This is a genomic window from Natrinema longum (assembly GCF_017352095.1).
Classification (GTDB): domain Archaea; phylum Halobacteriota; class Halobacteria; order Halobacteriales; family Natrialbaceae; genus Natrinema; species Natrinema longum.
Genome location: NZ_CP071463.1, coordinates 2639532 through 2866121, shown reverse-complemented (window position 1 = coordinate 2866121; position 226590 = coordinate 2639532). Strand labels below are relative to the sequence as shown.

The following is a 226590-nucleotide window of genomic DNA, read 5'->3' as shown; positions in this document are numbered from 1 at the left end:
CGGCCGGGCCGAGGCGACCGTCGTCGCACTCGTCGTCGCGACCTGGGGCGCGCTCAAGGTCTTTCGCGGCCTGAGCCTGGCGTTCGACATCGTCTACGACGAGGTCGCCGAGGACACGCTCGTCGATCAGATCCGGGACGGGCTCACGGTGATCGTCGCCGGCGCGGGCGCGCTCGTCCTGATGCTCGGGATCGGGGCCGCGCTCAGGATCGTCGCCGACAGCGTTCCGTTCGCCGGGTTCGTGAGCTGGCTCACGCTGCTCGCCGGGCTCGTCCTCGTCTTCCTCCCGATCTACTACGTCCTCCCGCCCGTTCCGGTCGAGGTGGGCGAGATCCTCCCCGGAACGGTTTTCGCCGCCGTCGGCTGGACCGTCCTCCAGTTTGGCTTCCAGCTGTACGCGGCAAACGCCGCCCAGTACGAAGCCTACGGGGCCGTCGGTGCCGTGCTCCTCTTCGTCACCTGGCTCTACTTCGCGGGCATCATCATTCTCGTCGGTGCCGTACTCAACGTCGTCCGATCGCGTCCCTCGCTGGCCACGTAGGAACCGACCCGAGACGACCGTCGGTTGCTGGTCCCTGAACTCCCTGTACAGGGGAACAATTATGTCCCCAGCAGCGACAGAGTCCCACCATGAGCGACGAGCGATCATCCAGTCCCGCCGCGGCCGACGGACCCTCGACGGCCGACGACGCAGACGCGGGCGATTCCCTCGAGCCCGGCGGTGGTCCCCAGCGCGTCGTCTCCGAGGAGAGCGTCGACGACATCCTCGACTCCCTCGGCTCGACGGACTCGAGCGACGAGACGGCGAGTGACGCCGACGACGCCGTGACGACCGAGTTCGACGAGACGGATATCCCAGCCGCCGAGCCTGGACCCGATATCGACGAGCAGTCGTCGGCGGCAACGAACGACACCGGGCCGTCGACGGACGCGGACTCGGCAGCGACGGACGCGGACTCGGCGGCGACCGACGCGAGCGCCGAGGACGACCCGTCGCTCGAGGAACTTGCCGCCCGCGTCGAGGACGGAACCGTCACCGGCGCGGACGTCCGCGCGGCCGAGGCCGGCGACGGGCGCGAATCGACTCCCGACATCGACGAGGTCGAACTCTCGATGGACGACCTCGAGACGACGGGCACCAGCGGGGCCGCTGCCGAAACGGCTCGCCACGACGACGCCGGCCCGCTCGCCGGTTCGATCGATCCCGACGACGCCGGCCCGCTTGCCGACTCGAGCGATCGCGACGGGGACGCCGACTCGAGTGCTGACCGACGGTCCGACGGGACCGGACTGCTCGGCCGTCTCAAGGGGCTTTTCTCGCGATAAGAGGGGGACGACGCGGCTCCGAGTCCGTTCTCGCGTATCGACGGGTGGCGGATGGCGGTGCCGGCCTCAACGCACGAGCGTGATCGGGACGAACAGCGTCGCGATCGAGACGAGCGTCGTGACGAAGACGTTCAGCGAGGCGAACTCCCTGTCACCGCCGAGTTCGTTCGCGACGACGAACGTCGAGACGGCGGTCGGCGTCCCGAGCATCACCACGCAGGCGGTGAACGTCGCGGACGGGTTCGTTCGGCTCGGTCACGTCGGCCCGTGGCCGGTTCGGGTCCTGTCCGAACCGATACGCCTCCTCGTCCTGCTCGCCGCGGTGATCGTCGTCGTCGGACGCCTGTACAGCCACGAGTAGAACCGGCTGTTCGGCCTCCGTGTTCCGACTGCACGGTCTCGGTCGTGTCGGTAGCAACGGATCGAAGCGGTGCCGATCCGACCGCTCACGGATTCGTTCGCGACGGAAGTACTACACGACGAATTCGCTACTCGAGAACTTGCTCGCAGCAGAAGTAGTGGGTTGGAGCAGATTTGAACTGCCGGCCTCCTCCATGTCAAGGAGGTGTCGTAACCAGACTAGACCACCAACCCTGGTTTTGCGTTCGTTCGTGGCGCGCGTCGCCACGCTTCCTGACTGCACTCGTTCGTTGCCCGCCACCGTAATTGAAGGTTTCGAATCGATCCCCGTACGCGAGTCGCCACCACGCACCCGGTCGATACGCTTAAGTCGATGTACTGATTTGAGCATTACAAGACAACTACGTACATTGGTGTCCACTATGCAGGAATACGTCGAACGAGTCACTGACGGGGAGGATCTCACACAATCGGACGCTCGAGCGGCCTCGACGGCCGTTTTCGAGGGTGCGACGGAGGCCCAGATCGGCGCGCTGCTGGCGGCGCTGCGTTCGAAAGGCGAGACGGAAGCCGAGATCGCCGGGTTCGCCGAAGGGATGCGCGACGCGGCCAGGACGATCGCGCCCGACCGGGACCCGCTGGTCGACACCTGTGGGACGGGCGGCGACGATTACGATACGATCAACGTCTCGACGACGAGCGCGATCGTCGCCGCGGGGGCCGGCGTCCCGATCGCCAAACACGGCAACTACTCGGTCTCGTCGTCCTCGGGCAGCGCGGATGTCCTCGAGGAGGTCGGCGTGAACGTCGAGGCCGAACCGCCGGCAGTCGAGGACGCCATCGAGGCGGACGGCATCGGCTTCATGCTCGCACCGGTGTTTCACCCGGCGATGAAGGCCGTCATCGGCCCTCGAAAGGAACTCGGGATGCGGACGATCTTCAACGTGCTCGGCCCGCTGACCAACCCGGCCGGCGCGGACGCACAGGTTATCGGCGTCTACGACCCCGACCTCGTGCCCGTCCTCGCGGACGCGCTGGCTCGAATGGACGTCGAGGACGCGCTGGTCGTCCACGGTGCAGGGACCGACGAAATCGCTATTCACGGCGAAACGGTCGTCGCAGAAGTCGATGGCGACGCCGTCGAGGAGTACACCCTCGAGCCGGCCGATCTCGGTCTCGAGGAACACGACATCGACGACATCGCCGGTGGCTCGCCAGCGGAGAACGCGGCCGACATGCGGGGCATCGTCGAGGGCGAGGTGACCGGTGCGAAACGGGACGTCATCCTCGCGAACGCCGGCGCGGCGATCTACGTCGCCGGGGAAGCCGACTCGCTGGAGGGCGGTGCCGACCTCGCACGCGAGGCGATCGACGCCGAGGAGGCGGCCCGGAAACTCGAGCAACTCCGTGGCGCGACGGCCACGCCCGAGGGACAATGACGCGCGTCAAAATCTGCGGGCTGACCAGCGAATCCGACCTCGCGGCGGCCATCGACGCGGGTGCGGACGCAGTCGGCATCATCTGTGACGTCTCGGTCGACACGCCACGGGAGGTCTCGATCGAGCAGGCCACGGCGCTTGCAGCGGCCACGCCGCCGTTCGTGACGAGCGTGCTCGTGACGATGCCCGCCGATCCCGAGGCGGCGATCGAACTCGTCGATGAGATCGAGCCCGACGCGATTCAGATTCACAGCGAACTGTGTGCCGGTGACCTCGCATATCTGCGCGCGAACCTCGAGACGGAACTCCTGCTTGCAGTCGACGCCGACGATCCAACGGCCGCCCAAGCCTACGACGACATCGTCGACGCCCTCCTCGTCGATACCGTAAGCGAGGACGGCGGTGGCGGAACCGGTCGCACGCACGACTGGGATCGGACCCGACTGGCAATCGAGGACCTCGAGTCGCCGCTGATCCTCGCGGGCGGACTCACGCCGGCGAACGTCGGGGATGCGGTCCGGACCGTCGAACCGTTCGCGGTCGACGTGGCGAGCGGCGTCGAGGAACGCGGCGGCGTCAAGGACGTCGACGCCATCCGATCGTTCGTCGACCGAGCCAAGAACGCCCGCAAACCGGTCGAGCCGTAACGGTGACCAGTATGCACGATTCCGAATCCGCGTCGGCCCACCCGACGTTCGACATCGACCGGGAGACGTTCAGCGACCACGCGGGCACGAACGCGGACCGAGGGGATCGGCCCGTCGTCGTCCGCACCGTCGCGACACTCGAGTGTGATACGACGCCGCTTGCAGCCTACGCCGCGCTGACCGGCCGCTCCGACGCGATCGATCGCGAGCGCTCGCCGTACGCGTTCCTGCTCGAGAGCGCGGAGAAGACCGCCTCGAGCGATCCCGACGGCGCGTTCCGACCGAGCGGGGCGGACGCCGAGCGCCACGCGCGATACTCCTACGTCGGCTACGACCCCGAGGCCGTGGTGACGGTCGAATCCGGGGCGGCCACCGTCGACGCACTCTCCGACGACGCACCGCTTGCGGCGATCCGGACCGATGCCGACGGCGATACCGTCGACGCGCTTCGAGCCGCGATGCCGGACGTCCGCCTCGCGAACATGCCCGACCACGAGCGCCAGCACCTCGAGGGCGGGTTGGTCGGCTTTCTGGCCTACGACGCCGTCTACGACCTCTGGCTCGAGGAGGTCGGGCTCGAGCGGCCCGACTCGCGGTTCCCGGACGCGCAGTTCCTGCTGACGACGAAAACGCTGGCCTTCGACGAGCGCGACGGGACGGTCTCGTTGGTCTTTACGCCCGTGCTCGAGGCCGACGACGACCCCGAGGCGGTGTACGATGCCCTGCAACGAGAAGCCGCCGACGTGGCGGCGACGCTTCGCGAGGCCGACCGACCTGAGACTGGCGGGTTCGTCCGCGAGGACGAGATCGCAGGTTCCAGAGCGGAGTACGAAGAAAGCGTTCGGCAGGCCAAAGAGCACGTCCTCGACGGAGACATCTACCAGGGCGTCATCTCGCGGACGCGGGAACTCTACGGCGACGTCGATCCGATCGGCTTCTACGAGGCGATGCGGGAGGTGAACCCGTCGCCCTACATGTATCTCCTCGACCACGACGACCTGACAGTCGTCGGAGCCAGTCCCGAGACGCTCGTCTCCGTCCGCGGTCGTGAGGTCATGTCCAATCCGATCGCCGGGACCTGTAACCGAGGCTCGAGTCCAGTCGAGGACCGCCGGCTCGCAGGGGAGATGCTGGCCGACGGGAAGGAACGCGCCGAACACACGATGTTGGTCGATCTCGCGCGCAACGACGTGCGCCGCGTCTCGGAGCCGGGTTCGGTCCGCGTCGACGAGTTCATGAACGTCCTCAAGTACAGCCACGTCCAGCACATCGAGTCGACGGTGACGGGTACACTGGCCGCCGACGCCGACGGGTTCGACGCGACCCGCGCGTCGTTCCCCGCCGGGACCCTCTCGGGCGCGCCGAAGATCCGGGCCATGGAGATCATCGACGACCTCGAGTCCGAGCCACGCGGTCTCTATGGAGGCGGCGTCGGCTACTACTCCTGGACCGGCGACACGGACTTCGCGATCGTCATTCGGACCGCAACGGTGGAGGAGGGCGCGGTGCCACGCGCCGCGGATGGGCGAGCGGGGAGGGACGATCCGCGAGACGAAGGCGGGCGGGATCGAATCACGGTCCAGGCCGGCGCAGGGCTGGTCGCCGACAGCGATCCGGCCGCCGAGTACGAGGAAACCGAGAAGAAGATGGGCGGCGTCCTCGCCGCGCTCGAGCAGATCGAACACCCGGCCGCGGAATCGAACGCGGACGACGAGTCCGAAACGACGGCAGAGGTGAGTCGATGAGCGCGACTGGCGATAGTCGTCGGGCCGACGGTGACGCCGACCCCGTCACGGTCCTGTTCGTCGACAACTACGACTCCTTTACCTACAACCTCGTGGAGTACGTCAGCCAACTGCCGGACACCGAGACTGAGGTGCGAAAGAACACCGCCTCACTCGCGGATATCCGCGCCGTCGATCCCGACGCGATCGTCATCAGTCCCGGACCCGGTCACCCGAAGAACGATCGGGACGTCGGCGTTACGATGGACGTGCTTCGGGAACTCTCTCCGGAGATACCGACGCTCGGCGTCTGTCTGGGGCTCGAGGCCGCCGTCTACGAGTACGGCGGCAGCGTCGGCCGGGCACCCGAACCGATCCACGGGAAAGCCTCCGCGGTCGAGCACGACGGGCAAGGCGTCTTCGCGGGGCTCGAGCAGGACTTTCGGGCGGGTCGCTACCACTCGCTTATCGCGACCGAGGTGCCCGACTCCTTCGAGGTGTCGGCGACTGCAGAACACGAATCGGAGACGCTCGTCATGGGCGTGCGCCACCGAGAGTACCCACTCGAGTGCGTGCAGTTCCATCCAGAAAGCGTACTCACGGCACGGGGCCACGACGTGATCGAGAACTTCCTCTCGAGCGTCTAGTCCCGTTCACCCGTCGACTGCAGGGTCGAATCCGGCGGCGTGATCCGGTTCGACCTGCGGTGCAAGCGTGGACCGCCACTAGACGCCGGGAAGCAACTCGAGTTGGCCGACCGCGTAGAGGGCTGCGAGGACGACTGCGGCGACGATTCCGACGCGGACGGCCAGTTTGATTGCGATCCGGATCGCGATGACGGCGACCGCGAACGCGGCGAGCAGGGCAAACACCAGGAGGACCGGTGGTGCCGACGTCAGTGCATCGATCATACGACACCACCCACGCTGCACGGACGTAATCTTTCTGGAGACCGTGACTGTCTCGACGGGATGACTGAGTCGTGACAACGGCTGGGTCGTGGTTTCATATGAAAAAGTGAAAATCACCGGACTGCGATGCCGTTTCGTCGGTGACAGTCACTTTCAGCCCGGTCTGAAAATGGTTAAGAGCATCGACGGCGTAGGTATTGATAGCCACGCAGGCGGCCGTCTCGGCGGCCGTGGGAGACCCAGCAATCATAGGTTATAGACCCATCTATACAACCACATTTGTATTACTACAAGAAAAGTAGGACAACAACACCACGTTTTATGATGGATGCATGAATACCGAACCTTCGTCACGAATGATGAGAGCAAGGACTCCGACTCACGGCAGAATCGGCACGCGGCACCGGTATAGCGACGAGGTGGCGCGCGCATGAGCGACACCGAACTATCTGCGGCCGATCTCACCCTCCCGATCAAACGCTCCGACGGGGACACCCTCGAGGAGCGATTGACCGACAACGCCTATCAGAACATTCTCCCGGCTCGTTATCTCCGCAAGGACGCCAACGGCGACCTGATCGAGACCCAGGAGGACCTCTTCGACCGCGTCGGCAAGAACATCGCGCTGGCCGAAGCCGTCTACGAGGCCGAAAAGCGTGACCTCGAGATCACGGTCACGCCCGATCAACTCAAGCCCGACCACCCGCGCCGGGACGACCTCGCCGAGGAGGTCTTCGGTGAGGGCGTCACCGCCGACGACGACGCCGAGACGACGCTCACCGAGCGCAACGTCAACAAGTTCGCCTACGACACGATCGTTCCCGAGCTCCCCGAGGACGTACGCAGCCACGTCGAGGACGTCGCCGGGACCTTTACCGAGGGCATGGAGTCGCTTTCGTTCATGCCGAACTCGCCGACTCTGATGAACGCCGGCGACGAACTCCAGCAGCTTTCGGCCTGTTTCGTCATGTCGCCCGACGACGACCTCTCGGACATCCACGAGACCGCCAAGAAGGCGGCCGAGGTCTTCCAGTCCGGCGGCGGCGTCGGCTACGGCTTCTGGCAGCTGCGCCCCTACGGCGACTCGGTCGGCTCGACCGGCGGCATCGCCTCCGGCCCGATCACCTTCATGCGAACCTACGACCAGCTCTGTGAGACCATCGCCCAGGGCGGGACCCGCCGGGGTGCCCAGATGGGCATCATGCGCGTCTCCCACCCCGACGTCATCGAGTTCATCCACGCCAAGAACAAGGACGTCTCGCTGGCGCACACGCTGCGACTGAACGACCCCGACGACTACACCTACACGACCTTCTCGGAGGCCCTCGAGGAAGCCCGGGACCTGATCGACGAGGACGGGCGCGTCCCCAAACACCTGCGCAACGCCGTCGAGGGCCATCTCTCGAACTTCAACATCTCCGTCGGCGTCACCGACGACTTCATGGACGCCGTCCAGAACGGCGAGGAGTACACCTTCACCAACCCGCGCACGGAGGAACCCCACATCGCCACCGAGGAGACAAAGGAGATGTACAGCCGCTACGACCTCGGCGAGCACGTCGAGGTCGGCGAACCGCTCTCCGTTCCCGCGGAACTCGTCTGGGAACGCATCGTTCAAGGAGCCCACGAGAACGGCGAACCCGGCGTCATCTACCTCGAGCGAGTCAACAAGGAACACTCCTTCGACGTCGAGAAGGAAGACGACCACCGAATGCTCGCGACCAACCCCTGTGGCGAGCAGCCCCTCGAGGAGTACGAGGCCTGTAACCTCGGCCACATCAACCTCTCGACGCTGGCCGATCTCGACGCCCCGGACTGGCGCGTCTGGTCCGACGAGCATGCCGCCGAGTACGACTCCCAGGAAGCGGCCGTCTCGGCGTTCCTCGAAGAGGCCATCGACTTCGAGGAGTTCGACGAGCGCATCGAGTACGGCACGCGCTTCCTCGAGAACGTCGTCACGATGTCTGACTTCCCGGTCGAGGAGATCGAGGAGAAGGTCCGCGACATGCGCAAGATCGGTCTGGGCGTCATGGGTCTGGCCCAGCTGTACGTCCAGCTCGGCATCAAGTACGGCAGCGACGAGGGCAACGAAGTCGCCAGCCAGCTGATGACCCACATCAACCACGGCGCGAAGGCCAAGAGCCACGAACTCGCCCAAGAGCGAGGGTCGTTCAACGACTGGGACGAGTCGAAGTACGCGACCCCGACCGAGTACCGCGAGTGGTTCGAGCGCCAGACCGGCGAGGACGCCGACGACTGGGCCGACGGCTTCCCGATCCGAAACCACAACGTGACGACCATCGCCCCGACCGGGACGACCTCGATGGTCGGCAACACGACGGGCGGCTGTGAGCCGATCTACAACGTCGCCTACTACAAGAACGTCACCGACGACGTCCAGGGCGACGAGATGTTAGTCGAGTTCGACGACTACTTCCTGCGCACGCTGGAGGCCAACGACATCGACGTCGACGCCGTCAAGGAGGAGGCCCAAGAGCAGATGGCCACCAACCAGTTCGACGGCGTCGAAGGGCTCTCGACCGTTCCGGACGCGATCGGCGAACTCTTCGTCATCACCTCGGACCTCACCGCGAAACAGCACGCGGCGGTCCAGTGTGCCTGTCAGAACGGCGTCGACTCCGCCATCTCCAAGACGGTCAACGCACCCAACGACTCCACGCTCGAGGACGCCAAGGAGGTCTTCGAGTGGGTCTACGAGAACGGCGGGAAAGGCGTCACCTACTACCGCGACGGCACCCGCAGCAAGCAGGTGCTGACCACGCGCGCGGACAACGCCGACTTCGCAGACGAGACCGAAGCCGCCCAGGCCCTGGTCGAACAGATCGACGAGATCTTCGGCGGCCTCGAGGCGTTCCTCGAGAGCGAGGAAGTCCGGGACGTCCTCGAAGAAGACGTCGGCTCGCTGACCGACGACGGCGACCGCCAGCCGGTCGAGGTCGACTTCACCGAAAAGCGCGAGCGACCTGACGCCCTGCAGGGCGTCAGCCAGCGCATCGACACCGGCTACGGGAAGATCTACGTGACGATCAACGAGGACCCCGAGACCGGCCAGCCGTTCGAACTGTTCGCGAACATCGGCCACTCCGGTGGCTTCACGAACTCCTTTACCGAGGCCCTGGCGAAGGTCATCTCGACCTCGCTGCGCTCGGGCGTCGATCCCGAGGAGATCGTCGACGAACTCTGTGGGACTCGCAGTCCCAAAGTGGCCTGGGACAAGGGCGAACAGATCCAGTCCATCCCGGACGCCATCGGTACCGCGATGCGCCGGTACCTCGAGGGCGAGATCGACAAACCCTACCCGAAACAGCAGACCCTCGAGGAGTCGGCCGACGCCGAGATCGCCGACTACGACGGTCCCAAGACCGACGGCGGTGGGGCCGCCGCGCAAGGCGGTGCGCCCGCGGACGCCGACGACACGACTCAGGACCTCATCGACGCCGGCGAGTCGCCGGAGTGTCCCGACTGTGGCGCGATGACCCTGTACTTCTCCGAAGGCTGCAAGACGTGCGAATCCTGTGGCTGGAGCGAGTGTTGAGCGCTGAGTGAGGCCGTTTCGGCGCTGTATTTCGTCGGTGCGTTTTCCCTCGATTTCGATAGACTACCGCAAACACCACACTTAGCACCGGCTGGCGAGAACCGTCTCGTATGACTGCCGACGGTGTGGATGGTGCTGGGAGTGCCACGACGGATACCACCGCGAGTGGCAGCGATGCGGATCGCTCGAGCGACCGAACGGCGGGTGCACCGCGCTGTCCTCACTGTGACGCGCCGATGTACAAACGCCACTGCAAGTACGTCTGTCCCCAGCACGGGGTCATTATCGATTGCAGCGACCCCTTCCGTTGAACCCCCGTGTCGTCGGGAGAAATCCGGTCGGTGCGTGGCCCCGGAATCGCGACGGCGACCGATCGACCACTCACCCGTCCGTCGATCGACTCGTGTCCTCCGCTGGCGTTCGGTTCGTCGCCCGAAGCGTCCGGTAGACGGGGCCAGCCAGCAGGACGACGGCAGCCCCGGCGCAGGCGATCGAGAGCGTCAGTCCGAGTTCGCCGACGCCGCTCGAGGTGATCGTCGCCATCGAGGCCCCCACCGTGACGGCGGCGATCGTCCACGGCAGTTCGCCGAGTACCGTCCCGAGGACGAGGTGTCGGAGTTCGACCTCGCTGACCGCGGCGGCACCCGTCGCGACGTCCGACGGAATCGGTGCCAGACGCGAGGCGGTGACCCCACGGAGCGGCCCCGCCGTGTCGTAGTACCGGGCGACGACGGCGCTCGTTCGACCGAGGAGACCGCCCCCGTCGCCGTCGCGCTCGGGTCGGTCGGACGGCCCGCCTCGAGTGTGCTGTGTCGTCGCCCATCGGACGGCGAGGAACACGGGGAGGACGGTCACGACGACGCCGGCGAGTGCGACCGGGACGCCGACCGCCACGCCGAAGCCGTAGCCGACGACGACCGCGAGGGGCGTCGTGGGCCAGGCCAGCAGCGGTCGCACGAGGTAGAGCCCGGCGACGAGGAGCCCGAAGCGAACCGGGTCCGCAACGAGGGAATCGACGGTCCCGACGATCGTCGACGGCGAGACGAGGAGGCCCGCGGCGACCGCGCCGCTGGCCACGACGACGCCCGCGAGCGCACGCATCCGGACCGACGAGACCAGCATCGATCGACAGTTTCGCTCGAGGGTTGAAGGCTTTGTGTCTCCCGTCGTTCGACCGTCCCGTCGATTGTGGGGTACAGTTCGTGTGACCAAACCGCAGTCGCCGACCCAAAGGAAAGGGCTTTTATAATCACACTGGATACGAGTGAGTGCAGACAAAGACCGCGAGCGTGGGTAGCCAAGCCAGGCCAACGGCGCAGCGTTGAGGGCGCTGTCCCGTAGGGGTCCGCCGGTTCAAATCCGGTCCCACGCATCGCACCGGTGGACGATGTCCACCACTACGATGCAGGTGATCTCCCTTCGAGGACATCACCCACGCATAATCCTTTCCGACGCTACACCGACGAGCGATAGCGCCAAGCACGGCGGAGAGTTCGCCCACGGGACGTTTTCACGGCCAATGCAGTCTTCCGGCGTTTTCCTCTCCGATGGAACGCCGTCATCCGTGCCTCGACCGCCCAACGAGCACTGGGACCGACTACAGGAAGGGACGGTTCATTCTCATTCAAAAACATGTATGTCGTTCCGGCTCCCGGTGCTGGTAATGCCCGGGTTGGCCCTGTTCGGTCTCGTCGTAATCGTCCTCCAGTTCGGTATCGGCTATCACGTCTCCCAGTCTCTCGCTGCCGCCGGGAGGGTGAGCGGGGTGCTCGCCGGAGTGATCGCTGCGGTCGCAGGTATCGTCGTCCTGTTTCGGTACGGGATACTGGCGACGCTCGTATTCGATTTCCTCCTCCTGGTCGTGTCCGCATTGCTGAGGGATCACGTCGACCGAAGGCCTGCCGCGAGGTAGGAGCATCCGTCGTGCGCCATCGGCTCCCGGTTCGTCGACTTGTACCGTCGCGGCGGTCTCCAGTACAGAAAGTAACCGCTTTCCCGTTCCGGTCGAACGAACAGCCATGGAATACGTCCCTCGAGAGCGCGTGCGTCTTCTCACCGGTATCTTGAGCGTCGTCTCGCTTGCGGTCGTCTTCGCGGCTGCGGGGGGCCGGATCCCGTCCTCGAGCGTGCCGGCGGCCCCCGAATGGGTCATCGAGACGATTCCGCTCGTCAACGCCGTGATCAGCGCGGTCGCGATCGGGACGATCACGATCGGCTGGCGGGCGATCCGTCGCGGTGCGATCGAGCGCCATCGGGTCGCGATGGTCGCCTCGTTCGGGCTGTTCGTCGGATTCCTCGTGCTCTATCTCTATCGGTTGACGGTGACCGGTGGGCCACAGCCGTTTCCGGGGCCGGATCCGGTCTACCAGTTCGTCTATCTCCCGCTGCTGGCGATTCACATCTTCCTCGCGGTCGTCTGTATCCCCCTGCTCTACTACGTCTTGTTGCTCGCGTTCGCCCATCCGATCGCGGACATTCCGAAGACGAGCCACGCTCGCGTCGGCCGGATCGCGGCGACGCTGTGGCTGATCTCGTTCTCGCTCGGGATCGTCGTCTTCGTGTTGCTCCACGTCGTCTACTGACCGGTCGGCGAACGGGAGTGATCGGGTACGACGGGCGCGCTCGCGAGGAGTCATACGGTCTGTGGTCCCGATGGATCGGTGGGACACCAGTGCGGTTCGCGGGTGTGCCGTCGCTGACTGACAGGAGTCCGTCTCAGTCGAGAATGTCGCCGATGCGTCGGGGTTCGCCCTGCAGGTTCGGCTGTTCCGCGACGATCTGCAGCACTTCGTGGTCGGTCACGTCGTAGTAGGACTTTTCGGTGGCTTCCTCGACGAGGTCCCGCTCGAGGCGGAACTCGGTGCCTTCGTAGACGACGTCGACGCCGTCGTCGTCGAACGCGAGCGTAGTCATGCTCGCTCGTACGGGGTGGGGGTCTAAAAGCAAGGCGACTGCCCGCGACAGCTACCGGGAGACAGAGCCGAGAGGGACGGACGGGCGTCAGACGAGCGGCTGACGACGCGCGAGGTTTATTAGGCGGTACTCCCTTTGGATGCGAGTGTGGCCTTCAGCAGGGACCCGCTCGACGAACTCGTCGTTCCCGACGGAACGGAAGCCCAGGAACGAGACCTCGTGACCGACGGGGATATCCTCGTGGGGAGTCGCTCGACCGTCGAGTTCGGCGTGCGCGGCCGGAACGTCCTGGCCGGCGAAGCGGCCGAGTTCGGCGGCGCGATCGAAGCCGACGGCGACTGTCGGCTCGACATGTGGTGTGACGTCGTCGAGAACGTGCTGGTCGGCCAGGACGCCTACATCGGTGAGCGCGTCCACATCGGCGGCCGACTGAAAGTCGCCGGCGACCTCGACATCGGCGACGACGTCGAGATCGAGGAGGGGTTCGAGGCCAACGGCTGGATCGTCATTCGGAACCCGATGCCGACGATCGTCTTCCTGTTCGTCTACCTCAAGCATCTCCTGTTGATCGGCGAGGAGGACACTGCACAGCGACTCATCGACGAACTCGTCGACGACGAGGACGGCGAACCCGACGCGGAGCCGCTCGTGATCCCCCGGAACGCGACCGTCGGCGACGACGCCTGGCGCGTCTCGACGCCCGCGACCATCGGCGACGACTGCCGCCTTCACGGCAACGTTCGTGCCGAAACGGTCGACGTCGGCGCGGATTGTAACGTCTTCGGCAGCCTCCGGGCTCGCGGCGACGTCACCGTCGGCGAGGGAACCCGCATCCACGGCGACGTGACCACCCGCGACGGCGACGTGGTCATCGAGCCCGACGCCCGTATCCTCGGTGACGTCTCCTGTGACGACCTCGAGATCGGCCCCGACGCCGAGATCGACGGCACGATCCGGGCCGACGGCGAGATTACGATGGGGACGACCGAACGCGAGCGGGAGTAACACGATCCGTCCTCCGACGCCGGTGTCATTCGAACCGACAACCGAGCGCCAGCCGGCGGGGTCCGTCACTCGAATGGAACAGTATCCGCAGCGACGGCGTCTCGCGACGTGAATCTTTATCTCGAGGGGGTCCGGAAGGGATACTCGGAATATTCGTGGCGTTCTATCGGTGATTTTCACCCGTATTCTTAATACTGATAATTACGATAGAGTGAGACGGGTATGCTAACGACAGACACACAACAGCGACGGAGGGATCCATGCGATCGATCGTACTGACGAAAGGGGTCCCGGACTTCTCGGAGGGAGCCGTCTCCTTCGACGAGGACGGTCATCTCGAGCGCGGGAAGACGCCGACGGTGATGAACCCGAACGACGAGTTCGCGCTGCGGGCCGCACTCCAGACGACGGTCCGCCACGGCGGCCACGTCAGCGGGATGAGCATGGGGCCGCCGGGGTACGCCGACGTGTTGCAAGGGGCCATGGAGACGGTGTACACCGACGACAGCTACCTGTTGTCAGACCGGGAGCTAGCTGCCTCCGACACGTGGGCGACGGCGATCACGCTCAGTGCGGGCCTCGAGAAGTACCGGGAGGAGGTCGCGGAGATCGACGTCGTCTTTGCGGGATTCAAGACCGCGGACGGCGAGACCGGCCAGACCGGTCCACAGACGTGCTGGGCGATGGACTGGCCGATCGTCACCCACGTCATCGCGCTCGATATCGACCCCGACGAGCGAACGCTGCGGGCGAAACGGCTCGTCGAGGGAGACGTCGACGAGATCGAGACGGTCGAAGCACCCTTGCCCTGTTTCGTCGTCACCGATCCCGAGTTCGAACCGACCTATCGGAAGGCCTCCCATCGGCTGACCCACAAGGAGTTACGAGCCGAAACCGAGGAACGGGCGGCCGAGCACGACGACCATCTGACGACGTGGGACCACACCGATCTGAACCTCGATCCCGACTACATCGGGCTCGACGGCTCGCCCACGATCGTCTCGTCGGTCGATCCGATCCCCAAAGCGCCCTCCGAACGGGAGGCGACGATGCTCGAGCCCGACGACGGACTGGACGAGGTACTCGGAGAGATGCAACCATACGCCGCGGGAGCAGGTGACTGACATGACAGCACTAGATCCGGACGATCACACGGTCGAAGAACTGGCCGAGGAACTCGAAACGATCGACGACGAAGACGAACTGGGGGCGATCCTCGAGGCCGAGCGGGCCGGCCAGGATCGGGCGACGGCCCGAGAGGCGGTCCACCGGCGGCTCGAGGCGGTCGGTGCCGACGCGGCCGGCGAGAGCGACGGCGACGAGGAGGGAACGGAGACGGAAGGCGAGTACGAGGAGACGAGCGAAGACGTCGGCGAGGACGCGGATGGCGAGGACCTCGACGAGGACGAGATCGACGACTCGGAGACGGAATCCGACGACACGGAGGACGAAAAAGCGAAGACGGACGCCGAGGACGAAGCGGACGACGGGCTCACCCATCCGACTCGGGACAAGAAACACGTTCGAGCGCTCGAGGACGGCGACTACGCGGACATGTGGGTCTTCTGTGAGACCCAGGGCGGGGAGTTGCTCGACGTGTCGACGGAGATGCTCGGCAAGGCCCGGGAGCTGATGGACGGGTTCGAGGAGGACTACGGCGACGAGGAGGACGTCGTCGCCTTCCTGATGGGCGACGACTGCGAGGGCCTCGCCGAGGAGTGTATCGCCTACGGGGCCGACGTCGCCGTCTATCACGACGACGAGCGCCTCGAGCGGTTCCTGCACAAGCCTTACACCGAGATCGCGGCCCACATGGCTCGGGGGCAGGGAACCGTCGAGAGCACCGACTGGCGGGACTACGACGAGCCACGCTACATCCTGTTCCCGGCGACGAACAACGGGCGGGACCTCTCGGCGAAGGTCCAGGCCGAACTCGACTCCGGGTTAGCCTCGGACTGTTCGGACCTGTTCATCGAGGACAACGAGATCTCAAACCCGGTCAAGACCGGCGAGCCCGGCGTCAAGAAGACCGTCGAGAAGGTCCTGCACATGAAGCGGCCGGACTTCTCGGGCTTTGAGTACTCGACGATCCTCTGTCTCGATAATCCGGATCGGGACTTCCACCCGCAGGGGTGTTCGGTCATCCCCGGCAGCTTCGATCCGCTCGAGCCGGACCACGATCGGGACGGGCTGGTCGTCGAACACGATATGGATCTCGAGGACGACTGGTTCCGGGTCGCGATCACCGAGTACGACCGACTCGAGGCCGGGATCGATCTCACCGGCCACGACGTGATCGTCTGTCTCGGTCGCGGAATCGCCGACGCGCCGACCGATGGAATGGAGCTGGGTCTCGATCTCGTAGAGGCGTTCGACGACGCCGAACTCGGCATTACGCGAGGGATCGTCACCTCCTCCTACCAGTTCGAGGGCCACGTCGAGGCGTACTCCAAGGAGGAACGCCAGATCGGCGAGACCGGACAGGTCGTCGCGCCCGACGTCTACATCGCGGCGGGCGTTTCGGGTGCCGTCCAGCACAAGGTCGGCATGGACGAGTCCGACACGGTCGTCGCGATCAACACCGATACCGACGCCCGCATCAGGGACTTCAGCGATTACTTCATCGAGGGGGATCTCTTCGAGGTCCTGCCGCGTCTGACGGCGGCCGTCAAAGCGGGTGAGACGGATCTCGAGCCGGAGGCCGTCGCCGACGGAGGTGACGAGTGATGGCCGCCGCGACCGACGACTACGAACACTACGAGGCGGTCGTCGTGGGCTGTGGTCCCGGCGGGGCCGCGGCGGCCGCGCGGCTGGCCGACCACGGCGTCGAGACGCTCGTCCTCGAGCGCGGGACGGAAGCGGGCTCGAAGAACGTCTCCGGCGGACTGATCTACGCCGAGGACTCGGCACCCTACGCGATCGACGATCTCTTCGACGGCTTCCGCGAGGCGGCCGCCGAACGACCCGTCACGGACTACTACATCCACAACGTCGCCGGAAACACGGTCAAGACCTACGACCTGACCGATCTCCACGAGCACGATACGGACTGGTGTGACGCCGTGCTCCGCCGGGAGATGGACTCCTGGCTCGAGCGGCGGGTCCACGAGAAGACGAGCGAGACCGGTGGCGGCGTGTTGACGAACGTTCGGGTCAACGGGCTGCTCGAGGAAAACGGCGAGATCGTCGGCGTCACCTGCGACGAACTCGATCCGATCGAAGCGGATCTGATCGTCGCGGCCGACGGGGTCAACTCGGAACTCGCACGTGCGGCCGGGTTGATGGACTGGGAGGAGCCCGAGGAGTGGTTCCAGGGCGTCAAGGCCGTCGTGGACATGGACCCCGACGCGATCGACGACCGGTTCGACCTCGAGTCCGACGAGGGCGTCGCCCACCTGTTCTCGGGGGATCTCTTCGAGGACGTCCGTGGAGGCGGCTTCCTGTATACCAACGAGGAGTCGCTCTCGATCGGGACCGTCTTCCACCTCGATAGTCTCGTCGAGCAGGAAGCCGAGCCACACGAACTGCTCGATGCCTTGCTGACCCACCCGCTGCTCGCGGGCTGGTTCAAAAACGAGTACCACGAACGGGAGTACGCGGCGAAGCTCGTCCCCGACTCGAAGAAGGTCGCCCACCGCGAGCCCTATCGTGACCGACTCGTGCTCGTCGGCGACGCCGCCGGTCAGATGCAGGCCCAGGGACCGATCATCAAGGGCATGAACCACGCCGTCACCGCCGGCGCGCTCGCGGCCGATGCGTTCGCCGTCACTCGGGGGAATGCGGACCCCGAAGCCGCCGGCCGCCGGTACGCCAAGATGCTCGAGGACTCGGGGACGATGGACAAACTCCGACCCCGGCGATACGAACTCTCCCGAACGGTCGGCGAGCACGACGCCGTGACGAACGCTGTCGAGCGGGTCCTCGAGTCGCCGGTCGGCTCGCTCGCGGTCGGGAATCTGATCGCGGATCGCCTGCTGAAGCGGGCGTACAACTCGCCGTTCCTGGTGTCGATGCTCCCCGATACGAAGACCGGCTACGTTTCCCTGCCGACGCTGATCGCCGAGGAACACGGCAAAACGATCCACTGGGAGAACGACATTGAGCCGCCGAGCCTCGAGGAGCGCATCGGCGAACTGACCTACGACACCGACGTGGGCAACCCCCACATCGAGCTGTTGGATCAGTCGTTCGAGGCCAGCGGCGCGGCAGTCACCACCTGTCCGGTCAGCGCCGAGGACTTCGGCGGCGGCTGCTACCGCTCGGAGTCGGTCAGGACCAACGGCACCGAAGAGACGCTCGTCAGCCTCGACACCCAGCCCTGCGTCGAGTGTGGGACCTGTGCGGTCGTCGCCGACACCGAGTGGGAACACCCCCGCGGTGGCAAGGGCGTCGAATACAGGGAGGGATAGTATGATACGATCTCCTGTCCGTCAGTGCCGGTGGGACCGCCGACCGCCCTGCGGTCCCACCGGGACATCGGGACAGCAAACCGTATGAGTCGGTACGGACCGCGGATCGCCGCGCTCGCACGACGGGCCGAGCGCGAGCGGGCGGCGTTCGACGACGACCGTTCGCCGACGGCGTCGAACGACCACACAGCCCCCCGTGACGCCGACGCGTACCTCCGAGACGGTGCGGGACGGGCAATCTGGCTCTACGTCGAGGCACGCACCGGTGGTCGGCTGGTACCGTTTGCCGAGGCCGAGTTCACCGCTCTCGAGACCGCGATGAACCGCTGGCTCGAGTGTTACACGCGCTGTCACGGCGTCGAACTCGAGGCGGCGTTTACGGTCCGGGAGGCGGCGGAACTGCTGCTCGAGACGCGAAACATCGTCGATACGGCCCAGTTGATGACCCGCGTTCCCGAGCGTGGCCGGCGAACGAAACCGTCGGGCTGAGACGCCCGGCGCACCGATCAGGTCGGCTGACTCGAAACTCGCGACGAATTTCGTGCAAACCGGCGCATACTTGAGTCCCACGCAGTCGACGGGTGTTCGACTATCCTCGTTGGTCACAAATGGAAGGTGATGGCACGAGATGATCGGTTATCCCGACGGAGAGTACTTCAGTTGACAGGTGGCGCGGCATCGATGGCAGTGATTGCGGGCTGTGGTGGCGGCGGTGGCGGAAACGGCGGTAACGGTAACGGCGGAAACGGAAACGGTAACGGAAACGGAAACGGAAACGGCGGCGGAAGCGACCAGTACGAGGCCGAACCCGGCGACGAGATCATGTTCAGCGCCCAGACCTCCCACTGGGAGGGGCTCGAACCGTCCGCTATCGAGGGCGCAGAGAACCCGACGATCGTCCTCACGGAGGGTGAAGATTACACGATCGGCTGGACCGAGGGGAACGGCCAGCCACACAACATCGAGATCGTCGACAGCGACGACAGCGTCGTCGGCGACCTCTCGACCGAGCAGGTCTCGGACGAGGAACCCGACGATCAGATACTCGAATTCACCGCGAGTTCCGAGATGGCCGAATACGTCTGTCGCCCCCACGCAACCCAGATGCGTGGCACGCTCGAGGTCGAAGGCGGCGGTAACGGCGGAGCCGACAACGAGTCGACGGGGAACGAGACGGCGGGCAACGAAACGGAGGACAACGAGTCCGAGAGCAACGAAACGGACAACGAGTCCGCGTAACTTGGTTCCCGAGCGGGGCGGTCAGTAGATGAGTTCGTCGTCGTTTTCGACCATGTACAGCGTCCGCGCAGCGATGTTCACCGTATGATCGCCGACCCGCTCGAGGTCACGGATCGTCAACAGGAGCCGTGAGACGTCCTGCAGGATCTGTTCGACCTCGTCGGCCGACTCGAGTTCCCGCTCGATGAGATCCCGGACGACGATCTCGCTGGCCCGCTCGGCGAACTGGTCGAGGTCGTCGTCGCGGCCGGCCAGTTCACGGCAGGCGTCCGTGTCCTCGGTGTCGTAGGCGATCATCGCGTCCTCGAGCATCTCGAGGGTCAGTTCCCCCATCTCCTGGACGTCGACGTCGGGGAACAGGTCCCGTTCGGCGTCCATCGTGTACTCGCCGAGGTTGGTCGCGAGGTCGGCGATTCGCTCCAAGTCGGTGATGATCTTGAACGAGGCCGCGATGAATCGCAGATCGCTCGCGACCGGCTGCTGAAGTGCGAGCAAGTCGATACAGTCCTGCTCGAGGTCGAGATACATCCGGTTGATCTCGCCGTCACCTTCGATCACTTCGCGAGCGAGGTCCTCGTCTTTCTGTTCTAACGCGTCCAGTCCCATGCGAAGTCGCTCCATGACGACTTCGCTCATGTAGAGGACGTCCTCACGGAGTTCCGTGAGCTTGTCCTGATAGGATTGTCTGGCCATATTGCAGCCACCTTTGCGGGCAAGGATATAGTTTGTGCTCGTCGCACCGATCGGAGGAGGGACTCACGACGTTGCGACACGGCGGCTGTCACCGGAGCCACTCGACGACCGAATCCGGAGTGTGGGGTGCGACTCGAGACCGGGGGTCCGATTTCATACCGATCAGTCCGCCGAGAATCACAGTTACTGCGAGGATCGACGTGAGGGCGTTCAGTAGCAGCCAATCGATGGACAGTCCGTACACCGTGGTGTCGACGGGAGCGAGCAGTCGAACGCCGCCGCTCAGGAGATCCGTCGCGACGTGAGAGCCGAACCCGATGGCAGCGGCCCACCAGGGGCCAACAGCGGAACAGAGGGCGATTACGAGGATCCCGGCGAGGAGCGAATGCGTAAGCGCGCGGTGACTCCAGAGCACTCCCCCGACGTGGCCGAACTCCACTAGCGGGCGAAAGACGAACGTATCGATGTCGGGGAGGGCGGCGGCGAGTGCCGCGACGAGGTACGGTTCGGCCCGCCTGGACCGACCGATCACCGTCACCAGTGCCATCCCGAGCAGGACGTGTACCCCGGTGGCGACCATCGTTTCCGAAACCACACCATCTCGGAGGATAAGTAGCATGGTCAGTACGAAAGACTCATTCCCAGTTCAGACGGTCCCTTTGGACTGGTTGGAACTGCCTGAGAGACACACGGTGACAGAAACGGGTAGGTCGAACGGAAACGGCGACCGAACAGCGCGCGACGATGGCGCTATCCGAACTTGCCGGTGATGTAGTCCTCGACGCGGTCGTGTTCGGGGTTCTCGAAGATCTTGTCCGTGTCGTCGAACTCGACGAGTTCGCCGCCGGTGAGGAAGACCGCAGTCTTGTCCGAAATGCGAGCGGCCTGTTGCATGTTGTGCGTGACGATGACAACCGTGTACTCCTCGGCGAGATCCTCGATCAGGTCCTCGATCTTCGAGGTCGCGACCGGGTCGAGTGCGGACGCGGGCTCGTCCATCAAGATTACGTCCGGGTCCGGCGCGATCGCCCGCGCGATACAGAGCCGCTGTTGCTGCCCGCCGGAGAGATCCAGCCCGCTCGAGTCGAGTTGGTCTTTCACTTCGTCCCAGAGTGCGGCCCGTCGAAGAGCGTCCTCGACGATCTCGTCGTAATCGCCGTCGACGCCCTGGACGTCCAGTCCGTAGGTGACGTTGTCGTAGATGCTCTTCGGGAACGGATTCGGAGCCTGGAACACCATCCCGATCTTGCGTCGGAGAACGACCGGATCGACGTCGTCGTCGTAGACGTTCTTCCCCTCGAAGCGCAACTCGCCGTCGACGCGTGCGGCGTCGACGAGGTCGTTCATCCGGTTGATACAGCGGAGGAACGTCGACTTCCCACAGCCCGAAGGACCGATGATCGCGGTGACCTGTTCGGCCGGAATCTCGATATCGACCGACTGGAGCGCTTGGACGTCGTCGTAGTAGACGTCGAGATCTCGGGATTCGATCACGGTCCGGCCCTCGCTCCCGGACGGACCCGTACTATCGTCGACGTCGATCGACGAATCGACGAGGGGCTCGGTCGTCGGAGTGGACCCCTCGAGGTCGTTGTTCGCGAGGCTCTCCCGCCCCCCGTCGGTCGCTTGGGTATCGGTACGGCTGTCCGGGTCGGTCATTTGGTCTCGTGTCATGGGTCAGTCTCGGCGTTGATACTTGTTACGGATGATGATGGCAGCACCGTTCATCAGCAGCAGGACGACCAGCAGCGTCATAACGCCGGCCGCGAGGACGCCGTGCTGGAACGCGGGGTCGATCTCGCTCGACCAGGTGTAGATCTGTCGGGGCATCGCGCTGAACTTATTGGTAAAGGAACTCGGCGCGATTCGAACGACTGCCGGTGCGCCGATGATCAGCAGCGGTGCGGTCTCACCGATCGCTCGCCCCATGGCGAGGATGTTTCCGGTCATGATTCCGGGTAACGCTTCCGGGAGGACGACGTTACGGACGGTCTGCCATCTGGTCGCTCCCATCCCGTAGGAAGCCTGTCGCATCGAGTCCGGAACGGCGCTGATCGCCTCCTGCGAGGAGATGATGACGATCGGGAGGATCAACAGTCCGACGGTGAACCCGCCGACGAGAGCGGTTCCCGATCCGAGCCCGCCTTGCCGAATGAACAGCGCGAGCCCGAGTACACCGTAGACGACCGAGGGAACGCCGGCGAGATTCCCGATGTTGACCTCGATGAGATCGACGACTCGACCCAATCGGCCTCGGTCCGGGGCGTACTCCTCGAGATAGACGGCAGCGCCGACGCCGACGGGGAACGCGGAGACGACGATGACCAGTAGCATCATCACCGAACCGACGAGCGGCGGATAGAAGCCGGCGTCTTCGGGCGTCCGGGATGGTGGGTTCGTGAGGAAGCCCCAGTCGAGCCACGAGTTCGGTCCGGCGAACCCGAGCGCGTCCGTGACGATGGCACCGGCGACGATGCCACCGGCGACGAGGATCGGGAACGCGAGTCCGGCGGCGCCGGCTCCGCGGCGGACGACGCTTTCGACGTACAGTCCGACGGGGACGGCAGTGACGACGACCAGCAGCATCCAAACGAACGGACTGAGGCCGATGGCCGGGGCGACTCCCAGTCCGGCCGCCGCGGCGATCAGCGTCAGAACCGCCGCGATAGCCCCGTCACGGTCGTTCTCGCGTTGTCTGCGAACGAACCCGCCGACGGCGAGCGCGACCGGGACGACGAACGAGCCCAACAGCGCGAGCGACTCGGTCGGGAGCATCGGCAGCGAGAGGACGAGGTCGGGAATCAGAGAGAGCGCGACGGCTGGTACCGCGACGAGAACGACGAGTCGCTCGAGGTCGGCGGCCGCGCGAACCCGGCTGTGAGCGGCGATGATTGCGCCGGAAACGATGAGCGCGACGAGGATCGAGAGCCACTGATAGACGCTGACGACGTGTTCGAACGTGATGAACATCCCGCCGGTGAGCAGGAGCGAAACCACCGGCAGTCCGAGCGCGATCGCTGCGGTTTCACCGGCTCGCGTATCGCGGGTATAGTAGTAGACCGTCGCGCCGAGGACCGGGAGTAGCAGCGTCACGCCGAACGTAAGCAGCCATCCCGGATCGGCCGTAAGCGGCTTGAAAGCATCGTTTGCCACGTACAGGAGCAACACGAAGACGGCCAGTAAGGCGAGCAGCGTCGCGCCGAGACAGAGCGATTTGAATGCCGTGCCCCGGACGCGGCTGACCGCCTCGTCGGTTCCGTACCAGTCCGTCGTGTGCTGGTCGGTCGCCATTATCGATTCACCCCGTTCGTCTCGTCGATGCCAGTCATTTGTATTCCTCCTCGTAGCGCGCTGCGACGTAGTCGCTTGCAAGATTCATGGCGAACGTAATCACGAACAGCGTCAGGCCGAGCGCGAACATACTCAAATAGGTCGCCGAGCCACCGGTCGCGTCGCTCGTTACGGCGTTTACCATCCCCGCCGTCATCGGCTGGCCCGAGTTGAGCAGGTTGTTCAGCGGGTTCGAGAAATCGAACATCCGCGGCCGCAGGCCGGCGGCCATGACGACGATCATGGTTTCGCCGATCGCTCGCGAGAGCGCGAGGATGAACGACGAGAAGATCCCCGATATCGCCGCCGGGATCACGATCCCGGTCGAAACCTCGTACTTCGTCGCGCCCATCCCGTAGCCGGCCTGTCGGAGCGAGTCGGGAACGGAACTCATCGCGTCCTCGGACAGCGACGACACCATCGGAATGATCATGATCCCGACCATGATCGACGCGCTCAACAGGTTGAACGTCCCGACAGGGATCCCGATCGTCTGCAGTGCGGGGGTCAAATAGACCAGCGCCAAGTAGCCGTAAACGACCGTCGGAATGCCGGCGAGTACCTCCAGTGCGGGCTTCAGGACCGACCGCATCCGTTCACTCGCGTACTCGCTGAGGTAGACGGCGGCTGCGACGCCGGTCGGCACCGAGATGAGCGCCGAGACGACGGTGATGATCAACGTCGCAGTGACGAGCGGCCAGACGCCGAACGTCCCCCCGTCGGACCGGGCCACCCACTCCGTTCCGGTGAAAAAGGCGATCGGTGAGACCTCAGTGAAGAACGTGATCGCGTCGGCCGCGAGCGTGACGATAATGCTCACGGTGACGAACACGGTCAACGCGGCACAGCCGAACAGCAGCCACTTGTAGATGCGCTCTTTGACGACTTGGCTCGACGACGACCGCGTCAGATCGACGTCTATCGATCGCTCACTCATCGTTGGGGCGTAGTTGGACTGCCATCGTGAATGGTTCGGTTCGGCGGGATCAGTTCACTGCGTTCTCGAGTTTCTCGAGGTTCGACTCGACCTGGTCTTCGCTCGCGGGGACGTAGCCGACGTCGGTGACGGTGTCGGTCGAGGCCTGTTCGAGATAGTATTCGACGAAGTCGTAGACGACGTCTCGCTGAAGCGACTCCTGACTGGCGTAGATGTACAGCGGCCGCGCCATCGGGTATTCGCCCGACTGCGCCGCGTCGAGGTCCGGCGCAGTACACTCGCCGTCCTCGCTCTCCCTGATCTCGAGGGCCTTGAGATCGTCCTCGTTCTCCCGATAGTACGCGTAGCCGAAGTAGCCGATGGCGTTTTCCGTCGTGGAGATGCCCTGAATGAGTTCGTTGTCGTTTTCGGTGTTCTCGTACTGCTCGATGTGACTACCGGCGTCCCCGATGACGTTCTCGTTGAACCAGTCGAACGTCCCGGAGGTGGTCGCCGGCCCGAAGCGTTCGATCTCCTCGTCGGGCCAGTCGGAGTTGACTTCGGCCCACGTCTCCGCGCCGTCTTGCATCCAGAGCTGAGCGAGTTCGTCGTAGCTGACGCAGTCGACCGGCGAGTCGTTGTGGACGGCAACGGTAAGTGCGTCCGCACCGATCTGGAACTGGATCGGTTCGACCCCGTTGTCGCTGCAGTCTTGTTCCTCGGCGTCCTGAATCCGACGCGACGCGCCGTTGATGTCGGAATCGCCCGGGCAGAAGTTGTTACTGAATCCGCCACCGGTCCCGGTCGGGTCGGTAGTGACGTTCACGTTGTCGTTCTCCGCCATGAAGTCTTCGGCCATCCTGTCGGAAACCGGATGGACCGTACTGCTTCCCGTAACGACGACTCGATCGTTGCCCCCGTTATCGGTGTTTTCCGTACAGCCGGCGACCGCAAGGGCTCCTGCCGTACTCGTGGCGGCGAGGAACGTTCGTCGAGAAAGCGATCGGCCCGAACGGTCCGTCTGGGAATCGGTCATCAGGTGATTCTTTGGGTGTATATAGAAATACGATGCTATGTTAGCTATATAGCTCTACATACACGGATGTACATAGGATTTCCATCTCGACCGACCCAATACGCGCTCCATGGCCCCTCTAAAGGGGTGTTTCGCCCCTATCAGAATTATGGATGAGCACATATCAGTACATATCTGACTAGAGGACACGGGGACTATAGATCTCGTAGAACTATAGTGGCCGGTTCGGTCGACCGACTACCCGTGACAGCCGGGGTATCGATACAGCGGTGATTACCTCTCGGAAAAACAGTTCCGACCGACCGGCAGCTCCAGAACCGTCGAGCGGCTACACGTCCCGGCACCGTCTTCGTTCCAGATCCTGGTCAGTTCGTCGAACGGGTAGTCGGCGCGCGCGTTTTATAATCACGCGAGCAGCGACGCGTCGCTCTCGAGGGCGTACAGTGTTCGAGCGGCGACGTTGACCGCGTGGTCGCCGACGCGTTCGATGTCGCGGACGATCACGAAGGTTCGCGAGACGTCCGCGAGAAGGGGCCCGAGGGAGCGGCGGTCGACCTCGGCTCCGAGCGATCGGTCTCCGACGCGCCCGTCGGCGTCGAGCCGCAACTCGATGAGCGTCCGAACGACACGCTCGGCCACCGCCTCACAGCGCCGATCGAGTTCGTCGTCGCGGTCGGCGACCTCCCTGCAGGCCGCCGGATCCTCGTCGAAAAACGCCTCGAGTGCGCGCTCGATCTGCTCGAGCGCGAGCGCGGTGATTCGCTCGAAATCGACGTCCGGAAGCGGCGAGGCGGAGCCGGTCGACGCCAGCGCATACTCGGCCAGGTTCGTCGCGAGGTCGGCCACTCGCTCGAGGTCGGTAACGATCTTGAACGCGGCCACGACGAAACGGAGGTCGCCGGCGACCGGCTGGTGTAGCGCGACCAGGTCGAGACACTCGCGTTCGATCTCGAGACAGCGGTCGTTGACGGTGGCATCCGTCTCGACGATGTCGCGTGCGAGTGTGAGGTCGTCGGTAAATAGGGCAGTAACGGCATCGTCGAGTTGCCCACAGACGCGATCGCCCATCGCGACGACGGCGTCGCGAAGCCGCTCGAGGCGTTCGCGATACTCGTGGCGGGCCATCACCCGAACTTGCCGGTGATATAGTCCTCGACGCGCTGGCTCCGGGGGTTCTCGAAGACCTGATCGGTGTCACCGTACTCGACGAGTTCGCCGCCGGTCAGGAAGACGGCGGTCTGATCGGAGATGCGGGCGGCCTGTTGCATATTGTGAGTGACGATCACGACCGTGTACTCCTCGGCGAGATCCTCGATGAGATCCTCGATCTTCGCGGTGGCGATCGGGTCGAGCGCTGACGCGGGCTCGTCCATCAGGATCACTTCGGGGTCGACGGCGAGACAGCGAGCGATACAGAGCCGCTGTTGCTGGCCGCCGGAGATTCCCAAGGCGTTGTCGTCGAGTCGGGCCTCGACTTCGTCCCAGAGGGCCGCATCGCGGAGACACTGCTCGACCAGTTCGTCCTCTTTGTTCTTCTCGTCGCGACCGAGCAGTTTGGGGACGAGTCCCCGTTGGATGTCGCCGTGTTTCCGCGGGCCGTACGCGACGTTCTCCCGGATCGACTTCGGGAACGGGTTCGGGTGCTGGAACACCATGCCGATCCGCTTCCGGAGTTCGACGAGATTGGCCCCCTCGGCGTAGATGTCCTCGCCGTTGAACTCGACGGTTCCCTCGATACGAGCGACGTCGATCCGGTCGTTCATCCGGTTGAGACACCGGAGGAACGTCGACTTCCCACAGCCCGAGGGGCCGATCAGCGCCGTGACGCTCTCCTCGGGGATGTCAATCGAGATGTCCTGTAGCGCGTGATCGTCGCCGTACCAGACGTTCAGGTCCTCGACCGACAGGACCGGCTCGCCGGCGAACGAGTACTCGCGCCACTCCGCTTTCGTCCGTTCGGTGCTTTCGCCGGTCGTCGTTTCGATGCTCGACGCGGTATCGTCGGACTCGGTGCCGTCGGTCGTGGTAACGCTAGCTTCCGTCATTGGTGTAGTTTACTCCTGAAATACCGCCGCGAGGCGATCCCCATCGCGTAGAAGGCCAGCACGACCCCGAGCAACACCAGCGTCGTCCCCCAGCCGAACGACTCCTCCGCGCCGACGCCGGCGGTGATGACCGCGTACAGCTGGTAGGGGAGCGCGCTCGCCCGCTCGAGCAACGCCGGGTTGGAGACGTGAAGGAACGGCGGCCGGAGGCCGACGTCGACGGTGAACCCGGCGAGAACCCGCGGCGAGGCGTTCGGGAAGTTCGGCCCGTTGAGGACGAGCAAGAGCGGCGCGGTCTCGCCCGCGATTCGACCGACGCCGAGGATGGCACCGGTGATGACCCCCGGCATCGATGCGGGGATGACGACGCTTCTGATGGTGTCCCACTTCGAGACGCCCAGTGCGGCGCTCGCGTCCCGGTACTCGTCAGGGACGCTTTTCATCGCTTCGCGGCTCGTGATCAGCACGAGCGGGAGCAACATGAACCCCAGTACCAGCTGGGCGACGAAGATCGAGGGACTGTCGCCGAACCGAGGCACCAGGAAGGCGAGCCCGAACAGACCGAAGACGATACTGGGCGTACTCCAGAGCCCGTTCGTGGCGATGTCGACCGCCTGCGTAAAGCGACTGTTTTCGGCGTACTCGGTGAGGAAGACGGCGGCACCGACGGCCAACGGGACGGCGAAGACCACCGCCCCGAGGACGATCCAGACTGTCCCGACCAGCGCCGGCATCACGCCTTTCTGGATGCCGAGTCCCTGCGACGGATTCATCAGGAACGGCCAATCGATGGTGCCGCTGCCATTGATCCCGACCGCACCGCCGAACGAGTTGCCGGTGACGACGCCGTGGAGACAGACGACGACGAACGCCCACAGTGCGAGGGTCCCGGTCGATGGTAGTGGTGGCACCCACGCCGGCAGCGATCGATCTACGGCGAGCCGCGTAGCCGCATGCACTCCGGCGGCGACCACCGCGACGCCGGCGACGGTGAACGCGATCGTCGGAACGACCGCGATACCGCCGATCGCGAGTTCCCCCCCGGTGCCCAGTTCGAGGAACGCGGTGACGATCATCGCGCCGACCGCGACCCGAAGACCGCGAGCGACGGTTCGCCCCCGCTCCGTGGTCGGCACCCACGGTGATCGCGAGCGTCGGAGCATGGCCAGGCCGATCGCTCCGACGAGCACTCCCGGGGCCGCACCGATCACGGTCGTCGGTTCGATCGTGACCGCGTACCCGGAGACGGACCTCCCCCTCACGATGACGAACGCCAGCGCGGCCCCGGCGAGCGCGAGCGCGCTTCCGACGGCGAGCGCGACGAACGACAGCAGTTTGTCGGTGCCGTCGGCGGTCGCCGGATCGAGCCGGCCACTGCGGACCAGCGATGCGAGCGCCGCGACGACAAGCAACAGCGCCGTCCCCGCGCCTACGGTGAGGTTCTCGAGGACGACCGTGATCCCGCGCTCGAAGACGAACACGAGCAGGAACGCGAGGACGGACAGCGTCAGGAGGACGACGAGCGAGATCAGGAGAAAGGCCCCGTTCTGTCTGCCGCGCGTCCCGAAGCCGGCGTAGGCGGCGGCGCTCGCCCGGCCGGCGAAGAGACCGCCGACCATTGTCAACAGCGGGATCACGAGTCGGCCGGGGATCACGGCATCGAATCCAGACGGTTCCCACGTCCAACTCGGCGCGATCACGCCGGTCGTGACGACGACGCCGACGAAACAGACGAACGCGGCGACGGGGAGGGTCGCGCTGATATCCTCGCGTGCGACGAGGGTGAGATAGCCGACGATCCCTCCGATCGGAACGCCGAGGAGCCAGCCGACCGCGTCGAGTCCGAGGGTGTTGCTCGCGATCGCACCGGTCGTGATCGTCCAGAGAACGAACTGGATGGCCGCGTCGCCGAGGCCGACAGATCGGTCGGGTGTTGTTCGCACGCCACCCCAGCGCGAAAGCACGCCTAACACACCGATCGCGGCGCCGAGCGCCAGCAACGCGGCACCGAAGTACGTGGCCGTCGACGCGCCGGTGACGGAGCCATCGATCGGGATCCACTCGAACAGCGCCGTGGCCCCGAGCGAAAAGGCCGCGAGCGAGCCGATGACGACCGCTATTGCGACCCGTTCGTAGGTCGTCCCTCCACTGTCGACGAGCCGCGTTTCGTAGGCGTCGCTCATTGTCCCTCCAGTTTGCGGTGCATCCGTCGTTCGATGAGCGACGAGACGATGCCAAGCCCCGTGACGATGACCAACAGGAGGACGCCGGCGGCGAACAGCGTACTCCAGAACATCTCACCGGGTGTCACGTGGCCGTAACTCGCGGCGATAAACGTCGTCAGCGTCTCCGTGCTGTCGAAGGCGTTGTACAGTTCGGGTTGGGGCAACCGGCGGCTGTGCGAGATCATAACCGTCGCGGCCATAGTCTCGCCGATCGCGCGACCGATCCCGAGCAAGACGCCCGCAGATATCCCCGAGAACGCGGTCGGGACGGAGACGCTTTTCATCGTCTGCCACTCCGTCGCCCCCATCGCCAGCGAGCCGTCTTTCATCGACCCAGGGACCGCCGAGAGGGCGTCCTCGGCTACCGAGACGACCGTCGGGAGTGCCATGAAGCCGATCACGAGTCCGATTGCGAACAGCGCTCCGGGGTTGATCGAGAGGAGGTTCCCGACGTAAGGGTTGATGAGGGTAAAGCCGATGAACCCGTACACGATCGACGGGATACCCGCCAGCAGTTCGACTGCCGGTTTGACGATCTCCCGGAGCCAGTCGGGTGCGATGTCGCTGATGAACAACGCGCCCGCGACGCCGAACGGGGCCGCCACGAGGATGGCGACGGCCGTCGTCAGCGCGGTTCCCCAGATCATCGGTACGAGCGAGTACTGCCCCGCCGAGGTGCTCCACTCGTTGGAACCGAACGGCCACACGAGGTCGAGGCCGGCGGTACGAAACGCCGGGAGCGCCTCCATCACCAGAAACACCGCGATGAGTCCGAGCGTCGACAGCGTCGCGGCCGTCATCAGGAACGTCACGACCTTGGCGGTCAGTGCCTGCCGGGCGACCCAGCCAATACCGGCGATCATCAGGAACCCGTATAGGAACGTGATCGTCCACGCCGACTGCACGACGAAGCCGACGAACGCCGCGATGGTGAACAGTATCTGTGCCAGCGCGAGAAGCAGACTCGGCCGGTCAAGTTCCGCCGCCGTCCGAACCATCGCCAGCGTCTGTCCCCATATCCCCGACACCGTCTGCGATATCGTCCGTATACCAATCGTGTTGAACATGATAGCGTGAAATCAACGAGGTTCCACGACGGTCACCGACCGTCGCGGACGAGCCCGACTACGCCTGATCGGCCAGCTTCCCGCGTTCCTCCTCGCGGCGCTCCTCCGGGAGCATGAAGTAGTTGTTCGGTTCGACGAAGTTCTGCTGTCCGAAGTCAGAGAGGATCATATTGAGGAACGCGCTCTCGCGTTCGTCGGTATCCTCGTAGGTGTAACAGTGGAGGTCCCGGCTGAGCGGATACCCCTTGGCACCGAGGTTCTCGCCGTACTCGTAGAGGGTCCCGTCCAGCTCGAGGCCGATCGGCGGCGTCGCGCCGTCGGGGTCGACGAACGCGAGCGCGATGTAGGCGATCGCGTTGTCGTTTTGCTCGACGAGGGTCGCCACCTGCTGGTTCTGTCCGCGCCGCGTATCGGGGCTGATCGGTTCGTCGGGGTCGCCATAGAGGTTCGCCCGAAACGCAGTGTCAGTGCCGGAGTCCTCCGCACGGCCGACGGCGTAAATCTCTTTGTCCGGGCCGCCGATCTCGCTCCAGTTCGTGATCTCCTGTTTGTAGATCGCTCGGAGTTCGTCACCGGTGACCTGCGTGACGCCGGCGTCGGCGATCTCCTTGCTCACGACGATCGGCTGGCCGTCGACGCCGACAACGTGGTCGACGATGTTGTCAAGTTCGTCGTTGTCCTCGCCGAGGATGGATTCGGCGGTCGAGCTCGCATCACCGATGTCGACGCGGTCGTTGATGACCGCCTCGACGCCGGTCCCTGAGTGGCTCAGCGCGATCTGGGTCTGGAACGGCGGAACACTCCGCTCCTCGGTCGCCTCGAAGCCGTAGAGCCCGGCCCAGTAGTCGGCGAGGTTCTGGTCTGTATCGATGTCGTACTGCCCGGGGCCCCAGTACTCCTGATCGTCGGCCGGCGGATTCCCGTTCCACAGCGCGGACGCGTCGTTCGTGATGGGATACACCGTCGAGGAACCATCGGCGGTCAACGTCGAGGTCTGTTGGTTCGACGAACCGTTCCCGTTATCGTTACTGTTCCCGTTCCCGTTACCGTTATCATTACCGTTCCCGTTCCCCTCGTCCGAGTTCTGACTCGAGCAGCCCGCGAGTGCAGATACGCCGGCCGCCCCCGAGGCCACCACGAATTTCCGCCGCGATACCGGATTAGACAGACGATCTGAGTCGTGCGCCATCACCAGAAAAGGGGCAATGACTTACTAAAGCGGTTTATAATAGGGGTACCATCGAGTATGATCGGTACGTAGCGAACTAGGTCGTACATATCGATATCGTTCGAGTAGTATTGATATATAGAGGTATATATGAGACGGAGCCGGCCGGAAGCTCGAGTACTCGTCCAGTTCGACTCGCCAGCGAGATCGGGACAACGAACGGCTCGGCGGGAGTCTATAGACGAATACAGATTTATAGTTCGACGGTCAAAAACCGCGCCACATGGAGACGCGCAAGGTACAGGTGACGGGTGGATCGACGTACACCGTCTCACTGCCGAAGACGTGGGCGACCGACAACGACGTCAGCGCCGGCACGACAGTCGAGTTCTATCCCGAAGACGGGACCCTCTTGCTGACGCCTCGGAGCGAGACGGATCGACAGGAAGGGACCCTCGACATCTCGAGTCTCGAGGGCGAGCGGCTGACCCGAGCGGTGATGACGATGTACGTCAGCGGCTTCGATATCATCCGACTCGAGGCCGGACGGATCACGACCGACCAGCGCCGGGCGATCCGCGATGCGACACAGGGACTGGTCGGCGTCGAGGTGCTCGAGGAGACGACCGATAGCGTCGTCATTCAGGACCTGCTCGATTCCTCGGAGCTGTCGATCGTCAACGCGGTCACGCGCATGCGCTTGATCTCCCAGTCGATGCTCGAGGACGCCGTCCGGGCGCTGATTACGAACGACGACGACATCGCACACGACGTGATCGAGCGCGACGACGACGTCGACCGGCTCTGGCTCGTCGTCTCGCGGATCTTCCGCGCGACGCTTCGATCCCCCCGGGCCGCCGAGGAACTCGGCGTTCCCCGCGAGGACTGTTTCGACTTCCACTCCAGCGCTCGCCAGCTCGAACGGGTCGCCGACCACGCCGCCAAGATCAGCAACCTCGCGCTCAAACTCGACGACATCCCCGAGCCCGTCGCCGAGGGGCTCGAGGAACTGCAAGCCGACGCCTCGACCGTCCTCGAGAAGGCGATGGACGCGCTGTTCGCCGAGGAAACCGAGGAGGCGAACCGACTCGGCCACGAGGCCCGCGAGGCCGTCCTCGAGATCGACGAACACACCCGCCAGATCGACGATATGCTCCGCGACCTCGAGCCAGTACAGGCCCAGTCGCTGGGGTTGATCGTCGACTCGCTGTCCAGAAGCGCCGACTACGGCGGCAACATCGCCGAGACGGCGCTCCAGAAGGCCGCACCGCGGCCCTGAGATCGCCGCCCGGACCCGGCGGCAGCGTCGACCGACGAACGCGATGCCGTCTCGATGGCTGTTCGGTCGTTCTACTCGGTTCGATTCCGTGACAGTCATCGACGAGTGAAAAAACGTACTAGTATCTCACGCTGAAACCGACTATCGATGGCTTCCCAGACGAATCCGCCCGTGTTCGAGGGGGCCTCGCGTGATTGACCGGTCACGTCCGTCGCTCGCTGGCGTTCGATCGGCGCTCACGCGCTGTCGGCTCCGGATCGCCTTCGCCGTCCTCGTGTTGCTCTCGGCTGCCGTCGTCGCCAGTTCGGCGTCGGGCGGGCTCTCGACGGCGTCGAAAGCGGCTGTTCCGGCGGCCCCGCCGACCGAGAACCACACCGTCGTCACCGAATCGGGCCGTGCCGGAACGATTACGGCCTACGAACCCGACGGCGACGTGCTCTACTACAACAACACGCGAACGAAGTACTTCGACGTCGACCCCGTCGAAGACGACCCGCTGACCGTCGAGTACACCGCGACGGACACGATCCACACGGCGGGCCCCACCTGCTCCGAGCCCCCGTGTGCGCTGAACGTCATCGAACGGGCCGACCTCGAGACCGGCGAGGTCGAGGTGCTCTACGAGCGCTACGATCACAAGGAAACCGCCGGCGAGTGGCACGACATGGATCGCATCAACGAGAGCCACGTCGTCGTCGCCGACATCGTGGCGGATCAGGTCTTCATCGTGAACACGGAGACGGAGATCGTCGAGTGGCTCTGGGACGCCCAGAGCGACTTCTCCCTCGAGAGCGGCCATTCGTTCCCCCGCGACTGGGCCCACATCAACGACGTCGAATACATCGAGCGCGGAGCGATGGCGGGTCGAATCATGGTCAGCCTCCGCAACCAGGATCAGGTCGTCTTCCTCGACCGTCGGGAGGGGCTCCTCGAGAACTGGACGCTCGGGGCAGAGAACGAGTACGGGACCATGTACGAACAGCACAATCCGGATTACGTGCCCGAAAGTCGGGGCGGCCCGGCCGTCGTCGTTGCGGACTCCGAAAACGGGCGCGTCCAGGAGTTCCAGCGCGAGGATGGGGAGTGGAATCGAACCTGGGAGTGGGAAGACGATCGGATCCAATGGCCCCGCGATGCCGACCGGCTCCCCAACGGCAACACGCTCATCACCGACACCCACGGCAATCGCGTGATGGAAGTCAACGCCTCCGGGGCCGTCGTCTGGCAAGTCGGCTCCACGCTCCCCTACGACGCGGAGCGTCTCGAGACGGGTGCCGAAAGCGAGGGCGGCCAGAGCGCACAGGAACTCGGACTCGAGTCCCGGACCGTCACCGACGGCGGCGACACCGATACCCGCGGGTTCGGACCGGTCGAATTCGTGGGTCGCCTTCTCGAGCGCGTTCTCCCTCACCGGCTCACCAACGCGTTGATTTTCGTGGCACCGGTCTGGATCGGCAAGGGAGAGGCCGCCGCCATCGCTGTCGGGCTCCTGTCGGGGCTGACCTGGGCCAGCCTCGAGATCGGCTGGTGGCTCCGCGAATCGAGCGTTCGGGTCCGGCTCCCGGTCACGCGCGAGCGCGAGTGAGCGTTACAGATTCCCGCCGTGTCCGACGTCCAGCGAGCGGGGCTGACTCGAGTGGGAGACCCGGGTCCAGACGACGCGCGCGCTGATCGCGGCAAGCGAGGTGAGAACGAGGAGCGAGCAGAAGTACCACGGCTTGGATTGAACTACGACCATTCCCCTGGTGGAGGCAGGCACGAGACCGAGCGCCAGCAGATAGAACGCAGTGAGGAGGACGAGCGACGAGCGGCGGTAGCCGTGCCAGTAGAGGATACCGATGAGAATCCCCGAGAGGAGTCCGAGCTGACCCGAATGGAGTTCGAGGACAGTACTGAAGATCGACGAAAGGATGGTCTCGACGGTAGCCATACGCCCGATGATTTCTCCGGGACCCGTTCTATGATTTGACCTGCAATTCGACAGGATATATGACGAGCGGCGCTCCGCGAGCGCCGACCGGCTCACGGTCACCGCCCTGCGGGAACGCTTTTTATGCCCCAACTCGAAAGGCAAACGATGGAACTCGACGATCATGCCGAGGATCTCGCCTCCGACCTCGGTGTTGACAAAGAGGAGGTCAAAGCCGACCTGCAGAATTTGGTGGAGTACAGCGTCCCGGTTGACGAGGCCAAACAGAGCCTCCGGCGGAAGTACGGCGACGGATCCAGCGGCGGTGGCGGGACCCCGTCCGCGAAGGACATCGCCGAGATCACGCCCGACGAGAGCAACGTCACCGTGACGGGCGTCGTCCTGACGGCAGGCGAGCGGTCGATCCGCTATCAGGGCTCCGATCACGTCATCGTCGAAGGCCGACTGGCCGACGAGACCGGCGTCATCGACTACACCGCCTGGGAGGACTTCGGCCTCGAGCCCGGCGATACGATCACCGCGGGCAACGCCGGCGTCCGCGAGTGGGACGGCGAACCCGAACTCAACCTCGGCGAGAGCACCTCGCTGTCGTTTCAGGACGGCTCGCTCGAAGTGCCCTACGAGATCGGCGGCGAGGCACAGCTGGCCGACCTCCGGACCGGCGATCGCGCGGTCACGATCGAGGTCACGGTCGTCGACTGCGAGCGCAAGACGATCGACGGACGGGACGGCGAGACGGACATCCTGAGCGGCGTCTTCGGCGACGAGAGCGGTCGCCTGCCGTTTACGAACTGGGACCCCGAACCCGAAATCGAGGACGGCGGCTCGGTCCGCATCGAGAACGCGTACGTCCAGGAGTTCCGGGGCGTGCCCGAAGTCAACGTCTCGGCGTTCTCGACGGTCACCGAACTCGACCGGGAGATCGACGTCGGCAGCGACACGTCGACGATGGATGTCGGCGACGCCGTCGGCACGGGCGGTATCTACGACGTCGAAGTCGTGGGCAACCTGCTCGCGGTCCGTGACGGCTCCGGGCTGATCCAGCGCTGTCCGGAGTGTTACCGGGTCATCCAGAAGGGACAGTGCAGAACGCACGGCGACGTCGAGGGTATCGACGACCTCCGCGTCAAGGCGATCCTCGACGACGGCACCGGCACCGTTACCGTCGTCCTCGACGACGAACTCACCGAACGGGTCTACGGCGGCACCTTGGACGACGCCTTAGAACAGGCCCGGGAAGCCATGGACCAGGAGGTCGTCGCGGACCGGATCCGCGAGCGAATCGTCGGTCGTGAATACCGCGTGCGCGGTCACCTCTCGGTCGACGAGTACGGCGCGAACCTCGACGCCGAGACCTTCGAGGAGAGCGACGACGATCCGGCCGCCCGTGCGACTGCCTTCCTCGAGGAGGTGGACGCATGAGCGCGAACGGCGACGGCAACGGCGACGACGAGGTGCCGGGACGAGAACTCGCCTACCGGCTCTTCGCGGCCGAGTACGACGACGCGACGCTGTCCTACGCCGAGAGCGACGAGGAACGGGCTCCCAACTACGTGATCACGCCGACCGGTGCCCGACTCAACCGCGTCTTCGTCGTCGGGACGCTCACCGAAGTCACGTCGGTCAACGACGAGATGGTCCGTGCCCGCGTCGTCGACCCGACCGGCGCGTTCGTCGTCTACGCCGGCCAGTACCAGCCCGACGAACTGGCCTTCCTCGAGGGAACGGAGCCCCCCGAATTCGTCGCCGTGACGGGGAAGGCTCGAACCTTCCAGCCCGACGATTCGGACCAGGTATACACCTCGATCCGCCCGGAAAGCATCGCGACGGTCGACGCCGACACCCGGGACCGCTGGGTCGTCAGCGCGGCCGAACAGACGATCGATCGGATCGGCACCTACGCCGGAGCCGCCGAGCTAGACGCGAGCGGCGAGACCCTGACCGACGCCCTGCTCGAGGCCGGCGTCGAGTCCGGCCTCGCGGCGGGCGTTCCGCTCGCACAGGACCACTACGGGACGACGCCGTCGTATCTGGCAGCCCTGCGAGCGTGTACGCTCGAGGCGGTCGAGGTCGTCGCGGGCGACCGCGATCAGGTGAGCGGGCTCGACATCGCACCCGACGCGACCACCCCCGACTTCGAGACGACGTTCGCGTCGCTTGCCGATCTCGACGGCGTCGATCGCGAGGCCCTCGAAGCCAGCGCCGACTCGACACCCGAGGCCGAACCGCAGTCGATGGAGCCTGCGATGGCGACGGCCGGCGGGAGCCCACAAGCGGCCGACCCAGCGGACACACAGCACGGCTCCGCCGCCGGGACGGCGACGAGCGACGGCACGGATACCGCTTCTACGACCGACATCGATGCCGACCTCGAGACGGGGACGGCCGACGTCGAGACCGACACAGCCGACGCCGACTCCGACGCGGACTCGAGCGACACCGGCGAGTCAGAGACCACCGCGACCGGTTCCGAGTCCGAGATCGACGCGACCACAGCCGAGGGCGACGGTGCGACGGCAGCCGGCGACGACGCCAGCGGCGACGACGAACTCGGCGACTTCGATGCCGGCGACGGAGACGACGGCATGTACGAGATGGACGAGGAGGAACGCGAACAACTCGAGGCGGAGTTCGGCGCGGAGTTCACGACCGGCAGCGAGGTCGACGAGCCCGGTGCGGCCGACATCGACGTGCCCGAACCCGAGGCGGACGAGGTCGGCGAGACGGAGCGCGATTCGGGATGGGGCGAAGACGAGCCCGCGGCCGACGACGGCACGGGCGAGACGGACGCTACCGAGCCGGCCGACGATCTCGGCTCGCCGCCCGAATCGGGACTCGAGGCCGCGGACGACGGCCGAGCGGACGAGTCCCTCGAGCAGGAGCCGGAACCCACGAACGAGGCGGAGCCGGAATCGGATGCGGACGAGTCACCGGCCGACGAGGGCTCGGAAGCCGATGAGGCCGAAGGCGAGGACGAACCGGCCGACGACGTCGATCTGGCCGACTACGTCGTCGAGACCATGGCCGACCTCGACGACGGTGACGGTGCCGATCGAGCGGCGCTGATCGAGCGGGTCGCCGCCGACACCGGAGCGTCCACCGACGAGGTCGAGGACGCGATCCAGGATGCCCTGATGGGCGGTCAGTGTTACGAACCCGACGACGAGACGCTGAAGGCGATCTGATCGGCCGACGATGGGAGACGGTCACCGTCGCTCCGCGTCCGGACCCGCGTCGACGCCGCCGCGAGTCGAGCCTCTCCCCGGCGAACCGGCCGCGACGGCCACAGTCGGGAGCCAACGCGTCTTGTTCGTCGCCGACTATCACGCCGGTTACGAGGCCGGCCTGCGATACGAGCGCGGCGTCGACGTTCCCAGTCGAGCGCCGGACCGGCGCGAGCAGTTGCTGGCACTCCTCGAGCGAGTCCGTCCGGATCGGCTGGTCGTCCTCGGCGATCTCATGCACTCGATCGGCGAGCCGGGCGGGGCCGAACGCGGCGAACTCGAGGTGCTGTTCGAGTCGTTTCCGGCGACGTTTGCAGTCACCGTCGTCAAGGGGAATCACGACGGTCGAATCGAAACCTGGCTCACGGACAGTGACGATATCGGTTCGGACGTCACCGTCGTTTCCGGCGACGGCATCACGATCGGCGACGTCGGCGTCTGTCACGGCCACACGTGGCCCACACCGGCGGTCCTCGAAAGCGACGTGATCTGCCTGGGTCACGAACATCCCTGCGTGCGACTCGAGGACGAGGTCGGCGGCAGTCGCGTCGAGCGTGCGTGGCTGCGGGGGCGGCTCGATCCCGACCCGTTTCGCGACCGCCCCGAGTACGAGGGGGTGTCGTGGCTCGAGGGGACGGACGGATCGCCGCCCGGAGTAGTCGTGTTCCCGGCGTTCAACGACCTCGTCGGCGGAACCTGGATCAACGTCTCCGGGCAGTCGTTTCTCTCGCCGTTCATCCCGGCGGGGCTGGCGGAGGGCGACGCCTACTTGCTGGACGGAACGCGGCTCGGACCCTACGAGTCGGTTTGAGCCACCCACGACCGGCGGCGCTGCAGCGTGGCTCCAGGTGTATAACGGGTAATGCGCCGCATCCGGCTACAGCTGTTCGGTCCGCGATCTGATCTCGTCGTCCTCGCGCCACTGATAGTAGTAGTACTCGGTGCCGCCGATCTCGGTCACCGAGACGCTCGCTCGCTCCGGGACATCGTCGGGGTACGCGTCGGGATCGGCCGTCGCCGACGTCGCTTCCCCGTCGTCGGTCCGTCGTGCTTTCCACGTCGCCACGTCCTCGAGATAGGAACTCATCGTCCGGAGGGTGGCGACGTCTCTCCCGGCGAGTTCCTCGAGTACGTCGCGGCTCACCTGGTCCAGCTCCCGTGGGGGAGTCGGTCGCTCGTCGGCGGTCATATACGCCGATGGGACGAGGATCCCCGTAAACCATGGTTTTTCGGGATGAACACTCCCCGATGGAGGATATTGGTGCGTGATACCACGCAGTATATGTAGTCCTAGTATTCATTGGTACTCCAAATACGTGTAGATTTATATACCAGAACGAGGTCCGTACGGCTGACTATGGCCTCGCAAACGCGCCGCAGAGCACGCATCGATCCGGTTCCCGACGATCTCGAGTCAGCCCACGCGAAACTCGTCTACATCTACCTGGAGGTCGCCGAGGGGGCGACGATCGAAGAGCTGGGGGAGATACTGGCGATGAAGAAGATCAACATCCTGAGCGTGCTGAACTCGCTGTCGAGTGCCGGCTACGTCGAGCAAGCCGAATCGGAGTACGTTCTCGCGAACTGATCCCGACGGCGTCGTCGTGAAGCGACGGCCGCGTCGCCGTTCCCGCGACAGTTGATACAGACGGGGTCGGATCCCGGACGATTCCCGTGCCCGAACGAGCCGACCGCGAACGACCGTTTCGACGGCAGCTCAGAACGTCTCGAGGTAGCGCTCGAGCTCCCAGTCGGAGACGTCGACGAGGTAGTCTTCGAACTCCTGTTCTTTGGCTTCGACGAACTTCGGCCCGACGTGCTCGCCGAGTGCCCCGTAGATGACCTCGTCGTCCTCGAGTGCCGCGACGGCTTCGCCGAGGTTCGTCGGCAGCGTCTCGATGCCGTACTCCTCGCGTTTCTCCTCGTCGAACTCGTAGATGTTCTCCCGAACCGGGTCCGGACACTCGAGGTCGCGTTCGATCCCGTCGAGGCCGGCGTGGATGAGCGCCGCCAGCGCGAGGTAGGGGTTACACGACGGATCGGGGAAGCGAGCCTCGATGCGCGAGGCGGCCGGGACGCGGGCCGCGGGCTTGCGGATCAGCGCCGAGCGGTTGCGGTCCGACCAGGCGACGTAGACTGGTGCCTCGTAGCCGGGCACGAGCCGTTTGTAGCTGTTGACCGTCGGGTTCGAGACCGCCGTGATCGCCGGCGCGTGCTCGAGGATGCCGGCGATGAAGGAGTGGGCGGTCTCCGAGAGGTCGAACTCGTCGTCCTCGTCGTGGAAGGCGTTCTCACCGTCCTCGAACAGGGAGAGGTGGGTGTGCATACCCGAGCCGTTGATGCGCGGAATCGGCTTGGGCATGAAGGTCGCGTGCTGGTCGTGCTGGGCGGCGATCGCGCGGACGACGGTACGGAACGTCGCGACGTTGTCGGCCGTCGAGAGCGCGTCGTCGTACTCGAAGTTGATCTCGTGTTGGCCGCGAGCGACCTCGTGATGGCTCGCTTCGATCTCGAAGCCCATGTCCTCTAAGCCGTAGATGATGTCGCGGCGAACGTCGCTGGCGAGGTCTTTCGGCGCGAGGTCGAAGTAGCCGCCGTGATCGCCCGTCTCCGTCGTGGCGCGGCCCTCCTCGTCCTCCTCGAAGAGGAAGAACTCCGGCTCGGGCGCGGCGTTGACCGTGTAGCCCAGATCGTCGGCACGCTCGAGTGCGTTCTTGAGGACGCGTCGCGGGTCGCCCTCGAAGGGTTCGCCCGTCGAAGTGTCGATGACGTCGCAGATCATCCGGGCCGATGCACCGTCCTCGCGGTTTTGCCACGGGAGGATCGCGAACGTGTCGGGGTCGGGCTTGAGCCGCATGTCCGATTCCTGAATGCGAACGAACCCCTCGATCGAGGAGCCGTCGAAGTAGATCCCTTCGGTGAAGGCCTTCTCGGCCTGGCGTGCGGGCACGGAGACGTTCTTGACCGTCCCCAGAATGTCGGTAAACTGCAGCCGAAGGAAGTCGATGTCTTCGTCTTCGATCTCGTCCAGTACGTCCTCTTCCGCGGCGGTCAGGTTTCCGTTCGTCATCTTCTGCTCGCCTAAGCAAACGGATTCTACTATTAAAGCTCTACTGTTGTGGGCGAATATACTCAAATATGGATAAAACTGGTCATTCGAATACTATAATATGGCGTATTCGGAACGAGGATGACATCGATCGGAAAACGGGCATCACAATTGGATGCTCGTGTACTGTCGTCTCGAGCGACCCGGTCGATCCGGACCGGTTCGGCCGCGAACCGGTACCACTAATCTCCCGGCCTCGAGACCGCCGACAATGAAACTCGCGCGGATCGCGACCGACGATGGCCCGGTATCCGGACGATACGAGGACGGCGTCGTTCACGCCGCCGACGGCGTCTACGAGGTCGGGGCGGACGAAGGGTTCCTGCCACCCTGTGAGCCCTCGGCGCTGTACTGTATCGGCCGGAACTTCGCGGCGACGATCGACCAGATGTCCTACGAACGCCCCGACGAGCCCGATTTCTTCATCAAGCCGCCGGCGTCGCTCGTCGGCCACGGCGATCCGATTCCGTATCCGACAGTCACGAACGAACTGACCTACGCCGGCGAGCTCGCGGCCGTCATCGACGAGCCCTGTCGGAACCTCTCGGAAGACGAGGTGTCCGGGGTCGTCCGCGGCTACACGATTCTGAACGACATGGACGCGCTCGACCAGGGCGAGCGGACGCCCCGGAAGGCCTTCGACGCGTCCGGCCCGCTCGGGCCGTGGATCGAGACCGCGGTCGAGCCGACCGACATCGACATGTACACCGACGTCGCCGGCGAGCGCCGCCAAGAGGCCAACACCGAACTGATGTTGTTCGACCCCGACGAGATCATCGCACACCTCTCCCGCCGGGTCACGTTCCGTCCCGGCGACGTCGTCTCCTTCGGCAGTCCCGCCAACCCCGGTCTCGTCGAACCCGGCGACACCGTCGAAATCACCTACGAAGGCGTCGGCACGCTCCGCAACACCGTGGTCGATGCGAGCGAGCGCGAGACCCTGCCGCTCGAGCGGGAGACGGTCCGCACGTAGAACGGGGCAGGAGCGTTCGGGGAAGCGGCGACGGCTCGAAACGACGGGTAGAAAGGCACTTTACGGCGAGCGCCCACCGACGACACGTGAGCGCCGACCACCGACGCGTCGAGGTGTATCCCGACCGCGAGGTCGTCGTCGAGTTCGATCCCGAGCTTACCTTCGAGTGCGTCGACGACTGCACGTGGTGTTGTCACCACGGCGTGCTCCTCTACGACAGGGACCTCCTCGAGTTGGCCCAGCGGGCGAACCTCGCCGAGACCACGACGGAGTTTCGCGGCGAGAAATTCGTCACGCGCGAGGGCAAAGACCGCGAGGACCACGTCGGCGAGGACGGTTCGGCCTGTGCGTTCCTCCGGGAGGACGGCCTCTGTTCGCTCCACCTCGAGGAGGACTGGAAACCCACCCGCTGTTCGGTCTTTCCCCTCGGCGTCTGGCTCGAGGACGGCGACCTCCACGTCGACATTCGTGACTCGGCCCACGAGCACTGCGAGGGACTGAACGTCAGCGAGCGCAGCGTTATCGACAACCTCGAGGCATTCCTGCCGGAACTCCTGTGGGAACTCGAGAATCCGGATTCGGATCGCGAATTGTAGCCGGCGAATCGACAGTGATTCGTCCGACGAACGGTCACGATCGGAGGGCCGTTCGGACGAGCGGTAAACGGATTTTCACCAGTACGGCCCACGCTACCACGACTCCCCAACCATTTAAACGTCTACCGCACGTAGTTAAACTGTGACAGAAGACTCCGGGCGACGGAACCTCCGTATGCCCAACAGCGATGAAGTATTCGCCGTCGTAACCGAACACCTCGGAGGCAACCACGTTCGCCTCCGCTGTGAGGACGGCGAGGAGCGACTCGGCCGCATTCCGGGTCGCATGAAATACCGAACCTGGATCGAGCAAGACGACATCGTCGTCGCCGAACCCTGGGACTGGCAAGACGAGAAAGCCACCATCGAATGGCGCTACACCGGCCAGGACGCAGATCAACTGCGTCGTGAAGGCCACATCGATTGATCCCCGGTATCGGTTCCGATAACTACTAGATTTCTCCTACCGATCGGTTGCCCGTAGCGGCCGCGCTGGCGCTCGTATTCGATGGCTCGCCGATATTTCGGTGACAGGACCGCAAAAGGAGGCGTGTTAACAGAAGTATACCCAGTAGGTATGGCCCTGTGAGCACGTGACCGTGGTGTGATCGCCGAACGCCGCGATCGATTTCCGCACTTTCACCTCCGTCTCCCCGCCGGGGAGCGGGACGCTCGCGTTCTCCCCACAGTGCGGGCAGGTGACCGCTTTCGTTGCAACTTCGTTCATCTCCGTTCACCACGATACCACACAACACGGGTGCGCATAACCGTTGTCGTCAGTCGGACCGACGCGAGACGGTGCTCACGCGAGCGTTCGCTCCGTCGTGTGTCCGAAGAACCAGTCGAATCGACCGTAGCGAACCACGAGCAGTCGTTACTCCCGATGGTCGGTCCGTGCACTGACGCGCATCTCGACGTAGCGGTCCGCCCAGGTCCGGAAATGCAGTCGGAGCGACTCGAGGCAATCGGGTACTCGACTACCGCAGCGACCGAGTTTTCGAGCGTTACCGCGTCGCTTGCTTCCACTCGCGCAGTCCGACGACCGCCCCGTCGACGGCCGTTGGCTCCGCCTCCGTCGCCGCCCAGACGAACATCGGAGCGACGGCGTCCGGGTCGCGGCCGTTCCCTCCCGACAGCCCCGTCGCGACGATCCCGGGGTCCAGACAGCCCACGACGTAGTCGGTGTCGGCGGCGAAGCCGCGAGTCACCGCCTCCGCCGTCGCCTTCGAGATCGCGTAGGAACCGTATCCCGCTTTCCCGTCTCGAGCCACCGAGCCCGTCGGCACGAGCACCCGCGCCCCGTCGTTCAGGTGGGGCAGCGACTCGCGGATCGTCGCGTAGACGCCGCGACCGTTCGTCCGCCAGTGATCGTCGAACGCGGTATACGACTCGTCGTCCGTCGGCGTCTGCCCCGCCTCGCCGTGGTAGACGCCCGCTGCGGGGACGACGACGTCGATACCCGTTTCCCCGCCCGTCCGCGAGGCGGTCTCGGTCAACCGCTCGAGGTCGTACTCGTCGCGAACGTCGGTCCTGTGGCCGTCTGCGCTCACACCCGTCGCCTCGAGCGCGTCGACGGTCGCGTCGACGTCCGTGCCGTCTCGAGCGCCGACGACGACGGCCGCTCCCTCGGCTGCGAACGCTTCGGCGACGGCGCGTCCGATACCGCGCGTTCCACCGGTCACGATGGCTGTCTGGCCGTCCATACGTCCGTTACGGACCCGAGCCACAGGAACCCACCGGACGATCGACCCCCGGTGATCGCGACCGATGCCACGGGATGCCGTCTCTCCAGTTCGTTTCGACGACCGATCGGATTCCCTACCTATGTATGAGATACGTTTAACAGCGGTCCGATACGTACGTTCGACCATGCAATCGCTGTCCGGTGAGTCGGTCGTCGTGATCGGGAGCGGGATCGGTGGGCTCTCGACGGCCTGTTACCTCGCCGATGCGGGTGCCGACGTCCGCGTCATCGAGAAGAACGAACAACTGGGTGGCCGGGCGAGCCGCCTCGAGAAGGACGGATTCAAATTCGACATGGGTCCTTCGTGGTATCTGATGCCCGACGTCTTCGAGCGGTTCTTCGCCCACTTCGATCGGACGCCGAGCGACTACTACGAGCTCTCGCATCTCGATCCCCATTACCGAATCTTCTTCAAAGACGGTGACCAGGTCGATATCACGCCGGACCTCGAGCGGACGAAAGCCGTCTTCGAGGAGTACGAGCCGGGTGCCGGCGACGCACTCGAACGCTACCTCGAGAAGTCACGGGAGAACTACGAGGTCGGAATGAAACACTTCGTCTACGAGGATCGGGAACGCCTGCGCGATTATCTGGATCTCGACGTGGCTCGACAGGCGCGGGGGCTCTCGCTTTTGGGCTCGATGCAGGGTCACGTCGAGGACTACTTCGACCATCCGAAACTCCAGCAGATCATGCAGTACACGCTGGTGTTCCTGGGCGGTTCGCCGACGAACACGCCGGCGCTGTACAACCTGATGAGCCACGTCGATTTCAACCTCGGCGTCTGGTACCCCGACGGCGGGATCGGTGCGGTCATCGACGGGGTCGCGGAACTGGGTGCGGAACTCGGCGTCGAGTACGAGACCGATCGTCCCGCGACGGAGATCAAGGGCCACACGGGCGGGTTCGAGGTCGAAACGCCCGCTGGGCCGGTCCGATCGGATCTGGTCGTGAGCAACGCCGATTACGCACACACCGAACAGGAACTGCTGACTCCCGAACGGCGCGGCCACGACGCCGATTACTGGGACGAACGGACCTACGCGCCCTCCGCCTTCCTGCTCTATCTGGGCGTCGAGGGCGACGTCGACGAACTCGCCCACCACACGCTCGTGTTGCCGACCGACTGGGAGGAGCACTTCGATCAGATCTTCGAGGCTCCCCAGTGGCCCGACGACCCCGCCTACTACCTGTGTGTGCCCTCCGAAACCGACGACGCCGTCGCGCCCGAGGGCCACAGCGCCCTGTTCGTCCTCGTCCCGATTGCACCCGGACTCGAGGACACCCCCGAACGACGCGAGGAGTATCGCGACCTCGTCCTCGAGGACATCGCCGCGAATACGGGGACCGACCTCCGGGAGCGGATCGTCCTCGAGGAGCGGTTCTCGGTCGACGACTTCGCCGGCCGGTACAACAGCTACGGCGGGACGGCGCTGGGACTGGCCCACACGCTTCGGCAGACCGCGCTCTTCCGACCCCCACACCGGTCGAAAGAAGTCGACGGACTCTACTTCGTGGGCGGTGACACCACACCCGGTATCGGCGTCCCGATGTGTCTCATCAGCGGCGATCTGACGGCCGAGAAGGTACTCGAGGATCACGGCATCGCGGCGCGACCGTCGTGAGCTACGAATGAGTCGTCGGGACGAACGGAGCCCGGTCCGAACCCACGATCGCACACGCTCGAGACTCCAACGATGACTTCGAAATCCGCGGCGGCGAGTGAAGCCAGCGTCGGCGACCAGCTGTCGTACCTGCTGACCCTCTCGCGGCCGCGCTTCTGGCTGTATCTGGCCGGCCCCGTCGTCGTCGGAGTCGCCTACGCCGCGGCGTCCGTCGACGACCTGTTTACCCCGGCCACGATCGCCCTGTTCGCGTACTTCCTCCTGCCGGCGAACGTCTTCCTCTATGGCATCAACGACGTCTACGACCGGGAGATCGACGCGGCGAACCCGAAGAAGGACGACCGGGAGACGCGGTACCGGGGACAGCGGTACGTTCCCCTCGCCGTCGGGCTCTGTGGAGCCCTGCCGTTGCTGTTCGCGCCGCTGCTGGCCAGAGCCGCGATACCGTGGCTCGTCGCGTTCCTCCTCCTCGGTGCGGCCTACAGCGCGCCGCCGGCCAGGTTCAAGACGACGCCGCCGCTCGATTCGCTCTCGAACGGGCTCTACATCACGCCGGGCGCGGCCGCATACGCCGCCGTTTCGGGCACACAGCCGCCCCTCCTCGCGATCGCGGGCGGCTGGCTCTGGGCGATGGGGATGCACACCTTCTCGGCGATCCCCGACATCGAGCCCGACCGCGAGACCGGTATCCGAACGACCGCGACGGTACTCGGCGAACGTCGGACCTACGGCTACTGTGCCGGCTGTTGGCTCGCGAGCGCGGCCGCGTTCGGAACGCTCGACGTCCGGCTGGGGGCGCTCATGCTCGTCTATCCGGGGCTCGTCGCCGCGATCGCCACCGCGAGCGTCGCCGTCGACCGAGCGTACTGGTGGTTCCCGGCGATCAACACCGTCGTCGGCGCGCTCCTGACGATGGGCGGCCTCTGGAGGCTCCTCCATGGATAGCGGCGACTCGAATCGACCCCGCTCGAGTCCGGGTTCGGACCCCGCCTCGAGGTCGGGGACGGACGCTCCCTCGGGGCCGTCCCCTCACGAGCGGGACGGCAGAGACGGGTCCCACGGCGAACGCGCCCGCACCGAACGTGGCGCGACACGAGCGGCGGTCCAGCGCCGGCTCGAGGCCCTCGTCCGCGAGAATCGGTTCACGATCGCGGTGGTCTTCCCGGTGATCGGGGCAGTGACGCTGGTCGCGAGCGCCGAGGAGCTGTTGCCGCCGCCGCTCGCGTACAACCCCCTGTTGATCCTGTTCGGGACGCTGGTGATGCGCTCGCCGCTGGTCGTCGCCCTGTTGCCCCGCATCGATCGGCGGGCGATCGCCTCTCTCGGCCTCCTGACTGTGTACACGTACGCGATCGAACTCGTTGGCGTGCGGACGGACTGGCCCTACGGTGCGTTCGAGTACGGGATTCGGCTCGGGCCGATGGTGGGTGGCGAGATCCCCCTCGCCCTCCCGCTGTTTTTCGTGCCGCTAGTACTCAACGCCTACCTGCTGACGCTGCTGGTCTTCGGCGAACGGGCCGAGAACGTGTTCGTGCGAGTGCCCGGGGCGATCGCCGCCGTCGTCGCGATCGACCTCGTGCTCGACCCCGCAGCCGTCGCGATCGGCTTCTGGGAATACGTACCGCCGGGGGGCTACTACGGCGTCCCCGCCTCGAACTACCGGGGGTGGCTCCTCTCCGGGACCGTCGCCGTCCTCCTCGTCGAACTGGCCTTCGATCGCGCGGCGCTGCTCGAGCGGGTCCGAACCTGTTCGTTCGCACTCGACGATCTGGTGAGCTTCGTGTTGCTCTGGGGGGCGATCAACGCGCTGTACGGCAACTGGCTGGCCGCTGGAGTCGCGGGCCTGTTCTGTCTCGGGCTGTTGCGGACCGACCGCTACGACCTCGCGACGATTGCGAACCGGTCGCTCGGATCCTAACACGGCGGAGACGTGGACCGAATCGGAACGGGTCGTGGCCGGGACGAGTATGCCAGGGAGTTACTTTTGCGTGTGTGACTGTTGTCACCACTATGGCGACTCGTGAACCGATCGAGTGTCCGGTCTGTCGGGAACCGCCGGCCGCCGATCAACAACTCGAGGAGCATCTGGTCGACGAACATCCCAAACGCAAGCTCGCGAAGTTCATCGTCGCCGAAACGACCGCGCTCGCGAGCGACGATATTTCGGAGTAGCGCCGGCACGACGGCGATCGCTCCGACCCGGCGGCTCATACGGTTTGCTGTAACGATTCACCGGCGATGACGTACAGGAGACCGTCTCACACGAACAGGCTCGAGATGGCGTCGCCGAACAGGAGCAACGACACCACGGCGGCGATCGTCAGGGCGAGCCAGATACCGAGCCCGATCGCCGTCGTGCGTGCCATCTGTCGTTCTTCGTCACCGATCCCGGAACTGGTTTCCGTGGCCATACGCGGCCGTTTTGCTGCGAGGACAACGAACGGTGAGCCACTATATCGAGGGGCTTGATACTGCGACGGTTACGACCGGGTGGGAACGCCGTCCCCGTGTTCGGGGCTGTGTCGGTCTCGGTCGGCAGTTGGAACCGCCGAGACCCGCTGGAACACTGCTTCGGGATCTCGATTCCAGTGCCAGTGCCAGCGCGTCTTCGCGAGACACCACAACTTCCGTGCCGTCGACAGCGACGGCTCCGCCGAAAGCACGTCGTACTCCTGATTGCGGATGACGGTGTGGTGTTCCGCGTAGAGAACCGCCGCCAACAAGACCGGGAGCTGACAGTCCTCGGGTAAGTACCTGATCCCGGCGACGCCCTCCCGATAGAGCTCTTCGGTCCGCTGGAGCTCGGCGGCCATCGCCGCCCCGAACGACTCGGTGTACTCGAGCCGTTCGATCTGTTCGGTGTCGACCCCGTGGTCCCGCAGCGTTTCCTGAGGGATGTAGATCCGATCGCGCTCGAGGACGTCCTCGCGGACGTCCCGCAGGAAGTTCGTCATCTGGAACGCCTCGCCGAGCGTGACGGCGTGGGGAAGCGCCGTCTCCTCGGCCTCCGGCTCCATGATCGCGGTCATCATTACGCCGACCGACGCGGCCGACCCCCGCATGTAGGACTCGAGGTCGCTGTAGGTTTCGTACCGGCTGGTCTCGATATCGGTCGCCATCGCGTCGATGAACGTCTCGATTTCCGCGTCGTCGATCCCGTATCGCTCCGTGAGTTCCCGGAACGCCTCGAGCACCGGATCGTCGGGTGGTTGCTCGCCCAGCGCCTGGGCTCGAATGGCCTCGAGTTGCGCGCGCTGTGTCTCCGGATCGACGTCCGCCGCGTCGTCGACGACCTCGTCCGCGATCCGGAAGAACGCATAGAGGACGTGCGTGGCGTGGCGCACTCGCTCGGGAAGGAACCGCGTCGCGAGATAGAACGTCTTCCCGGTTCGCTTCTGTATCGTCTTGCCTGCGTCGATGTGTTCCTGTTGCATTCTCTGCCCCGTTGACCCTCCGACAGTGAACGGATGTATATGATACGACAGATGCATATAAAATACCACCCCCTCACTATGTTCGGGCGACCGCCGGACGCAGTGCCAGCACGGCGGATCACTCGAGGAGTTCGTCGAGGAGTTTCCGCTGGGCAGTCCGCAGATGCTGGTGGTACGTCGACCGGGAAATGTCCATCGACGCGGCCAACTCCTCGCCGGAGATGTCTCGGGGCCACTCGAAGTAGTTCGCGTAGTAGGCCTTTCGAAGCGCCATGAGCTGTCGGTCGGTCAGCGACGACTCGAGTCGCGTCACGATGTCCTTCCGGGTCCGGGTGGGTTCTTCCGTTTCGTGATAACTATCGAGTTCGACGCGGTCGTATCGGCGCTCGAGCAGGTCGTACGCCGACCGTGCGGACCGTCCGTCGGGAAGTTCGAGGACGAGATCGGCGACGCCGTCGGTGACTGTCAGCTCCTGGATCACCCCACCGTACTCGCTCAGCGCCGTCACGAGTCCGTCTTCGGCCTCGACCTCGAGGACGGTGTCGCTCTCGGTCTCGGAGAGGATTTCTACGTCGCGTCCGTTCGCGAACGCGTTCTGCACGCTGGCAGCGTCGAGTTCGCGATCGGCATGGAGGAAGACGAGCGGCGTCCCGTCCGCATCGTAGGTCACGCCGCGGTAGGTGATCGTGGCGTCGACGGCAGTCGACAACGCCGTGACGAACAACGACGGGTCCTCGAGGGAAACCGCCATGGAGACGACGGTCTCGGTCGTGAGCATCCGCCTGACTTCGAGTGCGTTCATCGCGGTCGCGATCGTCTCCGCCAGCGACTCGAGAACGAAGCGTTCCCGTTCGTCGAAGGCCTCGGGATCGGCGGCGAACACGACGAGGACGCCGTAGGTGATCTCACCGTACGTCAGTGGCAAGGCGATGATCGATCGGACGTGTTCGCCGGCCTCCGCTGGCCACCATCGGTCGGCATCGTCGAACGCATCGAGATCCTGGATAACGTGTGGGTCGCCGTCCTCGAACGCCCGAATCGCGGGATGGCGTTCGTCGGTCCCGATGACGAGTTCGTCGTCCTCGAGGGAAACGTCCCCCTCGCTGGCCCACTCCTGGGGGGACAGCCGTCGGTTCGTGACGTCGGCCCGGCCGATCCACGCGAGCGCGTAGGGATCGGTTTCGGTAAGCCGCGCACAGACTTCGCGTTCGATCTCTCCCCGCGTCTCCGCACCGACGGCGGCGTCGGTGACGTCACGGACGAGCCCGTCGACGCGCTCGAGGACGTGTTCGAGCGCCTGCCGTTCGTCGCGGACCTGTTGGGCGTTCTCTTCGGCGGCGATCTCGGCGAGTTTCCGCTCGGTGATCTCGACGTGGACGATCGACACCAGTCGCTCGTCGCCGTCGCGAAACCGGCTGGCCCGCATCATGAACCAGCGCTTTTCCGTCGGTGAGTGACAGGGGTACTCCATCTCGAAGGACTCCTGGTCGCCGTCGAGCACGCGCTCGATCCCTGCAACCGCACGAGTGGCGTGTTCGTCGTCCGCAGTCGCGGCAGTCGCAACGTAGTCGACACCGAGGTGGTCCTCGCTCTCGGGAGCGAACTCGCGCCAGGATCGGTTCGTCAGCCTGATCTCGCCGTCGTCGTCGATGACGGCGATGGTGATCGGGAGCGTCTCGAGCGTCGCCGCAGCGAGGTCCTGCCGGGAAGCCATCGCCTGCGAATACGTCCTACCCTGGCTTAACGCTTAACAGGAGTGGCACGCACACGGGGACGGAATCGACAGTTCGACGACCGTTCCGGTGCTCTCTGCCGATCGGATCTCCTGAACCGACCGGCCGGTTTGCCAGCAAGAGGGCTGCTCCCGTCCGTTTCTACCAGTCGTACGAACGGGATGGCTCCGATCGTCCGGTTCGCGACCGAGCGGTCGCGTTGGGCAGTCAATATTTATATAGATGTCCGTTGACAACCCCCACGGAGATCGGGTGTGCTGGACACCTCATCCACGCGAGCGACGATCCGAGCGCTGAGACGGTCTGCTGTACCGATGTCCCGGTGGGACCGCAGGGCGGTCCCGGTCCCACCGGCTTACAGTAGTTCGTATGAGACCGGGTGGGGAACGACGACACCGATTCACTCGAAGTCGGGGCCTCGAGGGCGCAGCGACACCGACGAGCCGATCTCCGATCGAACCCAACGCGGTTCGACGGGCCTGACGGCACGCATCGGCGTGGTCGGCCCGGACGAGCAACGCGGTCCACGCTCACCCCTGTCAATCGTGGCGTAGCGGTGACCGGTCGTCGTTCGACGACCGGTCACAGCTCCCGTTGGTATCCCCGATAGTCGCAACTGCCTGCATAAACGCCTATGTGACCCTATGACATATCACGGAGTATGGCAAGCGACCACCGCACGCGCGAACGGTCACGGTGTCGGAACTGTGGGTTCGAAGCACCTTGCGGGGACGACGAATGGCAGCGGATCGAGGTTCCGAAACTCGGCCGGATGACCCAGTGTCCCGACTGTGAGAGTACGGACGTCATCACCAGCCGGTGAGTCGGCCCGCTCGAGTCGAGGCTCCGTCTCCATGGGTTGTGGACACCGCTCCCGATGAGCGATCGGGCCGCGACCGGCCACCGGGGCAGACAGACTCTTGAGTGTCTCCCACTAACGGCCACCCATGAGCAACGAGCCGAATGCCGTCCCGACGAGCGACGAGGAGTGGCGCGAGGAACTGAGCGACGCGGAGTACCGGATCCTTCGCGAGGCCGGCACTGAAACCCCGTTTAGCGGGGAGTACGTCGATCACAAGGCGGACGGTTCCTACGCCTGTGCCGGTTGCGGGGCCGAACTGTTCGACTCCGAGACGAAGTTCGACGCCGGCTGCGGGTGGCCCAGTTTCTACGACGTCGACGACGACCTGGTCGAAACCCGAACCGACACCAGCCACGGCATGCGCCGCACCGAGGTCCTGTGTGCCAACTGCGGCGGTCACCTGGGCCACGTCTTCGAAGACGGCCCCGACCCGACGGGCAAACGCTACTGTATCAATTCCCTCGCCCTCGAGTTCGACGAGGAGTGATCGCCATTCCCGACGGACCAACCGCGCGAACACCGCGGCCTCCTTCTCTCGACTATCACGCCTCGGGCTGCTCTGATCCGGCGGACGCGAGACGGCCGACCGATCGGCCGGTCGTCGCTACCTCGAGTCGTCGTCGGAATGGGCTCGCACCCACAACTCGCCGATACGGGAGAGCCGCGTCCGGTAGGACTTGCCGTGTTCCTCGCGTTCGATGTAGCCCTTGCCGCCGGGACCGAGCCGATCGACGTTGTAGATGACCTTCGACCGGAAGCTATCGGTGTACTCCTCGTTGAGTTCGCGGGCCAGCGACTCCGCGAGTTCCGAGACGGAGTCGAACTCGCCGTCCTCGCCGAGCTTGTAGAGGATGAGTTCCTCGAAGGGCTTGACGTTCGAGAAAGAGGCGACCGGCAACTCGACGATGTGGTTGCCGTCGATCTCCTTCGCGCCGATCGTCGTCCCGCGCTCGTCGAACTCGTCTAACAGATCGCACGCGCTCTCGAGGCGGCTCGTGATCCGGTCGTCCGCGATGTCGTCGACCTCGCCGAGGTCCTCGAGCAGCGTGATCTGCTCGCGCAGTTCCTCGGCGAGTTCGGTCTCGAGGTACTTCTCGGGGGCGGTGTAGTAGGTGTGGATCCCCTCGCGGTCCTCCTGGCGTTCGACCATCAGCGAGTGGGCGGCGTTGGCGAAGGCGAAACTCACCGTCCGGGGCATCGCGGCGACGTTGACCCAGACCTCGTTGCCCCGGTCGAGCTCCGCGGTGATGAGCTCGTAGGCCTGCTCGAAGGCGTCGTCGTAGTCGTAGACGTCCTCTAAGACGAACCGCTCGGTCTCGGCCCCGAGCAGGTTCTTGAAGTCCGTCTCGAGTTTCTTCGAGAGATGTCGCGAGTACTCGACGTTGGCCTCGCTGCCGACGGCCCCCTCGAGGAGAATGACGCTGTCGACGTCGATCTGATCGCGCACGAGGGGCGCGATCAGCCGGTCGTAGTCGAAGCCGACCGGAACGATGTGCGTTTGCATACCCGATACGTTGCGGTGCTGTTTATAAAAAGCACCAGTTCTCGTACCGTTGGTGTGGGGATCGTCGGTGTCTGCCGCTGTGTCGTCCGTGGCCCATCCACCTGGACGGAGAAGAGACGTGACGATTTAGTATCTCTTTTAATGATTTGAATGTGATATTATGGGTCGTATGGCTGCCCGCCGTCGTTCGTCGGCGCACCCATCGCGAGGACGCGGACGGTGTCAGTCGACTCGTCAGAGTTGAACGCGCGGTGTGGGTTGCCCGGTTCCACGAGGAACGCGTTCTCCGCCTCGACGTCGTAGGTGCGCTCGGGGGTTTCGACGTTGAGCGTCCCCGAGAGGACGTAGAACGCTTCCTCTTGGGTTTCGTGATAGTGATACTGGAGCGGGAGCTGTTCGCCGGGTTCGGCGACGTACAGCCGAGCGCCGAGCTGGTCGAACGTGATCCCGTCGTCGGCACCAGTGATCGAGTGGGTCCGGCATGGCCGATCCGACAGCCGACCGTGCGTCTCGGGATCCACGACTTGGTAATCCATACCACTCGGTTGTCTCCCTGAGGATAAATTAGTATGGTTTTTGATACCCGTCGTATCAGATACTCGAACCTGAATTCGCGGTCGGGATCGGAGGAGGTGATGTGACTGGTCGGGCCGGAGACGAGGACCCGACGGACGCTCGAGCCCGCTCGTGAGCCGAATCAATCGTCTGACGCGGGCTCGAGGTCGAGTCCCCGGAACAGATCGACGATCGCCTCGCGGTCGCGGGTCGGATCGACGTCGAGGGCGGCCGCGAGCAGGTCCGCGTCGTCGGGGGCCTCCAGCGGGACGATGCCGCCGGCCATTGCGTACGCGTCGGCGGCGGGCCAGACGGCGACGTGGGCTTCGGCGTCGATCGTCGCGCTTTCGTCACCGGTGTCGTCGCTCGTACCGCCGTCGGTCGCCGTCGCCCCGTCGGTCGGATACGCCACCTCGAGGACGGTGAGATGGCCGACGGCTCCATCGGGCCGGTCGATGAACTCGCTCGCGCGTTCCCCGCCGACGGCGATGCCATCGTCCTCGACGGTCTCGACGAATACCTCGCGGGCTTTGGGGGCGGCCAACTCGAGGGCGTCGCCGGGGTCGAGCCCGATCGCCGAGAGGGAGGGGCTGATCGCGAGGTCGACGGTGAACAGCGATCGGGCCGGGACGTCGCCGTCGGCGCGGAGCCGCTTGAGGGCGTCGGCGGTCGGTCGGTGTTCGAAGACGGTCGTTTCGGCGGTAACCGTCGCCAGCGAGAGGCTGCGTTCGTCGGTTCGGCCGCCGAGACGACGCCAGTCGTCGGCGACTGCGGGCGGCAGGTCGATAGCCATCGCCGTCGCGTACACGGGCGGGGCGGTTCAGGGTGGCGGTTCCGAGTCGATCGGACGGACTACCGTACGTCAGTGCCGTCCCAGCCGCGACCCGTCCTGCGGGTGCGCCGGTCGGTCGGTACGGCAACCCGCATCAGTCCGCGCCCAGTCGGTCGAAGTAGATCGCGCGCCGTTCGGCGGCCGCCGGCGACGTGACGAGCGACACGACGACGGTGACGACGAGTCCGAGTCCCATGCCGACGATGCCGGCCGACCAGCCGGCGTAGGAGTTCGGAACGACAGCGAGGAAGAGACTCAGGATGTAGAAGAGCTGGCTCGCTACCACTCCGGCAGTGATGCCCGCTCGCGTGGTTCCGCGCCAGTAGAGGGCGAGGATGATCGGCAGTGCGAGTTGGGCGAAGCCGCTGAAGGCCGCGTTGCCGATTTCGAACAGCGTCGCGGGCTGGAACAGACTGACGACGAACGCAGCGGTGGCAAAGAGGACGACACCCACGCGGGCGATCAGATCCTCCGAGCGTTCGGAGACGACCACCCCAAAGAACCCGAGGATCGGTCGAAAGAGGTCTCGCGTGAAGTACGACGACCCCGACAGCAGCATCGAGTCGGAGGAAGACATCATCGCAGCCATCGCGCCGGCGATGACGAGCGCGGCGAACCAGGTCGGCGTGAATTCGGCGAGGACCAGCGGCAGGACGTTCGCACCCTCCGGAACCGCCACCTCGAGGCCGGCGGCCCACGCGCCCAGCATGAACGAGGGGACGAAGAGGAGGACACAGAGGATCGGCCAGAGAACGAAGGACTGTTTGAGGACCGTTTTGGATCCCGCGGCGAAGAAGCGCTGGTTGACCTGTGGGAACATCGCGACGCCGAAGCCGATCGTGATCGCCGTCGAAAGCATCCACGGGACCGTGTAGTAGTCGCTGCCCAGCGAGAGGAAGCCGCCGGTGTCGGGGTTGGACGCGAGCGCCTCGGTCGCAGCGCCGGGGCCGCCGACGGCCGCGAGTACCCACAGCAGGGCGACCCAGGTGGTGACGAGCATGAACGCACCCTGGAGCGTGTCGGTCCAAGCGATGCCGCGCATCCCCGCGACCACGACGTAGAGGATCATGAACGCGGTGATCAGGCCGGCCCCGGCGGCGTAGGAAACCGCGCCCTCGGTGAGCGCCTCGAGGGCAGTCCCGGCACCGACCTGCTGGAGCATGACGTACGGAAAGAGCCACACGAGGCTGACAACGGCGACGAGCCCGCGGAGCCACCACGAGCCAAAGCGGTCGCCGAGCATCTCCCCGAGGGTAACGTAGCCGTATTGCTGGCCGAGCAGCCACTGCTTGTAGCCGACGACGTACCAGAGTATCGCGAAGATGATGCCGTCCATCAGCCCCATGACGAGGATCCACTCGGGACCCTGCGCGTAGGCGATGTTCGGGCCCGCGAAGAAGGTAAACGCCGACAGCAGCGTCGCGAAGGTCGTAAACAGCAAGACGACCGTCCCGAGCGTTCGGCTCGCCAGATAGAAGTCCTCGGCCGTGCGGTCGGTCAGTCGGTAGGCGACCAGCCCGACCGCGAGCGCGATCACGAGGTAGCCGACGATGATAGCCAACTGCAGCGTGACCGGTCTCACGGCGGATCACCACCGGGTTGCCGGTCTCGAGCGCGATCGGGATCGGTCAGCCCCTTGCCCCGTGAGCCCCGACCCCCTCCGTCGGTTTCGACGCCGATTCCCCATGCTCGCTGTGTGAAGACCCAGAAGACGGCCGACGCCAGCACCATCCAGCCGACGTGCCACCAGAGCCAGACCGGAAGCCCGGCGACGACGGCTGCCGAACCCCACAGGAACCACGGGATCGCGAGCCCCGCGAGGACGACCGCGATCACGAGCCAGAGTCCCAGTTCGTTCCGGCGCATGTGTGACCCTTTGTCCCGGTATGGGTAACTCTTACTATTCGATCCAAGATATCGAAGAGATTTATTCATCGGTCCGGGATCCCGATGGCGTGTGGCGGTTTTTCGTAGCTAAAATCGCGTTTTCACCGAGGAAAAAGAGTATGTACGTCTGACATCGACTAGAAATCGACACCCGTATGGCCCGTTTGTTCCCCTTTCGCTCCGAGACGGCTCCCGAAGAGGGCCAGCCCCGCGTCGTCGACCTCGAGGGCGAGGACGCCGACGCGGTGTTCGGCGCGCTCTCCTCGACGACGGCACGGGAGATCTATTCGCATCTCGACGACGAACCCGGCGCACCCAGCGACGTCGCCGACGCGATCGACTCCTCGATCCAGAACGTCCGCTACCACCTCGAGAAGCTCGAGGACGCCGGACTCGTCGAGGTGGTCGACACCTGGTACTCCTCGCGTGGCAACGAGATGAGCGTCTACGCGACGACCGACGGGCCGTTGATCGTTACCAGCGACAAATCGCGGGCGACACAACTGAAGGAGGCACTCTCGCGCCTGGTCGGCGGTATCGGTGTACTGGCGGGCGGGAGCTTGCTGGTCCAGTACGGGGTGACCCGATGGCTCGGGCAAACCGGCACGAGCCCTACACCGGGCGGGACCGAACAGCCGGCAGCGGGCGGCAACGGGGGTCAATCGGACGGAGCGACCACCGAGTCGACCGACGAACGCTCGCGGGACGATCAGGCTGCGGATTCGGCCGACGACGGCATGGATGCCGAGACGACCGACGGCGGGGCCGACGGCGGAGACGACGTCGGTATCGCGGATGTGGAGAACCAAGACGGCGGCTCCACCGAAAACGCCGGGGGCGGGGACGCCGGGGCCGGGGATTCGGGGTCGGTAGATCCGGCGCTCGAGGCCGACAACGAGACGCTGCAAAACGCCACCGACGGGGCCACGGACGCGGCGGAACCGGTCCTCGAAACCGTCCCACCGGGACTGCTCTTCTTCCTCGGCGGACTGGCCGTCCTGCTCGTGATCGTGGCGTACTGGTACTGGTATCGGCCGCGGTATCGCATCAACTGAACCGGTGTGTGAGCGGGGGCAATGACGACTCGAACGGAATCGAATCGACGATATAGGTCGATCGATGCCGACGGCGGTCCCAGCGACGTGCAGCCAGCAGTAGAGATTTATGGACCGCACGAATCATTGTCATCATGGGCGACACGTCGTCGACCGGTGGAACCAACATCGAAGGGGAGTCGCCACAGGTCGAGCCGACAGTCGAGACCGACGAAGCCACGATTACCGACGATGCCGAACTCGAGCGGACGCTCGGGCTCTCCGGTGGATTAGCGATCGGGATCGGGACGATGATCGGGGCCGGCATCTTCGTCTTTCCGGGGCTGGCAGCCGGGGAGGCCGGCCCCGCTGCGGCAGCGTCGTTCGCCGTCGGCGCGCTCGTCGCCCTTCTGGTCGCGTTGCCGACCTCCGAACTCGCGACGGCGATGCCGAAAAGCGGGGGCGGCTACTACTATATCTCCCGCGGGCTGGGCACGCTCGCCGGGACCGTCGTCGGGCTGTCGCTGTGGTTCGGACTGGTGTTCGCGACGGCGTTTTACCTCGTCGGCTTCGGCTACTACGCCGTCGATACGCTCGCGGAACTCGGCGTCGCGGTCGGTGACGGCCTCGTCATTCCGCTGGCGCTGTTGTTCGGCGCGGGCTTTACCGTTTTGAACGTCACGGGGACGGAAAACGCGGCGAAACTCCAAAACGGAATCGTCGCGTTGTTGCTGTCGATTCTCGTGGTTTTCCTCGGATACGGCGGACTCGATGCAGTCGGTCTCGTCGGCGAATCGACCGCCCCCGAGCAGTTCGCACCGTTCGGGACGCTCCCTATCCTGACGACCGCGGCGCTCGTGTTCACCTCGTATCTCGGGTTCGCACAGGTGGCGACCGTCGCCGGGGAGATGAAAGATCCCGGTCGAAACCTGCCGCTGGCGATGGTCGGCTCCGTGGTCATCGTCGGCGTTCTCTACGTCGTGACGGTCTTCGTCGCGACGAGTGCGTTCGGGAGCGAGCAACTCTCGGAATTCGGCGAGACGGCGATGGTCGAGGTCGGCCGCCACTATCTCGGCGCGGCCGGGGCGTTCGCGATCGTCTTCGGCGGACTGCTCGCGACGATGTCGAGTGCCAACGCGTCGGTCCTCAGCACGTCTCGAGCCATCTACGCCGTCTCGAAGGACGCCCTGTTACCGCGACGCGCGAGTCACATCAATCTCCGCTATGGCACGCCACACGTCGCGCTCGGGATGGCCGGTGGGCCAATACTCTTGTTGGTCGCGACCGGCCGCGTGGAACTGCTCGCGGAAGTCGCCTCGTTTCTGCACCTCGTCATGTACGGGCTGATCTGCGTGGCGCTGCTCGCAGTGCGCCGCGACGAACCGGAGTGGTACGATCCCGACTTCCGCGTTCCCGGCTATCCGGCCGTCCCGATACTCGGTGCGCTCGCCAGTTTCGCCCTGATCGGATTCATGCAACGCACGTCACAGTTCATCGGTATCGGTATCATGATCGTCACTGCCGGGTGGCACGCCTACTACGCCCGGGACGTGACGCTGAAGGGGGTCCTCTAATGACACACGTACTCGTTCCGCTGGCAATACTCGAGGGTGAATCGATTTCGGCTGGACTGACGACGCTGCTCGAGCCGATGGACGTGACCGTGCTTGGCTATCACGTCCTGCCCGAGCAGACGCCGCCGGACCAGGCCCGACTCCAGTACGAGGAGCAAGCGACCGATGCGCTGACCGATCTCGTGGCGGAGTTCGAGGCGGCCGGCGGGCGGGCCGACCACCGCCTCGTGTTCACGCACGACCGGGAGCAAACGATCGATCGAATCGCATCGGAGACAGGAGCGGACGCCTACGCGATCACGGGTGTGACTGGGCCGATCGAGCGACTTCTGGTGACAGTGACGGGCACCGTCGCCGTCGAACGGATCTGCGCGTTCGTCGCCGAACTGGTCGACGAGCGCGGAATCGATATCACGCTCTTTCTCGCGACCGACGACGGGACCGGCGGGCGGGAGTCGCTCGAGTCCGCGGCCACGCTCCTCTCGGAGCACGGCATCGACGTGGAGACCGAACTCGCCGTCGACGAACCCCCCGTCGAGGGGCTTATCGACGCCGCGGCCGGCCACGACGCCGTCGTTATGGGCGAACGAGCCCCCTCGCTCCGGTCGTTCCTCTTCGGTGAGGAGGCCGAACGCGTCGCTGCCGAGTCGGTCGGGCCAGTACTCGTCGTCCGAAACCCCGAGGAACCTGACGACGCGAGTCGTTAGAGCCGAGGCGGCAGACTACGAGACGCTCCGATTCGGCCGGAACCACAGCATCGTGACGAGCATCGCGACGTTGAGTCCCAGGAGCACGATGAACGACGGACCGTAACTGCCGAGTAAATCACGCGCCCCGCCGATGGCAACGGGGCCGACCGCGCCGACGACGTAGCCCACGCCGATCATCATCGCGGTGAGCCGGCCGGCGGCGTCCGCGTTCGGGGCCAAATCGCTCGGAAGCGTCAGACCGAGCGCGAACAGCCCTCCCATCCCGATGCCGGTGAGGATGCCCCATCCCCACGGACTCACGAACGGGAACCAGACGAACCCCCCGAGACCGATCGCGTTCAGGACGCCCGCCAGCACGAGCCACGGCCGGCGATCCGTCCAGCGGTCGGCCAGCGCCGGAATACCGAGGGAGCCACCCAGCTGTGCGATCACGAACAGGGTCAGGACGAACCCCGCTTGTTCCGTCCCCCACCCCAGATCGACGTACAGCGGTGCGAGCCACGTCAGCTCAGAGTAGTACAGAAGTGTCTGCGCGCTGAAAAACAGCGTCGTGATCCACGCCCCGGTGTGCCGCCACGGAAGCCGTTTCTGCGTCGACTGCGCCCCACGCGAACCGGCGTCGTCGGACCGACTGATCGGTGCCCAGACGGCGGCGGCGATACCGGCCAACACCGCCCAGACGGCGAGTGCCCTGGGCCACGATCCGAGAACGCCAGTCAGCGGGGCGGTTCCGCCGGCTGCCACGGCCGCACCGATGCCCAGGCTCGTGGTGTAGAGCCCGGTCACGAGTGCTGCCCGTTCGGGAAAGTAATCGTTGACGATCGACGGCAGGAGCGTCTGGCTGATCGCGATCCCGATGCCGATCGAGACGGTGGTCCCGAACAGGACGATCGCGGTCGCCCCCCAGACCCGTAGTGCCGTCCCCACACCGACGAGGACGGTCGCCCACAGAATCGCACGTTCCCGCCCGAGCAGCCGGGAAACGGGTGCTGCGGAAAACGCGAAGATCCCTATCAGAAGCGTTGGAACCGTCGTAAGCAGGCTCACCGCAGTGTAACTGAGTCCCAGATCGGCGCGGATCGCCTCGAGCACCGGCGGTATCGACGTGATCGCCGGCCTGAAGTTCAGTGCGACCAGCAGTAGGCCGATCAGCAGTACCGTTCGGTTCCGTTTCACCTGCTCGGTCTATCAATCCAACTCCAGTAAATAAGTCTTGTATCTTCACTCCGCGTCGTGTTCGCCGCGAGTCAGACAGAACGTGGCGAATCCGGTCGCGGACGGATCGATCGAACGGGGGACGACGGTTCGTCCGTTATCCGTCGTCGACCGCGTCCTCCTCGTCCGATTCGAGATACTCGCCGCGAATCACGAGCACCGGATCGACCGTCCGACGGGCCAGCCGTTCGGCCCGGTCGCGAAAGACGAACCGACGGATCGACGGCCGGCTTTCACCCGCGACGAGGAGATCGTGCTCGGTCGCGGCCTCGAGAATGGCGTCCGTGGGCGAATCGTCGACGACGACCCTGCTGTCGATTCGGCCCGTATCGACTCCTACCGCGACCAGTTCCGAACGTGCCGCCTCGAGGAGTTCGACTCCCCCGTCACGCGCTGTCTCGTCCGAGACGACGTGAAACAGCATGAGTTCGAGGGCCGTGTCGGTGAGGATCGTTCCGAGCAGCCCCGCGATGTGTTCGACGTTGACGTCGCTACGTATCGCGACGAGTACCGTCTCGAGGACGGGTGCCGGATTGAGCACCAGGACGGCGTCACAGGATTCGTCGACGGCGACGCGTTCGAACGTCTTCAGCCGGTCGTGGGTGAACGCCGATCGCGACGTGACGTCACAGCCGGCGTCTTCGAACACCGTCCGGAGTTCCGCGAGTTCCGCCTGCACGCGGTCGCCGTACTGTTCGCGTGCCTGATCGGGCCCGGTCTGGTCGGGCAACTCGCGATAGCCGAGCAAGACGACCGGAATCGACGCGAACGCGTCGACGATCGTTCGCGGCACGCTCTGGCCCTCGAGAACGTCGACTGGAACCAAGACGCGGTGATCTCGCTGTGCTGACATCGTTCGGGTTCCATCCCCCTACCACGGAGAGCATAATAGATCCCGTGCCGGCGACCTCGTCTCGAGAACCGGGAGCTATAGTAGTTGTCGGCAGGATATCCCGGGACATGGTCGAGAGCCCGTTCGACGTAACGATCGAGGTCGGCGACGTGATCGACGCCGAACCGTTCCCCGAAGCGGAGAAGCCCGAGATGACCAAACTGTGGATCGACCTCGGCGACGAGGAGATTCGGTCCGCCGCCCAGCTCGACTACCACTACGACGCCGACGATCTCGTCGGTCGCCAGGTGCTGTGTGCGACGAACCTCGGCTCGGTGCGGATCGCCGGCTTCAAATCCGAAGCGCTGACCGTCGGCGTTCCCAGCGAGGAAGGGTATCCGGTGTTAGTGTCGCCGGACGAAGACGTGCCCCTCGGCGCGCTGTTGTACTGACCGGGACTCCCATTCGGGCGTACCGGGAACTGAACCTGATGGGGTCGCCGGTCGCCGACCGACCACTTTCACCGCGGATCCCGCAGGGTTTTTGGAGTGGAAGCAGAGTCTCCGACTATGACCGAGGCGACGGGTATCGTCGGAGAGTACTTCTCCCTGAAAGAGGGAACCGACGCCGACTTATTGGCGATGCAGTGTGGCGATTTCTACGAGTTCTTCGGCGACGATGCCGAACGAGTCAGTGAGGAACTCGATCTCAAAGTCTCCCAGAAGTCCTCGCACGGCTCGTCCTACCCCATGGCCGGCGTGCCACTCGACGATCTGACTCCCTACCTCAAGGCCTTAGTCGAGCGCGGCTATCGCGTCGCCGTCGCCGACCAGTATGAGACCGATTCCGGGCACGCACGGGAGATCGTCCGCGTCGTGACGCCGGGCACCCTACTCGAGACGACCGACGCCGACGCCCAGTACCTCGCGGCGATCGTCGACGGCGGCTCGAGCGGGACCGAGGACGCGTACGGGCTCGCGTTCGCCGACGTGACGACCGGGCGGTTCCTCGTCGCGGACGCGACGGACGCCGACGACGCGCTGACGGAACTGTACCGGTTCGATCCGGTCGAAATCCTGCCGGGACCGGACGTCCGAACCGACGACGAACTGCTGGGGACGATCCGCGAGCGGGTCGACGCGGCGCTGACGCTCCACGACACCGAATCGTTCGCGCCCAAGCGCGCCGACCACGCCGTTCGCGAGCAGTTCGGTACCGAGACCGTCGACCGGCTAACGGTCGGCTCCCCGACCGTCGCAGCGGCCGGCGCGATCCTCTCCTACGTCGACGAGACCGGTGCGGGCGTGCTCGCCTCGATGACCCGGATTCAGGCCCATCACGGCGACGACCACGTCACGCTGGACGCGACCACCCAGCGTAACCTCGAACTCACCGAGACCATGCAGGGCGAGCGCGAGGGATCGTTGTTCGCGACGATCGATCACACCGAAACCAGCGCCGGCGGCCGCCTACTGAAGGAGTGGCTCCAGCGTCCGCGGCGCTCGCTCGAGCGCCTCGAGGACCGTCAGGAGAGCGTCGCCGCGCTCTCGACGGCAGCGCTCGCCCGCGACGAGATACAGGACACGCTCGGCGAGGCATACGACCTCGCGCGGCTCGCCTCGAAGGCGACCCACGGCAGCGCGGACGCGCGGGACCTGCTCGCCGTCCAGGAGACGCTGGCGGTCCTGCCCGCGGTGGCCGATATCGTCGCGTCGAACCCGGAACTTGCCGACTCACCCCTCTCGGAGATCGTCGACCGGCCGGATCGGGATCTCGCAGCGGAGTTGCGGGAGACCCTCGCGGAGGCGATCGCCGACGAGCCGCCGTCGACGGTGACCCAGGGGGAACTCCTCCAATATGGCTACGACGACGACCTCGACGAGGTGATCGACCGTCACGAGGAAGTCAAAGGGTGGCTCGGGAGCCTCGCCGAGCGCGAGAAAGCGCAGTACGGGCTCTCCCACGTCACCGTCGACCGGAACAAAACTGACGGGTACTACATCCAGGTCGGCAAGTCCGCCGCCGACGGCGTTCCCGACCACTACGAGGAGATCAAGACGCTCAAAAACTCCAAGCGGTTTACCACCGACGAACTCGAGGAGAAAGAACGCGAGATCCTCCGGCTCGAGGAACGCCGCGGCGAACTCGAGTACGAACTCTTCGCGGAGCTTCGCGAGGCGGTCGCCGCGCGGGCCGAACTGCTCCAGGACGTCGGGCGGGCGCTGGCGACGGTCGACGCACTGGCCAGTCTGGCGACCCACGCGGCCGAAAACCGCTGGGTTCAGCCCGACCTGCATCGTGACGACCGACTCGAGATCGAGCAGGGTCGGCATCCGGTCGTCGAGCAGACGACGGAGTTCGTCCCCAACGACGTGCGACTGGACGAGGATCGGGGCTTTCTGGTCGTCACTGGCCCCAACATGTCCGGGAAGTCGACGTACATGCGACAGGTCGCCTGCATCGTGTTGCTCGCCCAGATCGGGAGCTTCGTCCCGGCGGAGGCGGCCGAGATCTCCCTCGTCGACGGCATCTTCACGCGGGTCGGCGCGCTGGACGAACTCGCACAGGGACGGTCGACGTTCATGGTCGAGATGAGCGAACTCTCGAACATCCTCCACACCGCGACCGAGGAGTCGCTGGTCATCTTGGACGAGGTCGGCCGCGGAACTGCGACGTACGACGGGATCTCGATCGCGTGGGCGGCGACCGAGTACCTTCACAACGAGGTCCAGGCGAAAACGCTCTTCGCGACACACTACCACGAGTTGACGGGGCTCGCCGAGACGCTCCCGCGCGTCGCCAACGTCCACATCGCGGCCGACGAGCGGGACGGCGAGGTGACGTTCCTCCGTACCGTCCGGGATGGGCCGACGGATCGAAGTTACGGGATCCACGTGGCCGACCTCGCCGGCGTTCCGGACCCCGTCGTCGACCGCTCGCGGGACGTCTTAGAGCGTCTGCGCGAGGAGAAGGCCATCGAGGCAAAGGGCGGGGGCTCGAGCGAGCCCGTTCAGGCGGTCTTCGATCTGGGGAGCGGGACGATGCAGACCCAGGGACGAGCCGAGGAGCAGTCACAGAGGCAGGCGGCATCGACCGACGGCGGTCCCACGGAGGCCGGACCCGAAGGGCAGCCGATCGATCCCGACACCGAGGCGGTCCTCGAGGAGTTCGAGTCGATCGACGTCAACGCGACGCCACCAATCGAACTCGTCTCGAAGGTCCAGAAGCTACAGGACCGACTCGAGGAGTAGCGCCCCTCGGGGCGTCGCGCTCGGGGACGCGAAACCCGATCCGGACCGACCCGAAGTTTCTTTCGATCCGATACGAAACATGGTATGACTCGATGACAGTCGAGAACGAGGGCGGCGACCGGCAGCGAGACCGCGGCCACCACGAGGCGGTCCTCGAGCTCATGCGAGAGGAGACTGTCGTCGACGGGGACTTCGACGATGCAGTACGCTCGATTACGGAAACGGCCGTCCGAACCGTCGACTGCACGCGCGCCAGTATCTGGCTCTTCGACGGCGATCACGTCCGCTGTGTCGATCGGTACGACGGACGCACGGACGAGCACACTGCTGGGACCGAACTAACCGCGTCCGACTACCCCGCGTACTTCGAGGCGCTCCGAACGCATCGGTCGATCAGTGCCGTCGACGCCCGGTCGGATCCGCGAACGCGCGAACTGACGGCGGCGTATCTCGAGCCAGCGGGGATCGACTCGCTGCTGGACGCGACGGTCCGGGCCGACGGCGACGTGATCGGCATGGTCTGTCACGAGCAGGTCGGACGGACTCGCGAGTGGAGCGACGCCGAAATCCGGTTCGCCGGTGACGTGGCAGACGTCGTGCATCGCGCCCTTCGGAACCACCGCCGCGCCGAACGGCGACGGGAACTCGAGTTGAAGAACCGAGCGATCGACGAGGCCCCGATCGGGATCACCCTCAGTGCGCCCGACGACGACAATCCACTCATTTACGCGAACGAGCAGTTCGAACGGCTCACCGGATACGCGCGTGAAGACGCTCTCGGGCGGAACTGCCGGTTCCTGCAGGGGCCTCGAACCGACCCCGAACCGCTCGCGGAGATGCGGGCGGCCATCGACGCCGAACGGCCGTGTACGGTCGAACTCCGCAACTACCGCAAGGACGGGAGCGAATTCTGGAACCGGGTTACCATCGCCCCGGTTGCGAACGACGACGGCGACGTGATGAACTACGTCGGCTTCCAGCAGGACGTCACCGACCGCAAGGAAGCGACCCGGCAACTCCGAGTGTTGCACCGGGTCTTGCGTCACAACCTCTCCAATCAACTGAACATCGTCCGGGGTACTGCCGAACAACTCCTCGAGGGAGCGACCGACGCCGAGACCGCCGCGGAAACGATCATCGAGGAGACGGACCACTTGCTGGGAATCACGGACAAGCATCGATCGATCGTTCGCCTCTTGAGCGACCGTCCGTCCCCGGGCCCGATCGAGATCGAGCCGCTGTGCCGCCGAGTGATTCGAACCGTCGCGACGGAGTATCCCGACGCCGAGATCACGCTCGAGGGAGCGTCCGCAGTGACCGTCTCGGCGATCCCGGCCCTCGAAACGGCGATTCGGGAACTCGTCGAGAACGGACTCGCCCACGGCGAGCGATCGCAACCGGCCGTCGTGCTTCGCGTCGACCGTCGGCCCGAGACCGTCCGGATACGAATCACCGACGACGGCCCCGGCCTTCCCGAGGAGGAAGCACGGATTCTCACCGGCGATCAGGCCGTCGAACCCCTCTACCACGGCCTCGGAATGGGGCTCTGGCTCGTGTACTGGATCGCGACGCTCTCACGGGGCACGATCACCGTCGAGGAGACCGGTTCGAACGGAACGACGATCTGCCTCGACGTACCGCGCGCCGACGCCAGTGACTAACCGGGACCGTCGGACGGTCCTCGAGCCACCGAACCGCGACGGAGCGACGCAGTGTGAGTCAGTGGTTCGGTCTCGAACCGCGCCCGGTTGCTCGATCGGTCCGCGTGATCGGCCGATGGCGGACGTGTTTGATCGATACAACTATGGGTCGGTAGGGGGCCAGTTAGCACGATGCACGAAGCAACGTTCGACGTGGCAGGGAAGACCGCCATCGTCACCGGTGCGAGCCAGGGGATCGGCCAATCGATCGCGGAAACACTCGCGGCAAGCGGGGCGAACGTCGCGATCTGCTCGCGATCGATGGATCGCGTGGGACCGGTCGCCGAGGGGATCAACGAGGCCGCGGACGCTGGCGACGCGCTCGCCGTCGAGTGCAACGTCCGCGAGCGCGAGCAGGTCCGGACCCTCGTCGACGAGACGGTCGAGGAGTTCGGCGACGTCGACATCCTCGTGAACAACGCCGGCGGGGAGTTCGTCGCGCCCTTCGAGGACATCTCCGCGAACGGCTGGAAGACCATCGTCGACCTCAACCTCAACAGCACCGTCCACTGTACGCAACTCGCCGGCGAGGTCATGCGCGAGGGCGACGGTGGGGTCATCATCAACCTCTCGTCGGTCAACGGACAACACGCCGCGCCCGGCGAGAGCCACTACGGCGCGTCCAAGGCCGCGATCATCCGCCTGACCGAGACGCTCGCCACGGAATGGGCCGAAGACGGCATCCGCGTCAACTGCATCGCGCCGGGCCTGATCCAGACCCCCGGCGTCGCCGAGACGCTCGGCATCGACAGCGAGGACATGCCGCCCCGCGAGGAGACCGATCGCCGCATCGGCCACGGCGAGGAGATCGCCGACGTCGCACAGTTCCTCGCCAGCCCCGCCGCCTCCTTCATGAACGGCGAGACCGTGACGGTGAAAGGCGTCCCCCGCGCCGGGAACTCGATGTCACAGGATCTGGGACTGCAGGATTGAGACGGGTCCCGTCCCGATTGACCGGTGCAACCACGAGACGAGTCGCGGTTGCACCGACTGATAGGCGTCCGTCCGACGACGACTCGAGTCGGACCGGACGTAAGACCTAACCACTCGCCTTCTGTACGAGTAGGCACCACGTTCGGCGCGTCGGACCCACCGCGTTACCGACGCCATCTCCACTATGAGCGACGAGAGTACCCCATCCCAGCACGACACCGATATCCACCAGTTAGACGAGGCCACCGTCGCCCGCATCGCCGCCGGCGAGGTCGTCGAGCGGCCCGCCAGCGCGGTGAAGGAACTCGTCGAGAACAGCCTCGATGCCGACGCCGACAGCGTCGACGTCACCGTCGAAGCGGGCGGCACCGAACTGATCCGAGTCGCCGACGACGGCCGCGGGATGAGCGAGGCCGACCTCCGGGCGGCGGTCCGGGAACACACGACCAGCAAGATCGAGGGGCTCGAGGACCTCGAGTCGGGCGTCGCGACGCTTGGCTTCCGCGGCGAGGCGCTGCACACCATCGGCTCGGTCTCGCGGCTGACCATCCGCTCGCGACCCCGCGAGAGCGAGGGCGCGGGGACGGAACTCGTCTACGAGGGCGGCGACGTGACCAGCGTCGAGCCGACGGGCTGTCCCGAGGGGACGACGGTCGAGATCGAGGAGTTGTTCTACAACACCCCCGCTCGCCGGAAGTTCCTCAAGACGACCGCGACGGAGTTCTCCCACGTCAATCGCGTCGTCACGCGCTACGCGCTCGCGAACCCGGACGTGGCGGTCACGCTGACCCACGACGGCCGCGAGGTGTTTTCGACGACGGGCCAGGGCGACCTCCAGGCCGCCGTCCTGGCAGTCTACGGCCGCGAGGTCGCCTCGGCGATGATCCCCGTCGACGCCGACGGCGACGACCTCCCGCCGGGACCGCTCGAGTCCGTCTCCGGCCTCGTTTCCCACCCGGAGACGAACCGCTCGAGTCGGGACTACCTCGCGACCTACGTCAACGGCCGTGCCGTCACGGCCGACGCCGTCCGCGAGGGGATCATGGGGGCCTACGGGACGCAACTGGGCGGCGACCGCTACCCCTTCGTGACGCTCTTCCTCGAGGTCCCCGGCGACGCGGTCGACGTGAACGTCCACCCGCGCAAGCGGGAGGTCCGCTTCGACGACGACGACGCGGTCCGCCGGCAGGTCGACGCCGCGGTCGAGAGCGCCCTGCTCGAGCACGGCCTCCTCCGGTCTCGCGCCCCCCGCGGTCGGTCGGCACCGGGCGAGGCGCGAATCGAACCCGGAACTCGCGGGGCCGATTCGCCCGCCTCGGAGCCGACCACGCTCGAGCGCAGCGCCGACACACCCTCGCCCGCCGACGGATCGGCCGACGGCGACCGCGAGGCCGGATCGGAGACCTCGGCGTCGACCGCCGGAGCGGACGCCGAACCGCCGACAACCGACCCCGCGAGCGGGGGTGGGAACGGCGACTCGAGCGAGGAGGCGGAACCCGATCCGAGCAGTTCGGACGCCGCCGTCGCCGATCGATCCGCGGATCAACGCCCCGCCTCGAGTAGCCGGAACGAGGAATCGGCGACCGCGACGGAACCGAATGCAGCGACGGGCTCCGAGACGAGTCGCCGTTCCGCGGCCGATTCGCCGGGGACGGGCTCGGCTCCACCGGCATCGGGTCGGGACCACGACTCGACGGCGGAGCCGAATTGCGATCTCGACCCCGGACGCAAGTTCGACGCGGCCACCGAACAGCGGACGCTGACCGGCGAGGCCGCGACGGGCGAGCGATCCGAGTTCGAGTCGCTGCCCTCGCTTCGGGTGCTGGGCCAGCTCCGCGACACCTATCTGGTCTGTGAGACGCCCGACGGGCTCGTCCTGATCGACCAGCACGCCGCCGACGAGCGGGTCAACTACGAGCGTCTGCAGGATGCCTTCGCGGACGATCCGAGCGCGCAGGCGCTCGCAGCGCCCGTCGAACTCGAGTTGACGGCGGCCGAAGCCGAAGCGTTCGAACAGTACAGCGAGGCGCTCTCGCGACTGGGGTTCTACGCCGACCGGATCGACGACCGCACCGTCGCGGTGACGACCGTCCCCGCGGTGCTCGAGGCGACCCTCGAACCCGACCGGCTGCGGGACGTGCTGGCCTCGTTCGTCGCCGGCGACCGCGAGGCGGGGGCCGAGACGGTCGACGCGCTGGCCGACGAGTTCCTCGGCGACCTCGCGTGTTATCCGTCGATCACCGGCAACACGTCGCTGACCGAGGGGTCGGTCGTCGACCTGCTGGCGGCGCTAGACGACTGTGAGAACCCCTATTCCTGTCCACACGGCCGGCCGGTGATCGTCCAGTTCGACGAGAGCGAAATCGAAGATCGGTTCGAGCGCGACTACCCTGGCCACGGCGGCTAGGCCTCACGATTGCTCCCGTCTGCTCCTCACTCGCCGCTCGCTCCCTCGAGGGCCGGATCGTCGGCCTCGGCGGTCGTTCGGTGGCGGTGTCTGTACAGCCAGACGGTACAACAGAAGGCGATCGCGCCGGCGACGGTGGCGATTCCGAACGCGATCCGGTAGCCGGTCTCGGTGTAGACGCGGACGCCGCCGACGAGGTCGCCGGTCCAGTAGGCGTCGAGCGCCTGCCCCATCAGGGTCGGGAAGATCGCCGCGCCGGTGAAGGCCGCGGCGTTCGCCGCCCCCGTCGAAACCCCGCTCGCGCTGCTGGGGTGGCGTTCCTGGACGACCGAGTACCCCAGCACGAACGCGCCGAGGCTGATGCCGCTCACCAGAAACACCGCACCGACGACCGGCAGCGGCGGATTTCCGACGACCGCGATCAGGGCGAGACAGGCGGTGTAACAGATCCCGCCGACGACCATCAACTCGAGTCGACGCTCGAGGCGGTCGGCCAGCCAGCCGACGGCGGGCGGGCCGACCATCAGCCCGAGCCCGCCCAGCAGGGTCAGCGTGGAGGCCCGAGTCACCGTCACGTCGTAGGTCTGGACGACGTAGGGGACGCCCCAGAGCCCGAAGAGCGTGATGTTCACGCCGGTCGAACAGAACAGCATGACGCTGACGACCCAGAGCCAGCGGTCCCGGAGGACGGCGGCGAGAGAGGATTTGAGCTGGGCGTTCGTCAGGACCTCCTGTCCGGGGACGCCCTCGAGCGGCTCGAAGCCGGCGGCGCTCGGGGAGTTCCGGACGAGGGCGAAGGCGGCGACGGTCATCGCGAGTCCCAGGACACCGAGTCCGGCGACCGTCGATCGCCAGCCGAACCGGCCGACCGCCAGCGCGAGCGGCGTCGTCGCGAAGACGCCGCCGAAGCCGGCGACGGCGAAGGTCGCGCCGCTCATCGTCGCGAACTCGTCGGTCCGATACCAGTTCGCGCAGAACCGGAGGACGCAGACGAAGATCACGCTTCCGCCGAGGCCGATCAGCCCGCGGGCCAGCGTCGCCTCGAGGTAGCCCTCGGCGAACGAGAACCAGACGACGCCGACGTTCATCACGACGGCCCCGGCGGTGGCCGTCAGCCGGGGGCCGATCCGGTCGGCCAGCAGACCGGACGGGATCTGCATCGCCGCGTAGACCCAGAAGAAGACGGCGTGGAGCGTGCCCAGTTGCGCCCCGGTCGTGCCGAACGCGGCCATCAGATCCTCCGAGAGGACCGCCGTCGAGAGCCGGCTGACGTTGACCAGCAGGAAGAGAACGCTCAGTATCGCCCACAGGAGCCACCGACGCCGGAGGGGATCGTGCCAGAGTCGCATCGGGCTACACCTCTCCCGCGGAGCATGGAAAAAGTTCACAAACCGGAAACGGTAGTGGGAGTCGACGACCCGTGGCCGTCACACCGTCCCCGGCCGGGTCGTCCGGTCCCCGGACGGCACCCCCGACCGGACTCTCCTGCGGTGGCGCGCGCCGTCGGCCGGCCGAGCGGTAGCGAGGGGCGAGCGAAGCGAGCGCCTCGAAACCGAGCGGTGACCGGAGGGAACCGTGAGTACAGCGAGGACGGCCGTCCATATCGTGCGAGGGACGAGTGAGCGAGTGTCGCGAGCGAACGAGTCGGCTGGGGAGGGTGTGGCTACTCACTGGTGCCACGATGGCAGGGCGTCCCGTTCCGGCTGCACCCCACGCACTCGCCGCTCGAACGCTCGTCCCGAACGGTTCCCCGCTCGACCGAACCGACGCCCTCGAGCCGGATCGAAGCCGCCACCGGTAGGTGCCTCGAGTCCGCAGTCGAATCCATGACCCCACGCGAACTCGACGGCTCGAGCGCCGGCGGCCAGTTCCTTCGGACCGCGCTCGCGCTATCGGTCCTCGCGAACGAACCGGTCCGCCTGGAGGGCGTCCGCGGCGATCGGCCGACGCCGGGCCTGGGCCACCAGCACCTGGCAGTCCTCGAGACGATGGCGGCGATCGCTGACGCCGACGTGTCGGGGGCCGAACTCGGGCGGGAGACGATCGCGTTCGATCCCGGACTCGACGGGACCGGACACGGGAGCGAGGAACCGGCCCGCAGCCGACTCGAGGGCGGGGAGTACGCCGTCGACATCGGGACCGCCGGCAGCGTGACGCTGCTTTGCAACGCCGTACTCCCGCTGGCGACGGTCCTCGAATCCCCGCTGTCGGTCACCGTCACTGGCGGGACGGACGTGGCGTGGTCGCCGCCGCTGGATTACCTGCGATACGTGACCCTCCCGCTGCTCCGTCGCTTCGGTATCCAGGCCGCCTGCGAGGTCGATCGACGCGGGTTCTATCCCGACGGCGGCGGGACGGTGACGCTTCGACTCGCCCCCTCGCGCCTCGAGTCGATCGACCTCGTCAAGCGGGGGTCCCTCGAGGGGCTCCGCCTCTACTCGACCGAATCGGCGTCGCTGGCGGATCGCGATGTCGCGTCTCGGCAGGCGGACGGGGCACTCGAGCGCCTGAATCGCGAGCCGGGGCTCGAACCGACCGAGCGCTGCGAGACGACCGCAGCGAGTCCCTCGCCCGGCTCCGCCATGGTTCTCCGGGTCGATCACGGAACCGGGGTCGCCGGCTTCACGGCCCTCGGCGAGCGCGGGAAGCCGGCCGAGCGCGTCGGCGAAGACGCCGCAGATGCGACGACCCGCTTTCTCGAGGGCGTGGCTCCGGTCGACCGGCACATGGCCGATCAGCTCCTCGTCTTTCTCGCACTCGCGGGCGGCCGGGTTCGCGTGCCAGCCGTGACGGATCACGTCGAAACGCGGTGTGAGCTGCTCGAGGCGTTCGGTGTGGAGGTGGGGCTCGAGCGGGACGGCGAGACGGCGGTCGTCTCCGTCGTGTCGCCACTGGACCGACTCGGGTGATCGATCCGAGTCCGTTCGTGGCGGCCGCTCGAGCCGTCTCTGCCGGTGACAGATAGTGAGCGAAAGTCCACCCCTCAGGGGTGGGCGGATGTCAAAACCGCCATAACTTATACCAGAGACGACCGTTAGCTCAGCTATGGCCGACGGAGGAATCCCCGTTCACTGCCGATCGATCTGGAGGGCCGAGCCGTGAGCCAGACCGACATCGTCACGTTCGGTGAGACGATGCTCCGGCTGTCGCCACCCGACCACGAACGCCTCGAGAACGCAGCCGAGTTCGAGGTGCGTGCCGCCGGAGCGGAGAGCAACGTCGCCATCGCGGCGAGTCGACTGGGTTCGTCCGCGACCTGGATCTCGAAAGTCCCGGAGACCGCCCTCGGGCGGCGCGTCACCGGCGAACTCCGGAGCCACGGTATCGAGACGGACGTCGTCTGGAGCCACCGCGGCCGCCAGGGGACCTACTACCTCGAGCAAGCGGGCAAACCCCGCGGGACGAACGTGATCTACGATCGGGAGAACACCGCGATCTCGACGGCCGAGGCCCGCGAATTCGACATCGACCGGATTCAGGACGCGAAGGTCTTCTTTACGACCGGTATCACGCCTGCCCTCTCCACGACGCTTCGGGATACGACGCTCAACCTGCTCAAAGCGGCCCGAAAGGGCGGGACGACGACCGCCTTCGACTTCAACTACCGGCGCAAGCTCTGGTCGCCCGACGAGGCCAGGGAGACCCTGACGAAGCTGTTCCCGGGAATCGACGTGCTCGTGATCGCCGCTCGCGACGCGCGGATGGTCCTCGGGTTCGAGGGCGATCCCAGACAGCTCGCACACAAACTCGGCTCCCAGTACGACTTCACGACGGTCGTCGTGACCCGCGGCTCCGAGGGTGCGGTCGGCTGGCACGACAGCGTCGTCCACGACCACGACGCCTACGAGACCGACACCGTCGATCCGATCGGCACCGGCGACGCCTTCACCGGCGCGTTCATCGCCCGCCGGCTCGCCGGCGACGACGTCCCGACCGCCCTCGAGTACGCCGCCGCGACCGCGTCGCTCAAGCGAACGATCCCCGGCGACGTCGCGCTCGTCACGGCCGACGAGGTCGAGACCGTCGTCAACGAGCAGGACGAAGCGATTTCGCGATAGCCTCCCTCGAACGGTGCCGTTCTTCTCGCCGCTCGTGCGTTCGACCGCTAGCTTCTTCCCGATTCGTCGCCGCTCGCGAACGTAACGGATCGAAGGCGATCGGATGTCGCTTTTTGCCGGCCGCTGTGATACCGTTCAGTGTGACTCGAGCTGTCCGGCACGCGACGGTCGACGACGCCTGGATCATCCACGAGATCGCGCGCCAAAGTTGGCACGCCGCCTACGACGACCTTCTCGGCCCCGAGACGGTCGACGACGTCGTCGACGAGTGGTACGCGATCGGGGACCTCGAGTCCTCGATTAGGGAGGCGAGCGGCCGCCGCGACGCCGCGTTTCTCGTCGCTTCGGGCTCGCCAGCGGCCGACACCGAGACCGTCGCTCGTGGCTTCGCACACGCCGTTCCATGGCCGGAAGATCGGTCGGTCGCGTTTCTCGCGCGCCTGTACGTTCGGCCCGACAGGTGGAACGACGGGACCGGAACGGCGTTGCTCGACGCCCTCGAGACCGAGCTCTCGGCGGCGTTCGACCGGCTCCGGCTGGCGGTCCTCGCTGCCAACGAGGTCGGAATCTCGTTTTACGAGTCGACCGGCTTCGAGCACGTCGAGACGCGACCGTCGGATCTGGGGACGGACCTCGAGGAGCGGGTGTATGAAAAATCGATCTGATCGCGCCGAGATCGGCAGGAGGGCTCTACAACGTCTTCTCCGCTTCTGCCTCGTCGACGACTTCGATCCCGCGGTTGTTGACCGCCATCGGATCGAGACCGACCTCCTGTAGGAAGGTCTTGTACTCGCGTTCGCACTGTTCTGCGTCTTTTTGTTTGTCGCTCGCGCGATCGCAGAGTTCGATGAGGTTCTCGGGGACGTCGTTCTGGTAGACGATCCAGTGGTTGATCAGGTCGCTGAGTCGTCGGATCGGGCTCGTGAAGTGGCCGTAGATCTCGAAGTTCAGCGCGTGGTGGCCGCCGAAGGGATCGTTCATGTACCGCGCTCGAGGCATCACCTTCATCACCGCCCACTGGATCTTGTCCAGTTGGCGGCCGGGAGCCTCCTCGAGGGTGGCGTTGACGGCTTTTCGCGGGTCGTCCCAGGTGCTGCCGGGGATCGAGACGCCATCGAGGTCCTGGATCTCCCGGAGGGCTTCCGACCACTCGTCGGGACTGGGCTGTGGGTGGACCCGGTACATCGCCTCGACGCCGCGATTCCACATGAGTTCGTGCGTGACGGCCTTGTTGGCCTTGAGCATGCACTCCTCGATGATGGTGTGGGCCCGATCGCGGCTCGGGTTGAGAACGAGCGAGCCGTCTTCCTTGCGCTGTTCGTGCATCTGCTCGGCGAGGTCGTAGACCAGCGCGTTCTCCTCGTGGAGGGGCGCGTCGGGGTCCTCGAGCCGGCTTTCAGCCTGTGCGTAGGTGAGCCGCTCGTCGGACTCGATGACGGACTTGTAGATCTCGATGTTCTCGTAGCTCAGGGTCTCCTTGTCGAGGTGCATCTCGACGGTGTGTGCCAGTCGGTCCTCGTTGGGGACCAGCGAGCAGACCGTCTCGGCAAGCACCGGCGGCAGCATGTGGACCGTGTAGCCGGGCAGGTAAACCGTGTTGCCCCGTTCGACGGCCTCGTCCCACATCGCCGTCTCGGGGTTGACGTAGTGGGTTACGTCGGCGATGTGCACCCAGAGGACGTACTCGTCGTCGCGTTCCTCGATCGAGAGGGCGTCGTCGAAGTCCTGGGCGTCGATCGGGTCCGTCGTCCAGGTCGTCAGGTCACGGAGATCCTGCCGGTCATCGATCTCGTCGCTGATCTCCGCCGTCACGCCCTCCGTTCGGGCCTCGGCTTCCTCCAAGACCTCGGGCGGGAACTCGTCGCGGAGTTCGAACTTCTCGAACAGCTCCTCGCGCTTGTTCTCGAGATGGCGCGCGAGCTCCTCGGAGACCTCGACGGGGCCTTGGCCTTCCACGGTCCCGGCGTCGGCCTGTGCGTCGTCACTCATGGCGATGACTACGGACGTAAGGGTGAAAGTCGTGTCGGGATCGAATCAAGCGGACGGCCGCCGATCGACCACCGTTCGGGTCGCGACAGCAGGCTCGGACGAGCCGCTACTGCTGTGACCGAACGATTCGTGACCTGCTCCGAAGCAGTGTGGTCAGATGGCCCGCGTTCTCGAGGACGGTCAGATCGCCGTTCGGGAGCTCCGCACGGAGTCGGCGCGCTCCCTGAACCGGGGCGTTCGCGTCGGCATCGCCGTGCCAGAGGCGGACCGTGTGGGCGATATTCGACAGTGAAAACCCCCACTCGTTCGCGAAGAGGCGCGTCTCGGTGACGAACCCGTCCCGATGTCTGGCGAACGCTTCGAGAAAGTCGCGTCGAAGACAGTCGGCGGCAGCCGGCGGGATTTCGGCGCGTTCGGTCGCGGTCGCGTACTGGGAGAGAACGACGGCTGGAGGCGTCCGTCCGGCGACTCGAGTCTGGACGCCGAGCAATCCCTTCAGGAGCAGTGGCGTCCGCCTCGCCAGCGTCCCGAGGAGCCGCTGTATGGGTGGGAGCGTGGACACGAGCGACTGCGGCGGCGCGCCGGAGACGATCTCGATCCGCTCGACGAGATCACCCCGCGTCGCGGCGACTGCGAGCGCGTGTGGTCCACCGCCGGAAAAGCCGACGATCCCGGCTCGAGCGACGCCGGCGTCCGCGAGCACCGCGGCGACGATCGCGCCGGTATCGGTGAGCTTCCAGTCGGGATCGGGGGCCGATCGTCCGTACCCCGGCCGGTCCGGTGCGAGAATCCGGACGCCGAGATCCCGTGCACGGTCGTCGAAGAGTCGCCCGAAGACGCGCGATCCGGGGGTGCCGTGCAGGACGACCAGTGGGGTTCCCCCGGGTGCACCGTATTCGGTGTAGGCGATCCGCCGTCCGTCCTCGTCAGTGACGATCGTTGGCGAGGCCACCTCGTGGGTCGTCTTTCCGTCCGAATCCGAGCGTGTGCGAGTCACTACGTCCTCGTTGGCACCGATCGGCGGAGGGGCTTCTCCCGGATAGGTGCGGTCTTTTAATATCTGCCGGCGACAGTATCGACCGATGAAACAGGTCTCGTTCAGCGTGACGTTTCCCGACGGGATCGCCCACCCGTTACACCGCCGACTCGTGTCGTCGGACGACGTGTCACGAGCGGAGTTGCTGATGTGGGGTCCGATGGGAACCGTAACCACGCTACTCTGGTGTGACGGCGGACGGGATGCCGTCGCCGACCTGCTGAGCGCCGTCGGCAGTATTACCACGACGGCGTTCGTCGACGGCTCCGACGGCACGTACGCGTTCGTCCATCAAACGGAGTACGAGTTCGCAGACGCCGTGCTGGATCTCGTCTCCGACTCGAGAATCGTGTTCCTGCCGCCGGTTACGTTCCGGGATACCGGGACCGTTCAGTTCGAGGCCGTCGGGGAGTCCGACGCGCTGACGGGGTTTTATACCGAACTCACCGACCTGGTCGAGGGGACGATCGACCGCGTTCACGAGTTCGACCGTCGTCCGGCCTCGACCGCAGTGACGGACCGACAGCAGACGGCGCTCGAGGCCGCCGTCGCCGTCGGCTATTACGACGTTCCGCGATCCGGGACCGTCGAAGACGTTGCCGACGAACTCGGGTGTGCCGGGAGCACGGCCGGCGAACTGTTACGGAAGGCCGAAGCCGAACTCGTCGCGAGGGCGACCGAGTCCGGCTGACGTCACCGTCTCCCGTCGGCCCGTACACTGGGTTCTCACCCGGCCCGTAGCCGTCGGTCGTCAGGATTCCTCCTCGAGCGTTCCGTACCGCTCCTCGACCGCCGAGAGATAGCTCGCGAGGAAGGCGTCTCGGTCCCGTTCGCCGGCCTCGAGTTCGACTAGGAGGTCCTCGAGTTCGGCCCGCGGGTGATGGCACAGCTCGCGGTGACAGGACTTACAGAGGTGTTCGAAGGTCTTGTCCGCGCGATCCCAGCGGTCACCGTGCTTGTCGTACTCGCGGGCCTCGTCGCGCGGGCACTCGATACCACAGGCGAGACACGTCACGGTCTCGGTACGGGTCCGAGAGGGCCACATACGCGGTCCGACGGCGTGAATACACTTAGCAATTGGCACGCGAGCGGTGTCGGCTGACGACCCGCAGGGTCGGGAACGGGCCTTTTATTTCCGGACCACGCGTTGCTCCGACCATGCAGGTCAAATCTCGACACCACCTCCGCAGCGATGCCGTCTCGGATCTCGAGGACACCCTCGAGGAGCAACTCGGCGTCTCGCCTGCGGGTGAAGCCTACGAGCGCGTCGAGTTCGAGGACACCGACTGGGAGGTTATCCTCATCGACGGCGAACCACAGGTCGCCTACTTCGACGATGCCCCGTTCCTGACGGTTCGCGGTGCGAACGCTTACGATCCCGAGAAACGGCTGGTCACCGTCGACGCGGGGGCCGTCTCCTTCGTCAGCGACGGGGCCGACGTGATGCGACCGGGAATCACCGAGGCGACCGACGACGTCTCGCCGGACGATCTGGTCGTCATCGCCGAGGAATCCCACGGGAAGGTCCTCGCGATCGGTCGCGCCCGCGTCGACGGCGCGGACATGGTCGGCGAGGAAGGCAAGGTCGTCGATTCGCTCCACCACGTCGGTGACGAACTCTACGAGTTTACCGGGTAGTCCGCTCGGCGACGACGCACCGGTCGTCTTCCCCCGCGGCCGTCCGCTGATCGTGGCTCCCGGAGTCGTCGCTGGACGCTTCTGAGCGCCGGCGCTCTCGGTCGACCCCCTCGAGTCGGACGGTGCCTCGCCCCGAGCGGCAGACCACGACCCCCTCGAGCCGCCCCGTTGCTGTCACAGTCACTCACATTAGTACACCAAGAAAATACTGCAAAATTCTTTATGGATGACGAAGTGCTGAATGCTCTCATGAAAAGCCAAGAGCACATCCACCTTCATGCATTGCTGTTCGAAGTGCGTCGAGACCTCGAACAGGAGGGGACCGTTCCACCTGGCGCGTTCGACACCTACGATGAACAACCAGTTCGCCCCACTCACATTCACAAGGGGAAGGAAGCACACAAGAACGGGATCAAACTGCTGTTGAAAGGGATTAGGCGATCCATTCAAAAACACCCACCTCCGGAGAACGCGCCGCCGACGTGACGAGCCGAACGCCTCCGTCACCGACCGCTGGTTTCGACGGAACTCACGGCGGCGTGCTGTCGCTGCCGAGACGACGTATACATGGACGTACAACGGCCGTACGTTTTAATCGACACTGTCGGGAAGGCGAGAAGGCGTCGTCGCTGACGTGTCCCCGTGACTCGAGCCAGCCGTTCCGGTCGGATTTCCGGACGGTCCCGGAGACGGGACCGTGTCTGACGTAAGAACTATACTCGCGGCGGCGGTGGGTATCGCCAATGGGACTCATGAGCAAAATTCTCGGTGGCGACCAGTCCAGAACCGTCGAGGACTACGCCGAACTGGATCTCGACGACGCCTCGACGAGCCCGGCCGAGGCGACGATGCAAGTACACATCGCGGAGGTCGGGGGCCAGGCCGATGCGATCGACATCAAAGACGCCGTCTACGACGGCGACATCGTCATCGCGGACATCACACGCCTGCGGACCGAGGACAGCACCGTCGAACACATCGTCGACGAACTACGCCAGGTCGCACAGGAAGTCGACGGCGATATCGTCCGGAAAGGCGACGACCAGATGATCATCACGCCGACCGGGGTTCGGATCAGTCGCGAAAAACTGGGCCAGAAACTGTAGTCACGCCTCGAGTTCGCGTCGACGCTCCGGACAGGACACAGTTCCGTTAGGACCGGTACCTTGTTTTCCGGTGGTTCCGCCCATTCCCCTATCGAGGTGCGGACGGTCTGACGATACAGTCACGCCGCTATGGGGGGACTAAGAGCGGTGCGATAAACAGTAGTAGAGTGTCGTCAGAGACGACTGCCTATAGTAGCAACTGAAAGTCATTGCACTCCTGATCGCACGACAGCGTTGCGATCAGTGTGTAAATCGTTTCAGTTGCTACTATAGATTCAAGAAGTCCTCGTAGGACTCGAGGCGTTCGTCGATCTCGGCGTTGGTCTGGGCCCGTAGTCGATCGTTCATCGCCTCGAGGTCATCGATTTGCTCGTAAAGATGCTCGTTTTAAAGCCTTTTAGCAATGTTCTATCGAGTTACACGAAAGCCATTGACAAACTCGCATCACAAATATTAATACTTCTCAGACATAATATGAATTAAATGGTCTCCCGACGTACTATCCTGTCAACTGTAACATCCACCATGTGTGTCAGTCTTTCTGGGTGTATCTCATCAATTTATTCTAACAATCAATCAGTTCTCAGTTGTATTGAGATAGCTAATGCAGATACCCAATCTCATACCATTCACGTACGTGTTAGTTATGAAGATAAGGATATACTTTCTGATTCATATGTAATCAAGGGCCGCAAAGAATCGGGTCCACTTCAGCATCAATGGATCAATCAAGATTGGCCAGATAAATCGGGATATTTCCGCATTCACATGCGTATGGACAGAGATTCAGAGTGGACAACGGTTGACTCTAAAGAAGCATCTGACGGATATGCCCTCCAGCTCGCCTATTGGATTGGGAGAGATGGTTCGGGAATACCGCTCTGGGAAACAATTGACTCAGAGACCCATGAAGGAGGTTGTCAAGAGTCGATTGTAGTACCATCCTAAGTCTCAAGTTGAGTAATATTGGATTCCCCTTGAGTCATGTCATTAGTTGATAGGCAAGCGACTGTGAAACAACACTACAAGATAACAGATAGTCCTCTAGCTACCACATCTAAACCAGACCAACTATTATAATATTATTTACTATTTATATTGATAAAGTAGAATCTAATTTCCGCAATAATAAACATTAATATGCCCTGTGTTATATATTGAACTGAATATGAAATATAAAAATAAGCTGTTCGGAAGAAGAAACTACCTGGGAAAGGTTGCTACAGGTGTTGGTTCAATCGCTGTATTATCAAATGCGACATCTGCTAAGAAAAATAATATAAAACGGGAAGAAACCGAAAATGGAGTCTTTATTTCGACAACTCATTCATCTGGGCTTGTTCGTCCCGATATAATGGATGTTAGGGAAGAAGTACTTCCAGAAAAGAGTAATGGTGCCATTTCAAAACCAAGTTCGGTTATTAATAAAGATAAGTCTAGTAAAAAGGTAGCATATTATCTTGGATGGGTTGATAATGGTCCATACGAAAGATTATGGTCTGCCCCACCAACAACTTCTGCGAAAGAGAAAGAGTATAAAATAAATGGTGCCCGAAAAGCTGTTTCAGAAAGTATAGAAAATAAATCCTCTAGTAATTCAATTTCTAGTAGCTCAATCACCACTACCGACACGGTTGACGGAGATGATGGAATTAGTGCAGGCCCAGATTGGAATCACATTGGGACCGTAGTAAATGATGACTATGCAAGAGTAACTGTTGATGGGGAAGAGTATACTCTCGGGAGAGTAGATATAACGGGGAGACTTTATGAAACTGATGATATTTCTGGTGATCGCCAACTTGGATGTGTAGTTTCTTTTCTCCAATGGCCTGGAGCATATCTTGATGATCATGAGGAGTCTGTGTCGAATGGTAAAGGATATAATAACAAGACCTATGTCGAACAAGATTGGTCACATGACGGTAGACATAATAAAAAATTATTGATTTTGCACCAGATCCGGATAATTCGGATGGAGGGATTGACGGCGATATTAACCTAGAATCTGTGACATTTGGTGCTGATGCTTCAGGCGCACATGGCGCTGTTACGTTATCACCTAGTGACGGTGATGTTGATAATATAACTAATGAATCCGACCCAGATGATTCAGTTAATACCAAATATGAGTATGGTGGTGTATTGGATGCAGGCAATGCTGGCGGAAATACTGTAGTTCGAGCAGGGAACAGCGGTGTCTTCTACGGTGACTGGACTGAGGACGAATCGAATATTGTCCTCTGTAAAGCCAGTGGAACATTTGAAGCTAGAGGAGATGTTATGGAGAAAGAGACTATAGATCCTGGTTACGTTTTCAGTGGGTATTAGCTAATATAGTAGCAACTGAAAGTCATTGCACTCCTGATCGCACGACAGCGTTGCGATCAGTGTGTAAATCGTTTCAGTTGCTACTATAGTTCGAACTTACGTTCGGACGACGTTCGTCGCGCGTGGGCCCTTGGGAGCCTGTTCGATGTCGAATTCGATCTCTGTGCCTTCTTCGAGGTCCGGACCGCCAACATCTTCCATGTGGAAGAACACGTCGTCGTCCGCGTCGTCCGTCGAAATGAAACCGTAGCCGCCTGTGTCGTTGAAGAAATCAACGTTACCTTTCGCCATTACAAACAAACGTAGAGCGGATTCGGGGATAAGAGTTCCGAGAGTCGTGGTACCACGACCTCCCCGTGGGAGTCGATGTTGGGACGACCCAGCTCGGGGACTCGGTTCGGTCCTCCCCGTTCGCTTGGAACAGGAATTTGTTGCTGCATCCGGCGACGGACCGGGCGCGGGGCCACCCGCGAGAGACGGACGCTGAGCAGTTCGTTTCGTCTCGAGCGCCGAATAAAAGCAGTTCATACCACGGGTAATGAAGTTGTCACGAACGCCGACGGCTCGCTGCCGTCGTCCGGGAGCGACGGTACTGCTTACCCGTACGCGTAGCTGAAAGGGGTCTCGGCTGCTACCGCCAGCCACAGCATGATCGAGACAGTGTCGAAGATCCGATCTGACGGCGTGACCCGGAGTCCGCTCGAGCCGCGAACGGACGGGGACGCCGACCGTCACGACGCGGGTGACCGCTCGTGAGTTCCGCCCTCGGAATCGTCTCGCCGGCGTGGCTCGAGGCCAACCGCGACGCGGGTTCGGTGGTCGTCGTCGACGTCCGGGAGGCCCGCGACTACGAGGAACTGGGGCACGTCCCGGACGCGGTCACCGTCCCGGCCGATCGGTTCCGGGATCCCAGCAGCGTCGCCGATGGAAAGCTCCCGGCCGCCGACGACTTCGCGGCGCTCCTGTCCGCGGCCGGAATCGATCGCGAGGATACCATCGTCGCCTACGGTGACGACGGCGGCCCGCTCGCGGCGCGGTTTCTGCTGACCGCCACCGTCTACGGCCACGAAGGGAATCGCTATCTGCTCGACGGCGGCCTCGAGGCGTGGCTCGAGGCGGGAGATCGATCCCTCTCGACCGACGCCCCCGATCCCGAACCGACTGCCTACGAGGCTCGCCTCCGGGACGATGCGCCGATCGTCGACCGCGAGGACGTCGACGCTGCCGTCGAAGGCGACGCCGTCGTGGTCGACACCCGAACCGCCGCGGAGTACGAGCAGTCGCGGGTTCCCGGAGCCGTCCACCTCGACTGGGCGGACCTGCTCGAGGACGGCTGGCTCAGAGACGAGGGGGCGCTCGAGGAGCTACTCGCCGAGCGCGGGATCACGCCGGATGCACGGGTCGTCCTCTACTGTAACACGGCGCGGCGACTCAGCCATACCTACGTCACGCTTCGACACCTGGGCTACGAGGACGTGGCCTTCTACGAGGGGAGCCTGACGGACTGGGTGCGCGCCGAAGCGCCGGAGTGGGACCCCCTCGAGTTGCAGGAGCAGGTCCGCTACTACGCCGACAACGGCGGCTTCGAGGCGATGGTCGACGAGTTGGGCGAGGACGTGCTGGGCCGCCTGAAATTGATCGGGCTCTACCACCAGAAACAGCGGGGCTACTTCATGCTCCGGACGCGGGCCCCCGGCGGCGTCCTCACCGCCGAGCAGGCCCGCACCGTCGGCGAGGTTGCCGACGAGTTCGCGAGGGCTCCCGAGGCCTACGGCGGCCCCGACCAGAACCCGGTCTTCGGCGACGGCTACCTCGACGTGACGACGCGTCAGGACGTCCAGATGCACTGGATCGAGATCGAGGACGTCGCCGAGATCTGGGACCGCTACGACGCGGTCGGACTCTCGACGATGCAGGCCTGCGGGAACTCGGTGCGCAACGTCGTCGGCTGTCCCGCGGCCGGGCTCGACCCCGACGAGACCGTCGACATCCAGCCCGTCGTCGAGCGGGTGAGCAAGCGGTTCCTCGGCGACCACCACTACGCCAACCTCCCCCGGAAGTTCAAGGTCAGCGTCACCGGCTGTCACGAGGACTGCGCACGGTCGGGCATTCAGGACCTCGGGCTGACGCCCGCCCGCAAGGACGGTCGCGATGGGTTCCTCGCGCGGGTCGGTGGGGGCCTCTCGGACGGCCCGCGAGTCGCTAGCGACATCGATCTGTTCGTCGAACCCGACCAGGTCGAGGACCTCGTCGCCGCGATGGCCGACCTGTTCATGGACCACGGGAGCTACCTCGACACCGCGGTCAACCGGCTGCGATTCCTCGTCGCCGAATTCGGACCCGAGGCGTTCCGCGAGGAACTCGCAACCTACGCCGACTTCGAGTTCGTCGAGCCCGACGAGACCCTGACGATGGACTACCGCGGGGATCACGTCGGCGTCCACGAACAGGGTGACGGCCGCTCGTACGTCGGGTTGAACGTCCCGACTGGCCGTCTGGCCGGCGCGGAGTTCGCCGACCTCGCTCGTCTGGCCGCGGATCTCGGCGACGACGAGTTCCGCCTGACGCCCAACCAGAACGTCCTCGTCCCGCATCTGGACGACGACGAACTCGAGGACTTGCTCGCGGACCCGCTGCTCGAGCGCTACAGCCCGGATCCGGGGCCGTTCACCCGCGGGATCGTCACCTGCACGGGTCGGGAGTTCTGCAACTACGGGATCATCGAAACCAAAAACCGGGCGATCAGATGGGCCCGCGAGTTGGACGACTGGGCCACCGAGGCCGGGATCGCCGACGATCACGAGGCGATCCGAATCCACATGTCCGGCTGCTCGGCCTCCTGTGCCCAGCCACAACTGGGTGACTTCGGGCTGCGCGGCGAGGTCTACCGCGACGACTACGAGTCCGGGCGAGCGGCCGACCTCGGGCTCGGCGGCGACCTCGGGAACGACGAGTTCATCGACTGGCTCGTCGGGAAGATCCCGATCGGCGACGTGCCCGGTGTCGTGAAGGCAACGATGCGCGCCTACGACGCCGACAGCGAGCCCGGCGAGTCGTTCACCGAGTGGACGCGCCGGACATCGAACGCGGCGCTGCGGGAGATCGTTACTGACGAGCCGGCGCGCGACCCGCCAGCCATCGGGACGGAGGTGAGCTAGATGTCGGGTACGAACCCGTCGGACGCGGCGAGCGGTCCCCGTCCCGGCGTCCCGCAAGCGGGCGTCAAGGGCGTCGGCGAAGACCCGCGCGAACAGGACCGCGACGTCGCCGAGGCACCCGGCAAGATCTGGTTCAGGGACCTGGACGAAGCCGTCATCGAGGCCGACCGCTGTATCCAGTGTGCCTCGTGTGTCGCCGCCTGTCCCTCCGACTCCATCGGCATCGACGAGGACGAGGGCCGACCCACCCTCGTCAAGATGTGTACCGGCTGTTCGCGCTGCTGGGACTTCTGTCCCCGCAGCGGCCTGCGCTACGAGCGCCACCTCGAGCTGACCCGGGCGGAGCGCGGCCTCGAGGAGCCGGTCACCTACGCCGCGCGAGCGACCGGCGACACCGCCGAGGCGGGACAGGACGGCGGCGTCGTAACGGCGCTGCTCGCGGCGCTGATCGAGGGCGGCGAACTGGACGGCGCGGTTGTCGCCCGGGAGTGCGACGACGACCCGCTCCGTGGCGAGGCGTTCCTCGCGACCTCCCGCGAGGACCTGCTCGAGGCGGGCGGCAGCATCTACAACCAGACGATGGGGCTGGGACAGATCGAGACGCTGCTCGCCGACGCAGCCATCGGAACCGACGACCCGGACCTCGCGCTCGTCGGCACACCCTGTATGATACAGGGCGCGACCGCGCTCGATCGCTACGACCACGCGCCGGCCGACCCCATCGCGCTCACGGTCGCGCTGATGTGTACCCGTAGCTTCGAGCACAGCCGTCTGGTCTCGCGTCTCGAGTCGTTCGGCGTCGATCCCGACGCGGTCGACACGCTCGACATCAGCGACGGACGGCTTCGCGCGGTCGACGGGAACGGCGAGTCGCTCCTCGAGTCGGCCGTCGACGCGTTCGACGCGGCGGGACTGCGCGGCTGCGACGAGTGTGCCGATCTCGTCGGCGGCGCGGCCGACATCAGCGTCGGCAACGTCGGCAGCGAAGACGGCTATACGACCGCTATCGTCCGGACCGAAACGGGAGAAGCCGCCTGGAATCGGGCCGTCGCGGGCGGCCTCGAGACGACGGCGATCGACCGGCCGGCGGCACTCGAGAGAGTGGCGGAGTGGAACCGGCGGCGTGCGGAATCGATCCTCCCGCGGGAGTACGACCCGGACGATAGCATCGGCATCAGCTACGAGCACCATCGGGCAGCCTACGACGGGACGGACCGCGAGCCGGAGCCGCTGAACCCGGCTCGTGTCCACCAGTACGAGGAGTGGTGCTGACTGGGTCGCGCGATCCGTGTGAGGTATTTTCATCCGGCGGGAATTCCCGGGGCCGGTTATGGCGCGTGCGGCCGTACCGATTCGGTATGACGGGCTTTCGTGCAACGGTCGTCATCGACGAACCGGGTGACTGTCCGGTCGCCGATATCTCCGGGGATACCGGCGAACCGGTCGACTCCGTCTCCCGATCGGCTCAGGCGACGGCCGACGGAACGGTCGTCGAGGAGTTCGGCATCGCCGCGGATGCCTCGATCGGCGAGGAGTCCGACGTGGAAGTGACGCCGGTTCAGTCCACCGATCGGGAGTCGATCTATCGATTCGAGCGCGACAGCGGCGTCGACTGTGCCTGCGAAATCATCGAGCGAACGGGAACCCCGGTTTCGTCGGTCCGCGGTCAGGACGGTGCCTTGCTCCTTTCCTTTCGGACGCTCGAGTTGGCCGAAATCGCCGACATAGTCGACGACCTGCGGATGTATTTCGACGGGGTACTCGTCGAAGAACTCACGCAAGACCACGACGACGCCACCGCGGATCCCGTCGTCGTCAACCGCGACGCGCTCACGACCAGACAGCGGGAGATCCTCGAGACGGCCCACGAGATGGGCTACTTCGAGTATCCGAAGGGGGCGAACGCGACGGATGTCGCCGAGGAACTCGACGTCGCCCGATCGACCTTCACCGAGCACCTCGCAGCAGCCCAGACGAAGTTGATGGACGCGATCCTGGAGACGGAGACCGAATCCTCGACCCGGTAGTCCCGGTACCACTTTGACGATCCGCGTTCTCCCCGGTGACATGGACGTCATTCACACTGCGCTGTGGGTATCGGACCTCGAGCGAACGCGGGAGTTCTACGTCGACGCGCTCGGACTCGAGGAGAACTGGTCGTTCTCGACCGACGACGGCGTCGAAAACGTCTACATCGGCGGCGAGAACGGCGAGTTCCAGTTCAAATACGATCCCGAGGACGGACCGGAGACCGACTCGGGGACGATGGCCCACGTCGCCGTCAGTGTCGACAGCACCGACGAGACCTTCGAGCGACTGGTCGATCGAGAGGAGCCGCCGGTTCACACGGAGCCGACGACGATGGCCGACATCGGCGTCCGCGTCGCGTTCGTCGAGGATCCGAACGGCTACGTCGTCGAACTGGTCGAAGCACTCGATTGAGGTCGGTCCCGCACAGTCCGGGGCGTTCGCACGTGGTTCGAGACGCGACGACGAACGCGGGACCGTAGTCAGCGATTCCCAATGAAAGACGATTACAGTACCCGGTCGGGAATCGATTGACTGTGTGTTCGTTCGATCATCGAAATACCACCCGTACGTGTTCGTAAAAGCGGTAAAACACACACATCCAATGTGCCGACCGCCGCCACCGGCCAAACGATAATACTTTTCCATTGGCGTCCGAAATCCCTGACTATGTCTGACGACCTCAAGAAAGGGCTCGAGGGCGTGTTGGTTGCCGAATCGGAGCTCAGTTCGATCGACGGTGACGCCGGTCGGCTGATCTACCGCGGCTACACGATCGAGGATCTGGCTCGTGGCGCGAGCTACGAGGAGGTGCTGTACCTGCTCTGGCACGGTCACCTCCCGACGGCAGACGAGCTCGAGCCGTTTACCGACGCGCTCCTGGCGGAACGCGAGGTCGACGACGACGTGCTCGCGACGATGGAGCGACTCGCGGCCGCGGACGAACAGCCGATGGCCGCCCTGCGGACCGCCGTCTCGATGTTCTCGGCCTCCGAGCCGGAAGACGACGCCGACCCCGGCGACCTCGAGGCGACGCTCCGGAAGGGGCGTCGCATCACGGCCAAGATCCCGACCGCGCTCGCGGCCTTCGAGCGCTACCGGCTGGGTGAGGAGCCGGTCGATCCCAATCCCGATCTGGGACTGGCCGCCAACTTCCTCTACATGCTGACCGGCGAGGAACCCGACGAGATCGCCGCCGAGACGTTCGATCAGGCGCTCATTCTCCACGCCGACCACGGGCTGAACGCCTCGACGTTTACCTCGATGGTCATCGGGTCGACGATGGCCGACATTTACAGCGCCGTGACCGGCGGCATCAGCGCCCTCTCGGGGCCGCTCCACGGCGGCGCGAACCAGGACGTCATGGAGGTCTTAATCGAGATCGACGAGAGCGACCTCGACCACCGCGAGTGGGTCGAGCAGGCGACCGAAGAGGGTCGTCGGATCCCCGGCTTCGGCCACCGCGTCTACAACGTCAAGGACCCTCGCGCGAAGATCCTCCAGGAACGCAGCAAGGAACTCGCCGAAAACGGCGAGGACAAGTGGTACAACTACACCACGACGATCGAACAGTACCTCTCCGAGGAGAAAGGTCTCACCGAGAAGGGGATCGCCCCGAACGTCGACTTCTACTCCGGCTCCGTCTACTACCAGCTCGGCATCCCGATCGACATGTACACGCCCATCTTCGCCATGAGTCGTGCCGGCGGCTGGATCGCTCACGTGCTCGAGTACCAGGCGGAAAACCGCCTCATCCGCCCGCGTGCCCGTTACACCGGGCCCCAGGATCAGGAGTTCGTCCCGCTCGAGGATCGGTAACCGCCTCGAGTCGAGTCCAGCGATCCCCTCCCCTCGTTCTCCGCGCCGATCGATAGCGATCAGATCGGCTATCGTCCCCGTGTTCGGCTGCAGTTCGCGAGCGAGTGGTCGCTGGCTCTTATCGGCGGCTATCGGTCAGCTCGCGGACCAGCAGCGACACGCCGATCAGGGAGGTCAGCAGGACGGTGAGGTTGAACGCGGCGTGTATCAGGGGCTGGTACTTGGGATCGACCCAGAGATCGATCGCGGCCGTCACGCTGCCGTAAAACCGGATCAGGGCGACGACCGCCAGCAACGAACAGATGGCGAGGGCACCCCAGGCGATGTAGCGTCGGATCGTGCCGGAGCCGCCATCGAACCCGGTCGTCGAACTCGAGCCGGGCGGCTGTGGCGTCTCCGTCACCTCGTCCGATCGGTCGGATGTCTCTTCGGCCTCGTCGATCGATGTCTCCGTCTGCGTTCGTGTCGGTGTATCAGTCATTCGTGGACCCTCCGTGCGAGTGCGGCCGTCGCGAGCAGTGCAACAGCGCCGGCGGCGATCCCGAAGCCGGGCGTCCCGTCGACGCTCGAGTCCCCGGCGTCGCCTCCTTCGTCGGCGGCCCGCCCGTCGCCTGTCGCCGTCCCGGAGTCGCTGGAAAAGTCGCTCACTTCGATCCCCTCGGACCCGCTCGGTTCGTCGACGGACAGCGAGCCGGGACCGAGATTCGCGACCGCGCGGTTCGTGGCGACGATGGTGTCGTCCCGCCAGAGAACCGCATCGAGGTAGTAGTTGTACTCCTGGGGAACCGTGAGGTCGACGGTCGGCGAAGCGGTTTTCCCGGGTTCGATCGCCGACAGCTCGGCGGTCGCGGAATCGGCGACGACGTTCGAATCCGACTGTCGAGCGATCACCTGGAGCTCGAGGTCGGATTCGGTGTCGTCACCGGTATTCGTGAGATAACTATCGACTTCCAGGGTCGCCGTCTCGTCGGTCGTCGACGCGGCCGAGTAGCTGATCGCGGGAACGTCCGCGAGGCTCCCGCCGGACTTCCCGCCAAAGCGGTGGAACTCGACGTCGGTATCGGCGTAGGCGGGTGTCAGCGAATCGACGCCTTCGACGGTGTGGCTGGCCGATTCGGTCCGCGTTCCGTTGTGGTAGACGAAGGTTTCTATTTCGTAGCCACTCTCCCGTGGAACTGCGACCGTCCCGGAGACGACGACTTCGGATTCGTCGTCGACCGTCCCGACCTCCCGTTCGGTGGTGTCCTCGACGAGCCCGGTCTGCATATCGGTCGCCCGGTGGACGACGGTTACGTTCCTGACGGGATTGCCCCGGTGCTCGAGATACGTGTCGACGGCGAGCGTTGCGGTGCCGCCGCTGATCTCGTCGGCGCTGATCGTGATTTCCGTCAGCGACACGTGGCCGGGAGCCTCGACGTCGGCCGCGGTCTCGGACTCGTTGGGATCGGACACCGCGCCGGCGAGAGCGAGGGTCGTGATTGCCCCGACCACGACGACGACCGTCGCGACGGCCAGGAGGGACTCGCGGTTCATGTCAGATGTCACAAATCAGTTGTATAAGTGTTTTGTGTAGTCCGACGAGCACGGCCATCCGGGACTGTGAACCGAAGCAGTACGAGCAAGGGGTCGGAGACGGAACGATCCGGCGTGCTCGTCTTCGTCTACGGAACCCTGACCGATCCCGCTCGAGTCACAGCCGTCCTCGAATTGGAACCGGCGGCAGCGGCCGATCGCTTCGTCGATCACGCGACGCTCGAGGGACTCCACCGGGTCGATGGCCGCTATCCGACACTCGTACCCGGCGGCAGCGTCGACGGGCGTTTGCTCGCGGTCGACGGGACCGAACTCGCCGCACTCGATCGGTACGAGGGGGTCGAACGCGGACTGTACGTCCGTGTCGCAGTGCCGATGGCGGTCGACGACGGGGGAGAGGGGGTGGCCGAAGGCGATCAGTGTTGGGCATACGTCGGGAAACCGGATCGACTCGATGTCGTCGCGACCTGGCCCGGCGGCGGGTCGTTTCGAGAGCGCGTCCGATCGGTCGTGTCACGGACTGGGATCGCCGTCCGAACCCGCGAATGACACGCGTCTGTCTCGCGTCTGACGCCGACAAGATCCCGCCGCAGTATTGCGATTCCACTTTCACCACGGGTGCATGAGTTTTATATGGACAGGGTTCCCTTCCTCATTCGCACGTCACACGCCGTGCATTCCCTGTATTCCCTGTCGTGTTGCCCAGATCTGGCGACACATCACTGTCAGCGGACGACGGTGCGAGCCCGAAACGGCTCTCACGGTCTCCGACAGTAATCCTTACACTACGCGCCGAGTAGACGGGGATATGCTCGAACTCTCCGATATCCTCGAGGCACGCGAGCGGGTCCGAGAGACGTCTCGGCACACGCCACTCGAGCGGTCACACACCTATTCGGCGATGACCGGGGCCGAAATCCACCTGAAACTGGAGAACTTCCAGCGGACGGGCGCGTTCAAGATCCGCGGCGCGACGAATCGGATCGCGACGCTTTCGGCGGCGCAAACGGATGCGGGCGTCGTCACCGCGAGTGCGGGCAACCACGCACAGGGGGTCGCGCTCGCGGCGACGCGGTCGGGCGTCGACTCGAAGATCGTGATGCCCGAACACGCGCCGATCTCGAAGGTCAAAGCGACCAGAAGCTACGGTGCGGAGGTCGTCCTCTCGGGCCGTGACTACAACGAGGCCGCCGAGCGCGCCCACGAGATCGAACGCGAGGAAGACCGCACCTACGTCCACGCCTTCGACGACGAGTACGTCATGGCCGGGCAGGGGACGATCGGCCTCGAGATCCTCGAGGACTGTCCCGACGTCGAGACCGTCGTCGTCCCGATCGGCGGTGGCGGGCTGATCAGCGGCATCGCGACGGCTATCAAGGAGCAAAAGCCGGACACGCGCGTGATCGGCGTTCAGGCGGAGGGTGCCTCGAGCGCCGCGACGTCCCTCGAGAAAGGCGAACGGGTCTCGCTCGACGGCGTGGATACGATCGCCGACGGCATCGCCACCCGCAGCGTCGGCGAGCGGACCTTTCCCTACATTCAGGAGTACGTCGACGAGGTCGTCACCGTCTCCGATCCCGAAATCGCCGTCGCCCTGGTCTACCTGCTCGAGCGCTCGAAGACCCTCGTCGAGGGCGCGGGTGCGGTCGCACTCGCCGCCGTCCTCTTCGAACACTTCGACTACGAGGACGGAGAGATCATCGTCCCCGCGCTCTGTGGCGGCAACATCGATCTCAACACGCTCACTAACGTCATCGTCCGCGGACTCGTCGAAACCGGCCGCTACCTGAAGATCCGGACCGTGCTGAAGGACCGGCCGGGCGCGCTCGAGGACCTGCTGGACGTCTTCACCGCTCACCGGGCGAACATCTACGCGATCCACCACGACCGGACCTCCCGCGAGGTCGAGATGAGCGACACCGAGGTCGAGATCGAACTCGAGATGCGCGGGCCGGACCACGTCGACGCCTTCCTCTCGGATCTCCGCGCGGAGGGGTACGAGGTCGACGTCCTCGCCTGACCGGCGAACCCGCGGCGCGTCGCCGCCGGAAAACCGGTTGGGGACCGTTACCGTCACGATACCGGGACGGAATGGACGGACTACCAAATAGGGTCCCCCTGTTGAGATCGGGCAATGGCACAACAGACCGGCGGCACTCCACGCTCGAGACTGCATCGGATCGGGTCGCTGTTCTCGAACCGGTATGGGCGGTCCACGGGGAACAGGACGTCGAGTCTCGAGGTGGCCGTCGTCGAATCGATAGCGGAGGTGAGGAAGGCCCAGTGGAACGGGCTCGTCGAACGCTCGAGTCGCGGCAGCGTCTTTCATCGCTACGAGTGGCTCGAGGCGATCGAGACCGGACTGGGCTATCAGCCAAGACACCTCACGGTCACCAAGGACGGGAACACGATCGGGGCGATGCCCAACTTCGTGGTCGAAATCGAGAAGACCCCGTTCGACCGCCTCTCGTCGCTCTATCCCGGCTTCGGTGGCCCGTTGCTGCCGACGGACACGAGCGACTCGCTCGATCGGATCCTCGGGGCCGTCCCGGCGGTCTGTCGGGGGACGGCGATCGTCCACCAGATCCGCGGGCTCGATACGGGCTATCTGCGGTACAACGATGCGTTCCAGTCGGCGGGCTATCGTCCCTTCCGGCGGGAGTGTCGGTTCCTGCTCGATCTCACCAAGGGCCACGAGGGGATCCTCGCGGACATGAGTCGGACCCGGCGGCGCGGGATCGAACGCGGCCGCGACGGCGACGTCGAGATCGTCGAGGAGGAACTTACGCGGGAGACCCTCTCGCGGTTCTACCGGACGTACGAACGCGTCATGGAGCGGGTCGGCGGGAGCGTGTATCCGTTCTCGTTCTTCGAGGCCCTCCAGGAGTTCGAGGATCGGCTCCTCTTCGTGACGCTTCGGATCGACGGCGAGTACGCCGGCGGGATGCTCGAGTTGCTCGACGACGAGCGTGATTCGATCCATGGCTTTTTCGCCGCCGTTCCCCGGGAGTACTTCGACGACCACGCGTCGGAACTGCTCTACGATTACGTCTTCCAGTGGGGGATCGAGAACGGCTACGAGACCTACGACTTCGGGAGTACGAACACGGACTTCGAGGACGGCGTGTTTCGGTTCAAGGAGGGGTTCGGCGGGCGGGCCGTGCCGATCCTGGTCTGGGAGCGGGGCTGTAGTCCGCTCTGGCCGCTCGTAAAGGCCGGACGAGCGCTATACTGGCCGTACTATACGTGAGCGTGGTCGTGTTCGACTTCGACCCGCTCTGATTACCGGATCGATACCTCGAGTCACCGCTTCCACCGGGGGACGACTCATGTGCGCCGACCACGTTATGAGGCGTATGACGACGGTGATCGCGGCCCTCCGAGATCGGCTGCTCGTCTGTACAGCCGACGGAATCGACCCGGACGGCTGGACGACCGAGACGAGACTCGAGGGCCACGCCCTCGAATGCGTCGCCGCCGCCGCGAGCGCGCCCGACCGGATCTTCGTCGGGGCCGAGGAGGGACTGTACAGGAGCGTCGACGGCGGGGCGTCGTTCGACCGCCTCGAAACGCGATTCGTCGCCGGTGGCTCGTCGGGCGGACGCACGGCAGGGGAACCCGGCGACGGGGCGGCCGACCGTGGGAGTGATCCCGTGATGGCCGCGACGGTCAGCCCCCACGATCCGACCGTCGTCTACGCCGGGACCGAACCCAGCCGGATCTACCGCTCGCGGGACGGCGGCGACACCTGGTCCCGCCTCGAGGGCCTGACCGACCTCCCCTCCGCCGCGGAGTGGTCGTTCCCGCCGCGCCCGCACACCCACCACGTCCGCTGTCTCGCGGTCGATCCGACGGATCCCGACCGACTCGCCGTCGGGATCGAAGCCGGTGCGTTCGTCTACACGCCCGACGGCGGCGAGACCTGGCGCGATCGGCCGCCAGGCTCCCGTCGGGACAATCACAGCCTGGCGACGCACCCGGCTCTCGAGGGGCGACTCTACGCGGCTGCCGGCGACGGCTACGCCGAGAGCGACGACGGCGGCCACTCGTGGCGACGGCCACAGGACGGGCTCGAGCACCGCTACTGCTGGTCGGTCGTCCCCGATCCCGGCGACCCGGATCGCGTGCTCGTCTCGAGCGCGCGCGGCGCAGCGACGGCCCACACTGCGAGCAGGGCCCACTCGTTCGTCTACCGCCGCGCGGACGGCGATCCGTGGGAGCGTCTCGAGGGACGTGGCCTGCCGACCGGCGAGGGAGTCGTCCGAGCGGTGTTCGCGACGAGTGGCGAGCCAGGCGTCGTCTTCGCGGTGACCAACCGCGGGCTGTTCCTGACGCGGGATTTCGGCGACTCGTGGACGCGCATCGAGATCGAGTGGCCGACGGCCCTCGAGACGCAGTCGCCACGCGGGCTGGTCGCACTGCCGGCGTGATTGTCCCGGGAACAGCGACCGGGCGGGTCCGGTCGATCGCGAGCGAGTCGGGCGCTTCGAAATCCTTTTAGGCGCTACACGGGGATAGTAGGGTAACTGAGTGATATCATGGACGTCGACATCATCTCCGAAGAGGAAAACCCCATGTTGCATCGGACTGACGTGACCTTCGAACTCTCCCACGAGGACGCGACCCCCGAACGGCTGCAGGTTCGGGACAGCCTCGCGGCGAAGTTGAACAAGGACGCCGACGAGGTCGTCATCCGCAAACTCGACACCAAGTTCGGGATGCGCAAGACCGTCGGCCAGGCGAAAGTCTACGACACGGCCGACTACGCCCGCGACGTCGAGCAAGACCACATGCTCGAGCGCAACAAGATCGGCGCCGAGGAAGAGGCCGAGGCTGAAGCCGAAGCGGAGGAGGCATAGATGGCGCGCTACGACCTCTACGGCGACGACGGCTCCACCGAGGGCGAACTCTGCCCCCGCTGTGGCGACGTCTTCCTCGCCAACCACGGCGACCGCAAGCACTGCGGGAAGTGCAGTTACACCGAGTGGGAGTAAGGCGCTGTGTCGGCCACAGCGGCAGATCGACCCACGACTCCACCCGTTCTAATCCGTGAGTAACACCGTTCGCGTTCTCGGGATCGAGGGCACCGCCTGGGCGGCCAGCGCGGCGGTCTACGATGCCGATCGCGACGACGTGGTCATCGAAAGCGACGCCTACCAGCCCGAGAGCGGCGGCATTCACCCCCGCGAAGCCGCCGAACACATGCATGACGCGATTCCCCGCGTCGTCGAGCGAGCCCTCGAGCACGCCCGCGAGAGCCACGCTGGTCCGGCGACGGAGCCACCGATCGACGCCGTCGCCTTTTCCCGCGGCCCCGGTCTCGGGCCCTGCCTGCGCGTCGTCGGTACCGCCGCGCGTGCACTGAGTCAGGCACTCGCGGTGCCCCTCGTCGGGGTGAACCACATGGTAGCACACCTCGAGATCGGTCGTCACACGTCGGGGTTCGATTCCCCGGTCTGTCTCAACGCGAGCGGGGCGAACGCGCACCTGCTGGCCTACCGCAACGGCCGGTATCGCGTGCTCGGCGAGACGATGGATACCGGCGTCGGCAACGCGATCGACAAGTTCACGCGCCACGTCGGCTGGTCACATCCCGGCGGGCCGAAGGTCGAAGCGGCCGCCGAGGACGGCGACTACGTCGATCTTCCCTACGTCGTCAAAGGAATGGACTTCTCCTTCTCGGGGATCATGAGCGCCGCGAAACAGGCCGTCGACGACGGGACGCCGGTCGAAGACGTCTGTTACTCCCTGCAGGAGAACGTCTTCGGCATGTTGACCGAGGTGTCGGAACGCGCGCTCTCGCTGACCGGCAGCGACGAACTCGTCCTCGGCGGCGGCGTCGGCCAGAACGCCCGGCTGCGAGAGATGCTCGCGGAGATGTGCGCCCAGCGCGGGGCTGAGTTCCACGCGCCCGAGCCGCGCTTCCTGCGCGATAACGCGGGCATGATCGCCGTCCTCGGGGCGAAGATGTACGCGGCCGGCGACACGCTCGCGCTCGAGGACTCGCGCGTCGACCCCGATTTCCGGCCCGACCAGGTCCCCGTGAGCTGGCGGGTCGACGAACCGGAGCTCGCGGCCGGACGCGGCGAGGGTGGCGAGGCGGAGCGGCAGGTCCGCGGGGCCGAAGCGCTGGTCGGGATAGAACCCGAACGGGGACGCGTTCGGAAACGCCGCGAGTCGAAGACCTACCGCCACCCCAAACTCGACGACCGGCTCCGCAGGGACCGGACCACGCTCGAGGCTCGCCTGACCAGCCTGGCCCGTCGCAAGGGGGTTCCGACGCCCGTGCTTTCAGACGTCGATCCCCGCGAGGCGCGCCTCGACCTCGAGTACGTCGGCGAACGCGATCTCCGCGATGGGCTGTCCCCTGAACGGGTCCGCGACGTCGGCCGTCATCTCGCTCGACTCCATCGGGCGGGGTTCGTCCACGGCGATCCGACGACCCGGAACGTCAGGGTAAACGGAACCCGGACCTACCTCATCGACTTCGGGCTCGGCTATCACACCGACCACGTCGAGGACTACGCGATGGACCTGCACGTCTTCGATCAGAGCCTCGTCGGCACCGCCGACGAGCCCGAACCGCTCCGCGGGGCCGTCCGCGAGGGCTACCGCGAGGTCGGGGAGGAACGGGTCCTCGAGCGGTTGCGAGACGTCGAGGGGCGCGGCCGCTATCGATCCTGACGGGGCGGATCGACTGGCGGCAGTCGGCTGTTTGCACCGATCGTCGCAGCACACAATACCTTTATCGGGGGAAGACGTATCACCGGTCATGGCAGAGAAGCCGACTTCGGGTGAGATTCTTGGGGTACCGTACAATTTCGAGCGACCGAGCATCAGTCGCATGCTCTCGTCGTACTGGCAGCCCGGCGAAGGGATGCTCGTCGAGAAGCCCTTCGGGGTCGGCTACACCCTGAACCTCGCCAACTGGCGGTCGTGGATCGTCGTCCTCGTCGCGGGCGCGCTCCTGTGGCACCAGGAAAGCGGTGCCGGCCAGGAGAGCGAGGACACGACGGACGAACCCGTCGAGGTCATCGTCGACGGCGACACGGACGACTGAGCCGGTTTGCTGTCGGTCAGTTTCGGCGCACTCGAGACCCGCTATAGGGGGGTGTACCGGGAGCCAGTGAAAGAGCCTCCGAGCGACTGCAAATTCGGTTGCGCGGTCACGCGATCGCTCGCGGATCTACCGTCCGGCGGGCCGGTTACCGGTCGACCTCGCCCATGATACAGTCGAGACTGCCGATCGCCGCGACGAGGTCCGCGACGTACTCGCCACGGGTGATCTCGGGGAGGACGGAGAGGTTCGAGAAGCAGGGGCTTCGAATCTTGAACCGCGCCGGCGTCTCGGTGCCGTCCGAACGGACGTAGATGCCGAGTTCGCCTTTCGCCCCTTCGACGGCGCGGTAGCTCTCGGCGTCGGCCTCCGGTTTGAGCGTTCTGGGCACGTTGCTCTGGATCTCGCGGTCGTCGTCGGGCCACTCGGCGAGCAGGTCGAGACACTGTTCGACGATCTTCGCGGACTCCTCGACCTCGCGCATGCGGACGAGCACGCGACTGTAGTTGTCGCCGTCGGGCTCCGTGACGACGTCCCACTCGAGGTGCTCGTAGTAGCCGTAGGGGTCGTCTCGCCGGAGGTCGTAGTCGATACCCGAGCCCCGGGCGACGGGGCCCGTACAGCCGTACTGTTTGGCCACCTCGGGCTCGAGGACTCCGGTGTCGATACACCGGCGCTGGAAGATTTCGTTCGTGACCAGCAGGTCGTGGTACTCCTCGAGTTTGGCCGGGAGTCCGTCGAGGACGTCCCGGACGTCCGCGATGAACTCCTCGCGGGGTTCCGGGAGGTCCCAGGCGACTCCGCCCAGCCGGAAGTAGTTGAACATCATCCGCTGGCCGGTCAGCGCCTCGAGCAGGTCGAGGACGAGTTCCCGATCGCGGATGGCGTACTGGAAGGTGGCAGTGAACTCGCCGACGATGTCCAGCGCGTACGTGCCAAGGGCGATGAAGTGGGAGGCCAGCCGCGAGAGTTCGGCCCCCATCGTCCGGATGATCTGGGCGTACTCGGGGACCTCGATGTCTGCCAGATCCTCGGCGACGCGGGCGTAGGCCCACTCGTTCAGGAGGCCAGAGGAGACCCAGTCCCACCGGTCGGGGTAGGGCATGATCTGGTGGCGGTACGTGGCGTTCTGACACATCTGCTCCTCGCAGCGGTGGATGTAGCCGATGTCGGGGTCGGCGTCGACGACCGTCTCGCCGTCCAGCACCGCTTTGACGTGGAGGACGCCGTGGGTCGACGGATGGTGCGGGCCGATGTTGAGAAACATCGTCTCCGAGTCGGCGTCGTGCTCGTCGCCCGCGATGGGGTTTTCGTGCTCCGAGAGGGTGACGACCTGGGGCTGGGCCTGATCGTACGACAGCGAGAGCGGATGGCCCTGCCACGTATCCGGCAGGAGGATCCGTCGCAGATCGGGATGGTCCTCGTACTCGATGCCGACGAGGTCGTAGGCTTCGCGCTCGTGCCAGTCCGCCGTTCGGAAGACGGGTTCGGCGGATTCGCTGACCGGGTCCGCGACCGCCGTCGGGACGACGACGCTCACCTCGCGGGTCGGATCGTCGTAGGATTTCAGGTGATAGATCGTCTCGAATCGATCGGGATACTGCTGGGCGGTCACGCACGAACAGTGGTCGAACCCCGCGTCCTCGCGGAGCGTCTCGAGGACGCGCTGGACCGCGTCGGGCCGGATCACGAAGCCCGGTGCGTTCAGGTGGTCGTCGCGACGGAGAACGGCGTCGCCGAGCAGGGCCTCGAGGTCGCGGCCGGACGCGGCGTCGGCCGGTCGCGACGCGAGCGTCGACTCCGATGACATAGCTGCCCGTTCGGACGCGACTGGCGTGTCGGTTCTGCGCCACGAGCGAGGCTATTTATATACGCCGGCCGGAGTATCCGGTCGTGAAGACGGTTCGGCTCACGCTCCGGTACGACGCGGAGGCGATCCACCCGATGCATCGGTTCGTCGCCGACAGCGACGCGTTCGATTCCTACCGGATGGTCCACGGGAACTTCGCCGGGGGCGACGATCACGCCTTCATCTTCCACGTCGTCGGCGATCCGGACGTCTACGAGGCCGCACTCGCGGACACCGACCGGGTCAGCGAGTACGAACTCACGCGGACCGGCGACCGGTCGTTTACCGTCTACGTTCGCGACGTTCCCGACGGAATCGACGAGCGACTGCTCGGATCGTTCACGCAGGGGAGTCTCGTGACGCTCCCGCCGATCGAATATCGGTCGGACTGGACGACTCGGTTCTCGGTCGTCGGCGAGCCCGCCGATCTCCAGCAGGCACTCGCTGAGGTTCCCGAGGGGATCGAGACGACCGTCGACCGGATCGGCGAGTACGACGGGAGCGACGCCGCGGTCGGAGCGCTAACCGAACGCCAGCGCGAGGCGGTTCGGATCGCCCGCGAGGTCGGCTACTTCGAGGTGCCCCGTTCGGCGAGCGTCGACGACGTGGCCGCAGAACTCGACTGTGCACCGGGGACGGCCGCCGAACACCTCCGGAAGGCGGAGGCGACCGTCATGAACGCCCTCGAGCTGTAGCGTCAGACGATCGGCCCGCCGAATCGGCGGAAACCGCCCCCGGAACGCGGGTAATCGACGCCTATTTTCGGGTCGCGGACGCTCCCTCCGACATGACCGTTCGGTTCGTCACCGGCAACGAAGGGAAGGTCCGCGAGGCGCGGGCGTACCTCGAGGGAATCGATCCCGTCGAACAGATCGAGTACGATTACACCGAGGTACAGTGCGACTCGCTCGCGGAGATCGCGGCGTACGGAGCCCGCGAGGCCTTCGAGGAGTTGGGGAGCGACGATCCGGTGCTCGTCGACGATGCGGGGCTGTTCGTCGACGCGCTTGGCGGGTTCCCGGGGCCGTACTCGGCGTACGTCGAGGACACCGTCGGCGTCGAACGACTCTGGCGGCTCGCCGAGGCCGAGGAGAACCGTCGTGCCCGCTTTCGAACCGTCCTCGCGTACGCGGACGAGAACGGCACCGAGACGTTCGACGGAACCGTCGCCGGAACGCTCGTCGCCCCCCGCGGCGACGGCGGGTTCGGCTACGACCCGATCTTCGAGTACAACGGGCAGACGATGGCCGAGATGAGCACCGAGGAGAAGAACGCGATCTCGCATCGGGGTCGCGCGCTGGCGGCGTTCACGGAGTGGTACGCCGACCGCTGAGACGGTCTCCTGTCAGTATAACTGGTGGCGGATCGCCGACCGTCAGTCGCCGCTCTCGGCGGCGGAGTTTGCGGTGTCGTCGTCCCCGACCGTCCCCGAGTCGGCGTCTATCGTCGCCGTGCTATCCACGCTGACGCCCTCCCAGTCCTGATCGGCGTGGTATCCCTCGCGTTCTTTCGCACTCGGTGCCACGCGGATGAACTCGGCCCGTTCGCGGGCGTCAGCTATCGTGTGGCCGCCACAGTAGGAGAGCCCCGACTGGATACCGGCACAGAACTCGTCGACGACGTCGGCGACCGGTCCCTTGTACGGCGTCAGCGCCTCGACGCCTTCGTCGGCGCGGACGTCGGCGTCCTTGTCGTCGCGTTTTTCGGCGGCCGTCGTGGTCGCCATTCCCCGCGAACGCTTGTACCGCGTCCCGTCGACCTCGACCACCGCACCCGGTGCCTCCTCGGTCCCGGCAAAGAGGCTTCCCAACATTACGGTGTCGGCACCTGCCATCAGCGCCTTCACCGCATCGCCCGACGTTCGAATCCCGCCGTCGGCACAGATCGTCACGTCCAACTCCTCGGCCGCCGTCGCACAGTCGTCGACGGCGGTCAGCTGTGGAACGCCGGCACCGGCGACCTTCCGGGTCGTACAGTGGGAGCCGGGGCCGATACCGACCTTCACGCAGTCGGCTCCGGCCGCGGCCAGGTCCTCGACGCCCGCCGGCGTCGCGACATTGCCGGCGACGAGATCGGTCTCCGGAAACTCCTCCCGGAGAACCTCGACGGCCTCGAGCGTTCGCTCGAGGTGACCGTGGGCGACGTCGACAACGAGCGCGTCGACGCCCGCCGTGACCAGGGCGTCGCTGCGAGCGACGTAGTCCTCGTTGATCCCGACGGCAGCGCCGACCTGTTCGCCGGCGGCGGCGACCCGTTCGACCTGTGTGGCCTGTTCCGCCGGCGTGAGGAACCGATGGAGGATACCGACGCCCCCGGCGCGTGCGAGTTCGATCGCCAGCTCGGCCTCCGTGACGGTGTCCATCGCGGCGGAGACGAGCGGCCGCTCCAACTCGATACTCGGCGTGAGCATCGTCGAGAGATCAACGGTACTGCGGCTATCGACCGGCGAGCGTTTCGGGACGAGGAGTACGTCGCCGTAACTCAACCCGGTACGGAGATCGTTCATAACCCGTACCGGATCAGTGTTCCCGCCAAATAAGACTGTCGGCAGGTGTCCAGGAACTACGGATCGAGTCCCGTCAGGTGCGCTTGCGGGGCGATCTCGATCGGTCAGGCTCGCGGATCCCGATCCGGTCCCGGATACTCGCCGCCCTCGACGGCCTCGTACAGGCTCGCGGGATCGAACAGCCGGGCGAACGCGTCGGGCGGACGGATGCTGACGGCGACGCGGGGCTGAAGCGTCAATCCGGCTTTCGCCGACCGAAGCCGTTCGTCGTAGGAGAGCAGGTGGGCCGCCTCGCCCTGGTAGGCAGAGGCCAGCGCCGGATGGTCGCCCTCGGGCTGGTCGACCGCGACGCGCTCGGCCGCGAGTCGCTCGCGGTGGGCGGCGGCGAGCGCTGGATCGGCGAGGGCCGCGACGAGTCGCTCGGTCTCCTCGAGCAGCGGGTCGCTGGCGATCAGGTCGATCCAGGAATGCTCGCGCACGTGATCGAGCGCCTCGCGTGCCTCGCCGCCGACGAGGAGATCCGCCGCGAGGACGTCGGCGTCCGCGACGACGCGAGCGGGATTCGGTCGCTCGTCCTCAGTCATCGTCGCCCTCCCGGATCGCCTCGAGTTCGGTCCGAATGCGCTCGAGATCGCCGTCGTACGCCGCCGCCCGGTCGAACAGGGATTCCCAGCTCGCACTCATCGGTGGCCGTTGGAGCCACGGCATCAAAGGTCGTCCGGCTCGAGCCTGCCTCACGGCCGCCGTGAGAGCGACCAGAACGCGACGGTGCCGAGGACGAACGCGACGCCGACGTTGCCCACGAGGCCGACGATCCCGACGCCCGCGACGAGCGCGAGGGAGCGACCGTCGCTGACGGGCGCGAACGCCGCGCGCCCGAGTTCGAGTGCGACGACGACGAGCAAGACGCCGAGGATCGCCATCGGGAAGGCGGCGAGGACGGCTCCGGCGGCGACCAACGCGAGCGCGAGATAGCCCACCCCGAGCAGGACGTTCGCGCCGCCGGTTCGCGCGCCGAAGGCGTACTTGCCGGCGAGGCCGCCGCTGCCGTGACACATCGGCACGCCGCCGAGGGGGACCGCCGCGAGACAGGTGACGCCCATACTCCTCGAGAGTTCGTCCGCGGAGATATCTCGGTCGTAGAGTTCGCCACAGAGCAGTGCGGTCGCGATCGCCGCGTTCCCGACGGTCATCCCGAGCTGGGCGACGGTCCCCTCGAGTGCGGCCGCGGTAACCGACGGCATACCGGCGGGAAAGAGGGTGAGCTGGGGGACCGCCGGCGAGGGGATCCCGGCCGTCACGACGGCAGCGATCCCGCCGACTCCGAGCACGACCAGGACGCTCGCCTGGCAGTAGCCGACCAGCGCCAGGAGCCCGACGACGACCAGACCGGCCACCGCTACGGAAGGGTTTCCAAGCGAGAGATCGACGGCCGCCTCGAGCAAGAGCAGCGCCACGGCGAGTTGGACGCCGCGAATAACGGGTTCGCCGACCACCCGCTGAAGGCGACCGACGAGCCCGAGGTGGCCGACGGCGAGCAAGACGCCGCCGGCGAGTATCCCGGCCGCGGCGAGTTCGGCGTAGGAAAGCGTCCCGACGATCGCGAGGCCGATCAGTGCCTTCATCGGCTCGACGGAGAGGGGCATGCCGTAGTAGAGCCCCCAGACGATCTGGAAGACGCCAAAACCAAGCAGGACGTGGGGAAGCGAGACGCTCGTCGTCGCACCGAGTGCAACCACCAGCGGCAAGACAGTAACCGAATCACCTAGCGCGCCGGTGAGTTCGCTGACGGAGAACTCGAGGTCGAATTCCGTCCCCACTCGGAGCGAGTACGCCATCTATCCCCGCTATGGGTGCCGACATCTTGACTCTTGGCAGTAACCACTCCGAGTTTCGTTCCCCGGTGTCCGACGTGTGATTTCGGTTACGTCGACGAATCCGGGTTCGTCGAGTCCGTCGCTTCGAGGGCGTCCGCGAGTACCGAATCGAGTTCATCGCGAGCCGTCCCCGCGAGGGGCTCAAGCGGTCGCCGAAGCGAGCCCGCCGGCTGGTCCCGCAACGAGAGGGCGGCTTTGAGCCCCGGCACGCCGTATTGGGTCGTGACGGCGTGGTTGAGTTCGACGAGGTCGGCGTTCCGTGATCGTGCCCGCTCGGATCGACCGTCCTCGTGGCGACGATAGATCCCGCTCGCCCGTCCGGGGACGACGTTCGCCAGCGCCAGTACACCGCCGTCGGCACCCGCATCGAGGCCGGCCGCGTAGATGCTCCCGCTGCCGACGAGCACCGCGAAGGACTCGTCGGCGGTGAGACGGACGAGCCGCTGGACGGATTCGAGGCTCCCGCTCGAGTCTTTGATCCCCGCGACGTTCTCGTGGGTGGCGAGGGACGCGACGGTCCGTGGCGAGAGGGCGTGATCGGTGAACTTCGGAACGCTATACAGGTAGATCGGAATCGGTGACTCGTCGGCGAGGGATCGGTAGTAGGCGGCAAGCGCCGCGTCGTCGGAGCCGTAGTAGGAGGGAGTTACGACCAGTGCCGCCTCTGCACCCGCCGCTGCGGCGCGCTCGGTCGTCTCGAGCGTCGGCTCGTACCCCTCCCATCCGGTTCCCGCGAGCACCGACAGCGAGGTGGCCTCCGCGACGGTGTCGACGATCTCGACCCGTTCGTCGGCCGTCAACAGCGGTGCCTCGCCCGACGATCCACAGGGGACGAGGAAATCGACGCCGGCTTCCTCGAGCCAGTCGACGAGGCTTCGAAGCCGCGCGTAATCGACGCGGCCGGACGAATCGAACGGCGTGACGATCGGGACACCAGTTCCCTGCATGCAGGGGGCCACGAACGACGCGGCCGTAAAACTGCTCGTTCGCTCCGAAAGCGGCCACCCGGTTTCGAGCGACCGGGCGACGCTGCTATCGGGATCCGCTCCCGCCGTCTCCGATCGTCTCCGGCACCGAATCGGTGGTCGACACTGCCTCCGGATCCACGTCATCGGCCGTCCGCGCTTCGGGGAGGTCGTAGCCGCTCTCCGTGACGTAGCGCTCGAGCTGGGCGTTCAACTCGCTGGCCTGCTCGGTGAGCACGGTGGCGCTGCGGGCAACGTGGGAGAGCGCATCGGCCTGTGCCGAGGCTCGGCGGGCCGCTCTCGCGGAGGTCTCGGCCGTCTTGTCGCTCGTTTCGGCGGCGGATTCGACCAGAACGACGACCTCCTCGGTCGCCGAGGCCTGCTCTTCGGTCGCCGCGGAGATCTCCTGGACGCCGTCGTTCGTCCGCTCGGCGAGGGTCGCGATCCGCTCGAGCGCGTTCGCCGCCTCCTCGACGTCGGCGACGCTCCCTTTGATTCGGTCGCGGCTCGTTCGGACCTCGTCGGCCGCCGACATCGCCCGTTGTTTGAGCCCCTCGAGGCGCTCCTCGACGGCCTGGACCGAGTCGTAGACCTCCTCGGAGAGGTTCTGGATCTCGTCGGCGACCGCGCCAAAGCCTTGGCCGCCGCCCTCGTCCGATCGGGTCGCCTCGATGTTGGCGTTGAGCGCCAGCATGTTCGTCTGCTCGGCGATGTCGCTGATCGAATCGACGAGTTCGTCGATCCGTTCGGCCTCGGCCTCGAGCGCCTCGATCTCCTCGAGCGTTCGTTCGCTCTCCCTATCGATCACGTCCATACCCTCGATCGCGTCGCTGGCGGCACTGCTCCCGTCCTGCCCGGCTCTGGCGGTCTGATCCGCGGTGTCCGCGACTTCCGAGGCCGTCGCGGCGATCTCCTCGATCGTCGTCGAGAACGACTCCATCTCGGTCGCGACGCTCCGAAGTTGGTCGTTTTGCTCCCTGTTGTCCCTGACGACCTCGGTGAGCGCCTCGCTCGTGCGCTCGCCTTCCGCCTGAACCGTCTCCATACTCGTTTTGAGTTCGCGACTGTAGGTGACGACCTCGCCGGAGAACGACTTCAGCGTCCCGAAGGTGTCCTCGAACTCCGCGAGCATCGCGTTGGAATTGCTGGCCAACTCGTCGAACGCGTCGTGGGTCCCGTGCTGATCGAATCGACGCGTGAGATCGCCCGCTGCGACCGCCCGCGTCGTCTCGGCGTGTGCCGAGACGGTGCTCTCGAGTTCGTCCAGCGACCGATCCGTTTGCTCGCTCGCCGCGAGCTGGTTCCGGATCCCCGCGAGTGAGCCCTCGAGTCGGCCCAGCTCGTCCTCACGGTCGGTCGCGAAGGAGACGTCGTACGCTCCGTCCTCGAGACGGGCCGTCCGCTCGGCCACGTCGGCGATCCCCTCGCGGAGTTCCTCGCGCTGGCGCGGTGCAGCGCGAACGTCCGAGACTGCAGCGATCGACGTCCCGACCACGGTGGCCGCGACGACGCCGCCGGCACCGATGCCCAGAACCGTCGGGGTTAGCTCCCCGAGAGCGGCGGCGGCGGCGGCCACGACGATCAGTCCGACGACCGCGATCACGAAGCCGAACCCGACCGGACTCCCCGACTGGATCGCGGACGGGAGCGACGAGCCCCCGGCTGCGCTTGCGGACTCAGTCATTCGTTTCCCCACTGGAGGCATCGGTCGCCGATCGGGAGTCGAATTCGAACGCGGATCCCGTCTCGTCGGCGGCGTTCGCGTCCGATTCCGACTCCGCCACGGGCGTGGCTCCGGGAGTCGCGGCTCGTCGAATATCGAACTGGCACGCGTCGTCGCCCTCGTGCATACACGTTCGCTCCTCCGCGATCAGTTCCTCGTCGAACCGCTCGGCGACGCCCTGAATCGCACCGCGAGCGACATCACAGAGCTTTCGATCCGAGTCGTAGGTGATCCGGACCCGATCGTCGTCGATTCGCTCCGAGCGAATTCGCGGCGTCGTCAACGTCGTCATATCCCGCGTCCGCAGGGACGTGTGGAACTGCTGGATGTTCGCGATGAGCTCTAACCCCTCCCACTCGTCGTCGATGTGGAGGTCGTAGGTCTCGAGCAGTGCGGGGACGACCCACGTGCCGTACTGGGTCAGAATCGTCCGCGGGCTCTGATCCGTGAGCTCGCCGGCCGTCCGCGCGATCTCGTAGACGTCGCGGTCCGGATAGACGGTGACGGGAACGTAGACTTTCTCCTCGATGTCCGCCCGATCCTGAATCGCGAGCCAGGCGTCCTCGCCGTAGGTATCCACGACGAACGCCTGCAGCGTCTTCAGAATTATTCCGTGCATATGACCCCTCTTTTTTCCGTTCCCCCGGCGATCCCTATTCGGTCCGAATCAGAACTCATGACTGAAAACCTCTATTATAATTATTCCTGTTTAATTGCTTTCCCTACATTGTTGGGTAGGGGGCGATCGATCGACAGTGTCCCGCTCTCGAGTCGGTCGACTGTGACGAGACGACACTGTCGTTGCAGTCGTCCGTCCGGGGACGATCGCATCGGCGGTGGACGCCGTCGATCGCGATCCCATCGACGAATCAGCACGGATAAGGTGACCGGACGGGATCGAGTACCCGTGAGCGACCTCGGAAAAATCGATCGGGCGTTTTTCGACCGTCACATCGCACCGAACCTGGGTGCCGACCGCGACGACGTCGCCGTCGGCCCGACCCACGGCGTCGACTTCGGCGTCATCGATATCGGCGGCCAGGCACTGGTTACCGCCACCGATCCGCTGTCGATCCTGCCGGCGCTGGGCCTCGAGCGAGCCGCACGGTTCGCCCTCGATCTCGTGCTCGCGGACGTGGCCGTCAGCGGCGTCGCCCCCTCGCATCTTTCGATCTGTTTTACGCTTCCCGAGGGGATGACCGACGAGGAGTTCGCGACCGTCTGGGAGACGATCCACGCGGAGTGTGCCGATCTGGGGGTCGCCGTCGTGACGGGCCACACCGCCCGCTACGCCGATCCCTCGCATCCGTGGGTCGGTGCCGCCACCGCGATGGGCGTCGGCGACCACGACGAGCTCGTTCGCCCCGACGGTGCCCGGCCGGGCGATCGGCTCCTCCTGACGAACGGCCCCGCCGTCGAATCCGTCGGCCTCCTGAGCACCCTCTATGGCGACTCCCTCGAGTTGCCCGACGACGTGATCGCGGCCGCCCAGGACCGCCTCGAGGAGGTCTTTGCCGTCCGCGACGCCCTCACGGCGGCCGCCGCAGGGCCGGTGCGGGCGATGCACGACGTGACCGAAGGCGGCCTCGCCGGCGCGCTCAACGAGATGGCCGACGGTGCGGGCGTCCGATTCGCAATCGACGGCGACGCCGTCCCCATGCGCCCCGGTGTCCGCGAGGTCTGTGACGCACTCGAGTTCGACCCCTGGGCGGCGACCAGTTGCGGGTCGCTCGTGATCGCGGTCGACCCCAACGGCGTCGACGACGTCCGCGGGGCACTCGAGGACCGAGACACGCCGGTCGCCGAAATCGGTCGCGTCGAAACCTCTGGGGAGGAGGGGAGCGACGTGCTGGTCGACGGGGACCGCCTCGAGCATCCGCGCGTCGATCCGTCGTGGGAGGCGTACGCCGACCTCGCGGCCGGGGCGGCCGACGGGACCGATTCGTAGCCGCTCCTGTGGGTCGCTCGAGACGCACCGAACGGCGGGCAGTGTGCGATCGAACGCTCGGCACAGTGTGCGATCGAACGCTCGGCACAGATGCAGTGGCGCGTGCGGAGCCGCAGTGAGTGATAAACGAACTGCGGCACGAACCCACGCGAGGGATGAGCGAGTGAGCGACGTGAACGAGCGAATCGGTTGGGGAGGGTGTGGCCCTCCGTGATGCCAGTACGAGCAGCAGAGGGGAGTCCGACGTGGCACTCCTGCTGACGTGGCTACAATGAGTCCCACGTCCTCCCCAGCCGATTCGCTCACGCCTGACGGCGTTCGCTCATCCCTCGCGTGGATTCGAGTCGCGCCTCGCAGGGCTCGTCGCGACCCCGCACGCGCCGCCGCAGTTGGAATCGGACGATTCTCACCGTCGCTGACCATCACCGCTTAGTATAATCCGGGAATACGATCCCTCATGAGAACACCAGCACCCGATAGCAGGCCGGTCGCGCTGACGATCGCGGGTAGCGACTCCGGCGGCGGCGCGGGGATCCAGGCCGACCTCGCGACGATGGCGGCCCACGGCGTCTTCGGGACCTCGGCGATCACCGCCGTCACCGCCCAGAACACGCGCGGCGTCGAGTCCTCGCACGTCCTGCCGATCGAGGAACTCGAGGCGCAACTCGAGGCCGTCACCGACGATTTCGCCGTCGGGGCGGCCAAGACCGGCATGCTCGCGACGACGGCGGTCGTCGAAACCGTCGTGGACCACGCCCGCTCGTTCGACTTCCCGCTGGTCGTCGATCCCGTAATGGTCGCGACGTCGGGCGATCGGCTCCTCGAGGCCGACGCCGAACGCGCCTACGAGGACCTGCTCGGCGAGGCGACGCTGGCGACGCCCAACGCCGACGAGGCCGAAGTCCTGACCGACATCGCCGTGACCGACGAGGAGAGCGCCCGCGAGGCCGGGAAGGCGATCCTCGAGACCGGCGTCGACGCGGTCCTCGTCAAGGGGGGCCACGTCCCCGGGGAACGGGTTCGGGACGTCCTCGTCACCGACGGCAGTGGCCGGACGTTCGAACACCCCCGCGTCGACACCGACGCGACCCACGGCTCGGGCTGTGCGCTCGCCGCCGCGATCGCGGCGCGACTCGCGAGCGGGGACTCCCTCGAGCCCGCCGTCGAGGGCGCGACGGCCTTCCTCGCCCGCGCGGTGCGGTACCCCTACGATGTCGGTGAGGGCGACGGTGCGGTCAACCACATGGCACCGCTGCGAAATCAGGCCGCACGGGAGCCCACCGCCGAGGACGTGTACGCACTCGTCGACCGGCTCGTCGACGCCGACGTCTCGTCGCTGATTCCCGAGGTCGGGATGAACGTCGTTGGCGCGACGCCCTACGCCGAATCCGTCGCCGAGACCGCGGCCGTCGAAGGCCGGATCACGCGCACGCTCTCGGGAATCAAGCCCAACCGCGGCGTTCGGTTCGGTGCCTCGAGTCACGTCGCCCGCTTCCTCCTCGCGGCCCGGGAGTTCGTCCCCGAGGTCCGGTTCGCGCTCAACTGCCGTTTCGACGCGGACGTGGAAGTCGCCCTCGAGGACCTCGAGTGGCCCGTCGCCGAGTACGACCGGGGCGCTCAGCCGAGGGAGATCAGGAACACGGAGGGGAGTACGATGGGCTGGGGGGCCCGGCAGGCCTTCGCGGACCGCGAGGAGCCACCGGTCGCCGTCATCGATCGCGGCGAGGTCGGCAAAGAAGCGCTCGTGAAACTCCTCGCCCCCGATCCGGACGCCCTCGCCGATCGAGCGCTGACGCTCGAGTCGACGCTCGGCCAATGAGCGACTGGCCTCGGGATCGGCGGCCTCCGCCGTCGGAAGCGACCGATACCGGGAGGGTGCGGACCACCACATCCGGGCCGAACGGCTGGGTTATTCCTCTTTGAGACCCAGGAGCCGCTCGCGCAGGGTCCGCTTGCGGGCCGTCTCGGCGAGCAACACCGAACACTCGATGTCGTCGAGGACGTCCAGCACCAGCGATCCTCGGACGAGCCGCGAGAGCAGCCCTTCCTCGGTCGCACCGATCACGACGAGCGTCGCGTCCGTGGCCGCGTCCTCGATCGCGGTCTCGACGTCGCGATCGTCGACGAGCAGTTCCGCATCGGCCAGCCCGTTCTCGACGGCCCACTTCTCGAGGAACTGCTCGCCCTCGTCGCGGGATTCGTCCCCGGAGAGGGCATGCAAGAGCGTGACCCGGGAGTCGAACTCGTCGCGGAGCAGTCGGACGACCTCCGCGCCGAGCACAGAGTCCGGGCCGCCGGCAGTCGGCAACAGGATGCGTGACGGATCGAAGCCCCGCTCTTTCAACACCAGGAAGTCACAGGGAAGGTCGTGAGTCAGTTCGTCGATCCGGGACTCGGCGCGTCCGTGGGCGGCGGGCCCCCAGCCCATGACGACCTGATCGGCGTCGAAGGTCCGCGCGGCGTCGAACACCTCCTCGAAGGAGCGGTGTGAGAGCACCGTGTGCGTCTCGAGGGGAGCGCCGAACGTCTCGGCGTCGGTTCGAGCTTGCTCGAGTAGCTTCTCGGACTCGGCGTCGATCCGTTCGGCTTGCTCGGCGCGTTGGAGTGGCGTCTGGTCGGGGACCTGCACGATGTGGACCGCGTGGACGGTGCCGCCGCGTTGGGTCGCGATGGCACCGGCGAGCGTGATGAGTTCCTTCTCGGTGCGGGGGTTCGACAGCGGGACCATCACGCGGAAGTCACCGCCGTCGGGGCTCGCATCGACCGTCCTGGCGGCGTCGGGGCGGACCGAGTCGGCCGCGGTCACGGCAGCGTCGGGCATCGCCTCGGATCGATCGAGGATCCAGCCGGCGAAGACGCCGGCGCTCTCGACGCGCTGGCGGGCATAGAGCAGGTACCAGACGGCCGCGAAGACGACGAGCCCTGCCGAAAGGAGGATGACGAACGGTTCGATGTACGCGATCAGTGCGAACGACGAGATCGTCCCGACGATCGGAACGAACGGATACAGCGGCACCTCGAAGTCGGGATCGTACTCGGCGGGTTCGGCTTCCCGCATGACGATCAGCGCGATGTTCAACAGGCCGTAGACGATCAGGTGGAGCACCGAGCCGGCCGTCGACAGGATCTCGAGGTTGCCAAACAGGAGGAAGGCGATGATGAGCGAGCCGGTGATCAGGATGGATTTGTACGGGGTCCCGAAGCGAGGGTGGATCTCGTTGACCGACGGCGAGATGATCTTCTCTCGCCCCATCGCGAAGTTGATCCGCGAAGAGGAGAGGATCGACGCGTTCGCGCTCGAGGCCGTCGCCAGCAGCCCGCCGAGTAACAGTAATCCCCAGCCGAGTACGCCCAGACTGAAGCCGAAGAGACTGTACTGTCCGAACAGCAACTCGGCCGCCTCGACGACGGCCGTGTCGTTGTTCGCGACGAGGTCGTTGGGAACCGCCGCCAGCAACACGAGGAGGAACAGGGCGTAGACGATCGTGACGATGACGACCGACCCGATGACCGCGAGCGGGAGGTTCCGGCCGGGATTTTTGATTTCCTCGGCGACGGAGGTGATCTGGACGAACCCGAGATAGGAGACGAAGACGATCGCAGTCACCGGGAGCACTTCACCGGTCGTGCCCGCCGGCGCGAGCGGTCGCAACGACTCGAGGTCGGCGTTCAGGAGGCCGACGATCGTGAACACCCCGAGGATACCCAGCAGCGTGAGCACGATGCCGATCTGGAGCCCACCGGTCTCCTTGGCACCCATGTAGTTGATCGCGATGAACAGCGCCGCTCCGATGAGCCCGATCGTCTGAGCCGCCGAAATCGTCACTGGCCCCAGTGCCAGCGCCGGCGCGCCCACGAGCTGGTTGACGTACTCACCGAACCCGTACATGTAGAACGCGGACGCGAAGGCGAGTCCGAGCCAGTTCGCCCAGCCGCTGATCGACCCGAACAGCGGACCGAGCGCGCGGTTGATGTAGAAGTACGCCCCGCCGGATTTGGGCATCGCCGTTCCGAGTTCCGAGGCCGACAGCGCCGTAAACAGGGCAGTGACGCCGCCGATGACGAAAGTGAGCGCCGCGAGCGGCCCTGCTCGAGCGACGGCAGTCCCCGGAAGTACGAAAATACCAGCACCGATCATCGTCCCGATACCGATCGCGATCGCCGACAGCAAGCCGAGGTCTTTCGCGAGTTCCTCGTCGGCGCTCATATCGGGCCACCCCTGGCGGTGCCGTTCCCGTCGACATCGGAATCCGAATCCGTCTCGTCGCGGGCGTCACTGCTCGGATTCACACACACGCTACGCCGTCTCGATCGCCGACTCCAGCCGCTGATCGCGTTCGATACCGGTCTCTCGGGGGAACCGCACGCACGATGACGAGCGTTCATTGATTCGGAGTTGTGAAGGTGACGATGATAAACCCCCGGATTGTATCGTTGGATCCGTTTTTCCTGATAGAATATTGACGATCGTGGATAATATCCGGCTTCAACTGTCCGAATGATGCTCCGAAGACGAAACACCGTCCGAAACGATCCCCGTGACGTAATCGATGGCTCCCCTCCGCTTCCGTTCGCCGTCTCGAGGAAGCGACGAGGTTCGCTCGTCACGACACAGATATTCAATAACTGTATACTACCTGCATAGATATTGTGGACAAGTTATTTATAATCGTTCCACCTGGCCATACGTATGACGGCAGGACCGCCGATAGACGAACTCCACTTCGAGGACGCACCGACCGTCGATTCCGTTCCCGGCCCGAACACGCGGGCCTTGCTCGAGAAACAACGCGAGATCGACAGCAGCGCAGTCGCCTATCCCGAAGACATCCCGATCGCCTTCGAGGAGGGGAAGGGTGCGACGGTCCGGGACGCGGACGGCAACACCTACATCGACCTCTTCGCGGGGATCGGCGTGCTCAACGTCGGGCACTCGAACCCCTACGTGCTCGAGGCGGTCCACGAGCAGGCGGACAAGTTCGTCCACACGGTCGACTTCCCGACCGAGGCGCGCCTCGAGCTGATCGAGAAACTCGACGAGATCGCACCCGACGGGCTCCAGGGTCAGAACAAGGTCGTCTTCGGCGGCCCGACCGGCAGCGACGCCGTCGAAGCGTCGATCAAACTCTCCAAGTACAACACCGGCGGCGACGGCCTCATCGCCTTCCGCGGTGCCTACCACGGCGCGACGACCGGCGCGATGAGCGTCACCTCGAACAAGAAGTTCAAGGGGGACTACACGCCTCTGCTCGCCGACGTCGTCCACGCGCCCTATCCGCACCCGTTCCGGCAGGAGAAGGCACCGCAGGAAGCGGTCGATCACGCCCTCGAGGAGGTTCAGGCGATCGTCGAGGACCCCTACGGAGGCCTCGCGAACCCCGCGGGGATCATCGTCGAACCGATCCAGGGCGAGGGCGGCATCGTCACGCCGCCGGAGGGCTTCCTCCAGGGACTGCGAGACATCGCCGACGACAACGACGTCACCCTCGTTTTCGACGAGATCCAGAGCGGGCTCGGTCGGACGGGGCAGTGGTGGGCCAGCGACTGGGACGGTGTCACCCCCGACGCGATGACCTCCGCGAAAGCGCTGGGCGGCGTCGGCTTCCCACTCTCGGCGACGATGTATCACGAGGATCTGGACACGTGGGGTTCGGGCGACCACGCCGGGACCTACCGCGGCCACGTCGTCGGCATGCGCGCTGGCACCCGCGCCATCGAGTACATTCAGGACCACGATCTGCTCGCACACGCCCGCGACCTCGGCGAGTACATTCAGGGTCGGCTCCGCGAGGCCGGCGCGGGCAACGACCACCTCGCCGACATCCGCGGCAAAGGCCTGTTCATCGGCGCGGAGTTCGTCGATAGCGACGGCAAGCCCGACGGCGATATCGTCGACGCGATCCAGCAGTACTGCTTCGAACGCGGCGTCCTGATCTGGACGGCCGGTCGCCACGGCAACGTGCTTCGATTCCTGCCGCCGCTCGTGCTCACCCACGAGTTGGCCGAAACGGCACTCGACATCGTCGTCGAGGCGATCGAAGAAGTGACCGCCGAAGCGAACCGGGCCGCCTGAGCCGGACCGCTATGGCCGATACTCACGCCGTCGAAACCGACGACGCACCGAGCAACGACAACCCCTACTCGCAGGGGGTTCGCGCCGGCGACACGCTCTACGTCTCCGGCTACGGCCCGGTCGATCCCGACACGGGTGAGCCCGTCGACGGCGACGTCGAAGCCCAGACGGACCAGGTGCTCGACAACATCGCCGCCGTCGTCGCGGACGCCGGCGGTGACGGGCTCGCGGACGTCGTCAAAATCACCGTCTACCTGACCGACCTCGAGGACTACGAGCGAGTCAACGAGGCCTACGGCGCACGATTCGGCGCGGAACCGCCGGCACGCGTCTGCGTCGAAGTTTCACGGCTCCCCGACGACGTTCGCGTCGAACTGGACGCGACCGCGTATCTGGGCTGAGCCGTCCCGGGCCAAGCACTGCCGGCCCTATTACACGAGTTTCGGGGCGAACGGGTAGCGCCACGCCTCGCCGAAGATGGCTTTCGCCATCGCGACGATCCAGAGGAAGACGCTGAGGAACCCGAGCAAAATCGCGAAGAACGCCAGCGCGAAGACGGGAAGGAAGACGGCTGTTTCGACTATCTCCGGCGGCCGAACGTACTCGAACAGCGCATCCAGTCCGAACAGGAGGACGAACGTCGCGAGGAACGATCCGCTGACGAACAGGTGCCAGTCGAGCGCGTTCCGAGCGTTGGCTCGCGTGAACTCGTGGTTCGATACCACGTAAATGACGACGGTGGCGATCAGTCCGACGAACGGCAGCATTGCGATGAAATGGACGAAAATCCCCAGGAGCGTCCGCTCCGCGAGGATCGACGGTCCGGGCTCGGTCGACGACGATTCGGTCGGTGATGGGTTCGTTGACATGGATCTCGTTGGTGAGTGGTGTCTGAGACGGGTACGTTACTGCTGACCGGAACGATCGGCCGTCGCAACGGCACGGGTGAGGCCGTCATCGCGGACTTTGCGAACGAGGCGCTCGGCACCGAGGAGGACCAGACAGACGACGAAGAGGTTGCCAGCGGCCACCCACAGTCCGTGACTCGCCTCGACGGGTGCCTCGATCGTCAGCACGGCCATGCCGACGCCGACACAGAACAACAACAGGCTGAGCTGAAAGCCTGCCAACACCAGCGTTCTGATTCCGGCTGGATTTCGGAGTCGGAGGAAGTCCGCCAGCGACAGTGTCTCGAGCGGCGAGTCGACGGCGAGTGCCTGCTGGCCCGCCGGCGAGAGCGGCCAGTTCGATTCGGGGTGGTTGATGTAGTACAGGGTGATCGTCTCCGGATACGTTTCGGCGGCGACGACGTCGATCTCGCGGAGTTCGTTGAGTCGGTTCCGCACGGTCTCCTTGCTGACCGTCGGGCTGACCCGGGACCGGAGCTGTTGGATCGAAAAGAACGGCCGGTCGGACTCGAGCATCACCTCGACGACGTGTCGCTGCGTGAGTTTCTTGTCGAACGCGGGATCGATTCGGTCGTCGATCCACATCGGGAGGGTCGTCATCGTTGATTCAGCCATCGGTTGGCGAAACAGTAAACCCCTGCCCGGATTTGGCGGGCACCAAACGCGGATTCGCGCCCACAAAACGACTCAGTTATCGGTTGAAACGCGGAATCAGCCGGCTCACCCAGGAGTCACCCGTTCGACCGGTAGGGGCTCGAATCATACGGTCCGTGGTACCGATGTCCCGGTGGAACCGCACGACAGTCGCGGTCGCACCGTCACTGACCGACAACAGACCGTCTCAGGAGCGGTCGCGCCGCGAGCGGATCCGTCGTGCGGTTCGTTCGGCGAGTCGAATCCCGATACAGATCAGGAACAGGTTCAGCGCGGCCGTCCAGAGCCCGTGGCTGCTGTCGACCGGGGCCTCGAGCCCGACAGCCGCCAGGGCGATCCCGAGCGTGAACAACACCAGGGCGAGCTGGTACCCCGCGAGGACGAGCGTCCCGATCCCGTCCGGCTCTCGAAGCAACAGGAAGTCCCTCGCCGAGAGCCGATCGAGCGGGTTCGCCGGTGATCGTGCCCGCGTTTCCTCCGAGTGGCCTGCGCCGGCTCCGCCCGGATGATCGATATAGTAGAGGGCCGTCGACGTCGGATACGTCTCGACGGCGACGACGTCGCGCTCGCGGAGTTCCTCGAGGCGATTTCGGACCTGCTCCTCGGTGGCGTCCGGGCCGATCCGCGCACCGAGTTGGGACGCCGAGAAAGAACGGGCGATCCGCCGCCAGCATCGCTTCGGCGACGCGGCGCTGGGTGAGCCCGCGGCTTGGCTCCGATTCGATCCGGTCGTCGATCCACGTCGGAAGCGTCGACATGTGTATCGCGGCTCTCGACGCGATGTCGTATAAATCCCCCATCGGATTTGACGGACGCCAGCCGGGTCTCGAGTGACGACGCCCGGTTTCGAGCCGCGAATCGAACGCCGGCACTGGTTCGCCCACGCCGGGTGGCGCGTGGCGGCCACCAAATTCACGCCCGGATTTATCCCGGTAACCGGATGATACGCCGACGGGAGCTCTCGAACGCTCCTGGGACTCACTCTTCGGCCCTCCACGCGGTTTCGGTCGGGTGCGCCGGGTCCCCGTCCGGTGGCTGGGGACTCCGGATCGAACCGCGATCGAGCCGTGAATTCCACCGCCGTTCGTGATCAAACTCCCGAATCCCTCCATCGTTCGTGCGTAACCGGTATACGATTATTGACTACGATTAAGTATCTCCCGCGCGTAGAAGCGGCAAGAATGCCCTACGACGTGCGAAACAGATTAAGCGATCTCCGGCGGGCGTTTCACCGCCACCCCGAACCCGGCTGGCGTGAGTTTCGGACGACCGCGCGCGTCGTCGAGGAACTCGAGCGGATCGGCGTCGACGAGGTCGCCGTCGGTCGGGAGGCGCTGGCGGTCGACGAGCGCATGGCAGTCCCGCCGGCGTCGGAGCTCGAGCCGTGGCTCGAGCGTGCTCGGGAAGCGGGGGTCCGCTCGGACATCCTCGAGCGCACTGCCGACGGTCACACCGGGGTCGTGGCGGTACTCGAGCAGGGCGATGGCCCCTGTATCGGATTGCGCGTCGATCTCGACGCGATCTCGATGCAGGAGTCCGCCGAGAGCGATCACCGGCCAGTCGCCGAAGGGTTCCGCTCCGAACACGACGGCTACATGCACGCCTGCGGGCACGATGCTCATCTCGCAATCGCACTGGGGACCCTCGAGGCGGTCAAGGAAAGCGAGTTCGAAGGGACGTTGAAGATCTTCTTCCAGCCCGCCGAGGAGATCTCCGGCGGCGGGAAGGCGATGGCCGAGACCGGCTACCTCGACGACGTCGACTACCTGCTCGCGCTCCACATCGGCCTAGACCATCCGACGGGCGAGATCGTCGCCGGCATCGAGAAACCGCTGGCGATGGCCCACCTGACCGCGACCTTCGAGGGGGCGAGCGCCCACGCGGGCAAGGCTCCCAACGAGGGGGCAAACGCCATGCAGGCGGCGGCGACCGCGGTCCAGAACGCGTACGCGATCCCCCGGCACAGCGACGGGATGACCCGGATCAACGTCGGCCACATCGAGGGCGGCACCGCGAGCAACGTCATCGCCGAGGAGGTCGCGATCGAGGCCGAGGTCCGCGGTGAGACCACCGCGCTGATGGAGTACATGCGCACGGAACTCGAGCGGGTGCTGTACGCCGCCGCGGAGATGCACGACTGCGACGTCGCGCCGCGAGTGATCAGCGAGTCGCCCCGCGTCGACAGCCACCCCGCACTCCGCGATCTCGTGGGCAACGTCGCCTGGGAGGTCGAGGGCGTCGACCGAGTGATCCCGACCGAGGAGTTCGGCGTCAGCGAGGACGTGACCTACCTCATGCAACGCGTCCAGGACAACGGCGGCCTCGCCTCGTACGTGCTCGTCGGTACCGACCACCCGACGAGTCACCACACGCCGACGTTCGACATCGACGAGTCGAGCCTCGAGATCGGGACATCTCTGCTCTCCGAGACGGCGATCGAACTCTCTCAGCGGCCGGTCTGAGCGAGGGGGCGCGCCGCTGAGCGCGACTCCTGTGCCGAGCCGTCACAACCGAACCTCGAGCCGGCGTGACAGCAGCGTCGGCGGACGGGAGTATAGCTGCCGCTGGGGCCATTCAGTGCTCCTCGAGCAGTGACGTGCGTCGGTACGTCCGGGTCTCGAGCGCGCCGTCGAGTTCGATTTCGAGCCGTTCGTCGTCGATCACGAACCGAACCAGAACGCCGTCCTCGAGTGGCTCGCTCTCGCAGTCCCACGAGGTCGACCCGTACTCCAGTTCGAGCGTCCTGTAGTCGATGCCGTGGTCGTGCAGGAACGCGATGGTGGGCGGTCGCGTCAGCGCGTAGTGGAACGCGGGAATCCGGAACGAGACGCCACACCGCCGACAGCGCATCCCGGCCATCACCATCGTCGAGGCGTCCCACCTGAGCGTTTCCAGTCGATCGTTCGGCTCCGGACTGTGGGTGGCGATAGTCGCCTCCCCGAAGCGCCCCGCACAGTGGGGACAGACGTCCCAGGAGACGGACTCGAGGTACCACAGCGCTCGCCGGTTGGCCCACGCGAACAGTTCGTCGGGATCACGTCCCTGAGGCGAATTGAACGAGAGCATCATGTCGAACAGGACGCCGTGATTCGGACACGCCACGGTGATCACTCCGTCCTCGAGCGTGGCGTTCAGCTGTTCCTCGTCGGCCGGACACGTCCACTCGACCGGTCCCGAGACCGCCTCGTGACTGCCCGAAAACGTCCGGGCGTGGATTTCGTCGACGACACGGGAGCCGGCAGTGGTCAACCAGTACTGTCCCTCTTCTCTCCGGACGAACCTGTCGCGGAGTTCGTTGATGTGGTAGTTGAACCGTCCGCCGTCCTCGACGTCCACCGCCGACCGGAGATCGCTGTAACTCATTCCCCGGTGTTCCCAACTCGGCTGGCGCGTCTCCGCGAGTGCGAGCAGTATTCGAATCCGCAACGGGTTCGCCAGCGCAGAGAGGTTCTCCGCAACGACCTCCGAATCCACGTCTCCGCCCATACGCCGCCATGGCGGGCGACTCGTATTGACCTGTCGTTCGCTATCCATTACTACCGGATGCCGCGGCGATCATGTCGGGATAACAACCAAAAATAGATTCTCGAAGATCGCTTACCAAAATGTAATTCCCAATATACTTATGATCGATCGGTGGGACACTATCCCGTGCCCCATGACTGGTGAAACGGGAAACGGCGAGACGTCGTCTCCGGCAAAGGGAGACGCGAACGAGGCAGTCGGAGCGGAACTCGAGTTCGAGCATCCGACTACGGTCTCGGTGGACGAGCCGGTTGCCCTCACGATCGACGGCGTTCCCTCAGAGACCGTCGACGTTCGGGTCTCGCTGACGGACGGGAGCGACCGCGGGTGGGAATCGACGGCGACCTACGACACGGCGGACGAAACGCTCGACCTCGGGTCTACGACTTCGACGGACGGAGACGTAACGGGCGGCGTGACCGAACTCGTCCAGCGGGCGACACCGGTGGAAGGTTCGGGCCCGTACGAAACCGGACGCGACGCGTGCGACGAACTGACCGTCCGAGTCGAACACGACGGAGAGACGCTCGGTTCGACCACGATCGAACGCACGTTCGGTGATCGGGACGTCACGTCCGAAGCGGTGGACGGCGAGTCGTTCGTCGGGCGACTCTACGAGCCACCGGGGAGCGAACCGGCACCAGCGGTGGTCGTGCTCCACGGGTCGAGCGGGGAACCTGTCGACGGGACCGCACAGTTGCTGGCGTCACGCGGGTTCGTCGCGCTCGCCTTGCAGTACTTCGACTGGCAGGGCCGACGCGATAACCTCCCGGCGGAACTCGTGGCGGTGCCGCTCGAGTCCGTCGAGAACGCGATCGAATCGCTGCGCGAACGGAACGGCGTTCGCGGACCCGACGTGGGATTGTTCGGGACGTCGAAGGGCGGTGAACTCGCGCTCCTCGCCGGGAGTCGACTCGAATCAGTCGGGTCCGTCGTCTCGGTCAACGGAAGCGGCGTCGTCTGGGCGGGCATCTCCCGGCGGGAGTTCCCGCCGGGGCCGTCGTGGACGTCGGACGGCGAGCCGATTTCACACGTCCCCTACACGGACGATCACTCGGTCTGGGACGTGGAGCCACCGATGGAGATGGAGCCGGGCTACTCGCAGTCGCTCGAAGACGCGGACGACGAGACGGTCGCCGAGGCGACGATAGCCGTCGAGTCGATAGCGGGTCCGGTCCTCCTCGTCTCGGGCGGTGCGGACCGAATGTGGGACTCCGTGAGGCTCCACGATCTCGCGGCCGAGCGACTCGACCGCCACGGCTGTGACTACGAGCATCTGACGTATCCGGACGCGGGACACGCGATCACTACCCCGTATCTGCCGACGGCCGACCGCGAGCGAACAGCGCAGTTCGTCATGGGCGGCTCGGCGGACGGCTACGCCGAGGCTGACAGCGACCACTGGCCGCACGTCCTCAAGACGTTCGAGACGCTCCGGACGTGAGCGGCCACGCCCCGTCACACGCACGATCCGTTTCGGCGCGAACCCGGCCTTCGAGGAGCGAAGTTGTTCGGCAACGGTCACGTTCGAGAGAACGGAAACGTTAATTCGCGCTCGCCGTGTGTGTGACGTATGAGCCAGGACGACGTGCCGGAGTCGCTGCGAATGGCGGCGGACTCGGATCGCCCGCGTGGAATCCTCACCCCCTCCGATCGCGACTTTCTGCTCGGCCGCAAGACGGATTACACGGATCACTCGAAGAAACAGAAGCGAAACCGGATCCGACGACGCGTCCGGAACGCGATTCTCGATTTCAGCATTCTCTTCGAGTACATGGAGGAACGCGACCGGGAGACCGTCTTCGACCCCAACGACGAGGATCGCGACGCCTACACGCAGGGGATCACCGACATGCTGGCATTCCTCCATCTGGGAACGATGGGGTATCACACGCCGTTCAAAGACATGCTTTCGGAGGGCGTCGGCAAGGCCGAACAGCGCCTCGCCGGCTCGAACTACCGGATGGTCAACGTCGAGTTCAACGTCGAGCCAGTCGGCCAGATCGACGTCGACGAGGTCGTCGAAAAGCTCGAGAACGAGGAGTTCGCTCAGCTCACCGACGAGGAACTCCGCGCGTTCGTCCGTCTACTGACGATGTCCGACGGTTTCTCGCCGTCGGACAACCGCGAGGAGATCAAAGACCGCGTCGACGAGTTCGCCGAGCAGGTGGCCGAGAGCGCCGACTCCCGCGAGCAGACGCTCGAGGAACTGACGAACTGAGAGCCGCCGCATCGATTTTCGATTACGACTCGCGACTCCTCGGAGCCAGCACGCCGCCGGACCGATCGACGATCCGCCTCGTTTCGTCCCGGTGTAATCAGATATCGAATAGTCGTATATGTGTTTGTCCCCCACAATATGGAGTGTTTTATCGCCTGTTTGTCTTACTATGCATGATATAGCGGCCCAGACATACACATATTTCCGATTTTTATCCAGTATATGACTAATCGTCAAATAAACGTAATCCGTGGATGGATGAACCGAGTGAGAAACACTTATTGTATACGCTGTCAATGGTGGCGGTATGCCATCATGCAGCATGGCGAACGGTAGGTGGAGTCACGAGCAATCAGCACGCTGTCGTCCGGCTCCGGGGGGTGAGATCGGATGAGCGGCGCCGAGAAGGGGATGGTCGACGAGTTCCTCGAGGAAATCGACCCGATCGTCTTCGCGTTCGGTGCGTTGCTGACCGCCGGCGTGATCGTGGGGTTCTTCGTCAATCAGGCGCTCGTCACGGAGGCGATCGGGACCGTCTACGGCTGGGTGGTCACGTACCTGAACTGGGCGTTATTGGTGATCGTGTTCCTGATCGTCCTCTTCCTGTTGTTCCTGATCGTCGGTCCGTGGGGGAAAATCAAGATGGGGGACTCGGACCCGGAGTACAGCTTCCTGTCGTACTTCGCGATGTTGTACTCCGCCGGATTCGCAGCAGGCGTCGTGTTCTGGGGTCCGACGGAGGCGCTGTTCTACTACGATAACCCCTCGCCGCTGTTCGGGATCGAAGGCGGAACCGGTGAGGCGGTTCCGTACGCGATCCAGCAGACGCTGTTCCACTGGGCGCTTCCCCAGTTGGCGGTGTTCACGATTATGGGGCTCGCAATTTCCTACTTCGCGTACAACTACGAGAACGTCCCGCTCCGGGTCTCGTCGGCGCTGACGCCGATCCTTGGGAAGGAAAACCTCGACGGCCCGGCCGCGAAAGTCGTCGACATCCTCGCCGTCTTCGCGACGATCGGCGGCGTGGCGACGTCGCTTGGCTTCATCGGAAGTCAGTTCATCGCCGGTCTCAATTACCAGTGGGGGATCGACCTCGGGAACGTCGGGATCCTCCTCGTGGTGACCACGATGACGCTTCTGTTTACCATCTCGATGGTGCTCGGCGTCGACAGGGGGATTCGCCGACTGTCGAACTTCAACATGATCCTGTTCGTCATCCTCATGGTGGCGACGTTCATCCTGGGGCCGACCCTCTTCTTGCTCTTGCTGGGTTCGCAGGCGATGGGCGGCATGATCGCCGACTTCACGTCCATGAGCCTCTACACCGGTACCGGTTCCGACGGCGGGACGGGTTGGATGAACTCGTGGACCGTCTTCTACTGGGCGTGGGCGCTCTCGTGGTCCCCGTTCGCCGGACTGTTCATCGCCCGCATTTCCAAGGGCCGAACCGTCCGCGAAGTCGCGTTCACGGGTATCGGCGCGACCTCGGCGGCGACCATTCCGTGGTTCACCGTCGTCGGTGGAACCGCGCTGCAGTACCACCACACCGGCGTTGCGGACTTCAGTCCCGTTATCAACAACTTCACGCCGGAGATATCGGGCTTCATCCTCTTCGACGCCTTCCCGCTCGGGACGGTGTTCATGATCGCGTTCATGATCCTCGTCACGACGTTCTTCATCACGTCGGCGGACTCCTCGACGCTCGCCGTCTCGATGATGACGACCGGCGGGAAAGCGAGACCCTCGACTATCAACCGGGTCTTCTGGGGGGTCGTCCTCGGTTTGACTGCCGCGATCCTCATGATCATCGGCGGTGAAGGCGGGACGGGCGCGCTTCAGGACGCAGTCATCATCACCGGCGCGCCGTTCGCCTTCGTCTGCTTCGCCGCGATGCTCTCGCTGATCAAGGACTTCGGCTCGAGCTACGGCCGGGTATTACTGCAGGACGAAACCGTCCTCATCGGTTCGAGTCGAACGAGCGAGACCGACTCGCCGTCCGGACCGCCCGGCACCGTCGAATCCGACGACGACTGAGACGGTCTCCTGTCCGTCGGTGCCGGTGGGACCGCCCTGTGGTCCCACCGGGACATCGGGACAGCAAACCGTATGAATCGCCGACGCCCTCTACCTCGCCGGTCGACGGCATCCGTCGACCGTCATGCTGTCCGTCGGTTCGCGTTCGGGGTGTACCCGTTCGCGTCCCGTGTCGGTACCTCGACAATCTATAACAAGTTTTAATGTATGGAGTACACATAAACTGTGTATGGACAGGGACACAGCGGAACCCGACACGGACGCGATTCCGGGTCCGAACGCCCAGCAGTGGGTGGACTTCCACCAGGAGTACTCCGCGCCCAGCGAGTACTCCCACGAGTTCGTCTGGGACATCACTCGCGAGGCCGACGGGCCGTTCGTCACCGACGTCGACGGCAACGTGCTCCTCGATTTCACCTGCCACATCGGCGCAGCACCGCTTGGCTACAACAACCAGAAGGTCCTCGGAAAGCTCCGGGAGTTCGACCTCGTCGAGCCGATGAAGATCGCCGGCCAGGACATGTACTTCGGCTCCGGTCCGAGCCCCGACGACGCCGACTTCCCCGGCTCGAGTCACCTCATGGCGAAACTCACCGAGGTCTCGAGTCAGTACGGCATGGACACCGTCTTCCTCTCGAACTCCGGCGCGGAGGCCATGGAGAACGCGATGAAGATCACCCACGATCGGCGAGCGCCCGCGAAATACGGCGTCGCCTTCTCCGGGAGTTTCCACGGCCGCACCCTCGGAACGCTCTCGTTGACGAAGTCCAAGGAGGTCTACACGCGCCACTACCCCGAGATCAGCGGGATCGAGACGGTCCCGTTCTGTGCCGATCGCGGCTGTGACGCCGACAGCTGTGACTGTGGCTTCTTCACCGATCCGGGCTCGCAACTCCGCAACTCGCTGTCGCCCGAGGGCGGTCACATCAATCCCGACGAGATCGCCTTCCTCACCCTCGAGCCGATCCAGGGCGTCGGCGGCTACCGCTTCCCCAGCGAGGCCTTCATGCAGGAGGTCGCGGACGTCACCGACGAGTACGACATCCCGCTGGTCGTCGACGAGATCCAGTCGGGCGTGGGCCGCACCGGCGAGATCTGGGCCTCCGATCACTACCCCATCGAACCCGACGTCATCGCCAGCGCGAAGGCCCTGCGCGTCGGCGCGACGATCTCCCGCTCGGAGGTCTTCCCCAGCCAGAAGAACCGACTGGGCTCGACCTTCGGCGGCGGCGACCTGCTGGGCTCGATGATGGGCGCGTTCACGCTCGAGGCAATCGAGGAACACGACCTGCTCGACAACGCGACCCAACGGGGCGAGCAAGCGAAAGAACTCCTGCGCGACGACGCGCCCGACTCCGTCGTGGACGTCCGCGGCAAGGGCCTGATGCTCGCCGTGGAGTTCGATACCCCCGAACGGCGCTCCGACGTCGTCGAAGCCGCCCTCGAGCGCGGCCTGCTCACCCTCGGTTGCGGGACGAAGACCATCCGGCTGCTCCCGCCCCTGGACTCGAGCGAGCGCGAGATCGAGCTTGGTATCTCCATCTTCCTCGAGGCGATCGAGGCCGTCGGCCCGAGCGCGACGGTGGCCTGACGGTCCTCGCTCCCGCCGATGGAACGTCGTTTCCCGAACCGCACCACTCGAGTCCGCTGATCTCCTTTCGCCGGCCAGATACCGAATCCTGACTCGCTGAATCGACCGGAGCGCGAGGAACGACTCCGCCGCTCCGCGTCAGACCGCGAACGACAACACGCCCGCGATCAGAATGAGCACCGCAGCGACGATCGAGAGCCAGAAGCTCACGGGCCCGACGTCGACGCGGTCGGCGTTCTCGTTCAGAAGATGGTAGCCGTTACCGAGCACGATCCCGACGCCGCCGATGATCATCAATGCCGTGCTGACGGGCATCACGACCCCGTCGAGATCGCCAGTCACGACGTTCGAAACCGCGATCAGGGCGAGGCCGACGCCGACGACCATTTGTGAGATGTGATAGACGACCGGTCGATTCACGTTCGGTCCTGTCTACGCAGTGTAAAAAACGTTTCGTTGACATCCGTCGGATCGCCGGCCGGTCCTCCTCGTCGGACGAACGGGAATACGGCCGGCGGCTACTCGAGCGAGCTCTCGACGACCGCCACGACCTCGAGTTCCGACAGCGACCCGAGCACCCCTTCGAGGTGCTCGGGCCCGCTCCCCTCGAGCCCGATCGTCACGGGCGTCCGATTCGGGTGATCGATCCCGCTCCGGCGAGCCCGCTCGAGGACGTCCAGTTCGGCACCCTCGGCTTCGACGGTCTCGACTACGTCGCCGACCGCCGTCGGCCACCCCTCGAGCGCGAGCCTCGCCTCGGTGTAGCGCTCGAGTTGGTGGAGGCCGGTCCGGGTGAGTTCGGCGTGTTCGGTGAGGTTCACGTTCCCGCCCGAGACGACGACGCCGACGTGTTCGCCCTCGAGGGCCAACTCGTCCGACAGCGCGGCGGCCAGCGGGGCGGCCCCGGCGCTCTCGGCGACCGTCTTCGCGCGCTCGGCGAGCAGCGTCACGGCAGCGGCGATCTCCCGATCGCTCACGCTCACCACGTCGTCGACGACGTCGCGGGCGATCTCGAAGGTGGTCTCGAGCATGCGCGTGTCCGCGATCCCCTCCGCGACGGTGTCGACGTCCGGGAGCTGGCGGATCTCGCCGGCCTCGAGCGACGGTTTCGCGTGTGCCGCACCCTCGGGTTGCACGCCGATCACGCGGATATCGCGCTCGGCGGCGGTCAGAACCGTGCCGATGCCCGAGATGAGACCACCGCCGCCGATCGCCACGAGGACGGTATCGATCTCCGGGTATTGCTCGAGCAACTCGAGCCCGATCGTCCCCTGGCCGGCGACGATGGCCTCGTCGTCGAAGGGATGGACGAACGTCTCTCCGGTCTCGGCGGCGCGCTCGAGGGCGTACTCGTAGGAACGCTCGTAGATGTCGCCCTCGACGACCACCTCGGCACCGTAGCCGCGGGTGGCCTCGATCTTCGCGGCGGGGGTGACCTCGGGGACGACGATCGTCGTCTCGATATCGAGCAGGTCACCGGCCAGCGCCACCCCCTGTGCGTGGTTACCCGCGCTCGAGGCGATGACGCCCGCCTCGCGCTCGGCGGGCGACAGCTGTGCCATCGTGTTGTACGCGCCCCGAATCTTGAACGAGCCCGTCCGCTGGACGTTCTCGAGTTTGAGGCCCACCGAGGCCGCGCCGCTCATCTCGGCGAACGTCCGCGAGGTGTCCAGGGGCGTCCGGTGGACGACGTCGGCGATGCGCTCCCGGGCTGCCTCGACGTCCTCGCGAGTGACGCGGGACCCGCTGGCCCCGTCGGTCCCCGTCGAGTCGCTGCGCCCGTTCATTCGTCGATCTCGGCGTCCCCGCCGCCTGCCACGTCGTCGACCTGTCCGCCGTCGGCCATCTCGTCGACCTGTGGAACCGGATGTCGGTGCTCGAGTTCCCGGATCGTCCCGACCAACACGTCGAGGCCGTGTCGGAGACTTTCCTCGTCGACGTCGAACGTCGGCGTGTGGTGGCTCGTCGGGTGGTCGGTGCCGACGATCACGTACGTCGCCAGGCCGCCGTCCTGCTGGACGCGCTCCATGAGGAAGGTCGCGTCCTCGCTCGCGCCGAAGTCGGCGGCCGGCAGGACGTGCTCGATTCCCTCGACGTCGCCGGCGATCTCGCTGACCAGCGCCTGCAGTTCGGGGTCGCTGTCGGCTCGCGGCGACTTGCTGACGACGTCGACCGTGGCGCGGCAGCCGTGCATCTTCGCCGCCGACCGCACCGTCCGCTCGAGTCGTCGTTCCATGTACTCCATCAGCGCGGTGGTCTCGCCGCGGGCTTCGGCCTCCATGTGTGCGCGCTCGGCGATGACGTTGCTCGCGGTCCCCGCTTCCGCTTTCCCGATGTTGACGCGGGTCATCCCGTCGCTGTGCCGGGGGATCCCGTAGACGTTCTCGATCGCCGTCCCCATGGCGTGCATGGCGTTGTCGCCTTCCTGTGGGGCCTTCCCAGCGTGCGCGGAGGTCCCCTCGATGGTCGCGTCGACGTGGCACATCGCCAGTGGCTTCTCGATGCCGGCTACCACTTCGCCGGTCGGGTGATCGAGTCCGACGTGGATCGCGAGCAGATAGTCCAGCTCCTCGGCGAATTCGCTTTTGGCCATCGGACAGCCCCCGCCGCCGGTCTCCTCGGCGGGCTGGAAGAAGACGACCAGCCGTCCCGAGAAGTCGCTCTCCGCGATCGCCTCGAGAGTCGCCAGTCCCCAGGTCATGTGAGCGTCGTGGCCACAGGCGTGCATCGTCCCGTCGATCTCCGAGCGAAACCCCTCGTCGACCGGGTCGTGGTCCTCGTCGGTCGATTCCTCGATGAACAGCGCGTCGATGTCGACGCGCAGCCCGATCGCCGGTCCCTCGCCGCGGTCGAGGACCGCGACCGCGCCGGTGTTGCCGCCGGTCATCCGCTCGAGGAGGGCGTCGTCCGCGCCGCGCTCGCGGGCGCGCTCGAGCCACGGCGTGAGGTCGGCGTCGGGGACGGCCATCCGATCGGCGGGGTCGTAGGCGTCCGGGCCGACGGCCAGTTCGTCGACGCCGATGGCCCGGATCTCCTCGACGAGGCGAGCGGTGGTGTAGAACTCGCGCCACGCGGGCTCGGGGTAGCGGTGCAGACTCCGCCGGAGGGACACGAGGCGGTCCCGTATCGGCTCGTTCATGCGAGTCGCTGACGCGCCCCAGCAACTTAATTATACACAATCAGTGTTTACGATGGATACACAAAAGGAATAAGTCAGCCGATGACAATCGTAGGCCAACGTACCAACCCTATGAGCACCGATCCAGACGTCGTCGTTCTTCGAGAGGGGACGGAAGGGCTGTCGATGGAATCGTACGCCGAAACGCTTCGCGAGCGGCTGCCCGACCACACCGTCGCGCTCGCGCGGACGCCGAAAGAAGAGCGCGAACTCGTTCCGAAGGCACGGGTCGTCACCGGGATCACGATCGATGCCGACCTCCTCGAGCGGGCCGACCGTCTCGAACTGTTCGCGTGTACATTCGCCGGCACCGACCACGTGCCGATGGACGCGCTGGCCGACCACGGCGTCACCGTGACGAACGCGGGCGGCATCCACGCGCCCGGCATCGCCGAGCAATCGATCGGCAACATGCTCGTCTTCGCGCGCCGGCTCCACGAGGGCTGGCGGCGAAAGGAGAACAGCGAGTGGCGGCACTTTCAGTCCCACGAATTTACCGACAGCACCGTCACGATCGTCGGCCTCGGCTCGATCGGGCAGGAGATCGTCCAGCGCCTCGAGGGGTTCGAGGTCGAGACGATCGGCATCCGCTACACCCCCGAGAAGGGCGGCCCCACCGACGAGGTGCTCGGCTTCGAGACGGACGACGTTCACGAGGCGTTCTCCCGGAGCGACTACGTCGTCCTCGCCTGTCCGCTCAACGACCTGACCCGCGGCCTCGTGGGCGAGGACGAACTGGCGACGCTCCCTCCGAACGCGGTCGTCGTCAACGCGGCCCGCGGCGGCATCATCGATACCGACGCGCTCGTCTCGGCGCTGCAGGTCGAGGGGATCCGCGGCGCTGCACTCGACGTCACCGACCCCGAGCCGCTCCCCGCCGATCACCCGCTCTGGGACCTCGAGAACTGTCTCATCACGCCCCACACCGGCGGTCACACGCCGAAACACTGGGACCGACTGGCGGACATCGTCGCGGGCAACGTCGACGCACTCGAGACCGGCGGCGAGCTCGAAAACGCCGTCTTCCAGCCGGAATCGGACGCAACGTAAGATGGCGACCGATAACTCGCGGTCGACGACCGATCACAGCGAGCGGACGTCGACCCCGGACGAGCGGGAGCGCGGACCGCCGTCGGATCCGCGAGCCGGTGATCCCGCAGCGGACCCGCGGGCCGACTACGACTACGTCGGCGGCGATATCGATCGGCCCGAACTCGTCGCGGCCCTCGACGAGCGGATCGACGGCGAGGTCCGGTTCGACGAGTACAGCCGGCGACTCTACGCGACCGACGCGAGCGCCTACGAGGTGACCCCCGTCGGCGTCGTCCTCCCGCGCTCGACCGACGACGTCGCCGCAGTCGTCGAGTACTGCGCCGACAACGGGATACCGGTCCTCCCCCGGGGCGGTGGCACCAGCCTCGCCGGCCAGGCGGTCAACGAGGCCGTCGTCCTCGATTTCACGACGCACATGGGCGACGTACTCGAGGTCGCGCCCGAGGACCGCCACGCGACGGCCCAGGCCGGAACCGTCCTCGCGGACCTCAACGGCGCACTCGAGGCCCACGACCTGAAGTTCGCGCCCGATCCCGCGGCGGGGAATCGCAGCACGATCGGCGGCGCGATCGGCAACAATTCCACCGGCGCACACTCACTGCAGTACGGCAAGACCGACGCCTACGTCGACGAGGTCGAGGTCGTCCTCGCCGACGGCTCCGTCGAACGCTTCGGCGAAATGACGGTCGCCGACCTCCGCGAGAACGCCGATCCGGACGGCGACTTCCTCGAGCGGATCTCCGAGGCACTGCGCCGCGTCGTCGACGAGGAAGCCGCGGCGATCAGCGAGGTCTTCCCGCAACTCAAACGGAACGTCTCCGGCTACAACCTCGATCGGTTGGTCGCGGAAGCCTACGGGAAGCCCGAGGCGTTCGACGAAAACACCGACGAGACGGTCGCGATCGACGGCGAGCCCGACCCCGCCGCGACCGTCAACCTCGCGCGCGTCTTCGCCGGTAGCGAGGGAACGCTCGGCGTGATCACCGAGGCCACCGTCTCGCTCGAGCCCGTGCCCGAGACGACGGGCGTCGTGTTGTTGACCTACGAGGACTTGCTCGAGGCGATGGCCGACGTCGACACGATCGTCCGCAACTACGACCCCGCGGCCATCGAGGCGATCGACGACGTCTTGCTCGAGCTCGCCCGGAACACCGAGGAGTTCGCCGACCTCGCGGCGACCCTCCCCGAGGGGACCGAGACGGCGCTGCTCGTCGAGTTCTACGCCGACAGCGAGGCCGACGCGCGGCGAAACGTGGCCGAACTGCTCGCCGACCGGCTCCCGGAACCGAAATCGAACGGAGGAACGGCCGTTTCGGAGCGGGAACCAAGTGGCGACCCCGTCCGCGCGTTCGACGCCCTCGAGGCCTACGAGCCCGCCGATCGCGCGGAACTCTGGAAGCTCCGCAAGAGCGCGGCACCGATCCTGCTCTCGCGGACCACCGACGCCAAGCACATCTCCTTCATCGAGGACACGGCCGTCCCGACGGAGAACCTCGCGGACTACGTCGCCGACTTCCAGGACGTGCTCGAGGAACAGGACACGTTCGCGAGCTTCTACGCCCACGCCGGGCCGGGCTGTATGCACATGCGACCGCTGGTCGACACCAAGAGCCCGGCCGGGCTGACCCAGTTCGAGGCGATCTCCGACGCCGTGACCGATCTCGTCGTCCAGTACGACGGGTCGGTCTCCGGCGAACACGGCGACGGCCGCGCTCGAACCCAGTGGAACCGGAAACTCTACGGCGAGGACGTCTGGTCGCTGTTCCGCGACCTGAAGACGGCCTTCGACCCCGACTGGCTACTCAATCCGGGCACCGTCTGTGGCGATCACGACATGACCGAGCACCTCCGGTTCTCGCCCGACTACGAGTTCGATGCCGGCTTCGAGCCCGCCCTCGAGTGGGACGTCGACAACGGCATGCAGGGGATGGTCGAACTCTGTCACGGCTGTGCCGGCTGTCGGGGCAGTCAGGAGACGACCGGCGGCGTGATGTGTCCGACCTACCGCGCGGCCGAAGAGGAGAGTCTGAGCACCCGTGGGCGTGCGAACATGCTCCGCGGTGCGATGAACGGCGAACTCGACGCGGAGACCGCCGACGCGGAGTTCCTGGCGGAGGTGATGGACCTCTGTATCGGCTGCAAGGGCTGTGCCCGGGACTGTCCGAGCGAGGTCGACATGGCCAAACTCAAAGCCGAAGTCGAGCACGCGAACCACGAGGAAAACGGCGCGACGCTCCGCGATCGACTCTTCGCCAACGTCGATCGACTCAACGCCGTCGGCTCGGCGCTCGCGCCCCTCTCGAACTGGGCCGCGTCGCTGCCCGGTGCCGGAACGATCGCCGAGAAAACGGTCGGCATCGCGCGCGAACGCGACCTGCCGACCTTCGCGAGCGAGAGCTTCGTGGACTGGTTCGAGGCCCGTGGCGGCTCCCGGATCCCGCTCGAGGAGGCAACGCGCACGGTCTTACTCTTCCCCGATACCTACACCAACTACAACCATCCGCGAGCGGGGAAGGCGGCCGTGCAGGTGCTCGAGACGGCTGGCGTCCGCGTCGAACTCCCCGACGGCGTGACCTCGACCGGCCGGCCGGCACACTCGAAGGGGTTCCTCGACGTCTCGCGCGAGCGCGCCCGAACCAACGTCGAGGCGCTGGCTCCCCGAATCGAGGACGGCTGGGAGGTCGTTCTGGTCGAGCCTTCGGACGCGGTGATGCTCCAGTCTGACTACCTGGATCTGCTTACCGGACGCGACGCGGAGCGGGTCGCGGCGAACACCTACGGCGTCATGGAGTATCTCGACCGGTTCGACCTGGCAGGCGACCTGCCGACCGCCGCGCCCGGTGAACGGCTGACCTACCACGGCCACTGCCATCAGAAGGCGACCAAGAAAGACGGCCACGCGGCCGCCGTCCTGCGGACGGCCGGTTACGAGGTCGACGCGCTCGATTCGGGCTGTTGTGGCATGGCCGGTTCCTTTGGCTACGAGGCCGAACACTACTCGCTGAGCCAGTCGATCGCGCGAATCCTCTTCGATCAGGTCGACGACAGCGACGGCGAGACCGTCGTCGCGCCGGGGGCATCCTGCCGGACCCAACTCTCCGGCTACGACGGCTGTGACGACCCGCCCCACCCGATCGAAAAACTCGCGGCTGCGCTTTCGCGGTAGCCGCCTTACGGGTTCGAATCGACGCGCTGTCGCGTCTCGTCGTCTCCACTCGAGTTCGCTCGACGCGCTCTCGAGTTCGCCTACCGTCGCTCTTCGTCCGTCGACCGATCGTCGGCCGTGTCGAACGGGACCGCTGGATCGCTCTTCTGTGGATGTTTCGACTCGCCGAACCCGCCGCTCAGTACTCGAGCGAGCGTTTCTTCGACGCTCTCGTCCGTTTCGGTGACCCGATCGGCGTCGGCTTCGACCACGAACCCCGAGGAGACGTTCGGTGCCGTCGGAATGAACAGTACCACTCGCCCGTCGTCGGTCGTGTGTCCGGTCTTGAACGCGGGCATCTCGACGTCGTCCCAGCTTTGGACCCTGACCGGCTCCTGTAACGCCTGTTCCGTGCCGAGGGTGGTTTCGGCCGCGATCTTGGACGCGTTGTAGACGACGCGCAGGCCGGGAACGCGGTTCGCGATGCCGTCGACGGTCCGTGCGAAGACGTCACCGATCGTCGTTCGGGTCAACACGCCGACCGCGATCGTCAACAGCACGAACGCGCTCAGTGAGACGGTGATCTGGAGGAGTCGAACGAGTAGCATGCGAGTCGGCTCGTGACCGATGGTGCCGGCCAGCATCGCGGCGTCGAACGTGGGCGTCGGCGTGATACCGGTTACGATCGCGTAGGCCCGGTAGACGACGTACAGCGTGACGAGTATCGGCCCGATGAGGATCAGCCCGCTCGCGAACGACCGCTTCCACGACGCCATTATCGACGCATGTGACCGCTGGGACATGAGCCCTTCCCTTCTCCCGTTCCGGATCGCCGGGGAACTCCGCTACCCCGTCTCCCGTCGTGGCTGCTGGTCGGGTTCGATTACGGCCAGAGCCCGCGCGTCTCCTTTGCCGCCGCGATCCGGGAGAGCGCAACCACGTAGGCGGCGTCACGCCAGGTCAGTCCTTCGGCGTCGACCTCCGCGCGAACGTCGTCCCAGGCCTCGAGCATGTGCTCCTCGAGTTCCTCGTTGACGCGCTCGAGCGACCACTGGCGGCGGTTGATGTCCTGGAGCCACTCGAAGTAGCTGACCGTCACGCCGCCCGCGTTCGCGAGGATGTCCGGGATCACCGGCACGTCCCGCTCCTCGAGGATGGTGTCGGCAGCGAACGTGGTCGGCCCGTTGGCCCCTTCGACGACGATGTCGGCGGCGATCGCGTCGGCGTTGTCCGCGGTGACGACGTTGCCGACGGCCGCCGGGATCAGGACGTCGACGTCCAACTCGAGCAGGTCCGCGTTCGAGAGCCGGCGGACGCTGTCGTCGTCCTCGAGGTCGTTCGCGAAGCTGGTGACCGCCTCCGGCTCCTCGTGGTGGGAGGGGATCGCCTCGACGTCGAGGCCGTCGGCGTCGTAGAGCGCGCTGTGGACGTCCGAGACGGCGACGATCGACGCGCCCCACTCGTGGAGCAGGCGGGCGGCGTTGGCTCCAACGCTGCCGAATCCCTGGACGGCGACGGTGGTCTCCGAGACCTCGCGATCGTAGTACTGGATCGCTTCCCGTGTGGCGATCGCGGTCGAGCGGCCGGGTGCTTCCTCCCGACCGTAGGAGCCGCCGATAACGGGCGGTTTCCCGGTGACGACGCCGGGAATCGTCTCGCCCTGTTGCATCGAGTAGGCGTCCATGAACCAGGCCATCGTCTGGGCGTCGGTCCCCATGTCCGGCGCGGGGACGTCCTTGGTCGGGCCGACGGCATCGCGCAGTTCCTCGGCGAACCGACGGGTGAGCCGCTCGGTCTCCTCGTCGGTCAACGACTTGGGATCGACGGCGATCCCGCCTTTCCCGCCGCCGAAGGGGAGATCCATCACTGCACACTTCCAGGTCATCCACATCGAGAGCCCGGTACACTCCTCGGCGCTGACCTCGGGATGATACCGGAGCCCGCCCTTGTAGGGGCCCCGAACGTCGTCGTGCTGTGCCCGATAGCCCGTAAAGACCTCGACGGTGCCGTCCTCGCGCTCGAGGGGGACCGACACCTGCTGGACCCGCGTCGGGTGTTTCAGCCGTTCGACGACGCCGGGATCGACGTCGGCGTGGGTCGCTGCTCGCTCTAACTGTCGACGGGCGGTGACGAGTGCCGAATCGAGCTCGTCTTCGGATGCGCTCTCGGTTGCCGGTGGTGACGTTGTCATTGGTATGTCGATTGTGTGGGTGGTGGGGTGGATGGGCGAGACGGATCGCGTTACGTCGTGAACAGGTGCCGCGGGAAGTCGGCCAGCGTCTCCGCGCCGTCGCCGGTGACGCGGAACGTCTCGCTGATCTCCATGCCGATCTCGTCCGTCCAGATGCCGGGGATCATGTGGAAGGTCATGTCCTCCTCGAGGACGGTCTCGTCGCCGGGGCGGATGCTCGCGGTGTGTTCACCCCAGTCCGGCGGGTAGCCAAGGCCCATCGAGTAGCCGATGCGGTCCTCCTTCTCGAGGCCGTACTGTGCGATGGTGTCGCGCCAGGCTTTCTCGACCGTCTCGCAGGTGACGCCGGGTTCGGCGGCGTCGAGGGCCGCCTCGAGTCCCTCGACGACGATTTCGGCGGTTTCCTCGAGTTCCTCGGGCGGGTCGCCGACGAACGTCGTCCGGGCCAGCGGGGAGTGATACCGGTGGCGACAGCCCGAGAGTTCGATGATGACCGGATCCCCGTCCTCGAACTCGCGGTCGGTCCAGGTCAGGTGGGGCGTGCCGGTGTGATCGCCCGAGGGCATCAGCGGGACGATCGAGGGGTAGTCGCCGCCGTACTCCTCGGTTCCGGTGATCAACTGCTCGTAGATCGCCGCTGCGGCCTCGTACTCCGGGACGCCCTCGTCGATGACGTCGAGGCCCGCCTGCATCGCGTTCTCCGAAATGCGGGCGGCCTCGCGCATGTACTCGAGTTCCTGCTCCGATTTCTTGATCCGGACCCAGCCGACCAGCAGCGTCGAGTCCTCGAACTCCGCCTCGGGGAGGTTCTGTTGCAGGCGCGTGTACGACTTCGCGGTGAAGTAGGCGGCGTCCATCTCGAGACCGATCCGACCGTCGTCGACGTCCAGTTCCTCGAGGACGCCCGCGACGTAGTCCATCGGGTGGAGGTCGTGTGGCGAGTGGACGTGGTCGTCGCTGTACGCGCGGATGCTCTCGTCGGCGAGGTGAGTCGTCGCCCGCGCGCCGCCGCCGTCCATGTCGCGGCCGATCCAGACGGGCTCTTCGCGGTCGGGCGTGACCACGACGGCCTGATGGACGTAGAACGACCAGCCGTCGTACCCCGTCAGGTAGTTCATGTTCGCCGGATCGGCGACGACGATGGCGTCGAGGTCCTCCTCGCGCAGTCGCTCCTTCGTTCGAGCGACCCGCCGCTCGTACTCGGCTTCGTCGAAAATATGCTCTCGTGGCATGATGACAGGGGCTCTATGAGGTGCATCGATCAGGAGTGATAAAAGTTTTTCGTGTATATAGAACACAGATACTGTTTACACGGTGGGCGGTCGGCTCCCCGGCGATGTCGTCGGGGATCGCTCCCGCCGAACCACCGCCCGTTAAGACACGTCGGTTCCTCCCGGCCGATATGGCAGTACTCGAGACTATCGCGATCGCGTTCTGGGCGATGTTGCCCGCCTACGTTCCCAACAACGCCGCGGTACTGGCGGGTGGCGGCCGACCGATCGACGGGGGCCGGACGTGGGGTGAGAAGCGAGTACTCGGCGACGGCAAGACCTGGCGCGGGACGGCGACCGGAGTCACTGCGGGCCTCGCGCTGGCGGCCGCGTTGACCCTCCTCGCGGAAGACGTCAGTAGCCTGCTCGGCTTCGCGGTTCCGGAATTCTCCCCGCTCGCGGCGCTCGGTCTCGCCGGCGGCGCGATGCTCGGCGACATCCTCGCCTCGTTTCTGAAACGTCGAAGCGGCCGCGAGCGCGGCGCGATGTTCCCCGGCCTCGACCAGTTGGACTTCGTCGTCGTCTCCCTGCCGCTGACCGCGCTGCTGGCGACCGACTGGTTCCGCGAGTGGTTCACGCTCGAGGTCGTCCTCGTCGTCGTCGTCCTCACGCCGATCCTCCACGTGACGACGAATGTGATCGCGTACAAACTCGGGCTGAAGAACGAACCCTGGTAGGCGTCGCTCGGTTCTCGGCTGCGTTCGCTTCGAAACGGCGGCTCCTATGGCGTTCGTCCGCCATCCAGTCCGGCGTCGGTCCGTCCGCGGATTCCGCGACGTCGGACTCGATCGTCGTCGAGGATCGCCGCCGTGGCGAACTCACTCGAGCGCCGCTTTGAGATCTGTAACAGCGGCCTCGTGAGCCTCGTGGGCCCGATCCAGATCGACCGGCTCGGAAATCATGCCGAAGAAACCGTGGATCACGTCGTCGTAGTGGTGGTACTCGACGGGAACGCCGTCGTCCTCGAGCCGCTCGACGAGGTTCGCCCCGTCGTCCCGAAGCGGATCGAAGCCGGCCGTGAGGACCGTCGTCGGCGGCAGCTCCGAGAGGTCGTGTGCGAGCTGGGGCATCGCGTAGACGTTCCCCTGATCGATCTCGCGCTCGAAGCGGTGATCCCGGAACCACTCCATCTCCGCTGCCGTGAGCATGTAGCCCTCGCCGTTCTTCTCGTAGGCTGCCGTCTCGGTCGCATCGCCCGTACTGGGGTAGATCAACAACTGATAGGCGATCTCGGGACCGCCGTGATCCCGCACGAACAGCGACAGTCCCGCCGCCAGATTACCGCCGGCGCTATCGCCTGCCACGGCGATCCGTTCGGGGTCTGCGCCCAGTTCGTCGGCCGCGGCGGCGGCCCACTCGAGGGCGGCATAACAGTCCTCCAGCCCCTCGGGGAAGGGATGTTCGGGCGCGAGACCGTAGTCGACGCTGACGACGGGATACCCCGACTCGGCGGCGAGCTTGCGGCAGGTGGCGTCGTGGGTGTCGATACTGCCGATGACCCAGCCGCCACCGTGGAAGAAGAGGAGTAGCGGGCGGTCCTCGCCGTCGGTGCCGGGGTCGTAAATCCTGATCGGCAGGTCGCCGTGAGGGCCGTCGATGGTCCGATCCTCGACGGACTCGAGGTCGATGGCGGGCTCGTCGGAGACCTGCATCTCGGCGAACATCCGCCGAGCCTCCTGTGCCGAAATCTCGTCGAACGACGGCGTATCGAGGGCGTTGTAGAGCTCGAGAAACGCCTGCACGTCCGGGTGTGGTTCGTCCGCCCTGGTTGGTGTCATCGTACGGAACAGTTGGGAGTAGAGGACAAAAAGATACCTCCAGCGGAACGCAGTCGGTGCGTCGCGCTCGAGCGATCGGCTCCGATCCTCGACGTCGATTCGAGCACCACGACTGAGCCGGTTCCACACCGCTTATTTCGGTGCGGTGTGCTCTCTCGAGTAATGACGAATCAGGACCTCATCGACGCCCTTCGCGCGGCCGACGCCGTCCAGTTCGGCGAGTTCGAACTCTCGCATGGCGGCACAAGCGAGTACTACGTCGACAAGTACCTCTTCGAGACCGATCCCGACTGCCTCGAGTCCATCGCCGAGGCCTTCGCCGAGCGGCTCGACGCCGACGACAAACTCGGCGGCGTCGCACTCGGCGGCGTACCGCTGGCCGCCGCGACGAGCGTCGCCGCCGGCGTCCCCTACGTCATCGCGCGCAAGCAGCGCAAGGAGTACGGTACCGGCAATCTGATCGAGGGGCAACTCGCCGACGGCGAGGAAGTCGTCGTCGTCGAGGACATCGTGACGACGGGGACGAGCCTCGTCGAGGCCGTCGAGGCCCTGCGGGACGCGGGTGCGACCGTCGACCGTGCACTGGTCGTCGTCGACCGCGAGGAAGGCGGTCGCGAGAACGTCGCGGATGCCGGCGTCGAACTCGAGTCGCTGGTGACGGCAAGCGAGTTGCTCGAGAGTCAGTAAGGCACATCCTCGAGCGCGGTTGGCGAGAGGGTCGTGGGCACGGCCGCGGCCGACGGGACGTCCGGACCGATCGCCCGACGGTGGGACTGCCCCTCGCGATCGTTGTCACTCAGTTACTCAAAACAGCGGCGAATCGTGAAAACATCAGCTACTTAAGCAATACGAGATCGTAGACGGGGACCGAGGGGCTGCCCATGATCAATAAGACCGATAGAATCGATGTCGACGGGACGATCGCTGGGGGAAGTACAATCGAAACCGACGATGGAAGCGACGTCGACGACGTATTCGACGCGTTGGCGAACGTCCACCGCCGCCGGTTGCTGTTCGAGTTGTTGCACTGTAATCGCCAGCACGTTTCGACAGTGACCGGCGTTTCCCGGGAACTCGCCCAGGCGGACGAGGAACTGCTCCGCACGCACCTGGCAGCGTCCAGACGCGTTTCGGAAGCGGACGAGGAACTCCTCGTGAAACGACATATCCACCTGCCCAAACTGGCCGAGTACGGCTTCGTCGAGTGGAACCGAGACGACCACGTCGTCACGAGAGGGCCGCGATTCGACGAGGTCCGGCCCGTTCTCGAGTTCCTGAACGGGCAGCGGGACGACCGGCATCTCGAGGCGATCGAGATTCCCCTTCGACGATGAGAACGCGGGAACGGCATACTGTGGTCGGTCCGCTCGGCGTTGGGCGTCTCCTCGTTGCTGCGTTCGAGCGCAGCAGGCGCTTCCGCAATCGATCGTCGGCTTTCGTCGCCAGCCGTTCGCTCGAGGTCCGGTGATACCGCCGCCGCTCGCCCCCCATCACAACGCTTTTATCCGACTCGAGAGTACGCGTAGCCACGATGGTAGGTGTCCGCTTTACAGGGGCGTTCCCCCGTTTCTAACTCCCACCTACCGCGTGTTGTGTCGGCACGAGTCGGCCAGTGTGCGGAACGCGGATGCGGACACGCCACCGGATTTTCACCACATCCACAGCCATGTCAGAATCAGACTCACAGGAGCAACTAACGGTCGTACTGCCCGACGGATCCGAACTCGAGGTCGACGCCGACGCCACGGTCGAGGACTGTGCCTACGAGATCGGGCCCGGTCTCGGTAGCGACACGGTCGCCGGCAAACTCGACGGCGAGCTCGTCGCCAAGGAGGAGCCGGTCTACGACGGGGCCGAACTCGAGATCATCACCGACGGCAGCGACGAGTACCTCGAGGTCATGCGCCACTCCGCGGCCCACTGTCTCGCCCAGGCCGTCGAACGCCACTACGACGACGTCGACCTGGCGATCGGTCCGCCGACCGACGAGGGCTTTTACTACGACTTCGACAACCTCGACGTCGACGAGGAAGATCTCGCCGACCTCGAGGATGAGATGGAGGCGATCGTCGCCGAAGACTACGACATCGAGCGCGAGGTCGTCTCGATCGAGGAGGCACGGGAGCGACTGGCCGACGAACCCTACAAGCTCGAACTCCTCGAGGAGTTCGCCGAGGCGGACGACACCGTCACCTTCTACACGCAAGGCGAGTGGGAGGACCTCTGTGCCGGCCCCCACGTCGAGTCGACGGGCGAAATCGGCGCGATCGAACTGCTCGAGATCGCCGGTGCCTACTGGCGCGGGGACGAGGAAAACACGATGCAGACGCGCATCTACGGCACCGCCTTCGAGGACGAGAGCGACCTCGAGGCCTACCTCGAGCGCAAGCGGGAAGCCGAGAAGCGCGACCACCGCCGGATCGGCAACGAGATGAATCTGTTCTCGATCCAGGACGTCACCGGCCCCGGTCTCCCGCTCTATCACCCGCCAGGGAAGACGATCCTCAAAGAACTCGAGGGATTCGTCGAGGGGCTCAACCAGGACGCGGGCTACGATTACGTGGAGACGCCCCACGTCTTCAAGACAGATCTCTGGCACCGGTCGGGCCACTACGAGAACTACCAGGACAGCATGTTCGTCTTCGACGTCGGTGACGACGAGTTCGGCCTGAAGCCGATGAACTGTCCGGGCCACGCCGCGATCTTCCAGGATCAGTCCTGGAGCTACCGCGACCTGCCGATCCGGTACGCCGAGGACGGCAAGGTCTACCGCAAGGAACAACGCGGCGAACTCTCGGGACTCTCGCGGGTGTGGGCGTTCACGATCGACGACGGCCACCTGTTCGTCCGCCCCGATCAGATCGAACGGGAGGTCAGGCAGATCATCGACATGATCTTTACCGTCCTCGATACGTTCGATCTCGACTACGAGGTGTCGCTGGCGACGCGTCCCGAGAAGAGCGTCGGCAGCGACGAGATCTGGGAGCGAGCCGAGTCGATCCTCGAGTCGGTGCTCGATGAGTCGAAGATGGAGTACGAGGTCGAGGAGGGCGACGGCGCGTTCTACGGACCGAAGATCGACTTCGGGTTCGAGGACGCCATCGGCCGTCTCTGGGACGGCCCGACGGTCCAGCTCGACTTCAACATGCCCGAGCGCTTCGACCTGAGCTACGTCGGCGAGGACAACGAGGAACACCGCCCGGTGATGATCCACCGCGGCATCTACGGCAGCTACGAGCGGTTCTTCATGGTGCTCATCGAGCACTACGAGGGTCGGTTCCCGCTGTGGCTCGCGCCCGAACAGGTCCGCGTGCTGCCGATCTCCGACGACAACCTCGGCTACGCCCACCGCGTCGCAAACGAGTTCGACGACTTCCGCGTCGAGGTCGACGACCGCGACTCGACACTCGAGCGGAAGATCCGAGCGGCCCACGACGATCGGGTCCCCTACCAGATCATCGTCGGGGACAACGAGGAGGAAGACGGTAACATCTCGGTGCGCGACCGCTTCGAGGACCAGGAGTACGACGTCGAGATCGACGCGTTCCGCGCTCACCTCGAGGACGAACGCGACGAAAAGCGGACGGAACCGGACTTCCTGCAGTAGCGCCCTCGAGATCCCGTCGCCGCGTTTTTCGGCCGCCGTCGACGATCCGCCGACCCGTTCGAGCGAGGCGGTGATCGCTCGGGTGAACCACGTTCGTGCGGATTCGATCGCCTGAATCCGATCGTAATACCCATAGTTGTGGGATCGTGCATATCTGTATGAACAGAGCGGAGAAGGCAGCCCTCCAGTTGCGGGCCGTCGACGTGTTGCGAATGTTGAAAGAGACGAGAACCTACGACGAACTCGCCGAGACGACGGGGCTCCCGGCGGGCGATCTCAACCGATACGTCAACGGCCACGTCCTTCCCGGAACGGATCGCGCACGCGAGATCGTCGAAGACCTCGGTCGGGAGGCGTTAGCCGACGAACTCGACGCGCGAATCCGCGTCGACGACGAGGGGTACGTCGACAATAGCGCGACCGTCTTCGACCAGCCGTTCCTCGATCTGGCCGCACCGGTCGTGGCAAACGGGTTCGACTTCGATCGCCCCGACGTCGTCCTCACCGCTGCGACCGACGGGATCACGCTCGCGGCCGCGCTCGCGAGCTACTACGGGGTCCGCTGTGCCTACGCGAAAAAGCGCAAGGAAACTGCCGTCGAGGATTTCATCGAGGCCCGCCAGCGGTTGCAGTCGGGGATCGAACTCACCTACTACCTTCCGGCCGCCGCGATCGAGTCGGGCGAGTCCGTCCTAGTCGTCGACGACCTCATCCGGTCGGGCGAGACCCAGGAACTGCTCCTCGATATCGTCCACAGCGCCGAGGCCGACGTCGCAGGTGTCTTCGCGCTCATCGCGGCCGGCGAGGACGGCATCCGACGCGCCCGTGAACGCACCGACGCCCCGATCGGCTCGCTCACGAGCGTGTGACCGATCGACTCGCGTTTCGATCATCGACGGGACGATCGGACGGGATTCGGCTGCGAGGATGCACGGACGATTTCTCGAGCACGCAGTTCGCGAAGAAACGGCGAGTAATCACACGAGGGGAGGCGTGTGAATCATTAGCACATTATTAATCATTAGGTTTATGGTGGTGCCCCCAGTTTGTGGTGGTACGCACATGACGAAGACAGTCATCCTCGGCGTGATCGGGTCCGACGCTCACGTCGTCGGGATTACCATCCTGGAACAGGCCCTGGAGGCAGCCGGATTCGACGTCGTCAATCTGGGGGTCCAGAGCTCCCAAGAAGAGTTCGTTGAAGCCGCATCCGACAACGACGCCGAGGCTGTACTCGTCTCCTCGCTCTATGGTCACGCCAAACAGGACTGCGAGGGCTTCCACCAGCGGATCGCCGAGGCCGACCTCGACGTTACGACCTACATCGGCGGCAACCTCGCCGTCGGGCAGGACGACTTCGAGGAGACCCGCAAGTTCTTCCGCGAGATGGGATTCGATCGCGTCTTCGATTCGGAGACCGATCCCGAGGACGCCATCGAAGCCCTCACGGCTGACCTCGACATGCGCTCGACGGAGGGCGAACGGGAAGGCCGAACTGTGTCCGCATAACTGACGCTGAGTCCCTGTCACACGCTGTCTTCTACCCCGACTGAGAGCGGCTGATACCCTTGTTTTTCGACGGTAGCGTGCGATCGGGAACGACGCAGCGTCCGGCCCCCGGACTATCGAACGATCGTTACCGGGACCGGTGACCGGCGGGCGACCGTCTCCGCAACGCTGCCCAGGAGGATCCGACTCGCGCCCGTCCGGCCGTGGCTGCCGACGACGATGTGGTCGACGTCGTGTTCGGCGGCGTAGTCGACGATCGAGCGCGAGACGCCGCCGAGGGTGTGCTCCGTTTCGATCTCGACGCCGTGGTCGGCGGCCTGTTCCCGTGCTCGCTCGAGGATCTCCTCGGCCCGGTCCTCGTGGTGGCCCTGTATCTCGTCGTAATTGGCCATCGCGGTCCCTTCGACGCCGCTGACCGCGTAGAAGTCGCCCGGATCGAGGACGTAGAGCGCGGTGATCGTCGCCTCCGGATACTCCGTGCAAGCGAACTCGAGCGCTTCAGTCGACTGATTCGAGTCATCGACCGCCACGAGAACGTGTCGTGCCATACGCCCCAGTATACCAGCCGGCGGAATAAGTCCACCTCTGACTCCGACGCAGTGGGACGCTACGCGGCGAGCACCTGTTCGATCGTGGCACGGATTCGATCCGGACCGGGGCGGTAGGACTCCTCGCGGGCCGGCAGCGGAACCGGCACGTCGTAGCCCGTCACCCGCTCGATGGGTGCCTCGAGGTACCAGACGGCCTCGTCGGCGATCCGGGCCGCGATTTCGCCGGCGAACCCGCCCGTTCGGGGTGCCTCGTGGACGACGACGCAGCGACCGGTCTTGCGGACCGACTCGAGGACGGTCTCGGTGTCCATCGGACTGATCGTCCGCAGGTCGATCAGCTCGATGTCGGCCTCGAGATCGGCGACCGCGTCCTCGACCTCCCGGACCATCGCGCCCCACGCGACGACGGTGGCGTCGGTCCCCTGGTCGACCAGCCGCGCCTCACCCAGCGGGACGACGGTTTCCTCGGGAACCGGCCGTCTGGCTGCCCGATACAGCACCATCGGTTCGAGGAACACGACCGGATCGGGACTGCGGATCGCCGACCGTAACAGGCCGGCAGCGTCCCTGGCCGTCGAGGGAATCACGACGTCGAGTCCCGGAATGTGGGCGTAGCCCGCCTCGTAACTCTCCGAGTGATGCTCGAGGGCCTTCACCCCGAGGCCGTAGGGAGCGCGGATCACCATCGAACACGTGATCGTCCCGCGCGACCGACTGCGGATCCGCGAGCAGTGCTGGTGGATCTGTGCGAACGCCTGGAAGCTAAAGCCGGCGAACTGGATCTCGGCCACCGGTCGATAGCCCGCCGCCGCGAGACCGACGCCGAGGCCGACGATGCCCGCCTCGGCCACCGGCGCGTCGTGGACCCGACCGGGGAAGCCCTCCAGAAGCCCCTGCGTCGCCCGGAAGACGCCGCCGTCGACACCGACATCCTGGCCGTAGACGAGCACGTCGTCGTCCCGCTCGAGTTCGGCGTGTAACGTCCCCCGGATCGCCTCGACCATGTTCAGTCGGTCGGCGCTCTCGAGATCCGCGTCGGTGGCAGCGTCGGCACCGGCTCTCGTATCGGCCGTCGACGACCCGCCGTCACCGCGACGATCCCCGCCTGCGGGAGCGACCGTCCGGCCCTCGTCCGCACGGAACGCCTCGCGCTGGCGCTCGAGATAGGGCGGCCGCTCCGCGTAGGCGGTGTCGAACATGTCCGCCGGATCGGCGTTCGCTTTCGTTTCCCGGGCCGCCTCGAGGGCGTCCTTGAGGTCGGCCTCGATCTCGGCTTCGATCGACTCGACCGTCTCGTCGTCGAGGAGCCCGCGTTCCCGGAGGTACTGCTGGAATCGCAGGATCGGGTCCAGTGGTTCCCACGACGCTTCTTCCTCGGTCGTTCGATAGACGGAGGGATCGTCCGCCGTCGTGTGCATCTCCCGGCGGTAGGTCGTGGCCTCGATCAGCGTCGGGACGCCGCGACGGGCGCGCTCGCGGGCCTTCCTCGTGACCGCGTAGACGCCGAGCACGTCGTTCCCGTCGACCTGCACCGGCTCGATCCCCGCCGCGACGGCCTTCTGGGCGAGCGTCGCCGCGCGCGTCTGTTTCGACAGCGGCGTCGAGATCGCGTACTGATTGTTCTGACAGAAGAAGATCGTTCGTGCCTCGTAGACCCCGGCCAGATTCATCGCCTCGTACACCTCGCCCTCGCTCGTGGCACCGTCGCCGAAGTAGGTGAGCGCGACCGAATCGCTGTCGTTCATCGCCTCGGCCCAGCCGATCCCCGCGGCGTGTAGCGGCTGGGTCCCAACCGCGATCGACGGCGGCAGCATCGGGACGTCGTCGGGGGGCGCTCCCCCCTCTTCGAGGCCCATCGCGTACTCGATGATCTCCTGGGCGGAGCCCCCGCGGGCGAGCGCCGACGGATGCTCCCGGAACGCGGGCACCGTCCAGTCGGCCTCGTCCAGCGCCGCGGTGCTTCCGACCTGGGCGGCCTCCTGGCCCGTCGCGGGTGCAAACGTTCCCAGCTCACCCCGGCGCTGGAGCGCGATCACCCGCTGATCGAGTCGCCGCGAGCGCTTCATCGTCCGGTACCACTCGAGCAGGCGCTCGTCGTCGATATCGGGCTCGAGCGATTCGTCGACGCGGCCGTCCTGGTCGAGTATCTCGACGCGCTCGATCGAGAACGTGGCGAGCTGAGAGCGTGGCATACGACCGGTACCACGGTCGCCTACTTAGTGCCCGTCTCGGCTATTGCGCGGCCCGCGTTCCGGGCCGCTGGCCAGCGACGGAAAGCCAAGCGCTCTCGAAACGAGTCACGGAAAATCGGTGTGAAACCGGCTGCAGAGACTGCGTTACTTCGCGCGGCCTTGGCCGCCGGTGTTGGACGGGCGGACCTTCTCCGCACCTTTGCCGCGGTTGTTGAGCCCGCGGTTTGCCTTGCCGGCGTTGGTGAGTCCACGGAACGCGCGGTTCTGGTGAGCGTCGTCGCAGATCCAGTTGAGGTCGTCGTCGTTCTCGATCGCGGGGTGGTTCGGATCCACGAGGATCGCTTCGAACCACTTCTGCGAGCCGTCTTCTCCGACCCAGTAGCTGTTGAGCACCCGCATGTTGGGGTACTTCCGGGAGACGCGTTCCTCACCGATGCGCTGGATGTTCTTGCGCCGCCCGATGCGGTTGACACCCTGGCGCTTCGAGCGCCGACCGGCTTTGTGACGCTGTTTCCGGGCGGTCCCTTTCCGGACCGAGACCCGGGTCACGATGATGCCCTGCTTGGCCTTGTAGCCGAGTTCGCGTGCCTTGTCGAGACGCGTCGGGCGATCGATCCGCTCGATCGCACCCTGGTCGCGCCACTCCTGTTTGCGCTGCCACTGCAGCTCCCCGAGTTTGCCGTCGTCGGGGTCTTTCCATGCGTCCTTGATGTGGGAATAGAAGCTTTCTGCCATTGTATTCACCCGCGGGCGTTGCGTGGTTCAATCCCGACCGGGGCGCGTGCCCCGCGGATCACATCCCGACCTGTGGCACACTGCCGTGCAGGTGCCCGCTGATGCCCGCGAACCAGCGAGTCACCCAAACGTATCCAGCGGCCGTGTATAAGCGCTTCGAAGCGAGCGACGAGCCACCTCAGTCCGTACGGAAAGCGGCATTGGAGCGGTCGACGGCGGCCTGAAGGCAACCATCCGTAAACGTCGACTCGTCGATCCGATCGAAGCCGGCACGGATGCCTCGACTACCCGCGAGCACGGGTCTGGCGTCGCGTGCCGCACAGACGAACACGTGCGTGCTCGATACCGTCTGTGGAACACGCTTTGATACGGATTCACCGAAATAACGGAGGCGAGCGGAACTGAAACGAACGTACCTGTGATTTGCACCGCGATTGGTTCCCCAACGTGGAAATCATCGACAGGTAGTTCTAACAATAGAGTAAGATTTATTTTATTGGAAAAATAACATGCATCTGTGTCCCCAGATCGAAATGAACCTACGGTAAACCCCTCCGAAGGAACCGCTTTCGAACACGCCGTTGCAGCAGTCAAACACGTCATCGCAGCGATTGCCGTGTTGTACGCGTCGTTCAGAGACCCCGTCACGTCCCGCTCCTTCCTCGAGCGCGTCTGGTATGGAGTAGTCGGCCGGCGACGAAGGACGTCAATCAAAGCGATCCTGTCCGCACCGGCACTGGCAGTCGTGACCGGCCCACTGGTAGCCACTACGGTTGGGTATAGCCAGATCGAGCGGTGGGTTTTGGGGAGTACCTACAGCCTCAGACAGTTGGTTCTAGGGACGTTGAACGGGACAGGAGCGAACGCGATAGCGCTCGTCGGCATCGGTATGCTCGTGGCGTTCGCTGCGGCGTTCGCTGCTAGAAACTCCGGTTTGGTGCCAACGCTCCTCCTGGTTATGGGACCGGTGTTCGGGATCGGCCTCGCACGATACGGGATGTTCGTCGAGCACTTCTCACCGAGCAAAGTTCACCGATGGTTCGGTATCACGGATATGCACTTCGCGACAGTCGGTCCAGTAGAGACTCTGGGAACGTCCCTCTTCCTTGCATTCGTGTGGGGAATCCCTCTCGGGGTGATCGGATTCGTACTCGGAACACTCGGCCGAAGAGTCAACGGCCTGCTTGGCCGCCGTGTCGATAGTACTGGTGTCTCAGGAACGTAGCCACCAATAACGGCCGTTTCTTACGGTCAGTACGGGCTAAGCTGGATCAGTTGGGTAAGCAAGCCGACTGCCCACATTACCAGGCCAGAAACGAGGAGATACGTCGTCGGCCCGTACTCACTGACAATGAGGTTCTCTTCGTACCGTATTAATCCGAACAGGCTGGTCAGCAACAGAAAAGCCCCACCGATCACCTGTAATACTGTACTCGCGGTTAACCGCAGTTCCCCGGCAAGTCCGACCCGAGCTAATAGTAAGACGCTGACAAAAAAGAAACAGAGAGCGACTAATCTCGAGGGGTGCATAGACAACAGACTTAGCCGAAAAATAATGTTTCTAACGGCTTCGCAACGCACTTGTAGATGCGGACAATGATGATTTTCGCTTCGAACCGATCATAGAGGAGCGTTCAACAGAGCCACAACAATAGCAACGATTCAGACTCCAAACAACGTCAGTAACAGTACCGAGATGTAGTATTCGTTCGCCCGCTCGACGCCCCAGACTGCAGCTGCGAGGGGGAATTCACGGAACTGCCGATACCACACTCGTACCCGACAGCGGAGTCAGTCGAGGGCTTGAGTACCGCATTCACGGTCTCACAGACTTATCGTCGTTCGTAGCGTTCGTCCTCGGTTCACGCGTTTCTCGAGCAGATATCCGGTGTAACCGTGTGTTTGCTCAGCAGTTGGTTATCGCACTGGAACGCGCTCGCGAACGCCACTCGGCGTAATCCCGTTAATCGTCGCGAAGACGGCACCCATGACCAGTCCGTAGACGAGGTGACCGAGACCGAACAGGAGCGCACTGAACAACTCCGCTGCGGGCCCCGAAACCGGAAGGAAGGGGAGCGGCAACGCCGCCACACCGGCCCGTTCCATCGCCAGGGGAAACACGACACCGCCGGCGAAGAGCCCGAGGAGCGCACCGAAGGCGAGTCCGAGGACGAGGTAGTCGCTGAAATCGTCCACTAGCTGCTGAACTGCCCGTCTCGAGGCGATTGCGGCGAACAGGAGCCCGAAGGCGATGCTGATCATCAAATGGATCGTCCAGCCGACGCCGACCGCCGTGCCGGGATCGGTCGCGAGCCCGCCAAGCAGCTCGATCTGGTTCCCGCCGAAGTGGAGGACCAGTCCCATGGCGATCCCGGCGACGACGCCGCCGGTCACGCCGCCGCCCCAGGTCCCGATCCCGTCTAGATCGTGTGTGGTATTGTCTTCCATATATGGGGCTATGGAAGCGAGTGTAATCAATTCGACCATCGACGGGGATCCCTGAAAGTCGGGTTGCCCGATAGTGTCCCCGCGTCTACCATCCACTCGTGTCGTCCGATTCTCGCGTTCGGGTAGCCTCGAGCCGTCCACTCCGCCGGCCTTCGAAGAGTCATGACCGCTCACGGGCTGACGGCCTCGAATTTTATATATCGTTATACAATATATCATGGGACTGTAGCGGTTCGAACGGGACCGCAGACGGGTGTCCACCCGAAGCCACTGCCATCGACGAAACGGTTGTGGCAGCCTCGACACGGGTTTCGCTACTGCGCTCTCGACTGGGTTCGCGGTTCGCACCCCAGACCGGCTGGCTGCCGACCGTGTCGGATCGATTCGCAGCCGAACGCTGGACCAGGCGGTTCCGAGCCAAATACCTTCGGAACCGGCGGTTCCGTATCCAGTGACGCCGAATTCGACGGCTCGGAAACGTGTTCGGAGCCGTCTTCCCAAGCCGACGATCGGATGGAATCGTCTTCCAGACGTGCTCGGCGGGGTCTCCGACGAGAACGAACTCGATTTCTACGGTCGGGTCACGACCGACTGGTAAGTCCCGAGTTCGAGTCGGTCTATCGGGATACTCGAGGGTCACGAGGGCCAGCGCTGGCTTCTCAAACGAAGTCGGTAATCGTCTCGAAGGAGTCGGCAGTAATCGATTCGGCCAGTTCGTCGCTCTCGAGGTCGTCGGGGACGTACTGGGGGTACTTTCGGCGGAAATACCCCACGATGTTGGTCAGATCACGCCGGAGGAACTCGGCGGCGTTTTCGTGATCCGTCGGGACGGCCTGAGGCCAGTCGAAGATTTTTACCCCCGATTCGTTGACGAAGACGTTGTACTCGCTCATGTCGGCGTGGACGTAGCCGTTCGTGTACGCACGTGCGATTTCGGCGAGTAACAGCTCCAGAACACCGAGTATCTGTTCGTCCTCGAGTCGAGTCCGCGAGAGTTCGACGCCGTCCATCTTCTCCATAACGATGGCGTGGCGGTTCTGTCCGATCGGCTGGGGGACTGCGACGTCGGGGTAGAGAGACTCGAGAATCCCGTGTTCGCGCTCGGCGGCCTTCCGGGCGGTGTACATCCAGGAGACGTGGTCGTTGTCCGACGTGTAGTCGCGTTCTTTGTGTACCTCCCGGAAGTTCGTATAGCCCTCGCGGTGATACTTCAGCGCGAGCGGTTTGTAGGACTTGACCTCGTAGACGTCGCTCTCCTTGCCGACGCCAAGCGGCGAGCCGAACTCCGAGATCGTATCCTGCTCGACGAGTGCCCGCAGAGCGAGGACGTCGTACCCCTCGAACTGCAGGGTATACCCTTCGTACTGGATGGTCTTTTTTTCGATCAGGCCGCGCTTGAGACCGCGCTCGAGTCGGTAGTCGACCTCTTCGTCGGTCAGATCCGCGAACTTCGGGAGCTTCTCCCGTTGGACCCACTCGGAGAATCGCATCCCCTGTTCGACCCCAGAGAGGAGATAGAAGTCCTCGTCCTCGAGTTCCGGGAGTAACCCGGCGACGTTTCGCACCATAGATACCGGTAGCCGGTGTGTACGTAAAAACGGCGTGACGGACGGGGCCGCAGTCAGGAACCGTCGGCCACTCGGAAGCCCTCCCGTTTCGGGTCGTTCGGAGCGATTCGAACTGGCAACCCCACCCGATAAACTTCATTGCGATATATGAAATCGAACGCCGTCGGAAGGACTTTCGACCTCGTCCGCGTGGCTTCGTACATGACGGCACTAGACGATCGAGAGTGGCGGGTGATCAGAGACGGCTCCCGCGAAGGCGCGATGCAGATGGCACTCGAGGAAGTCGCCGCGCGAACGGCGCTCGAGGACGGCGTTCGAACCGTCCGCACGTACTCGTGGGAGCCGAGCACGCTCTCGCTGGGGTATCGACAGGACGCCGACACGGTCGACTGGGACTTTTGCGAGCGGGAGGGGATCGACGTCACCCGCCGGCAAACCGGCGGCGGCGGGATCTATCACGACCGCTTCGCCGACATCTCGTATACGATCGTAGCCCCGGCCGACGAGGTTCCGGGGGACCTGATGGACTGTTACGAACTGTTCTGTGACCCCATCCTCGAGGCCTTCGACCGGATGAGCGTCGACGCCGCCTTCGCGTCGGCCGAACAGGACGCCATCTACCAGCCCTCGTGCTATCTCCGGGACATCAACCCGGCACACGATATCGTCGCGCCGGCGAATGCGGGCGACGGGGCGAACAAGATCAGCGGCAACGCCCAGTACCGCCAGCGCGACGTCGTCATCCAGCACGGCTCGATCAGTTACGGCCTCGAGCCCCGGAACCACGTCGGCGTCTTCGACGCCGACCTCGCGGAGTCGACGTTTACCGATCGAGTGACGAGCGTTCGCGATGTGGCAGGGATCGATCGTGACGACGCAGTCGAGACGATCGCCGAGTCGCTCCGGGACTGGTGTGATGCCGACGAATCGAGCTGGCGCGACGGCGAACTCGAGGCCGCTCGAGCACTCGCCGACCGGAAGTTCGGCGCTGACGAGTGGGTTCGAGATCGAGAGGTGCTCGCGGCCGGTGACAGCCCACGATGACGACACAGCGAGCGGCTGACCGGTAGACGCTCGATCGGAGACGGCTGTACCTGCCAAACCGGCAGTACGAGGTCCTTACCGCGATCCGACCGGTCGGTACGGACCCCGTTACGATATCCGATCCCGATGGAGTCGTCGTCGGGGTCAGTCCGGTCGGCCGATTCGAAACGGTGGTGTGTCAGTGTGGTACTCTGGAACGCGGCGATCGAGTGACCCCGACTGGGTACTTGCGATCGATCCCCTGTCGATGCGAACGCGACCACGCTCCATTTTTCCCCGACCCGTTCGTCAGCGACTGCCCGCAGTGATTGCGTGCTCGAAACGGTTCGAGAGTTCGACGCCCCGAGCGTCTCTTAGACCTGCTCCTCGTCTGTAACGGTAATCGTTCCGTTCGTGGTCTGGGCCTCGTTGAGCGTCACCGCAACGGTGTATTCGCCCGCCTCGGCAGGGTTGTCCACCGCGGGATACTCGGCGACGATCGCGTCACCGCTCTCGAACGTGTATCCCGTCTCGAGTTCGATCGTGAACGAATAGTCGTTGTTGTTGACGCCGCTGATGTGCGTCTCGTTGAACGTTCGATCCACGGACCCGTCACCGTTCGTATCGACGCCGAGCACGATCTCCCCGTGCTGGGCGCTGTCGACGGTGAAGTTCTCCCGTGGATACGTCACCGAGAGCGACTCCCATTCGCTGCCGACGACCGATTCGGTGGCCTCGATTCGGACCGTCTGATTGGTCGCCGTCGCGTTGACGGCCGGGTCCTCGGACTCGAGTGTGTTGCCGGTATCGGACGACGGCTCGGCCGTGTTACCGCCAAAGCCCGAACAACCGGCAATCGATACGAGTACCGCCAGCGTCACGACGAGCAGTATTCGTCGCATCCGTCACCGGGTCACGCAACCACGGATGAAAGTCTTCTGGTCACGACGTTCGGACGAAAGACGAAGCGACAGACTCGTCGATCGATGTCGGCAGAATATACCGTCAACTGTAACGGTTACACGCATTCGCCGTGACTGCGCGGCGAATGCGTTCACTGGCTTACAGTGACGGTATACGCCAGGACAGGGATTTGAACAGATGCGAGACGGTCGGCCTCACTCCGTTCGGCCGCGTGCGACTCGCGTGTTCACATCCCCTCGTTTGCGTTTCGTCGAAATCGCGACTCGCTCGGCTACGCATCGCTCGTCGGTCGATGTCGACAGAAACGCCAGGACAGGGATTTGAACCCTGAATCCCAAAGGGAACACGCTTTCCAGGCGTGCGCCTTACCGTTCGGCCATCCTGGCTCAGGTCATCCTAACCACGTCCGTCGTTTAACTGTTACGAGATACGCTTACGCATCCCCGCGGTCGGCTGCCCACGCGGCGACGCGTGGCTCGAGCAGGTACGCCCCGCTTCCCGCTCCGAGCCCAACCAGCGCTGCGAGGGCCAGTGCTTGCGTGATCGTCGCGATCGGGTCGGCGAGCAGCGCGTAGCCCTGGACGAGCACCAGAAACGACAGGAAGCCGACGAGGCCCCACAGGAACGCCGATTTGGATCGCGGATCGATCCCCCGCTTCCCCGACGGATACCCGCTCACGGTGGGCTCACTCGTCTTGCTCGACGCTCGCGATGGCTTCGATCTCGACGCCGACGCCCTTCGGGAGCGCGGCGACCTCGACGGCGCTGCGTGCCGGCGGCTGGTCGTCGAAGTAGTCGGCGTAGGCCTCGTTCATCGCCTCGAAGTCGTCGATATCGTCGAGGAAGACGGTCACCTTCAGAACGTCCTCGTAGCTCGCGCCGGCTTCGTCGAGGACGGCATCGAGATTGTAGAGGGCCTGATTCGTCTGATTTTCGATCGGTTCGTCCTCGAGCAGCTCGCCGTCGGCCGTCATGGGGATCTGGCCGGCGGTGAACACGAGCGAGCCGTTCGTCGTCGCCTGACTGTAGGCACCGACCGCGGCGGGCGCGTCGTCGGTCTCGATAATTCGTTTCATACTCGATCCCTCACAGCGAGACGGCTTAAAAGCGGGCGAAGTTCCGGTCCGGAGACGCCGCTGCTCTCGAGGAACGCGATCGGTCACGGAAATCGCTGTCTCACCCCCGAGAAGCGAATCTGGGGTGTCACACGCTGTGGCGCGGTTCTCGTCGGCGAACCACGAGACGAATCCCCGCGAAGCGACGACTGCTCGAGGAGCGTGGATCACTCGCGATCGACGGGCGGCGTTGTCGTCCCACGACCTACAGGGCATCACATCCGGACATCGGCGATGGTTTGCGCCGCTCGCGAATTTGCTCGCGGCGCAGAATAGTGGACTCGTCGGGAACCGTGAAATTAACCAGACGGCGTAGGGTTCGGAGGGTATCAGTGACCGCCATTCAGAACCCCTCCAGGAACTTGCGCCGCTGTTCCATTTTCTCGTCAGGTTGGCGCGCATCGTAGTGCTGGTACAGCACATCGAGAGACACGTCCATCCGGTCGGAGACGATCTCCGGCGGCACGTCCTCGAGCAGGTGGCCGGTGATCGCGCCGCGACGAATAGCGTGGGGTGAGCGCGTCGAGGGGCACTTAGACGGAACACTCGCGGCTCCGACCGCTTCGCACGTCTCGGGGTCGCGATCGTGCGGACAGTCCGCGACGAAACACGGCTGGCAACAGCGGTAGACGGTGTTGCGGATCGATCCACCGGAGATACGGCCTTGTTTGGTCGTCAGTAGCGGCTCACGTCCGTAGTCGTCGGTCGTCTCGATTCGGTTGACCTTGATGTACTCCGAGACGACGCTGTACCACTCCGGACCGAGGAATACCCACCGCTCGCTGCGGTCCTTGTTTTTCAGCGGCGTATCCGTCTCGGGACGGTGCTTGAGGTAGATCGCGAATTGATCGCCTTCGAGGTCATCGAGGTCGATGGACCGGAGCGCCGAGAGACGCATCCCGGTCCGCCAGAGGATCGCCATGATGACGTGATCCCGGCTCGCGTACTCGTACCGGTCGAGGTATTCCAGGATCTTCTCGGCTCGAGGGCGCTCGAGCTTGATGCTCCGGGATTCGGACCCGTCGGGAACTACCGGTGCGTGGACCTTCTCGTTCAGTCCCTCCGGAACGGCCTCAATATCGGCGGCCCAAGAGAGGAACTCCCGAATCGCACTCAGGTTCTTCTGGAGGGTGATCGGCTTCACTTTCTCGCGGCGGTGAGCGACGAACAGCGCCAGATCCCGCCCGGAAAGGTCGTTCAGGTTGTCGATCTCGTTGTCGGAACACCACGCGGTGAACTGTTCGAGCGTCGTCTGGTTGTTGTAGTACGTCGATTCCGCGACGCTCGGCTTCCGGTGTGCCAGGAACGCTTCGACACCCTCGGTCGGCGTCATCGGCTCGAGATCGTCGCTCATCGACTCACCTCGAGCGTGTCAGCGGGATGGTTGAATTCGGTACTCTTACCGTGGTGTGGAGTGCATTCGCGCATGGTCTCAGTGTATTGGGACCGCGGACGAACCGTGCACGCCACTGTGTAGGAGCGGGGGCGTGCACGGCTGCTGTCCGTCGGTGATTTGTAACGACTGGTCGGCGTAATATTAATTCTAACCGAGCCGGTTCCGATACTTCCGATACTGCCAGACGGCGTCCATCGAACGGGGAGTTTATACCCCGCGTGTGTGTTGTCGATCATGCTTCCGTAGTGTGGTTACGGGAGCTTCTCGCGGACCCGGTGGCCCTAACACCGGTCCGCTACCTTTCAGGACCCGTGAGAGTCAGGTCCGCGTGTAGCTTCCCATCAAATCTATTGTACAGGTATGTAATAAGTCTTGACCAAATATTTGGTCTAATATGACCAGATATTTGTCCGAATGCCGAAAATACCGGTGGGGTTATACGACCGGTATTAGTGATTGAGACTGTGCGTTACCGACCTCAGTGGATGAATGATAGCGACGATACCATCTTAGAATTCCTCGCTGAGACAGGTGCAGCCTTCTCAAAAAGAGGGCTTGAAGTGAATTTTGAGCAGCGGGGAATAAATGTATCCTACTCAACTATTAAAAGACGCACTGAGAAACTGGAAAATGCTGGTCTTATCAAATGTGTTGAGCAAAAAGGTAGTTACTACGCTATTTCAGAGTCTGGGGAACAATATCTTGAGGGGGAACTTGATATGGACAATATTAGCGAACCAGACAAAGGCAAGAACGGCAAGTAGACTCTCTGAATTAATCTTTTGAGAAGGATATCTTGTCGTCTCCACCTAATCCGTTCTGTGTCTTTGAGGTAACTCTTGAGACCTCTATCAATCCTTCTTCCTCCATCTGTTTCAACTCATCACGAATGTCCTTTCGACGATACGCCGATCTCTTCTCTTCAACAACGTATTGCCGAATAATGTCATTAAACGCAATCTCCTGTCCAGAGAATAGCGTAAGGAGTTTTTCGCGCACTTTGTTCCCTAGAAATTGCTCTAAACCGGATTGATCCTGTGCGATATCATCTCGATGCGGTGCATACGCAAATTTGCCAGGCCCGCATTTTTGCATTCCTTCTCTCATTATCTCTAGCCCATCTGGATGGTTTGTGCCAAAAACAAGGTAGTACTTCATAGCTGTAGAATCTTCTTCTGTAACTAGATATGCTAGCGTTTCATCTGGACCATTTTCTTTCAACCGCTTACAGTAATATCCGACTTCTTTGTGCTCCAACTGATCTGGAATATATTCCTCTAATTCCTCCCTCCAAGACTCTGTTCCAAAGGGTTTCATTAGAGCATCTTGATGTTTATCTACGTCCTGCCACCGAATCACCTCACTTGCCATCATATTTATTAACACCTCAAACCCCTTGGTAGAGGAGATGTCCGTGAGTAGATCATATTCGAGTTGGCTATATCCGTAAGGATCAATGAAGAAAAAGGTGGGTATGTTCCATCCACCTCGCAGAGATATTTGATTCTTCGTGACATCTTGGAATTTCCCCTCAACAACATCATAGGACACACTATTCGGAAGATCAGCCTTGTCAGGAAGGTTTCCACGAAGATGGTCTGCGTTCTTCTCCATCTTTTCGATAAAAACACATTCAATCTCGGTAAGGTGAGAGAATTCTACAGCACGATCAAGGATGATCTGCGGTGAGCCTGGAATATCAGCAGGAGTTTCTGTTTCTTTAAGTTTGATCGGGTCAACACTATCTGTAGATTGATAGTCACCTCTTCCTGAAAAACAATCAAATATCCTTAGTTTCGTTGACCCATTCCCTAATTTCTTTAACCAAGGTCCAAGATAATACCGAAGAAGTTCGTGTTTTGCACGGGTATGACCCTGATATCCCTCCCATTTTTCATCAGAGTCGTCTGCCTTAACCGGGTCTTCCATACACCAAGCATTCAGTGGCTGATAATAATAGTGTTGGGTGGGAATTACTATCCATCTTGCTCCCCCTATTCAGGGAACAATTTATTGAAAATCAGCCACGTGGTACTAATGAAATGGAAATAGAATGTAATGATTCTACAAGTACAGATTCCCCGAGGCTCATTATTAGAGGCTATGACGGCCAAATAAAAGGGAATTTGCCACCATCTCCGAAGTTAAACAGATTACGGGAGTTGAGTCGATCTACTGGCGGCCCTCTAGAAAGACTTGATTTAATGGATGTTGGATTGCAATGTTCTGAATGTAGTAATCCAATCACAGATCGGTTTGGAGCATCATCTACAAGTGATCTAATCTGCTGGGATTGTGTAGATTCGAACCTTGCTGAATCTGATGCTCGTGGAGTTACCTCTACTATTGATCCTACAAAAGCAGTACTTTCGTCATCAGCATTACACCACAAGAATCTCTGTAATTATGTTATAAACGTAGCCACTGGATGCACACATGGCTGTAAATTCTGCTATGTTCCTTCCACACCGAATATCAAGATGAGGAAAGATATGCTGAACGAACAAGTTGATGTGGAAGATGGCCAATCAGAATGGGGCAGTTATCTCTTATATCGCGATGATTTACCAGAACGACTTAATCGTAAACTTGAACGCAAAAGAACATGGGACGCGACTCCAGATGGGCGCGGTGTCGTGATGATTTCGAGCGGAACAGACTGTTACCAAGATAGACGAACTGCTCAAATAACCCGAGGATGCGTTATCGAACTCATAAAACACAAAAAGCCAGTTCGAATTCTCACACGAAGTCCTGCTGTGGTTCGGGACCTTGACGTGTTTAAATCCGCAAACGGTCTGGTAACTGTTGGTTCATCAATTCCATCACTTGATGACAATCTCGTTCGATCCATTGAACCAGGTGCACCAGCTCCAACTACTCGATTAAATGCCTTGGAGAAGATCAGTAACGCTGGTGTCCCAGTCTATGTTTCTATGTCTCCAACATATCCGACACAGAGCCGTGATGATCTACGAAGGTTACTGAAAGAGTTCAAAACAAGACTTGATCCTGATGTCGTCTTTCACGAGCCTATTAATCCTCGTGGAGGAAACTTTGGCATGACTGTCCAAGCGGCCCGAGATGCTGGCCAAATAGAACTCGCCAATGAACTCGAAAAGCTACAAGATAGAGATAATTGGGTCGAATACTCGAAAAATCAGCTGATGACTGTTCGAGAACTTGGTAACGAGCTTGATGTTCCAATCCATCTCTGGCCCGATAAAGAGTTTATCAAATACGCTGGTGAACACAAGGAGTTCTTCAAACACGAACGAGAAAAGGACGACTCCCCGGAAGATTATCCGCAGCCAGTTCCGCCAGCATGACCTCTTAAACTCTTTACTTTCACTTTCACTCTGGTATTGGGCTTCTTTTATAGATTTGTCGCCTCATTATCTAATTAGTGGGATATGCATGCACCTCGATACACAACGCGATCCAGACGGTGGATGGTACGACCGGGATATTCGTCTTGTTGACAAAGAAGAGAATGTTATCGAGGACTTTGGAAAAGATCCAACATTAGATGAACTTAGAGAGGCAGAGCATCGCCACAGAAAACGGATTAATCTTTGGCAGCAAGGTCTAGTGTGCTATGAATGTGGAAATCAAATCAACGATCGATTCGCTGCTCGTCCCGATGGGCAAATCCTCTGTTGGGAGTGTGCAAAATCAGAAAACAGCCGCGAACAGGGAGGACTCATAATCAACACAGACCCGACCAAATCAGTTCTGAGTGAGTCGAAGTTACACGAAAAGAGCCTCTGTGACTACGTAATCAACGTTGCGACCGGATGTCGGCATGGCTGCAAATTCTGCTACGTCCCAAGCACACCGGCAATCGATAATCGTGATGAGATGCTCGCAAAACATGCGGACGTAGATGATCCCCAGAGAGACTGGGGGAGCTACCTACTCTATCGTGACGATCTCCCCGAACGAGTTCACGAGGGTCTTCAGGAAACGGACTTCAGTGACTGGAAAACAACACGGCGTGGTCGGGGTGTTGTGATGCTATCAAGCGGGACGGACTGTTACCAAGACCGACGTGCCGCTCAAATCACTCGAGGATGTGTACAGGAACTCACGGAACACGGTATTCCCGTTCGTATCCTTACTCGGAGTCCGAACGTTACTCGAGATATCGATCTCTTTCAGAAAGCCGGCAATAAAATTGCTGTGGGCTGCTCGATACCAACGTTCGATACCGCGCTCGTCAAAGCGATGGAACCGAATGCACCACCACCGCAAGCGCGCTGGGAGGCACTCGATAAACTCTTTCAGGCCGGGGTGCCACGATTTGTGTCATTCTCACCAACCTATCCAACAATGGATCGGGACGATATCAGAGAGGCGCTCAGCTGGTTCGCAGCCATCGATCCCACTGTAGTTTTCCATGAGCCGATGAACCCCCGCGGTGCGAATTTCCAGATGTGTCTTGAGGCTGCTCAAGAAGCAGGATATGTAGATATGGCCGAAGAGTTGTTCAAAATACGAGAAGAAGATAAGTGGGTTGAGTATGCGTTAGATCATATCGAATTGGTGCAAGACGTTGCCGGTCAATTTGAAAATCTGACAATTCATACATGGCCTGACCGAAAGTTGCTTCAGGAGACATCGGGAGAGAGATACCGAGAACTGAGAAAAATGAAAAAAGAAGTTTCGCCGGAGACATTCGAATCGGATCCGTTCTAACACAGATATAGCCAGAATTCTAGCAAAGCTATTCGAATGTCAAAAGAACGGACATATTCGCTGACTCCGTTGAACCATTTCATCTGAGTGTAGGGTAGATCGAGGAGAACGGAATGTATACTAAGGAGAACGACAGCTGGACATATAGTGTTGCTACCTATCAAGAACACAGTGAAAAGTACCGGTGCTCTTACGACTGTTTTTGTTTATCTGTACTCGATATTAGATCAGTAGCCCCCAAGATCATACGATATAGCGGCTGTATCTCTCAAAACGGGCATTTATCACTCAGTTCCGGAACGTTTTCGCTTGCACTATGGCATCAAACAGATTCGACGGCATCGACATGCTGTCACTGGTACTGTACCCGATCACGACCGGGATGGTCTTAGGCATCTGGACGTGGTCGGTGACGGTCTTCGGCGGGTACGACTTCAGTCAGGGATTCTGGAGTTACGGTAGCACGGAGATCTCGGTCGCGCTCGCACTGACGATCCTCTCGTTCGCGTGGATCGTCTGGAGCAACGAATTCGACGGTACGAACTACTCACAAGCCGAATTCTATACGATCGTCTTCGTCTTCGCGGCTCCGATCCTCTACGCGCTCGTCCCGTTCTTCGCGACGTTCTTCGAACCAGAGATGTTCCGAGTCGTCCTGTACTTCGGCGTCTGTGTCGGAGCTGTCTGGACGTCGTACACGGAGTGATCACGATGACGGACTCAATCAAATCGACGGCGGCGCTGCTCGAGGACGGATTGGTCACGCTCGGCGTCGGCATCGTCTCGGCGATCGCCGTGTACGAGCTGGCGATGGTCGCGCTGCTGCTCGCGACGGGGGGTCTCTAAGATGGCGGCCCATCGGCCCATAGCCCACCGCGCGTTTGCGGTCATGCTCGCGGTGCTCCTGGTCGGCTCGGTCGTCGCGCCGATCGCGGTGACGGGGACGGTCGCGGCTCAGAACAGTGGCGACTCGATCGAGATCAACGAGGACTGCGGAGCGATGGCGAAGTTCGCTTTCCCACGGTCCTGCCATGCTGCCGAGGCGACTTTCGGAGATATTGATACCTCACAGGAGTCCTCGGCAATCGAGGTCGATACGCATACCTCGGCTGTTGGTGTCTATGAGGGGACTCAACAGTCCACCTCGGTCTATCAGAATTACCTCGAAGACACCGAGACACTGGCCTCGCTCGAGGCGCGGCACGCGATCGCGACGGCCTACGAGAATAACAAGACTGCAATCGAGGCGCAAGCGGCTGGGCAGCAAGCAATCAACGACTATTACGCTCACCACCAAATTCAGCTGGCCGAGCGGGCGAGCGCTGATTCTGCTGAATTAGCGTATCTGATGAACGTCACCCACCAAGATCCGGACATCTCAGATGAGTTCATCCATGCGTGGACTGCCAATCATGATGGATCGACATCTAGCGAGTCGTTCGCATTCACCGGTAACACGTCTACACAGACGATGACGCTGGTTAACGGCAGTGAATACCAGCATGAACAGCTCGAGATTGAAACATCGTGGTCAACATCCGGCGGCAGCACTGGCGGCGGGGTCTATAATGACAGTCTGTTCGACGACTACCGCGCTGAAACGGACGATTTCAACGTCTCGGCAGGAGTTGATAACGACTGGAGTTGGCCGGGTGGTATCCAAGTGATGAACGCACCGGCTGCGTCGCTCGACTCGGCGACAGTCTACGATTACCGACTAACCGCGAAGCAGAGCCACCGGATCGAACAGCAAGCTCAGACCGTGCAAAACAACTACCCGAGTACGGTCGCAGAGGATCTCTACGCCGAGATGGACGCGGGGAACCTCTCGCCAAACGATGTCCGCGGAGCCGAGGGGATGGTGCGCTACATGTCTGGAAACGAAACCTCCGGCGATAGCCTCGAGTACGGACTTCGTAGCACGCTGGACCTGCCCCAGCCGGATGATGTCGAGTCCACGATGACGGTCCACTTCGACGGGAAGACGGATCGCCAGCGGATCGTAAACAGTTCGACAGGTGCCGTCTCGTACGACTACACAACGGTCAACGAGACGTACACCGGGATGTTGTACGCTGGAGGGTTCTCGAGCGGATCGGCCGAAACGGGAGTGACGTACAACGTCTCTGACTTCGAGAAACAGCCGTCGATGATCCTCAGTACTGGAGAGTCCGATACCACTGAGGAAGTAGTCTTCTGGGAAGGACAGTTCACTATCCAGAACATGACCGATTCGAACGGGAGCACGGTCGAGACGATGGAATACAGCGGCCCGTCCTATTCGACCTATGATGCAAGCGGATACATCGACGGACTCGAGGAAGCGAGCGACGAGCGTGGACAGATTGTAAGCAAGACCAGCGATGAGGAATCGAGCGGGATCGGGTGGCCAGATCTTGGCGGCGATTCCCCGTCGCAACAGACGGCGGCCGCGCTCGTGGTCGCAATCGTCATCGTGGCAATTCTCGCGTCACTTGTATCGGACGTGTTCGACTCGTTTAGCCCCTAACTCACCCGATCAATGATTTTTCAACACCTCCCAGGACGGCGGATAGTGTTCGGACTCGCGGTCGTCGCGATCGTGGCGATGGGCATGGGCATGGGCGTTGGGCCAGTGACCGCACAGGAGGCACCGGAGAACCCCGGAAACGGCGCAACGTGGGGGAATCAGACAGCAGAGAACGCGGAGAACACGACGTATGTGACCGAAGTAGACCAGACTCTCCGCGTTCTCGAGTGGCGTTACGATAGCGAGGAAGAAATGGTATACATCGAATTCGAGTCAGACGAGAGTAAGACCGTCACAGTGACTGAGGCCCGCCAATTCGAGGCAGGAGCGAGTAAAGGACGGATCAAGCAGAAGCAGATACCGGAGGGGACCAGCAAGGTGAAGCTACCCGTCAAACCGACGGCCGGGAAGGCCGGTGTATCGATCACAACCCCGGAGTCCATCGATAACGGGAGTTACACGGTCCTTTCGACGGGAATCGGGGAATCGGAAACGCCGTTCCACCGGACGGGATCACCGTCGGGGTGGTTCGGCGGCGCGTTCACGGCCGTTGCGATGATGGGAGCGGCCGCGTACAAGGTCAGAAACGAGGAACACGGCGATGTGGTGACGGTAGAATGACGGACCAACCTCAGCCAATGCCGACGTTCGCGAGTAACCGGGACCGTCTCGTGTACCTGATAGCGGAGTACAAGATCCCACTGTCGGTGATGTTCCTTGCGACGTTGGTTATCCTTGCAGTGTGGACACCAAAGGTCCCGAAACCACCGGCCTCAGCCGTTCACTTCTCTATATCTGCGTTCCTGTTGGCCATCCCGACGTACATGGCCGGAATGCGGATCGCTCGGTACCTCTATCCCGGCCCGAACTGGGTATACGTCGGTATCGCAGACCCCGGCACGGCAGGGACTCAGACTGAGAAAACCGGACTCTATGACGGCAAGAAGGTCAAGCCGGATGTGTGGGAAGACCGGAGCGAAGTCGAGATGTCTCCGCTCGAGTCGCCGGAAGGGAAGTTCGACTACGTGGTGACGCGCTTCGAGTGGTACGAGGAAATCGGCGAAATCGAAGTTCGTGGCGCGGACCAGACCACGCTCGAGCCGGCCGAGGCGTGGGTCAACGCGAGTCGAGTGGACACGATATTCGATCACCACCAGTCGCTCAAGCGCCGATACGCACACCTGAAACGGAACGTCTCGGAGAAGATCACCGACGTACACGACGCGACGATTATGACCGAGATCGCAGAACACGAGCAAAGCGACCTCGTGCCAGGCGTCGAGATCATCGAAGAAATCGAAGACATGGAATCGGACGTGAAGGACCTGCCGGACGCTCCCGCTCAGGACGACCGAACCCCTCGAGAGCGAGCGCTAGATCTCCAGGTGGCCGACTCGGTTGACGACGCGATGGACGATCTCCGTCCCGAGGGTGGACGGGCGGCAGCGACAGACGGAGGGCAGCCCGATGAGTGAGAGCGACAGCAACGGCGAGTGGGCAGCGAGTGAGTCCAAGGACTGGAAGGACGGCCGTCACAAGCGGTCGAACGAACACGTCGAACAGCACGCGGCCATCGTCTCGGACAGCAAGACAAGGCGGCACCTGACGGCACTCAGCCGGGCGTACGAACGCGCATACTCTCGCGGCTGGATCGACAGCGAGTGGCCCGACTCGCTCGAGGAAACTGACCTGTACCAGGACCGACTGCGATACCACGAGACCGAGACGTTCAGTCGGCGGCTCGAGCAGGGCGAAATGGCGAAGATCCGGCACCACGTCGGCAGTCAGTCGGACGAGATCGACGTGAGCGGCTGGCACGACATCGAACGAATCCGGGACATCGTCTCAGATCGGCACCTTCGGCTCTACGAGTACGGCGAGCCAGGCTCTGGGAAGACCAGTGCCGGCTGTCTCGCTGCCCGTCATTGGCTCGAGCAACAGCGAGACGAAGGGAATGACGATGCCTACGTTATCACGAACATCCGAACGCTCGCGAGCGAAGACGAGTCGATCATCTGGGTAGACAACTGGGCAGACCTGAAAGAGCGAGTATACGCCGACATGGAGGACGTACTGGCGGAGAACGTCGCGCCGGTACTGTTCCTGTTTGACGAAGCGTCATCGCAGGCCAGCGGCGGCGGAAAGGACGGCTGGGAGACAGGGACGAAACTCGCGACTCTCGTTTACAAGATCCGCAAGTTCGGCGGTGCGATCATCATCATCGGTCACGACGGGAAAGACCTGCACCCGGCCGTTCGGGAACTCTGCATGGTTCTCCATAAGGAGTCGAAAAAGAAGGCGCGGTTCTACGAAACTATCACAAATCGGAACCCAAAGCAACCGATCACACCCCAGATCGAAGGCTGGCCCGACTCGAAATGGAGTCCCAACGACAAAGATCCGGCACCGTGGTCGTGGGACGACGGACAGGAGAGCGAAACCGACGGAAACGGCAGTCATATCGCTCGAGACGACGCATTTCGGGAGTTGGCGATATGGACCGTCGTTCAGGAGAAGACGAGGAATCCGGACGATCCACCGTCGAATGGAAAGATCGCAAGTAAGCGGCTGTACGGCGAGTATTCCGCGGAATGGGTCCGTCGAAGGTGGAACGAGTATCAGGACGGCGAGCACGGCGAGGTAGTTGCCGAGATTCAACAGGCGATCGCATGACAGCGACGGATTCCAACCCACTCCAACAACAACTGACCCCGCCCCGTAGAGTAAGGGGATCCCGCACGATGGGCGATGAATAGGTAATTATGGGCGATGTTAGCACGGATAATAGCCGGGGTCGAACTATATATAATACGCGCGAGAGGTTCACCGATGCCAAGTCACAAATCCAATAAGTTCGGTACTGCAGTCGAGAAACGAGTCGTCGATAAATACCGACTCGAGCTATCGCGATCGCCGTGGCACGATGCACTCATGCAGAACGGGAAACCAGTCGAAATCAAGAGTACACGCCTCGAGCACGCCGATGGTGAAGCCGGGAACTTCAAAATCTACGAGAAGTATCATCGGAAGCTCCGGCGTCACGACGGCTATTACGTCTTCGGCGTCTACAGACCGTCTCCGTTCAAGATTCTCAAACTCAAGCGGAAACACTCGTCACAGCTCCCGCGACTCTCCTGGCACGGAGGTGGATCGCACCGAGGGACACAACAAGCGAAGGTTTCGATCGGCGCGATTTTCTAATCAGTGTCGACGGCGATATCGGTAGTAACCTCGAAACTCATTGCTCGCGTTGACAGTGTCTCAGCGATCTCTCGGCGCTGCTCGAGCGTAAGGTCGTCCCGCTTGAGGACCTGGCGAGCAGCCTGTACGAACTTCGGAACATCGTCACAGGCGCTCACCACTGCTTTCGTCTTGTTGCAGTCGTAGAAGTCCGCTGCGCGTTCGATCGCATCTCGTCGGTACGCGTAATCGCCGTCGGTCCGAATTCTCATGCTCGTACACACGAGCCGGTATATCCTAGTTTTTTCGACTCACTGAACGACCCATTCCGCCCCTAAATCAGCGGAACATGTCGCCCATTCAGAATCGAATGTTGGTCTCAGTAGTGACCAAACTCGAGATATGCACACGAGAGTTCGCGTCTCGTGTGTATATTCGGGAATCGGATTTTATCGACGTACAACCCCTGATAGTAGCTGCAATACTTGGTATATTGGAGTTCTGATTTCCAATAAACATTTATCGTCTACGATCTATTGGACTAGTACATTGCCCAACAATACTGCATTCATTGGAACCAGTTCCCCTATTGGGTACGATTATGAGAAGGAGCCCGAATTGAATCATCCTAATCCTCTACTTGAGGCACCATTAGGTCTTTTTCTTCTATACGATGAAATATGGTTTTTACACCATCAGCTATGCCCGAAAAATATGAAAGATTTAGATTATGTGAAATTTATATCGGATTCAGATGATGTGGCAGATTATAGAGAGAAGTTTGACAATATTTCTCAGGAAAAGATAGCAGATAACCTTGGATTAGAAAGTGAAAGATCAAGTGTGGGATTCGACCATTTGTTAAATGACATCGCCCCGTTTGCTACATATGACAACCACGGTAGATCAATTCAAGAGTTGGGTATTATGCCCAATCCAGATACTAGAAATTTCCTTTTCGATTACTATGTCGTATCAGAACTTGATACGGACGTAGATTACATATCTAATACATTTGTGAAAAGTAAAATAAGTTTAGATACTATGAATACTAACTCATATAGGGATTTGAATAAAGCAGAGAGCATAATAGCCAGTAGAGTTCCGAATTATCAAACACCAGACGGACCCTATTTTGAAGCTATAGATGATTTCCGAAAATATAGAACTCGATCCCAATTTAGAGAGAAGATGTTAGAGGGAGATCTGACAATAGAAGAGTTGGAAGAAGAATTTACGGAAATACGGAACAGAATGCTAATAGAATCAACATCAAGAAAGAATGTGTATGAAAGCATAATATCTATGTTTGTTACCCAAGCCCCCGTTTTTTCTAACATATTCGGAGCGATAGCTGGTGCGAAAAATGCAGCCCAAAGTCATTCCAGAAATAAAAATTATGGCTGGGCAAATTTCCTAGCCAAGATAGAGAATCATAATAAATAGCTTCGAGTTTTCATTACTCCTCTTTGCTGTCGCGGAACGGTACGGGGTATTTTGATGAAGTGGCCTTAGCCACACCCCTAACGGGGAACCCGACGGCCCCCGTCGTGGTTCCCCGTCAGGTGTGGCCGGGGCTTGTCCCCGGCCACCCCGCGGCGCGCGCCGATCGGGACCGATCCGGGGCTATTACACGCTGAAAACGGCGAAATATAGAGGTTAGAATAGTGTTGCCACTGGTCGGCCCGGCGCTACAACCAGCGCCAGGCCGCGCTCTTGCCGCGCTCGCCGAGGTCAACCTGTGCGGAGCGGAACCGTGCTGGATCTTTCCCGGCTTCCGTCCACAGTCGATAGGCTTCCTTCAGTCGAGCCTCGACGTTCTCGACGTCCTGGAGTCGAAACATCACCCGCGCTTCCTGCCGGTCATCCACATCGACCCCGTGCTTCGCACACCACGCTACCAGCGCACTCGTCGTTTCATCGATTCCTCGCTCGGCTGCTTCGATCGCCTTCGCTCCGGCTTCGACGGCTCGTCGAGTCGCATCTCGCGCTTGCTGAACGGCGTCGTGGACCATCTCGGCGACGTGGTTCGATCGGAGCGAGACAGACCCGTACTCGGATTCGACTAATTTGGGAATCCGTTTCAGCGCCCGCCGAACGCTATCGACGTGGCGACCGTGGTCCTCGGCGATCTCCTGGGGCGACACCTGTCCCCCATCGGTCACCAGCGTCTCGAGGGCTTCCCATTCGACCGGGGAAAGCCCATCCGAGAGGTGTTTCACGACGACGCTCTCTTGCGTCTCACGTATCCGGGTGAGATCCAGCGAGACGATGTTTACCTCCTGTTCTTCGGTTGGATCGAAGTAGGCATCCGCGACGAATGGACCATCGCCACGATTGTCGTCGGCAGGGTGAACCGGAAGGCCGGCGTCGGCCATCACCGAACACACCGTCTCGTCCAGTTGCGCTATCAGCTCCTCGAGGTCGTCATCGGTAACGCCGATCGTTTCGTCCCACCGACTCACCTGATACGACGCACCGAGTTTCGGGTTCGCCAGCGTCTCGTCGTCGTCCATTCCGGCAGCCTCGCGGCTGTAGTAGTGTTTCACCTCACGGGGAAACGTGTGGCTCGGGAACGCCTCAGCGACTCGTCTCGGGCCGAGTGTGACCGTGTGATAGTAGCCGGGCAGGTGGCGGCCCTTCTCGTCGCGTTCGTTTTGCACGAGTTTCCGATACCCGTCTCGGTCGTTCTCGAGCAAGTGCGCCATGCTGGCGATGGGTCCGTCCCGAGCGTGGATCGGTCCGGAGCGGTCACTATCCAGACGAACGTACCGCTCGGCGTCCTGTACGTTGCTGAACGAGTGGGGCCGATCGAAGTAGCGGCGGTGGATTCCCACGGACTCCGCGGCTCGGCAAAGCAGTTCGTGGTACCGGCGAAAATCGATGTTCGATCCGTTGATTTTGACGTTCACAGCCTCGGTAATCGTCTCGGGAACGCTGTACTCCGAACGCTCGCCCTGGTCGTTCTCGATCTCCATTCCTTGCCACCGTGGGGCGAGGTGCGCGTTGAACGACTGCTCACCAACTGGATCTTCCTCGGGATGTCGAGCCACAGAGAACCGGAATTCGCGGATTTCGTTGATTCTGAACGGTGTTCCCTGGGGATTCTCGGGGCCAGGATGAACGATGCCGCTGTCCTGATAATACAGTTTGACGATCCACCGCTCGGTCCCGCTCTCGAATTCGGCAACCTGTGAACCGTCACCGTCCTTGACCCGCGAATCACAGGCGAAGAACGGCTTGAGTGCGTGGTCGTCGAACAGGTAGTTCGCGGCGAACTCGTGGAAGGCCAGTTCGACGGCCTTCATAGCAGCCCCTCGCGCTCCGCGAAACACGCGGTACAGAGCGGGATCGATTGGCCGAGTCGGCACTTCACTTCCGGCCCAACGTAGTCGCAGTCGTCACACTCCGGCCAGACCGGCTCCGAATCGGTTTCCGATTCCGCTTCCGATAGTTCGTCAGACGAGTCCTGCGGCTCAAGACCGAAGGCTGTCAAGTCCTCGGTCATGCCGGCGATCGTCCCTCCAGGTGCGCGCAACGGTGGTTGTACGCTTCCTCGAGAACGACGTTCTCGGGCCGGTTATCCCACGGGATGTGGTTGCAGTGGTGAACGTCGAATTCGTCGCCGAACACGTCGCTCGGATCGTTCTCGAGACAGGCGACCAGCTGGTGAATGTACGCCGTCGAGTCGTCGTCACCTACACGGCACCGGACGTATTCGTAGCCGAGTCCGGTCTGATGCACCGTGACCGTCACGCCGACTCACCTCGATTCTCGAGGGAGTGGCGAATCTCGTCATCGGTTGCCTGATAGGCTGGATGGACAAGAACGGTCCTCGTTTCCACGTCGTACAGACGGCTGGCACGGACGAATTCGTCCGTCATCGGTCCACCTCCCCGCCATCGGTGAGTACAGGCGGAACCCGCTGTGAGCCCGTCCGTTGCATCCGACGGGGACACCCTCTCGCATGGCCGGCCTCCCCGTCCTTGTTGATCAACCGGGTACAGCGCGCCTCGCACTCCGGACACGTGAACTCTCGGGAGGTACGCGGTTCCGGGTGAGTCCACACCCGCCTCTCGAGTTCATCCGGATCAATATCGGCGAGAAGTTCGTCCAGCGACTTCACGCGCACCACCCCGATTTACTCGTCTCACCGGCAGACGGTGAGGGGGTGCAGCACTGACAGTGCTGAACTCCCGACGAGACCCACCGCTCTATACGATGGGTGTGACGAGAAATCGGGGTGGAAAAGCGGCCGAGGGCACCGAATTCGGTACCTTCGAAACCGACTTTTTTACGGATGGACTCGTCGGGATTTGAACCCGAGGCCTCTTCCTTGCGAAGGAAGCGATCTACCACTGATCTACGAGCCCTCGCACGTTCCTAACCCCGGTTTCTATTTGTAGCTTGTGTTTCGAGGGCGGATCGGGACACTGCACCACGATGGGGTCTCGAGTCGACGGCGGGATGCATACGGGCTGCTGTCACTGGGTCCCGCACACTCGCAGGCGGGTCGTAGGTGTGCCAGCACTGACTGACAGTCCTCCGTATCAAACGGCCGACCGACCGTCGGCGTCGGAACCGGCGGCGAGCACGCGAGTCCGACCGGCGATCGTCCCGACGAGGAACCCGGTGAAGTGGGCGATCACCGCGACGCCGGGCGAGGCAGTCATGACCGTCACCGTGATCGCGAGTCCGACGAACACGAGGACCGCCAGCCAGCGTGGAACGTCGACGAACGAGGCGAGGCCGGTCGAGAGCCGGTTCGACGCGAGGAGATAGCCAAGCAGGGCGAAGACGGCCCCGCTGGCTCCGAGCACGCCCGGCGTCGGCGCGACGGGGACGAACGGAATCGCCGCGAGTACCCCCGTGACGAGGATCTGGGCGACCCCCGCGATCGCACCGGTGATCGCGAAGAACGAGTGAAATCGGAGTCGAGTCGTCGCCCGCGCGACCGGCCAGCCGAAGACGATCAGTGCGACGCTGTTCGAGAGCAGGTGCCCCACGCCGTTGTGGGCGTAGACGCTCGTGACGACCGTCCACGGATTCGCCGTGAGCGGCGGTGCGAGGACGAACAGCCCGCCCATCAGTCCCGCGAGCGCGGTGAGGCCCTGGACGGCGAACACGACGGCAAAGACGACGAGGAGTTCGAGGATCGGACTGCTCGAGCCGGGTTCGGTCCCCTCCCCGCCGGATCCGACGGCCGGCTTCGACCGCGACCGTGACTGCGAGCGTCTCGCCATGTGGATAGCTGGGGCAGCGAGCGACAAAAGTCCCGGCACGGACTGGTGGGGTGGGACTCGGGAAGACGACCCGGAAACGCCGACGCCTGATCGGGACGTAGCCGTCGCTGAGGACGGACGTTCGGTGGCTCCTATAGAAAAACGGTGAATATCCTCTTCGAGTCGCGATCGGAGACGGCCTCAGTCTTCGAGGACGATCTCGATCGAAACGTCGTTTGGCACCTGAATGCGCATGAGCTGTCGGAGTGCGCGTTCGTCGGCGTCCAGATCGATCAGGCGCTTGTGGACGCGCATCTCCCAGTGCTCCCACGTCGCAGTGCCCTCGCCGTCAGGCGACTTCCGGGTCGGCACCTCGAGGGTTTTCGTCGGCAGCGGGATCGGCCCGCTCAGGTTGACGCCGGTGTTGTTCGCGATCTCGCGGACGTCGTCGCAGATGTCGTCCAAGTCGTCTGGACTCGTGCCCGCGAGTCGAACGCGTGCCTGCTGCATTTATTTCTCGTGGACTTCGAGGACCTTGCCGGCGGCGATGGTCTGACCCATGTCGCGGATGGCGAAGCTCCCGAGTTCGGGGATCTCGCTGGACGGCTCGATGCTGAGGGGCTTTTGCGGTCGGATGGTGACCACAGCAGCGTCACCCGACTGGATGAAGTCGGGGTTCTCCTCGGCGACCTCGCCGCTCGAGGGGTCCATCTTCTTGTCGATGGACTCGATGGTACAGGCAACCTGTGCCGTGTGGGCGTGGAAGACCGGCGTGTAGCCGGCCGTGATCACGCTGGGGTGTTGCATGACGACGATCTGAGCCTGGAACGTCTCGGCGACGCTCGGCGGGTCGTCGGCGGGGCCACAGACGTCACCGCGGCGGATGTCGTCCTTGCCGATGCCGCGGACGTTGAATCCGACGTTGTCACCGGGTTCGGCCTTGGGCACCTCTTCGTGGTGCATCTCGATCGTCTTGACCTCGCCGCCCACGTCGCTGGGCTGGAAGGAGACGTTGTCGCCGGTGTTGAGGAGACCGGTCTCGATACGTCCGACGGGGACGGTACCGATACCCGAAATCGTGTAGACGTCCTGGATCGGGAGTCGGAGCGGCGCGTCCGTCGGCGGCTCCGGCTCCGGCAGGCTGTTCAGGGCCTCGAGGAGGATTTCGCCGTCGTACCACGGCGTGTTGTCGGACTCCTCGGCGATGTTGTCGCCTTCGAACGCCGAGATCGGGATGAACGAGGCGTCGTCGGTGTTGAACTGAACCTGCTTGAGCAGCTGCTCGACTTCCTCGACGACCTCGTTGTACGTCGACTCCTCGTAGTCGACGATGTCCATCTTGTTGATGCCGATGATGAGCTCGTCGATACCGAGGGTTCGAGCCAGGAAGACGTGCTCCTGGGTCTGGGGCGCGACACCGTCGTCGGCGGCGACGACGAGGACGGCGTTGTCCGCCTGGGATGCGCCCGTGATCATGTTCTTCACGAAGTCGCGGTGACCGGGACAGTCGACGATGGTGAAATCGTAGGCGTCCGTCGAGAACTCCTGGTGGGCGATGTCGATGGTGACACCACGCTCTCGCTCCTCGGCGAGGTTGTCCATGACGTAGGCGAACTCGAAGCCACCCTTGCCCTTCTCTTCTGCTTCTTCGCGGTGCTGTTCGATGACGTGCTCGGGTACGCTCCCCGTCTCGTAGAGGAGTCGTCCCACGAGCGTACTTTTCCCGTGGTCAACGTGACCGATGATGGCCAGGTTCTGGTGTTGGTCGCTCATTGTTGTAGCTCACGCGCAGAGGCGCTTATATCGGTCTCTTTGGCTCGTTGCGGTTAAAACCATTTCGAAAGCGTATTCAGCCGATCCCGATCCCGTCTTGCGGTTTGGCTAGGATTCACACGGCACGAACGTTCGAGAGGTGGCGACTCCGCCCCAGGCGGACGGCCACGAGCGGGTGATCTCCCCCTCGAGCGAGCGGCGAACTCGTGACGCGCGGATCGATGGGGCCGTCCAGCAGACCGTGTCGGGCGTTCGAGGGTACCGGCCTCGGTTTCGAGTGGTCGCGACACCGATACGACTCGAGGAACGGGGACGACAGCAAGGACAGAAGACAGCAGCGGCCCGCTCTCAGAGCGGCGGCAGTCGACCGACGTCCGACAGGACTGCCGTCGCGGTTTCCGGACCGCCGGCACCGCGGCCACTCGAGTGCAGCGAGCCTGCGTTTCGCGTCTCGATCTGGACGATGTTTCGCGTGCCGGTCACGGCCAGCGCGCCGTTTTCGGGGACGAGTCGGGGGCCCACGCGGACCCCGTCGCGGGTCGCCTCGCCGATGAGACGGATCGTCCGACCGTCTTCGGCGGCGAGATCGAGCGCGCTCCCCGGAATGTCCTGAATGCCCTTGACCGTCGCGTCCTCGAGCGCGAAGCCGCCGTCGGCCAGCACGTTCGCGAGGATGACGAACTTCAAGGCGGCGTCGGTGCCGTCGACGTCGAACGTCGGATCGGCCTCGGCGACGCCGAGATCCTGGGCTTCCGCGAGGACGTGTTCGTAATCGAGTCCCTCCGCGGCCATGCGCGTGAGAATGAAGTTCGCAGTGCCGTTGAGCACGCCCCGGACCGCGGTGACTGCCTGTGGCGTACAGTCCTCGACCGTCGAGAGCACCGGGATCGCACCGCCGACGGTCGCCTCGAATCGGATCGAGCCCGCGCTCTCGGCTTCGAGTGCACGGAGATCCTCGTAGCGTTCGGCGACCGGTCCCTTGTTCGCCAGGACGACGTGGCGGTCGGCCTCGAGTGCGCGTTTCACGTGCGTAAAGCCGGGTTCGGCGTCCCCGAGCGTCGTCGGCGTTGCCTCGACGAGCACGTCGTAGGTCGTGTCGAAGACGTCTTCGGGGTCGCCCGCGCCGAGGGGCTCGCCACCGACCTTTCGCTCGAGGACGTCGTCGACGGCGATCCCACCGGGATCGACGGTGGCGCTGGTGGAATCGGCGAGCGCGACGACTTCGTGTCCGTATTCGTCGGCGAGGTCGGCCACCGAGCGGCCGACGTCACCGGCACCGAGAATTGCGAGTTTCATCAGGCGTCACCTCCGAGGAGGGGTTCGACGACGGTCAGTTCCTTGTCGGTTCCGATCGAGCGGATCGCCGTGAGTGCCTCCTCGGACCGGCCGGAGTCGATCGCGAGTCGGGCACGGGCGCTCGCGACGCCGTCGGTCCCGTCGGGCGCGGCAAGCGAGAGGTCCAACACGGCGGCGTCGGCCTCGTCCTCGATCCGGGAGAGGGTATCCGAGAGATCCGTCTCGACGAGGTGACCGACCAGCACGACGTTTACTTCCTCACCGTAGTGTTCCGCGCCGGCCTGAATGATATTGACACCGGCGTCGCGGAGCCCCCCGACGACGTCGTCGAACCGGTCGGGCGGACACTCGAGGTCGACCTCGACGGGAATGTGTCCCCGAGGTGTGATGTTGCCGCGTTCGTGGTGAATGCTCAACAGATTACCGCCGTTGTCGGCAATCGGAGCGAGCGCGCGCAGCAACTCGCCGGGTTCGTCGACGAGCTCGAGCCGAACGGTATAGGCACGAAGACCGCCGTCGGTCTCGGCGTCGGGCTCGTCCTCGTCGACGGGCGCGTCACCCATCGCCGACACCTCCAGCCTGCAGGCGTCTACTCGTCGTCATGATATACGATGTGCGTAATGGGCGCGTAAAAGGATATAGGACTTCCCAAAACTCTCCGCCCCTGTCAACGTGACACACAGAACGGCACCGACGCGGGGGAACGGACCGAGCGGCCGCTCAGAGGTGGTCTTTCCCCGGGTTCGACGATCCCCAGTCGCCACGGCCGCCCTCGGTCCGGTCGACGCCCATGATCGATTCGGGCTGGTCGGGACCGCCGAGGCTGTCGCGCGCGTCGGGCACGCGGACGGTCACTTCGTCGATCTCGGGCCACGTGATGAGTTCGGCCTCGATGTTGCCCGTCGTCACGTCGCTGACCGAACAGCCCTTGCAGCCGCCGCCGAGTTCGATGACGACCTCGCCGGTGTCGGGGTCGGCCGACCGGACCGCGCTCGTCCCGCCGTGCATCTGGATGATCGGCATCTCGCGTGCCATCCACTGCTCGACGCGTTCCTTCAGGGACGGCTCGTCCTCGGAGTCAGTCATGGGTCGTGCTAGGAACTCGAACGGGGAATAAGTTCGGTCGCGCGGTCGAAATCAGTCGAATTAATCCTGAACGTTTCCGTCGCGTCGGCGCAGCCACTCGAGGGCGACCCCGCCACCGACGAGCGTAGAGAGCCCGGTGAATCCGGGAATCGAATCGGCACCGTCGGTTCCGTTCGTCCCACGATCGGTCTCGGTGGTTCCGCTCGGACTGCCGTCCATCCCGTCGGTCCCGTCACCGGTACTGGCGGCACCGGTCCCCTCACCGTCGGTTTCCGCGGAGCCGTTCGTCCCGTCGTCGGTTCCGCCCCCGTCCGTTCCACTGTCGGGATCCCGGAGCGACGGGGGATCGGCCTGCTCGCCGGCCTCGATCGGGAAGGTATAGAGTGCGCCCTCGAGGGAGGCGTTCGGAATCGCTTCGGTACTGGTCGCGAGGAACGCGTCGCCGGGTTCGACAACGCGTGCCGTCCAGAACCCGGTCGCTTCGGGATCGCGCCACCAGGCGAGCTGTTCGGGGGCGGTCGGATCGGAGACGTCGTGGATCTTCACCCCGGCGCGGTACCACGAGGAGTAGAGGTGCCCGTCGCGCAACTCGAAGTTGTGTGCGGTCGTCCACATACCGCCACGATAGCTCTCGTCGTCCGTCCGCGGCGCATCGATCGAGCCCTGGTGGGCCGGCTCCTCGGGATCGGTCACGTCGTAGAGATCGATCCCGCCCGGCCTATCGGGAGCCTCGCTGCCGGTTGCCCAGGCCTCCCGGCTGACCGCCATGAGCTCGCCGGTCTCGTCTACCGCAGCGTAGTGGTCGTTGCCCGGGAGCCCCCTGACGGCCGCGTCGGGATCACGGCGCTCCCGTTGCTCCTCGAGAGTGGTCTCCGCGACGTGGGAGACGTACTCGGGCTCGGTCGGATCGCTGACATCGACGAGGTAGGTGCCGGCGTTCCAGTAGGGGAGATAGGCGAGATCGTCCCGAACGAAGACGTCGTGAAGGTAGCGGGCGAGCCAGTAGACCTCGCGCCAGCCGGGCTCGCGTTCCAGCAGCGACCAGTAGCCGACCCGCTCGATTTCGTCGCCGCCGACGTCGAAGATCACGAGTCGGTTCTCCGCTCGTGTGTTCGCGGCGACGAACAGCAGGTCCCCCTCGAGATAGCAGTTGTGGATGTGGTAGCCGGTTTCGAGTGCGCCGGTCGAGACGGGGTCTGTGGGGTCGCTCACGTCGTAGCAGCGAAACCCCATGCCACCGAAGCCCGGATTGGCCGGCCCCGCCGCGACCAATCGATCGCCATCCACGGTCACGTCGAGGATCTCCGAAAGGGACCCTCCCTCGAGTTCGATGTCGCGTTCCTCGGCGAGGAGCGTCGGCTCGGCGGGGTCGCTGATGTCGACGGTGACGAATCCAGTGGTAGCGGCGACGTAGGCGGTCTCGCCGTCGTCGCCGGCGACGCCTTCCGCAGCGCCGGTGATCGGAATCCGACCGAGCGGTTCGTATCCCTCTCGTGAAGGGGACTCGATGCTCGATCGAGCTGCCGTGGTCGTGGCCGGCACAGAGAGGGCGAGACCGCTACTACCGCTCGCTCGAAGGAACGCTCTCCGGTCCATAATTACGGGATAGGGGATGTGGATATATAGGATTGATTACTCGACCATCCGACGGACACGGTTCACTCGAGCGACGGGGCCGCGACTCCGAACGACTCAGACGGTCTCCTGACCGTCAGTGCCGGTGGGACCGGAGACCGGCCTGCGGTCCCACCGGGACATCGGGACGGGAAACCGTCTCAGCCGCGTAGCCGCCGTCGGTCGCCGGTTCCCTCGGTCAGGGCACTCGCCAGTGCTCCTTCGACGACGACGTCGTCGCCGAGGTCAGTCACGCGGATCTCGGGGACGTTCGTCATCACCATCTCGGAGACGCGCTCGCGGACCCGATCGACGACGAGTGTCTCGTTGTGCAAGGCGACCGCGCCACCGAAGGAGACGACGATCGGCGCGAACGAGTGGACCACGTTCGTCACGCCGATCGCGTTCCAGTGGGCGAGCTGGTCGATCACGTGATCGGCCAGTTCGTCCTCGCCTGCGAGGTCGAAGACGTCTTTCGCCGTAAACTCCGATCCCTCGAGCGGGAGCGACGTCGAGATCGTCGGATCGTCTTCGGCGAGCAGTCGGGTGTAGCTGGGGATGGCGTTGCCCGAGCAGTAGGCCTCCCAGTGGCCCTCGTGGCCACAGCCACAGGTCAGCCGACCTCGGGGATCGACGACGCAGTGGCCGACTTCGCCGGCGTTGCCGTCCCAGCCGGACATGATTTCGCCGTCACAGCAGACGCCGGCACCGATCCCCGAGGAGATGGTGATGTAGACCATGTCGTCGGGGTTTCGGTCGGCGTGAAAACGCTCACCGATCACGCCGGCGGTCGTATCGTTGTGGAGGTAGACGTCCTCGCTATCGATCAGCTTCGCGATCGGTCCCGTCAGCGGGATGCGATCGATCGAATCGGGCAGGTTCGCCGGATCGATCACTGCGCCCTCCGCGAGATCGAACGGTCCGATCGAACCGATGCCGGTGGCAGCGATCCGCGCGGGATCGATCCCGGCGTCGCCACACGCCTCGCGAAGCGTTCGGAGTACTCCTTCCGTCACGTCGATACCCGTTGGGCCACGCGGCGTGGATCGACGACTCGTGCCGATCGTCGTCCCGTCGGCCTCGGCGACGATCGCCCGGACGTTGGTCGCGCCGAGATCGACGCCCGCATAGTAGACCATGTTGTCCTATGAACGACCGTCGCCGTACTTAACTACCCAGATTATACTCGACAACGAGTATCGATTTCGACGTGTTACGGGGCGATCGCGGGCCGGTGTGACGAGCGGTCGACGCCGGGCGGTCGATCGACGACACATGTATGGTATCATGTGACGTAGTCCGTGATATGGGCACTGACGATTCGTCTCCGAATCGAAGCGGTTCGTCCGAGCCGGGAACGGCGTTGTCCGACGCGGAGTCCGACGCCCTCCACGAGGTCGAACTCGGCCTCGAGTGGGTCCAGCGCGCCCAGGGGAGTCTCCTCGAGTTCCACCACGCGACGGGACACGGCATGGACCACCTCTATCGGGCCGAGGAGTTGCTCAGAGCGACCGGCCACGACGAACTCGCGGACGCGGTTCGAACCGAACTGCTTCCCCACGGCGTCGTCGACGAGGACCGCTGGTCCTACGACGTCCTGGAGAACTTCCAAGAGAGTTTGCTGGCGGAGACGCGATCGCTCGAGCGACGGGTTCGACGGGAGCTAGCCGACGGCCAGCGCCACGTCCGCGAGCGCCGGCAGGAGCGAGAGTGGAAGCGTCGTGCTGACGACCCGTAACGGAGAGAGAAACGGTAAACGTGAGAACGGAGCGAGGCGTCGTTACTCCATGACGTCGAGGTCGCGGAAGTACGTGACGGGACAGGGGGCCTGGAGAATGATCTCCTGGGAGACGGAGCCCAGAACTGCCTTTTCGGCGGGCGAACGTCGCCGGCCGCCGACGACCATTCGGTCGGCGTCGACGTCGATCGCCATGTCGACGACCTTGCTACTGACTTCGCCGAGCGCACCCTTGATTTCGTAGTCGACGCCGGCCTCCTCGAACCGCTCCGCGAGTTCGGGGACCGGAGCACGCTTGGCGGCGACCTCGTCGGGGTCGACGTCCTCGGCGCGAGCGTCGAAGCCGAGTTCCTCGTGAACGTCCTCGTACTCGTCTTCGGTGAAGGCGTGTCCGATCACGACGGTGGCACCCAGGGGGTCGGCGATCTCGAGAACGGTTTCGGCGAGTTCCGGCGCGCGTACTGTGTCCATCGGTCCGACCGCAAGAAGTACCGTATCGATTGCCATACGATCACAGTGGTGGGGCCACCCGCTTAAGTATTCTCGTCGTTGCAGTATTACGGAAACACCGGCTCGTCGGCGCGGACGGGCCGCTCTCCCATCGATCAGAAATCGCCCAGCGTCTCCGACATCGGCTCCGAGGCTGATCTCGTCGACCTCCATCGGCCGCGTCACAGCGCGCGCCATCGCACGCTGTGTAGCCGATTCGGCGCGAAACGGCGGTTGCCTCGACGCAGCGGTGCCCCTCGAGTCGGGCCGGTGAGACGAAGTAGGAGGCCCCGCCCCGAAGCGCGGGCTGGGTGCCACTCGAGCTATCGTTCCAACCGTCGACTGCAGGACCGAATCGGACCACACCGCCGGATTCGACACCCCAGTGCAGGCGTAGACGCCACTAGTCGTCGTGTCGGACGAACGTGACGGGACAGGGGGCCGACAGCAGCACTTCCTGGGCGGTCGAGCCGAAGACGGCTTTGCCGGTCGGCGACCGGCGTCGGCCGCCGACGACGACCCGGTCTGCGCCGGCGCTCGTCGCCAACTCGACGATCGACGGCCCGTGTTCGCCGACGGCACCCCGAATCTCGTAGTCGACGTCGTGTTCCTCGAGGACGCTCTGGAGGTCCTGAATCGTCGAATGTCGCGCAGCGACGTTGTCGGGATCGGCCTCTTCGAGTCTCTCGTCGAACTCGAGGCGGTCGAGTACGTCGTCGTACTCGTCGTCGGTGAAGACGTGTGCGAGAACGACGGTCGCGTCGGCTGGGCTCGCTACCTCGAGGACCGTTTCGGCCAATTGCTCGCTTCGGTCGGCATCGCGGGGGCCGACGGCGAGCAACACAGTATCCAGCGTCATACTAGAAACTAGTTATACGAGCTGTTGTAAATATGTGCGTTAAAAACGGACCACCGTGGTTCAGTTCCGAATGATTTTTCGACACAGTCGACCTGCACGGATCCATGGACGAACCGGCGCTCTCGGACCGGACGGTACTGGTGACGGGCAGTGCGAGGGGCGTGGGTCGTGAACTCCTGCTTTCGACGGCCGACTGTGGCGCGCGGACGGCAGTGCACTACCACACCAGCGCCGACGCCGCCAACGAGGTGGCCGCCGAGGCCCTCGAGCGCGGTGCCGCCGACGCGATGACGGTTCAGGGCGACGTCACCGACCCCGAGAGCGTCGACGCCCTTTTCGCGGGCGTCGAAGCCGAACTCGGGAGCGTCGACGTCCTGGTCAACAACGTCGGCGACTTCGCGCCCGCTCGCTGGGACGACATCGCGTTCGAGACCTGGAACCGGGTCCTCGAGACGAACCTCAACGGCACCTACCTCTGTTCGAAGCGGGCCCTCCCCGGGATGCGAGAGCGCGGCTACGGCCGGATCGTCAACGTCGGCTACGCCTCGAGCGAACAGGGGCTCGTCAGCCCGAAGAACTTCCCGTACTTCGTCGCGAAGAAGGGCGTGTTGATGTTCACGCGCATGCTCGCAGCCGATACGCAGGACGACGGCATCACGGTCAACGCGATCTCGCCGTACGTCGTCGAGAACTCCGACGAGTTCCCCGAGGACCTCCCCCGCGACCGGCCCGCGAGCTTCGAGGATCTGATCGCGCCGCTGTACTTCTTCCTCGATCCGGACAGCGAGTACGTCAGCGGCGAGAACATCGAGGTCGACGGCGGCTGGCTGCCCGAAGCGGTCTAAGCGCTCGCGCGGCGGCCACTCTCCGCTCCCCGTCGGCACCCTATCCGAGGAGGGCAAACGACAGCACCAGCAGCGCACAGACGAGCGCACCGGACAGCGTCGCGAGGAAGTTCACGCCCTGATTGCCCAACAGGGTGCCCTCGAGCGTCGCGCCCAGGAGGCTATCGACGGTCATCCCGACGACGCCGGCGGCGACGACGATCGCGGCCCCGACGGCGTCGACTTCGGGGAACAGCCCGTACGCGAGGCCGGCGACGATAGTGGCACCCACGAGACCGGCGAGTTCGCCCTGCCACGTGACGCCACCGTCGGTTCCGGGTTCGACCTGCTCGAGGGTCGTGATCAGCCGCGGCCGGTCGAAGACGCTGCCGATCTCGCTGGAGAGCGTGTCGCTCATCGCGGTCGCGATCGAGCCGGCGAAGACGAAGAGGAACAGTTCGGGCTCGCCGAGGAGGAGTCCGGCATCGCTGGCGGCGTAACCGAGCACTGCGGCGAGCGCGACGGCCGCGTTCCCGAGGACGTTGCCGCTGCCGCGTGCGCCGTTGTTGTCCTCGGCGACGCCCAGCGCCTGCTTTCGGTCGTAGCGAAACTTCGTCGAGAGGCCACCGATCGCGAAAAAGGAGATGAGGACCACGAACCACTCGTAACCACCGAGGACGATCGTCAACAGCCCCAACAACATCCCAGTGAGCATCCCCGCGATAGAGGCCGTCTCGAGGGCGTACGACGCATAGCCGAAGGCGACCGTCACCGCGATCGCGATGACGACCTCGCCGGTGCCGATCGTCGCCTCGAGTTCCGCGAGGAGCCAGAGCAAGAGCCCGACGGAGAGGACGACGATCGGATCGTCGGAACGCAACAGGACGTCGCGGAGGAGTGCGGCGAGAAGCGCGCCACTGGCCGCCAGAAAGAGGAACACCGGGAGGAGCGATGTGACGGCGTCGCCGGCAAGCGAGTGCGTGATCGCCTGTCCGGCGACGGCGGCCGCGATCGCCGCGAGACAGAAGCTGGCCACGCGAACGACCGCGTTCTCCGTCCGCAGTCTGACGAGTTGCTCGCCGAGGTTCCCGTACCCGACGAGCAGTATCGTCCCGACGAAGACGGCGACGGACATCGACGCCGCGGTCGCCATGAGGCCGAGTGCGACGCCCGAGAGGACGAAGGTGATGAGGCCGTAGAGACGGAAATCCTCGTAATCGCCCGGATAGGCGAGTAGCTCGAACAGCGGGCCGCCGGTGATCACGTAAGCCCCGAGCAGGACGACCCCGGCGACGGCGGCTCCCACCCGTGGACCGAAGAGCGGAACGGCAAGCGAGAGCGTACAGAGGGCCGCGAACACGCCGGCTCGCCGAACGGGTGCTGTCACGATATCGATCCCTTTCTGTGGCGTTCACTTGAAGGTTCGTGAACCCGGCGTGAGCCGGTTTTCGTTGGTTTCAGTGGGCTGAAACGGTATCCGTCGTCTTCTACAGACCGTGCTGAGGAATCCGTTCGGGACCTCGGTGAACGCGACCCGTAACCGGTATGTCACCGGCCGGGAAACGCTCGAGCGTGGGACTGTACGAACGCTATCTCGCCCTCCGGATCCGCCGCCACGAAGGGGTGCCGCCGGATCACATCGCGCTCGTGATCACCGAACGCGACCTGCTGGAGCGGGGCGCGTACGAAACGCTCACGGAGTTCTTCGAGTGGGCGACCGAGTACGCCACGCAGATAACGGTCTACGTGAGCGTCCTCGACGCGGCGGCGGTGCCGGCCTTACAGCGCGAACTCGAGACGATCGACGCGCCGCAGCCGGTCGCCGTCCGCGGGCCGGAAGACGACGCACGGGCCGACGCGCCGATCCGGATCGGGATCGGTCTCGGCGGGAAACACGAGTTCACCAGTGCGGTCCGGACGCTCGCCGAGCGCGTCGACGCGGGCGACCTCGAGCCCGACGAGATCGACGACGAACAGGTCGAGGACCATCTCGTGTTCCCGTCGGAGCCGGACCTGGTGATCAAGACCGGTGCGGAGCGGCTCTCGGATTTCATGATCTGGCAGTCGGTCTACTCGGAGCTGTACTTCACGGACGTCAACTGGCGGAATTTCCGCAAGCGGGACTTCCTGCGGGCGGTCCGGGAGTACTGCAACCGATCGCGGCGGTTCGGGCGGTAGTGGCGATCCACGCCTGCACTGGGGTGTCGAATCCGGTGGTGGGATCCGATTCGACCGCCCCACTGTCGGAGCGTATCCCGGTCGGATCGATCGCCGTCGAGGCGTTTCGAGCGGACGCTGTGTCGTCGCGGTCGCGTCTCGGCCCACGGGCCGGTCGCGTCTCGACTGGAATTAGTCGGCGATCCGGCGACTCGAGTCGCCGGTCTCGAACTCTCCCGCCTCGAGGTCACCCGACTCGGGTCGTTCGGCGGAGGGCAGCGAGTCGCGAAACCGGTCGACGATCGAGCGGGCTTCGGCGAGTTCGGGCTCGCTGAGGGCACCGAGCAGGGCCAGCGCGCGTCGAGCGCGGGTCCGTCGCCACGACTCCTGTCGGTGTTCGTAGGTCCGGATGCCCCGCAGGAAGTCGGCTTTCGAGAACTCCGGCCAGTAGGGCGTACAGAAGAAGACGGCGGCCTCGTTGCCGTTTGCGTGCCACGGCAGGAAATTCGAGGTCCGCTCTTCGCCGGCGGGCCGGATAATCAGGTCGACATCGCGGAGCGGCCGGTCGTACAGCCGGCGTTCGATGTCCTCGATGTCGATGTCCTCGGGCTCTAAGTCGCCCGCCTCGACGTCCGCGGCGACCCCGCGGGTGGCCTCGAGCAGTCGCGAGCGACCGCCGTAGGCGAGCGCGATGTTGAGCACGAACTGGTCGTAGTGGCGCGTGCGGCGCTCGGCGTACGCGACGGCGTCTTGGACGCGACCCGGGAGCAGATCCGTCTCGCCGATCGCGCGAATACAGACCTCGTTGTCGTGGACGCGGTCGGCGTCCGCGAAGTCGTGGAGTTTCTCACAGAGTAAGTCGAACAGCGCCTCGTTTTGCCCGTCGGGGCGGTCGAAGTTCTCCGTCGAGAACGTATACAGCGTCAGTTCCTCGACGCCGATGTCCTGGCACCACTCGAGGACTCGTTCGGTCGTTTCGGCACCCGCACGGTGACCCTCGTGGGCGTCGTCGCCCTGACTGCGGGCGTACCGTCGGTTTCCGTCCTGAATCACCGCGACGTGGGTCGGCGCGCCGGAAATTTCCCGAGAGAGCAACCGCTCGTAGGCCGAGTCGACGCGCTGACGGAACCACCGCTTCATTGCTCGTCAAAAGGTCATTGATCACTATGTGTCTTGCGTGTGACCCGTCCACAGTGAGAACCGGTCCCGTCTTACGTCGGGACCGGCAGACGGGGGAATCGTGACGGCTATCAGTCCCGACTGCGAACGCGACCGTAATGCCAGACACGATCGACGACGACCTCTACCAGCGGACGAAGGCACTGCTCGAGCCCGGCGACATCGCCCTCAACGGGGCGGTCGTCCACACCGACTACGACGGCCAGGAAGACGTCAAGATGATGCAAGCGACGATCGACGTCGGCGACATAATCGCCGTACACTCGGGGTACGATCCGGGGGACTGTTACGTCTACTCGGGCAACGACGACCCCGACTTCTCCTCGAACCAGCACCAGGGGCTGACCCTCGAGGACGAGGACTTCGTCTGGGAGTGTCAGCAACTGTTGCGCGAGGGGAGTTTCGACATCGTCATCTACTACGAGGCGAGCGCCGATCACGAGGGGATCCTCGAGGGCATTCGAGAGCTCGGCTTCGACGTGACGGGCGTCGAAGGTGACGAGTGAGCGCCTGAGGCGGCTGCAACCGACGGTATAGCACGCTAGGAATTTCGTGGCCGTTCGTTCGCTCGGTGGGTGCCCCGGTTGGAGATCGTCTCACTCGAGGACGTACCAGTCGAACCGTTCGATCGCGTAGCGATAGGAGACCAGAGGGGCGACCAGCCCGCCGATCAGGACGATCCAGGCACCGATCGAGATCGAACGGGCGGAGATCGATAGCGCGGGTGCCGGCGTCCACGCTGCGACCGTCGTGAGCGCGTTGGCGATCAGTTCCGGGGCCTCGAGGTATATCACGACGGCGGCGACCGTGGGGAGTGCGATCGCGAGCGTGTAGACGAAAAACGCCGTCTTGCTCGGCATCACCGCCTCGCGGTTGTTGGTCACGGTGACGCTGCCAAAGCGGGGAAACGCCGAGCCGATCCCGGTCGCCAGCGCCGGCGTGACGACCGCGCCGACGACGGTTCCGGTGACTAACGCGGCCGTTCGCTCGAGCGAGAGCGGACTGACGAGCCCGACGGCGAGCGAGACGAGGAGTGCGAGGGGGACGCTGACGAGTGCGCTGGCGACGATTCGTCCACGAATCGCTTGCCGACCAGTGAGCGTCGAGGTCAGGACGGCGGGGAGGCCGGGGCCGAGGTCGCCGAGGGGGTTGAGCGTGAACAACACGCCGGCTGCCCAGACGACGTAGAGTGAAAACAGGAGGGCCATGTACGGCGGAATCGTCCCCGCCTCGATGATTTGCTGGACGAACCCGAGGATGCCCAGGAGTGGATAGCCGGCGTAGGCCAGCCGGATCGGCGATCGTTTCGTTCGGCGGATGGCGGTTACCGTCACCGTCCGAACCGGTCGCGAGATCGGTCCCGAGAGGAGCCCCTCGAGGCGGTCCGACGACGCCTCCGCGTCGACCTCGTCGTCGGGACGGGCCGGATCCGCGAACCAGTGGGTTCGCCCACCGGCGGTAGCGACGGCGAGCGCGAGCGCGATACCGAGTGCCGACCCGACGACCGTCCCGCCGATCCCGGTCACCGATGGTTCGATGCCGGGGATCCCGAGCAACAACAGGTGGCCGGGCCATCCGACCGGGCTGGTTTGCAACCGAGCGAACAGCGTACTCGTGACTGCGTCGAGCTCACCCGTCGCGATCACGCCGAAGTAGACGAGCCAGAACCCGGCGAACAGCAGCGTTCGGTACCGCGCGATCGGCTCGTAGACGGTTATCGCGTGCCGGATCCAGATACCGGCAGCGAACCCGACGGGAACGGCGGTGAACAGGACGAAACCGAGCACCAGCGGCGCGGTGACGACCGGAAGCACCGTTCCCACACCGGACGCGAACGCGGCCGCGAGCAGTACCACAGGGGGGAGCGTCCAGACCGCAACGAGTGCGATTTCCGCGCCGACGACGCCGACGACGGTGTTCCGAACGGACGTCGACAGGAGGAGGAAGGCCGGCTCGTCGAGATCGGCGACCGTCGTGATCGTCCGCATAACCGTCATCCCGACCAGCGCGACCCACAGGACCGCGACGCCACCAGTCACGAGATCCGTCGCCATCGCAGCCTCGCTCGAGGACAGCGTTCCGGCGGCGGCCTCCTCGCCAAGCGTCGGCAGAAAGACCAGCCCGACGGCCGTAATCGGACCGAGTGCGACCATCGCGACCGCCGTCATCAGGAGGAGCTTCGTCCGGTTCCCGCTGACTGCGCGAACCGTTCGCCGGAACTCCGTTCCGGTGACGGCGAGTGACGGACGACCGCGTCCCATCAGCGAGCACCTCGGGTCGACTGTGGAGAGCGAGAGCGGACGGGGTTCATGGGTACAATCGTGTCACGACGATAGTAAATAATTGGCATTGTCCGCATCCGATCGGTCGGATGAGCCCACGCCCGCAGCGACGACGGGGATGGCCGAGGTTTACGTCGCTTGCCACGAACGGAACTGTATGAGCCTTGCCGACGGCCCCGCTATCGAAACGGAGGGACTGACGAAACGGTACGGCGAGACGACCGCCGTCTCGAGTCTGACGATGACCGTCGAGCGCGGCACGGTCTATGGCTTCCTCGGTCCCAACGGCGCGGGGAAGACGACCACGATGAAAATGCTGACGACGCTGACCGCACCGACCGACGGATCGGCCCGCGTCGCCGGCCACCCCATCGCGGAGCGCGAGTCGGTTACCACCCACATCGGCTACCTGCCCGAGGAGCCGCCGATCTACGAGGAACTCACCGGCCGGGAACAACTCGAGTACGCCGCCGGGCTCCGCGATCTGCCCGAGACGGCCGCGAGCGAACGCATCGAGTCGCTGCTCGAGCGCTTCGATCTGCTCGCGGACGCCAGCAAACGCATCGAGGAGTATTCGAAAGGGATGCGCCAGAAGGTCGGCGTCATCCAGGCGGTGTTGCACGAACCCGACGTGGCGTTCCTCGACGAGCCGACGAGCGGACTCGACCCACGCGCCGCCCGGACGATGCGGGACACCATCGCCGAACTCGCCGATCGGGAGATGACGATCTTTCTCTCGACGCACATCCTGCCCGTCGTCGACGAACTGGCCGACGAGATCGGGGTCCTCCACGACGGAACGCTCGTCGCCGAGGGCGACCCCGAACGGCTCAAATCCCGCGCCGAAACCGGCGGGCCCCGCAGTCTGGAGGACGCGTTCCTCGAACTGACCCGCGAACACGGGGACGACGGGCTGGCGACGGAGGGAACTGCCGAGTAACGGACCCGTGGGCTCGCTCGAGCAGTCGACCGCCGTCGATGGAGACCGTCGCTCGGCCACAGTTTCGCTCCGCGGTGGCGTGTGGCGTCAGTTCGGCGACGGGTGTTCGGCGTCAGTTCGGCGTCGGTCCGTCGTCGGTCTCCGTTGCGGGCAGCGTGAACGAAACCGTCGTCCCCTCGCCAGGCTCCGAGTCGATCCGGATCTCGCCGCCGTGGCGTTCGACGATCCGCTGACACAGCGCGAGTCCGAGACCGGTGCCGGGGTGTTCCTCGCGGCTGTGGAGGCGCTGGAAGACTTCGAACACGCGGTCTTGCTCGGTGGATTCGATCCCGATTCCGTCGTCCCGAACGGAGAGTTCCCACTCGCGCCCTCGTCGGTCGGCGTCGATGTGGATCCGTGGCGGCTCGTCGCCGCTGTACGTGAGTGCGTTCGAGAGCAGGTTCTGGAAGAGCTGACGCAGCTGATCGGCATCGCCCCTGACACGGGGGAGCGATTCGACCGCAACCTCGGCGTTCGTCTCCGCGATCTGGATCTGTAAATCCGCCAGAACGCTCTCGAGGAGGGGATCGAGTTCGACCGGCTCGAGGGGTGCGCCCTGTGTCTCGACGCGGGAATACTCGAGCAGTCCCTCGATCATCGCTCGCATTCGGTCCGCACCGTCGACGGCGAATTCGAGGAACGCTTCGCCCTCTTCGTCGAGTTCGTCGACGTAGCGCCGTTCGATGAGCTGGAGGTAACTCGAGACCATTCGCAACGGTTCCTGGAGGTCGTGTGAGGCGGCGTAGGCGAACTGTTCTAACCGCCTGTTGGACGCCTCGAGCTGTGCGACGGTCTCCTCGAGCTTGCGCTGATTTGCCTTGCGCTCGGTGATGTCGTGGGCCATCGTCACGCCGGCGAAGACGGTCCCCTGGCTGTCAGTGATCGGGACCGCGTGGAGCACCCACTCCCGGTCGGCATAGGAGAGTTCGACCGAGCGCTCCTCGCCCGCGAGTGCGGCCTCGAACGCGGGTTCGAGCGCCGCCGCGGTTTCGTCGGGCCAGACGTCGTGGACCGCCTCCCCTTCGAGATCCGCCGGTTCGACGGGAATGTTGTCGAACCCCTTGCCCGCCGCCAGCGTGTACTCGAGGTCGCGATCGAACAGGGTGACGATCCCGTTCGGGAAGTGCTCGGCGAGAGTGCGATAGCGCTGCTCGGATTCCTCGAGTTCCCGTTCGCGCTCTCTGCGCTCGGTGACGTCGCGGAAGTAGACCGAGATGCCCGTTTCGGAGGGATAGAGGTTCGCCTCGACCCAGAAATCGAGCGTGTCGTAGTAGAGTTCGTAGCTGGTCTGCGCTTGCGTTTCCAGGGCCGTGTGAAAGGCGTCCCAGACCTCGTCGAGGTCGACGAGGTCGGGGAACACGTCCCAGAGTCGCTTCCCGAGGAGCTCCGCCTCCGAGCGCTGGAGGAGGTCCTCGGCGCGGTCGTTGACGTGCGTGAATCGAAACTCGTCGTCGACCGCATAGAACGCGTCGGAGACCCTGCCGAGGACGCGCTGGAGTTCGCTTTCGAGTTCCTGCTGGCGCTCCTTGCGGTCGGTCATATCGCGCGTCACCTTCAGATAGCCCCGATGAGTGCCGTCGTCGGCCCGAACCGACGTGATCGTGACGGTCGCCCAGAACCGCGTTCCGTCCTTTCTGACGCGCCAGCCTTCGTCCTCGATGGAACCCGCTTCGAGCGCCCGCTCGAGGTTCCGTTCGGGAACGTTCGCCGCTCGGTCCGCCTCGGTGTAGAACGTCGAGAACTCCTCGCCGAGTATCTCCGCGCGGTCGTAGCCCTTGATCTGCTCGGCACCCGTGTTCCAGCTGCGGACGTGGCCGTCCCGGTCCAGCCGGAAGATCGCGTACTCCTCGACGGCGTCGACCAGCGAGTGAAACGCCGACTCGCTTTCCTGGAGGGCCCCTTCGGACCGCTTCCGATCGGTAATATCGGCGTAGAGCTCGATCCGTCCACCGGCGTACGCGCCCGACTCGATCGGTTTGCTCCGATATTCGAGCTGTCGGCCGTCGAACGCCCCGTCTCCATCTCCACCGAGTCGACACTCGAGCCCGTCGAGATACTGCCCCTCGTCGTAGGCCGCCAGGACGGTGTCGGCGAACGAGCCGGGGTCGGCAACTCGCTCCGTCAGGATCTCCTCGAGTACGGTCCGGTTGTCTCGGCCGACGATCGCCTGGCTGTCGACGTCGAAATACTCCTCGATCGTTTCGTCGGCCCACGCGATCTCGAACGTCCGATCGAGGATGAGAACGCCGATTTCACGATCGTCTACTCCGTTCGCGATCGATTCGGATATCGCCTCCGCCGACGCGAGCGTTCGCAGTCGGTGGGCCGGTTCGGAGCGGGTTCGCACGACGCCGATCGTTCCCCGGAACACCTCGCCGTCGACGAGGGGATTGATCCGGAGTTCACACGGGAGTCGGCCATCGTCGGCGGTGTGAATGGCGAACTCGAAGGTCGGAATCTCGCCGCCGTCGGTGGCGAGTTGGACGCCGATCTCTCGTTCGATGGCAGTGACGTCCTCGTCCGCGAGGACGATCGAAACGTGCTGGTCGAGGAGTTCCTCGCGCGGATAGCCGGTCGCCTCGACGACGGCGTCGTTGACAGCGACGAACCGCCCGTCGGCATCCAGCTGATAAACCCCGTCGTCGATCGTGTCGACGAGCGTCCGATACCGCTGGAGTGCCACGTCGGGATCGGCATCGTTCCACAGCCCCCCGTCAGCGGCATCCGGTCGGCTACTCATGTCTACCTGCTAGGTGCTGAGCGAGATAAGTTTCTTGCCGGCGGCACCTCGGCAACGGATACCGTCGGACGGACCGATTCGTCCGGAGGCGGCACATACTGACCGCTGTCAGTCAGTACCGCCGACCCCACAGACGGATCGCGAGGTCGCCGGTCGCTCGGGAGGGGGGACCGTATCAGGGCTCGAAGACGCCGCGCTCGAGTCCCTCCCGAACGGGGTCGTGTTCGGCGTCGGTCGGCGGCGGACTCGTGACCAGGAGTGCCTCGAGTCGCCCGTCTTCGTCGGCTCGAACGCCGCGCTCGACGCCCGCCTCGACGACGACCACGTCGTCGGGGCCGACGGCGTGGTCCGTCCCCCCCTCGCGAACGACGCCGGTACCGGCCCGGACACAGATCGTGACGTCGCTGTCGGGGGCGTGGACCGGAATGAATTGCCCCGGTTCGAAGTAGCCCAGAACCACTTTCGTTCGGTCGCTCCGGAAGACGGACCGTGTGCTGAATCGATGCTCGTCGTACGTCCGTTCGGCGTCGAAATCGGTTGCTGGCATACAGTATCTCCTCCGGCCGGCGGTTTAGGTCCACCTAAAGCCGTAGGCGAACCGAGGTCGGCCACCGAAGTCGATCTTCTCCCGAACATATTTGCGCCACCGGTCGCCGTCGTGTACCGGACGACGACCACGCCCGCGACGGGTGGGCGGTAGCGACGGCGTCCGAACAGAATACTCAAAAACGGTCGGCCTCTCCTATTCCTATATGGAGTATCACGAGGCGGCGGATTTCCTCTTCGATCTGCGGCGGTTCCGCCCAAAGCCGGGGACGGAGTCGACGGCCCGCCTGCTGGCCCACCTCGAGAACCCCCACGATGCCGTCGACTGCGTCCAGATCGCCGGCTCCAACGGGAAAGGGAGCACGGCACGACTGCTCGAGCGGACCCTGCGGGAGGCTGGCTACTCCGTCGGCCTCTACACCTCGCCGCATCTCGACGACCTCCGCGAACGAATTCGCGTCGACGGCCGGAAGATCCCTCGGACGGCGGTCCGGGAGTACGTCGAGACCGTCGGCGAGTACGTCACGGCCCGCGGTGCCGACGGCGAGTCACCGACCTTTTTCGAAACCATGACCGCCATGGCGCTGTGGCAGTTCGGGCGTGAGAACGTCGATATCGCCGTCCTCGAGGTCGGTATTGGCGGCAAGTACGACGCCACGAGCGTCGTCGATCCCGTCGCGAGCGCGGTCACGAGCGTGACCCTCGAACACACGGGCATTCTCGGCGATACCGTCGCGGAGATCGCCCGCGACAAGGCCCACGTCGCCCCGACCGACGCGCCGCTCGTGACCGGCGTCACTGGGGGGCCACTCGAGGCGATCCGTGACGTGGCCGGTGACGTGGTGACCGTCGGGCGGGACGTAGCCGATGGCGGCGACGCGGGGGCACAACCGGACGTCAGCGTCGAATACGGTGGCCGCACCAACCACACCGAGGCCGCCGTCTCGGTCGACGCGGGCGAGTGGGACCTCGAGACGCGGCTTCCGCTGCTGGGCGAACATCAGGCCGAAAACGCGGGTATCGCTGCCGTCCTCGCCCGACAGGTCGGCGACGTGTCGGATGCGGCCCTCACACGCGGACTGCGAAGTGCCCACTGGCCCGGTCGGTTCGAGGTACTCGACACCGACCCGCTGGTCGTGTTGGATGGCGCGCACAATCCGGGTGCCTGCGAGGGGCTCGCCGAGACCCTCGGCACGTACGAGTACGACCGTCTCCACCTCGTCTTCGGGGCGATGCACGACAAGGACCACCGCGAGATGGCCGCCACGTTGCCGACGCCGGATACGGTCGTGACGACCGAGCCCGCACTCGATCGCGCCGAGGACCGGGCCGTCCTCGCCGACGTCTTCGCCGACGGCGGTGCCGGAACGGTCCGTACCGAGGCCGCCGTGGCGGATGCCCTCGCGTCCGCGCTCGGCGACGCCGGGAGCGACGACTGCGTGCTCGTGACCGGGTCGCTGTACGCAGTGGCGGAGGCACGCTCGCGGTGGACCCGCACCGACGTTCCAAAGCGGATCCGCGACCGGGCGGACGCTCGCGACGCCCTCGAGGAGGCAAACGTCGCCGGCGACGACGTCGACCGACTGGACGGCGACGCCGTCCACCGGGTCGTCAGGACTGCACTGCGGGATCGACAGGCGACCGTCCTGAAGGAGGAACTGCTGCGCCTCGGCGGGGAGTGTGCCCTCTCGGGTCTCGACCGGGACGAGGAGACCGTCGACGCCGTGTTGATGGGAACGCTCGCACAGTTCGAGACGCTGGTCGAACGCCTCGAGGACCGGAGCCGTCCCGAGGGCGTCACCGATATCGCTCGAACGTTGCGGGACACCCTCGAGATCGATGCCGGAACCGGTGTCGGCGACGACGCGGTGATCGATGCCGAAGCCGGGACCACGATCGACGGCGACGCGGAGACGGCGGGGACGGAACGCGGGCCGGCCCGGCCCGACTGGCGGACCGCCGACTCGAGTGGCCCACCCGCTCCCTGGTCGGATCGGACGGCCGTCATGGGTATCCTGAACGTCACTCCCGATAGCTTCCACGACGGCGGCGAGTACGACGCCCTCGAGGACGCCGTGGCCCGCGCCGAGGCGATGGTCGCGGCCGACGTCGACGTGATCGATATCGGGGGGGAGTCGACGCGACCGGGTGCCGACCCCGTCTCGGTCGACGAGGAACTGGATCGGGTCGTCCCCGTGATCGAACGGGTCGCCGACCTCGACGCGCTGATTTCGGTCGACACCCGCCGAGCCGTCGTCGCCGACGCCGCCCTCGAGGCCGGTGCCGACATCATCAACGACGTTTCGGGGCTCGAGGACCCCGAGATGCGCTTCGTCGCGGCCGACCACGACGCGGGACTGGTCGTGATGCACAGTATCGACGCGCCGGTCGTCCCGGACCGCGATATCGAGTACGACGACGTCGTCGCGGACGTGATCGACCAGCTCTCCGAACGCATCCTGCTGGCCGAGAAGGCCGGACTCGACCGGAACCAGATCATCGTCGACCCCGGCATCGGGTTCGGCAAGTCCGCGAGCGAGAACTTCGAGCTCCTCGATCGGATCGACGAGTTCCACGCGCTGGGCTGTCCGGTTCTCTTCGGCCACTCCCACAAGTCCATGTTCGCACAGGTCGGCCGCGAGGCCGGCGACCGACTCGAGGCGACCGTCGCGGCGACCGCCCTGGCGGCCGATCGGGGGGCGGATATCGTCCGCGTTCACGACGCCGCGGAGAACGTCGCCGCGGTCCGGACGGCGCTTGCGACGCGCGATCCGGAACGGTTCGAGTGGGAGCCGTAGTCAGCGACCCTATCGGTCCCCGTTTTCGTCGTGTGGAGACGAGATGACTGGCGAGGACGGCTGGCTGTGACCGACGGGCGCTCCGACTACTCCGGTCCGTTCTCAGCCGTCTTCCGAACCGTCTCCACCGTGGGCGTATTCTGCCGGCCCGCAGCCAAGCGACCGATGCGGACAGTGCCGGCAGTGGTCGCCCGGCGTCGTCTCGGAGAACGACGGCTCGTCGACCGCCGCGAGCGTTTCGACTACCGACTCCCACGAGGGAAGCTCCTCGGGCTCGAGAAGGTCGACGCGCGGACCGTCGACGTCGCCGACGTAGACGTAGCCGACGGTCGAGACGGGTTCGTCGAACCGGTTCTCACAAGCCCGCAGGTAGAGCGACAACTGGACTGCATCGCCGGGGTCGATCCGCCCCGCAGTCGCCTTGTAGTCGAGGACCGCGAGCCCGCCGTCCGGAAGCCGCCTGATCGAGTCGACGTAGCCGACGACGTCCCCGGTCACGCCGGTCACGTTCTCGAGCGAGAAGGGTAACTCCGCAGCGATGGCGTCCCACTCGGCGACCGGCCGGTCGAACCCGGGCGCGCTCGCCTCGAAGTACCGGTCGATACAGGCGAAGACGGCCTCACGGTGCGCGAGCAAGTCTCGTGCGGTGAGCTGACGCAGGGCGGCTTCCCGCCACGCCTCGAGCGTCCCATACTCGCGATGGAAGGCCTCCTCGGCGACATCGTGGAAGACCGTACCGACGATTCGCGACGCCGAGTCGTCGGCCGTCGGCGTGACCGTCCCGTCCGCCTCGATCGATTCGAGCGGATCGTCGATCGCTCGAACGACGTGATCGAGGTAGTGTTTCCGGGCACAGGTGTCGTGTGTGTCCATCGCGGAGTAGCTGTGGCGCATCGCGACGGGAAGCTCGGTCGCGCTCGCGAGCGTTTCGACGGGGAATCGAACCGTATCGGTCGTCAGCGCGGACGATCGACGGCCGCTGGGGACCCAAAGCCCACTCGAGCGATCGTCGGCGGTGTCCTCGAGTCGAGCGGTGCTCGCGGCATCGGCAGCCGGTAACAGCGTGCCGTCGCGAAGCTGCCGCCCCAGTCGGTGGACCGTCTCGATCGCCTCACGCGTCTCGAGGGGCTCGACCGGGCGATCACCGTAGTCGGCGTAGTAGGTGATGGTTCCGGGGCTCTCCCCGGCGGATGCGGCGATCTCGGTCGTCCGGTCGACGACCGTTTCGGGGTAGTTCTCTCGCACCTGCTGGAAGCTCTCGGTCAGCGACGACCAGAGATCCATCCGCTGGCCGGTCACCGACCACTCGATCTCGCTCGCCAGGCAGGCCTCGGCCGTCGACGCCGCCAGCTCGTCGTCCGCGCCGTCGTACTCGTAGTCGGAGCCAAACAGGAACAGGTGGTTCTCGGCTCGCGTGAGCGCGACGTGGAGCACCCGCCACTCCTCGCCGACCCGCTCGGCGGCGAGATCGGCGAGCAACGGCGACTCGATCTCGGCGTCGAGCGTCGCGGCCAGCAACCGGTAGCGGGCTCGTTCGACGTAGTCGCCGTCGACACACCACTCCTCGTCCGAGAGGTAGGGGACGAGAACGGTATCGAACTCGAGGCCCTTGGCCTGGTGGACCGTCATCACGTCGACGCTGTCCGCGGACCGCGTTCCGCGGGTTCGATCGCTGCCCCCGCTTTGTAACGTCGACGCCAACGCGTCCACGAACTCGGTCGAGAGCGACTGGACGACGGCGTCAGCGCCGTAGGCCTCGACGAAGCGCTCGATCCGGTCGAACTGCGCGCTCTCGTCGCTCGAGCAGAACCATTCGATCCGAGTGAGGTCCCGAAACCGACGAAGGAATCCCGACAGCGGGTAGACGTCCCGGAATCGCTCGAGGGTCGCGAGGTGCTCCCGAGCGTTCGCGAGCCGCTCCGGGTGCTCGAACTCGACGTCCGGATCGGGGTCTCCCACCGCGTCGTACAAGCTCTCGCTTTGGCTCTGCAGCGTCGCGAGATCCGCCTCGGTGAGTCGGTAGCGAGAGAGTAACACGCGCCGGAGGTGAGCGTCCGCGTCCGGCTCGACGAGCACCCGGAGATACGAAACCACGGTCTGGATCCCGGGCGAAATCTCGCCACGCGGCGAGCCGGAGATCTCGTAGGGGATCTGCAGGTTCCGGAGTTCATCGGCGACCGCCTGTGCGTGGCGGTTCGTCCGAACGATGATCGCGAGATCGCCCAGCGAGCGCTGGGGGACGTTGTCGGCCGCGCCGTTGAGGAGCCGCGAGACCGTCGTCGCGACCTGTGTCGCCGTCGATTGGGGGATCTCGTCGCTCTCGACTTTGACGACGCGGTCCGACGGCTCCGACTCGTCGTACGTTCCGGCCGTCCGGCCGTCCTCCCGCAGCGTCTTCGAGGACTGGGGGCCGTAATCGCAGGCGTTGGTCAGATCGAGAATCTCCTGTCGCGACCGGAAGTTGAGCTCGAGTTCGATCGCCTCGTGGTCGTCGTAGGCGTCGGCCAGCCGATCGAGTCCCTCGCGGTCGGTGCCGCGCCAGCCGTAGATCGCCTGGTCCTTGTCGCCGATCGCGAGCAGATCCGGCCGATCGGGGCCGTCGGTGAGCTCGGTGAGCAGCGAAAACTGGGTCCCATCGGTGTCCTGAAACTCGTCGCAGTAGACCTGCGTCCACTGGCCCGTGATTTCGTCAGCGATCGCGTCGTCGTCGAGCAGTCCGGTCGCCGTCCGTACCAGCTCGTCGAAGTCCATCGTCCGCTCGGCCTCGAGGTGGTCGTGATAGTCCGCGTAGACGTCGGCGTAGTGGCGGGCCAGCCGGAGGAACTCGACGGCGTGTTTCAGCCGGCCGAAGGGGGTCTGTTCGATCCGGCTCGTCGCCGCCCCCCAGATTTCGTTCCCGAACAGCGCCCGCGGCAGGTGTTTCGTCGTCCGGTCGTCCAGCGAGAGCGCCTCGATCGTGTTCGTCACGCACTGCTGGAGGACCCGGAGGTAGCGATCGATCTCCCGAACCAGATCGTCCTCGCGGAACGCGTCCGGTGCCTCCGCGATTTTCTCCCGGCAGTAGGAGACGAGTTTGCCGTAGTCGACCAGCGACTCCCGGGCCGTCTCGAGGTACTCCTCCCGGTTGAAGTAGCGCAGCGCCTCGTTGTCGAAGGAGAGCTCCTCGCGAGCCGTGCGCTCGAGCCAGAGGACGAACTCGTTGCACAGCTCGAGGGTACGAACCGGTGGCAGCCCCGACTGCAGGTCGTCGGGCGTGATGTTCTCCTGGCTCATCGCCTGGATGAACCGATCGACCGCGTCGACGAGATCGGTCGGCGAACCGTCGTTTCGGGTCGACGCAGCCGCGAAGTCGTAGTCGTTCTCGGCGAGCAGGCGACCGATGATCCGACGGCGGTCCCGTTCGGTCACGACGTCGAACTCGGGCGAGTAGCCGAGGTAGTAGGCGTACTCGCGGACGAGTCGGTAACAGAAGGAGTGGTAGGTGTAGACGTCGATCGCGGCTGCTGCGTCGGGATCGAGCCGCTCCCCGACCGCCGTCCGGATGCTCGCGGCGGCTTCGTTCGCGAACGTCAACACGAGTACGTCCTCGGGATCGACCTCGCCTCGTTCGATGGCGCGCTCGATCCGGACGAGCATCGTCGTCGTCTTCCCGGTGCCGGCACCCGCGTCGACGGACGTACAGGCTGCGCGGCTGTCGATGACTGCCTTCTGATTCCCTTTCGGCTCGATCTCGTCGGCGGACGCGAGTCCGGCGGTCGCTGCCGTGTCGAACGTATCGTCGTCCGGATCTGCTCCCGGCTCGAGATCCTGTCCGCCGCTGCTCTCTCGCCGTGGGTCGTCACCCATCGAACCGCACCTCCCCTGCGATGTAGTCCTGACAGCAGACGGTGTAGTCACACGTCGGACAGGCGTGGTCCGCGATCCGATCCCATCGATCGGACGGGTCGTAGGGGCCGGACAGCAGGCTCGAAGCGACCCGTCCGAGCCGGTCGTCGACGGTTCCGTTTCGATGATCGTGTGTCATTCCGTAGGTGTGGTGATCGACGTAGACGTCGGTGAGATCGACGACCTCGAGGCTCGTCTCGACGGTCTCTCGCACCCAGTTCACCGCCGTCGCCGACCGATCGGCCAGCGGAATCTGGACGTAGCGACAGGTCCGGTCGCCGAGCTCGAGGCGGTCCCGGAGCCGGCGGAGCCCGTCGAGGACGACTGCAGTTTCGAAGAGCGAGCCGACGGAGTCCGGCTCGAACGCGTCCGAATCGGTATCGAAGTGGTCGGTAAATCGCTCCGCCACGTCGCCCGCCCACTCCGAGCGGTAGCGCAGGGAGCCAAGCGGTGCGAGCGTCGGGACGAACCGGACGCCGACGATCGACGAGCCGTCGCCGTAGACGTAGTCGACCGTGGCATCGATCGTCACCGTCTCCCCCTCGCGGTCGGGTTCCGCTCCGCCGTCCGGTTCGGGGCACTCGAGCGTGCTCGAGAGCGACAGTTCCGGCCCGATCAGGTCGCCGCGGGTCGCGTCGGCAGCCAGCCGCTCGATCCCCCTGGCGTGGTCGCCGCCGACGCGTTCGACGTACGCGGCGAGCGTCGCCTCGAGCACCCGTCGTTCGTGGCGACGCTGGGCACGGGAGTGGAACGATTCCTCGTGGTCGGTCCACAGCGCCGAGAGTCGATCGCGGGCGACGACCTCGAACTTCTCGCGGTTCGTCTCACCGCTCCGAAGCGCGTCACAGATCGCGGTCCGAAGCAGCGCCACGCGGTCGCCGATCGCGTCCTCCTCGTCGCCCTCGATCCCGTGGACGTGAGCGAGTTCGTACCGCCGGGGACAGTGCAGCGCGGATCTGAGCCCCGCGACGGAGAGCGACTCGGCGGTCGTCGTCCCGTCAGTCATCGCGAACCACCTCGCCGGCGGCGAACTCGAACTGTGATCGGACCGCTTCGACGAGTTCGTCGTCGACGTCGCCGTCCTCGAGCACGACGGCGATCTCCTCGAACAGCGTCTCCGTCTCGCCGAGATCCGCCTCACCGCCGGTGCTGGCCTCCCGGAGCACCCGCTCGAGTTCGCCGCGGGGCTGGGCGAGCAGCGCGTCGAGCGCGTTCGTCTCGCCGTGGATCGCGGCGTCGTCGTCGTCTCGCTCCGCGAGCGCGAGCCCGGGCGTCGATTCGATCAGTTTCAGATAGCGCGACTCGTCGTAGGTTCGACGGAGCCCACCGGAGCCGCGTTCGTAGGAACACCAGTAGAGGAGCCGTTCGGCCGCGCGGGAACCGAGCGCGAGTCGGCGGCGCGAGCGCTGGGCGTGATAGCTCTCGAAGGGATCCCCGACGTCGGCGGCAGCAACGGTGTCGAACGTGTCGGTGATCGCCTCGAGCGACGGATCCGTGACCGCGGGATAGGACGGCATCGCCCGGAGCCACGCCGTCGGAAACAGCTGCGTGAGAAACTGCTCGCCGGGGTAGGTCTCGTCGATCAGATCGAGCAGGAAGACGGCGTTGCGCGAGTCGTACTTCAGGTCGTCGACGGCACAGACGGTGACGCCGCCGGTCGGCGGCTGCGTCTCGACGGCGTGGACGTAGGGCGCGTCGTACTGAATCGTCCGTCGGAGCATCCGGCGCAGTCCCTGCCAGTCCGGCCCCACGAGGTCCGTCTCCTCGACGAACCGGGCGATCTCGAGCACGCGGCGGACGCCCTCGTACCCCTCGCGGGCGTCGATCCAGTCCTCGTCGCGAGCGATCCGGCCTTTCAGGTCCGTCCGTCGGATCCAGCGCTCGAGCGATCGACGAACGCTCGCGCCGGCGGTGTCGGCGAGCAGGTCCGGCGAGAAGTCCGGAACGCGGGCCCGGAGACGGTTCAGCGAGACGTCCCGCGGGTCGCTCGCATCCCGCGTCGGATCCGTCCGCGAGAGGGGTTCCCCGTCGCGCTCGCGGTCACACTGGAGCGTGACGACCGCGTAGAGCTCGTTCACTGCGGGATCCTCCGCCAGCGAGGGGGTCCCGATCGTCGCGGTCGGAACGCCGGCCTCCCGCAGTCGCCGTCTGGTCTCGGGGACCCGCTCGATCCGCGGGACGGCGACGGCGAATTCGTCGTAGGACCAGCCCCGGCGGTCGTGCAGCGACTGGATCTCGGTCGCGACCGCCCGGCCCTGCTCGCGGGCGGTCTCGGCACGGATTCGTCGGGCCCGTCCTGCCGGATCGCACGCTGTGGACTCGCCTCCGGTCGCGTCGCTTCGAGCCGGCGAGTCGCCGGTCGCGAGGAACCGCGTGATCGGTCGGTGTGGCTGCGTCTCGTCCCTATCGCGGTCGGATGCGGGCTCGAGGGTCTCGATCTCGAGGCCCGCGTCGGTCGCGATGGTCGCGATACCGCCCGGTTCGACTCGCGTCCGCTCGACGCTGGCGTGGCACTCGCCGAAACAGACCAGGTCGGCCTCCCTCGTGAGGGCTGCGAGGTAGCGACGGTCGAGCCGGCGGTATTCCTCGAACTCGACGGCGAGGACGGCGTCGAAGGAGGCGGTAACGCGTGTCCGGACGCCGTCCGCGTTCGCTTCGAGCAGGTCGACCGCCTGGGGCACCACGTCCGCCCGCTCGACGTAGCCCCGCTCCTCGAGCTCCGCGTGGAACCGGTCGTTCATCGCGTACAGGAAGGCCAGACAGTCGTGGAGCTCGTCGGTCTCGAGGTCGTCGTGGCGGATCCGCTGGCGCGTCGCCTCGAGCAGCAACTGCCCCACGTCACGCGAGAAGCTCTCGTGGGCCCCGGCCCGCTCGAGGTAGTCGGGTATCGCTCGGCTCGCGCCGTCGATCACCAGCGAGATGAGTTCGATCCGTTCCTCGTACTCGAGGCGGGATCGCGTCGGATCGTACTCCTCGATCGTCTTCGAAGCGTGTTCCGGGAGCGATTCGACGCGGGGAGAGCGGGGGCCACCGGCCGGCCGTTCGCGGTCGGCATCGGCAAGCGCCGCCGTCAGGGATTCGAGACCCGCCGGATGCCGTTTCAGGACCAGGACGTTCCGGGGGCCGTACTCGTCCGCGAGCGCGGCGTACTCCGCGGCGACGGCCGCGAATACGTCGGTTGTCGGCGCGGGTGTGGGAAGGAGCTTGCAGCGGCCCTCGAGGGCGGGCGATTCGGGGGTCATCAGTCGGTACGTCACCGAGTATGGGGCAGTTCCTATTTAAAATATAGTATCAGGACGATTCCCGGCCGACCGGACGGTCGCCAGTCGCTCGACCACCGCCATGGCTCACGCGCATGGCCGCACCTCGACGGCCGGCTATAGTAGCAACTGAAACGATTTACATACTGATCGCAACGCTGTCGTGCGATCAGGTGCGCAATGACTTTCAGTTGCTACTATAGTTATCAACTGGCCGCGTCGTCGCGTGCTCTTTACGGGCTCATACGGTCTGCTGTCCGTCAGTGACGGTGCCCCACAAGACGGTTCGCAGGTACAGCAGACCGTATCACGCGATCCACCAACGGCTCCGCTCGCGACTCCGCGGTCGACGACTCGGTGGTTCGTCCGACGACGTCTCGAGAGTCTTCGACAGTTCTTATAGGGTGTGTGGACTACCACGGGATATGGAAGACATTTTCGCCGCTCGAGTCATGTCCACCTCCCTGCACACGGTAACGCCCGATACGCTGGTCGAGGACGCCGCCCAGTTGATGCTCGAGAACGGGATCGGATCGGTCGTCGTCGTCGACGACGACAACCGACTCGAGGGGATCCTGACGACGACGGACTTCGTCCGGATCGTTTCCGAGCAGAAACCGAAGGATCAGACGCCCGTCTCGAAGTACATGAGTACGGACGTCGTCACGGCCTCGGCCCAGGACAGCATCCGCGACGTTGCGGACGCGATGGTCGAACGGGGCTTCCATCACATCCCCGTCGTCGACGACGAGGAAGGTGCCATCGGAATGGTCACGACGTCCGATCTGGCCGGCTACATTTCGCGCGTCAAGTCGCCCAGCCCCGACGAGTAAGCCGTCGAACCCGCCGGACGGGATCAGTTTCGATCGGCAGCCTCGTCCGAAGGATCGGACTCGTCGTCTTCGGTCATCCAGCGAACCGTTTCGTCGAGTCGATCCCGGAGCGCGCGAGCCTCGGCCGGCGTCAACTCCACGTCGGCGTGGCCCGTCCCGTGGTCGCCCGCCATCGCATCGATACTGACCACCACGCGGTGGCCGTCGTCCGACCGCGGTCGAACCGAGATGTCGGCCCGGTCGGGATAGTCACGCGGCGGTCCGATCTCGAGGTCGGTCTCGCCCCGCGTGACACCGATCTGAACGCGCTCTGAACGGGTCAGATCGAACGAGTCCGTCGGATCCTCGACGGTCCGTGCCGACTCCGCCTCGGAGCGTGTGGAATCGTCTGCCATACGTACTCCTTGGCGAGTCTCCCCCTTGACTGTGCTCCCGGCCCGGTTCGCCGGGTCCGGCGAGGGCCCGTCGTCGACAGCCCTCGGTCGTTGGCGTTCCTATCGGCTCGAACAGCGCCGGTGGAACGGTCGATCCGACCCCACCACGGCAGCGTCGGGGAGCCGCGTTACTCGACCGCGAACATCTCGTCGTTTAGTCGGCGGCCGCCGGCCCAGCACTCGAGGGCGAACCACGCGAGATACCCCGGGACGAAGACCGTGATCGCGACAGCGAGCAGCCACGTCCCGCTGGCGACCTCGAGCGTGTAGAGTTGCGAGAGTCCGAACCCGACCGCGCCGATCGCGAACGCGGCGATGCCGGCAGCGCCAACGCGGGGCCAGCCGACGAGCCGGCCGGCAACGGGGACTCGCTCGCGGATACCGGCGAGGAACAGCGAGAGCCCGACGATGGCGAGCCAGCCGGCCACCAGTAGCGTCGACGGAGCGGGGCCACCGAGGACGAACAGCCCGGCTAGCAGTAGCGTCGCGATCCCGCCACCGGCGAACCCGCGACGAACGATGTCTTTCAGTCGACTCATCTGTCTCCTCGTTGGCCCGAATCGCAATGAGTCCTTCTGACTGTCGCGATCAGTCGTCGTCCATCGGCGCACTCACGGGTTCGACACGCTCGCCACGTGGTCCCTCGAGGTCGATCTTCGGGAGCAGGTCCCGCAGGTAGCGTCCGGTGTGGGAGTCCTCGAGGCGGGCGACGGCTTCGGGCGTCCCGGTCGCGACGACTTCGCCGCCGTTCTCGCCGCCCTCGGGGCCGAGGTCGATGATGTGATCGGCGTTTTTCACGAGGTCGAGTTCGTGTTCGATGACGACGACTGTGTTGCCGTTGTCGGTCAGCCGGTGGAGGACGTCGACGAGTTTGCGTTCGTCCTCGCTGTGGAGGCCGGTGGTGGGCTCGTCGAGCAGGTAGAGCGTCTCGCCGGAGTCTTTCTTCCCCAACTCCTCGGCGAGTTTGATCCGCTGGGCCTCCCCGCCCGAGAGCGTCGTCGAGGGCTGGCCGAGTTTCATGTAATCGAGACCGACGTCTTTCAGCAGTTTGAGTCGGCGGCGAATCTGGCTCGAGGACTCGAAGAAGTCGTAGGCCTCCTCGACGGACATCTCGAGGACGTCGGCGATGGTCTTGCCCTTGTAGGTGACGTCGAGGGTGGCGTCGTTGTAGCGCGCGCCGTCGCACTCTTCACAGGGGACGTAGACGTCGCTCAGGAAGTTCATCTCGATCTTGACCGTTCCCTGGCCGCCACACTCCTCGCAGCGGCCGCCCTTGACGTTGAAGGAGAACCGCCCCTTCTCGTAGCCCCGTTGTTTCGCGAGCTTCGTCGAGGCGAACAGCTCCCGAATGTAGTCGAAAACGCTGGTGTACGTTGCGGGATTCGATCGGGGCGTGCGGCCGATCGGCGACTGGTCGATCAGTCGGACCGTTTCGATCTGGTCGAGTCCCTCGAGGGCGTCGTGGTCGCCCGGAATCACCGACGTGTTGTCGTTCATCTGGCGGGCCAGCCCCTTGTAGAAGACCTCGTGCATGAGGGTGGACTTCCCGGAGCCCGAGACCCCGGTAATCGCGGTAAAGCAGCTAATCGGGATCTCCACGTCGAGGTCCTTGAGGTTGTGCTGGCGCGCTCCGCGGATCGTCAGCGTCCCTTCCGGCTCGCGGCGCTCGTCGGGCACCGGAATCTGCCGGCGGCCGGAGAGGTACTCGCCGGTCACGGATCCCTCGGCCGCTTTGACCTCCTCGACGGGACCGTTGGCGACGACCTCGCCGCCGCGCTTGCCGGGGCCGGGTCCCATGTCGATGACGTTGTCCGCCCGCCGCATCGTCTCCTCGTCGTGTTCGACGACGAGCAAGGTGTTGCCCAGATCGCGGAGTTCCTCGAGCGTGTCCAGCAGCCGGTCGTTGTCCCGCTGGTGGAGCCCGATCGAGGGCTCGTCGAGCACGTAGAGGACGCCGACGAGGCCGGAGCCGATCTGCGTGGCGAGTCGGATCCGCTGGCTCTCGCCGCCCGACAGCGTGGCGGCCTCCCGGTCGAGCGTGATGTAGTCGAGACCGACCTCGCACATGAAGCCCAGGCGGGCGCGGATCTCCTTGAGGATCTCCTCGGCGATGACCTTCTCGCGTTCGGTGAGGTCGGCTTCCATCGCCTCGAAGTGATCGCGGGCGTCGCCGATGCTCATCGCGTTGATCTCGGTGATCGACGTGTCGTCGACGAGCACCGCTCTCGAGGCCGGCTTCAGGCGAGTGCCGTCACAGGCCGGACACTCCGTGACGGACATGTAGTCCTCGATGTGCTCGCGGGTCGAGTCGGAGTCGGTCTCGATGTAGCGGCGCTCGAGGTTCGGAATGACTCCCTCGAAGCGCTTCTGTTTCCGGCGAGTGCCGTTTTTCGTGCTCCGTTTGAACACCACTTCGCCGTCCGTTCCGTAGAGGAACGCCTGCTGGACATCGTCTTCGAGGTCTTCGAACGGCGTCTCGAGTGAGACGCCGAAGTGCTCCGCGACGGCGTCCAGCCGGGTCTGGTAGTACGAGCGGTTGTAACTCCAGGGTTCGAAGACGTGTTTGAGCGGCTTGGACTCGTCTTGCAGGACGAGGTCTTCGTCGACTTCCTTGGTCTCGCCCAGTCCCTCACACTCGGGACAGGCCCCGTGAGGGGAGTTGAACGAGAAGGATCGGGTCTCGATCTCCGGGATGTCGATCCCGCAGTGCGTGCAGGCGAGGTCCTTCGAGAACTCGACGACGAAGCGGTCGTTCTCTTCGGTCTCCTCGCCGAGCGCGCCGGTTCGGCGGGCTTCCTCGCCGAGGTCCGCGGCGACTGCTTCCGAGGCGTCCGGGAGGATGACCTTCAGGACGCCCTCGGCCTCGTCCAGCGCCGTCTCGACGCTGTCGATGATACGCGGGCGGTCCTCGGCGCTGACCTTCACGCGGTCGACGATCACGTCGACGGTGTGGTCGAAGTTCTCGTCTAAGTCCGGCTCGTCGAGCGTGAGGTCGTGTTCCTCGCCGTCGATCTCGACGCGGGCGTACCCCTCGGAGACGAGTTCCTCGAAGAGGTCCTCGAAGGCACCCTTCTGGTCGCGGACCACCGGGGCGGCGAGTTTGGCTTTGGTTCCCTCCGGGAGCTCGAGAATGCGCTCGACCATGTTTTGCGCACTCTGCTCGCCGACCTCGCGGCCACAGTCGGGACAGTGGGGCGTGCCGACGCGGGCGTAGAGCAAGCGCAGGTAGTCGTGGAGCTCCGTGACCGTCCCGACGGTCGATCGGGGGTTGTTCGCGGCGTTCTTCTGGTCGATCGAGATCGCCGGCGAGAGCCCTTCGACGGTTTCGACCTGGGGCTTGTCCATCTGCCCCAGGAAGTTCCGGGCGTACGCCGAGAGGCTCTCGATGTAGCGGCGTTGCCCTTCCGCGTAGACCGTCTCGAACGCCAGCGAGGACTTCCCCGAGCCCGAGAGGCCGGTAACGACCGTAAACGCCTCGCGGGGGATCGTGACGTCGAGGTCCTTGAGGTTGTGCTCCTCCGCGCCCCGTACTTCGATGTAGTCCTTGCTCATCGTTCGATCCGGGATCGGGACTGTCTCTCCTGTCGATACGGTTCCAGATTCATTGTGTCTGAGTCAGTGGCCGGAAGACCTTAACGAGTCTGAAAGGCCGATGACATGGCAACAACTAGCAACCGGTGGGGGATCGGTCCGACCAGCGGTGGACGAGCCGTCCCGTCGAGGGGGTCGCTACCGTCACCTGTTTTTATGCGTGCTCGATCAGAAGGGTGCGTATGGACGACATCGACCTCGAGGAACTCGTGGCATCGTTGACGCTCCGTGAGGAAAATCAGGCGATTAAGAGCTACCAGAACACGGTGGCAGTGTCCTGTCCGGCCTGTGACGCGCGGTTCGACGACCTCATCGTGTGCAAGGAGAACCCGACGAGTCTCAACCTCTCGAGACAACTGGATCTGTGCGTGGGATCGGCGGACGGTCAGGCGGTCATCTTCACGCACAAGAAGTAACGGTCCAGTGCTGTCGAGCCCGTCTTTTCGAGTCCGTGCCGAGCGAGCAACCCGTTCACTCCAGTATCGCAGACAGGCCGTACAGACTGGAGAGTTCGTGGTCCGGCGTGACGGACAGGGACACGTCGTCGTTGTGGTCTCGTCGCAAAAACGCGGCGTCGATCCCCGCGTTCCGTGCAGCGATCACGTCGTGTTCGGAGTCTCCGACGTAGAGAGCGGCCTCGGTACCGATGTCGTGTAGCGTTTTCTCGAGGTAGTAGGGGTTCGGTTTCTTGCGTCGAAGGCTCTCGACGGTCATGGGCCGTCCCTGAACGACGTCGAACGAGGGAGTATCCAGACGATCGTACGCGAACGTGAGCGTCGGGTGCTGATTGGTACTGACGACACCCGTCGGCCGCTCGAGTTCGTCCAGAGCGCTCACGTCGGGATACAGTCCTTTTTCCCCTGCCGCGATCGCATCGCGTTGGACCTGCGAACACGCTCGATCGCGGGAGAGCCAGAACGAGTCGGTGTCGAGCCCGTACGTTTCACAGATGGTGGTCAAGCGAGAGACCGTGACACCGTAGACGAGGTCGGCGACGTGCTCCGGATCGGGCGCTGTCACCCCGTGTTCACCGAACGCGTCGCGTATGGCAGCCTCGAAAACGGACCGATCGCTCGACGTTCGCTCGAGCAGTACGCCGTCGTTGTCGAAGAGTATGGCCTCGTATTCCATGCGTGTGTCTGTCGGTAGTACTGTCTCCGACGGTCTCCCGGTGTCCTCAATCCACCGATGTGGCCATACGCATCAATCGGAGAGGATGAGTCGTACAGCCCCGTATGTACGACCCTCTGTGGGAGTCCGTCCCCTGGAAGTCTCCCGAGAGACCAAGTCTCCGCGACCGAGACTCGCGATCGGCTGGCCACCCCATCACGGTCGCCTCACGTTACTCGGAGAAACGCAACACGGCGAGGAAATCGACTCGCTCGAGATCGAACACCGCTGTACCGATAGCTGATCGAATACGCCGTCTCTGAACGCCCTTTACCGGCTGACGGCCGATTCCGAATACGGAAAGCAGCTGCTGACTGCGTGGGTCTCGAGCGGCAACCGGACCAAAGTGACTTCGGCTGGCAGTCCCAAGGACGCCTATGAGCGAGGACGCCGCGGAGACACTCGCGGTCGAGGAATTCGTCGAGTACTGTCGCACCCAGGCCGGCCTGCTCTCGGGACACGTCGAGACGATGGGCGAGGAGGCCGACGAACTCCTCGACGAGATCGACCAGGAGATGGCCGACATCCGATCGCGCCTCGAGACGTTGCCCGAGGAAGTCCCGGCGACCGAAACGCCGTCGACCGCGGACGTCCCGGACGCCGCGGAGGTCGACGTGGCGGCGATCGAGGAACTCCAGGAAGAACTCGAGGAGAAGCAACTCCTCGTGGAAGCCAAACAGGCACGGATGCAGGCCTTTCAGGACCTGGCCTCGGAATACACGGAGCTCGCCGCGGAGCTGGTTTCGGAGGTAGAGGACGACCAGGAAGCGCTGACCCGCATCGTCGAGTTCGAGGCCGACGCCGACGCACCGGCGTACTTCGACGAGCGACAGACGATGGTCGAGATCGCGGCCGAGTCGGCCGACTCCGGACCGGAATAGCCGGAGAGCGGACCGGACGCCGACGGACGTGATCGGCGGATCGGTCGTCGCTCGAATTCACCCCGATAGTGACTCTCTCCCAAATATTCATTGTCGATCGTGTTGTGCGGGCAACATATGGCGATCGACTACAGCGAGCGCGAGAAGTCCTACGAACTCTACCGAAAGGGCAAGCGAGAGGGAACGTGGGACCCCGACGAGTACGACTTCGAAACGGACCGCGAGGACTGGCACCAGTTCTCCGAGGCCGAGCAACAGCGGTTCCTCGCGACGTGTGCTGGGTTCTACGACGGCGAAGAGGACGTCACGCGGACGCTCGCGCCGTACATGATGGCCTTAGACGCCCTGCCGAACGAGGAGATGCCGTTCGACACCGTTCAAGAGGAGATCTACCTCGCCCAGCAGGTGTACGAAGAAGCCAAGCACACCGACCTCTTCAGCCGCTATTTCGAGGAAGTCTTCGGCACTCAGGAGACGTCCCCCTACCGCGAGGGCGGCTATCAGGAGCAGGGGTACAGCACGGACGACCTCTACGACACCGCGGACGACCTCCTCGCGGCGATCGACGGCGGCGACCGGACCGAACTCGTCTCCACCCTCGGCGAGGCCTACCTGAACTACATGGGGATCGTCGAGGCGCAACTCGCCCGCGGGGGCTACCTCAGCTTCGATCAGATGATCGAACTGAAAGCCGAGGAGATGGGGCGAGACATCGTCCTCGAGTCGTTCCAGGAAGCCATCGGCAAGGTCCGGCAGGACGAGACCCGCCACATCGAGAACGGGCGCTGGATCCTGGCCAAACTGGCCGAGGCCGAACCGGCCATCGTCACGGACGTCTACGAGCCCCGCATCGAGGAGTACGTCGAGAACCGACTGCTCGCGGATCCCGTCTACGACGAGCAGCCCTTCGACGGCTACGACCAGCGGAAAATCGGCAAGCAGCTCACTCAGTACCTGCAAGACACCGTCGACTACATCGGGGCCGATCGGTTCGAGCGCTACGGCGACGTTCGCGCCGCCCTCGAGGAACGCCAGGCTGCGGACTGAGACGGCTGCACCGTCGATCTCGCGCTCGGGGGCGGCTACAGCGCCTCGAGCAGCGCGTCCACGTCTTCGCTGCTGTTGAACGCGTGGATCGACGCGCGGATGGCGTCCGGAAACGGCAACGACCGAACGACGATTCCCCGGTCGGCGAGCCGTTCGACGGTCGCCGCCGGCTCGTCGTCGGCGATCGTCACCAGCCCGGACTCGTATCCCCGTGGACTCAGCAGTCGCTCGTCCGGAACGCCGTCCTTGAGCCGATCGGTGAGCGTCTCGATGCGTCGTTGAATCGTCTCGATCCCGACCGCCTCGAGGACCCCGATCGCTTCCGACAGTCCGGCGTGGGGTGCCGGACTCGTGGTCCCGACCTCGAACCGCCGCGCCCCGGCGGCGTACTGATAATCACTGGCGTTTGCGTCCGCGACGCTTCGGTAGCCGATCGCGGCCGGGACGAGGTCGGCTTCGAGCCCGTCGCGAACGTAGAGAAATCCGGCACCGAACGGGGCGAGCAGCCACTTGTGGCCCGCCCCGGCGACGAAGTCGGCACCCCACTCGCCGACGTCGACGGGTACCTGGCCGGGGGACTGGACGGCGTCGACGAGTACCTGCGCCCCCGCGTCGTGAGCGACATCGACGATATCGGCGATCGGTAACCGAGTACCGTGGGTCCAGGTGAGCGAACTCACACAGAACAGCCTCGCGTCGTCGGCCGCCGCTTTCACCGCCTCGAGATCGACCCGCCCCGACTCCGTCTCGAGGACCCGAACGTCGACTCCGAACTCCCGCTCGAGGCGCTGCCAGGGTAAAGTCCCCGCGGAGTGTTCGAGATCCGTTCGGACGACGACGTCGCCGTCTGCCCAGTCGAACGCGCCCGCGACTCGGTTGATCCCGTCGGTCGTGCTCTGAGTGAGCGCGATCTCGCTCGGTGCAGCCCCGAGCAGGTCGGCCACGGCAGCCCGCGCATCGTCGTACGCGTCGAACGCGGCGGGATACACCCCTTCCGCCGCGGGGGCCTCGTACTCGTGGTACTCGAGCGCCGATTCGGCCGCGTCGACGACGCGGCGCGGACTTGGACCGCCGGCCCCCCAGTTGCAGTAGACGGTCGACTCGAGGGCAGGCATCGTCTCGCGAAGCTCGCTCGGTTCCATACGATGACTGTGCGTCGGATTCGTGTTCGTTCTGACGGTCGCTCTCGAATGGCTGACCGACAGTGAGCGGTCGATCACTGGACGACGAGGGGCCGGTATCCGTTCTGGACACACGATCGACCGAAAGGGCATTTAAATGACCACGATATGCGGGGATTCGCCGAATGAATTATTGTTCTGCGGGAATCGTCGCGATCGTTGATCATACGTCCACCGCTATACCCAGGTAGGACGATGACCCAACCGCAACTCAGCCGACGACGGGTGATGCAGGCGATCGGGGCGACCGGCGCGCTGGCGGTTGCCGGCTGCCTCGATGGCAACGAAGCGGGGAACGAGGCCGAAACCAACCAGTCGGCCGATGGGGAGGGACTGCCGGAAGCGAAGGCGGTCGACGTCGACCGGATCGCACGGGATCCGACGGACATCCCCCCGCCGGTCGACTGGAACGAGCCCCGCGAGCACGACGTGACCGTCGAAACGGTCCGCCAGACGGCCGAGATCGAGCCCGGCGTCACGTTCGAGTACATGACCTTCGAGGGGCAGGTGCCGGGGCCGATGATCCGCGTCCGGCGCGGTGACCGCGTGAACCTCACGTTCGACGTCCCGGAGGACCTGAACATGGCGGCTCACAATATGGACTTCCACGCGGTCTATGGCCCCGGCGGCGGAGCCGAGGCGACCACGATCGCACCCGGCGACGACCCGGCCCGGATCAGCTTCACCGCCGACTACGCCGGCGTGTTCATCTACCACTGTGCGATCCCGAACATGGATCAACACATCAGCTCGGGGATGTTCGGCTCGATCCTCGTCGAGCCCGAAGACGGCCTCCCCGAGGTCGACCACGAGTACTACCTCGGCCAACACGAGATCTACACCGACGGCGACGTCGGCGAAGCCGGCCACCACAGCTTCGACTTCGACGCCATGCTCGAGGAGTCGCCGACCTACGTCGTCTTCAACGGCCAGGCCTACGGCTTCACCGAGAACGGGGTCGGGCCCATGACGGCCGAAACCGGCGACACCGCACGCGTGTACTTCGCCAACGGCGGGCCCAACCTGCTGAGCTCGCTCCACCCCATCGGCAACGTCTGGAGCCGCTACTACCGCGACGGCGACCTCCTGAGCGAACCCGACCAGAACATCGAGACCGCGCCCGTCGCCCCCGGGACGACCACGGCTGGCGAGATGGAGTTCCCCGTCCCCGGTCCCGTCAAAATCGTCGACCACGCGCTGACGCGGGCCACTCGCCGTGGTGCCCTCGGCGTCATCGACGTCGACGGCGAGCCCACTCGAGACGTCTACGACGAGGATCCGTAAGCGATCGCCCCGCACACCGTCGGCTCTTTTCCAGTATTCGATTGCTCGCGTGGGGGCCAGCGGGCGGCGAACGCCGATGACTTCCCGACCGCCGGAAACGGGGCTATATACTTATATCGGTTCGGCCGCCAGTTTCACCCGATGGTGTTCGCCCCGGTTCCGTCGATCACGTTCGATGCCAGCGATCCGGCCACGACGGTCGCGATCGGACGGCTGTTCGCGTATCTCGCGATGGGCGTCGCAGCAGTGGTGTTGCTCTACTACGCTCGAATCTACGTCCGCGAGGTCCTCGCGGTCGATGCGGCCACCGAACAGTGGTATCTCCTGATCGGGATCGGCGCGGCGATCGTCTACGCCACCGCCGGCGTCGCCTCACTGCTGCTCGAGCCCGACTGGATCGGCCGGTTCGTCGACGGCGCGATCCTCTTTTTCATCCTCTTTCTCGCGCTGGCGATCCGCGCGATGTACCACGACCAGCCGACCGGGGGCGACCGCTCTCGGTTGCTACCCGCGTGGGCGGACTACGTCGTCATCGTCGGCTTCGTCGCCGCCTGGTGGGGGACGTTCCTCGTCGAGACCTCCTCGACTCGGCTGGTCGTCGCGATCGGCTGGGTCGTCACCTCCGCGTGGGCGGTCCTCTATGGTGTTCGAGCCGTCCGCGTCCACGAGGGAACGACGTTCGCCGCGTTGACCCGACACCTGCTGCCGGCGATCGTCTGTGTCACCGCGGTCATCTTCGTCGACCTGCTGACGAGCTACGCGGCCGGATACGGCGCGCTCGCCGACGCCGCCTGGCTCGTCGGGACGACGCTCGTCGCCGCCTTCCTGTTCAACACCGCCGTCGCGATCCGCCAGCAAGGCGGGGAACTCGAGCGACTCTACGACTGGACGACCTGGCGCGAACAGTCGTTCGACGACGGTTCCATCGAATGAGTCACTCCCCGTGCGGTCCGACGGACGAGGCGTGGGGGCGTCTCAGAGTTCACCGCGTAACACGACGTCGGCGTCGACTCGCTCGAGCATGTCTTCGGTGACGACGTAGTCTTCTTCGTCCTCGCCACCCCAGCCGATCGACGCGAGCACCTGTTCGGCCAGACTCGGGTTCGGATCGACGGCGGCCCGCCCGTTCTCGACGGTCGCGACGATCCCGAGTTCCTTTCCCTCGGCGTCGACGACCGTTTTGCCGACGTCGTCGTCGGTCAGTTGCGCTGTCATCGTTGAACACTACCGCGACGAACCGGATAACCGAACGGCCGTCCCGTGCCAGTGTGGGTCCGGCCCGTCGACGCCGGCTGCATACGCGCCCCAGGGCTATTTAGCGCTGCACCCCGACGGTACGGTCGACGCGTTTCGACCCACGACACCACCCATGACACAGACACTCGAGATCAGCGACGATCTGAAGGACCGACTCGACAGCCACTGCGAAGACGGGCAGTCGCCGGCGGAACTCATCGAGGAACTGGTCTCGATGTACGAAACCGAAGGGGCGTTCCTGCAGGAAGGCTACTCCGAGTGAGACGGACTCCTGTCAGTGGGTGCCGTCCCGGCCCCGGCCCGCTGTGGGGATGCGACGGGACCTGGTGACAGCAGACCGTGTGAAGAGACGGAACTCGAGCGTCCTGGAATTGCAGCCGTCGCCGCCGACAGTTGCCGGGTCGTGACTACCAGGCCGCAACACGTGATAGTGGCTGACACTCAAGTAATTGCTCCCCGTACGGGTCAGTATGCACCTGCTGGTCGCACTCGACGACTCGGAACCGGGGTGGGCGGCACTCGAGTTCGCCTGTCGGGAACATCCCGACGACGAGGTGACGGTGATCCACGCCGTCGATCCGACCAACAGCAGCTACGGTGAGGCGGCACACTTGGGGCCGGAGGTGTTGCTCGAGCGCCAGCAGGAGGCGTCACAGGAACTCCTCACGACGGCCGACGACCGCGCGGCCGACGAGGGGTGTGCGATCGAGACGGAGACGGTCGTCGGACAGCCATCCGACGCCGTCGTCGACTACGCCGTGGAAAACGAGGTCGATCGAATCATCGTCGGAAGTCACGGTCGGACCGGGTTCTCGAGGGTGTTGCTGGGCAGCGTCGCGGAGCGGATCGCCCGACAGGCACCCGTGCCGGTGACGATCGTCCGCTAGCGGTCGGCCGGACACGTCCGATCGACGGCCTCGCGGTCACCGTTTACCGCCCGTTATCTCACCTCGAAACGGTCAAACGTCAAATATTTACTGAGAATGGACGTAGCCGGACGCGACATGCCGCCATCCCTCCACCGAAGACAGGTCCTCGGGGCCGCCACTGCCGCGATTTCAGCGACGATCGCCGGATGCGCGGGTCACGGGCCGCACATGGAGATGCGAGAGACGTCCGACTCGGATCTCCTCTCGAGCGCGGTCAGTACGATCCCCGCCGACACCACGTCCGACAGGCTCCGTCCGATCGTCGAGACGATCGAAAACGGCACCAACAAACGGAACAGTCCCTCCCCGGAGCCACACCCGAGGCCCGCGACGCCGGTCGCCGGCTCGTCGGTCGACCGGCCACTCGAGTACGACGGGGCGTACTATACGCTCTCGGTGACGGACACGGTCGAACTGACGTTGACCAAAGCCGAGTTCCGGGTCGAAGCGTCGGAACCGCGGTCCGACGACGCGACGAACGCGGTCGAGTACGAGACGCTTTCGGAGACCGACAGCGCAGCACTTCGCGGTGCTCTCCCGCCGGAAACCGGAGAGCGGGAGTACGAATCCGCTCACGCATACTACGATACACAGGCGATGGACGCGTCAGTTCTCGTCCCGGAGACCGAATACGATGCGATCGTCCGGGACGGGCAGCGCTATCCGGTCGAGTTGGCGAGTACCGAGGAAATACAGGGGTACACCTATCGCTACGAGGCCGAGCGTGTCGCGTCGACGGACGACGACTTCCTGACCTGGCTCCGATCGGAATACCGGTTCGATCTAAGCGGGCTTTCGGACGACGAGCGGGCAATCGTCACCGAAGCGATCGAGGAGAGCAGGTACGTCGGTGATGAGGGAGACGACGGATTTCGGTCGCTGTCCGAACGGTTTCTCTCGCAACCCGCCCTCGAGCGAGACGAGGAGACCGGGGACTGGTTCGTCCGGTACGACGGCAGCGAGTACAGAGCGGAGCTCAGGCCTCCACAAGCGTATCAGTGACCCTCACAGATCCGGCGCGTGCGAACTGGGTCGGACGGATAACTCGTCGTTCGACCCATTCGAGCGACGGATTATATAGTAGCCACTGCAAGTCACTGCACACCTGATCGAACGACAACGTTGGGATCAGTGTGTGAATCGTTTCAGTTGCGACTATATCGCGCGAGACCGACGCTGTGATCGCAGTATTCCGCTCTTCCAGTGTCAAGGCCGGTACTCAAGGGATTCCGCCACGTACCGGCGACCGTAACAGGACAAACTAATTAAGGTCCACGACAGTCCCGATTACATGAACGACCGCTACGACGTAGTCATCGCCGGTGCCGGTCCTGCCGGCGCACAGTGTGCCCGCGACCTCGTCGCCAGGGGATACGACGTCGTCGTCCTCGAGACCGAGGCCGAGGCCGGGTTCCCGCGGCAGAGTAACAAGTCCACCGCGGGGACGTTCCCCTCCATGATGGCCGCCTTCGGGATCCCCGACGACGTGGTGATGCAGTTCACCGACAGCGTCGTCCTCGAGTCCCCGATGGAACACTACGTCCGCGAACAGAGCGGTGCAGTACTGGAGTTCGCCGATTTCAAGCGGTTCCTGGTGAACGACGGCCGCGACGACGGTGCCGAGTACCGCTTCGACGCCCGCGTCACCGCGCCGATCATGGAGGGGGGCGAAATCGTCGGCGTCACCTACAACGGCGACGAGGAGGTGTACGGCGACATCGTCATCGACGCAACTGGGCCGAGCGCACCCCTCGCGAAGAAACTCGGCGTCGTCGATCTCAAACGCGAGAACCACGCCATCGGGATCGAGTACGAGTTCGAGGGGATCGATATCGATCGGCCCGGCTTCGCGGACCTGCGCGATGCGATGATGCTACGGTTAGACCACGAGATCGCGCCCGGCGGCTACTCCTGGATCTTCCACACCGGCGAGGACACCGCCAAGGTCGGCCTCTGTTACATCCAGAACGGCAGCCATGACCAGTACAGTCGCGACGATTTCACCATCGACGACTACCTCTCCCACTGGCTCGAGACGGATCCGCGGTTCCAGGACGCCGAGCGGATCGAGGGCAAACAACATCGGGGCTCGGCACACATTCAGGCACCCGGCGCACTCCACACTGATCGGTTCATGGCGATCGGCGACACCGTCCCGAGCCTCGATCCGCTCTGGGGCGAGGGGATCAACAAGTGCATGCAGTCCGGTCGCGCGGCCGCCGCCACCGCCGACAGCTGTCTCAAATACGATAGCGTCGAGCCGACTGCCGAGAACCTCGAGGTGTACGAGACCCTCTGGCACCGCGACGTCGCTCCCAACGCGAAGAGTCGGCTGCTGATGACCCAGCTCCTCTACCTGGCACCGAACGACCGCTACGACAGGCTCATGCAGGACCTCCAGCGGCTCGACGACGACACGCTGGCCAAGGCGAACAAGGGCGATCCCCTCGCCATCACGCGCCTGCTCGAACTCGAGGACGCGCCGTTGCTCGCCCGGTTCGCGAAACAGCAGCTGGATCTCGATCTCGGCTCCCTGCTATCGATCGGTCGATAGGAACGCACAACTGTTCTACGCGAGGAAGCGCTCTTCGAACGCCCGGACGCTCTCGTCCGTCCCGGCGAGAACGACCTCGTCGCTCTCCTCGAAAACGAAGGACCTCGGATCGAACTCGGTGATCGTCTCGCCGTCTCTCACTGCGGCGAGGACGGTACAGCCCGTCCGCGAGCGGACGTCGGCGTCGACGACCGTCCGGCCCGCCAGCCGACCCGCCGGGAGTTTGACGACGTCGACCTGGCGGTCGATCGCCAGGACCTCCTCGTCCTCGAAGACGGTCGAGGCGAGCATCCGCCCGCTGACCGTCGCCAGCGACTGGACGTAGTCGGCACCCGCCCGATACAGCTTCTGGACGTTTTCCGTATCGTTCGCTCGGACGACGATATCGACCGACGGGTTCAGATCCCGCGCGACCAGCGTCGCGAAGATAGCGGTCGTGTCGTCGTCGAGGGTGACGATCACCGCGGACGCGTCGTCGATACCGGCTTCACGGATCGCCGCTGGATCGCGGGCGTCACCCACGATGTCGACGCCGTCCCTGTCGGCGCTGTCGAGGACGGTTACTCGCGTATTCGTATCGGCGAGCGCATCGCCCGCTGCCACGCCCGCCTCGCCGTAGCCGGCGATTATCACGTCTTGGGCCGAAAACGGATGGACCGTCGACATCGCTTCCGCCCGCAGGGTGTCGATCCGCGCTGGCTCGCCCGCGACGAGCAGCCGCATCCCCGTGTCGAATTCGCGGCCGGGCGGGATCGGACTCTCGAATTCGCCGTCGATCCAGGCACCGATCCCGTCGACGCGGAACCGTTCGCGGGGCTGGATTTCGTCCGCGGTCCGCCCACAGAGATCGCTTCCCTCAGCGATCGAGAGCTCGACCAGCTCGAGATCGTTCCCGATCTCGATCCCCTCGTCGACCGCGGTCGTCACTGCCGTCGGTACCCGGTGGGCGAGGCTCTCGCCGAGCAACTGGCGTGGCGACAGTACCTCGTCAGCGCCCGCGATTTCGTGGTACTCCGCGAGGCGCTGGTCCTCGACCAGCGTCACGATCCGTACGTCGGGGTTGGCCTCGCGCGCGGAGAGGACGATACTGGCGTTCGTATCGTCGGCCGAATCGGCCACCACCGCCCGCGCCCGTTCGATCCCGGCGTTCTCGAGCACCGTCGTCGATTCCGGATCGCCGTGGACGACCCGGTGGTCGGCCTCGTGTAACCCCGTCGCCGTCTCCTCGTCGGATTCGACGACGACGTACTCCTCGCCGCGGGACTCGAGTTCCTCGATGAACGCCTCGCCGCGGGACGTGTACTCGCAGATGACGATGTGGTCCTCGAGGTCGGTAACCGCCGACGGCGGCGTGACCGCCAGCGTGTTTCGGAGCCACGGCACCGCGAAGATGTCGACCGCGGTGAGGATCAGGCCGATTCCCATGAGTTGCAGCCCGATCGTCAACAGGTACATTTGCGGCGTCGCCCACCCTGCGTCCTCGCCGTAGCCGGTCGTCGTAAAGGACTGAAAGACGATTCCAAGCGATCGAACGAGCGGTTGCGGATCGTTTTCCCACGTTGCCATTCCGTAATTGTACAGCAACGTGGAGCCGACGGTCGCCACGGCCACCAAAACGAGATAGTGGCGGGTGCGGCGGGATCGCCACAGGGACATACACGATCTATTCGGCGGACGGCTGTTGACGGTATCGGTCGTTCGACGACGAACGGCCGCTGACAGTCTCCCCTGTCCGACGACCGGCTGAGCCGTTGACCGGTCCTGACAGGACTGGCAGTGACCTGTCGGGCGCTAGTAGGCACCGCCATATCGAGGGTCTGACGCCGGTGATACGGCCAGCGTGTCCGCCTTCGCCGACGATTTATACGCCGGGTGCAATATTCCGGCAGATGGCGCTCCTCGAGAACCTCCTGTTGGTGTTCGTTGCCGGCCTGATCACGGCGCTGGCGACTGGGATCGGCGCGCTCCCGTTTTTCTTCTTCGAGGGGATCAGCGACCGACGAAACGTAATTCTCTGGGGGTTGTCCTCGGGCATCATGCTCTCGGCGTCGACGTTCGGCCTCGTCGAGGAAGGACTGGCCGAGGGGACGCCCCTCGAGATCGCGATCGGCATGGCGGCCGGCGTCGCGCTCGTCGTCGTCGCCCACGACGTACTGATGGACACCGATATCGACCCTCAGCAGTACGAGACGGCGGATTTCAAGAAGCTCGTCCTCATCCTCGGTATCCTGACCGTCCACAGTTTTCCGGAAGGGGTCGCGATCGGCGTCTCCTTTGCCGATCTCGGGCTCGAGGGCGGGACCCAGTTCCTCGGCTTTACCGTTCCGGTGCTGGCGATCTTCATGACGATCGCGATCTCGATCCACAATATTCCGGAGGGAACTGCGATCTCGATTCCCCTGCGCTCGATGGACGTCGCGAACTGGAAGCTCGTCTGGTGGGCGGTCTTCTCGAGTCTGCCACAGCCGATCGGGGCCGTCCTCGCGTTCGGGTTCGTCCGCTACGCCCGCGAGTTCCTCCCCTATGGCTTTGGCTTCGCCGCGGGTGCGATGATCTACCTCGTGCTCACGGAGTTCGTCCCCGAAGCGCTGGATATCGGCGAGCGGTTGCCAAGCGGCGGCAAGCCGGAACTCGCGGGCGGTATCGTCGTCGGGATTCTCGTGATGGTGCCGCTGACGTTCGTCTGACCCGGTGACGGGGCTTCCAGCAGTCGAGAGTTATCGTAGCCACTGAAAGAGTTACACACTGATCGCAACGCCGTCATGCGGTCAGGTGTGCAGTGGCTTTCAGTTGCTATTAACCTGCCAATTCGGCAGGAATTTTACGGTCCTCGCCGTACGACCGGTACGATGTTCGACACGATCTTGCTCCCGACGGACGGCAGCGAACACGCACGAGCGGCCGCCGAAACCGGTATCGACCTCGCGGCGGCCCACGACGCGGCCGTCCACGTCGCCTGTGTCGCCGATACCGGCCCGCTGGGAGACCTCCGTCTTCCGGGCGATGCCGCAAGCGCCGAAGACGCGATCCGCGGCCAAGCTCAAGAGTACGTCGACGCGATCGTCGAACGAGCCGACGCAGCCGGACTCGCGGTCACCGGGACGGTACTCGATGGACCACCGGAGGAGGCACTCCTCGAGTACGCTCGCGAGATCGACGCCGATCTGATCGTCATGGGAACACGCGGTCGTGGCGGCGTCCACCGGATGGCACTCGGGAGTGTCACCGATCACGTGATCCGATTCGGCGATATTCCGGTCTTCGTCGCGAACTCGGAGTCACAGTCGGAGTGAGCATCGCGGTCGCGGACGGCACCGACCGCCGTCGATCACCGCGCGATCTCGTTGATCGCCGCCGTCCGGTGGCCGATCGACCAGCCGATCAGTGCGAGCCCGGCGTAGACCCCACTCGCGGGCAGGACGTACGGCCCGACGATCGACTCGAGCGGGACGCCGACCGCGTCGAGTGCGAGCGCGAGCAGCAACGAGATGAGGAAGAGCGCGATCCCGATGTCCGCGAATCGCATGGTTGGCAACTCCTGGGGATCCGCCTGCAGTCGCCCGATCGAATAAAAGACGAGCGCGTAGCTCACCCAGCCGGCGACGAGCGCCAGCCCGCCCGAAAACGGCTCGTTGGGAACGTATCGGGGCACCAGTGAGACGTGGACGGCCACCGTTACGAGTAGCGCGCTCCCGAGCAACACGACCAACAGCGGTCGTTGATCTCCGCTCATTGGCTACGCAGACTGTCTCCCGTGCTATTATTGTTGTGTCATCGACTCGTTCAGGGCCGTACGGCTCGGACAGGGCTATTCGAGCACCCGTCCGTGCGCGTCGATCTCACCGTTCACGATTCGTGTCGAGGAGATCCGTTCGCCGTCGGCGGCGTAGACGTATGGAGCGACGATCCCCGAGAGCGGCTCGAAACCGCGGTCCCTGCGGCGATCGTTGATCGCCTCGAGTTCGGGGGCCGTCTCGAGGGAGACCACCAGCGCGTCGATCGACGGCTCGTCGGTCGCGATCCCGTACTCGCTCTCGAGGACGCGGAGTTCGACGTCGCGGCCCCACTCGTCGAGGTCGCGGATAGCGTCCGTCACGCCCCGCGTTCGCTCCGCGAGGGACGGAACGGAGCGGGGTTCGTGGCGCGTCTCGACCGCCAGTTCGTCGCTGGTCAGGGCGACGACGATGCCGTCCTCGCCGAATCGGAGCGCGTGCTCGAAGAGGGTTCGGTGGCCGTCGTGGAGCGGCCCGAACGTGCCGGCGACTGCGACTCGCATACGAGGTGTCGAGCAGGAACGGGGTTATAAGTATGGGGCGGAACACCCCGCCAGTCGAATCGACCGTCAGTCGCCGATCGCCGTCCCGAGCCGCCGGAATCAGGAGTCGCGCTCGAGCAGGTCGGCGGTCCTCGTCACCGTCGCGAACTCGCCCTCGAGGTGGGCCAGCGCGGTCCGGTGAACCGTCGTCGCGTCGAAGCGCTCGCCGTCGAAGCGCCGATCGAAGGTCGCGGTCGCGTCGCTGACGACGATCGGCTCGAACCCGAGGTTCTCGGCCATCCGCGTACTCGTCGAAACGCAGTGGTCAGTCGTGAGACCGACGATGACGACCGTCTCGACGCCGGTCTCACGCAGCCAGTCCTCGAGGCCGGTCCCGATGAACGCGCTGTTGACGTCCTTGACCAGCGTCGGCTCGTCTTCGGCCGGTGCCGTCTCGGGCGCGAACGCAAAGCCCGGCCCGTCGGCCCGGAGCGGCGACTCCGGGTCCGTCGAGTCGTGGCGAACGTGGACTACCGGCCGCGCTCGCTCGCGCCAGTGCTCGAGCAGTCGCGCCGCCTGGGTTTCGGCGTCCGGGTTGTTCCGCTCGCCCCACGAGGGGTCGTCGAACCCCTGCTGGAAGTCGATCAGGACGAGCGCGGCGTCCGCGAGTCGTCGTTCGTCTCGGCTCCTGTTGGCAGTCGGCTGCTCGCCGTTCGTCATGGGAGTTTTGCCGCGGGTTTGGGATGCGTACGGGTCACCGTAATGGGGCACGTCGACGGGGCCTGTTCGTCGTCCGCCGAGAGCATGTACTGGGGCCACTCCCGGTCGCCGTCGACGCCCCAGTCGCCGAGGTCGGCGTGTGGACAGACTCCATCGTAGTCCTCGAGTCGATTCTGAATCACGTCCCGGGCGTGCTGGCCGGCTTCGGTCTCGGCCGTGACGCCGAGCGACTCGAACAGTGCCCGCGGCTGAAACGTGATCTCGAGGCCGACCGGACAGTATCGGCTCTTGCGCGTGTCGTAGAACGGTGCCCGGCAGGTGGGGAACATGGGCTCACCGCCGAGACAGAACTCCCAGTAAGGGTCGTCGGGATCGGTCGGGATCTCCGCGGGCCAGGGCTCGGGATCGTGGAGGTGGAGCGTCTGCAGGATGTGCCACAGCGCGTCGTGGTACTCCCGTTCGGACAGCGGCTCCGCGGGCGGCTTGAAAAACGTGACCAGCGAGGCCCGCTCCGAGTGGTCCTCGTAGACCGCGAGGTACTCGAGGATTCGATCCCGCAGCGTCAACAACGCGTCCGCATCGCTCATCGATGGGACTGCGGTGTAGAGCGGGTCGCCGTTCTCGACGGATTCAGCGCCGAAAAAACACGGAAACGGCGTCTCGTTTCGCTCGCCGAGTAGTCCGTCCTGAAAGGAGTGCCAGTGATCGGCCACCCACTCCGGTGCCCGTCCGGTCCGAACGCGCTGATCGAGCGTTTCCTGGTCCAGCAGCGACTGGATCCCCGGTTCGTTCATCCTAGTATTTTCTTCGGGTTCGAGAAAATGTAGCTTCCGTTTCCGTCGATCGGCTCCCGACCGGAGACGCCTTGCTACCGTGACGCGGACTCAGCCCGTCTCCGGCGGTCGCTCCGCGATATCGTCGATCGCGTGGATGCTGACCGCGGTCGGCCGCTTGGTGAACTGCCCGAGCGAGCGCGCGACGATCCGATCGACGCCGCGATCGGCCGCCAGATCGAGCAGCCGCTGGCCGAGGATGTCGTCGAGTACGACCGTCGTCGGCACCGACTCGAGCGACTCGAGCGTGCTGTAGGCATCGCTCGCGTCGACGTCCGCGATCGGCTCGTTGTCCGCGTCGAGGAACCGGACGCGGTCGGTTTCGGCGCGGACGATCGCGGCTGCGTGATCGTAGACGGTTTCGGAACTCCGATCCGACTCCGCCTGCGACCCCGGCGTCTCACCGTGTCGTTGGGCCGGTTCGGCGTCGGTTCCGTCGCCGGGCTCTGCCGGTGGCTGCGTCCGGACCGACGCCGGGTTCGCGTCCGCCCGTTCGGTCTTCGCTTTCGCCGTCGGTCCGTCGGCAGCCTCGGCCGCCGTGGAATCGCTACTCGAGTCGGGTGCCGTCTCCCCGCCCGAATCGGCCGTCGTCTCCGTCTCGATGGAGTCGGCGTCGGGCCGGTCGGGTTCCTCGTCGATGGTCGCGGGCGACGCGGCCCTGGGTTCGGACGGCGGCGGTGCCGGCGTCGTACTCCCGTCAGTCGCGGCGACCGCCTCCCGCGGTTCGTTCAGTTCCGAGACGGTCTCGTAGGGGACCTTGTTCCGCAACGCGGCGAACAGTTCGTGGTGGTCGAGATCCTCGACGGAGCTATCGGCGGGTGCGAAGGCGACGTAATCGATGTCGCCGACCTGCACGAGTTCCTCGAGGATGAGGTCGCCGCCGCGGTCGCCGTCGAGAAAGGCCGTAACGGTCCGGTGGCGGGTCAGTTCGGCCACCGCGTCGGGGACGTTCGTCCCCTCGACGGCGATGGCGTTTTTGACGCCATACTTGAGCAGGGTGAGCACGTCGGAACGGCCTTCGACGACGATGATGGCGTCGCTGTCGGTGACCCGCGGGCCCGCGGGAAGCCCCTCGTACTCGGTGATGTCCTCGACGCGAACCTGCTGGCGGACCTCCGCGAGGATCTCTTCGGAGGACATGATCGTATCGTCGAAGCCCGTCCGGAGCAGTTCCTTGGCGCGATCGACGACTTCCTTTCGCTTTGCCGCACGGACGTCCTCGATCTCTCGGATCTCGAGGTCGGCCCGGCAGGGGCCGACGCGGGTGATCGTCTCGAGGGAGGCTGCGAGCGTGGCGGTTTCGACCTTGTCGAGGCTGGTCGCGATCGTCGCGCTACCGTGGGATGTGCCCTGTGTGCTTGCGATTTCGACATCGATACGGCCGACTTTGCCGGACTGTCGGAGGTCGCGGAGATCGAGGTCGTCGCCGAGGAGGCCTTCGGTCTGGCCGAAGATCGCACCGACGACGTCGCTTCGCTCGACGACCCCGTCAGCCGTGACGTCCGCGTGAATGAGGTATTTCGACGTGTCTTCCATTGGAGATCTGTCCCCGCGAGGGGTGCGGTGACGCGGGAATCGCGTACAGAGACCGATTTATATACGAGTTCGTTCGTGGGGGGCAAATAGTTGTTGACCGTCGAGCGGCGGCTGCACCGAGATCGCGAGGCGACCCGCCACTCGATCAGATGTCTCTGCGAGTGAACCAGAACTGACTGACACCGAGGAGGAGGAGCGTCATCAGTATCCCGATCGCCGCCCCGACGAGGTCGTAGGTCCCCTCGAGGAGGATCTCGTTGGGATCGAAGTACCGCATCGGTGCCAGCGCCCCGAGGACCTCGTAGGCGGTTCCCTCGAGCAGCGACTCGAGCAAGAACAGGCCGAACGTGGCTCCGATCGCGACCCGTTGTGCGATACTCGCCCGGTCGAAGACGACGGAACAGAGGATCCCGATGCCGGCACAGGCGAACAGGTACGGGATCGACAGGAGGTGGACTACGAACACGTCGGCGATCGAGAGGGGCTCGTCGATGAGCCGGCTGCCGACGAGCATCACGGGCGGAAGGACGACGTTTACCGTGACGATCGGAACGCCGAGCGCGGCGAACTTCTCCGCGAGGAGCCGCCGTCGGGAGACCGGCATCGCCAGCAGGGTATCCATCCGGCCCCGATCGACGTCGTCGGCGATCACGCCCGCCCCGCTGTAGGCGAAATAGAGGCCAAGTAGGATCACCCAGCCGAACACGTACAGCTCGAACGCGAGAAACCCCTCGAGGGAGGTCATCGTCTCGACGTCGAACAGTCGAATGAGCTGTTGGGGATACGCCGCCAGGAGTTCGTCCGCGGCGAACGACGCCCGAAACGAGGGGTAGACCCAGAGTATCATCGCGGCCAGGAGCGCCATCCCGACGGTCAGCGACGCACTCTCCGTGAGCCGCTTGCGACCGTCGTACCGGAGGAATTCAAGCATCGTCGGCCCCGTAAAACCGCAGAAACACGTCTTCGAGGGGTGCTTCTTCGATCGAACAGTCAAGCAGGTCGTGCGTCGAGAGCGCCTCGAGCAGGGCGTTGATATCGCCCGTAAACGTGAACGCACACTCGGTGAACGTCCCGGTCGAGTCGGGGTCGTCCGGACCGCTCGTCTCGAGGTCGTGGACCCCCTCGAGATCGAGCACCGCCGTCGGGATCGGGGTCGCACTGTGGAGACGAACCGCCTTCCCGCTGCGAGTCAGCAGCGTTTCGACGGGCTCGACCGTGACGAGACGCCCCTGGCGAACGATGCCGACGCGATCACAGAGCCGCCGCACCTCGCTCAGGACGTGTGAGGAGAAAAACACCGTGACGCCGCGTTCGTTTTCCGCGCGGAGAAACTCGGCGAACCGTTGTTTCATGAGCGGATCGAGCCCGCTAGTTGGCTCGTCGAGCACGACGAGGTCCGGATCGTGCATGAACGTCGTCACCAGCCCCAGCTTCTGGACGTTCCCGCTGGAGTACTCCCGGACCGGGCGATCGAGCGGAGGAGAGAACAACTCGAGGAGTTCGGCCCGCCGGTCGTCGCCTTTGACCGACGCGTGGAGGTCGAGCACCTCGGCACCGGTCGCCCGTTCGTCGAACCCAGGTTCGTCAGAGAGGTAGCCGATGCGTCGTTTCGCCTCGATCAGCCCGCTTCGATCCCGGACGTCGTGGCCGAGCACCCGCGCGGTCCCCGCCGTCGGCGAGATGAACCCGAGGAGCAACCGAATCGTCGTCGTCTTGCCCGCCCCGTTCGGGCCGAGATAACCGAAGATTTCGCCGGCCTCGACGTCGAACGCCAGTTCGTCCGCGGCGAGGACCTCCCCGTAGTCCTTCGTGAGCCCCTCGAGCTCGATGGCAGCCATGTGATAGCTACGTGACCGTTCGGTTTGGTTGTGTTGGTTATAGTACACTATATCGGCCTCAGAAGAAAGGGGCATCGGACAAGACGGACACGTGGTCTCCGACCCTCGATTCGGACACCCCGTCTACGCTCTCGTGACGAGTTCGACCGCCAGCAGCCCTCCAATGGTGGAGAACCCTGCGAGGACGACGAACATAACTGAAACCGAGGCGTAGGTGAGCACCGTCCCGACGACGGCCGCTCCGAGGGCACCGATCCCGAAGATGGCGAGGTAGGTGTAGCCAAACGAGAGCCCCCTGGATTCCGGGATCGAGTATTTCGCGATCGTCGCCTGCGTGAGCGGTTGCATCGCGAAGATCGTGAATCCGAGGACGAAGCTGGCGATCAACAGTCCCCAGAGACCCACCTGGGCTGCGGGCAGGAACAGCAACGCGACGACGGTGAGGGCGGTCAGCATGATGATCAGTCCGCGATCGGGTTCGATCGCGTCGGTGAGCCGGCCCCCGAGATACTGGCCGCCGATGCCGACGGTCAACAGTCCGGCGTAGAGGTACTGTGCGAGGTCGAACTCCTCGGCAACCGGGCTGTCGGGGTCGAAGAACCCGGGCCGGACGTCGCCGACAGCCGCCGTCAGGAAGTCACCGAGGAGATCGGGAAGGAACGTCAACACGCCGCGGTAGTAGAGCCCATTGAACGCGACGATTACGAAGACCAGCAGAAAGCCGAACGTGAACAGGCGTCGCGTCTCACCGACGAACTCGGCGGGCGACGTGGGGGTCCGACGCTGCCCACCGTCGTGCGACACTTCGACCGCCGCGGTCGGATCGAAATCGGCGGTCAGGCTGAGGGCGGCAGCGACCAGGGCTGGAACC

214 protein-coding genes, 4 tRNA genes and 2 pseudogenes (2 of these 220 running past the window's edge) are annotated in these 226590 nt (G+C 64.7%); 112 read left to right on the top strand and 108 right to left on the bottom strand.

Annotated features, from left to right (window positions below):
• Together J0X27_RS14155 and J0X27_RS14150 are read left to right on the top strand one after the other, a co-directional pair.
• Positions 1-541: the 3' portion of a YihY/virulence factor BrkB family protein gene (locus J0X27_RS14155; protein ID WP_207269813.1), read on the top strand. 242 nt of this gene lie to the left of the window's left edge; only the last 541 of its 783 coding nucleotides appear in the window; its start codon lies beyond the left edge, outside the window; the stop codon is at positions 539-541.
• An 89-nt stretch (positions 542-630) separates the two neighbouring features.
• A complete protein-coding gene (locus tag J0X27_RS14150) occupies positions 631-1326 on the top strand; it encodes a hypothetical protein (protein WP_207269812.1) in 696 nt (231 codons plus the stop codon).
• A gap of 66 nt (positions 1327-1392) precedes the next feature.
• Here the strand turns inward: J0X27_RS14150 and J0X27_RS17980 are convergent.
• Together J0X27_RS17980 and J0X27_RS14140 are read right to left on the bottom strand one after the other, a co-directional pair.
• A pseudogene (locus J0X27_RS17980) lies at positions 1393-1563 on the bottom strand (AEC family transporter); the annotation flags it as partial.
• A gap of 282 nt (positions 1564-1845) precedes the next feature.
• Positions 1846-1920 (bottom strand) — tRNA-Val (locus tag J0X27_RS14140).
• A 188-nt stretch (positions 1921-2108) separates the two neighbouring features.
• Here J0X27_RS14140 and trpD point away from each other — a divergent pair.
• The 4 genes from trpD to trpG are packed head-to-tail and all read left to right on the top strand — an operon-like array spanning position 2109 to position 6143.
• Positions 2109-3125, top strand: coding sequence for an anthranilate phosphoribosyltransferase (gene trpD, locus J0X27_RS14135; protein ID WP_207269810.1), 1017 nt, complete (start codon positions 2109-2111; stop codon positions 3123-3125).
• Complete coding sequence (locus tag J0X27_RS14130; protein WP_207269809.1) at positions 3122-3772, top strand: phosphoribosylanthranilate isomerase; 651 nt, start codon at positions 3122-3124, stop codon at positions 3770-3772. Before trpD ends, J0X27_RS14130 begins: the two co-directional genes overlap by 4 nt.
• Before the next feature lie 11 nt (positions 3773-3783).
• Positions 3784-5517: an anthranilate synthase component I gene (trpE, locus tag J0X27_RS14125; RefSeq protein ID WP_207269808.1), complete on the top strand. Its 1734-nt coding sequence runs from the start codon at positions 3784-3786 to the stop codon at positions 5515-5517.
• Complete coding sequence (gene trpG, locus J0X27_RS14120) at positions 5514-6143, top strand: anthranilate synthase component II (protein WP_207269807.1); 630 nt, start codon at positions 5514-5516, stop codon at positions 6141-6143. Before trpE ends, trpG begins: the two co-directional genes overlap by 4 nt.
• Positions 6144-6221: 78 nt before the next feature.
• Here trpG and J0X27_RS14115 read toward each other — a convergent pair whose 3' ends face one another.
• Entirely contained in the window at positions 6222-6407 is a 186-nt protein-coding gene (locus J0X27_RS14115) for a hypothetical protein (RefSeq protein ID WP_207269806.1), read from the bottom strand.
• Between the two features lie 430 nt (positions 6408-6837).
• On the opposite strand from J0X27_RS14115, the gene J0X27_RS14110 reads away from it, so the two are divergent.
• Positions 6838-9963: an adenosylcobalamin-dependent ribonucleoside-diphosphate reductase gene (locus tag J0X27_RS14110; protein WP_207269805.1), complete on the top strand. Its 3126-nt coding sequence runs from the start codon at positions 6838-6840 to the stop codon at positions 9961-9963.
• Positions 9964-10073: 110 nt separating this feature from the next.
• The gene (locus J0X27_RS14105) at positions 10074-10274 is read left to right on the top strand and encodes an HVO_2523 family zinc finger protein (RefSeq protein ID WP_207269804.1); all 201 of its coding nucleotides are present in this window, start codon (positions 10074-10076) and stop codon (positions 10272-10274) included.
• Between the two features lie 70 nt (positions 10275-10344).
• Here J0X27_RS14105 and J0X27_RS14100 read toward each other — a convergent pair whose 3' ends face one another.
• A complete protein-coding gene (locus J0X27_RS14100; RefSeq protein WP_207269803.1) occupies positions 10345-11085 on the bottom strand; it encodes a TVP38/TMEM64 family protein in 741 nt (246 codons plus the stop codon).
• 165 nt (positions 11086-11250) lie between these two features.
• Between J0X27_RS14100 and J0X27_RS14095 the strand changes: the two genes are divergently transcribed.
• From J0X27_RS14095 to J0X27_RS14085, 3 genes are all read left to right on the top strand, one after another.
• Positions 11251-11335, top strand: a tRNA-Leu gene (locus tag J0X27_RS14095).
• Between the two features lie 291 nt (positions 11336-11626).
• Positions 11627-11875, top strand: coding sequence for a hypothetical protein (locus J0X27_RS14090; protein WP_207269802.1), 249 nt, complete (start codon positions 11627-11629; stop codon positions 11873-11875).
• A 106-nt stretch (positions 11876-11981) separates the two neighbouring features.
• Complete coding sequence (locus J0X27_RS14085) at positions 11982-12545, top strand: DUF420 domain-containing protein (RefSeq protein WP_207269801.1); 564 nt, start codon at positions 11982-11984, stop codon at positions 12543-12545.
• 133 nt (positions 12546-12678) lie between these two features.
• Here the strand turns inward: J0X27_RS14085 and J0X27_RS14080 are convergent, their stop codons facing one another.
• Positions 12679-12876: a DUF5800 family protein gene (locus J0X27_RS14080; RefSeq protein ID WP_097380072.1), complete on the bottom strand. Its 198-nt coding sequence runs from the start codon at positions 12874-12876 to the stop codon at positions 12679-12681.
• 147 nt (positions 12877-13023) lie between these two features.
• On the opposite strand from J0X27_RS14080, the gene J0X27_RS14075 reads away from it, so the two are divergent.
• From J0X27_RS14075 to J0X27_RS14050, 6 genes are all read left to right on the top strand, one after another.
• Positions 13024-13881 (top strand): polymer-forming cytoskeletal protein, encoded by an 858-nt coding sequence (locus J0X27_RS14075; RefSeq protein WP_207269800.1) that lies wholly within the window; start codon positions 13024-13026, stop codon positions 13879-13881.
• Between the two features lie 260 nt (positions 13882-14141).
• Positions 14142-15005, top strand: a complete 864-nt coding sequence (locus J0X27_RS14070) for an electron transfer flavoprotein subunit beta/FixA family protein (protein ID WP_207269799.1) — start codon at positions 14142-14144, stop codon at positions 15003-15005.
• Between the two features lies 1 nt (position 15006).
• Positions 15007-16608, top strand: a complete 1602-nt coding sequence (locus J0X27_RS14065) for an electron transfer flavoprotein subunit alpha/FixB family protein (protein ID WP_207269798.1) — start codon at positions 15007-15009, stop codon at positions 16606-16608.
• Entirely contained in the window at positions 16608-18290 is a 1683-nt protein-coding gene (locus J0X27_RS14060) for an FAD-dependent monooxygenase (protein ID WP_207269797.1), read from the top strand. The genes J0X27_RS14065 and J0X27_RS14060 overlap by 1 nt, the downstream gene beginning before the upstream one ends.
• 84 nt (positions 18291-18374) lie before the next feature.
• Positions 18375-18779, top strand: a complete 405-nt coding sequence (locus tag J0X27_RS14055) for a DUF8055 family protein (RefSeq protein WP_207269796.1) — start codon at positions 18375-18377, stop codon at positions 18777-18779.
• 129 nt (positions 18780-18908) lie between these two features.
• Positions 18909-19529: a plastocyanin/azurin family copper-binding protein gene (locus tag J0X27_RS14050; protein ID WP_207269795.1), complete on the top strand. Its 621-nt coding sequence runs from the start codon at positions 18909-18911 to the stop codon at positions 19527-19529.
• Positions 19530-19550: 21 nt separating this feature from the next.
• On the opposite strand, the gene phoU (J0X27_RS14045) is transcribed toward J0X27_RS14050, so the two are convergent.
• The 11 genes from phoU (J0X27_RS14045) to J0X27_RS13995 all read right to left on the bottom strand — a co-directional run bounded on the left by phoU (J0X27_RS14045) (position 19551) and on the right by J0X27_RS13995 (position 32030).
• The gene (phoU, locus tag J0X27_RS14045) at positions 19551-20222 is read right to left on the bottom strand and encodes a phosphate signaling complex protein PhoU (protein ID WP_207269794.1); all 672 of its coding nucleotides are present in this window, start codon (positions 20220-20222) and stop codon (positions 19551-19553) included.
• Between the two features lie 88 nt (positions 20223-20310).
• A complete protein-coding gene (locus J0X27_RS14040) occupies positions 20311-20802 on the bottom strand; it encodes a metal-dependent hydrolase (RefSeq protein WP_207272091.1) in 492 nt (163 codons plus the stop codon).
• 170 nt (positions 20803-20972) lie between these two features.
• Positions 20973-21896 (bottom strand): phosphate ABC transporter ATP-binding protein PstB, encoded by a 924-nt coding sequence (gene pstB, locus J0X27_RS14035; RefSeq protein WP_207269793.1) that lies wholly within the window; start codon positions 21894-21896, stop codon positions 20973-20975.
• A 3-nt stretch (positions 21897-21899) separates the two neighbouring features.
• A complete protein-coding gene (gene pstA / locus J0X27_RS14030) occupies positions 21900-23513 on the bottom strand; it encodes a phosphate ABC transporter permease PstA (protein WP_207269792.1) in 1614 nt (537 codons plus the stop codon).
• 34 nt (positions 23514-23547) lie between these two features.
• A complete protein-coding gene (gene pstC, locus J0X27_RS14025) occupies positions 23548-24489 on the bottom strand; it encodes a phosphate ABC transporter permease subunit PstC (RefSeq protein ID WP_207269791.1) in 942 nt (313 codons plus the stop codon).
• 49 nt (positions 24490-24538) lie between these two features.
• A complete protein-coding gene (locus J0X27_RS14020) occupies positions 24539-25504 on the bottom strand; it encodes a phosphate ABC transporter substrate-binding protein PstS family protein (protein WP_207269790.1) in 966 nt (321 codons plus the stop codon).
• 405 nt (positions 25505-25909) lie between these two features.
• Positions 25910-26629 (bottom strand): phosphate signaling complex protein PhoU, encoded by a 720-nt coding sequence (gene phoU, locus J0X27_RS14015; RefSeq protein ID WP_207269789.1) that lies wholly within the window; start codon positions 26627-26629, stop codon positions 25910-25912.
• Positions 26629-27549 (bottom strand): phosphate ABC transporter ATP-binding protein PstB, encoded by a 921-nt coding sequence (pstB, locus tag J0X27_RS14010; protein WP_207269788.1) that lies wholly within the window; start codon positions 27547-27549, stop codon positions 26629-26631. Before pstB (J0X27_RS14010) ends, phoU (J0X27_RS14015) begins: the two co-directional genes overlap by 1 nt.
• Positions 27546-29732: a phosphate ABC transporter permease PstA gene (gene pstA / locus J0X27_RS14005; protein WP_207269787.1), complete on the bottom strand. Its 2187-nt coding sequence runs from the start codon at positions 29730-29732 to the stop codon at positions 27546-27548. Before pstA (J0X27_RS14005) ends, pstB (J0X27_RS14010) begins: the two co-directional genes overlap by 4 nt.
• Positions 29729-30772: a phosphate ABC transporter permease subunit PstC gene (pstC, locus tag J0X27_RS14000; protein WP_224214563.1), complete on the bottom strand. Its 1044-nt coding sequence runs from the start codon at positions 30770-30772 to the stop codon at positions 29729-29731. The genes pstA (J0X27_RS14005) and pstC (J0X27_RS14000) overlap by 4 nt, the downstream gene beginning before the upstream one ends.
• Positions 30773-30899: 127 nt before the next feature.
• Complete coding sequence (locus J0X27_RS13995; protein WP_207269785.1) at positions 30900-32030, bottom strand: substrate-binding domain-containing protein; 1131 nt, start codon at positions 32028-32030, stop codon at positions 30900-30902.
• Between the two features lie 262 nt (positions 32031-32292).
• Here J0X27_RS13995 and J0X27_RS13990 point away from each other — a divergent pair, with 262 nt between their 5' ends.
• Positions 32293-33288 carry a phosphate signaling complex PhoU family protein gene (locus J0X27_RS13990; RefSeq protein ID WP_207269784.1) on the top strand — a complete coding sequence of 332 codons (996 nt, stop codon included), beginning with the start codon at positions 32293-32295 and terminating at the stop codon, positions 33286-33288.
• 190 nt (positions 33289-33478) lie between these two features.
• Entirely contained in the window at positions 33479-34873 is a 1395-nt protein-coding gene (locus tag J0X27_RS13985) for an aryl-sulfate sulfotransferase (protein ID WP_207269783.1), read from the top strand.
• Positions 34874-34876: 3 nt separating this feature from the next.
• On the opposite strand, the gene J0X27_RS13980 is transcribed toward J0X27_RS13985, so the two are convergent.
• Entirely contained in the window at positions 34877-35218 is a 342-nt protein-coding gene (locus tag J0X27_RS13980) for a hypothetical protein (RefSeq protein ID WP_207269782.1), read from the bottom strand.
• A gap of 147 nt (positions 35219-35365) precedes the next feature.
• On the opposite strand from J0X27_RS13980, the gene J0X27_RS13975 reads away from it, so the two are divergent.
• From J0X27_RS13975 to J0X27_RS13965, 3 genes are read left to right on the top strand one after another with little or no spacing between them, the layout of a single operon-like run.
• Complete coding sequence (locus J0X27_RS13975) at positions 35366-36640, top strand: Single-stranded DNA binding protein (RefSeq protein ID WP_207269781.1); 1275 nt, start codon at positions 35366-35368, stop codon at positions 36638-36640.
• Positions 36637-38403: a hypothetical protein gene (locus J0X27_RS13970; RefSeq protein WP_207269780.1), complete on the top strand. Its 1767-nt coding sequence runs from the start codon at positions 36637-36639 to the stop codon at positions 38401-38403. Before J0X27_RS13975 ends, J0X27_RS13970 begins: the two co-directional genes overlap by 4 nt.
• A gap of 10 nt (positions 38404-38413) precedes the next feature.
• Complete coding sequence (locus tag J0X27_RS13965) at positions 38414-39253, top strand: metallophosphoesterase (RefSeq protein WP_207269779.1); 840 nt, start codon at positions 38414-38416, stop codon at positions 39251-39253.
• A 66-nt stretch (positions 39254-39319) separates the two neighbouring features.
• On the opposite strand, the gene J0X27_RS13960 is transcribed toward J0X27_RS13965, so the two are convergent.
• The gene (locus J0X27_RS13960) at positions 39320-39631 is read right to left on the bottom strand and encodes a hypothetical protein (protein ID WP_207269778.1); all 312 of its coding nucleotides are present in this window, start codon (positions 39629-39631) and stop codon (positions 39320-39322) included.
• A gap of 168 nt (positions 39632-39799) precedes the next feature.
• Here J0X27_RS13960 and J0X27_RS13955 point away from each other — a divergent pair, with 168 nt between their 5' ends.
• On the top strand, positions 39800-40030 hold the full coding sequence (locus J0X27_RS13955) for a MarR family transcriptional regulator (protein ID WP_207269777.1): 231 nt from the start codon (positions 39800-39802) through the stop codon (positions 40028-40030).
• A gap of 129 nt (positions 40031-40159) precedes the next feature.
• Here the strand turns inward: J0X27_RS13955 and glnA are convergent, their stop codons facing one another.
• Positions 40160-41512, bottom strand: coding sequence for a type I glutamate--ammonia ligase (glnA, locus tag J0X27_RS13950; RefSeq protein ID WP_207269776.1), 1353 nt, complete (start codon positions 41510-41512; stop codon positions 40160-40162).
• Positions 41513-41762: 250 nt separating this feature from the next.
• Between glnA and J0X27_RS13945 the strand changes: the two genes are divergently transcribed.
• From J0X27_RS13945 to J0X27_RS13935, 3 genes are all read left to right on the top strand, one after another.
• Entirely contained in the window at positions 41763-42524 is a 762-nt protein-coding gene (locus J0X27_RS13945) for a fumarylacetoacetate hydrolase family protein (RefSeq protein WP_207269775.1), read from the top strand.
• 86 nt (positions 42525-42610) lie between these two features.
• Positions 42611-43120 carry a YkgJ family cysteine cluster protein gene (locus J0X27_RS13940; RefSeq protein ID WP_207269774.1) on the top strand — a complete coding sequence of 170 codons (510 nt, stop codon included), beginning with the start codon at positions 42611-42613 and terminating at the stop codon, positions 43118-43120.
• A 142-nt stretch (positions 43121-43262) separates the two neighbouring features.
• Positions 43263-43547, top strand: a complete 285-nt coding sequence (locus J0X27_RS13935) for a translation initiation factor eIF-1A (protein WP_081603348.1) — start codon at positions 43263-43265, stop codon at positions 43545-43547.
• Between the two features lie 126 nt (positions 43548-43673).
• On the opposite strand, the gene J0X27_RS13930 is transcribed toward J0X27_RS13935, so the two are convergent.
• A complete protein-coding gene (locus tag J0X27_RS13930) occupies positions 43674-43847 on the bottom strand; it encodes a hypothetical protein (RefSeq protein WP_207269773.1) in 174 nt (57 codons plus the stop codon).
• A 277-nt stretch (positions 43848-44124) separates the two neighbouring features.
• Positions 44125-44823 (bottom strand): SDR family NAD(P)-dependent oxidoreductase, encoded by a 699-nt coding sequence (locus tag J0X27_RS13925; protein ID WP_207269772.1) that lies wholly within the window; start codon positions 44821-44823, stop codon positions 44125-44127.
• A 166-nt stretch (positions 44824-44989) separates the two neighbouring features.
• Here J0X27_RS13925 and J0X27_RS13920 point away from each other — a divergent pair, with 166 nt between their 5' ends.
• From J0X27_RS13920 to J0X27_RS13905, 4 genes are all read left to right on the top strand, one after another.
• Positions 44990-46489, top strand: coding sequence for a phytoene desaturase family protein (locus J0X27_RS13920; protein WP_207269771.1), 1500 nt, complete (start codon positions 44990-44992; stop codon positions 46487-46489).
• 72 nt (positions 46490-46561) lie between these two features.
• Complete coding sequence (locus J0X27_RS13915) at positions 46562-47434, top strand: prenyltransferase (RefSeq protein WP_207269770.1); 873 nt, start codon at positions 46562-46564, stop codon at positions 47432-47434.
• Positions 47427-48407, top strand: a complete 981-nt coding sequence (cruF, locus tag J0X27_RS13910; protein ID WP_207269769.1) for a bisanhydrobacterioruberin hydratase — start codon at positions 47427-47429, stop codon at positions 48405-48407. The genes J0X27_RS13915 and cruF overlap by 8 nt, the downstream gene beginning before the upstream one ends.
• 92 nt (positions 48408-48499) lie before the next feature.
• Positions 48500-48661, top strand: a complete 162-nt coding sequence (locus tag J0X27_RS13905) for a hypothetical protein (protein WP_207269768.1) — start codon at positions 48500-48502, stop codon at positions 48659-48661.
• Positions 48662-48747: 86 nt separating this feature from the next.
• On the opposite strand, the gene J0X27_RS13900 is transcribed toward J0X27_RS13905, so the two are convergent.
• The 3 genes from J0X27_RS13900 to J0X27_RS13890 form a co-directional block, all read right to left on the bottom strand.
• A complete protein-coding gene (locus J0X27_RS13900; RefSeq protein ID WP_207269767.1) occupies positions 48748-48900 on the bottom strand; it encodes a hypothetical protein in 153 nt (50 codons plus the stop codon).
• Between the two features lie 69 nt (positions 48901-48969).
• Entirely contained in the window at positions 48970-49923 is a 954-nt protein-coding gene (locus tag J0X27_RS13895) for a phytoene/squalene synthase family protein (RefSeq protein WP_207269766.1), read from the bottom strand.
• A 118-nt stretch (positions 49924-50041) separates the two neighbouring features.
• A complete protein-coding gene (locus J0X27_RS13890; RefSeq protein ID WP_207269765.1) occupies positions 50042-51637 on the bottom strand; it encodes a bacterio-opsin activator domain-containing protein in 1596 nt (531 codons plus the stop codon).
• Between the two features lie 680 nt (positions 51638-52317).
• On the opposite strand from J0X27_RS13890, the gene J0X27_RS13885 reads away from it, so the two are divergent.
• Both J0X27_RS13885 and msrB read left to right on the top strand, forming a co-directional pair.
• The gene (locus J0X27_RS13885) at positions 52318-52479 is read left to right on the top strand and encodes a hypothetical protein (RefSeq protein WP_207269764.1); all 162 of its coding nucleotides are present in this window, start codon (positions 52318-52320) and stop codon (positions 52477-52479) included.
• Positions 52480-52603: 124 nt separating this feature from the next.
• Positions 52604-53005 (top strand): peptide-methionine (R)-S-oxide reductase MsrB, encoded by a 402-nt coding sequence (gene msrB / locus J0X27_RS13880; RefSeq protein WP_207269763.1) that lies wholly within the window; start codon positions 52604-52606, stop codon positions 53003-53005.
• Between the two features lie 117 nt (positions 53006-53122).
• Here msrB and J0X27_RS13875 read toward each other — a convergent pair whose 3' ends face one another.
• The 5 genes from J0X27_RS13875 to J0X27_RS13855 all read right to left on the bottom strand — a co-directional run bounded on the left by J0X27_RS13875 (position 53123) and on the right by J0X27_RS13855 (position 57275).
• A complete protein-coding gene (locus J0X27_RS13875; RefSeq protein WP_207269762.1) occupies positions 53123-54022 on the bottom strand; it encodes an HFX_2341 family transcriptional regulator in 900 nt (299 codons plus the stop codon).
• A gap of 158 nt (positions 54023-54180) precedes the next feature.
• Entirely contained in the window at positions 54181-54558 is a 378-nt protein-coding gene (locus J0X27_RS13870) for a cupin domain-containing protein (RefSeq protein WP_207269761.1), read from the bottom strand.
• 161 nt (positions 54559-54719) lie between these two features.
• Complete coding sequence (locus tag J0X27_RS13865) at positions 54720-55370, bottom strand: DUF6517 family protein (RefSeq protein WP_207269760.1); 651 nt, start codon at positions 55368-55370, stop codon at positions 54720-54722.
• A 133-nt stretch (positions 55371-55503) separates the two neighbouring features.
• On the bottom strand, positions 55504-56991 hold the full coding sequence (locus J0X27_RS13860; RefSeq protein WP_207269759.1) for a sodium:solute symporter family protein: 1488 nt from the start codon (positions 56989-56991) through the stop codon (positions 55504-55506).
• The gene (locus tag J0X27_RS13855; RefSeq protein WP_207269758.1) at positions 56988-57275 is read right to left on the bottom strand and encodes a DUF3311 domain-containing protein; all 288 of its coding nucleotides are present in this window, start codon (positions 57273-57275) and stop codon (positions 56988-56990) included. Before J0X27_RS13855 ends, J0X27_RS13860 begins: the two co-directional genes overlap by 4 nt.
• A gap of 176 nt (positions 57276-57451) precedes the next feature.
• Here J0X27_RS13855 and J0X27_RS13850 point away from each other — a divergent pair, with 176 nt between their 5' ends.
• The 3 genes from J0X27_RS13850 (at position 57452) to J0X27_RS13840 (ending at position 60611) form a co-directional block, all read left to right on the top strand.
• Positions 57452-58351, top strand: coding sequence for an ArsR/SmtB family transcription factor (locus tag J0X27_RS13850; RefSeq protein WP_207269757.1), 900 nt, complete (start codon positions 57452-57454; stop codon positions 58349-58351).
• A gap of 134 nt (positions 58352-58485) precedes the next feature.
• A complete protein-coding gene (locus J0X27_RS13845) occupies positions 58486-59904 on the top strand; it encodes an APC family permease (protein WP_207269756.1) in 1419 nt (472 codons plus the stop codon).
• Positions 59904-60611: a universal stress protein gene (locus tag J0X27_RS13840; RefSeq protein ID WP_207269755.1), complete on the top strand. Its 708-nt coding sequence runs from the start codon at positions 59904-59906 to the stop codon at positions 60609-60611. Before J0X27_RS13845 ends, J0X27_RS13840 begins: the two co-directional genes overlap by 1 nt.
• Positions 60612-60626: 15 nt before the next feature.
• On the opposite strand, the gene J0X27_RS13835 is transcribed toward J0X27_RS13840, so the two are convergent.
• Both J0X27_RS13835 and J0X27_RS13830 read right to left on the bottom strand, forming a co-directional pair.
• On the bottom strand, positions 60627-61790 hold the full coding sequence (locus J0X27_RS13835) for an MFS transporter (RefSeq protein ID WP_207269754.1): 1164 nt from the start codon (positions 61788-61790) through the stop codon (positions 60627-60629).
• Between the two features lie 136 nt (positions 61791-61926).
• Positions 61927-62682, bottom strand: coding sequence for a universal stress protein (locus tag J0X27_RS13830; protein WP_207269753.1), 756 nt, complete (start codon positions 62680-62682; stop codon positions 61927-61929).
• Positions 62683-62789: 107 nt separating this feature from the next.
• On the opposite strand from J0X27_RS13830, the gene J0X27_RS13825 reads away from it, so the two are divergent.
• The 5 genes from J0X27_RS13825 to mutL all read left to right on the top strand — a co-directional run bounded on the left by J0X27_RS13825 (position 62790) and on the right by mutL (position 70952).
• Positions 62790-63113, top strand: a complete 324-nt coding sequence (locus tag J0X27_RS13825; RefSeq protein ID WP_207269752.1) for a tRNA-binding protein — start codon at positions 62790-62792, stop codon at positions 63111-63113.
• A 117-nt stretch (positions 63114-63230) separates the two neighbouring features.
• Entirely contained in the window at positions 63231-65912 is a 2682-nt protein-coding gene (mutS, locus tag J0X27_RS13820) for a DNA mismatch repair protein MutS (RefSeq protein WP_207269751.1), read from the top strand.
• A gap of 92 nt (positions 65913-66004) precedes the next feature.
• Positions 66005-67573, top strand: coding sequence for a PAS domain-containing protein (locus J0X27_RS13815; RefSeq protein ID WP_207269750.1), 1569 nt, complete (start codon positions 66005-66007; stop codon positions 67571-67573).
• Between the two features lie 171 nt (positions 67574-67744).
• The gene (locus J0X27_RS13810) at positions 67745-68545 is read left to right on the top strand and encodes an SDR family NAD(P)-dependent oxidoreductase (protein WP_207269749.1); all 801 of its coding nucleotides are present in this window, start codon (positions 67745-67747) and stop codon (positions 68543-68545) included.
• Between the two features lie 184 nt (positions 68546-68729).
• Positions 68730-70952 (top strand): DNA mismatch repair endonuclease MutL, encoded by a 2223-nt coding sequence (gene mutL / locus J0X27_RS13805; protein ID WP_207269748.1) that lies wholly within the window; start codon positions 68730-68732, stop codon positions 70950-70952.
• A gap of 26 nt (positions 70953-70978) precedes the next feature.
• Here the strand turns inward: mutL and J0X27_RS13800 are convergent, their stop codons facing one another.
• A complete protein-coding gene (locus tag J0X27_RS13800) occupies positions 70979-72301 on the bottom strand; it encodes an MFS transporter (RefSeq protein WP_207269747.1) in 1323 nt (440 codons plus the stop codon).
• A 477-nt stretch (positions 72302-72778) separates the two neighbouring features.
• Between J0X27_RS13800 and rtcA the strand changes: the two genes are divergently transcribed.
• The 3 genes from rtcA (at position 72779) to J0X27_RS13785 (ending at position 75675) form a co-directional block, all read left to right on the top strand.
• The gene (gene rtcA, locus J0X27_RS13795; protein WP_207269746.1) at positions 72779-73861 is read left to right on the top strand and encodes an RNA 3'-terminal phosphate cyclase; all 1083 of its coding nucleotides are present in this window, start codon (positions 72779-72781) and stop codon (positions 73859-73861) included.
• Positions 73862-74050: 189 nt separating this feature from the next.
• Positions 74051-75010 (top strand): bifunctional 2-dehydro-3-deoxygluconokinase/2-dehydro-3-deoxygalactonokinase, encoded by a 960-nt coding sequence (gene kdgK1, locus J0X27_RS13790; protein ID WP_207269745.1) that lies wholly within the window; start codon positions 74051-74053, stop codon positions 75008-75010.
• Between the two features lie 140 nt (positions 75011-75150).
• Positions 75151-75675: a GNAT family N-acetyltransferase gene (locus J0X27_RS13785; protein ID WP_207269744.1), complete on the top strand. Its 525-nt coding sequence runs from the start codon at positions 75151-75153 to the stop codon at positions 75673-75675.
• A gap of 25 nt (positions 75676-75700) precedes the next feature.
• Here J0X27_RS13785 and J0X27_RS13780 read toward each other — a convergent pair whose 3' ends face one another.
• Together J0X27_RS13780 and J0X27_RS13775 are read right to left on the bottom strand one after the other, a co-directional pair.
• Positions 75701-76999 carry an RNB domain-containing ribonuclease gene (locus J0X27_RS13780; RefSeq protein ID WP_207269743.1) on the bottom strand — a complete coding sequence of 433 codons (1299 nt, stop codon included), beginning with the start codon at positions 76997-76999 and terminating at the stop codon, positions 75701-75703.
• Positions 77000-77105: 106 nt separating this feature from the next.
• Positions 77106-77996 carry an alpha/beta fold hydrolase gene (locus J0X27_RS13775; RefSeq protein ID WP_207269742.1) on the bottom strand — a complete coding sequence of 297 codons (891 nt, stop codon included), beginning with the start codon at positions 77994-77996 and terminating at the stop codon, positions 77106-77108.
• A gap of 85 nt (positions 77997-78081) precedes the next feature.
• Here J0X27_RS13775 and J0X27_RS13770 point away from each other — a divergent pair, with 85 nt between their 5' ends.
• Positions 78082-78726, top strand: a complete 645-nt coding sequence (locus J0X27_RS13770) for a helix-turn-helix domain-containing protein (RefSeq protein WP_207269741.1) — start codon at positions 78082-78084, stop codon at positions 78724-78726.
• 60 nt (positions 78727-78786) lie between these two features.
• Here J0X27_RS13770 and J0X27_RS13765 read toward each other — a convergent pair whose 3' ends face one another.
• Positions 78787-79080, bottom strand: coding sequence for a DUF7562 family protein (locus J0X27_RS13765; RefSeq protein WP_207269740.1), 294 nt, complete (start codon positions 79078-79080; stop codon positions 78787-78789).
• 113 nt (positions 79081-79193) lie between these two features.
• On the opposite strand from J0X27_RS13765, the gene J0X27_RS13760 reads away from it, so the two are divergent.
• The gene (locus J0X27_RS13760; RefSeq protein WP_207269739.1) at positions 79194-79673 is read left to right on the top strand and encodes an RNA-binding protein; all 480 of its coding nucleotides are present in this window, start codon (positions 79194-79196) and stop codon (positions 79671-79673) included.
• On the opposite strand, the gene J0X27_RS13755 is transcribed toward J0X27_RS13760, so the two are convergent.
• Entirely contained in the window at positions 79663-79857 is a 195-nt protein-coding gene (locus J0X27_RS13755; RefSeq protein WP_207269738.1) for a hypothetical protein, read from the bottom strand. The genes J0X27_RS13760 and J0X27_RS13755 overlap by 11 nt on opposite strands.
• Before the next feature lie 65 nt (positions 79858-79922).
• Here J0X27_RS13755 and J0X27_RS13750 point away from each other — a divergent pair, with 65 nt between their 5' ends.
• From J0X27_RS13750 to J0X27_RS13735, 4 genes are all read left to right on the top strand, one after another.
• Positions 79923-80159 (top strand): UPF0058 family protein, encoded by a 237-nt coding sequence (locus J0X27_RS13750; protein WP_207269737.1) that lies wholly within the window; start codon positions 79923-79925, stop codon positions 80157-80159.
• Between the two features lie 257 nt (positions 80160-80416).
• Positions 80417-80779, top strand: a complete 363-nt coding sequence (locus J0X27_RS13745) for a cell division protein SepF (protein ID WP_207269736.1) — start codon at positions 80417-80419, stop codon at positions 80777-80779.
• Between the two features lie 1168 nt (positions 80780-81947).
• Positions 81948-82784, top strand: coding sequence for a hypothetical protein (locus J0X27_RS13740; RefSeq protein WP_207269735.1), 837 nt, complete (start codon positions 81948-81950; stop codon positions 82782-82784).
• A 5-nt stretch (positions 82785-82789) separates the two neighbouring features.
• Positions 82790-83110 (top strand): hypothetical protein, encoded by a 321-nt coding sequence (locus J0X27_RS13735; RefSeq protein WP_207269734.1) that lies wholly within the window; start codon positions 82790-82792, stop codon positions 83108-83110.
• 96 nt (positions 83111-83206) lie between these two features.
• Here the strand turns inward: J0X27_RS13735 and J0X27_RS13730 are convergent, their stop codons facing one another.
• On the bottom strand, positions 83207-83401 hold the full coding sequence (locus tag J0X27_RS13730; RefSeq protein WP_097380130.1) for a cold-shock protein: 195 nt from the start codon (positions 83399-83401) through the stop codon (positions 83207-83209).
• 479 nt (positions 83402-83880) lie between these two features.
• Between J0X27_RS13730 and J0X27_RS13725 the strand changes: the two genes are divergently transcribed.
• The 5 genes from J0X27_RS13725 (at position 83881) to citZ (ending at position 90114) form a co-directional block, all read left to right on the top strand.
• The gene (locus J0X27_RS13725) at positions 83881-86268 is read left to right on the top strand and encodes a rhodanese-like domain-containing protein (protein WP_207272090.1); all 2388 of its coding nucleotides are present in this window, start codon (positions 83881-83883) and stop codon (positions 86266-86268) included.
• A complete protein-coding gene (locus tag J0X27_RS13720) occupies positions 86269-87540 on the top strand; it encodes a Coenzyme F420 hydrogenase/dehydrogenase, beta subunit C-terminal domain (RefSeq protein WP_207269733.1) in 1272 nt (423 codons plus the stop codon).
• A gap of 86 nt (positions 87541-87626) precedes the next feature.
• Positions 87627-88295 (top strand): helix-turn-helix domain-containing protein, encoded by a 669-nt coding sequence (locus tag J0X27_RS13715; protein WP_207269732.1) that lies wholly within the window; start codon positions 87627-87629, stop codon positions 88293-88295.
• 40 nt (positions 88296-88335) lie between these two features.
• A complete protein-coding gene (locus tag J0X27_RS13710) occupies positions 88336-88710 on the top strand; it encodes a VOC family protein (protein WP_207269731.1) in 375 nt (124 codons plus the stop codon).
• 255 nt (positions 88711-88965) lie between these two features.
• Positions 88966-90114, top strand: a complete 1149-nt coding sequence (gene citZ / locus J0X27_RS13705) for a citrate synthase (protein WP_207269730.1) — start codon at positions 88966-88968, stop codon at positions 90112-90114.
• A 118-nt stretch (positions 90115-90232) separates the two neighbouring features.
• On the opposite strand, the gene J0X27_RS13700 is transcribed toward citZ, so the two are convergent.
• Both J0X27_RS13700 and J0X27_RS13695 read right to left on the bottom strand, forming a co-directional pair.
• Entirely contained in the window at positions 90233-90595 is a 363-nt protein-coding gene (locus J0X27_RS13700; protein ID WP_207269729.1) for a DUF8060 family membrane protein, read from the bottom strand.
• Positions 90592-91647 carry a DUF7490 domain-containing protein gene (locus tag J0X27_RS13695; RefSeq protein WP_207269728.1) on the bottom strand — a complete coding sequence of 352 codons (1056 nt, stop codon included), beginning with the start codon at positions 91645-91647 and terminating at the stop codon, positions 90592-90594. Before J0X27_RS13695 ends, J0X27_RS13700 begins: the two co-directional genes overlap by 4 nt.
• 114 nt (positions 91648-91761) lie before the next feature.
• On the opposite strand from J0X27_RS13695, the gene J0X27_RS13690 reads away from it, so the two are divergent.
• The 8 genes from J0X27_RS13690 (at position 91762) to J0X27_RS13655 (ending at position 98707) form a co-directional block, all read left to right on the top strand.
• The gene (locus tag J0X27_RS13690; protein WP_207272089.1) at positions 91762-92196 is read left to right on the top strand and encodes a gamma-glutamylcyclotransferase family protein; all 435 of its coding nucleotides are present in this window, start codon (positions 91762-91764) and stop codon (positions 92194-92196) included.
• A 259-nt stretch (positions 92197-92455) separates the two neighbouring features.
• Complete coding sequence (ilvA, locus tag J0X27_RS13685) at positions 92456-93667, top strand: threonine ammonia-lyase (protein ID WP_207269727.1); 1212 nt, start codon at positions 92456-92458, stop codon at positions 93665-93667.
• Between the two features lie 114 nt (positions 93668-93781).
• Positions 93782-94897, top strand: a complete 1116-nt coding sequence (locus tag J0X27_RS13680) for a lipid II:glycine glycyltransferase FemX (protein WP_207269726.1) — start codon at positions 93782-93784, stop codon at positions 94895-94897.
• A 106-nt stretch (positions 94898-95003) separates the two neighbouring features.
• A complete protein-coding gene (locus tag J0X27_RS13675) occupies positions 95004-96077 on the top strand; it encodes a WD40/YVTN/BNR-like repeat-containing protein (RefSeq protein WP_207269725.1) in 1074 nt (357 codons plus the stop codon).
• Positions 96078-96185: 108 nt separating this feature from the next.
• Entirely contained in the window at positions 96186-96506 is a 321-nt protein-coding gene (locus J0X27_RS13670) for a 30S ribosomal protein S24e (protein WP_207269724.1), read from the top strand.
• Positions 96507-96641 carry a 30S ribosomal protein S27ae gene (locus tag J0X27_RS13665; RefSeq protein WP_097380143.1) on the top strand — a complete coding sequence of 45 codons (135 nt, stop codon included), beginning with the start codon at positions 96507-96509 and terminating at the stop codon, positions 96639-96641. It abuts the gene before it with no gap.
• Positions 96642-96696: 55 nt separating this feature from the next.
• Positions 96697-98331, top strand: a complete 1635-nt coding sequence (locus tag J0X27_RS13660; RefSeq protein ID WP_207269723.1) for a bifunctional N(6)-L-threonylcarbamoyladenine synthase/serine/threonine protein kinase — start codon at positions 96697-96699, stop codon at positions 98329-98331.
• A gap of 88 nt (positions 98332-98419) precedes the next feature.
• Entirely contained in the window at positions 98420-98707 is a 288-nt protein-coding gene (locus J0X27_RS13655; protein ID WP_207269722.1) for a DUF5808 domain-containing protein, read from the top strand.
• A gap of 145 nt (positions 98708-98852) precedes the next feature.
• Here J0X27_RS13655 and J0X27_RS13650 read toward each other — a convergent pair whose 3' ends face one another.
• On the bottom strand, positions 98853-100514 hold the full coding sequence (locus tag J0X27_RS13650; RefSeq protein WP_207269721.1) for an NADH-quinone oxidoreductase subunit D: 1662 nt from the start codon (positions 100512-100514) through the stop codon (positions 98853-98855).
• Between the two features lie 83 nt (positions 100515-100597).
• Here J0X27_RS13650 and J0X27_RS13645 point away from each other — a divergent pair, with 83 nt between their 5' ends.
• The gene (locus tag J0X27_RS13645; protein ID WP_207269720.1) at positions 100598-101248 is read left to right on the top strand and encodes a helix-turn-helix domain-containing protein; all 651 of its coding nucleotides are present in this window, start codon (positions 100598-100600) and stop codon (positions 101246-101248) included.
• 92 nt (positions 101249-101340) lie between these two features.
• Positions 101341-101886, top strand: coding sequence for an XTP/dITP diphosphatase (locus J0X27_RS13640; protein ID WP_207269719.1), 546 nt, complete (start codon positions 101341-101343; stop codon positions 101884-101886).
• A gap of 42 nt (positions 101887-101928) precedes the next feature.
• Here the strand turns inward: J0X27_RS13640 and J0X27_RS13635 are convergent, their stop codons facing one another.
• The 6 genes from J0X27_RS13635 to J0X27_RS13610 all read right to left on the bottom strand — a co-directional run bounded on the left by J0X27_RS13635 (position 101929) and on the right by J0X27_RS13610 (position 108243).
• Positions 101929-103059, bottom strand: a complete 1131-nt coding sequence (locus tag J0X27_RS13635) for a guanosine monophosphate reductase (RefSeq protein WP_207269718.1) — start codon at positions 103057-103059, stop codon at positions 101929-101931.
• Between the two features lie 104 nt (positions 103060-103163).
• Positions 103164-103643: a DUF7384 family protein gene (locus J0X27_RS13630; protein ID WP_207269717.1), complete on the bottom strand. Its 480-nt coding sequence runs from the start codon at positions 103641-103643 to the stop codon at positions 103164-103166.
• Positions 103644-103793: 150 nt separating this feature from the next.
• Positions 103794-104897, bottom strand: a complete 1104-nt coding sequence (locus J0X27_RS13625) for a putative sulfate/molybdate transporter (RefSeq protein ID WP_207269716.1) — start codon at positions 104895-104897, stop codon at positions 103794-103796.
• 86 nt (positions 104898-104983) lie between these two features.
• Positions 104984-105883 (bottom strand): dihydrodipicolinate synthase family protein, encoded by a 900-nt coding sequence (locus J0X27_RS13620; protein ID WP_207269715.1) that lies wholly within the window; start codon positions 105881-105883, stop codon positions 104984-104986.
• Between the two features lie 85 nt (positions 105884-105968).
• Positions 105969-107585 (bottom strand): methyl-accepting chemotaxis protein, encoded by a 1617-nt coding sequence (locus J0X27_RS13615; protein ID WP_207269714.1) that lies wholly within the window; start codon positions 107583-107585, stop codon positions 105969-105971.
• On the bottom strand, positions 107578-108243 hold the full coding sequence (locus tag J0X27_RS13610; protein WP_207269713.1) for a heme NO-binding domain-containing protein: 666 nt from the start codon (positions 108241-108243) through the stop codon (positions 107578-107580). Before J0X27_RS13610 ends, J0X27_RS13615 begins: the two co-directional genes overlap by 8 nt.
• A gap of 288 nt (positions 108244-108531) precedes the next feature.
• Here J0X27_RS13610 and J0X27_RS13605 point away from each other — a divergent pair, with 288 nt between their 5' ends.
• Positions 108532-109572, top strand: coding sequence for an AIR synthase family protein (locus J0X27_RS13605; RefSeq protein WP_207269712.1), 1041 nt, complete (start codon positions 108532-108534; stop codon positions 109570-109572).
• A 457-nt stretch (positions 109573-110029) separates the two neighbouring features.
• Positions 110030-111391 carry a bifunctional hydroxymethylpyrimidine kinase/phosphomethylpyrimidine kinase gene (thiD, locus tag J0X27_RS13600; protein WP_207269711.1) on the top strand — a complete coding sequence of 454 codons (1362 nt, stop codon included), beginning with the start codon at positions 110030-110032 and terminating at the stop codon, positions 111389-111391.
• Between the two features lie 90 nt (positions 111392-111481).
• Here the strand turns inward: thiD and J0X27_RS13595 are convergent, their stop codons facing one another.
• On the bottom strand, positions 111482-113779 hold the full coding sequence (locus J0X27_RS13595) for an amino acid permease (RefSeq protein ID WP_207269710.1): 2298 nt from the start codon (positions 113777-113779) through the stop codon (positions 111482-111484).
• Between the two features lie 483 nt (positions 113780-114262).
• Here J0X27_RS13595 and J0X27_RS13590 point away from each other — a divergent pair, with 483 nt between their 5' ends.
• On the top strand, positions 114263-115645 hold the full coding sequence (locus tag J0X27_RS13590) for an aspartate aminotransferase family protein (RefSeq protein WP_207269709.1): 1383 nt from the start codon (positions 114263-114265) through the stop codon (positions 115643-115645).
• Positions 115646-115656: 11 nt separating this feature from the next.
• Positions 115657-116046 (top strand): Rid family detoxifying hydrolase, encoded by a 390-nt coding sequence (locus tag J0X27_RS13585; protein ID WP_207269708.1) that lies wholly within the window; start codon positions 115657-115659, stop codon positions 116044-116046.
• 30 nt (positions 116047-116076) lie between these two features.
• Here J0X27_RS13585 and J0X27_RS13580 read toward each other — a convergent pair whose 3' ends face one another.
• The 3 genes from J0X27_RS13580 to J0X27_RS13570 form a co-directional block, all read right to left on the bottom strand.
• Positions 116077-116514 carry a magnetosome magnetite crystal formation protein family gene (locus tag J0X27_RS13580; protein WP_207269707.1) on the bottom strand — a complete coding sequence of 146 codons (438 nt, stop codon included), beginning with the start codon at positions 116512-116514 and terminating at the stop codon, positions 116077-116079.
• A gap of 36 nt (positions 116515-116550) precedes the next feature.
• Positions 116551-117153, bottom strand: a complete 603-nt coding sequence (locus tag J0X27_RS13575; protein ID WP_207272088.1) for a helix-turn-helix domain-containing protein — start codon at positions 117151-117153, stop codon at positions 116551-116553.
• A 241-nt stretch (positions 117154-117394) separates the two neighbouring features.
• Positions 117395-118114: a hypothetical protein gene (locus tag J0X27_RS13570; RefSeq protein ID WP_338088545.1), complete on the bottom strand. Its 720-nt coding sequence runs from the start codon at positions 118112-118114 to the stop codon at positions 117395-117397.
• Positions 118115-118388: 274 nt separating this feature from the next.
• Here J0X27_RS13570 and J0X27_RS13565 point away from each other — a divergent pair, with 274 nt between their 5' ends.
• Complete coding sequence (locus tag J0X27_RS13565) at positions 118389-119669, top strand: amidohydrolase (RefSeq protein WP_207269706.1); 1281 nt, start codon at positions 118389-118391, stop codon at positions 119667-119669.
• 112 nt (positions 119670-119781) lie between these two features.
• Here the strand turns inward: J0X27_RS13565 and J0X27_RS13560 are convergent, their stop codons facing one another.
• Complete coding sequence (locus tag J0X27_RS13560) at positions 119782-120693, bottom strand: winged helix-turn-helix domain-containing protein (protein ID WP_207269705.1); 912 nt, start codon at positions 120691-120693, stop codon at positions 119782-119784.
• 172 nt (positions 120694-120865) lie between these two features.
• On the opposite strand from J0X27_RS13560, the gene J0X27_RS13555 reads away from it, so the two are divergent.
• The 4 genes from J0X27_RS13555 to J0X27_RS13540 all read left to right on the top strand — a co-directional run bounded on the left by J0X27_RS13555 (position 120866) and on the right by J0X27_RS13540 (position 126578).
• Entirely contained in the window at positions 120866-122176 is a 1311-nt protein-coding gene (locus tag J0X27_RS13555; protein ID WP_207269704.1) for an acyl-CoA thioester hydrolase/BAAT C-terminal domain-containing protein, read from the top strand.
• 129 nt (positions 122177-122305) lie between these two features.
• Positions 122306-122953 carry a DUF8102 family protein gene (locus J0X27_RS13550; RefSeq protein ID WP_207269703.1) on the top strand — a complete coding sequence of 216 codons (648 nt, stop codon included), beginning with the start codon at positions 122306-122308 and terminating at the stop codon, positions 122951-122953.
• A gap of 390 nt (positions 122954-123343) precedes the next feature.
• On the top strand, positions 123344-124987 hold the full coding sequence (locus J0X27_RS13545; RefSeq protein WP_207269702.1) for a BCCT family transporter: 1644 nt from the start codon (positions 123344-123346) through the stop codon (positions 124985-124987).
• Positions 124988-125216: 229 nt separating this feature from the next.
• Entirely contained in the window at positions 125217-126578 is a 1362-nt protein-coding gene (locus J0X27_RS13540) for an aminotransferase class III-fold pyridoxal phosphate-dependent enzyme (RefSeq protein WP_207269701.1), read from the top strand.
• 138 nt (positions 126579-126716) lie between these two features.
• On the opposite strand, the gene J0X27_RS13535 is transcribed toward J0X27_RS13540, so the two are convergent.
• The 3 genes from J0X27_RS13535 to J0X27_RS13525 all read right to left on the bottom strand — a co-directional run bounded on the left by J0X27_RS13535 (position 126717) and on the right by J0X27_RS13525 (position 129717).
• Positions 126717-126998 carry a hypothetical protein gene (locus J0X27_RS13535; RefSeq protein WP_207269700.1) on the bottom strand — a complete coding sequence of 94 codons (282 nt, stop codon included), beginning with the start codon at positions 126996-126998 and terminating at the stop codon, positions 126717-126719.
• Between the two features lie 98 nt (positions 126999-127096).
• A complete protein-coding gene (gene ilvA / locus J0X27_RS13530; RefSeq protein WP_207269699.1) occupies positions 127097-128365 on the bottom strand; it encodes a threonine ammonia-lyase in 1269 nt (422 codons plus the stop codon).
• Positions 128362-129717, bottom strand: a complete 1356-nt coding sequence (locus J0X27_RS13525; protein WP_207269698.1) for an amidohydrolase — start codon at positions 129715-129717, stop codon at positions 128362-128364. Before J0X27_RS13525 ends, ilvA (J0X27_RS13530) begins: the two co-directional genes overlap by 4 nt.
• 111 nt (positions 129718-129828) lie before the next feature.
• Between J0X27_RS13525 and J0X27_RS13520 the strand changes: the two genes are divergently transcribed.
• Together J0X27_RS13520 and J0X27_RS13515 are read left to right on the top strand one after the other, a co-directional pair.
• Positions 129829-130806, top strand: coding sequence for an NAD(P)-dependent oxidoreductase (locus J0X27_RS13520; RefSeq protein WP_207269697.1), 978 nt, complete (start codon positions 129829-129831; stop codon positions 130804-130806).
• Position 130807: 1 nt separating this feature from the next.
• Positions 130808-133975 carry an FAD-binding and (Fe-S)-binding domain-containing protein gene (locus J0X27_RS13515; RefSeq protein ID WP_207269696.1) on the top strand — a complete coding sequence of 1056 codons (3168 nt, stop codon included), beginning with the start codon at positions 130808-130810 and terminating at the stop codon, positions 133973-133975.
• 80 nt (positions 133976-134055) lie between these two features.
• On the opposite strand, the gene J0X27_RS13510 is transcribed toward J0X27_RS13515, so the two are convergent.
• The 3 genes from J0X27_RS13510 to J0X27_RS13500 all read right to left on the bottom strand — a co-directional run bounded on the left by J0X27_RS13510 (position 134056) and on the right by J0X27_RS13500 (position 137377).
• Complete coding sequence (locus J0X27_RS13510) at positions 134056-134730, bottom strand: DUF502 domain-containing protein (protein ID WP_207269695.1); 675 nt, start codon at positions 134728-134730, stop codon at positions 134056-134058.
• A gap of 107 nt (positions 134731-134837) precedes the next feature.
• Positions 134838-136145 (bottom strand): glutamate dehydrogenase GdhB, encoded by a 1308-nt coding sequence (gdhB, locus tag J0X27_RS13505; protein ID WP_207269694.1) that lies wholly within the window; start codon positions 136143-136145, stop codon positions 134838-134840.
• 50 nt (positions 136146-136195) lie between these two features.
• Positions 136196-137377: a M24 family metallopeptidase gene (locus J0X27_RS13500; protein WP_207269693.1), complete on the bottom strand. Its 1182-nt coding sequence runs from the start codon at positions 137375-137377 to the stop codon at positions 136196-136198.
• A 170-nt stretch (positions 137378-137547) separates the two neighbouring features.
• Here J0X27_RS13500 and J0X27_RS13495 point away from each other — a divergent pair, with 170 nt between their 5' ends.
• Positions 137548-138093, top strand: coding sequence for a CDP-2,3-bis-(O-geranylgeranyl)-sn-glycerol synthase (locus J0X27_RS13495; protein ID WP_207269692.1), 546 nt, complete (start codon positions 137548-137550; stop codon positions 138091-138093).
• A gap of 141 nt (positions 138094-138234) precedes the next feature.
• On the opposite strand, the gene J0X27_RS13490 is transcribed toward J0X27_RS13495, so the two are convergent.
• On the bottom strand, positions 138235-139194 hold the full coding sequence (locus J0X27_RS13490) for an alpha/beta hydrolase (RefSeq protein WP_207269691.1): 960 nt from the start codon (positions 139192-139194) through the stop codon (positions 138235-138237).
• Between the two features lie 162 nt (positions 139195-139356).
• On the opposite strand from J0X27_RS13490, the gene pyrE reads away from it, so the two are divergent.
• From pyrE to glmS, 5 genes are all read left to right on the top strand, one after another.
• Positions 139357-139881, top strand: coding sequence for an orotate phosphoribosyltransferase (gene pyrE / locus J0X27_RS13485; RefSeq protein WP_207269690.1), 525 nt, complete (start codon positions 139357-139359; stop codon positions 139879-139881).
• A gap of 194 nt (positions 139882-140075) precedes the next feature.
• The gene (locus J0X27_RS13480; RefSeq protein ID WP_224214566.1) at positions 140076-140528 is read left to right on the top strand and encodes a DUF7344 domain-containing protein; all 453 of its coding nucleotides are present in this window, start codon (positions 140076-140078) and stop codon (positions 140526-140528) included.
• A gap of 332 nt (positions 140529-140860) precedes the next feature.
• Positions 140861-142801: a threonine--tRNA ligase gene (gene thrS / locus J0X27_RS13475; RefSeq protein WP_207269689.1), complete on the top strand. Its 1941-nt coding sequence runs from the start codon at positions 140861-140863 to the stop codon at positions 142799-142801.
• 158 nt (positions 142802-142959) lie between these two features.
• The gene (locus J0X27_RS13470) at positions 142960-143670 is read left to right on the top strand and encodes a phosphoribosyltransferase family protein (RefSeq protein ID WP_207269688.1); all 711 of its coding nucleotides are present in this window, start codon (positions 142960-142962) and stop codon (positions 143668-143670) included.
• Positions 143671-143863: 193 nt separating this feature from the next.
• On the top strand, positions 143864-144310 hold the full coding sequence (gene glmS / locus J0X27_RS13465) for a methylaspartate mutase subunit S (protein WP_207269687.1): 447 nt from the start codon (positions 143864-143866) through the stop codon (positions 144308-144310).
• Between the two features lie 113 nt (positions 144311-144423).
• Here the strand turns inward: glmS and J0X27_RS13460 are convergent, their stop codons facing one another.
• The 3 genes from J0X27_RS13460 to J0X27_RS13450 form a co-directional block, all read right to left on the bottom strand.
• A complete protein-coding gene (locus tag J0X27_RS13460) occupies positions 144424-144858 on the bottom strand; it encodes a universal stress protein (RefSeq protein WP_207269686.1) in 435 nt (144 codons plus the stop codon).
• Between the two features lie 59 nt (positions 144859-144917).
• Complete coding sequence (pdhA, locus tag J0X27_RS18165; RefSeq protein WP_207269685.1) at positions 144918-147053, bottom strand: pyruvate dehydrogenase (acetyl-transferring) E1 component subunit alpha; 2136 nt, start codon at positions 147051-147053, stop codon at positions 144918-144920.
• A 144-nt stretch (positions 147054-147197) separates the two neighbouring features.
• Positions 147198-147788, bottom strand: coding sequence for a 50S ribosomal protein L15e (locus J0X27_RS13450; protein ID WP_097380183.1), 591 nt, complete (start codon positions 147786-147788; stop codon positions 147198-147200).
• 517 nt (positions 147789-148305) lie between these two features.
• On the opposite strand from J0X27_RS13450, the gene J0X27_RS13445 reads away from it, so the two are divergent.
• On the top strand, positions 148306-149013 hold the full coding sequence (locus tag J0X27_RS13445) for a DUF8071 domain-containing protein (RefSeq protein WP_207269684.1): 708 nt from the start codon (positions 148306-148308) through the stop codon (positions 149011-149013).
• A 437-nt stretch (positions 149014-149450) separates the two neighbouring features.
• Here J0X27_RS13445 and J0X27_RS17965 read toward each other — a convergent pair.
• The 3 genes and pseudogenes from J0X27_RS17965 to J0X27_RS13435 form a co-directional block, all read right to left on the bottom strand.
• Positions 149451-149647 (bottom strand): annotated as a pseudogene (locus J0X27_RS17965) (hypothetical protein); the annotation flags it as partial.
• A gap of 58 nt (positions 149648-149705) precedes the next feature.
• Positions 149706-150236: a hypothetical protein gene (locus J0X27_RS13440; protein ID WP_207269683.1), complete on the bottom strand. Its 531-nt coding sequence runs from the start codon at positions 150234-150236 to the stop codon at positions 149706-149708.
• A gap of 659 nt (positions 150237-150895) precedes the next feature.
• Positions 150896-151804 carry a serine/threonine-protein kinase RIO2 gene (locus J0X27_RS13435; protein WP_207269682.1) on the bottom strand — a complete coding sequence of 303 codons (909 nt, stop codon included), beginning with the start codon at positions 151802-151804 and terminating at the stop codon, positions 150896-150898.
• A gap of 201 nt (positions 151805-152005) precedes the next feature.
• Between J0X27_RS13435 and J0X27_RS13430 the strand changes: the two genes are divergently transcribed.
• A complete protein-coding gene (locus J0X27_RS13430) occupies positions 152006-152848 on the top strand; it encodes a lipoate--protein ligase family protein (protein WP_207269681.1) in 843 nt (280 codons plus the stop codon).
• A gap of 353 nt (positions 152849-153201) precedes the next feature.
• Here J0X27_RS13430 and J0X27_RS13425 read toward each other — a convergent pair whose 3' ends face one another.
• From J0X27_RS13425 to J0X27_RS13405, 5 genes are all read right to left on the bottom strand, one after another.
• Complete coding sequence (locus J0X27_RS13425) at positions 153202-153729, bottom strand: hypothetical protein (RefSeq protein WP_207269680.1); 528 nt, start codon at positions 153727-153729, stop codon at positions 153202-153204.
• 327 nt (positions 153730-154056) lie between these two features.
• A tRNA-Ser gene (locus J0X27_RS13420) sits at positions 154057-154137 on the bottom strand.
• Positions 154138-154184: 47 nt separating this feature from the next.
• A complete protein-coding gene (locus tag J0X27_RS13415; protein WP_207269679.1) occupies positions 154185-154430 on the bottom strand; it encodes a DUF7981 family protein in 246 nt (81 codons plus the stop codon).
• Between the two features lie 7 nt (positions 154431-154437).
• Positions 154438-154827: a Rid family detoxifying hydrolase gene (locus tag J0X27_RS13410; RefSeq protein WP_207269678.1), complete on the bottom strand. Its 390-nt coding sequence runs from the start codon at positions 154825-154827 to the stop codon at positions 154438-154440.
• A 382-nt stretch (positions 154828-155209) separates the two neighbouring features.
• The gene (locus tag J0X27_RS13405; RefSeq protein ID WP_097380191.1) at positions 155210-156220 is read right to left on the bottom strand and encodes a tyrosine-type recombinase/integrase; all 1011 of its coding nucleotides are present in this window, start codon (positions 156218-156220) and stop codon (positions 155210-155212) included.
• A gap of 527 nt (positions 156221-156747) precedes the next feature.
• Here J0X27_RS13405 and J0X27_RS13400 point away from each other — a divergent pair.
• The gene (locus J0X27_RS13400; protein WP_224214567.1) at positions 156748-157026 is read left to right on the top strand and encodes a winged-helix domain-containing protein; all 279 of its coding nucleotides are present in this window, start codon (positions 156748-156750) and stop codon (positions 157024-157026) included.
• A 10-nt stretch (positions 157027-157036) separates the two neighbouring features.
• On the opposite strand, the gene tcmP is transcribed toward J0X27_RS13400, so the two are convergent.
• Positions 157037-158191 carry a three-Cys-motif partner protein TcmP gene (gene tcmP / locus J0X27_RS13395; RefSeq protein ID WP_207269676.1) on the bottom strand — a complete coding sequence of 385 codons (1155 nt, stop codon included), beginning with the start codon at positions 158189-158191 and terminating at the stop codon, positions 157037-157039.
• A gap of 14 nt (positions 158192-158205) precedes the next feature.
• Here tcmP and J0X27_RS13390 point away from each other — a divergent pair, with 14 nt between their 5' ends.
• From J0X27_RS13390 to J0X27_RS13355, 9 genes are all read left to right on the top strand, one after another.
• The gene (locus J0X27_RS13390) at positions 158206-159591 is read left to right on the top strand and encodes an SPL family radical SAM protein (RefSeq protein WP_207269675.1); all 1386 of its coding nucleotides are present in this window, start codon (positions 158206-158208) and stop codon (positions 159589-159591) included.
• Between the two features lie 88 nt (positions 159592-159679).
• The gene (locus J0X27_RS13385) at positions 159680-160960 is read left to right on the top strand and encodes an SPL family radical SAM protein (RefSeq protein WP_207269674.1); all 1281 of its coding nucleotides are present in this window, start codon (positions 159680-159682) and stop codon (positions 160958-160960) included.
• A gap of 316 nt (positions 160961-161276) precedes the next feature.
• Positions 161277-161666: a DUF8023 family protein gene (locus J0X27_RS13380; protein WP_097380193.1), complete on the top strand. Its 390-nt coding sequence runs from the start codon at positions 161277-161279 to the stop codon at positions 161664-161666.
• Between the two features lie 5 nt (positions 161667-161671).
• Positions 161672-161806: a hypothetical protein gene (locus tag J0X27_RS18130; RefSeq protein WP_277410044.1), complete on the top strand. Its 135-nt coding sequence runs from the start codon at positions 161672-161674 to the stop codon at positions 161804-161806.
• 88 nt (positions 161807-161894) lie between these two features.
• The gene (locus tag J0X27_RS13375; protein ID WP_207269673.1) at positions 161895-163469 is read left to right on the top strand and encodes an Env/VP5 family phage fusion protein; all 1575 of its coding nucleotides are present in this window, start codon (positions 161895-161897) and stop codon (positions 163467-163469) included.
• Between the two features lie 12 nt (positions 163470-163481).
• Positions 163482-164090, top strand: coding sequence for a DUF8063 family protein (locus J0X27_RS13370; RefSeq protein WP_484549478.1), 609 nt, complete (start codon positions 163482-163484; stop codon positions 164088-164090).
• Between the two features lie 203 nt (positions 164091-164293).
• Positions 164294-164944 (top strand): hypothetical protein, encoded by a 651-nt coding sequence (locus J0X27_RS13365; protein ID WP_207269671.1) that lies wholly within the window; start codon positions 164294-164296, stop codon positions 164942-164944.
• The gene (locus tag J0X27_RS13360) at positions 164937-166142 is read left to right on the top strand and encodes an ATP-binding protein (protein ID WP_207269670.1); all 1206 of its coding nucleotides are present in this window, start codon (positions 164937-164939) and stop codon (positions 166140-166142) included. The genes J0X27_RS13365 and J0X27_RS13360 overlap by 8 nt, the downstream gene beginning before the upstream one ends.
• A 156-nt stretch (positions 166143-166298) precedes the next feature.
• On the top strand, positions 166299-166670 hold the full coding sequence (locus J0X27_RS13355) for a PD-(D/E)XK family putative nuclease (RefSeq protein WP_207269669.1): 372 nt from the start codon (positions 166299-166301) through the stop codon (positions 166668-166670).
• On the opposite strand, the gene J0X27_RS13350 is transcribed toward J0X27_RS13355, so the two are convergent.
• Positions 166667-166921, bottom strand: a complete 255-nt coding sequence (locus tag J0X27_RS13350) for a DUF7692 domain-containing protein (protein ID WP_207269668.1) — start codon at positions 166919-166921, stop codon at positions 166667-166669. The genes J0X27_RS13355 and J0X27_RS13350 overlap by 4 nt on opposite strands.
• A gap of 277 nt (positions 166922-167198) precedes the next feature.
• Here J0X27_RS13350 and J0X27_RS13345 point away from each other — a divergent pair, with 277 nt between their 5' ends.
• Positions 167199-168095 carry a hypothetical protein gene (locus tag J0X27_RS13345; protein ID WP_207269667.1) on the top strand — a complete coding sequence of 299 codons (897 nt, stop codon included), beginning with the start codon at positions 167199-167201 and terminating at the stop codon, positions 168093-168095.
• Positions 168096-168340: 245 nt separating this feature from the next.
• Here J0X27_RS13345 and J0X27_RS13340 read toward each other — a convergent pair whose 3' ends face one another.
• The 12 genes from J0X27_RS13340 to J0X27_RS13290 form a co-directional block, all read right to left on the bottom strand.
• Positions 168341-169957 (bottom strand): DUF7845 domain-containing protein, encoded by a 1617-nt coding sequence (locus J0X27_RS13340; RefSeq protein WP_207269666.1) that lies wholly within the window; start codon positions 169955-169957, stop codon positions 168341-168343.
• A 196-nt stretch (positions 169958-170153) separates the two neighbouring features.
• Positions 170154-170405, bottom strand: coding sequence for a hypothetical protein (locus tag J0X27_RS13335; protein ID WP_207269665.1), 252 nt, complete (start codon positions 170403-170405; stop codon positions 170154-170156).
• Positions 170402-170533 carry a hypothetical protein gene (locus tag J0X27_RS18125; protein ID WP_277410045.1) on the bottom strand — a complete coding sequence of 44 codons (132 nt, stop codon included), beginning with the start codon at positions 170531-170533 and terminating at the stop codon, positions 170402-170404. Before J0X27_RS18125 ends, J0X27_RS13335 begins: the two co-directional genes overlap by 4 nt.
• A gap of 417 nt (positions 170534-170950) precedes the next feature.
• Positions 170951-171022, bottom strand: a tRNA-Ala gene (locus tag J0X27_RS13330).
• A gap of 177 nt (positions 171023-171199) precedes the next feature.
• Entirely contained in the window at positions 171200-171892 is a 693-nt protein-coding gene (locus tag J0X27_RS13325; protein WP_207269664.1) for a rhomboid family intramembrane serine protease, read from the bottom strand.
• Positions 171893-172072: 180 nt separating this feature from the next.
• A complete protein-coding gene (gene rpsJ / locus J0X27_RS13320) occupies positions 172073-172381 on the bottom strand; it encodes a 30S ribosomal protein S10 (protein WP_004215311.1) in 309 nt (102 codons plus the stop codon).
• Complete coding sequence (gene tuf / locus J0X27_RS13315; protein WP_207269663.1) at positions 172382-173644, bottom strand: translation elongation factor EF-1 subunit alpha; 1263 nt, start codon at positions 173642-173644, stop codon at positions 172382-172384.
• Positions 173645-173992: 348 nt separating this feature from the next.
• Positions 173993-174940, bottom strand: a complete 948-nt coding sequence (locus J0X27_RS13310) for a homoserine dehydrogenase (RefSeq protein ID WP_207269662.1) — start codon at positions 174938-174940, stop codon at positions 173993-173995.
• Positions 174940-175503, bottom strand: coding sequence for an amino acid-binding protein (locus J0X27_RS13305; protein ID WP_207269661.1), 564 nt, complete (start codon positions 175501-175503; stop codon positions 174940-174942). Before J0X27_RS13305 ends, J0X27_RS13310 begins: the two co-directional genes overlap by 1 nt.
• Before the next feature lie 157 nt (positions 175504-175660).
• Positions 175661-176026 carry a NifU family protein gene (locus J0X27_RS13300; protein WP_207269660.1) on the bottom strand — a complete coding sequence of 122 codons (366 nt, stop codon included), beginning with the start codon at positions 176024-176026 and terminating at the stop codon, positions 175661-175663.
• A 60-nt stretch (positions 176027-176086) separates the two neighbouring features.
• Positions 176087-177622, bottom strand: a complete 1536-nt coding sequence (locus J0X27_RS13295; RefSeq protein ID WP_207269659.1) for an LVIVD repeat-containing protein — start codon at positions 177620-177622, stop codon at positions 176087-176089.
• A gap of 179 nt (positions 177623-177801) precedes the next feature.
• A complete protein-coding gene (locus tag J0X27_RS13290) occupies positions 177802-178779 on the bottom strand; it encodes an ROK family protein (protein ID WP_207269658.1) in 978 nt (325 codons plus the stop codon).
• Positions 178780-178946: 167 nt separating this feature from the next.
• On the opposite strand from J0X27_RS13290, the gene J0X27_RS13285 reads away from it, so the two are divergent.
• The gene (locus J0X27_RS13285) at positions 178947-179378 is read left to right on the top strand and encodes a hypothetical protein (RefSeq protein ID WP_207269657.1); all 432 of its coding nucleotides are present in this window, start codon (positions 178947-178949) and stop codon (positions 179376-179378) included.
• Positions 179379-179420: 42 nt separating this feature from the next.
• Here J0X27_RS13285 and J0X27_RS13280 read toward each other — a convergent pair whose 3' ends face one another.
• Both J0X27_RS13280 and J0X27_RS13275 read right to left on the bottom strand, forming a co-directional pair.
• Positions 179421-179885: a universal stress protein gene (locus tag J0X27_RS13280; RefSeq protein WP_207269656.1), complete on the bottom strand. Its 465-nt coding sequence runs from the start codon at positions 179883-179885 to the stop codon at positions 179421-179423.
• 385 nt (positions 179886-180270) lie between these two features.
• On the bottom strand, positions 180271-180726 hold the full coding sequence (locus J0X27_RS13275) for a universal stress protein (protein WP_207269655.1): 456 nt from the start codon (positions 180724-180726) through the stop codon (positions 180271-180273).
• 104 nt (positions 180727-180830) lie between these two features.
• Between J0X27_RS13275 and J0X27_RS13270 the strand changes: the two genes are divergently transcribed.
• The gene (locus tag J0X27_RS13270; RefSeq protein WP_207269654.1) at positions 180831-181571 is read left to right on the top strand and encodes an SDR family NAD(P)-dependent oxidoreductase; all 741 of its coding nucleotides are present in this window, start codon (positions 180831-180833) and stop codon (positions 181569-181571) included.
• Between the two features lie 40 nt (positions 181572-181611).
• On the opposite strand, the gene J0X27_RS13265 is transcribed toward J0X27_RS13270, so the two are convergent.
• Entirely contained in the window at positions 181612-182937 is a 1326-nt protein-coding gene (locus tag J0X27_RS13265; protein ID WP_207269653.1) for a DUF92 domain-containing protein, read from the bottom strand.
• Positions 182938-183122: 185 nt separating this feature from the next.
• On the opposite strand from J0X27_RS13265, the gene J0X27_RS13260 reads away from it, so the two are divergent.
• On the top strand, positions 183123-183728 hold the full coding sequence (locus J0X27_RS13260; RefSeq protein WP_207269652.1) for an undecaprenyl diphosphate synthase family protein: 606 nt from the start codon (positions 183123-183125) through the stop codon (positions 183726-183728).
• A gap of 171 nt (positions 183729-183899) precedes the next feature.
• Here J0X27_RS13260 and uppS read toward each other — a convergent pair whose 3' ends face one another.
• Positions 183900-184847 carry a polyprenyl diphosphate synthase gene (gene uppS, locus J0X27_RS13255; RefSeq protein WP_207269651.1) on the bottom strand — a complete coding sequence of 316 codons (948 nt, stop codon included), beginning with the start codon at positions 184845-184847 and terminating at the stop codon, positions 183900-183902.
• 137 nt (positions 184848-184984) lie between these two features.
• Here uppS and J0X27_RS13250 point away from each other — a divergent pair, with 137 nt between their 5' ends.
• A complete protein-coding gene (locus J0X27_RS13250; protein WP_207269650.1) occupies positions 184985-185392 on the top strand; it encodes a DUF5778 family protein in 408 nt (135 codons plus the stop codon).
• 90 nt (positions 185393-185482) lie between these two features.
• Here J0X27_RS13250 and J0X27_RS13245 read toward each other — a convergent pair whose 3' ends face one another.
• On the bottom strand, positions 185483-187147 hold the full coding sequence (locus J0X27_RS13245; RefSeq protein WP_207269649.1) for a hypothetical protein: 1665 nt from the start codon (positions 187145-187147) through the stop codon (positions 185483-185485).
• Positions 187148-187325: 178 nt separating this feature from the next.
• On the opposite strand from J0X27_RS13245, the gene J0X27_RS13240 reads away from it, so the two are divergent.
• Positions 187326-188108, top strand: a complete 783-nt coding sequence (locus J0X27_RS13240; protein ID WP_207269648.1) for an ABC transporter ATP-binding protein — start codon at positions 187326-187328, stop codon at positions 188106-188108.
• Between the two features lie 112 nt (positions 188109-188220).
• Here the strand turns inward: J0X27_RS13240 and J0X27_RS13235 are convergent, their stop codons facing one another.
• A complete protein-coding gene (locus tag J0X27_RS13235) occupies positions 188221-190887 on the bottom strand; it encodes a PAS domain S-box protein (RefSeq protein WP_207269647.1) in 2667 nt (888 codons plus the stop codon).
• Positions 190888-191062: 175 nt separating this feature from the next.
• A complete protein-coding gene (locus tag J0X27_RS13230; protein WP_207269646.1) occupies positions 191063-191434 on the bottom strand; it encodes a cupin domain-containing protein in 372 nt (123 codons plus the stop codon).
• A gap of 205 nt (positions 191435-191639) precedes the next feature.
• Here J0X27_RS13230 and folP point away from each other — a divergent pair, with 205 nt between their 5' ends.
• Entirely contained in the window at positions 191640-194231 is a 2592-nt protein-coding gene (gene folP, locus J0X27_RS13225) for a dihydropteroate synthase (protein WP_207269645.1), read from the top strand.
• A 102-nt stretch (positions 194232-194333) separates the two neighbouring features.
• Here the strand turns inward: folP and J0X27_RS13220 are convergent, their stop codons facing one another.
• From J0X27_RS13220 to J0X27_RS13210, 3 genes are read right to left on the bottom strand one after another with little or no spacing between them, the layout of a single operon-like run.
• Positions 194334-198077, bottom strand: a complete 3744-nt coding sequence (locus J0X27_RS13220) for a UvrD-helicase domain-containing protein (RefSeq protein WP_207269644.1) — start codon at positions 198075-198077, stop codon at positions 194334-194336.
• Entirely contained in the window at positions 198070-199122 is a 1053-nt protein-coding gene (locus tag J0X27_RS13215; protein ID WP_207269643.1) for a PD-(D/E)XK nuclease family protein, read from the bottom strand. The genes J0X27_RS13220 and J0X27_RS13215 overlap by 8 nt, the downstream gene beginning before the upstream one ends.
• Positions 199115-201358 carry a PD-(D/E)XK nuclease family protein gene (locus J0X27_RS13210; RefSeq protein WP_207269642.1) on the bottom strand — a complete coding sequence of 748 codons (2244 nt, stop codon included), beginning with the start codon at positions 201356-201358 and terminating at the stop codon, positions 199115-199117. Before J0X27_RS13210 ends, J0X27_RS13215 begins: the two co-directional genes overlap by 8 nt.
• A gap of 443 nt (positions 201359-201801) precedes the next feature.
• On the opposite strand from J0X27_RS13210, the gene J0X27_RS13205 reads away from it, so the two are divergent.
• Entirely contained in the window at positions 201802-202209 is a 408-nt protein-coding gene (locus J0X27_RS13205; RefSeq protein WP_207269641.1) for a CBS domain-containing protein, read from the top strand.
• A gap of 23 nt (positions 202210-202232) precedes the next feature.
• On the opposite strand, the gene J0X27_RS13200 is transcribed toward J0X27_RS13205, so the two are convergent.
• The 3 genes from J0X27_RS13200 to uvrA all read right to left on the bottom strand — a co-directional run bounded on the left by J0X27_RS13200 (position 202233) and on the right by uvrA (position 206195).
• A complete protein-coding gene (locus J0X27_RS13200; protein ID WP_207269640.1) occupies positions 202233-202604 on the bottom strand; it encodes a hypothetical protein in 372 nt (123 codons plus the stop codon).
• A gap of 167 nt (positions 202605-202771) precedes the next feature.
• The gene (locus tag J0X27_RS13195; protein ID WP_207269639.1) at positions 202772-203182 is read right to left on the bottom strand and encodes a DUF7994 family protein; all 411 of its coding nucleotides are present in this window, start codon (positions 203180-203182) and stop codon (positions 202772-202774) included.
• Between the two features lie 49 nt (positions 203183-203231).
• Positions 203232-206195: an excinuclease ABC subunit UvrA gene (gene uvrA / locus J0X27_RS13190; protein ID WP_207269638.1), complete on the bottom strand. Its 2964-nt coding sequence runs from the start codon at positions 206193-206195 to the stop codon at positions 203232-203234.
• 221 nt (positions 206196-206416) lie between these two features.
• Between uvrA and J0X27_RS13185 the strand changes: the two genes are divergently transcribed.
• Complete coding sequence (locus J0X27_RS13185; RefSeq protein WP_207269637.1) at positions 206417-206650, top strand: DUF7385 family protein; 234 nt, start codon at positions 206417-206419, stop codon at positions 206648-206650.
• A 55-nt stretch (positions 206651-206705) separates the two neighbouring features.
• Here the strand turns inward: J0X27_RS13185 and J0X27_RS13180 are convergent, their stop codons facing one another.
• Positions 206706-207365 (bottom strand): HAD family hydrolase, encoded by a 660-nt coding sequence (locus J0X27_RS13180; RefSeq protein WP_207269636.1) that lies wholly within the window; start codon positions 207363-207365, stop codon positions 206706-206708.
• Between the two features lie 416 nt (positions 207366-207781).
• Here J0X27_RS13180 and J0X27_RS13175 point away from each other — a divergent pair, with 416 nt between their 5' ends.
• On the top strand, positions 207782-208285 hold the full coding sequence (locus J0X27_RS13175; RefSeq protein WP_207269635.1) for a hypothetical protein: 504 nt from the start codon (positions 207782-207784) through the stop codon (positions 208283-208285).
• Between the two features lie 117 nt (positions 208286-208402).
• Complete coding sequence (locus J0X27_RS13170) at positions 208403-209332, top strand: ferritin family protein (protein WP_207269634.1); 930 nt, start codon at positions 208403-208405, stop codon at positions 209330-209332.
• A 35-nt stretch (positions 209333-209367) separates the two neighbouring features.
• Here the strand turns inward: J0X27_RS13170 and J0X27_RS13165 are convergent, their stop codons facing one another.
• The gene (locus tag J0X27_RS13165) at positions 209368-210474 is read right to left on the bottom strand and encodes an aminotransferase class V-fold PLP-dependent enzyme (protein WP_207269633.1); all 1107 of its coding nucleotides are present in this window, start codon (positions 210472-210474) and stop codon (positions 209368-209370) included.
• A gap of 267 nt (positions 210475-210741) precedes the next feature.
• On the opposite strand from J0X27_RS13165, the gene nirK reads away from it, so the two are divergent.
• The gene (gene nirK / locus J0X27_RS13160; protein WP_207272086.1) at positions 210742-211797 is read left to right on the top strand and encodes a copper-containing nitrite reductase; all 1056 of its coding nucleotides are present in this window, start codon (positions 210742-210744) and stop codon (positions 211795-211797) included.
• A 141-nt stretch (positions 211798-211938) separates the two neighbouring features.
• The gene (locus J0X27_RS13155; RefSeq protein WP_207269632.1) at positions 211939-212730 is read left to right on the top strand and encodes a hypothetical protein; all 792 of its coding nucleotides are present in this window, start codon (positions 211939-211941) and stop codon (positions 212728-212730) included.
• A 42-nt stretch (positions 212731-212772) separates the two neighbouring features.
• On the opposite strand, the gene J0X27_RS13150 is transcribed toward J0X27_RS13155, so the two are convergent.
• The gene (locus tag J0X27_RS13150; RefSeq protein WP_207269631.1) at positions 212773-213012 is read right to left on the bottom strand and encodes a hypothetical protein; all 240 of its coding nucleotides are present in this window, start codon (positions 213010-213012) and stop codon (positions 212773-212775) included.
• A 154-nt stretch (positions 213013-213166) separates the two neighbouring features.
• On the opposite strand from J0X27_RS13150, the gene J0X27_RS13145 reads away from it, so the two are divergent.
• From J0X27_RS13145 to J0X27_RS13130, 4 genes are all read left to right on the top strand, one after another.
• Positions 213167-213316 carry a DUF7557 family protein gene (locus J0X27_RS13145; RefSeq protein ID WP_207269630.1) on the top strand — a complete coding sequence of 50 codons (150 nt, stop codon included), beginning with the start codon at positions 213167-213169 and terminating at the stop codon, positions 213314-213316.
• Between the two features lie 208 nt (positions 213317-213524).
• Entirely contained in the window at positions 213525-213941 is a 417-nt protein-coding gene (locus J0X27_RS13140) for a universal stress protein (protein ID WP_207269629.1), read from the top strand.
• Positions 213942-214151: 210 nt separating this feature from the next.
• Positions 214152-214985 carry a hypothetical protein gene (locus tag J0X27_RS13135; RefSeq protein WP_207269628.1) on the top strand — a complete coding sequence of 278 codons (834 nt, stop codon included), beginning with the start codon at positions 214152-214154 and terminating at the stop codon, positions 214983-214985.
• Positions 214986-215274: 289 nt separating this feature from the next.
• Positions 215275-216537, top strand: a complete 1263-nt coding sequence (locus tag J0X27_RS13130; protein WP_207269627.1) for a digeranylgeranylglycerophospholipid reductase — start codon at positions 215275-215277, stop codon at positions 216535-216537.
• Positions 216538-216552: 15 nt separating this feature from the next.
• On the opposite strand, the gene J0X27_RS13125 is transcribed toward J0X27_RS13130, so the two are convergent.
• Positions 216553-218193, bottom strand: a complete 1641-nt coding sequence (locus J0X27_RS13125; RefSeq protein WP_207269626.1) for a potassium channel family protein — start codon at positions 218191-218193, stop codon at positions 216553-216555.
• 233 nt (positions 218194-218426) lie between these two features.
• On the opposite strand from J0X27_RS13125, the gene J0X27_RS13120 reads away from it, so the two are divergent.
• The gene (locus J0X27_RS13120; protein WP_207269625.1) at positions 218427-219224 is read left to right on the top strand and encodes a ZIP family metal transporter; all 798 of its coding nucleotides are present in this window, start codon (positions 218427-218429) and stop codon (positions 219222-219224) included.
• Positions 219225-219386: 162 nt separating this feature from the next.
• Entirely contained in the window at positions 219387-219830 is a 444-nt protein-coding gene (locus tag J0X27_RS13115; protein ID WP_207269624.1) for a universal stress protein, read from the top strand.
• Between the two features lie 35 nt (positions 219831-219865).
• Here the strand turns inward: J0X27_RS13115 and J0X27_RS13110 are convergent, their stop codons facing one another.
• The 8 genes from J0X27_RS13110 to J0X27_RS13075 all read right to left on the bottom strand — a co-directional run.
• Positions 219866-220270 (bottom strand): hypothetical protein, encoded by a 405-nt coding sequence (locus J0X27_RS13110; protein WP_207269623.1) that lies wholly within the window; start codon positions 220268-220270, stop codon positions 219866-219868.
• Positions 220271-220345: 75 nt separating this feature from the next.
• Positions 220346-220813 (bottom strand): phosphopantetheine adenylyltransferase, encoded by a 468-nt coding sequence (locus tag J0X27_RS13105; RefSeq protein ID WP_207269622.1) that lies wholly within the window; start codon positions 220811-220813, stop codon positions 220346-220348.
• A 99-nt stretch (positions 220814-220912) separates the two neighbouring features.
• On the bottom strand, positions 220913-221512 hold the full coding sequence (locus tag J0X27_RS13100; protein WP_207269621.1) for a cysteine hydrolase family protein: 600 nt from the start codon (positions 221510-221512) through the stop codon (positions 220913-220915).
• On the bottom strand, positions 221509-222306 hold the full coding sequence (locus J0X27_RS13095; protein ID WP_207269620.1) for a YqcI/YcgG family protein: 798 nt from the start codon (positions 222304-222306) through the stop codon (positions 221509-221511). The genes J0X27_RS13100 and J0X27_RS13095 overlap by 4 nt, the downstream gene beginning before the upstream one ends.
• Before the next feature lie 90 nt (positions 222307-222396).
• A complete protein-coding gene (gene dnaG / locus J0X27_RS13090) occupies positions 222397-223881 on the bottom strand; it encodes a DNA primase DnaG (RefSeq protein WP_207269619.1) in 1485 nt (494 codons plus the stop codon).
• A gap of 145 nt (positions 223882-224026) precedes the next feature.
• Positions 224027-224812: an ABC transporter permease subunit gene (locus tag J0X27_RS13085; RefSeq protein ID WP_207269618.1), complete on the bottom strand. Its 786-nt coding sequence runs from the start codon at positions 224810-224812 to the stop codon at positions 224027-224029.
• Complete coding sequence (locus J0X27_RS13080) at positions 224805-225719, bottom strand: ABC transporter ATP-binding protein (RefSeq protein ID WP_207269617.1); 915 nt, start codon at positions 225717-225719, stop codon at positions 224805-224807. The genes J0X27_RS13085 and J0X27_RS13080 overlap by 8 nt, the downstream gene beginning before the upstream one ends.
• A gap of 123 nt (positions 225720-225842) precedes the next feature.
• On the bottom strand, positions 225843-226590 hold the 3' portion of the coding sequence (locus J0X27_RS13075) for an MFS transporter (protein ID WP_224214573.1). It continues 497 nt past the right edge of the window; only the last 748 of its 1245 coding nucleotides appear in the window; its start codon lies beyond the right edge, outside the window; its stop codon occupies positions 225843-225845.

What these genes read in the sequence shown, in the direction of transcription:
- J0X27_RS13620 (WP_207269715.1), bottom strand. Translation starts at nt 105,883, where the DNA reads ATGCAGGGAACTGGTGTCCCGATCGTCACGCCGTTCGATTCGTCCGGC.
- J0X27_RS13895 (WP_207269766.1), bottom strand. Translation starts at nt 49,923, where the DNA reads ATGCAACAGGAACACATCGACGCAGGCAAGACGATACAGAAGCGAACC.
- J0X27_RS13965 (WP_207269779.1), top strand. Translation starts at nt 38,414, where the DNA reads ATGGGAGACGGTCACCGTCGCTCCGCGTCCGGACCCGCGTCGACGCCG.
- J0X27_RS13360 (WP_207269670.1), top strand. Translation starts at nt 164,937, where the DNA reads ATGAGTGAGAGCGACAGCAACGGCGAGTGGGCAGCGAGTGAGTCCAAG.
- J0X27_RS13250 (WP_207269650.1), top strand. Translation starts at nt 184,985, where the DNA reads ATGCCAGACACGATCGACGACGACCTCTACCAGCGGACGAAGGCACTG.
- J0X27_RS14055 (WP_207269796.1), top strand. Translation starts at nt 18,375, where the DNA reads ATGAGTCGGTACGGACCGCGGATCGCCGCGCTCGCACGACGGGCCGAG.
- J0X27_RS13095 (WP_207269620.1), bottom strand. Translation starts at nt 222,306, where the DNA reads ATGAACGAACCGGGGATCCAGTCGCTGCTGGACCAGGAAACGCTCGAT.
- J0X27_RS13210 (WP_207269642.1), bottom strand. Translation starts at nt 201,358, where the DNA reads ATGACCCCCGAATCGCCCGCCCTCGAGGGCCGCTGCAAGCTCCTTCCC.
- J0X27_RS13180 (WP_207269636.1), bottom strand. Translation starts at nt 207,365, where the DNA reads ATGGAATACGAGGCCATACTCTTCGACAACGACGGCGTACTGCTCGAG.
- J0X27_RS14150 (WP_207269812.1), top strand. Translation starts at nt 631, where the DNA reads ATGAGCGACGAGCGATCATCCAGTCCCGCCGCGGCCGACGGACCCTCG.
- thiD (WP_207269711.1), top strand. Translation starts at nt 110,030, where the DNA reads ATGAGAACACCAGCACCCGATAGCAGGCCGGTCGCGCTGACGATCGCG.
- J0X27_RS13715 (WP_207269732.1), top strand. Translation starts at nt 87,627, where the DNA reads ATGACGGGCTTTCGTGCAACGGTCGTCATCGACGAACCGGGTGACTGT.
- J0X27_RS13540 (WP_207269701.1), top strand. Translation starts at nt 125,217, where the DNA reads ATGGACAGGGACACAGCGGAACCCGACACGGACGCGATTCCGGGTCCG.
- pstA (WP_207269787.1), bottom strand. Translation starts at nt 29,732, where the DNA reads ATGAGCGACGCCTACGAAACGCGGCTCGTCGACAGTGGAGGGACGACC.
- J0X27_RS13295 (WP_207269659.1), bottom strand. Translation starts at nt 177,622, where the DNA reads ATGGACCGGAGAGCGTTCCTTCGAGCGAGCGGTAGTAGCGGTCTCGCC.
- J0X27_RS13110 (WP_207269623.1), bottom strand. Translation starts at nt 220,270, where the DNA reads ATGAGCGGAGATCAACGACCGCTGTTGGTCGTGTTGCTCGGGAGCGCG.
- J0X27_RS13230 (WP_207269646.1), bottom strand. Translation starts at nt 191,434, where the DNA reads ATGCCAGCAACCGATTTCGACGCCGAACGGACGTACGACGAGCATCGA.
- J0X27_RS13425 (WP_207269680.1), bottom strand. Translation starts at nt 153,729, where the DNA reads ATGCGACGAATACTGCTCGTCGTGACGCTGGCGGTACTCGTATCGATT.
- mutS (WP_207269751.1), top strand. Translation starts at nt 63,231, where the DNA reads ATGACCGAGGCGACGGGTATCGTCGGAGAGTACTTCTCCCTGAAAGAG.
- J0X27_RS13480 (WP_224214566.1), top strand. Translation starts at nt 140,076, where the DNA reads ATGATCAATAAGACCGATAGAATCGATGTCGACGGGACGATCGCTGGG.
- J0X27_RS13215 (WP_207269643.1), bottom strand. Translation starts at nt 199,122, where the DNA reads ATGACTGACGGGACGACGACCGCCGAGTCGCTCTCCGTCGCGGGGCTC.
- J0X27_RS13155 (WP_207269632.1), top strand. Translation starts at nt 211,939, where the DNA reads ATGGTGTTCGCCCCGGTTCCGTCGATCACGTTCGATGCCAGCGATCCG.
- J0X27_RS13125 (WP_207269626.1), bottom strand. Translation starts at nt 218,193, where the DNA reads ATGTCCCTGTGGCGATCCCGCCGCACCCGCCACTATCTCGTTTTGGTG.
- J0X27_RS13635 (WP_207269718.1), bottom strand. Translation starts at nt 103,059, where the DNA reads ATGAACGATCTCCGTACCGGGTTGAGTTACGGCGACGTACTCCTCGTC.
- J0X27_RS13120 (WP_207269625.1), top strand. Translation starts at nt 218,427, where the DNA reads ATGGCGCTCCTCGAGAACCTCCTGTTGGTGTTCGTTGCCGGCCTGATC.
- J0X27_RS13385 (WP_207269674.1), top strand. Translation starts at nt 159,680, where the DNA reads ATGCACCTCGATACACAACGCGATCCAGACGGTGGATGGTACGACCGG.
- J0X27_RS13100 (WP_207269621.1), bottom strand. Translation starts at nt 221,512, where the DNA reads ATGACGAACGGCGAGCAGCCGACTGCCAACAGGAGCCGAGACGAACGA.
- J0X27_RS13400 (WP_224214567.1), top strand. Translation starts at nt 156,748, where the DNA reads ATGAATGATAGCGACGATACCATCTTAGAATTCCTCGCTGAGACAGGT.
- J0X27_RS13930 (WP_207269773.1), bottom strand. Translation starts at nt 43,847, where the DNA reads ATGAACGAAGTTGCAACGAAAGCGGTCACCTGCCCGCACTGTGGGGAG.
- J0X27_RS13625 (WP_207269716.1), bottom strand. Translation starts at nt 104,897, where the DNA reads ATGGCGTACTCGCTCCGAGTGGGGACGGAATTCGACCTCGAGTTCTCC.
- J0X27_RS13235 (WP_207269647.1), bottom strand. Translation starts at nt 190,887, where the DNA reads ATGAGTAGCCGACCGGATGCCGCTGACGGGGGGCTGTGGAACGATGCC.
- J0X27_RS14100 (WP_207269803.1), bottom strand. Translation starts at nt 11,085, where the DNA reads ATGCTGGTCTCGTCGGTCCGGATGCGTGCGCTCGCGGGCGTCGTCGTG.
- J0X27_RS13205 (WP_207269641.1), top strand. Translation starts at nt 201,802, where the DNA reads ATGGAAGACATTTTCGCCGCTCGAGTCATGTCCACCTCCCTGCACACG.
- J0X27_RS13990 (WP_207269784.1), top strand. Translation starts at nt 32,293, where the DNA reads ATGGAGACGCGCAAGGTACAGGTGACGGGTGGATCGACGTACACCGTC.
- J0X27_RS13585 (WP_207269708.1), top strand. Translation starts at nt 115,657, where the DNA reads ATGGCCGATACTCACGCCGTCGAAACCGACGACGCACCGAGCAACGAC.
- cruF (WP_207269769.1), top strand. Translation starts at nt 47,427, where the DNA reads ATGGATAGCGGCGACTCGAATCGACCCCGCTCGAGTCCGGGTTCGGAC.
- J0X27_RS13855 (WP_207269758.1), bottom strand. Translation starts at nt 57,275, where the DNA reads ATGCGCCGGAACGAACTGGGACTCTGGCTCGTGATCGCGGTCGTCCTC.
- J0X27_RS13830 (WP_207269753.1), bottom strand. Translation starts at nt 62,682, where the DNA reads ATGTCAGCACAGCGAGATCACCGCGTCTTGGTTCCAGTCGACGTTCTC.
- J0X27_RS13590 (WP_207269709.1), top strand. Translation starts at nt 114,263, where the DNA reads ATGACGGCAGGACCGCCGATAGACGAACTCCACTTCGAGGACGCACCG.
- J0X27_RS13500 (WP_207269693.1), bottom strand. Translation starts at nt 137,377, where the DNA reads ATGCCACGAGAGCATATTTTCGACGAAGCCGAGTACGAGCGGCGGGTC.
- phoU (WP_207269789.1), bottom strand. Translation starts at nt 26,629, where the DNA reads ATGGCCCGCCACGAGTATCGCGAACGCCTCGAGCGGCTTCGCGACGCC.
- J0X27_RS13630 (WP_207269717.1), bottom strand. Translation starts at nt 103,643, where the DNA reads ATGACTGAGGACGAGCGACCGAATCCCGCTCGCGTCGTCGCGGACGCC.
- citZ (WP_207269730.1), top strand. Translation starts at nt 88,966, where the DNA reads ATGTCTGACGACCTCAAGAAAGGGCTCGAGGGCGTGTTGGTTGCCGAA.
- msrB (WP_207269763.1), top strand. Translation starts at nt 52,604, where the DNA reads ATGAGCAACGAGCCGAATGCCGTCCCGACGAGCGACGAGGAGTGGCGC.
- J0X27_RS13280 (WP_207269656.1), bottom strand. Translation starts at nt 179,885, where the DNA reads ATGGCAATCGATACGGTACTTCTTGCGGTCGGACCGATGGACACAGTA.
- J0X27_RS13300 (WP_207269660.1), bottom strand. Translation starts at nt 176,026, where the DNA reads ATGACTGACTCCGAGGACGAGCCGTCCCTGAAGGAACGCGTCGAGCAG.
- glnA (WP_207269776.1), bottom strand. Translation starts at nt 41,512, where the DNA reads ATGACGAACGGAAACCTGACCGCCGCGGAAGAGGACGTACTGGACGAG.
- J0X27_RS13495 (WP_207269692.1), top strand. Translation starts at nt 137,548, where the DNA reads ATGGCAGTACTCGAGACTATCGCGATCGCGTTCTGGGCGATGTTGCCC.
- J0X27_RS14020 (WP_207269790.1), bottom strand. Translation starts at nt 25,504, where the DNA reads ATGACCGATTCCCAGACGGACCGTTCGGGCCGATCGCTTTCTCGACGA.
- J0X27_RS13195 (WP_207269639.1), bottom strand. Translation starts at nt 203,182, where the DNA reads ATGAGTCGACTGAAAGACATCGTTCGTCGCGGGTTCGCCGGTGGCGGG.
- J0X27_RS14050 (WP_207269795.1), top strand. Translation starts at nt 18,909, where the DNA reads ATGGCACGAGATGATCGGTTATCCCGACGGAGAGTACTTCAGTTGACA.
- J0X27_RS13245 (WP_207269649.1), bottom strand. Translation starts at nt 187,147, where the DNA reads ATGGGACGCGGTCGTCCGTCACTCGCCGTCACCGGAACGGAGTTCCGG.
- J0X27_RS13885 (WP_207269764.1), top strand. Translation starts at nt 52,318, where the DNA reads ATGGCAAGCGACCACCGCACGCGCGAACGGTCACGGTGTCGGAACTGT.
- J0X27_RS13945 (WP_207269775.1), top strand. Translation starts at nt 41,763, where the DNA reads ATGAAACTCGCGCGGATCGCGACCGACGATGGCCCGGTATCCGGACGA.
- J0X27_RS13675 (WP_207269725.1), top strand. Translation starts at nt 95,004, where the DNA reads ATGACGACGGTGATCGCGGCCCTCCGAGATCGGCTGCTCGTCTGTACA.
- J0X27_RS13665 (WP_097380143.1), top strand. Translation starts at nt 96,507, where the DNA reads ATGGCGCGCTACGACCTCTACGGCGACGACGGCTCCACCGAGGGCGAA.
- J0X27_RS13975 (WP_207269781.1), top strand. Translation starts at nt 35,366, where the DNA reads ATGGAACTCGACGATCATGCCGAGGATCTCGCCTCCGACCTCGGTGTT.
- tuf (WP_207269663.1), bottom strand. Translation starts at nt 173,644, where the DNA reads ATGAGCGACCAACACCAGAACCTGGCCATCATCGGTCACGTTGACCAC.
- J0X27_RS13340 (WP_207269666.1), bottom strand. Translation starts at nt 169,957, where the DNA reads ATGAAGGCCGTCGAACTGGCCTTCCACGAGTTCGCCGCGAACTACCTG.
- J0X27_RS13550 (WP_207269703.1), top strand. Translation starts at nt 122,306, where the DNA reads ATGAGCCAGGACGACGTGCCGGAGTCGCTGCGAATGGCGGCGGACTCG.
- J0X27_RS13430 (WP_207269681.1), top strand. Translation starts at nt 152,006, where the DNA reads ATGACGGCACTAGACGATCGAGAGTGGCGGGTGATCAGAGACGGCTCC.
- dnaG (WP_207269619.1), bottom strand. Translation starts at nt 223,881, where the DNA reads ATGGAAGACACGTCGAAATACCTCATTCACGCGGACGTCACGGCTGAC.
- rtcA (WP_207269746.1), top strand. Translation starts at nt 72,779, where the DNA reads ATGACCCCACGCGAACTCGACGGCTCGAGCGCCGGCGGCCAGTTCCTT.
- J0X27_RS13200 (WP_207269640.1), bottom strand. Translation starts at nt 202,604, where the DNA reads ATGGCAGACGATTCCACACGCTCCGAGGCGGAGTCGGCACGGACCGTC.
- J0X27_RS18130 (WP_277410044.1), top strand. Translation starts at nt 161,672, where the DNA reads ATGACGGACTCAATCAAATCGACGGCGGCGCTGCTCGAGGACGGATTG.
- nirK (WP_207272086.1), top strand. Translation starts at nt 210,742, where the DNA reads ATGCAGGCGATCGGGGCGACCGGCGCGCTGGCGGTTGCCGGCTGCCTC.
- J0X27_RS13520 (WP_207269697.1), top strand. Translation starts at nt 129,829, where the DNA reads ATGAGCACCGATCCAGACGTCGTCGTTCTTCGAGAGGGGACGGAAGGG.
- J0X27_RS14080 (WP_097380072.1), bottom strand. Translation starts at nt 12,876, where the DNA reads ATGACTACGCTCGCGTTCGACGACGACGGCGTCGACGTCGTCTACGAA.
- J0X27_RS13140 (WP_207269629.1), top strand. Translation starts at nt 213,525, where the DNA reads ATGCACCTGCTGGTCGCACTCGACGACTCGGAACCGGGGTGGGCGGCA.
- uppS (WP_207269651.1), bottom strand. Translation starts at nt 184,847, where the DNA reads ATGAAGCGGTGGTTCCGTCAGCGCGTCGACTCGGCCTACGAGCGGTTG.
- J0X27_RS13370 (WP_484549478.1), top strand. Translation starts at nt 163,482, where the DNA reads ATGATTTTTCAACACCTCCCAGGACGGCGGATAGTGTTCGGACTCGCG.
- J0X27_RS13670 (WP_207269724.1), top strand. Translation starts at nt 96,186, where the DNA reads ATGGACGTCGACATCATCTCCGAAGAGGAAAACCCCATGTTGCATCGG.
- J0X27_RS13595 (WP_207269710.1), bottom strand. Translation starts at nt 113,779, where the DNA reads ATGAGCGCCGACGAGGAACTCGCGAAAGACCTCGGCTTGCTGTCGGCG.
- J0X27_RS13525 (WP_207269698.1), bottom strand. Translation starts at nt 129,717, where the DNA reads ATGAACGAGCCGATACGGGACCGCCTCGTGTCCCTCCGGCGGAGTCTG.
- J0X27_RS13740 (WP_207269735.1), top strand. Translation starts at nt 81,948, where the DNA reads ATGAAATATAAAAATAAGCTGTTCGGAAGAAGAAACTACCTGGGAAAG.
- J0X27_RS14085 (WP_207269801.1), top strand. Translation starts at nt 11,982, where the DNA reads ATGGAATACGTCCCTCGAGAGCGCGTGCGTCTTCTCACCGGTATCTTG.
- J0X27_RS13575 (WP_207272088.1), bottom strand. Translation starts at nt 117,153, where the DNA reads ATGACGACCCTCCCGATGTGGATCGACGACCGAATCGATCCCGCGTTC.
- J0X27_RS13610 (WP_207269713.1), bottom strand. Translation starts at nt 108,243, where the DNA reads ATGCACGGAATAATTCTGAAGACGCTGCAGGCGTTCGTCGTGGATACC.
- J0X27_RS13925 (WP_207269772.1), bottom strand. Translation starts at nt 44,823, where the DNA reads ATGGACGGCCAGACAGCCATCGTGACCGGTGGAACGCGCGGTATCGGA.
- J0X27_RS13765 (WP_207269740.1), bottom strand. Translation starts at nt 79,080, where the DNA reads ATGTGGCCCTCTCGGACCCGTACCGAGACCGTGACGTGTCTCGCCTGT.
- J0X27_RS14105 (WP_207269804.1), top strand. Translation starts at nt 10,074, where the DNA reads ATGACTGCCGACGGTGTGGATGGTGCTGGGAGTGCCACGACGGATACC.
- J0X27_RS13695 (WP_207269728.1), bottom strand. Translation starts at nt 91,647, where the DNA reads ATGAACCGCGAGTCCCTCCTGGCCGTCGCGACGGTCGTCGTCGTGGTC.
- J0X27_RS13130 (WP_207269627.1), top strand. Translation starts at nt 215,275, where the DNA reads ATGAACGACCGCTACGACGTAGTCATCGCCGGTGCCGGTCCTGCCGGC.
- J0X27_RS13640 (WP_207269719.1), top strand. Translation starts at nt 101,341, where the DNA reads ATGACCGTTCGGTTCGTCACCGGCAACGAAGGGAAGGTCCGCGAGGCG.
- J0X27_RS13170 (WP_207269634.1), top strand. Translation starts at nt 208,403, where the DNA reads ATGGCGATCGACTACAGCGAGCGCGAGAAGTCCTACGAACTCTACCGA.
- trpE (WP_207269808.1), top strand. Translation starts at nt 3,784, where the DNA reads ATGCACGATTCCGAATCCGCGTCGGCCCACCCGACGTTCGACATCGAC.
- pstA (WP_207269792.1), bottom strand. Translation starts at nt 23,513, where the DNA reads ATGGCGACCGACCAGCACACGACGGACTGGTACGGAACCGACGAGGCG.
- pyrE (WP_207269690.1), top strand. Translation starts at nt 139,357, where the DNA reads ATGACGAATCAGGACCTCATCGACGCCCTTCGCGCGGCCGACGCCGTC.
- J0X27_RS13220 (WP_207269644.1), bottom strand. Translation starts at nt 198,077, where the DNA reads ATGGGTGACGACCCACGGCGAGAGAGCAGCGGCGGACAGGATCTCGAG.
- J0X27_RS13650 (WP_207269721.1), bottom strand. Translation starts at nt 100,514, where the DNA reads ATGTCATCGGAGTCGACGCTCGCGTCGCGACCGGCCGACGCCGCGTCC.
- J0X27_RS13760 (WP_207269739.1), top strand. Translation starts at nt 79,194, where the DNA reads ATGCAGGTCAAATCTCGACACCACCTCCGCAGCGATGCCGTCTCGGAT.
- J0X27_RS13150 (WP_207269631.1), bottom strand. Translation starts at nt 213,012, where the DNA reads ATGACAGCGCAACTGACCGACGACGACGTCGGCAAAACGGTCGTCGAC.
- J0X27_RS13435 (WP_207269682.1), bottom strand. Translation starts at nt 151,804, where the DNA reads ATGGTGCGAAACGTCGCCGGGTTACTCCCGGAACTCGAGGACGAGGAC.
- J0X27_RS13175 (WP_207269635.1), top strand. Translation starts at nt 207,782, where the DNA reads ATGAGCGAGGACGCCGCGGAGACACTCGCGGTCGAGGAATTCGTCGAG.
- J0X27_RS14070 (WP_207269799.1), top strand. Translation starts at nt 14,142, where the DNA reads ATGCGATCGATCGTACTGACGAAAGGGGTCCCGGACTTCTCGGAGGGA.
- J0X27_RS13275 (WP_207269655.1), bottom strand. Translation starts at nt 180,726, where the DNA reads ATGACGCTGGATACTGTGTTGCTCGCCGTCGGCCCCCGCGATGCCGAC.
- J0X27_RS13290 (WP_207269658.1), bottom strand. Translation starts at nt 178,779, where the DNA reads ATGGTCTACTATGCGGGCGTCGATCTCGGCGCGACCAACGTCCGGGCG.
- J0X27_RS14090 (WP_207269802.1), top strand. Translation starts at nt 11,627, where the DNA reads ATGCCCGGGTTGGCCCTGTTCGGTCTCGTCGTAATCGTCCTCCAGTTC.
- J0X27_RS13450 (WP_097380183.1), bottom strand. Translation starts at nt 147,788, where the DNA reads ATGGCAGAAAGCTTCTATTCCCACATCAAGGACGCATGGAAAGACCCC.
- gdhB (WP_207269694.1), bottom strand. Translation starts at nt 136,145, where the DNA reads ATGACAACGTCACCACCGGCAACCGAGAGCGCATCCGAAGACGAGCTC.
- J0X27_RS13510 (WP_207269695.1), bottom strand. Translation starts at nt 134,730, where the DNA reads ATGGCGTCGTGGAAGCGGTCGTTCGCGAGCGGGCTGATCCTCATCGGG.
- J0X27_RS13555 (WP_207269704.1), top strand. Translation starts at nt 120,866, where the DNA reads ATGACTGGTGAAACGGGAAACGGCGAGACGTCGTCTCCGGCAAAGGGA.
- J0X27_RS13995 (WP_207269785.1), bottom strand. Translation starts at nt 32,030, where the DNA reads ATGGCGCACGACTCAGATCGTCTGTCTAATCCGGTATCGCGGCGGAAA.
- J0X27_RS13490 (WP_207269691.1), bottom strand. Translation starts at nt 139,194, where the DNA reads ATGACACCAACCAGGGCGGACGAACCACACCCGGACGTGCAGGCGTTT.
- J0X27_RS18125 (WP_277410045.1), bottom strand. Translation starts at nt 170,533, where the DNA reads ATGACGGACGAATTCGTCCGTGCCAGCCGTCTGTACGACGTGGAAACG.
- J0X27_RS13105 (WP_207269622.1), bottom strand. Translation starts at nt 220,813, where the DNA reads ATGCGAGTCGCAGTCGCCGGCACGTTCGGGCCGCTCCACGACGGCCAC.
- J0X27_RS13815 (WP_207269750.1), top strand. Translation starts at nt 66,005, where the DNA reads ATGACAGTCGAGAACGAGGGCGGCGACCGGCAGCGAGACCGCGGCCAC.
- J0X27_RS13365 (WP_207269671.1), top strand. Translation starts at nt 164,294, where the DNA reads ATGGCCGGAATGCGGATCGCTCGGTACCTCTATCCCGGCCCGAACTGG.
- J0X27_RS13470 (WP_207269688.1), top strand. Translation starts at nt 142,960, where the DNA reads ATGAACAGAGCGGAGAAGGCAGCCCTCCAGTTGCGGGCCGTCGACGTG.
- J0X27_RS13890 (WP_207269765.1), bottom strand. Translation starts at nt 51,637, where the DNA reads ATGGCTTCCCGGCAGGACCTCGCTGCGGCGACGCTCGAGACGCTCCCG.
- J0X27_RS13305 (WP_207269661.1), bottom strand. Translation starts at nt 175,503, where the DNA reads ATGGGTGACGCGCCCGTCGACGAGGACGAGCCCGACGCCGAGACCGAC.
- folP (WP_207269645.1), top strand. Translation starts at nt 191,640, where the DNA reads ATGGAGTATCACGAGGCGGCGGATTTCCTCTTCGATCTGCGGCGGTTC.
- J0X27_RS13355 (WP_207269669.1), top strand. Translation starts at nt 166,299, where the DNA reads ATGCCAAGTCACAAATCCAATAAGTTCGGTACTGCAGTCGAGAAACGA.
- glmS (WP_207269687.1), top strand. Translation starts at nt 143,864, where the DNA reads ATGACGAAGACAGTCATCCTCGGCGTGATCGGGTCCGACGCTCACGTC.
- ilvA (WP_207269727.1), top strand. Translation starts at nt 92,456, where the DNA reads ATGCTCGAACTCTCCGATATCCTCGAGGCACGCGAGCGGGTCCGAGAG.
- trpG (WP_207269807.1), top strand. Translation starts at nt 5,514, where the DNA reads ATGAGCGCGACTGGCGATAGTCGTCGGGCCGACGGTGACGCCGACCCC.
- phoU (WP_207269794.1), bottom strand. Translation starts at nt 20,222, where the DNA reads ATGGCCAGACAATCCTATCAGGACAAGCTCACGGAACTCCGTGAGGAC.
- J0X27_RS13285 (WP_207269657.1), top strand. Translation starts at nt 178,947, where the DNA reads ATGGGCACTGACGATTCGTCTCCGAATCGAAGCGGTTCGTCCGAGCCG.
- J0X27_RS13750 (WP_207269737.1), top strand. Translation starts at nt 79,923, where the DNA reads ATGAAAAGCCAAGAGCACATCCACCTTCATGCATTGCTGTTCGAAGTG.
- J0X27_RS13270 (WP_207269654.1), top strand. Translation starts at nt 180,831, where the DNA reads ATGGACGAACCGGCGCTCTCGGACCGGACGGTACTGGTGACGGGCAGT.
- J0X27_RS13325 (WP_207269664.1), bottom strand. Translation starts at nt 171,892, where the DNA reads ATGGCGAGACGCTCGCAGTCACGGTCGCGGTCGAAGCCGGCCGTCGGA.
- J0X27_RS13135 (WP_207269628.1), top strand. Translation starts at nt 214,152, where the DNA reads ATGGAGATGCGAGAGACGTCCGACTCGGATCTCCTCTCGAGCGCGGTC.
- J0X27_RS13545 (WP_207269702.1), top strand. Translation starts at nt 123,344, where the DNA reads ATGAGCGGCGCCGAGAAGGGGATGGTCGACGAGTTCCTCGAGGAAATC.
- J0X27_RS13970 (WP_207269780.1), top strand. Translation starts at nt 36,637, where the DNA reads ATGAGCGCGAACGGCGACGGCAACGGCGACGACGAGGTGCCGGGACGA.
- pdhA (WP_207269685.1), bottom strand. Translation starts at nt 147,053, where the DNA reads ATGCCACGCTCTCAGCTCGCCACGTTCTCGATCGAGCGCGTCGAGATA.
- J0X27_RS13580 (WP_207269707.1), bottom strand. Translation starts at nt 116,514, where the DNA reads ATGTCAACGAACCCATCACCGACCGAATCGTCGTCGACCGAGCCCGGA.
- thrS (WP_207269689.1), top strand. Translation starts at nt 140,861, where the DNA reads ATGTCAGAATCAGACTCACAGGAGCAACTAACGGTCGTACTGCCCGAC.
- J0X27_RS13145 (WP_207269630.1), top strand. Translation starts at nt 213,167, where the DNA reads ATGACACAGACACTCGAGATCAGCGACGATCTGAAGGACCGACTCGAC.
- J0X27_RS13080 (WP_207269617.1), bottom strand. Translation starts at nt 225,719, where the DNA reads ATGGCTGCCATCGAGCTCGAGGGGCTCACGAAGGACTACGGGGAGGTC.
- J0X27_RS13850 (WP_207269757.1), top strand. Translation starts at nt 57,452, where the DNA reads ATGGCCCGTTTGTTCCCCTTTCGCTCCGAGACGGCTCCCGAAGAGGGC.
- J0X27_RS13565 (WP_207269706.1), top strand. Translation starts at nt 118,389, where the DNA reads ATGCCCTACGACGTGCGAAACAGATTAAGCGATCTCCGGCGGGCGTTT.
- J0X27_RS13240 (WP_207269648.1), top strand. Translation starts at nt 187,326, where the DNA reads ATGAGCCTTGCCGACGGCCCCGCTATCGAAACGGAGGGACTGACGAAA.
- J0X27_RS13615 (WP_207269714.1), bottom strand. Translation starts at nt 107,585, where the DNA reads ATGACTGAGTCCGCAAGCGCAGCCGGGGGCTCGTCGCTCCCGTCCGCG.
- J0X27_RS13980 (WP_207269782.1), bottom strand. Translation starts at nt 35,218, where the DNA reads ATGGCTACCGTCGAGACCATCCTTTCGTCGATCTTCAGTACTGTCCTC.
- pstC (WP_224214563.1), bottom strand. Translation starts at nt 30,772, where the DNA reads ATGGTTCGGACGGCGGCGGAACTTGACCGGCCGAGTCTGCTTCTCGCG.
- J0X27_RS13710 (WP_207269731.1), top strand. Translation starts at nt 88,336, where the DNA reads ATGGACGTCATTCACACTGCGCTGTGGGTATCGGACCTCGAGCGAACG.
- J0X27_RS13350 (WP_207269668.1), bottom strand. Translation starts at nt 166,921, where the DNA reads ATGAGAATTCGGACCGACGGCGATTACGCGTACCGACGAGATGCGATC.
- J0X27_RS13165 (WP_207269633.1), bottom strand. Translation starts at nt 210,474, where the DNA reads ATGGAACCGAGCGAGCTTCGCGAGACGATGCCTGCCCTCGAGTCGACC.
- J0X27_RS13655 (WP_207269722.1), top strand. Translation starts at nt 98,420, where the DNA reads ATGGCAGAGAAGCCGACTTCGGGTGAGATTCTTGGGGTACCGTACAAT.
- J0X27_RS13870 (WP_207269761.1), bottom strand. Translation starts at nt 54,558, where the DNA reads ATGGATTACCAAGTCGTGGATCCCGAGACGCACGGTCGGCTGTCGGAT.
- J0X27_RS13840 (WP_207269755.1), top strand. Translation starts at nt 59,904, where the DNA reads ATGACACACGTACTCGTTCCGCTGGCAATACTCGAGGGTGAATCGATT.
- J0X27_RS13875 (WP_207269762.1), bottom strand. Translation starts at nt 54,022, where the DNA reads ATGCAAACGCACATCGTTCCGGTCGGCTTCGACTACGACCGGCTGATC.
- J0X27_RS13730 (WP_097380130.1), bottom strand. Translation starts at nt 83,401, where the DNA reads ATGGCGAAAGGTAACGTTGATTTCTTCAACGACACAGGCGGCTACGGT.
- J0X27_RS13800 (WP_207269747.1), bottom strand. Translation starts at nt 72,301, where the DNA reads ATGCGACTCTGGCACGATCCCCTCCGGCGTCGGTGGCTCCTGTGGGCG.
- J0X27_RS13900 (WP_207269767.1), bottom strand. Translation starts at nt 48,900, where the DNA reads ATGGCCACGGAAACCAGTTCCGGGATCGGTGACGAAGAACGACAGATG.
- J0X27_RS13700 (WP_207269729.1), bottom strand. Translation starts at nt 90,595, where the DNA reads ATGACTGATACACCGACACGAACGCAGACGGAGACATCGATCGACGAG.
- J0X27_RS13915 (WP_207269770.1), top strand. Translation starts at nt 46,562, where the DNA reads ATGACTTCGAAATCCGCGGCGGCGAGTGAAGCCAGCGTCGGCGACCAG.
- J0X27_RS13920 (WP_207269771.1), top strand. Translation starts at nt 44,990, where the DNA reads ATGCAATCGCTGTCCGGTGAGTCGGTCGTCGTGATCGGGAGCGGGATC.
- J0X27_RS13085 (WP_207269618.1), bottom strand. Translation starts at nt 224,812, where the DNA reads ATGCTTGAATTCCTCCGGTACGACGGTCGCAAGCGGCTCACGGAGAGT.
- pstB (WP_207269788.1), bottom strand. Translation starts at nt 27,549, where the DNA reads ATGACGGAAGCTAGCGTTACCACGACCGACGGCACCGAGTCCGACGAT.
- trpD (WP_207269810.1), top strand. Translation starts at nt 2,109, where the DNA reads ATGCAGGAATACGTCGAACGAGTCACTGACGGGGAGGATCTCACACAA.
- J0X27_RS13380 (WP_097380193.1), top strand. Translation starts at nt 161,277, where the DNA reads ATGGCATCAAACAGATTCGACGGCATCGACATGCTGTCACTGGTACTG.
- J0X27_RS13865 (WP_207269760.1), bottom strand. Translation starts at nt 55,370, where the DNA reads ATGGCTATCGACCTGCCGCCCGCAGTCGCCGACGACTGGCGTCGTCTC.
- J0X27_RS13955 (WP_207269777.1), top strand. Translation starts at nt 39,800, where the DNA reads ATGGCCTCGCAAACGCGCCGCAGAGCACGCATCGATCCGGTTCCCGAC.
- J0X27_RS13680 (WP_207269726.1), top strand. Translation starts at nt 93,782, where the DNA reads ATGGCACAACAGACCGGCGGCACTCCACGCTCGAGACTGCATCGGATC.
- J0X27_RS13440 (WP_207269683.1), bottom strand. Translation starts at nt 150,236, where the DNA reads ATGGAAGACAATACCACACACGATCTAGACGGGATCGGGACCTGGGGC.
- J0X27_RS13825 (WP_207269752.1), top strand. Translation starts at nt 62,790, where the DNA reads ATGGTCGAGAGCCCGTTCGACGTAACGATCGAGGTCGGCGACGTGATC.
- J0X27_RS13720 (WP_207269733.1), top strand. Translation starts at nt 86,269, where the DNA reads ATGTCGGGTACGAACCCGTCGGACGCGGCGAGCGGTCCCCGTCCCGGC.
- J0X27_RS13410 (WP_207269678.1), bottom strand. Translation starts at nt 154,827, where the DNA reads ATGAAACGAATTATCGAGACCGACGACGCGCCCGCCGCGGTCGGTGCC.
- pstC (WP_207269791.1), bottom strand. Translation starts at nt 24,489, where the DNA reads ATGAGTGAGCGATCGATAGACGTCGATCTGACGCGGTCGTCGTCGAGC.
- uvrA (WP_207269638.1), bottom strand. Translation starts at nt 206,195, where the DNA reads ATGAGCAAGGACTACATCGAAGTACGGGGCGCGGAGGAGCACAACCTC.
- J0X27_RS13770 (WP_207269741.1), top strand. Translation starts at nt 78,082, where the DNA reads ATGAAACAGGTCTCGTTCAGCGTGACGTTTCCCGACGGGATCGCCCAC.
- J0X27_RS13780 (WP_207269743.1), bottom strand. Translation starts at nt 76,999, where the DNA reads ATGAGTGACGACGCACAGGCCGACGCCGGGACCGTGGAAGGCCAAGGC.
- J0X27_RS13310 (WP_207269662.1), bottom strand. Translation starts at nt 174,940, where the DNA reads ATGAAACTCGCAATTCTCGGTGCCGGTGACGTCGGCCGCTCGGTGGCC.
- J0X27_RS14110 (WP_207269805.1), top strand. Translation starts at nt 6,838, where the DNA reads ATGAGCGACACCGAACTATCTGCGGCCGATCTCACCCTCCCGATCAAA.
- J0X27_RS13745 (WP_207269736.1), top strand. Translation starts at nt 80,417, where the DNA reads ATGGGACTCATGAGCAAAATTCTCGGTGGCGACCAGTCCAGAACCGTC.
- J0X27_RS14130 (WP_207269809.1), top strand. Translation starts at nt 3,122, where the DNA reads ATGACGCGCGTCAAAATCTGCGGGCTGACCAGCGAATCCGACCTCGCG.
- J0X27_RS13185 (WP_207269637.1), top strand. Translation starts at nt 206,417, where the DNA reads ATGGACGACATCGACCTCGAGGAACTCGTGGCATCGTTGACGCTCCGT.
- J0X27_RS13845 (WP_207269756.1), top strand. Translation starts at nt 58,486, where the DNA reads ATGGGCGACACGTCGTCGACCGGTGGAACCAACATCGAAGGGGAGTCG.
- pstB (WP_207269793.1), bottom strand. Translation starts at nt 21,896, where the DNA reads ATGACACGAGACCAAATGACCGACCCGGACAGCCGTACCGATACCCAA.
- J0X27_RS14115 (WP_207269806.1), bottom strand. Translation starts at nt 6,407, where the DNA reads ATGATCGATGCACTGACGTCGGCACCACCGGTCCTCCTGGTGTTTGCC.
- J0X27_RS13515 (WP_207269696.1), top strand. Translation starts at nt 130,808, where the DNA reads ATGGCGACCGATAACTCGCGGTCGACGACCGATCACAGCGAGCGGACG.
- mutL (WP_207269748.1), top strand. Translation starts at nt 68,730, where the DNA reads ATGAGCGACGAGAGTACCCCATCCCAGCACGACACCGATATCCACCAG.
- J0X27_RS13405 (WP_097380191.1), bottom strand. Translation starts at nt 156,220, where the DNA reads ATGAGCGACGATCTCGAGCCGATGACGCCGACCGAGGGTGTCGAAGCG.
- J0X27_RS13810 (WP_207269749.1), top strand. Translation starts at nt 67,745, where the DNA reads ATGCACGAAGCAACGTTCGACGTGGCAGGGAAGACCGCCATCGTCACC.
- J0X27_RS13560 (WP_207269705.1), bottom strand. Translation starts at nt 120,693, where the DNA reads ATGGGCGGAGACGTGGATTCGGAGGTCGTTGCGGAGAACCTCTCTGCG.
- J0X27_RS13905 (WP_207269768.1), top strand. Translation starts at nt 48,500, where the DNA reads ATGGCGACTCGTGAACCGATCGAGTGTCCGGTCTGTCGGGAACCGCCG.
- J0X27_RS13960 (WP_207269778.1), bottom strand. Translation starts at nt 39,631, where the DNA reads ATGACCGCCGACGAGCGACCGACTCCCCCACGGGAGCTGGACCAGGTG.
- J0X27_RS14040 (WP_207272091.1), bottom strand. Translation starts at nt 20,802, where the DNA reads ATGGTCGCCACCGGGGTACACGTCCTGCTCGGGATGGCACTGGTGACG.
- ilvA (WP_207269699.1), bottom strand. Translation starts at nt 128,365, where the DNA reads ATGAACGGGCGCAGCGACTCGACGGGGACCGACGGGGCCAGCGGGTCC.
- J0X27_RS14065 (WP_207269798.1), top strand. Translation starts at nt 15,007, where the DNA reads ATGACAGCACTAGATCCGGACGATCACACGGTCGAAGAACTGGCCGAG.
- J0X27_RS13115 (WP_207269624.1), top strand. Translation starts at nt 219,387, where the DNA reads ATGTTCGACACGATCTTGCTCCCGACGGACGGCAGCGAACACGCACGA.
- J0X27_RS14060 (WP_207269797.1), top strand. Translation starts at nt 16,608, where the DNA reads ATGGCCGCCGCGACCGACGACTACGAACACTACGAGGCGGTCGTCGTG.
- rpsJ (WP_004215311.1), bottom strand. Translation starts at nt 172,381, where the DNA reads ATGCAGCAGGCACGCGTTCGACTCGCGGGCACGAGTCCAGACGACTTG.
- J0X27_RS13460 (WP_207269686.1), bottom strand. Translation starts at nt 144,858, where the DNA reads ATGGCACGACACGTTCTCGTGGCGGTCGATGACTCGAATCAGTCGACT.
- tcmP (WP_207269676.1), bottom strand. Translation starts at nt 158,191, where the DNA reads ATGGAAGACCCGGTTAAGGCAGACGACTCTGATGAAAAATGGGAGGGA.